The 230,686-nt window shown below is 63.6% G+C and carries 177 protein-coding genes, 9 tRNA genes, 1 other RNA gene, 2 pseudogenes and 2 riboswitches (1 of these 191 running past the window's edge); of the genes and pseudogenes, 109 read left to right on the forward strand and 80 right to left on the reverse strand.

Features of this window, described 5'->3' with window-relative positions; genetic code table 11:
• Positions 1-594, forward strand: the 3' portion of a protein-coding gene (gene rlmKL, locus ACJJV2_RS02965; RefSeq protein WP_405278188.1) for a bifunctional 23S rRNA (guanine(2069)-N(7))-methyltransferase RlmK/23S rRNA (guanine(2445)-N(2))-methyltransferase RlmL. Its footprint begins 1,623 nt before the window's first position; the window shows 594 of its 2,217 coding nt (coding positions 1,624-2,217); its start codon lies off the left edge, out of view; it ends in the stop codon at positions 592-594.
• Positions 595-597: 3 nt separating this feature from the next.
• On the forward strand, positions 598-948 hold the full coding sequence (locus tag ACJJV2_RS02970; RefSeq protein WP_215823383.1) for a glutaredoxin family protein: 351 nt from the start codon (positions 598-600) through the stop codon (positions 946-948).
• A gap of 93 nt (positions 949-1,041) precedes the next feature.
• On the opposite strand, the gene ACJJV2_RS02975 is transcribed toward ACJJV2_RS02970, so the two are convergent.
• A complete protein-coding gene (locus ACJJV2_RS02975; protein ID WP_043334304.1) occupies positions 1,042-1,320 on the reverse strand; it encodes a WGR domain-containing protein in 279 nt (92 codons plus the stop codon).
• A 211-nt stretch (positions 1,321-1,531) separates the two neighbouring features.
• Here ACJJV2_RS02975 and pdxB point away from each other — a divergent pair, with 211 nt between their 5' ends.
• Positions 1,532-2,710: a 4-phosphoerythronate dehydrogenase PdxB gene (pdxB, locus tag ACJJV2_RS02980; protein WP_405278190.1), complete on the forward strand. Its 1,179-nt coding sequence runs from the start codon at positions 1,532-1,534 to the stop codon at positions 2,708-2,710.
• A gap of 303 nt (positions 2,711-3,013) precedes the next feature.
• Positions 3,014-4,570 (forward strand): Na+/H+ antiporter NhaC, encoded by a 1,557-nt coding sequence (gene nhaC / locus ACJJV2_RS02985; protein ID WP_405278192.1) that lies wholly within the window; start codon positions 3,014-3,016, stop codon positions 4,568-4,570.
• 102 nt (positions 4,571-4,672) lie between these two features.
• Here the strand turns inward: nhaC and htpX are convergent, their stop codons facing one another.
• The 4 genes from htpX to msrB (ACJJV2_RS03005) all read right to left on the reverse strand — a co-directional run bounded on the left by htpX (position 4,673) and on the right by msrB (ACJJV2_RS03005) (position 8,877).
• A complete protein-coding gene (gene htpX / locus ACJJV2_RS02990; protein WP_107336103.1) occupies positions 4,673-5,572 on the reverse strand; it encodes a protease HtpX in 900 nt (299 codons plus the stop codon).
• 195 nt (positions 5,573-5,767) lie between these two features.
• Positions 5,768-7,006, reverse strand: coding sequence for a pyridoxal phosphate-dependent aminotransferase (locus ACJJV2_RS02995; protein ID WP_043334294.1), 1,239 nt, complete (start codon positions 7,004-7,006; stop codon positions 5,768-5,770).
• Positions 7,007-7,244: 238 nt separating this feature from the next.
• Positions 7,245-8,222 carry a ribosome biogenesis GTPase YlqF gene (gene ylqF, locus ACJJV2_RS03000; RefSeq protein WP_405278195.1) on the reverse strand — a complete coding sequence of 326 codons (978 nt, stop codon included), beginning with the start codon at positions 8,220-8,222 and terminating at the stop codon, positions 7,245-7,247.
• A gap of 232 nt (positions 8,223-8,454) precedes the next feature.
• Entirely contained in the window at positions 8,455-8,877 is a 423-nt protein-coding gene (gene msrB, locus ACJJV2_RS03005; RefSeq protein ID WP_043334292.1) for a peptide-methionine (R)-S-oxide reductase MsrB, read from the reverse strand.
• Positions 8,878-9,146: 269 nt separating this feature from the next.
• Here msrB (ACJJV2_RS03005) and ACJJV2_RS03010 point away from each other — a divergent pair.
• The 14 genes from ACJJV2_RS03010 (at position 9,147) to ACJJV2_RS03075 (ending at position 14,980) form a co-directional block, all read left to right on the forward strand.
• Positions 9,147-9,222 (forward strand) — tRNA-Glu (locus ACJJV2_RS03010).
• A 26-nt stretch (positions 9,223-9,248) separates the two neighbouring features.
• A tRNA-Gly gene (locus tag ACJJV2_RS03015) sits at positions 9,249-9,323 on the forward strand.
• A gap of 89 nt (positions 9,324-9,412) precedes the next feature.
• Positions 9,413-9,488: transfer RNA gene (locus tag ACJJV2_RS03020), tRNA-Glu, on the forward strand.
• A gap of 37 nt (positions 9,489-9,525) precedes the next feature.
• Positions 9,526-9,600, forward strand: a tRNA-Gly gene (locus tag ACJJV2_RS03025).
• A gap of 142 nt (positions 9,601-9,742) precedes the next feature.
• Positions 9,743-9,818: transfer RNA gene (locus tag ACJJV2_RS03030), tRNA-Glu, on the forward strand.
• Between the two features lie 70 nt (positions 9,819-9,888).
• Positions 9,889-9,963: transfer RNA gene (locus ACJJV2_RS03035), tRNA-Gly, on the forward strand.
• 31 nt (positions 9,964-9,994) lie between these two features.
• Positions 9,995-10,070 (forward strand) — tRNA-Glu (locus ACJJV2_RS03040).
• A 35-nt stretch (positions 10,071-10,105) separates the two neighbouring features.
• Positions 10,106-10,180 (forward strand) — tRNA-Gly (locus tag ACJJV2_RS03045).
• 435 nt (positions 10,181-10,615) lie between these two features.
• Positions 10,616-11,584 (forward strand): ABC transporter ATP-binding protein, encoded by a 969-nt coding sequence (locus tag ACJJV2_RS03050; RefSeq protein WP_043333884.1) that lies wholly within the window; start codon positions 10,616-10,618, stop codon positions 11,582-11,584.
• Positions 11,581-12,354 carry an ABC transporter permease gene (locus ACJJV2_RS03055; protein WP_043333883.1) on the forward strand — a complete coding sequence of 258 codons (774 nt, stop codon included), beginning with the start codon at positions 11,581-11,583 and terminating at the stop codon, positions 12,352-12,354. The genes ACJJV2_RS03050 and ACJJV2_RS03055 overlap by 4 nt, the downstream gene beginning before the upstream one ends.
• Positions 12,355-12,488: 134 nt before the next feature.
• Positions 12,489-13,367, forward strand: coding sequence for an NADPH-dependent 7-cyano-7-deazaguanine reductase QueF (queF, locus tag ACJJV2_RS03060; protein WP_405278198.1), 879 nt, complete (start codon positions 12,489-12,491; stop codon positions 13,365-13,367).
• 150 nt (positions 13,368-13,517) lie between these two features.
• Positions 13,518-14,078 (forward strand): NAD(P)H nitroreductase, encoded by a 561-nt coding sequence (locus tag ACJJV2_RS03065; protein WP_054555640.1) that lies wholly within the window; start codon positions 13,518-13,520, stop codon positions 14,076-14,078.
• A gap of 37 nt (positions 14,079-14,115) precedes the next feature.
• Positions 14,116-14,703 (forward strand): YiiD C-terminal domain-containing protein, encoded by a 588-nt coding sequence (locus ACJJV2_RS03070; RefSeq protein ID WP_405278201.1) that lies wholly within the window; start codon positions 14,116-14,118, stop codon positions 14,701-14,703.
• Between the two features lie 189 nt (positions 14,704-14,892).
• A tRNA-Ser gene (locus ACJJV2_RS03075) sits at positions 14,893-14,980 on the forward strand.
• Between the two features lie 119 nt (positions 14,981-15,099).
• Here the strand turns inward: ACJJV2_RS03075 and ACJJV2_RS03080 are convergent.
• Together ACJJV2_RS03080 and ACJJV2_RS03085 are read right to left on the reverse strand one after the other, a co-directional pair.
• A complete protein-coding gene (locus tag ACJJV2_RS03080; protein WP_405278203.1) occupies positions 15,100-16,428 on the reverse strand; it encodes an HlyD family type I secretion periplasmic adaptor subunit in 1,329 nt (442 codons plus the stop codon).
• Complete coding sequence (locus ACJJV2_RS03085) at positions 16,425-18,206, reverse strand: type I secretion system permease/ATPase (RefSeq protein ID WP_192837440.1); 1,782 nt, start codon at positions 18,204-18,206, stop codon at positions 16,425-16,427. The genes ACJJV2_RS03080 and ACJJV2_RS03085 overlap by 4 nt, the downstream gene beginning before the upstream one ends.
• A 729-nt stretch (positions 18,207-18,935) precedes the next feature.
• Between ACJJV2_RS03085 and ACJJV2_RS03090 the strand changes: the two genes are divergently transcribed.
• The 4 genes from ACJJV2_RS03090 (at position 18,936) to ACJJV2_RS03105 (ending at position 37,158) form a co-directional block, all read left to right on the forward strand.
• Positions 18,936-33,233: a carbohydrate-binding protein gene (locus ACJJV2_RS03090; RefSeq protein ID WP_405278205.1), complete on the forward strand. Its 14,298-nt coding sequence runs from the start codon at positions 18,936-18,938 to the stop codon at positions 33,231-33,233.
• Between the two features lie 582 nt (positions 33,234-33,815).
• Positions 33,816-34,097: a peptidylprolyl isomerase gene (locus ACJJV2_RS03095; protein ID WP_405278207.1), complete on the forward strand. Its 282-nt coding sequence runs from the start codon at positions 33,816-33,818 to the stop codon at positions 34,095-34,097.
• Positions 34,098-34,191: 94 nt separating this feature from the next.
• On the forward strand, positions 34,192-35,781 hold the full coding sequence (locus ACJJV2_RS03100) for an ABC-F family ATPase (protein WP_043333876.1): 1,590 nt from the start codon (positions 34,192-34,194) through the stop codon (positions 35,779-35,781).
• Between the two features lie 180 nt (positions 35,782-35,961).
• Positions 35,962-37,158: an NAD(P)/FAD-dependent oxidoreductase gene (locus tag ACJJV2_RS03105; protein ID WP_405278210.1), complete on the forward strand. Its 1,197-nt coding sequence runs from the start codon at positions 35,962-35,964 to the stop codon at positions 37,156-37,158.
• Between the two features lie 28 nt (positions 37,159-37,186).
• Here ACJJV2_RS03105 and ACJJV2_RS03110 read toward each other — a convergent pair whose 3' ends face one another.
• Positions 37,187-38,095, reverse strand: coding sequence for a LysR substrate-binding domain-containing protein (locus ACJJV2_RS03110; protein WP_405278212.1), 909 nt, complete (start codon positions 38,093-38,095; stop codon positions 37,187-37,189).
• Positions 38,096-38,333: 238 nt separating this feature from the next.
• On the opposite strand from ACJJV2_RS03110, the gene ACJJV2_RS03115 reads away from it, so the two are divergent.
• Positions 38,334-39,530, forward strand: coding sequence for an MFS transporter (locus ACJJV2_RS03115; protein ID WP_405278214.1), 1,197 nt, complete (start codon positions 38,334-38,336; stop codon positions 39,528-39,530).
• Positions 39,531-39,624: 94 nt separating this feature from the next.
• Here ACJJV2_RS03115 and ACJJV2_RS03120 read toward each other — a convergent pair whose 3' ends face one another.
• The 4 genes from ACJJV2_RS03120 to ACJJV2_RS03135 all read right to left on the reverse strand — a co-directional run bounded on the left by ACJJV2_RS03120 (position 39,625) and on the right by ACJJV2_RS03135 (position 42,427).
• A complete protein-coding gene (locus tag ACJJV2_RS03120; protein WP_404325282.1) occupies positions 39,625-39,975 on the reverse strand; it encodes a YqjK-like family protein in 351 nt (116 codons plus the stop codon).
• A gap of 34 nt (positions 39,976-40,009) precedes the next feature.
• Positions 40,010-40,432, reverse strand: a complete 423-nt coding sequence (locus ACJJV2_RS03125) for a phage holin family protein (protein WP_043333873.1) — start codon at positions 40,430-40,432, stop codon at positions 40,010-40,012.
• Positions 40,432-40,770, reverse strand: a complete 339-nt coding sequence (locus ACJJV2_RS03130) for a DUF883 family protein (RefSeq protein WP_347421713.1) — start codon at positions 40,768-40,770, stop codon at positions 40,432-40,434. Before ACJJV2_RS03130 ends, ACJJV2_RS03125 begins: the two co-directional genes overlap by 1 nt.
• A 442-nt stretch (positions 40,771-41,212) precedes the next feature.
• Complete coding sequence (locus ACJJV2_RS03135; RefSeq protein WP_405278217.1) at positions 41,213-42,427, reverse strand: phospholipase A; 1,215 nt, start codon at positions 42,425-42,427, stop codon at positions 41,213-41,215.
• Between the two features lie 455 nt (positions 42,428-42,882).
• Here ACJJV2_RS03135 and mscK point away from each other — a divergent pair, with 455 nt between their 5' ends.
• Entirely contained in the window at positions 42,883-46,398 is a 3,516-nt protein-coding gene (gene mscK / locus ACJJV2_RS03140) for a mechanosensitive channel MscK (protein WP_405278219.1), read from the forward strand.
• Positions 46,399-46,571: 173 nt separating this feature from the next.
• Here mscK and ACJJV2_RS03145 read toward each other — a convergent pair whose 3' ends face one another.
• The 3 genes from ACJJV2_RS03145 to ACJJV2_RS03155 form a co-directional block, all read right to left on the reverse strand.
• Complete coding sequence (locus ACJJV2_RS03145; protein WP_405278221.1) at positions 46,572-47,798, reverse strand: ABC transporter substrate-binding protein; 1,227 nt, start codon at positions 47,796-47,798, stop codon at positions 46,572-46,574.
• A 98-nt stretch (positions 47,799-47,896) separates the two neighbouring features.
• On the reverse strand, positions 47,897-49,585 hold the full coding sequence (locus ACJJV2_RS03150) for a sensor histidine kinase (protein ID WP_405278223.1): 1,689 nt from the start codon (positions 49,583-49,585) through the stop codon (positions 47,897-47,899).
• Positions 49,582-50,442 carry a response regulator gene (locus tag ACJJV2_RS03155; protein ID WP_405278225.1) on the reverse strand — a complete coding sequence of 287 codons (861 nt, stop codon included), beginning with the start codon at positions 50,440-50,442 and terminating at the stop codon, positions 49,582-49,584. The genes ACJJV2_RS03150 and ACJJV2_RS03155 overlap by 4 nt, the downstream gene beginning before the upstream one ends.
• Before the next feature lie 178 nt (positions 50,443-50,620).
• On the opposite strand from ACJJV2_RS03155, the gene ACJJV2_RS03160 reads away from it, so the two are divergent.
• From ACJJV2_RS03160 to ACJJV2_RS03220, 13 genes are all read left to right on the forward strand, one after another.
• Complete coding sequence (locus ACJJV2_RS03160) at positions 50,621-51,784, forward strand: AbrB family transcriptional regulator (RefSeq protein WP_405278227.1); 1,164 nt, start codon at positions 50,621-50,623, stop codon at positions 51,782-51,784.
• 129 nt (positions 51,785-51,913) lie between these two features.
• An RNA gene (gene ffs / locus ACJJV2_RS03165) (signal recognition particle sRNA small type) lies at positions 51,914-52,010 on the forward strand.
• Between the two features lie 442 nt (positions 52,011-52,452).
• Positions 52,453-54,672, forward strand: coding sequence for a DNA polymerase III subunit gamma/tau (gene dnaX / locus ACJJV2_RS03170; protein WP_405278229.1), 2,220 nt, complete (start codon positions 52,453-52,455; stop codon positions 54,670-54,672).
• A gap of 181 nt (positions 54,673-54,853) precedes the next feature.
• Entirely contained in the window at positions 54,854-55,186 is a 333-nt protein-coding gene (locus ACJJV2_RS03175) for a YbaB/EbfC family nucleoid-associated protein (RefSeq protein ID WP_043333871.1), read from the forward strand.
• Positions 55,186-55,812 carry a recombination mediator RecR gene (gene recR / locus ACJJV2_RS03180; protein ID WP_405278231.1) on the forward strand — a complete coding sequence of 209 codons (627 nt, stop codon included), beginning with the start codon at positions 55,186-55,188 and terminating at the stop codon, positions 55,810-55,812. Before ACJJV2_RS03175 ends, recR begins: the two co-directional genes overlap by 1 nt.
• 234 nt (positions 55,813-56,046) lie before the next feature.
• Positions 56,047-57,228 carry a ribonuclease D gene (rnd, locus tag ACJJV2_RS03185; protein ID WP_405278233.1) on the forward strand — a complete coding sequence of 394 codons (1,182 nt, stop codon included), beginning with the start codon at positions 56,047-56,049 and terminating at the stop codon, positions 57,226-57,228.
• A gap of 114 nt (positions 57,229-57,342) precedes the next feature.
• A complete protein-coding gene (locus tag ACJJV2_RS03190; RefSeq protein WP_284726682.1) occupies positions 57,343-57,699 on the forward strand; it encodes a YcgL domain-containing protein in 357 nt (118 codons plus the stop codon).
• A gap of 69 nt (positions 57,700-57,768) precedes the next feature.
• On the forward strand, positions 57,769-58,248 hold the full coding sequence (locus ACJJV2_RS03195) for a YcgN family cysteine cluster protein (RefSeq protein WP_405278236.1): 480 nt from the start codon (positions 57,769-57,771) through the stop codon (positions 58,246-58,248).
• Positions 58,249-58,661: 413 nt separating this feature from the next.
• On the forward strand, positions 58,662-59,288 hold the full coding sequence (locus ACJJV2_RS03200; protein WP_216061267.1) for a TetR/AcrR family transcriptional regulator: 627 nt from the start codon (positions 58,662-58,664) through the stop codon (positions 59,286-59,288).
• A gap of 86 nt (positions 59,289-59,374) precedes the next feature.
• On the forward strand, positions 59,375-60,643 hold the full coding sequence (locus ACJJV2_RS03205; RefSeq protein ID WP_405278238.1) for an efflux RND transporter periplasmic adaptor subunit: 1,269 nt from the start codon (positions 59,375-59,377) through the stop codon (positions 60,641-60,643).
• A gap of 3 nt (positions 60,644-60,646) precedes the next feature.
• On the forward strand, positions 60,647-63,730 hold the full coding sequence (locus ACJJV2_RS03210) for an efflux RND transporter permease subunit (RefSeq protein ID WP_279839577.1): 3,084 nt from the start codon (positions 60,647-60,649) through the stop codon (positions 63,728-63,730).
• A gap of 227 nt (positions 63,731-63,957) precedes the next feature.
• The gene (locus ACJJV2_RS03215; RefSeq protein WP_405278240.1) at positions 63,958-66,585 is read left to right on the forward strand and encodes a YbeU/YbeR family protein; all 2,628 of its coding nucleotides are present in this window, start codon (positions 63,958-63,960) and stop codon (positions 66,583-66,585) included.
• 311 nt (positions 66,586-66,896) lie between these two features.
• A complete protein-coding gene (locus ACJJV2_RS03220; RefSeq protein ID WP_405278242.1) occupies positions 66,897-67,496 on the forward strand; it encodes a C40 family peptidase in 600 nt (199 codons plus the stop codon).
• 151 nt (positions 67,497-67,647) lie between these two features.
• On the opposite strand, the gene ACJJV2_RS03225 is transcribed toward ACJJV2_RS03220, so the two are convergent.
• On the reverse strand, positions 67,648-68,622 hold the full coding sequence (locus ACJJV2_RS03225) for a LysR family transcriptional regulator (protein ID WP_405278244.1): 975 nt from the start codon (positions 68,620-68,622) through the stop codon (positions 67,648-67,650).
• A gap of 221 nt (positions 68,623-68,843) precedes the next feature.
• Between ACJJV2_RS03225 and ACJJV2_RS03230 the strand changes: the two genes are divergently transcribed.
• Positions 68,844-70,163 (forward strand): MFS transporter, encoded by a 1,320-nt coding sequence (locus tag ACJJV2_RS03230; RefSeq protein ID WP_405278246.1) that lies wholly within the window; start codon positions 68,844-68,846, stop codon positions 70,161-70,163.
• 139 nt (positions 70,164-70,302) lie between these two features.
• Here the strand turns inward: ACJJV2_RS03230 and msrA are convergent, their stop codons facing one another.
• A complete protein-coding gene (gene msrA / locus ACJJV2_RS03235) occupies positions 70,303-70,980 on the reverse strand; it encodes a peptide-methionine (S)-S-oxide reductase MsrA (protein ID WP_405278248.1) in 678 nt (225 codons plus the stop codon).
• 296 nt (positions 70,981-71,276) lie between these two features.
• Here msrA and ACJJV2_RS03240 point away from each other — a divergent pair, with 296 nt between their 5' ends.
• The 5 genes from ACJJV2_RS03240 to ACJJV2_RS03260 all read left to right on the forward strand — a co-directional run bounded on the left by ACJJV2_RS03240 (position 71,277) and on the right by ACJJV2_RS03260 (position 78,077).
• Positions 71,277-73,499 (forward strand): FAD-dependent oxidoreductase, encoded by a 2,223-nt coding sequence (locus tag ACJJV2_RS03240; protein WP_405278250.1) that lies wholly within the window; start codon positions 71,277-71,279, stop codon positions 73,497-73,499.
• A 67-nt stretch (positions 73,500-73,566) separates the two neighbouring features.
• Positions 73,567-74,850 (forward strand): ABC transporter substrate-binding protein, encoded by a 1,284-nt coding sequence (locus ACJJV2_RS03245; RefSeq protein WP_405278252.1) that lies wholly within the window; start codon positions 73,567-73,569, stop codon positions 74,848-74,850.
• Positions 74,826-76,589 (forward strand): ABC transporter permease, encoded by a 1,764-nt coding sequence (locus ACJJV2_RS03250; protein WP_405278254.1) that lies wholly within the window; start codon positions 74,826-74,828, stop codon positions 76,587-76,589. Before ACJJV2_RS03245 ends, ACJJV2_RS03250 begins: the two co-directional genes overlap by 25 nt.
• A 59-nt stretch (positions 76,590-76,648) precedes the next feature.
• Positions 76,649-77,296 (forward strand): CDP-alcohol phosphatidyltransferase family protein, encoded by a 648-nt coding sequence (locus ACJJV2_RS03255; RefSeq protein WP_405278256.1) that lies wholly within the window; start codon positions 76,649-76,651, stop codon positions 77,294-77,296.
• 82 nt (positions 77,297-77,378) lie between these two features.
• A complete protein-coding gene (locus tag ACJJV2_RS03260) occupies positions 77,379-78,077 on the forward strand; it encodes a DUF3047 domain-containing protein (protein WP_405278258.1) in 699 nt (232 codons plus the stop codon).
• A 190-nt stretch (positions 78,078-78,267) separates the two neighbouring features.
• On the opposite strand, the gene ACJJV2_RS03265 is transcribed toward ACJJV2_RS03260, so the two are convergent.
• Entirely contained in the window at positions 78,268-78,750 is a 483-nt protein-coding gene (locus tag ACJJV2_RS03265; protein ID WP_043333860.1) for a peptidylprolyl isomerase, read from the reverse strand.
• A gap of 493 nt (positions 78,751-79,243) precedes the next feature.
• Between ACJJV2_RS03265 and ACJJV2_RS03270 the strand changes: the two genes are divergently transcribed.
• On the forward strand, positions 79,244-79,528 hold the full coding sequence (locus ACJJV2_RS03270; protein WP_043333859.1) for a hypothetical protein: 285 nt from the start codon (positions 79,244-79,246) through the stop codon (positions 79,526-79,528).
• 186 nt (positions 79,529-79,714) lie between these two features.
• Here the strand turns inward: ACJJV2_RS03270 and ACJJV2_RS03275 are convergent, their stop codons facing one another.
• The 12 genes and pseudogenes from ACJJV2_RS03275 to ACJJV2_RS03330 all read right to left on the reverse strand — a co-directional run.
• On the reverse strand, positions 79,715-80,743 hold the full coding sequence (locus ACJJV2_RS03275) for a lipid A deacylase LpxR family protein (protein WP_240548618.1): 1,029 nt from the start codon (positions 80,741-80,743) through the stop codon (positions 79,715-79,717).
• Positions 80,744-81,262: 519 nt separating this feature from the next.
• Positions 81,263-81,766, reverse strand: a complete 504-nt coding sequence (locus ACJJV2_RS03280) for a glycine zipper 2TM domain-containing protein (protein WP_052384587.1) — start codon at positions 81,764-81,766, stop codon at positions 81,263-81,265.
• Positions 81,763-81,936: a hypothetical protein gene (locus ACJJV2_RS03285; protein WP_153636430.1), complete on the reverse strand. Its 174-nt coding sequence runs from the start codon at positions 81,934-81,936 to the stop codon at positions 81,763-81,765. Before ACJJV2_RS03285 ends, ACJJV2_RS03280 begins: the two co-directional genes overlap by 4 nt.
• 331 nt (positions 81,937-82,267) lie before the next feature.
• The gene (gene aceA / locus ACJJV2_RS03290; RefSeq protein WP_405278262.1) at positions 82,268-83,578 is read right to left on the reverse strand and encodes an isocitrate lyase; all 1,311 of its coding nucleotides are present in this window, start codon (positions 83,576-83,578) and stop codon (positions 82,268-82,270) included.
• A 197-nt stretch (positions 83,579-83,775) separates the two neighbouring features.
• Positions 83,776-84,528 carry a hypothetical protein gene (locus ACJJV2_RS03295; RefSeq protein WP_215823355.1) on the reverse strand — a complete coding sequence of 251 codons (753 nt, stop codon included), beginning with the start codon at positions 84,526-84,528 and terminating at the stop codon, positions 83,776-83,778.
• Positions 84,529-84,865: 337 nt separating this feature from the next.
• Positions 84,866-85,297, reverse strand: a complete 432-nt coding sequence (locus tag ACJJV2_RS03300; protein ID WP_279832157.1) for a GNAT family N-acetyltransferase — start codon at positions 85,295-85,297, stop codon at positions 84,866-84,868.
• Positions 85,294-86,538, reverse strand: coding sequence for a JmjC domain-containing protein (locus ACJJV2_RS03305; protein ID WP_405278265.1), 1,245 nt, complete (start codon positions 86,536-86,538; stop codon positions 85,294-85,296). Before ACJJV2_RS03305 ends, ACJJV2_RS03300 begins: the two co-directional genes overlap by 4 nt.
• Positions 86,539-86,794: 256 nt before the next feature.
• A complete protein-coding gene (gene purB / locus ACJJV2_RS03310; protein ID WP_405278267.1) occupies positions 86,795-88,162 on the reverse strand; it encodes an adenylosuccinate lyase in 1,368 nt (455 codons plus the stop codon).
• A gap of 149 nt (positions 88,163-88,311) precedes the next feature.
• A complete protein-coding gene (gene hflD / locus ACJJV2_RS03315; RefSeq protein WP_043333854.1) occupies positions 88,312-88,947 on the reverse strand; it encodes a high frequency lysogenization protein HflD in 636 nt (211 codons plus the stop codon).
• Positions 88,944-90,125, reverse strand: coding sequence for a tRNA 2-thiouridine(34) synthase MnmA (mnmA, locus tag ACJJV2_RS03320; RefSeq protein ID WP_279832159.1), 1,182 nt, complete (start codon positions 90,123-90,125; stop codon positions 88,944-88,946). Before mnmA ends, hflD begins: the two co-directional genes overlap by 4 nt.
• A 124-nt stretch (positions 90,126-90,249) precedes the next feature.
• Entirely contained in the window at positions 90,250-90,699 is a 450-nt protein-coding gene (locus ACJJV2_RS03325) for an NUDIX domain-containing protein (protein ID WP_405278270.1), read from the reverse strand.
• Between the two features lie 188 nt (positions 90,700-90,887).
• Positions 90,888-91,502, reverse strand: a pseudogene (locus tag ACJJV2_RS03330) (pseudouridine synthase); the annotation flags it as partial.
• A gap of 100 nt (positions 91,503-91,602) precedes the next feature.
• On the opposite strand from ACJJV2_RS03330, the gene icd reads away from it, so the two are divergent.
• The 3 genes from icd (at position 91,603) to clpA (ending at position 96,063) form a co-directional block, all read left to right on the forward strand.
• Positions 91,603-92,865 carry an NADP-dependent isocitrate dehydrogenase gene (icd, locus tag ACJJV2_RS03335; RefSeq protein WP_131432618.1) on the forward strand — a complete coding sequence of 421 codons (1,263 nt, stop codon included), beginning with the start codon at positions 91,603-91,605 and terminating at the stop codon, positions 92,863-92,865.
• Positions 92,866-93,363: 498 nt separating this feature from the next.
• On the forward strand, positions 93,364-93,765 hold the full coding sequence (clpS, locus tag ACJJV2_RS03340; protein ID WP_082388342.1) for an ATP-dependent Clp protease adapter ClpS: 402 nt from the start codon (positions 93,364-93,366) through the stop codon (positions 93,763-93,765).
• A 33-nt stretch (positions 93,766-93,798) separates the two neighbouring features.
• The gene (gene clpA, locus ACJJV2_RS03345; RefSeq protein ID WP_043333850.1) at positions 93,799-96,063 is read left to right on the forward strand and encodes an ATP-dependent Clp protease ATP-binding subunit ClpA; all 2,265 of its coding nucleotides are present in this window, start codon (positions 93,799-93,801) and stop codon (positions 96,061-96,063) included.
• Positions 96,064-96,637: 574 nt separating this feature from the next.
• Here clpA and infA read toward each other — a convergent pair.
• The 3 genes from infA to aat form a co-directional block, all read right to left on the reverse strand.
• On the reverse strand, positions 96,638-96,856 hold the full coding sequence (infA, locus tag ACJJV2_RS03350) for a translation initiation factor IF-1 (RefSeq protein ID WP_024953359.1): 219 nt from the start codon (positions 96,854-96,856) through the stop codon (positions 96,638-96,640).
• Between the two features lie 393 nt (positions 96,857-97,249).
• Complete coding sequence (locus tag ACJJV2_RS03355; protein WP_405278273.1) at positions 97,250-98,053, reverse strand: arginyltransferase; 804 nt, start codon at positions 98,051-98,053, stop codon at positions 97,250-97,252.
• A 36-nt stretch (positions 98,054-98,089) separates the two neighbouring features.
• Positions 98,090-98,806, reverse strand: coding sequence for a leucyl/phenylalanyl-tRNA--protein transferase (gene aat, locus ACJJV2_RS03360; protein WP_043333849.1), 717 nt, complete (start codon positions 98,804-98,806; stop codon positions 98,090-98,092).
• Positions 98,807-98,976: 170 nt separating this feature from the next.
• On the opposite strand from aat, the gene ACJJV2_RS03365 reads away from it, so the two are divergent.
• Both ACJJV2_RS03365 and lolA read left to right on the forward strand, forming a co-directional pair.
• A complete protein-coding gene (locus ACJJV2_RS03365) occupies positions 98,977-103,029 on the forward strand; it encodes a DNA translocase FtsK 4TM domain-containing protein (RefSeq protein ID WP_405278275.1) in 4,053 nt (1,350 codons plus the stop codon).
• 193 nt (positions 103,030-103,222) lie between these two features.
• On the forward strand, positions 103,223-103,891 hold the full coding sequence (gene lolA / locus ACJJV2_RS03370) for an outer membrane lipoprotein chaperone LolA (protein WP_054555615.1): 669 nt from the start codon (positions 103,223-103,225) through the stop codon (positions 103,889-103,891).
• Between the two features lie 131 nt (positions 103,892-104,022).
• Here lolA and ACJJV2_RS03375 read toward each other — a convergent pair whose 3' ends face one another.
• Positions 104,023-105,390, reverse strand: coding sequence for a replication-associated recombination protein A (locus tag ACJJV2_RS03375; protein WP_405278278.1), 1,368 nt, complete (start codon positions 105,388-105,390; stop codon positions 104,023-104,025).
• Between the two features lie 312 nt (positions 105,391-105,702).
• On the opposite strand from ACJJV2_RS03375, the gene ACJJV2_RS03380 reads away from it, so the two are divergent.
• From ACJJV2_RS03380 to ACJJV2_RS03435, 12 genes are all read left to right on the forward strand, one after another.
• The gene (locus tag ACJJV2_RS03380) at positions 105,703-106,251 is read left to right on the forward strand and encodes a hemerythrin domain-containing protein (protein ID WP_405278280.1); all 549 of its coding nucleotides are present in this window, start codon (positions 105,703-105,705) and stop codon (positions 106,249-106,251) included.
• Between the two features lie 252 nt (positions 106,252-106,503).
• On the forward strand, positions 106,504-108,057 hold the full coding sequence (locus tag ACJJV2_RS03385) for an NAD-dependent succinate-semialdehyde dehydrogenase (protein ID WP_084589215.1): 1,554 nt from the start codon (positions 106,504-106,506) through the stop codon (positions 108,055-108,057).
• A gap of 99 nt (positions 108,058-108,156) precedes the next feature.
• The gene (locus tag ACJJV2_RS03390; protein ID WP_405278282.1) at positions 108,157-109,617 is read left to right on the forward strand and encodes an aminotransferase; all 1,461 of its coding nucleotides are present in this window, start codon (positions 108,157-108,159) and stop codon (positions 109,615-109,617) included.
• Positions 109,618-109,620: 3 nt separating this feature from the next.
• A complete protein-coding gene (locus ACJJV2_RS03395) occupies positions 109,621-110,730 on the forward strand; it encodes a pyridoxal-phosphate dependent enzyme (protein ID WP_405278284.1) in 1,110 nt (369 codons plus the stop codon).
• A gap of 58 nt (positions 110,731-110,788) precedes the next feature.
• Complete coding sequence (locus ACJJV2_RS03400) at positions 110,789-111,802, forward strand: cyclodeaminase (RefSeq protein ID WP_405278286.1); 1,014 nt, start codon at positions 110,789-110,791, stop codon at positions 111,800-111,802.
• A gap of 134 nt (positions 111,803-111,936) precedes the next feature.
• Positions 111,937-112,797 (forward strand): HAD family hydrolase, encoded by an 861-nt coding sequence (locus ACJJV2_RS03405; protein WP_405278288.1) that lies wholly within the window; start codon positions 111,937-111,939, stop codon positions 112,795-112,797.
• A gap of 6 nt (positions 112,798-112,803) precedes the next feature.
• On the forward strand, positions 112,804-113,859 hold the full coding sequence (locus ACJJV2_RS03410) for a DMT family transporter (RefSeq protein WP_405278290.1): 1,056 nt from the start codon (positions 112,804-112,806) through the stop codon (positions 113,857-113,859).
• A gap of 264 nt (positions 113,860-114,123) precedes the next feature.
• Positions 114,124-115,611, forward strand: a complete 1,488-nt coding sequence (locus tag ACJJV2_RS03415; protein WP_131432610.1) for a SulP family inorganic anion transporter — start codon at positions 114,124-114,126, stop codon at positions 115,609-115,611.
• 179 nt (positions 115,612-115,790) lie between these two features.
• Positions 115,791-116,681, forward strand: a complete 891-nt coding sequence (locus tag ACJJV2_RS03420; protein ID WP_405278292.1) for a universal stress protein — start codon at positions 115,791-115,793, stop codon at positions 116,679-116,681.
• 411 nt (positions 116,682-117,092) lie between these two features.
• Positions 117,093-117,449 (forward strand): RidA family protein, encoded by a 357-nt coding sequence (locus tag ACJJV2_RS03425; protein WP_043331456.1) that lies wholly within the window; start codon positions 117,093-117,095, stop codon positions 117,447-117,449.
• Positions 117,450-117,564: 115 nt separating this feature from the next.
• Entirely contained in the window at positions 117,565-118,773 is a 1,209-nt protein-coding gene (locus ACJJV2_RS03430) for a hypothetical protein (protein WP_405278295.1), read from the forward strand.
• Positions 118,774-119,213: 440 nt separating this feature from the next.
• Positions 119,214-119,861 (forward strand): hypothetical protein, encoded by a 648-nt coding sequence (locus tag ACJJV2_RS03435; RefSeq protein ID WP_405278296.1) that lies wholly within the window; start codon positions 119,214-119,216, stop codon positions 119,859-119,861.
• Here the strand turns inward: ACJJV2_RS03435 and ACJJV2_RS03440 are convergent.
• From ACJJV2_RS03440 to ACJJV2_RS03535, 20 genes are all read right to left on the reverse strand, one after another.
• Entirely contained in the window at positions 119,850-120,317 is a 468-nt protein-coding gene (locus tag ACJJV2_RS03440; protein WP_405278298.1) for a hypothetical protein, read from the reverse strand. The two genes, ACJJV2_RS03435 and ACJJV2_RS03440, sit on opposite strands and share 12 nt — an antisense overlap.
• A 525-nt stretch (positions 120,318-120,842) precedes the next feature.
• Positions 120,843-121,382: a heavy metal-binding domain-containing protein gene (locus tag ACJJV2_RS03445; protein WP_213114480.1), complete on the reverse strand. Its 540-nt coding sequence runs from the start codon at positions 121,380-121,382 to the stop codon at positions 120,843-120,845.
• A 214-nt stretch (positions 121,383-121,596) separates the two neighbouring features.
• Entirely contained in the window at positions 121,597-122,856 is a 1,260-nt protein-coding gene (locus ACJJV2_RS03450; protein ID WP_405278300.1) for a beta-ketoacyl-ACP synthase, read from the reverse strand.
• The gene (fabG, locus tag ACJJV2_RS03455; protein WP_052384269.1) at positions 122,856-123,629 is read right to left on the reverse strand and encodes a 3-oxoacyl-ACP reductase FabG; all 774 of its coding nucleotides are present in this window, start codon (positions 123,627-123,629) and stop codon (positions 122,856-122,858) included. The genes ACJJV2_RS03450 and fabG overlap by 1 nt, the downstream gene beginning before the upstream one ends.
• Positions 123,629-124,237, reverse strand: a complete 609-nt coding sequence (locus tag ACJJV2_RS03460) for a hypothetical protein (protein ID WP_405278302.1) — start codon at positions 124,235-124,237, stop codon at positions 123,629-123,631. The genes fabG and ACJJV2_RS03460 overlap by 1 nt, the downstream gene beginning before the upstream one ends.
• On the reverse strand, positions 124,231-125,562 hold the full coding sequence (locus tag ACJJV2_RS03465) for a beta-ketoacyl-ACP synthase (RefSeq protein WP_405278304.1): 1,332 nt from the start codon (positions 125,560-125,562) through the stop codon (positions 124,231-124,233). The genes ACJJV2_RS03460 and ACJJV2_RS03465 overlap by 7 nt, the downstream gene beginning before the upstream one ends.
• Positions 125,555-126,316, reverse strand: coding sequence for a DUF3261 domain-containing protein (locus tag ACJJV2_RS03470; RefSeq protein WP_405278306.1), 762 nt, complete (start codon positions 126,314-126,316; stop codon positions 125,555-125,557). The genes ACJJV2_RS03465 and ACJJV2_RS03470 overlap by 8 nt, the downstream gene beginning before the upstream one ends.
• Before the next feature lie 9 nt (positions 126,317-126,325).
• Positions 126,326-127,717, reverse strand: coding sequence for an NAD(P)/FAD-dependent oxidoreductase (locus ACJJV2_RS03475; protein WP_405278308.1), 1,392 nt, complete (start codon positions 127,715-127,717; stop codon positions 126,326-126,328).
• A 96-nt stretch (positions 127,718-127,813) separates the two neighbouring features.
• Complete coding sequence (locus ACJJV2_RS03480) at positions 127,814-130,222, reverse strand: MMPL family transporter (RefSeq protein WP_405278310.1); 2,409 nt, start codon at positions 130,220-130,222, stop codon at positions 127,814-127,816.
• The gene (locus tag ACJJV2_RS03485; protein WP_405278312.1) at positions 130,219-130,824 is read right to left on the reverse strand and encodes a LolA family protein; all 606 of its coding nucleotides are present in this window, start codon (positions 130,822-130,824) and stop codon (positions 130,219-130,221) included. The genes ACJJV2_RS03480 and ACJJV2_RS03485 overlap by 4 nt, the downstream gene beginning before the upstream one ends.
• Complete coding sequence (locus tag ACJJV2_RS03490; protein ID WP_405278314.1) at positions 130,824-131,321, reverse strand: acyl-CoA thioesterase; 498 nt, start codon at positions 131,319-131,321, stop codon at positions 130,824-130,826. The genes ACJJV2_RS03485 and ACJJV2_RS03490 overlap by 1 nt, the downstream gene beginning before the upstream one ends.
• Positions 131,322-131,335: 14 nt before the next feature.
• Positions 131,336-132,940, reverse strand: a complete 1,605-nt coding sequence (hutH, locus tag ACJJV2_RS03495; RefSeq protein ID WP_405278316.1) for a histidine ammonia-lyase — start codon at positions 132,938-132,940, stop codon at positions 131,336-131,338.
• A 113-nt stretch (positions 132,941-133,053) separates the two neighbouring features.
• Positions 133,054-134,112, reverse strand: a complete 1,059-nt coding sequence (locus tag ACJJV2_RS03500) for a glycosyl transferase (protein ID WP_405278318.1) — start codon at positions 134,110-134,112, stop codon at positions 133,054-133,056.
• On the reverse strand, positions 134,109-134,972 hold the full coding sequence (locus ACJJV2_RS03505; RefSeq protein ID WP_405278320.1) for a glycosyltransferase family 2 protein: 864 nt from the start codon (positions 134,970-134,972) through the stop codon (positions 134,109-134,111). The genes ACJJV2_RS03500 and ACJJV2_RS03505 overlap by 4 nt, the downstream gene beginning before the upstream one ends.
• Positions 134,969-137,023, reverse strand: coding sequence for an AMP-binding protein (locus tag ACJJV2_RS03510; RefSeq protein ID WP_405278322.1), 2,055 nt, complete (start codon positions 137,021-137,023; stop codon positions 134,969-134,971). The genes ACJJV2_RS03505 and ACJJV2_RS03510 overlap by 4 nt, the downstream gene beginning before the upstream one ends.
• 111 nt (positions 137,024-137,134) lie before the next feature.
• Positions 137,135-137,752 (reverse strand): hypothetical protein, encoded by a 618-nt coding sequence (locus ACJJV2_RS03515; RefSeq protein WP_405278324.1) that lies wholly within the window; start codon positions 137,750-137,752, stop codon positions 137,135-137,137.
• Complete coding sequence (locus tag ACJJV2_RS03520; RefSeq protein ID WP_043331449.1) at positions 137,749-138,021, reverse strand: acyl carrier protein; 273 nt, start codon at positions 138,019-138,021, stop codon at positions 137,749-137,751. Before ACJJV2_RS03520 ends, ACJJV2_RS03515 begins: the two co-directional genes overlap by 4 nt.
• Positions 138,011-138,280: a phosphopantetheine-binding protein gene (locus tag ACJJV2_RS03525; RefSeq protein WP_043331448.1), complete on the reverse strand. Its 270-nt coding sequence runs from the start codon at positions 138,278-138,280 to the stop codon at positions 138,011-138,013. Before ACJJV2_RS03525 ends, ACJJV2_RS03520 begins: the two co-directional genes overlap by 11 nt.
• A gap of 145 nt (positions 138,281-138,425) precedes the next feature.
• Positions 138,426-139,229, reverse strand: coding sequence for a lysophospholipid acyltransferase family protein (locus ACJJV2_RS03530; protein WP_405278327.1), 804 nt, complete (start codon positions 139,227-139,229; stop codon positions 138,426-138,428).
• 8 nt (positions 139,230-139,237) lie between these two features.
• The gene (locus tag ACJJV2_RS03535; RefSeq protein WP_405278329.1) at positions 139,238-139,951 is read right to left on the reverse strand and encodes a beta-ketoacyl synthase chain length factor; all 714 of its coding nucleotides are present in this window, start codon (positions 139,949-139,951) and stop codon (positions 139,238-139,240) included.
• 331 nt (positions 139,952-140,282) lie between these two features.
• Between ACJJV2_RS03535 and ACJJV2_RS03540 the strand changes: the two genes are divergently transcribed.
• Positions 140,283-141,824, forward strand: a complete 1,542-nt coding sequence (locus ACJJV2_RS03540; RefSeq protein ID WP_405278331.1) for a TrkH family potassium uptake protein — start codon at positions 140,283-140,285, stop codon at positions 141,822-141,824.
• An 85-nt stretch (positions 141,825-141,909) separates the two neighbouring features.
• Here the strand turns inward: ACJJV2_RS03540 and ACJJV2_RS03545 are convergent, their stop codons facing one another.
• Both ACJJV2_RS03545 and ACJJV2_RS03550 read right to left on the reverse strand, forming a co-directional pair.
• Positions 141,910-143,178, reverse strand: a complete 1,269-nt coding sequence (locus ACJJV2_RS03545) for a 1-acyl-sn-glycerol-3-phosphate acyltransferase (RefSeq protein ID WP_405278333.1) — start codon at positions 143,176-143,178, stop codon at positions 141,910-141,912.
• A gap of 62 nt (positions 143,179-143,240) precedes the next feature.
• Positions 143,241-144,161: a recombination-associated protein RdgC gene (locus ACJJV2_RS03550; protein ID WP_405278335.1), complete on the reverse strand. Its 921-nt coding sequence runs from the start codon at positions 144,159-144,161 to the stop codon at positions 143,241-143,243.
• Between the two features lie 388 nt (positions 144,162-144,549).
• On the opposite strand from ACJJV2_RS03550, the gene ACJJV2_RS03555 reads away from it, so the two are divergent.
• The 8 genes from ACJJV2_RS03555 to rpsA all read left to right on the forward strand — a co-directional run bounded on the left by ACJJV2_RS03555 (position 144,550) and on the right by rpsA (position 156,627).
• The gene (locus ACJJV2_RS03555) at positions 144,550-145,650 is read left to right on the forward strand and encodes a YHYH protein (RefSeq protein WP_405278337.1); all 1,101 of its coding nucleotides are present in this window, start codon (positions 144,550-144,552) and stop codon (positions 145,648-145,650) included.
• 131 nt (positions 145,651-145,781) lie between these two features.
• Positions 145,782-146,294, forward strand: a complete 513-nt coding sequence (locus tag ACJJV2_RS03560; protein ID WP_405278339.1) for an acyl-CoA thioesterase — start codon at positions 145,782-145,784, stop codon at positions 146,292-146,294.
• 247 nt (positions 146,295-146,541) lie between these two features.
• Entirely contained in the window at positions 146,542-149,319 is a 2,778-nt protein-coding gene (gyrA, locus tag ACJJV2_RS03565; RefSeq protein WP_405278341.1) for a DNA gyrase subunit A, read from the forward strand.
• 58 nt (positions 149,320-149,377) lie between these two features.
• Positions 149,378-150,472, forward strand: a complete 1,095-nt coding sequence (gene serC, locus ACJJV2_RS03570; RefSeq protein ID WP_405278343.1) for a 3-phosphoserine/phosphohydroxythreonine transaminase — start codon at positions 149,378-149,380, stop codon at positions 150,470-150,472.
• 13 nt (positions 150,473-150,485) lie between these two features.
• The gene (pheA, locus tag ACJJV2_RS03575) at positions 150,486-151,625 is read left to right on the forward strand and encodes a prephenate dehydratase (RefSeq protein ID WP_131432589.1); all 1,140 of its coding nucleotides are present in this window, start codon (positions 150,486-150,488) and stop codon (positions 151,623-151,625) included.
• Positions 151,626-151,693: 68 nt separating this feature from the next.
• Positions 151,694-153,925, forward strand: coding sequence for a bifunctional prephenate dehydrogenase/3-phosphoshikimate 1-carboxyvinyltransferase (locus tag ACJJV2_RS03580; RefSeq protein ID WP_405278653.1), 2,232 nt, complete (start codon positions 151,694-151,696; stop codon positions 153,923-153,925).
• Positions 153,922-154,641, forward strand: coding sequence for a (d)CMP kinase (cmk, locus tag ACJJV2_RS03585; protein ID WP_043331443.1), 720 nt, complete (start codon positions 153,922-153,924; stop codon positions 154,639-154,641). Before ACJJV2_RS03580 ends, cmk begins: the two co-directional genes overlap by 4 nt.
• A 306-nt stretch (positions 154,642-154,947) precedes the next feature.
• Positions 154,948-156,627, forward strand: a complete 1,680-nt coding sequence (rpsA, locus tag ACJJV2_RS03590; protein ID WP_043331442.1) for a 30S ribosomal protein S1 — start codon at positions 154,948-154,950, stop codon at positions 156,625-156,627.
• A gap of 258 nt (positions 156,628-156,885) precedes the next feature.
• On the opposite strand, the gene ACJJV2_RS03595 is transcribed toward rpsA, so the two are convergent.
• The 5 genes from ACJJV2_RS03595 to ACJJV2_RS03615 form a co-directional block, all read right to left on the reverse strand.
• A complete protein-coding gene (locus ACJJV2_RS03595; RefSeq protein ID WP_107336170.1) occupies positions 156,886-157,089 on the reverse strand; it encodes a hypothetical protein in 204 nt (67 codons plus the stop codon).
• 492 nt (positions 157,090-157,581) lie between these two features.
• Positions 157,582-158,400 carry an RNA methyltransferase gene (locus tag ACJJV2_RS03600; protein ID WP_405278347.1) on the reverse strand — a complete coding sequence of 273 codons (819 nt, stop codon included), beginning with the start codon at positions 158,398-158,400 and terminating at the stop codon, positions 157,582-157,584.
• Positions 158,401-158,732: 332 nt separating this feature from the next.
• Positions 158,733-160,382 carry a chaperonin GroEL gene (gene groL, locus ACJJV2_RS03605; protein WP_043331439.1) on the reverse strand — a complete coding sequence of 550 codons (1,650 nt, stop codon included), beginning with the start codon at positions 160,380-160,382 and terminating at the stop codon, positions 158,733-158,735.
• 57 nt (positions 160,383-160,439) lie between these two features.
• Complete coding sequence (locus ACJJV2_RS03610; RefSeq protein ID WP_043331438.1) at positions 160,440-160,733, reverse strand: co-chaperone GroES; 294 nt, start codon at positions 160,731-160,733, stop codon at positions 160,440-160,442.
• A gap of 641 nt (positions 160,734-161,374) precedes the next feature.
• Entirely contained in the window at positions 161,375-161,938 is a 564-nt protein-coding gene (locus ACJJV2_RS03615; protein ID WP_216061314.1) for an FxsA family protein, read from the reverse strand.
• Positions 161,939-162,539: 601 nt separating this feature from the next.
• Here ACJJV2_RS03615 and ACJJV2_RS03620 point away from each other — a divergent pair.
• The 6 genes from ACJJV2_RS03620 to rsd all read left to right on the forward strand — a co-directional run bounded on the left by ACJJV2_RS03620 (position 162,540) and on the right by rsd (position 169,750).
• On the forward strand, positions 162,540-163,301 hold the full coding sequence (locus ACJJV2_RS03620) for an SDR family oxidoreductase (protein ID WP_131432585.1): 762 nt from the start codon (positions 162,540-162,542) through the stop codon (positions 163,299-163,301).
• A gap of 141 nt (positions 163,302-163,442) precedes the next feature.
• Complete coding sequence (msrB, locus tag ACJJV2_RS03625; RefSeq protein ID WP_054555585.1) at positions 163,443-163,940, forward strand: peptide-methionine (R)-S-oxide reductase MsrB; 498 nt, start codon at positions 163,443-163,445, stop codon at positions 163,938-163,940.
• 160 nt (positions 163,941-164,100) lie between these two features.
• Positions 164,101-166,524: a Tex family protein gene (locus ACJJV2_RS03630; RefSeq protein ID WP_405278351.1), complete on the forward strand. Its 2,424-nt coding sequence runs from the start codon at positions 164,101-164,103 to the stop codon at positions 166,522-166,524.
• A gap of 164 nt (positions 166,525-166,688) precedes the next feature.
• Positions 166,689-168,287 carry a glutamate--cysteine ligase gene (gene gshA / locus ACJJV2_RS03635; protein WP_405278353.1) on the forward strand — a complete coding sequence of 533 codons (1,599 nt, stop codon included), beginning with the start codon at positions 166,689-166,691 and terminating at the stop codon, positions 168,285-168,287.
• Between the two features lie 272 nt (positions 168,288-168,559).
• On the forward strand, positions 168,560-169,120 hold the full coding sequence (locus ACJJV2_RS03640; RefSeq protein WP_082388316.1) for a disulfide bond formation protein B: 561 nt from the start codon (positions 168,560-168,562) through the stop codon (positions 169,118-169,120).
• A gap of 126 nt (positions 169,121-169,246) precedes the next feature.
• Positions 169,247-169,750, forward strand: coding sequence for a sigma D regulator (gene rsd / locus ACJJV2_RS03645; protein ID WP_213114509.1), 504 nt, complete (start codon positions 169,247-169,249; stop codon positions 169,748-169,750).
• 107 nt (positions 169,751-169,857) lie between these two features.
• Here the strand turns inward: rsd and ACJJV2_RS03650 are convergent, their stop codons facing one another.
• Both ACJJV2_RS03650 and ACJJV2_RS03655 read right to left on the reverse strand, forming a co-directional pair.
• A complete protein-coding gene (locus ACJJV2_RS03650; protein ID WP_043331433.1) occupies positions 169,858-171,249 on the reverse strand; it encodes an FAD-dependent oxidoreductase in 1,392 nt (463 codons plus the stop codon).
• 258 nt (positions 171,250-171,507) lie between these two features.
• Positions 171,508-172,164: an HAD family phosphatase gene (locus ACJJV2_RS03655; protein ID WP_107336179.1), complete on the reverse strand. Its 657-nt coding sequence runs from the start codon at positions 172,162-172,164 to the stop codon at positions 171,508-171,510.
• 260 nt (positions 172,165-172,424) lie between these two features.
• Between ACJJV2_RS03655 and ACJJV2_RS03660 the strand changes: the two are divergent.
• Positions 172,425-172,889 (forward strand): annotated as a pseudogene (locus ACJJV2_RS03660) (RNA pyrophosphohydrolase); the annotation flags it as partial.
• Positions 172,890-173,206: 317 nt separating this feature from the next.
• On the forward strand, positions 173,207-175,507 hold the full coding sequence (gene ptsP, locus ACJJV2_RS03665) for a phosphoenolpyruvate--protein phosphotransferase (RefSeq protein ID WP_405278357.1): 2,301 nt from the start codon (positions 173,207-173,209) through the stop codon (positions 175,505-175,507).
• Here ptsP and ACJJV2_RS03670 read toward each other — a convergent pair.
• A complete protein-coding gene (locus ACJJV2_RS03670) occupies positions 175,500-176,462 on the reverse strand; it encodes an NRDE family protein (protein WP_405278359.1) in 963 nt (320 codons plus the stop codon). The genes ptsP and ACJJV2_RS03670 overlap by 8 nt on opposite strands.
• A 162-nt stretch (positions 176,463-176,624) precedes the next feature.
• Between ACJJV2_RS03670 and ACJJV2_RS03675 the strand changes: the two genes are divergently transcribed.
• The 10 genes from ACJJV2_RS03675 to ACJJV2_RS03720 all read left to right on the forward strand — a co-directional run bounded on the left by ACJJV2_RS03675 (position 176,625) and on the right by ACJJV2_RS03720 (position 188,953).
• Positions 176,625-179,438 carry a response regulator gene (locus tag ACJJV2_RS03675; RefSeq protein ID WP_405278361.1) on the forward strand — a complete coding sequence of 938 codons (2,814 nt, stop codon included), beginning with the start codon at positions 176,625-176,627 and terminating at the stop codon, positions 179,436-179,438.
• 73 nt (positions 179,439-179,511) lie between these two features.
• Entirely contained in the window at positions 179,512-180,294 is a 783-nt protein-coding gene (locus tag ACJJV2_RS03680; protein WP_107336182.1) for a sulfite exporter TauE/SafE family protein, read from the forward strand.
• Positions 180,295-180,421: 127 nt separating this feature from the next.
• Positions 180,422-181,225 carry a prolipoprotein diacylglyceryl transferase gene (gene lgt, locus ACJJV2_RS03685; protein ID WP_405278364.1) on the forward strand — a complete coding sequence of 268 codons (804 nt, stop codon included), beginning with the start codon at positions 180,422-180,424 and terminating at the stop codon, positions 181,223-181,225.
• 213 nt (positions 181,226-181,438) lie between these two features.
• On the forward strand, positions 181,439-182,233 hold the full coding sequence (locus ACJJV2_RS03690; protein ID WP_043331428.1) for a thymidylate synthase: 795 nt from the start codon (positions 181,439-181,441) through the stop codon (positions 182,231-182,233).
• Positions 182,230-182,781 carry a dihydrofolate reductase gene (locus ACJJV2_RS03695; protein WP_405278366.1) on the forward strand — a complete coding sequence of 184 codons (552 nt, stop codon included), beginning with the start codon at positions 182,230-182,232 and terminating at the stop codon, positions 182,779-182,781. The genes ACJJV2_RS03690 and ACJJV2_RS03695 overlap by 4 nt, the downstream gene beginning before the upstream one ends.
• Before the next feature lie 103 nt (positions 182,782-182,884).
• Complete coding sequence (locus ACJJV2_RS03700; protein WP_405278655.1) at positions 182,885-183,898, forward strand: ProQ/FINO family protein; 1,014 nt, start codon at positions 182,885-182,887, stop codon at positions 183,896-183,898.
• A gap of 369 nt (positions 183,899-184,267) precedes the next feature.
• On the forward strand, positions 184,268-185,257 hold the full coding sequence (locus tag ACJJV2_RS03705) for a TRAP transporter substrate-binding protein (protein ID WP_405278368.1): 990 nt from the start codon (positions 184,268-184,270) through the stop codon (positions 185,255-185,257).
• A gap of 97 nt (positions 185,258-185,354) precedes the next feature.
• The gene (locus tag ACJJV2_RS03710) at positions 185,355-185,939 is read left to right on the forward strand and encodes a TRAP transporter small permease (protein WP_213114516.1); all 585 of its coding nucleotides are present in this window, start codon (positions 185,355-185,357) and stop codon (positions 185,937-185,939) included.
• Positions 185,936-187,321, forward strand: coding sequence for a TRAP transporter large permease (locus ACJJV2_RS03715; protein WP_405278371.1), 1,386 nt, complete (start codon positions 185,936-185,938; stop codon positions 187,319-187,321). The genes ACJJV2_RS03710 and ACJJV2_RS03715 overlap by 4 nt, the downstream gene beginning before the upstream one ends.
• A 591-nt stretch (positions 187,322-187,912) precedes the next feature.
• Positions 187,913-188,953 carry a porin gene (locus ACJJV2_RS03720; protein ID WP_405278373.1) on the forward strand — a complete coding sequence of 347 codons (1,041 nt, stop codon included), beginning with the start codon at positions 187,913-187,915 and terminating at the stop codon, positions 188,951-188,953.
• 242 nt (positions 188,954-189,195) lie between these two features.
• Here the strand turns inward: ACJJV2_RS03720 and ACJJV2_RS03725 are convergent, their stop codons facing one another.
• The 5 genes from ACJJV2_RS03725 to edd all read right to left on the reverse strand — a co-directional run bounded on the left by ACJJV2_RS03725 (position 189,196) and on the right by edd (position 195,904).
• Positions 189,196-190,179: a carbohydrate kinase gene (locus tag ACJJV2_RS03725; RefSeq protein ID WP_405278375.1), complete on the reverse strand. Its 984-nt coding sequence runs from the start codon at positions 190,177-190,179 to the stop codon at positions 189,196-189,198.
• The gene (pgi, locus tag ACJJV2_RS03730; protein ID WP_405278377.1) at positions 190,179-191,861 is read right to left on the reverse strand and encodes a glucose-6-phosphate isomerase; all 1,683 of its coding nucleotides are present in this window, start codon (positions 191,859-191,861) and stop codon (positions 190,179-190,181) included. The genes ACJJV2_RS03725 and pgi overlap by 1 nt, the downstream gene beginning before the upstream one ends.
• 204 nt (positions 191,862-192,065) lie before the next feature.
• Positions 192,066-192,944, reverse strand: coding sequence for a D-hexose-6-phosphate mutarotase (locus ACJJV2_RS03735; RefSeq protein WP_405278379.1), 879 nt, complete (start codon positions 192,942-192,944; stop codon positions 192,066-192,068).
• A gap of 37 nt (positions 192,945-192,981) precedes the next feature.
• Positions 192,982-193,998, reverse strand: coding sequence for a glucokinase (gene glk, locus ACJJV2_RS03740; protein WP_405278381.1), 1,017 nt, complete (start codon positions 193,996-193,998; stop codon positions 192,982-192,984).
• A 55-nt stretch (positions 193,999-194,053) separates the two neighbouring features.
• Positions 194,054-195,904 carry a phosphogluconate dehydratase gene (gene edd / locus ACJJV2_RS03745; protein ID WP_054555569.1) on the reverse strand — a complete coding sequence of 617 codons (1,851 nt, stop codon included), beginning with the start codon at positions 195,902-195,904 and terminating at the stop codon, positions 194,054-194,056.
• A 365-nt stretch (positions 195,905-196,269) separates the two neighbouring features.
• On the opposite strand from edd, the gene gap reads away from it, so the two are divergent.
• The 4 genes from gap (at position 196,270) to ACJJV2_RS03765 (ending at position 202,075) form a co-directional block, all read left to right on the forward strand.
• Positions 196,270-197,274 (forward strand): type I glyceraldehyde-3-phosphate dehydrogenase, encoded by a 1,005-nt coding sequence (gene gap, locus ACJJV2_RS03750; RefSeq protein WP_043331416.1) that lies wholly within the window; start codon positions 196,270-196,272, stop codon positions 197,272-197,274.
• A gap of 694 nt (positions 197,275-197,968) precedes the next feature.
• Positions 197,969-198,361 (forward strand): hypothetical protein, encoded by a 393-nt coding sequence (locus tag ACJJV2_RS03755; RefSeq protein ID WP_405278384.1) that lies wholly within the window; start codon positions 197,969-197,971, stop codon positions 198,359-198,361.
• 346 nt (positions 198,362-198,707) lie between these two features.
• Complete coding sequence (locus ACJJV2_RS03760; protein WP_405278386.1) at positions 198,708-201,113, forward strand: PAS domain-containing protein; 2,406 nt, start codon at positions 198,708-198,710, stop codon at positions 201,111-201,113.
• Positions 201,114-201,208: 95 nt separating this feature from the next.
• Positions 201,209-202,075 (forward strand): dienelactone hydrolase family protein, encoded by an 867-nt coding sequence (locus tag ACJJV2_RS03765; RefSeq protein WP_405278388.1) that lies wholly within the window; start codon positions 201,209-201,211, stop codon positions 202,073-202,075.
• Positions 202,076-202,285: 210 nt separating this feature from the next.
• Here the strand turns inward: ACJJV2_RS03765 and pncB are convergent, their stop codons facing one another.
• Positions 202,286-203,458, reverse strand: a complete 1,173-nt coding sequence (gene pncB, locus ACJJV2_RS03770; RefSeq protein WP_405278390.1) for a nicotinate phosphoribosyltransferase — start codon at positions 203,456-203,458, stop codon at positions 202,286-202,288.
• Positions 203,459-203,617: 159 nt separating this feature from the next.
• The gene (locus tag ACJJV2_RS03775; RefSeq protein ID WP_405278392.1) at positions 203,618-204,007 is read right to left on the reverse strand and encodes a DUF4190 domain-containing protein; all 390 of its coding nucleotides are present in this window, start codon (positions 204,005-204,007) and stop codon (positions 203,618-203,620) included.
• A gap of 103 nt (positions 204,008-204,110) precedes the next feature.
• Here ACJJV2_RS03775 and ACJJV2_RS03780 point away from each other — a divergent pair, with 103 nt between their 5' ends.
• The 5 genes from ACJJV2_RS03780 to ACJJV2_RS03800 all read left to right on the forward strand — a co-directional run bounded on the left by ACJJV2_RS03780 (position 204,111) and on the right by ACJJV2_RS03800 (position 208,894).
• Positions 204,111-205,427, forward strand: coding sequence for a GNAT family N-acetyltransferase (locus tag ACJJV2_RS03780; protein WP_405278394.1), 1,317 nt, complete (start codon positions 204,111-204,113; stop codon positions 205,425-205,427).
• A gap of 129 nt (positions 205,428-205,556) precedes the next feature.
• Positions 205,557-206,852 (forward strand): nuclease-related domain-containing protein, encoded by a 1,296-nt coding sequence (locus ACJJV2_RS03785; RefSeq protein ID WP_405278396.1) that lies wholly within the window; start codon positions 205,557-205,559, stop codon positions 206,850-206,852.
• Positions 206,853-207,332: 480 nt separating this feature from the next.
• Complete coding sequence (locus ACJJV2_RS03790; RefSeq protein WP_043331409.1) at positions 207,333-207,701, forward strand: phasin family protein; 369 nt, start codon at positions 207,333-207,335, stop codon at positions 207,699-207,701.
• Between the two features lie 320 nt (positions 207,702-208,021).
• Entirely contained in the window at positions 208,022-208,528 is a 507-nt protein-coding gene (locus ACJJV2_RS03795) for a hypothetical protein (RefSeq protein ID WP_405278398.1), read from the forward strand.
• Positions 208,529-208,615: 87 nt separating this feature from the next.
• Positions 208,616-208,894, forward strand: a complete 279-nt coding sequence (locus ACJJV2_RS03800) for a peptidylprolyl isomerase (protein ID WP_043331408.1) — start codon at positions 208,616-208,618, stop codon at positions 208,892-208,894.
• Positions 208,895-209,021: 127 nt separating this feature from the next.
• Here the strand turns inward: ACJJV2_RS03800 and thiC are convergent, their stop codons facing one another.
• The 6 genes from thiC to ACJJV2_RS03830 all read right to left on the reverse strand — a co-directional run bounded on the left by thiC (position 209,022) and on the right by ACJJV2_RS03830 (position 217,052).
• The gene (gene thiC / locus ACJJV2_RS03805) at positions 209,022-211,031 is read right to left on the reverse strand and encodes a phosphomethylpyrimidine synthase ThiC (protein WP_405278401.1); all 2,010 of its coding nucleotides are present in this window, start codon (positions 211,029-211,031) and stop codon (positions 209,022-209,024) included.
• Between the two features lie 126 nt (positions 211,032-211,157).
• Positions 211,158-211,298, reverse strand: a riboswitch (TPP riboswitch).
• Positions 211,299-211,455: 157 nt separating this feature from the next.
• Positions 211,456-212,115: a thiaminase II gene (tenA, locus tag ACJJV2_RS03810; protein ID WP_043331406.1), complete on the reverse strand. Its 660-nt coding sequence runs from the start codon at positions 212,113-212,115 to the stop codon at positions 211,456-211,458.
• A 145-nt stretch (positions 212,116-212,260) separates the two neighbouring features.
• Positions 212,261-212,387: riboswitch (TPP riboswitch) on the reverse strand.
• Between the two features lie 153 nt (positions 212,388-212,540).
• Positions 212,541-213,242 carry a TIGR04282 family arsenosugar biosynthesis glycosyltransferase gene (locus ACJJV2_RS03815; protein WP_405278403.1) on the reverse strand — a complete coding sequence of 234 codons (702 nt, stop codon included), beginning with the start codon at positions 213,240-213,242 and terminating at the stop codon, positions 212,541-212,543.
• Between the two features lie 16 nt (positions 213,243-213,258).
• Complete coding sequence (locus ACJJV2_RS03820; protein ID WP_405278405.1) at positions 213,259-213,969, reverse strand: TIGR04283 family arsenosugar biosynthesis glycosyltransferase; 711 nt, start codon at positions 213,967-213,969, stop codon at positions 213,259-213,261.
• Between the two features lie 631 nt (positions 213,970-214,600).
• The gene (locus tag ACJJV2_RS03825) at positions 214,601-215,722 is read right to left on the reverse strand and encodes a PQQ-dependent sugar dehydrogenase (protein ID WP_405278407.1); all 1,122 of its coding nucleotides are present in this window, start codon (positions 215,720-215,722) and stop codon (positions 214,601-214,603) included.
• 295 nt (positions 215,723-216,017) lie between these two features.
• Positions 216,018-217,052, reverse strand: coding sequence for a lysophospholipid acyltransferase family protein (locus ACJJV2_RS03830; protein WP_405278409.1), 1,035 nt, complete (start codon positions 217,050-217,052; stop codon positions 216,018-216,020).
• A 331-nt stretch (positions 217,053-217,383) separates the two neighbouring features.
• Here ACJJV2_RS03830 and ACJJV2_RS03835 point away from each other — a divergent pair, with 331 nt between their 5' ends.
• Together ACJJV2_RS03835 and ACJJV2_RS03840 are read left to right on the forward strand one after the other, a co-directional pair.
• Positions 217,384-218,118 carry a class I SAM-dependent methyltransferase gene (locus ACJJV2_RS03835; protein WP_405278411.1) on the forward strand — a complete coding sequence of 245 codons (735 nt, stop codon included), beginning with the start codon at positions 217,384-217,386 and terminating at the stop codon, positions 218,116-218,118.
• Between the two features lie 247 nt (positions 218,119-218,365).
• Positions 218,366-219,838, forward strand: coding sequence for an MFS transporter (locus ACJJV2_RS03840; RefSeq protein WP_405278413.1), 1,473 nt, complete (start codon positions 218,366-218,368; stop codon positions 219,836-219,838).
• 55 nt (positions 219,839-219,893) lie between these two features.
• Here ACJJV2_RS03840 and ACJJV2_RS03845 read toward each other — a convergent pair whose 3' ends face one another.
• Both ACJJV2_RS03845 and ACJJV2_RS03850 read right to left on the reverse strand, forming a co-directional pair.
• A complete protein-coding gene (locus ACJJV2_RS03845; RefSeq protein WP_225347116.1) occupies positions 219,894-220,559 on the reverse strand; it encodes a 2OG-Fe(II) oxygenase in 666 nt (221 codons plus the stop codon).
• 217 nt (positions 220,560-220,776) lie between these two features.
• Entirely contained in the window at positions 220,777-221,406 is a 630-nt protein-coding gene (locus tag ACJJV2_RS03850) for a CoA pyrophosphatase (RefSeq protein WP_405278415.1), read from the reverse strand.
• 142 nt (positions 221,407-221,548) lie between these two features.
• Between ACJJV2_RS03850 and ACJJV2_RS03855 the strand changes: the two genes are divergently transcribed.
• Positions 221,549-222,133, forward strand: a complete 585-nt coding sequence (locus ACJJV2_RS03855) for an NUDIX hydrolase (RefSeq protein WP_054555560.1) — start codon at positions 221,549-221,551, stop codon at positions 222,131-222,133.
• A gap of 52 nt (positions 222,134-222,185) precedes the next feature.
• On the opposite strand, the gene ACJJV2_RS03860 is transcribed toward ACJJV2_RS03855, so the two are convergent.
• Complete coding sequence (locus tag ACJJV2_RS03860) at positions 222,186-222,497, reverse strand: NGG1p interacting factor NIF3 (RefSeq protein WP_405278418.1); 312 nt, start codon at positions 222,495-222,497, stop codon at positions 222,186-222,188.
• A 123-nt stretch (positions 222,498-222,620) separates the two neighbouring features.
• Between ACJJV2_RS03860 and ftsB the strand changes: the two genes are divergently transcribed.
• From ftsB to rpoS, 9 genes are all read left to right on the forward strand, one after another.
• Complete coding sequence (gene ftsB, locus ACJJV2_RS03865; protein WP_225347115.1) at positions 222,621-223,025, forward strand: cell division protein FtsB; 405 nt, start codon at positions 222,621-222,623, stop codon at positions 223,023-223,025.
• Positions 223,022-223,813 carry a 2-C-methyl-D-erythritol 4-phosphate cytidylyltransferase gene (locus ACJJV2_RS03870; protein ID WP_405278420.1) on the forward strand — a complete coding sequence of 264 codons (792 nt, stop codon included), beginning with the start codon at positions 223,022-223,024 and terminating at the stop codon, positions 223,811-223,813. The genes ftsB and ACJJV2_RS03870 overlap by 4 nt, the downstream gene beginning before the upstream one ends.
• Before the next feature lie 91 nt (positions 223,814-223,904).
• Positions 223,905-224,405, forward strand: a complete 501-nt coding sequence (gene ispF, locus ACJJV2_RS03875; protein WP_405278657.1) for a 2-C-methyl-D-erythritol 2,4-cyclodiphosphate synthase — start codon at positions 223,905-223,907, stop codon at positions 224,403-224,405.
• Positions 224,398-225,573, forward strand: a complete 1,176-nt coding sequence (truD, locus tag ACJJV2_RS03880; protein ID WP_405278422.1) for a tRNA pseudouridine(13) synthase TruD — start codon at positions 224,398-224,400, stop codon at positions 225,571-225,573. Before ispF ends, truD begins: the two co-directional genes overlap by 8 nt.
• A gap of 51 nt (positions 225,574-225,624) precedes the next feature.
• Positions 225,625-226,371, forward strand: a complete 747-nt coding sequence (gene surE / locus ACJJV2_RS03885) for a 5'/3'-nucleotidase SurE (protein ID WP_043331401.1) — start codon at positions 225,625-225,627, stop codon at positions 226,369-226,371.
• A 184-nt stretch (positions 226,372-226,555) separates the two neighbouring features.
• The gene (locus ACJJV2_RS03890; RefSeq protein WP_405278659.1) at positions 226,556-227,212 is read left to right on the forward strand and encodes a protein-L-isoaspartate(D-aspartate) O-methyltransferase; all 657 of its coding nucleotides are present in this window, start codon (positions 226,556-226,558) and stop codon (positions 227,210-227,212) included.
• Complete coding sequence (locus tag ACJJV2_RS03895) at positions 227,209-228,162, forward strand: DUF368 domain-containing protein (RefSeq protein ID WP_242007677.1); 954 nt, start codon at positions 227,209-227,211, stop codon at positions 228,160-228,162. Before ACJJV2_RS03890 ends, ACJJV2_RS03895 begins: the two co-directional genes overlap by 4 nt.
• The gene (locus ACJJV2_RS03900; protein ID WP_405278425.1) at positions 228,155-229,408 is read left to right on the forward strand and encodes a peptidoglycan DD-metalloendopeptidase family protein; all 1,254 of its coding nucleotides are present in this window, start codon (positions 228,155-228,157) and stop codon (positions 229,406-229,408) included. Before ACJJV2_RS03895 ends, ACJJV2_RS03900 begins: the two co-directional genes overlap by 8 nt.
• Before the next feature lie 61 nt (positions 229,409-229,469).
• Positions 229,470-230,447 (forward strand): RNA polymerase sigma factor RpoS, encoded by a 978-nt coding sequence (gene rpoS, locus ACJJV2_RS03905; RefSeq protein WP_043331399.1) that lies wholly within the window; start codon positions 229,470-229,472, stop codon positions 230,445-230,447.
• Positions 230,448-230,686 lie beyond the last annotated feature (239 nt).

Consider the following 230,686-nt stretch of genomic DNA (forward strand, 5'->3'; position numbering starts at 1 on the left):
AGGCTGTGGGTGAATCTCAAGGACTACCTGGATACCGGCCTGTTCCTGGATCACCGTCCGGTGCGCAAGCTGCTGGGCAAGGAAGCGGACGGCAAGCGGGTGCTCAACCTGTTCTGCTATACCGCGACGGCCACCGTGCATGCGGTGCTGGGCGGCGCGAGTGAGAGCGTCAGCGTCGACATGTCCAATACCTATCTGGACTGGGGGCGCGAGAACTTCAAGCTCAACGGCATCAGCGAGAAACGCCATCAGCTGGTGCGTGCCGACTGCCTGAAGTGGCTGGAGCGCTCCCGCGAGGAGTTCGACCTGATCTTCCTCGATCCGCCGACCTTCTCCAACTCCAAGAAGATGGAAGGCACCCTGGATATCCAGCGTGATCACGCGCGCCTGATCGACCTGGCGATGGCCAGTCTGGCGCCGGGCGGCACGCTGATCTTCTCCAACAACCATCGTCGCTTCGTGATGGATGACAGCGTCAGCCAGCACCATGTGGTGGAAGACCTGTCGCGCAAGCTGCTGGACCCGGACTTCAAGCGTCGTCCGGATATCCACCACGTCTTCCGCATCCGTCGCGCCAGCGATGTGAAGGGCTGAGCGATGGCCAGCGTCCCGCTGTGGCTCTACACCACGGCGGGCTGTCATCTGTGCGCTCGGCTGGAAACCACGCTGCAGGCGCTGGGGGCGGATGTCACGCTCACTCGGGTCGAGATCGCCTTCGAAACGCAGTTGAGCGAGCGTTACGCGACGCGCATTCCTGTACTGGCGAGCGCCTCGGGTGCGGAGTATTCGCTGGCCGATGGCGAAGAGGTGTTGCCGGAGTGGTTGCGCGCACAGGGCGTCGAGCAGCGCCTCGAGCAGGGTGTCGAAATGACGACCCCGGCCGAGCACGACTCAGCCACTGAGCCGCAGGGCCCCGCCCTACGCAACGGACGTCGCTTTCTGCGCTGAGCGGCGCAGACGTGTCGCTATAAGCTGGTGCAAAAAGACCGCCGCTACCTCAGGGTAGCGGCGGTCTTTTCGTGTCCGGCACCGTGCTGCGCACTAGCTCTCCAGCAGCGACATCTGGCGCATGGCGTCTTCGGCTTCCGGGCTATCGGCCGTGGCCTCCAGCACCTTGGTGTAGCCGCGTGAGGCCTGGATGTGGGCGAGGTCGCTGACCCAGGTCATGGCCTGCTCGTGGCTTTCGGCGAGATCGTGCTTCAATCCGCCGAACTGGGTGCCGATCTGGCCCCATGAGCGGCTGACGATCCAGTCGCCGAACATGTCCTGATGCACATGGACCAGAACGTAATCGTGGTGGCTTTCCCAGCGGATGATCACGCGTGACTCCCGAGGCGAAACGATGGTGGCTGGACTCAATCATGAGCTTGTGACGCCCGTTGCGTGCGCCTAAGATGGCACGGCGGCGGGCAAGCAAGCATACCATTGTAATCTTCACGTGCCTTGCGGCAAGGTGTGAAGTCACTCAGGCGCTCATGCTGGCCCGTGAACCCGCAGCGACACTCATTGCCACAGCAAGGAAAGGCAACAGATGCACATCATCGTGGACGATAACGTCCCTCTGGCAGAGGAATTCTTCTCCGAACTAGGAGAGGTGATCTGCATGCCGACTCGCGAGATCACCAATGCCGTCCTCAAGGACGTCGACATGCTGATCTGTCGCTCTACCTTGCGCGTGGATCAGGCGCTGTTGGAAGGAACGCGGGTGCGCTTCGTCGGCTCGCCGATCATCGGCACCGACCATGCAGATCTCGAATGGCTCGCGGCCAACGATATCCACTTCACCAACGCGCCGGGCTGCAATGCCGACTCGGTGGTGGATTACGTGCTGTCGTCGCTGTGGCATCTGGCCGAGCAGGAAGGGCTGGATCTGCAGCTGGACCGCCGCTTCGGCGTGGTCGGAGCCGGGCAGGTCGGGTCACGACTGGTCAAGCGTCTCGAGTCGCTGGGTGCCGAGGTGCTGGTCTGCGATCCGCCGCGTGCCGCGCTTGAGGGCCAGAGCGATGAGCGCCCCGAGAAGTCCCGCTTCGTGGACCTCGATGAGCTGGTCGCCGAGTGTGATGTCATCTGCGTGCACACCCCGATGGTCACCGGTGGCGAGCACCCGACCCATCATCTGATCAATGCCGAGCGGATCCGCGCCATGAAGCCCGGCAGCGTGCTGCTGAGTGCCGGCCGCGGAGGCTGTGTCGATACCGCGGCGCTCAAGCAGCGCCTCAAGGAGCAGGCTGATCTGCTGACCGTGCTGGATGTGTGGGAAAACGAGCCGGATATCGATGCCGAGCTGGCCGCACTGGTGGACATCGCCACGCCGCACATCGCCGGGCATAGCCTGGATGGCAAGATGCAGGGCACCGAGATCATCTATCAGCAGGCCTGTCGTCACTTCGGACTGCCCGCGCGCCGCAAGCTGGGTCAGCTCAAGCCGGACCCGTGGCTGCGCAAGCTGGTGCTGACGGGCTGGGCGCCGCCGGAAGAGGCGCTGGGGCTCTGCGTACGCGCCTGCTATGACGTGCGCCGCGATGCGCTGGGCCTGCGTCGCTATCAGCGTCGTTTCGGCAATGCCGAGGGGTTCGTGCGTTATCGACGGGAATATCCGCTGCGTCGCGAGTTCTCCACGCTGCGTGTCGAGCTCAAGAAGAATGCTCGCGAACTGCGTGAGGTGCTGGAGGGCTTCGGCTTCTCCCGCGTCAAGCTGGTCAGCAAATGATCACGGCGTGATTCGCAAGGCCCCCTGGAACGCCCCTGTCAGCCCTGCTGGCGGGGGCGTTCGCGTTGTGGAGGTCGCCTGATGGACGAGAACCTTGCCGCATGCCTGAATTCATGACCGTTTCGGTCTTCGACCTTGGTCGATATAATGCGGCCCAGATCGCCTGGCGACCCGCGCCGGGGGTGGCCTTGACGGCTTGCCCCGCCTGACGCTGCGGCGCTGCTCCCCATTCTCCGTGTCTTCTGCCATGCCCGTCACCACGCGGCGTGTCGGCGTCCTCATTTCTTGAAGATGGTGTCTTGAATGCAACAACACCCTGATAACTCTGCTGAGGACAGCGGCTATCGTCCGCCTTCTCTGCTGGATGCTCTGATTCCCATCGTGCTGGTCATCGCCATGCTGGTGCTGGCGGTGGTGCTGTTCGGTGCCGATGCCTCCTGGGGGCCCAATCAGGTCGCGCTGCTGTCCGGCGCGATGATCGCGGGTCTGATCGGTCTCAAGAACGGCTATCGCTGGAGCGATATCGAAGAGGGGATCAACAAGGGCATCCAGATCTCGCTGGGCGCGATCCTGATCCTGCTCGCGGTCGGCGCGATGATCGGCACCTGGATTCTCGGCGGCACCGTGCCGGCGATGATCTATTACGGTCTGGACGTGATCGCGCCACAGTACTTCTATGCCTCCGCCTGTCTGCTGTGCGCGCTGGTGGCGTTGTCGGTGGGCAGCTCGTGGACGGTCGCCGGTACCATCGGCATCGGCCTGATCGGTATCGCCGATGGCCTGGGGCTGTCCGAGGCGATCACCGCCGGCGCGGTGATTTCCGGGGCCTACTTCGGTGACAAGCTCTCGCCGCTGTCCGATACCACCAATCTGGCGCCGGCAGCGGCCGGCACCACGCTGTTCGCGCATATTCGTCACATGCTGTGGACGACCGTGCCCAGCATCCTGCTCGCGCTGGCAGGCTTTCTGTGGCTCGGCCATGACTCCGTCTCCAGCCTGCAGACGCCGGAGCAGGTCGCCAATCTGCGTGCCCAGCTGGGCACGCAGTTCAACATCGGCCTGCACCTGCTGATTCCGCTCCTGGTGCTGCTGGTGATGGCCGTGCGTCAGATGCCCGCCTTCCCGGCCATCTTCATCGGCGCGGCGCTGGGCGCCGTCTTCGCGGTCATCTTCCAGCCGCAGGCGGTGGTGGGGCTGGCAAGCGTCGCTGACATGTCCACCGCCATGGCGCTGCTCAAGGGCGTGTGGATGTCGATGTTCGATGGCTATGTCTCCCACAGCGGTGATGAGGTGATCGACTCGCTGCTCTCCAAGGGCGGGATGAGCAGCATGCTCAACACCGTGTGGCTGATCCTGTCGGCGATGACCTTCGGTGGCGTGATCGAACGCCTCGGCCTGCTGGAGCGTCTGGTACAGAGCCTTCTGGGCGCGACACGCAATGCCGGTTCGCTGGTCATCACCACGCTGGGGACCTGCCTGGCCTCCAACGTGGTGACCGGCGATCAGTACATCTCGGTCATTCTGCCGGGGCGCATGTATCGCGCCGAGTTCCGTCGCCGTCGCCTGGCGCCGGTCAACCTGTCACGCGCACTGGAAGACTCCGGCACCATCACTTCGCCGCTGATTCCCTGGAACAGCTGCGGTGCCTACATGGCGGCCACCCTGGGCGTCGCGACCTTGAGCTACCTGCCCTTTGCACTGTTCAACCTGATCAACCTGGCGCTGGCAGTGGCCTACGCCATGGTCGGCTTCAAACTGGAGCGCCTTGAGGAGGGCGAGGGGGCTGAAGGCGTGGAGCCGACGCCGCTGGCCGAGTCACTGGTGCTGGATACGCCCCACGAGACCTCGGAGTCACGCTGACTCAGCCCTGAGGGATAAAGAGAAAAAGCCCGCCACGTGGATCACGTGGCGGGCTTTTTGCTGTCTGCAGGGGCCATTCAGGCCGTGCAGGATTGGCGCAGCTTACTTGTAGGCAGCGGCCTTGAGCGCAGCGATACGGTCATCCAGCGGCGGGTGGCTGGCGAACAGTTGCTCCATCAGCTTGCGGCTCTTGCCGGTGGTGATGGCGAAGGCGGTCATGGTGTCGGGCATCTGGTCCGGCAGCTCATGTTCCTGCTTGAGGCGAGCCAGGGCATTGATCATCGAGCCGCTGCCCGCCAGGCCTGCGCCTGCGGCATCGGCACGGTATTCGCGCCAGCGCGAGAACCAGGCGACGATCATCGAGGCCACCAGGCCCAGCACCATTTCCAGCACGAACACGACCGCCATGTAGCCGAAGAAGCCCAGGCCGCCGTTCTCGTCATCGCGCTTGAGGAAGGCGTCGATGGCGTGTGCGGCGATACGCGCGAAGAACATCACGAAGGTGTTCACCACGCCCTGGATCAGCGTCAGCGTCACCATGTCGCCATTGGCGACGTGGCCGATCTCGTGCGCCAGCACGGCGCGCACCTCCTCGGGGCGCATGCGATTGAGCAGGCCGGCCGAGACGGCGACCAGCGCATCATTGCGGTTCCAGCCGGTGGCGAAGGCATTGGATTGCTGCGCCGGGAAGATGCCGACTTCCGGCATCTTGATGCCAGCGTCGCGCGCCAGTTCACCGACGGTGTCCAGCAGCCAGCGCTCGGTGTCGTTCTGCGGCTGTTCGATGATCACGGTGCCGGTCGAGGACTTGGCCATCGTCTTGGACAGGAACAGCGAGATCACGGAACCGGCCATGCCGATGATGAAGCAGAAGATCAGCAGCGCCGTGTAGTTGATGCCGTTGGCTTCCATGTAGCCATCGAAGCCCAGCAGGCGCAGCGTGACACTTGCCAGCAGCACCACCGCCAGGTTGGTGATCAGGAAAAGGGCTATCCGCATCATGGGGTCAGGTCTCCAATGCCAATATATCGGTAGGGCGCAATTATCTGCCCGCGATACTGACAGTGAGATGAATCACTGGCGGTGGCGCGGGCAGAATTTGCGTCGACAGTCTGCAAGGACGGTCTGCAAGGACAGCAAGGTATCACCACTGGAGGTGACCTGCGTAGCCCCTTGATCACGGGAGCTGGGCCGACGTCAGGCCTTGCGACGTCGCGCCAGGAAGCGGCCGAGGCGTTCGATGGCTTCTTCCAGCTGGTCGGCGTAGGGCAGGGTGACGATGCGCAGGTGGTCCGGATTCGGCCAGTTGAAGGCGGTGCCCTGAACCAGCAGCATCTTCTCTTCCAGCAACAGCTCCAGCACCATCTGCTGGTCGTCCTCGAAGGGATACATCTCGGGGTCGAGCCGCGGGAACATGTAGAGCGCGCCCTTGGGCTTCACGCAGCTGACGCCGGGTATCTCGTTGAGCTTCTTCCAGGCTGCGTCACGCTGGGCCAGCAGGCGTCCGCCCGGCAGTACCAGATCATTGATCGACTGATAGCCGCCGAGCGCCGTCTGGATGGCGTGCTGCGCCGGCACATTGGCGCACAGGCGCATGCTGGCCAGCATGTCGAGGCCGGAGATGAAGTCGGCCGCCGGGCGCTTGTCGCCGGAGAGAATCATCCAGCCGGAGCGGAAGCCGGCGCAGCGGTAGCTCTTGGACAGACCGTTCATGGTCACGACCAGCAGGTCATCGGCCAGCGCGCCGGTGGAGACGTGCTCGGTGCCGTCGTAGAGGATCTTGTCGTAGATCTCGTCAGAGAACACCACCAGACCGAATTCGCGCGCGACCTGCAGGATGTCCTTCACCACCGCGGGCGGATAGACCGCGCCGGTCGGGTTGTTCGGGTTGATCAGCACGATGCCCTTGGTGTGGCTGGTCACCTTGGCGCGGATGTCCTCGATGGAGGGTGCCCAGTCCTGCGCTTCGTCACACAGATAGTGCACGGCGCGACCACCGGCCAGGTTGGCGGCAGCGGTCCATAGCGGGTAATCCGGCGCCGGCACCAGCAGCTCGTCGCCATCATCGAGCAATGCCTGCATGGCCAGCACGATCAGCTCCGAGACGCCGTTGCCGACGTAGATGTCCTCGATCCCGACACCCTGGATATCCTTGCGCTGGCACTCCTGCATGATCGCCTTGCGCGCAGAGTAAAGCCCCTTGGAATCACAATAGCCCTGCGCTGTCGGCAGGTTGCGCATCACGTCCTGCAGAATCTCTTCCGGTGCCTCGAAGCCGAAGGGCGCCGGGTTGCCGATATTGAGCTTGAGAATGCGATGGCCCTCGTCCTCGAGACGCTTGGCGTGTTCGAGAACCGGCCCGCGAATGTCATAGCAGACGTTGTCCAGCTTGTGTGACTTGCGAATTTCGCGGGGCTTTCTTTGCTCGGTATCCATGATGCTTTCCGTAGATCTCCGTCACGTAAGGTGTAGGGGGCGAGCGTCCAGCATATCGCGCCGCTGGCCTGCCGCGCCACGGCCAAGGGCCAATAGCGTGGTTAAATTTGTGGTTTGAGATGTTCAGGCAGAAAAAAATCCCGCCAGAGGTTTTCTGGCGGGATTTTCAACTGGTATTCAGCGTCTCCCGCGGGCGGGAGCCAGGCGAGAGTCGCGTTAGCGCCTTGTTCTGGTAGCGTTATTCGCTCTCTTGCTCATGCGTTTCGGCTCCATCTTCTGTCTCGCCACTGGCTTCCGGCACCGGCTCGGCAGGAATGTCGGCGGGTGTTTCCAGTGTCAGGCGCCCAAGCTTGCCGTCGCGCAGTTCATGCAGCAGCACCTCGGCACCGCGGTGCAGGTCGATGATGCCACCGGCACGCAGGCCACCGCGCTTGCTGGCGATCTCTTCCAGAATCGCGACCCCATTGAAGCCGGATAGCGCCATCAGATCGACCTTGCGCGGGCCATCACTCTCGACTCGCTCGGCGTCAGGGTTGGCGCTGTAGGCCGGCAGTGACTTCAGCTTGTAGCGTGCGGTCAGCTCCGTGGGGTAGCGCTTGGCCAGCTCTGCCGCGACGATCACCGCCACATCGGTGTAATCGATGGCGGTGTCGCGGATCGCGCCGCTGCCGGCCAGACGGTAGGCGCTGGCCTGGTCCTCGATCTTCGGCCACATCACCCCGGGGGTATCGATCAGGGCGATGCCACCGTCGATGCGAATCTTCTGCTGGCGCTTGGTGACGGCGGGCTCGTTGCCGGTCTTGGCGATCTTGCGACCCGCCAGGCCATTGATCAGCGTCGACTTGCCGACGTTGGGGATGCCCATCACCATCACGCGCGCATCGCGATCGACGCGGATATGTCCGGCCATCTCGCGACACAGGCGCGGGATCTGCTTGAGGTCACGCGCCTCAAGGGTGGTGATCGCCAGTGCACGGGTGTTGGGCAGGGCATCGAAATACTCGACCCACTCGCGGGTGCGTGCCGGGTCCGCCAGATCGGCGCGAGACAGCAGCTTGAGTACCGGCTTGTGGCGGGTCAGTTCGGACAGCACCGGATTGGTGCTGGAGTAGGGGAGGCGGGCATCGAGGACTTCGATGACCACGTCGATCTCGGGCAGCGCGTCCTTTATCTGACGGCGTGCCTTGTGCATATGTCCCGGATACCAGCCCAGCATGTCGCTTCTCTCCTGCCGTCAGGGGTATGACGGTTGTTCTGTCACCTCTGTCCTGTCTCCTTCTTCCCGCATGCCAGGAAAGGCGCTCATCCATCAGGGATGGCGCTACATGGCATGCGGGAGAGGAGGGGACGCGTATGGCGACGCATTCTATCAGAGGCGGCCTGGCCATGGAGGCGCGCTATCCGGTCATCACTGCCCAGCGCTCTATCGACTCTCCATGTCCCGGGCGTCAGGCGCGTATCGGCTTGAAGCGCAGCGCGACGGAGTTGATGCAGTAGCGCTGACCGGTGTCAGTCGGGCCATCCGGGAAGACGTGCCCCAGATGGGATTCGCAGCGGCGACAGCGCACTTCCACGCGACGCATGCCATGGCTGGTATCGAAGTGCTCCTCGACGGCGGCATCGGCATAGGGGCGGTCGAAGCTCGGCCAGCCACAGCCGGAGTCGAACTTGGTGTCGTTGTCGAACAGCTTGGCGTCACAGGCGATGCAGTGATAGGTGCCCGGTGTCGGGCTGACTTCATGATCGCCGGTGAAGGGGCGCTCGGTCCCTGCCTCGCGCGTCACCCGGTATTGCTCCGGCGTCAGTCGCTTGCGCCACTCCTCTTCACTGCGAATCAACTTGTCCTGAGTCTGCGGGTCTTGTTCGCTCATGATCTCTTCTCTCTATCTATGCGTTTCTCGAATGCGTGCTCGCACGAACCTGCAAGCAAGTTCTCCTGCGCGGCAATTCGAAAAGAGTGACTGCCGGTCTTCACGCGAAACCCGGTACATACCCCAAGAATGCGGGCGTCAGGGCGTGACCACAAGCATGTGGTGGATGCACTTGGCCAACGCCGGAAAAATCCTGTTGAAGCAGGGGGTTGACGAAGGGGGAGGGTCTTTGTAATATACGCGCCACCTCGACGAGGCAAGAACGTTACGTCCCATTCGTCTAGTGGTCCAGGACACCGCCCTTTCACGGCGGTAACAGGGGTTCGAACCCCCTATGGGACGCCACTTTCTTGCAGCGTAGAGACCGGAGTGCGGGAATAGCTCAGTGGTAGAGCACAACCTTGCCAAGGTTGGGGTCGCGAGTTCGAATCTCGTTTCCCGCTCCAAAGGAAAAGGCAATGCGACAAGGTCGCGAGCTGGAATGCCAGTCCAATGGCTCGCCAGTCCGGTCGAATCTCGTTTCCCGCTCCAGTGTGTCCCATTCGTCTAGTGGTCCAGGACACCGCCCTTTCACGGCGGTAACAGGGGTTCGAACCCCCTATGGGACGCCATCTTCGGTCTTGTGTGGTCGCATGATCTGCTTGTGTTGCGGGAATAGCTCAGTGGTAGAGCACAACCTTGCCAAGGTTGGGGTCGCGAGTTCGAATCTCGTTTCCCGCTCCATTAGGAACAAGTGGTGTGACAAGGTCGCGAGCTGAGCGTCAGCCCGGTCGAATCTCATCTCTCGCTCCAGAGGAAAAGGCAATGCGATAAGGTCGCGAGCTGGTACGCCAGTCCGATCGAATCTCGTTTCCCGCTCCAGTACGTCCCATTCGTCTAGTGGTCCAGGACACCGCCCTTTCACGGCGGTAACAGGGGTTCGAACCCCCTATGGGACGCCATGCAGAGCATGATGGTGTGGCAAGCCAGCAGTAAGACAGATGTCGTGAGCACAGGTTCATGACGCTCGGTGCGGGAATAGCTCAGTGGTAGAGCACAACCTTGCCAAGGTTGGGGTCGCGAGTTCGAATCTCGTTTCCCGCTCCATTTAGATTAAGCATGGCTTTTTCTAACGTGTGTCCCATTCGTCTAGTGGTCCAGGACACCGCCCTTTCACGGCGGTAACAGGGGTTCGAACCCCCTATGGGACGCCATTCTGTTTTACGCCGCAGTTTTTGTGTTTCGACAGGCGGGAATAGCTCAGTGGTAGAGCACAACCTTGCCAAGGTTGGGGTCGCGAGTTCGAATCTCGTTTCCCGCTCCAGTCGAAAAGCGCAATGATAGGTCGCGATCTGGAACGCCAGTCCGATCGAAGCTCGTTTCCCGCTCCAGTCGAATGTGACGTTGCAAGCTGAAGCATGACATAGCAGTACGCCATCGCCTGACAGACACGATCATCGTGTTACGTCACTGGCGATTTTTTTGTGCCTGAAATTCCTCTCCACCCTGTTCTGCGCCGCTCTCTGGTGCTGTCCCCGCGTGATTTTCTCCCTCTGCTTGTTTCCCGTGGCGCACTAATGCCTTTCTGCCGTGTGTCTGATGTGGCAGCGCCGAATGCGTTACCATGCGCATCCAATATCTTGCGTCTGATTTTCATGTTCGCGGACTGCGAAACGGTGCCATCACTGTTGCGCAATTGTTCTCAGATGCGTCTTTTCTGCTGTGCTGGCTGACAGCGTCAATCGATTACAGGTGTCCGATGTCACGACCTGCCTTGTCTATCCGTGGCCTGACCAAGGTCTACGGCAACGGTTTTGAGGCCCTCAAGGGGATTGATCTTGACGTCCCCGAGGGCGATTTCTTCGCGCTGCTGGGCCCCAATGGGGCCGGCAAGTCCACGACCCTCGGCGTGGTGAGTTCGCTGGTGCAGAAGACCGCAGGCAAGGTCGAGATCTACGGAATCGATATCGACAAGGACTTCTCGAAGGCCAAGTATCACCTCGGCGTCGTGCCGCAGGAGTTCAATTTCAATCAGTTCGAGAAGGTGCAGGACATCGTGATGACCCAGGCGGGTTATTACGGCATGCCGATGAAGGAAGCGCGCCCGCGTGCCGAGCGCCTGCTCAGGGACCTCGGGCTGTGGGACAAGCGCGACACCCCGTCACGCATGCTGTCCGGTGGCATGAAGCGCCGTCTGATGATTGCCCGTGCGCTGATTCACAAGCCGCGTCTGTTGATTCTCGATGAGCCGACGGCCGGTGTGGATATCGAATTGCGCCGCTCGATGTGGGAGTTCATGCGCCGCATCAATCGGGAGGAGGGCACCACCATCATCCTCACCACACATTATCTGGAAGAGGCCGAGAGCCTGTGCCGCAATATCGCCATCATCAATCATGGCGAGATCGTGCATAACACCAGCATGCGTGAGCTGCTCAAGGAGCTGGATGCGGAAACCTTCCTGCTCGACATTCGTGAGCCGCTGACCAAGGCGCCGGTGATTGCCGGGTTCGAGGTTTCCTTGAGTGACCCTCAGCAGCTGGCGCTCGCCGTGCGCAAGGGCCAGTCGATCAATACCGCCTTCGCGGCGCTGGATCGCGCCGGTATCACCGTGGTGTCGATGCGCAATCGTGCCAATCGTCTCGAGGAGCTGTTCGTCGACCTGGTCGAGCGTTCCAACGCCGAAAGCGGTATCGCCTCCAATGTTGCCAAGGAGATCACGCAGTGAACCCCCGTCAGCTATGGGTGGCTCTGGTCACCATCGTCGTCAAGGAAGTCCGTCGTTTCACGCGCATCTGGCCGCAGACGCTGTTGCCGCCTTCCATCACCATGACGCTCTATTTCGTCATCTTCGGCAATCTCATCGGCTCGCGCATCGGCACCATGGATGGCATCAGCTACATGGATTACATCGTGCCGGGGCTGATCATGATGTCGGTGATCACCAACTCGTATTCCAACGTGGCTTCGTCATTCTTCTCCAACAAGTTCCAGCGCAGCATCGAGGAGCTGATGGTCTCGCCGCTGCCCTCGTGGATCATCCTGCTCGGCTACATCATCGGTGGCGCCGTGCGCGGGCTGGGGGTCGGCATCATCGTGACCGCCGTGGCCTTCCTGTTCACGGACCTCGATATCCATCATCCCTTCCTGACCATCATGGTCGTGGTGCTGACGGCACTGCTGTTCTCCATCGGTGGCTTCATCAATGCGCTGTTCGCGCGCAAGTTCGATGACATCTCGATCATTCCGACCTTCGTGCTCACGCCGCTGACCTACCTGGGGGGCGTCTTCTATTCCATCCACATGCTGCCGGAATTCTGGCAGACGGTGTCGCTGGCCAACCCGATCCTCTATATGGTCAACACCTTCCGCTACGGCATTCTGGGCGTCTCGGACATCAGCGTCGGCCCGGCGATGGCCGCCATCGTGGCCTTCATCATCGGTCTGTTCGCCTTCGCGCTGTGGCTGCTGGAGCGTGGCAAGGGCATCCGCAGCTGAAGATGTCGCCCAGACGATGATGGTAAGATGCGCGCTATCGCGCCAGTGCATGCAACGCCGGCTTCTGCCGGCGTTCTGCTGTCTGCGCCCCCTGATATCGATGCTTTATTGGCCTATTTCACTGGAGTGCTGTCATGGCTCACCCCACTGCCGTCAACGTGCCCGACGAGGCGCGCCCCGAGACCCTCAAGGATGCCCCGCTCGGGCGAGAGTCCGCCTATCCCGAGCACTACGATGCCAGCCTGCTGTTCCCCATCGCGCGGGCAGCCAATCGTGGCCCCATCGGCATCGATGACGCGGCGCTGCCGTTCGTCGGTGAGGATGAGTGGCACGCCTTTGAAGTCTCCTGGCTGGATGAGGCCGGCAAGCCGTGGGTGCGCGTGGCACGTTTCCGCCTGCCGGCAGCCTCGCCGAACCTGATCGAATCCAAGTCCTGGAAGCTCTATCTCAACAGTCTCAATCAGAGCCGTTTCCCCGATCAGGCAGCGGTGCAGGCAACGCTGGAGCGCGACCTCGCCGCCGCGGCCGGTGCGCCGGTCGAGGTGCGTCTGCTGGGGCTGGACGATAGCGAGCTGGACGTCGGGCGCCTGCCGGGAGAGTGCCTCGATGGCTTGCCGATCAGCGTCGAGCACTATACGCCGTCGCCGGAGCTGCTCAGCGCCGATGCCGCCGACATCGTCAGCGAAGACCTGCACAGCCACCTGCTCAAGTCCAACTGCCCGGTCACCGGCCAGCCGGACTGGGGTAGCGTGTGGATCCGTTATCGCGGCCCGCGTATCGATCGCGAGCGCCTGCTGGCCTATCTGATCAGCTATCGCCAGCACCAGGATTTCCATGAGCACTGCGTCGAGCATCTGTTCGTCGACCTGATGGCGCGCATGAAGCCCGAGTCTCTGCTGGTGATGGCGCGCTACGTGCGGCGTGGCGGTCTGGATATCAGCCCGTGGCGTGCCACGGCTGATCTCGAGGCCGAGGCCCGCGCCAGTCTGCCGCTGCGTCTCTCCCGGCAGTAGTCGTCTCTGTCACCTCGCCAACCAGATAGCGCCTTGGCAATCAGGTAGCGCCTTGCCAATCAGGTAGATAGCAGCGAGTGATGAGACGGCGTACCGGCGACATGCTAGTGTGAGAATCATTCTTATCTTAAGTCTGTGACAGGAGAGACGATGGACGCGCTGACGTTACTGCATGAACGCAATTCCATGGGCAAGTTGATGGCGCCGGCCCCGAGCGCTGAGCAGATGGAGGCCATCTACCAGGCCGCCCTGCGCGCGCCGGACCACGCCGAGCTGACGCCCTGGCGCTTCATCGAATTCACGGGTGGCGGGCTTGAGCGCCTTGGCGAGCTGTTCGCCGAGGCGGAGCGCAACAAGTCGCCGGCCGGTGACGAGGCCGCCCAGGCCGCCGCCAGCAAGAAACCGCTGCGTGCGCCGATGGTGATCGCGGTGATCGCCAGGGTCACGCCGGACCACCCCAAGGTGCCACGTGTCGAGCAGGTGGTCAGCGCCGGCTGTGCCGCCCACGCCATGCTGTATGCCGCTCAGGCCCAGGGGCTTGGTGGCATGTGGCGCACCGGCGGCTACGCCTTTGACCCCATCGTGCACGCAGGGCTGGGCATGGGCGAGCAGGATGAGCTGGTCGGCTTCCTCTATCTCGGCACCCCGGGCGGGCGCCTCAAGCCATTGCCGAACCGCAACAGTGCCGACTTCGTCGAACGCTGGCAGTGAACGCTTAATGAGCGAGGTCCTGGATGAGAGGCGCTGAGTGAGTGAGACGCGAAATGAGCCGTCGCGCCTGAGTGGTGAGGCCTGGCCACCGTTGCCTCTGCCGCGTGATGCGCAGGGGCAGCCGGGCAGTCTCGCGGCGCCGGTCAGCGACGACCTGCCACGGTTTCGTGGCTGGCTGACGCAGGCGATCCCGTTGGCCGCCCATCTGGGGCTTGTCGAGATGCAGTGGTCAGAGCCCGAACGTTCGACGGGTCAGCTGAGCTGGCACCTGCGTCTGCCGCCCAATCTCAACGACAAGGGCACTGCCTTCGGCGGCGCCATGAGTCTCGAGGCGACCCTGTGTGGCTGGAGCTGGCTGACGCTCTGGCTGCGTGCTCGCGGTATCCAGCGCGATATCGTGGTGTCACAGGCCAGTCAGCAGTTTCTGGCCCCGGTCAGTGGCGACTATCACATCATCTGCGCGCCGGATGACATGGCAGCGCTGGACGAGGTGGGCGAGCGCCTGGCAGCAGGGCGGCGAGCACGACTGTCGCTGACCCAACAGCTGTGGTGTCAGGTCGAAGGGCAGTCCGCTCCGCGACTGTGTTTCGAGGCCCGCGGCGATTACGTGGTGCTGGGGCCGTGATGACGAGCACGGCCTCGACCCAGTGCGCAGGTTGAGGGCGCAGGGTGGAGCGTAGGGCGAGAGCGCTGACGCTATCTATCTGAAAGTTTTTGGAAAAAAGGCTTGCGCCACTCGAAGGTTATCGATAATATACGCCGCGTTCTCAAGGGAAACGCGACGCAGTCGGGTGACCAATGAGAGCACTGATCTGGAGGGGTGTCCGAGTGGTCGAAGGAGCACGCCTGGAAAGTGTGTAAGTCGAAAGGCTTCGAGGGTTCGAATCCCTCCTCCTCCACCAGATTCAGAAAAGCCCGCATCTCACGATGCGGGCTTTTCGCGTTTCTGAGGGGCGGTCTGTCGCTCGCCTCTCATTCAGCGGCGCCTCAGCCGCCAGCCTTCCTTATATTCCGCTCTCATCTATTCCGCTCTCATCGCGCGCGCCAGCATGTCCGCCATGGGTTTGCCGATGTAGCTGGCAAAGCTGCGCTCGCCAGTGAGGATCATCACTTCCGCCGGCATGCCGGACAGCAGGCGCATGCTGTCCGTCATGTCGTCCTTGCCGGCTTCGGTGACACGAATTCGTGCCTTGTAGTAGCGCGCTCGGGTCGCTTCATCCTCGAAGCTGTTGGCGCTCAGGTGGGTCACCTCACCATCGATGATGTTGGACAGGCGCTGGTTGAACGCGCTGAAGCGGATTTCCGCCGGCTGGCCAAGGTAGAGGTGGTCGATATCGTGGTCCGGGACCCTTGCCTCGACGATGAAGCCATCGCCGGCGGGCACGATATCGAGCAGGGGGTCGCCGCTGCGTATCACCGCCCCCAGCGTATGAACCTTGAGCCCGACCACGGTGCCGGCAACCGGGGCGATGACCTTGGTGCGCCTCAGATTGTCATTTAGCGCGACCAGCCGCTCTTCCGCGTCGGTGACTTCGGCCTGCACCTGACGCAGGGACTCGCCGATCTGCTGCTGGAATTCCTGCAGGCGAATCTGCTTCTGCAGCTCGTTCTCACTGATCTGCGAGCGCAGGCGCGCGACCTCGGCAAACTGGCCCGCGTTGTCGCTCTGGTATTCGAGGCTCTCGCGCTCCATCTCCCGCAGACGCTGATTGTTGATCAATCCATTGCGAAACAGCTTGCGATGGTTGGCAACGTCATCATTGAGTGAGTTGATGCGTCGCCGCGTGATGGCCTGGGTATTCTCGAGGCCTGAAATCTGCTCGTTCATCTGCACGATCTGCTCATCCAGCGCCGCCATGGCACCGTTCAAGGATTGGCGGCGGACCTCAAAAAGACGCTGCTGGACTTCGAGGACTTCCTGCACCCGCGGATTGGTCGAACTGACCAGCGAATCGGGGAAGACCAGGCTGTCGGCATTGCTGTACTCCGCCAGCAGACGAATCTCACTGGCCCTGGAGATCAGATATTCGGCTTCGACGATCTTCTGCTGTGAGCGTGCCTGGGTATCGTCGAAAACGATCAGCACATCGCCGGCCTCGACATGATCGCCATCCTCGACCTCGATCGATTCGACGATCCCCCCCTCCAGGTGCTGAACCGTCTTGGTGAAGCTTTCCACCGATACGGAGCCAGGTGCGACGACGGAAATGGCCAGGTTCGCCATCACCGACCAGCTGCCGAATCCGCCCACCGCGACCAGCAGCACGGCCAGACCGAAGCGGCGATAGCCATGATCGCGCAGCGGAACGTCACTCTCGGCACTGGTATTGCCGGATGTGGAGTGGGTCATGAGGCGCTCTCCTCGCCGCCCTCATGGCGGCCTCTGGCACTGGGTTTGAGCTTGGTGACGCGCTGGACGCCTGTCGATCGGGCCTGTTGGCCGTTGCCTGCCACGGCCCGTGCCACGGGAGGCTCACGCGTCGGCGCGGCCAGTGACACCACCTGACCATCATTGAGCACGAGGATGCGATCGACCTGCTGCAGCAGGCGCTGACGGTGAGTGATGATCAATGCCGTGGTGCCTTCGCGACGCAGACGCATCAGGCATTCGGCCAGCGCCTGTTCACCGCTGGCATCCAGATTGGCGTCAGGTTCATCGAGTACCACCAACACCGGTTTGCCGTAGAGGGCTCGGGCCAGGCCGATTCGCTGGCGCTGACCTGCGGAGAGGGCGGCGCCGCCATGCGACAGCCAGGTGTCATAGCCCTGGGGGAGTCGCAGAATCATCTCGTGCACCCCGGCGCTCTGCGCGGCTTGCACCACGAGTTGCGCATCGACCTCCTGGAAGCGAGCGATGTTCTCGGCAATGGAGCCATCGAACAACTCGATGTCCTGGGGCAGGTAGCCGAGGTGAGGCCCCAGCGCGGTCCTCTTCCACTGGGAGATGTCCGCGCCATCGAGTCGCACGCAACCCAGCTGCACCGGCCATAGTCCCAGCACCACTCGCGCGAGGGACGACTTGCCTGAAGCGCTGGGGCCCACCACGGCAATGTGCTCGCCCTTGGCGAGTGTCAGGTTGATGTCCTTGAGGGTCGGCAGGCGCTCGCCTGGCGGGGCGGCGTTGACCGCCTCGAGCTTCAGCCGGCCCTTGGGGATCGGCAGCGGCATGGAAGGCGCCTCGGCTGGCACCGCCTCAAGCAACTCCTCCAGACGCGCGCGTGCGGTTCTGGCACCGCTGAAGCCTTTCCAGCCATTGATCATCTGATCGATTGGCGCCAGCGCACGTCCCATCAGAATCGAGCCGGCAATCATCATGCCTGGAGTCAGGTCACCGGCCAGCACCAGATAGGCGCCCAGCCCGAGAATCAACGACTGGAACATCAGGCGCAGTATCTTGGAAGTGTTGGTCAAGAGGCCCGCGCGGTCGCTGGCTTTGGACTGCAACGCCAGATACTCACGATGGCGGGCCGCCCAGCGCCCCTGAATGCCGGGCAGCATGCCCATGGCATGCAGCACTTCGGCGTTGCGCAGATTGCTGTTGGCGAGGTCCTGGGACAGGACGTGCTGTCCGTTGGCATCGGCCAGCAGCTGTCTGGTCGTCTTCTCATTGATCAAGGCGATGACGGCCAGCACGAGACCCGCACCCAGGGCGAACAGGCCAAACCACGGGTGAAACAGCGCCAGCACGCCGATATATACCGGCACCCAGGGAGCATCGAAAAACGCGAACAGCCCATTGCCGGACAGGAATTGGCGCAGGGTAGTGAGGTCATTCAGCGGTTGCGCGGAGGGCTTGCCCGGGGTGGTCAACGAGCGCTTGAACATGGCGCCATAGAGCCGGGGGCTGAGCAGCACATCCAGACGATTGCCGACCCGGACAAGGATTCTGGAACGCACCAGTTCCAGCGCGCCCATCACCATGAACAGGAACACGACCACCAGAGTCAGCATCAGCAGCGTTTCCTGGCTGCGTGTCGTGATGACGCGATCATAGACCTGCAGCATGTAGAGCGGAGGCACCAGCATCAGCAGGTTGATGAAAAGACTGAAGAGACCGACGTAGACGAAGCTTCGTCGGCAATGGTCCAGGACCTTTTGCAGGTCATTGCCTTCCTGTGGGGTGGCCATGATCTCGTTCCCTAGCGTCATTGTTGTTCTTTTTATCCAGGTCACCGTCGTTGACGGCTGCCCTGAGCCTGGATCTTTTCATGATGTGCTACTTGGCGATGGAATGAATCGCATTGCTCAGCAAGTCATATTGGTTATCTATTTATTAGATTTTTATGTTTTGTTTTTCAGATAGCCTATTGAAATATTGCGTCTGAAAGGTTGGCTAGCAAGTGAATATTTTGATGATCATCAAAAACATTTCAGGGTTTTATATTGTTGGTTTTTGCTGTTCATTTTGCTCACCTCTGAAACTATAAATTCACCTGATTCTCGTCTTTATAAAAGTATGGGGTTTCTGGTTTTCTGGTGGATTAACCCTTTTGGTGCTCGGCATTGTTTTTCTCCTCATCTGACGCATGACAGGGGCTTAAAGGGGTGCTTTTTTATTGTTTTAAATAATTATGGCATTGTTTTTATTGGGCTTATTTTAACTTTCTGTTCCTTTGCATATTGCCATTGCAGGGAAGGTGTCAAAAACCTCTTGTCTTGCCATAGGCCACGTCTAGACTCGTTTTGACGGGTTGAAGGGGGTTTGGCCGGTCATCTTCGAAAGCATCGGGATAGCGTTGGAGTGGAGAAAACACTGGAACTTCAGTTTCGGTGTGGGGGGGCGTGTCATGAGGTTTCAAGATGGCGTAGCGGTTTCGCCACGATAATAATATTCAGGGGGTAAGGAAAATGTATTCCATGTCATTCGTATCCAGCCGTCTTGACGCCGGCAAGGGGCGTCTCCGCAACGGCGATCGTCTGGAAGAAAGGGCTTTCCAGAGTCACGATATCAGTGTCACGCCGTTTCCCTCTGCGTGGGGAGATTCGATCAAGGCAGTACGAATGACCCTGGAAGATGCCCAGGATCGATTGTCGGTATTTGAGCGCTTCGAGCGTCCCTTTGTCTTTGATCATCTGCCTGCCCCCATGTCCGGCAAGCTCAAGATGATGATCGAGGCGTTGGATGACGCGGGCGAGGTACTGCCCGGGTCTGGCGAGCAGTTCGGCTTTGAGATCGAAGCTCCCGATGTCGTCGTCGAGGAGGTGAGTGAGCTGGGCGGCACGCCACAAGCTGACCCGCAAGATGCGCCTCAGGCTGACCCCGGCGAGGCCCTGACCCTCCAGGGCGATGATGTCATCGGCGAGCCCATCGCTCAGGAAGACCCGCTTGCCCAGGCGCTGCTGGCCAGTGATGACGAACCTGCCGCAGGCGCCGAGCCTGCGCTTCTGGCCGAACCCGCGCCTCTGGCAACGGCGGCGCTCATCGCGCCGGAAAGCTTTGCCACCCTGCGCATCGAGGCGGAAGACCTCACGGACTCAGACGCTGATGGCAATCTTGCCTCCCTGAGTGGCGCCGGTATCGAAGTGGTGTCGGGAGCGCAGAGCCCCCTCAATACCGAGAATGCCTCAGGCAGTGCCTATGTGGACTTCGCCGCCGCGACCGGTGAGACGCTGACCTTCAGCTTCAGCGTTGCCGAGGCCGGCGAGTATGAACTCGCCCTGGGGTATGCGCTGAGCCGCAATGAGGATGGCTCCGAGCGTAATCGCCCGCTGCGTCTGGACGTCAACGGCGAGCTTCAGGATCGAATGTTCGACCTGCCGAGCACCAGCCTGACGAATGACACTTCGGATTTCAGCACCTTCGGTGAGCGTACCATTCGCGTTCAGCTGCAGGCAGGTGAGAACACGGTGTCGTTCACCTCCAACGGTGCCAGTGGCCCCAACGTCGACTATCTGGAAGTGCGTGCGCCGGACCCGGACGTCTACGTCATCCAGGGCGAGGATCTCGACATCGGCCCTTCGTCTGATGTCGCCGATGCTGGCACCAATCGCGTGGTGACGGTCGATAACATCGCCAGCTTCACCGATGGCGGGGAAACCTTCCGGGTCGGGGCCGAAGGAGCCAGCTATCTCGATTGGGCGTCGGGCAATGCCGAAGCCTACGGAGAATTCACCCTCGAGGTGGCCACCGCCGGCACTTACAGCGTCACCGTGACCTATGCCAGCAGTTCTGCACGTCCCATTGATCTCTTTTTGGTCGATGACGACACGCAAAGTCAGGTCGGCATCTTCCAGTTCGCAGCGGTAGAGGCGCCGGGCTACTACCCCGATGATGTCGATGATGTGCCCGCGGACAACCAGCCAGGCAATGGCGGGTCTTCCGCGTGGGAAGGCTGGAGTACCGAGACGCTGGAAATCACGCTTGCCGCCGGCAGCAATACCCTGCGTCTGGGCGGCGCGACCAATGGCCCGAATATCGACAAGATCGAGGTGGCGCTACTGGAAGCCGACGAGGTAGATCCTGTCGATCCGGTGATTGCGCCAGTGGTGGTGCAAGCCGAGGACGCCGCGCTGGGCGTCGACAACGGGGCCGCCACCTTGGTGCGCGACGCCGCCAATCCCGAGGCCGGTGGCTTTGTCGGACTGCGCCCGGACTTTTCCGGCACCGGTTATGTGGATTTCGGCAGCGCGCCGGGTGATAGCCTGACCTTCACCGTCAATGTGGCCGAGGCGGGTGACTACGACCTCAACTTCCGCTATGCCAGCAATGGTGCGCGTCCGCTGGATCTGTCGATCAACGAAGGCGAGCCCACCGAGCTTGCCTTTGTCGCGACGGACCCCAACGCCACCAACGTCGACCCTGAAGGCTTCGATGTCTGGGAGTACCAGACCCTGACGACGCGACTGGAAGCCGGCGACAACACCATCACCCTGGCGATTCCGCAAGGGCGCAACAATGGCCCCAATGTCGATCGCCTGGAGGTCACCACCGCGGGCACGGGGCCGGTAGGGGACGTCGTGGCGGATGAGGATGCCTCTCCGCTGGCCTTTGCCGCGGTGGAGCCCCTGCTCAATGGCGCGACCGTCGGCGAAGCCGGTTTCAGCGTCACCGGGCTTGATGCCGACATCACCTTCGTCGGCGTGACCTTCGATGAGGGCGTCACGGTCCAGGAGGTGGTGCCGACGCCGGAAGGCAGCTTCACGCTGGACCTGTCGGGCTTCGCTGATGGAGACCTGTCGGCCACGCTGATCGCCATGGATACCTGGGGCAACCGTGCTGAACAGAGCGTGGCACTGACGCTGGATACCACTGCCGATGAGGGGGGCGACCTGGCCCTTGCGGGCCCGGAAGAGGCCATCGAATCGGCCGACAGTGCCAGTGTGGTGTTCAGTGTCGTGGGGATCGATGCTGGCTCGACCCTCGAAATCAGCTTCGATGGCGGTGCGACCCGCCAGTCTGTCGTCAGCGATGGAGATACCCTGACGGTCGATCTCTCGGCGCAGGCCCCGGGCGATATCACCGTGACCTTGATCGTGACGGATACTGCGGGCAACGAGGCGAGTGCCACGGACACGGTAACGCTGGCCGCCGCTGGTGCCGAGAGCCTCGCCGTCAGCTTCGATGACGCTGCTCTCAGCGCCTACAGCGCCACTCAGGACAACCCGTCCGACGGCACGGGGGCGGTGGTGGAAGACGACGGCGGCACATTGACGCTGAACGATAACGTCTGGAAACGGGCGGCATTGCCCAGTGACTACACGATCACCGATGCCACCCTCCTGACGGTGGACGTGGCCATTTCCGGCTCGCCGGTGCCCGAGATCGTCGCCATCGGCTTCGATGCGGATTCCAACCCCTTCAATGGCGGCAACAGCGTCTACCAGCTGGGTGGTACCCAGACCCAGGGCGGCTTCGTCGATCTGCGAGGCCAGGGGGTCGACAACGGTGATGGCACCTTGCGCTTCATCATCGACCTGTCGGCGCATGCGGGCACCACCCTCGAGTCTCTCGTCTTCGTCAATGACGATGATGCGGGCGCCAAGGGCAGCACGAGCTTCAGCGCCGTCAGCCTGTCGGAAGCCGACACCGGCGACACCAACAGCGCACCGCGCGTGGTGGGCGGCGGCATCGCCGACCTGAGTCTCGACGAAGGCGCGAATCTCGAAGTCGACCTGCCCTTCGTCGATGACGATGGCGACGACCTCACCTACAGCTTCCTGGTCACCGATGGTGATGGTCAGCCCGTCAGCGCTCCGGGGCTGAGTGTCAGCGACAATGTGCTGTCCGGAAGCCTCGCCGGACTGGCACCTGGCAGTTACACCGTGACGGTGACCGCCGATGATGGCACCACCAGCACCGACACCGACTTTGCCCTGACGCTCGAGAACGTCAACGACGCGCCGGTGGCAGAACCCGTTGCCCTCGAACCGTACTTCGGAGAAGTGGGCGAGGACTTCCTCCAGATTCCGCTGTCGGATTTCGCAGCGCTGTTCTCCGATGCCGATGGCGATAGCCTGATATTGACGGCCGAGGACCTGCCGGCCGGGCTCGAGGTGGTCGATGGCATCATCCAGGGCACGCCCAGTCAGGGCGGCACCTTCGATGTCATCGTGCGGGCCACCGACCCGGGCGGTCTGTCAGCGACCCAGACGCTCAGCTTCATCATCGAAGGCACCCAGGTCGGCGATAGCATCACGATCGAGGCGGAAGACTTCACGGATCTCGACGCCAGCAATCTGATCATCACCGGCAGCGCGTCCGCGTCCAATGAACAGCTGATTCGCCTGACCAGCAATGCGCCGGCCACGATTGGCACCGACCTTTCGGCGGGCGGCGTGGAGCCCGGCTGGTACGTCGCACGGCTATACGTGTTCGATGAAACCGACGGTGAAGGCACCTTGACCCTGACCATCGGTGACACCGTGCTTGAAGCGCGCAACACGACAACCGACAGCCTGAGTGCTGACGTGGTGTTGAATGACGACTTCGGTACCTTCGTCGGCAGTGGCGCGCGCGGCAACGCAGGCCAGAGCGGCAACCGCAAGGAAATAGTCTTCGAGACACCCTTCGAAGTGACCGCCGGTGATCTGGCGAGTCTCGAACTGATGGGGGCCGATGGCGAATTGATGCGAATCGATTCGCTGGTCTTCGAGCGCATTGATGAGCCGGTCAACGGCGCGCCGACCCTTGAAGGGCTGGAAGAGAGTCTGAGTGTCGACGAGAACGGCACTGCCGTGGCCAGCCTGATACTGGATGACCCGGACGGTGACGACCTGACCGTGACGCTGTCCGGTGCCGATGCGGCGCTGTTCCGCTATGACGAGGTGAGCCAGGGCATCGCCTTCATCACTCCGCCGGACGCGGAGCTTGCCGCCGACAGCGACGAAGACGGCGTCTACGAGCTGACCGTGACGGTGTCCGATGGCGAGGACAGCGTGTCCCAGGACGCTCTGATCACCGTGGCCGATCTCAACGAGAGCATCGCCATCACCCAGACCGAGTTTGCGGTGGACGAGAACCTGACCGAGATAGGCGCGATCCCCCTCGTCGATGAGGATGGCGTGGCCCTTGGCCTCAACGCCCCGGTGTTCGCCATCACCGGCGGGGTCGACTCTCCGCTGTTCAGCATCGATCCGAGCACCGGCGTGCTGAGCTTCACCAGCGCTCGCGATTTCGAGCTGGCGGTCGATGACGACGAGGACGGCGTCTATGAAGTCGAAGTCAGCGTCACTGACGGCGATCTCTCCACCACCGAGCAGCTCTCGGTCACCGTCAATGACGTCGACGAGGCACCTTTCTCGCCCCTGAGCCTGCAGGCCGAGGACGGGGTGGTCGAGAGCTTCGATACCGATGCCAACAACACCGACACCCAGGTCCGTGACCCGGACAACCCCGAGCCGAATCAGCCCACCGGCCTGCGTCCGGGCTTCACCGGCAGCGGCTATCTGGACTTCGGGGATACCCCGGGAGACAACGTAAGCTGGCAGATCGACGTGGCCCAGGCCGGTCAGTACGACATCAGTGTGCGCTATGCCACCAACAGCGATCGTCCGCTGGATCTGGTAATCAACGGCGGTGATCCGCTGGCGTTGGCCATGGCCAGTACCGACCCGGATGGTGCCGGTAGCGAGGAAGGCTTCGACCACTGGGAGTTCGAGACGCTCACCGTCACCCTGGCGGCGGGCAGCAATACCATCGCGCTGGCGATACCGGCGGGTGCCACCACCGGCCCCAACATTGACCGCATCGAAGTGACCGCGGCGGGCAGCGGCCCGATTGCGGAGGATGTCAGTGCCGATGAGGATGGCGATCTCGCCATTGTCGCCGCTGACGAGACGCTCGATGCCAGCCAGCTGGCGGCGGCTGTCTTCAACGTCTCCGGCATCGATGACGACGTGACCAGCGTCGCCGTGTCCTTCGATGGCGGCACGACCCGCAGTGAGGTGACGCCGGATGTCGATGGCAACATCACTTTGGACCTGAGCGGTCAGCTCGATGACCAGAGCGGTGATCTCACCGTTTCGCTGTTTGTCACCGACGCCGCCGGCAACGAGGCCAGCGCCAGCGAGGTGGTCAGCTTCGAGGACGCAGGCGTGGTGGTGGCGCCGATCACCCTGCAGGCGGAAGACGCCGATATCGTCGATGTGGGCGGTAGCGCGATAGGTGAGGAGACGCGGGTGGTCGATGCCGACAATCCCGATGACTTCGGCAACCATCGCCCCGATGCGGTGGGAGATGCCTATGTGGACTTCGGCTCCAATCCCGGCGACCAGATCACCTTCAACGTCAACGCGCTGGAGGCCGGCAGCTACACCGCCACCGTGCGCTATGCCAACGGTGGAAACGCCCCGCGGCCGCTGGATCTGACCGTCAACGGCACTGATCAGGGCCAGCTCGGCTTCGCCAACGCCACCGGGACGGATCCCTGGGATCAGTGGCAGACGCTGGAGGTCGAGGTGGCGCTTGCCGAGGGTGCCAATACCTTCACCCTGACCATGCCGGCCGGTGCCACCGGCGGGCCCAACATCGACCAGGTGGTATTCGACTTCAATGAGGCCGACGTCGGCACCCCGGCGTTCAACTTCGCCATCGAGGGTGAGGCGCTGACCATCGTCGATGTCGACGGCGATACCCAGGTGCGCGATGCCGACAATCCGGAAACCAACACCGCAGCCGGGGCCGACGGTCTGTGGGATGACTTTACCGGCACCGGCTATCTGGACATGGGGGCCGACGCCGGTGACGCCGCCGAGTTCCAGGTGAGCGTGGACGAGGCGGGCACCTACACCCTGGAGGTGCGCTACACCAATGCCGGCACCAACGGCGCCGATCGCCCCATGGACATTCTGGTCGACGGCCAGAGCCAGGGCAGTCTGGCCTTTGCCTCTACCGGCACCAACGCGGCTGGCTGGGAGAACTGGACCACCACCACCCTCGAGGTGGAGCTCGCAGCCGGCGACAACACCATTCGCCTTGCCAACCTGGGCAACGCCGGCCCCAACATCGACAGCCTGACGGTGAGTCGTGACGGGGTGGAACCGGACCGTCCGGTGGAGCCGGGCGAGCGCTTCTCGGTCAAGATCAACTTCCAGCCCGAAGGCACCGCGGTGCCGGATGGCTACATCGCCGACCATGGCAAGGCATTCGGCACCCAGTCGGTGACCGTGGACGGCCAGACCTACCAGTACGGCTGGGTCACCGAGGAGTCGATCTACGACGCCGAGCCCGGCACCGAGCCGCTGGACATCAGCGCGCTGACCAGCGTGGCGGTCAATGACCGCACCGATGACATCGCGGGTCTCGATCCGCGCCAGGGCACCTACGCCCACTTTGACCAGCCCAGCGCCAACTATGTGCGCGCCGGCTGGGAGATCGAACTGGAGAATGGCTACTACGAGGTCACCATCTCCATCGGCGACACCAGCGGGCCCTACGACAGCCACAATGTGCTCAATGCAGAGGGCGAGCTGTTCAATGACCCCTTCACCCCGTTCCGTCCCGAGGATTTTCCGGCGGACGGCAACCCGCCCGATGATACCGAGGGCTTCCGCTCGGACCTGGTCACGCGCATCGTTCAGGTCAGCGATGGGCGTCTGACGCTGGACTCCCTGGGACTCGACAGCGAGAACACCGAGATCCAGTACCTCGAGATCCAGGCGCTACCGGACCTGACGCCGGAAGATGACCGTATCGCGGCCGAGGACTACGCCTTCTTCACCGATGCCCGTGCCATCGCCGGGGTCGGCGAGAACGAGCTGGAGGTGGACCTTGATCCGGAGGATGGCGGCATCCCCACCGGGGTCGATCCGACATCCGACATCTTCGTCGGCATCTCGGTGGTGGATGGGCGCGGCGGAGCCCTGCTGGAAAGCCTGGGGGATGGCTCCATCCGGCTGTTCGAGACGCTCAGCGGCGAGGAAGTCACCTTCAATGCCAACACCACCGGCGGCTTCGACTCGCTGACCATCTCGCCGAGCCAGACGCTCAAGCCCTTCACCAGCTATACCCTGGTGATCGATGGCTTCCAGGACCGTGGCCCCAACGACGATACCGACGCGCCGACGCGCGAATTCCAGAAGTACACCAACACCTTCGTCACCGGCGAGGAGCCCGAAGTGGTCGCCCGCGACGTGGCCTTCAACGACGTGGTGGAGCTCAACGGTGCCTCTGACGACGCCTATGGCTTCACCTCGCTGGAGATGAGCTCAGACGGCGCCTTCATGTACGTCGCCACCATCAGCGGCGAGCTGCTGCGTTATGACGTCGACCCCGTCGACGGTTCGTTGTCCAATCGCCAGGAACTTGCCCTGCCCGATGACTACTTCGATCAGCCGGGGGAAGACCAGCAACGCGGCATCATCGGCCTGGTGGTGGACCCGACCGATCCCAACGTGCTGTGGATCACCGACAACTATCCGATCCCGCTATCAGGACGTGACAACGGCGTGCCGGACTTCAGCGGCCGGGTGACCAAGATCACCCTGGACGATGGCCCCGATTTCTCGGGCACCGCCGAGGCCTACATCACCGGTCTGCCGCGCTCCAATGGCGACCATGTGACCAATAGCCTGGAGTTCCGCGCGAATCCGGATTACGACGCCGAGACCAATCCCGATGTCCCGAGTCATCTGCTGTATCTGATCCAGGGCTCCAACTCTGCCATGGGTGAGCCCGACAGTGCCTGGGGCAATCGTCCCGAGCGCCTGTTGAACGCGGCGATACTGGAGATCGACCCGACCCGCGATGTGTCCAATGGGCCCTTTGACGTCTCCACCGAACCACTGCCCGACAATGGCCTGAACCAGCGCTTCGATGATCCCGACGGCCACCCCAAGGATGACCCCATCCCCATGGGCGACGGCGAGTTCCTGGTCTTCGATGAGCGCGGCGTCGCCACGGTGCAGGATGAGTCCGGCAACGTGCTCGAGTCCTACTACGACCCCTACGCCAGCGATGCGGTGCTGACGATCTTTGCCACCGGGGCGCGCAATGCCTACGACCTGGTATGGCATTCCAATGGCTTCCTGTACGTGCCGACCAATGGCTCGGCGGCTGGCGGTAACGTGCCGGATGATCCCTCCACGCCCGAGGACGAGCGCTACACCAGTGTCGAGAAGCAGGATGACTACCTGTTCCGTGTCGAAGAAGGGGGCTACTACGGACACCCCAATCCGCTGCGTGACGAGTACATTCTCAATGGCGGCAATCCCACCTCTGGCACCGACCCCAACCAGGTCGACAAGTACCCGACAGGTACCGACCCCGAGGGCACCTACGATATCGCCGGGGTCTACTCGCTGGGCGAGAATCGCTCGCCCAATGGCGCGGTGGAATACACCAGTGATGTCTTCGGCGGCAATCTGCAGGGCAACGTGCTGTTCACCGAGTATTCCGGTGGTGACGATGTCCGCTCCATCACCCTGGATGCCAATGGCAACGTGATCGGCGATGACGTGCTGCGTGATCCCGAGGGCAACGTCATCAGCTACGTCGACCCGCTGGACATCATCGAGAACCCGGCCACCGGCCAGCTCTACCTGCTGACCCTGAATCGCGGCAATGGCCAGAGCCAGATCATTCGTCTCGACCCGGCACCGGGTGGGGTAGTGGACCCGGTGGATCCTGTCGATCCGGTTGATCCCGGCGATGATCTGGTCTCGCTGCTGGCCATCCAGGCCGAGGACAGGACGCCTGAGGACGGCACTGCCGTGACGATCGCCACCGGGGCGGAGATCCAGATCCGCGACATCGACAATCCCGAGACCAACCAGCCCGACCTGCCCAACGGCCTGCGCCCCGGCGCCTTCGGGGTGGACGGCAATGACGTGGACGATGATGGCGTGCCCGGCGGTTATGCCGATTTCGGCAGCACCAATGATGACTTCATCACCTTCAGCTTCACGCTGGACCCCGAGCAGGCCGGCGACTCGGTGCTGCGCCTGCGCTATGCCAATGGCGGCAGCGCCGATCGCCCGCTGGAAGTGTTCGTCAACAACGTGAGCGTCGGGGTGTATGACTTCAGCCCGCCCGAAGGCCTGAGCGGTGATGCAGCCTGGGCCGAGTGGCTGAACGAGGACGTGGCGGCGACGCTGGTCAGCGGCCAGAACACGGTGCGCCTGCAGGCCACCGCTGACACCGGCCCCAATATCGACCAGCTGGAGATCCTGCAGGAGGCGCCGGACACGACTCCGGGCTTCGATGAGTACGAGGCCGAGGAAGCCGCGCTCGATGGGGCGGTGGTGGTGCTGGCCAGCGAGGAGGATCGCAATGCCTCCGGCGATGGCTTCGTCGACTTCGATGGCCGCGGTGACCAGACCATTACCTGGACGATCGATGTTGCCGAGACCGGCAGTTACGACATCGCCTTCCGCTATGCGCTGGCGGCGACCAAGGCCGACCGGCCGCTGGGTCTGAGCATCAATGGCGTCGACCTGGGACAGGTGAACTTCGAGGGCCAGAGCAACGGCGATGAAAGCGACTGGTTCTTCCAGAATGCCCTGGTCGCGCTGCAGCAGGGCAGCAACACCATCACCCTGACTGCTCCGGGAGCCGTGGGGCCGAACATCGATCTGCTGAGAGTGCCGGATGCGCCGTCTGACACCTTCGTCCCTGTCTATGCCGATGTCTCGGACGGGTCGCGCATCGAGCTGGAGAGTGGCGACAGCGCGCGCACCCTCAACGAGCTGACCGCCGACTTCTACTTCACCGTGGACAGCAGCGGGCTCTATCGTCTCGACCTGGCCGCGAATGCGGGCGCCGATGATGGCCAGGGCCTGGCCCTGACGCTCAACGGGCAGACGCTGGAAACGCTGGCCTATCCGGGAGAGGGCGATGCCGGGGAAGAGGGCACCTATGTCGAGCTCGAGGCCGGCGTGGAGTACAACCTGCGTGCGGTGTCCGCCGCCGATGGTGCCGATGATCTCGACTATCTGGACGTGACGCCGGTGGTCGGCAACGACAATGCCGACATCGCGGTGCAAAGCGGCGATGCGGCCTATTACTCCGATCGCCTGCATTTCAGCTATCTGGAGAACAACAGCGCCTCGAACGCCGACCGCGACTTCAAGGAAAGTGCCACGGTGACGATTTCCAACACCGGGACGGAGTTGCTGGAAATTCTCGAAGCCGATATCGAAGGACCCTTCGTGCTGCAGGACCCCGCTGCCTTCGACGGCCTGACGCTGGCCGCCGGGGAGTCGCTCGAGGTGACGGTGCTGTTTGACAGTGCGAGCTACGAAGCGCCCACCACCGACGCCGGGGACGGAGTCTTCGAAGGACGGATCCGGCTGGTGACCAACGACCAGGATTCGCCGGTGGCCGAGATCCATATGGCGGGCTTCTGGCAGGCGCGCGACGAGGGTGGCTGGGAGCCCAACGTCAATGAGGTGTGGGAGGTCTTCGGCCTCGGTAACCGCATCGATGGCTTGCCGACCGAGGGGGGTGGCCAGAACTCGGTGCTCAACGACTTCGATCTGTATCGCCCGATCAATGATGACGAGGTGCTGTCGCGCTACTGGACGCTGGCGGAGGGCGTCAGCGAGGCCACGATCACCCAGCTGGCGGCCTATCACGGCGGCGGCGGGGCGACTCTGGGCATCCACAACCCCGGTGACAAGGGCGAGGATGTCATCTTCTCCAATCATGCGGGAGACAATAACCAGACGATCCTGCCGGTACTGAGCAATGGCGAATTCGCCAGCGCGACCTTCGGTCTCGATGACATCCCCGCCGAGTGGGCCGGAAGTGGCGTGTTCGGGATTGAAGTGGCCAATCTGTCCACTGACCCGTCACTCAACCCGTCAGGCGGCGGTACACCGCCGGCAGATGCCGATGGCATCGAGCGTGGCTACACCGTGCGCATGTTCCGGGCGCTGGATGCAGAGGGCAACGTGATCCCCGATACCTATGTGGGCATCATGGATTACACCGGCATCAACTATGACTACAACGACAACATGTTCCTCATCGAGGGGGTGACGCCTGTCTCTGGCGGTGACCTGACGGTGATCAACAATGATGTGCTGCCGTCCAATGATCGTCTGGTGATGTCGCGCATCGAGAATCCGGTCAACAACCAGGTGGTGCATGACGAGGCCACTATCACCCTGCGCAATGACGGCTTCGAGGACCTGACCATCGATGATGTCGTCGTCAGTGACACGACACTGTTCGAGTTGACCCAGCCGTTCAGTGCGCTGACGCTGGCACCGGGAGAGGCGGCGGATGTCACGGTGCGCTTCATCGCTGATGACCCCAACGATGGCAGCCTCTACGAGGCGAGCCTGATCATCTCCTCAAGCGATTCCGATGAGAGCGAGAAGGTCATCCAGCTTGCGGGCCTGGCCCAGAACCAGTCCGAGAGCGGTCAGGAGCCGACGGTGCAGGAGATCGTCAACGCCTTCGGCTACTCCACCAACGTGGTGCAGGACCAGATGAACCAGGGCGGCCTGGTGGAGGCCAACGGAGACGAGATCCTGTCCCCGTACTTCCAGCGTGCCGATGGCGATGAACCGATCAAGATCACCCAGATAGCCGCCTATCATGGCCAGGGCGACATCGCGCGGCTGTTCGTGCATGACGTCGACAGTCGGGAGCTCGAAGAGGTCATCGTGCATGACGAGCAGGACGGCCAGACGCTGTTCCCGCGGGCGCTCGATAGCGGCGACCAGCAGGCAGTGGTGAGTCTGGATCGCGATGATCCCTTCGGCTTCTACGCCGAGATATCCGACCGCCAGGGCTATATCTCCTGGTCCGACCCGGATGCCAACCTCTACGAGGACACCATCGATGCCATCGGCAATCCCGGCAACAATCTGAATTGGGATGAGAATGATGGCCACCTGATTCGCGTCTATGTGGCCAAGGATGCCGACGGCAACGTGATTCCGGACACCTATATCGTCATCCAGGACTACGCGGGGGTGAACTACGACTACAACGACAACATCTTCCTGGTCGAGAACGTCACCACCTACGACCCCACCGGCGCGGAAGATGCCGATGGCAACGGGCGTGTGGACCTGTACGACGACGATGACAACGACGGCGTGCCGAACTTCCTCGACACGCCTGACCCGGTCGGACAGAGCGCCTTCAATGACGATCAGACGGCCTGGGCGGTCGGGGCCGATGGCCTGAGCCTGGAGGCGCGCCTGTTCGACAACGGAGGCCAGGGCGTGGCCTACAATGACACCACGCCCGCCCACCAGGGCGATGGCTTCCGCTCCGATGAGGCGGTGGATATCTCCAACGGCACTCTGGCCATCGGCTATGTCGCCGACGGCGAGTGGCTGGAGTACACCCTGAATGTGGAGACCGCCGGTAGCTATGCGCTGAACTTCTCCGCCTCGGCGGTCTCCGACGGCAAGTCGATCACCGCCGCCTTCGAGCAGGACGGCAGCTTCTATACCGACGCCCAGGCGGTGGCGGTGCCGGACACCGACGCCTTCACCAACTTCACCGATGTGGGGCCCTTGACCTTCGAGCTGGAGGAAGGCGAGCAGGTGCTGAGGCTGACCTTCAATGGCGGACAGCTGGATCTGGCATCTCTCGACCTGTCGCTGGTGGCACCGGTGGATGACGGTCAGCAGGCGTTCACCGACGATGGCCAGCCCTGGCAGGTGGGCAGCGAGTTCAGCCTGGAAGCGGTGAATTACGATGAGGGTGGCCAGGATGTCGCCTACAACGATTCCAGCGAGGTGCAGCAAGGCAGCAATGTGCGTGGCGAAGGGGTGGACCTGGCCAACGGCGGCACTGCCATCGGCTGGATCCAGGACGGCGAATGGGTGGAATACACCCTCGATGTCGAGCAGGCCGGCACCTATGACATTGCCTTCCTGGCAGCGCGGGGCTCCACCGGTGGCGCGCAGCGCACCGTGACCGCGACCTTTGCCAAGGAGGGCGACACTCCCTATGCCAGCGTCACGCCGGTGGAGGTCGAACCGACCGGTGGCTGGACCAACTATGTGGAAACCGACACTGCCCAGGTGACCCTGGAGGCCGGCGAGCAGGTGCTGCGGCTGACCTTCAACGGCGGCGCCATGGACCTGCAGGGCTTCACGCTGTCCCGGGATGGCCAGCAGGCCTTCAATGCCGGCGGCGTCCCCTGGCAGGTGGATGCCGATGAGGGTCTCACCCTCCAGGCGGTCGACTTCGACGAAGGCGAGCAGGGCGAGGCTTACAATGAGCTCTCCAGTGCCCAGCTTGGCTCGGGGTATCGCGACACCCCGGTAGACACCGTCGGCGAAGGCGAGGCGATAGGCTGGGTGGAGGATGGTGAGTGGCTTGAGTACACCATCGATGTCGAAGAGGCGGGCTCGCACACGCTGTCGTTCGTCACCTCCGCGCCTGACAATGGGCGCAGCATTACCGCCTCGGTGGAAAAGGATGGCGAGTTCTACGATGAGGACAGTGGCACGCTGCCCAATTCCGGCGCCTGGGGCGTCTACGTCGATGGCCCCTCGCTGACGCTGGACCTGGAGGAGGGGGTGCAGGTGCTACGCATCACCTTCAATGGCGGCTCGCAGGATCTGGCATCGTTCCAGATCACGCGTGACCCCGACATCGCCCCGGCCAGCGCGCCAAGCAATACCGCGCTGATGAGCCTGGTCGACGAGGGCGATATCGCCCCGGTCTCCAACGATGAGGAAGTGCCGATGAGTGATGATGTGACCCTTCAGGGCGTGCAGGATGACGCCCCGGGGAGTCTGCTCTGAGAGTGTGACGCAGCACGACGGAGCAATCCGCGACACGGGCGCGGGACGGCAACGGTGAAAGGGTGAGACACAAGGCGAGCACTGAGCGCAAGGCGCCTCGCCTGCTGTCACCGTCATCCGTCCTGGCACCCGATGCATGTCACTGCCAGCCTGAGCATGAGTGAGTGTGAAAGTCAGCACGTCACTCGCGCCCAGGCTGGCAGCGGCGTTTGTGGCGTCAGTCATGCACGGCTGTCTGCTGTGGCATGGCTTGTTGCATCGTCAGCCGCATCGTCTCTCGCACCGCACACCGCACACCGCACACCGCACCCCGCGCTCTCGGCGCTCCCTGCCTTGTCTGCCTGTCTGCCGACCGGGCGATGGATACACACGCATACAGCGTCTGTCATCCTGAACTGTTATCATGCCCGCCTTCAGACTCACCCCATCGCCTGTCGAACCTTCCCCGAACGCCTGATCTCGCGTCATGACGGCTGTCATGTCGTCAGTGGCGTGCTCGGGTGACGTCGGGCCCACCTCCGGGATGCCCGGGGCACGAGATGGCGTGAGGCAAGACCGATTCCGCCTGCAAGAGGACATGAGATGGCTCGTATTGCCATGGCACGCCACATTCTGGTGAAGACCGAGGCCGAGGCGCAGCGTCTCAAGCAGTCACTGGAGCGCGGCCAGCCGTTCGAGAAACTGGCGAAGAAGCACTCCACCTGTCCCTCCGGCAAGCAGGGCGGTGACCTGGGCGAAGTGCGCCCCGGCCAGATGGTCGGCGGCATTGATCGCGCCATCTTCAAGGGGCCGCTCAATACCCTGCAGGGGCCGCTGAAGAGCAAGTTCGGCTATCACCTGCTGGAAGCCTTCTTCCGCGGCTGATGCCTGCCAGGCCTTTGCGGCTCCCCGTATTTCCCGGCGCCAGCGTGACACCTCGTCACCGCCCACCTTTTTCATTTCAAACGGATATTCCCTCGTGATCTCTACCGCCAATCTCACCATGCAGTTCGGTGCCAAGCCGCTGTTTGAAGACGTCTCCGCCAAGTTCGGGCGTGGCAATCGCTACGGCCTGATCGGCGCCAACGGCTGCGGCAAGTCGACCATGATGAAGATTCTCGGTGGCGATCTGGAGCCGTCCGGTGGTCACGTCATGCTCGAGCCCAACATCCGTCTGGGCAAGCTGCGTCAGGACCAGTTCGCCTATGAGGAATACACGGTGCTCGACACCGTCATCATGGGCCACGAGCGTCTGGCCGTGGTCAAGGCCGAGCGTGACCGCATCTACTCGCTGCCGGAGATGAGCGAGGAAGACGGCATGAAGGTCGCCGACCTCGAGGTCGAATTCGCCGAGCTGGACGGCTATACCGCCGAAGCGCGTGCCGGTGAGCTGCTGATGGGCCTCGACATCCCCATCGAACAGCACCTGGGGCCGATGAGCGAAGTCGCGCCGGGCTGGAAACTGCGCGTGTTGCTGGCGCAGGCGCTGTTCTCCGATCCTGACGTCCTGCTGCTCGATGAGCCGACCAACCACCTGGACATCAACACCATCCGCTGGTTGGAAGGCGTGCTGACCGCGCGTTCCAGCACCATGATCATCATCTCGCACGACCGTCACTTCCTGAACAGTGTCTGCACCCACATGGCGGATCTGGATTACGGTGAGCTGCGTCTGTTCCCGGGCAACTACGACGAGTACATGACCGCTGCCACCCAGGCGCGCGAACAGCTGCAGGCCGACAACGCCAAGAAGAAGGCGCAGATCGCCGAGCTGCAGTCCTTCGTCAGCCGCTTCTCCGCCAACGCCTCCAAGGCCAAGCAGGCGACCTCGCGTGCCAAGCAGATCGACAAGATCCAGCTCAACGAGATCAAGCCGTCCTCACGCGTCAGCCCATTCATCCGCTTCGAGCAGACCAAGAAGGTCCACAACAACGCGGTGATGATCGACAAGCTCTCCAAGGGCTTCGACGGCAACACCCTGTTCGAGAACTTCAGCTTCACGGTCGCCGCTGGTGAGCGTGTCGCCATCATCGGCCCGAACGGCATCGGCAAGACCACGCTGCTGCGCACCCTGGTCGGCGAGATGCACCCGGACGCCGGTGAAGTGAAGTGGACCGACGCCGCGGACGTCGGCTACTACGCGCAGGACCACGCCCATGACTTCGCCAACGACATGAGCCTCTATGACTGGATGGCGCAGTGGACCGGCGGTGGTGAGCAGGTCGTGCGTGGCACCCTGGGTCGCATGCTGTTCTCCAATGACGACATCCAGAAGTCGGTCAAGGTCATCTCCGGTGGCGAGCAGGGCCGCATGCTGTTCGGCAAGCTGATCCTCAAGCAGCCCAACGTGCTGGTGATGGATGAGCCGACCAACCACCTGGACATGGAGTCCATCGAGGCGCTCAACCTCGCGCTGGAAAACTACCCGGGCACCCTGATCTTCGTCAGCCACGACCGCGAATTCGTCGGCTCGCTGGCCACCCGCATCATCGAGCTGAAAGCCGATGGCGTGGTCGACTTCTCCGGCACCTACGACGACTACCTGCGCAGCCAGGGCGTCATCGTCTGAGACGCGCCATGACTGGCTAGTCTGCCTGGTCTGACAAGACACCCTCATCGTCTCTGACGGTGGGGGTGTCTTGTTTCCATCTCCGGCCGCTGGCTGCGGCAGGCTTCTGGTAGAATGCCGGCCCGCGTGTGTCTGCACAGCCGATTTCCTTTCCTTTCTTCGATTCACGGAGTGTCCCGCATGGCCACATATGACGTCATCATCATCGGCGCAGGCGCGGCAGGCCTGATGTGTGCCGCCACGGCAGGCTATCAGGGCAAGCGCGTGCTGGTGCTGGACCACGCCAACAAGGCCGGCAAGAAGATCCTGATGTCCGGCGGTGGGCGCTGCAACTTCACCAATCTGGATGCCGGCCCAGCCAACTTCTTCTCACGCAATCCGCATTTCTGCATCTCGGCGCTCAAGCGCTACACGCCGCACCATTTCCTGGAACTGGTGGAGCGCCATGGGCTGGAGCACGTCGAGAAGAAGCCGGGACAACTGTTCTGCGCCGATTCCGCCAAGGACCTGCTGGCGATTCTGATGACGGAGTGTGAATGGGCCGGAGCGGAGATTCGCCTGAGTACGCGCATCACCTCGCTGGAGCGCGCGGGCGAGGGCATGCGGGTCGAGACCAGCAATGGCACGCACACGGCGGGGCGCGTGGTGGTGGCCACCGGCGGCATGTCGATTCCGACGCTGGGCGCGACCGGCTTCGGCTACGACATCGCGCGCCAGTTCGGGCTCGAGGTCACCGATACCTACGCCGCGCTGGTGCCGTTCACGCTGACCTCGCAGTGGAAGGAGCGTCTGTCGCCGCTGTCGGGGCTTGCCTGTGACGTCAGCGTCACCGCCGGCAAGGGCCATTATCGCGAACCGATGCTGATCACCCATCGCGGGCTTTCCGGTCCGGCGATGCTGCAGGCTTCCAGCTGGTGGACACCCGGTCAGCCGCTGGACATCGATCTGCTGCCGGGCGTGGATGCCTTCGCCGAGCTGCTCGCCCTGCGCGAGCAGCATCCCAAGCGCCAGATCGGCCCTTGGCTTGGCGAGCGCCTGCCCAAGCGCCTCGCCCAGTCGCTGGTCGAGTGGCAGGACGCCGACGCCGGTCGCATCAGCGAGCGCAGCCTCGCCGAGCTCTCCAACGCGCGTCTCGAGCAGCTGGCCAAGGCGCTCAATCACTGGCAGCTCAAGCCGGCGGGCACCGAAGGCTGGCGCACCGCCGAGGTGACCATGGGTGGCGTGGTCACCGACGCCATCTCGCAGAAGGACTTCAGCGTGCGCGATCTGCCGCAGCTGGCCTTCATCGGCGAGGTGCTGGATGTCACCGGCGAGCTTGGCGGCTACAACTTCCAGTGGGCGTGGTCCTCGGCGGTGGCCTGCGGGCTGAACTGCTGACCGGCACCTTCTCGCCACTGGCTGTATCTCACGCCATCTGCTGGCGGATGGCGGGCAGGCGCTGCTCGACCAGCGCGACGAAGGCTTCGATCACCGGGCGGACCGGTGTGGTCGGGTAATGCAGCTCCAGCGGTACCGCGCCGAGTACCGGGCGCAGGGGAATGAACTGGCAGCCATCACGTTGCAGGCGGCGAATGCAGCCGGGCGCGATGGCGACTCCCAGTCCCGCCGCCACCTCACTGAGCAGCGTCTGCATCAAGGCCGGTTGGCGCTGGATGCGTGGCGAGAAGCCGGCATCGCCGCAGGCACTGATGATCTGATCGAACAGCCCCGTCGCCTGCCCGCGCTGAAACAGCACGAAATCTTCTTGCGCAAGCTCGCTGAGGGCCAGACGCTTGCGGTGCGCCAGACGATGCCCCTCGGGCACCACCGCCATCAGCCTATCCTCGTAGACCGCCAGGGCGGTCAGGCTGTCACGCTGCTCGCTGGGAAGCGGGCGCGACAGCCCGATGTCGATCTCGTCACGCGCGAAGGCATCCAGCTGCTGCTGGGCGCTCATCTCATGCAATGACAGGCTGACTTCGGGATGGTGGCTGGCGAAGTCGCGCATCAGTCCGGGCACGAAGCTTGCGCAGGCCGAGCTCATGTAGCCGATGCGCAGTGTGCCGGTCTGGCCGCTGGCAGCCATCGCCACGCGCTTGCGTGCCTGCGCCTCCAGCGCCAGCATGCGCTGCGCTTCTTCCAGCAATGCCTCCCCCGGTGCCGTCACCTTCACTTCTCGCGTATTGCGCCATAGCAGGCTGACGCCCAGCTCGGCTTCGAGATCGGCGATCTGGCGGCTGATGGCGGGTTGCACGGTATGCAGCTCGCGGGCGGCGGCCGAGAAGCTTCTGTGCGTCGCCACCGAGACGAAGGTTTTCAGTGTGCGGAGTTCCATGCCGGCCCTCGTGGCTGATTGATGTTCAGTCAGTATAAGTCATATCAAGTATTGTCATTTCTATTATAAGCCTGCACTCGCTAGTCTGAAGGCCTGCCAAACCTCCCTTCGTCAGTCTCTGCCGTCTCGCCTTGTCTCCTGTCTCTTGCTGCTTGCCGCTGGCTTTGCCTCGCAAGCAAGCGAGCAGGCGGGGCGCGTAGCGGCTGACAGGAGGGTTCTGAATTCGAGTGGAGCCAATATGACGACATCAACGAGTGGAGTGGCCGCGCAGGATACGCGCGGACCCTCACAACCGCTTTCTGCCGGCGGCCGTTTCACGCTGCTGGCCATCGCCTGTCTGACCATCATGGTGGGTACCGTGGTCGCGCCGGGGCTTCTGAGCATCGCCTCGGCGCTTGAGGTGGAGAGCCATGCCAGCTGGCTGATTACCCTGCCATCGCTGGGCGCCGTGCTGTTCGCGCCCATCGCCGGGCGCATGATCGATCGTGTCGGTGCCTATCGCTCGCTGGTGGGCGGATTGTTCCTGTATGGCGTGCTGGGCGCGGGCGGCGCACTGCTGGAAGGCACCGTCGTCGTGTTCGCCGATCGCATCCTGCTCGGCGGCGTGACTGCCGTGGTGATGGCGGGCGGCACCACGCTGATCTCCGAGTGGTATCACGGCCATGCGCGTCTGGCGATGATCGCCCAGCAGGGCATGTCCATCGAGCTTGGCGGGGTGATCTTCCTGTTCGTCAGCGGTGTGCTGGCAGGTATCGCCTGGCAGTGGCCCTTCGCCCTCTATCTGATAGCCTGGGTACTGCTGGCCATGCTGTGGATGATGGTGCCGAAGAAGTCGCCTGAAGCGCCCGCCGAGGAGAGCGGAAATGCCGGCGGTGAGGCCTTGTCCTCCTCGCTGACCAGCGTCTACCTGGCCGCGGCCATCTCGTTGACGCTGTTCTTCACCGCCATCGTCATGCTGCCGATGCGCTTGAATCTGCTGGGGCTGGATGAAGCGGCCACCGGTATCTTCCTGGCGGGCATTTCGCTGGTCGCGGTGGTCGCGGCGATGCTGATGCCGAAGGTGTCGCGTGCCCTGGGTGAGATGCCGACGCTGGTGCTGGCCTTCCTGCTCTATGCCGGCAGCCTGTTCCTCTTCCAGCAGGCCGAGAACATGACGCTGATGAGCGTCGGTGCCGTGTTGTCCGGCACGGGCTTCGGCTTCTCGATCCCCTTGCTCAACCACATGACGGTGGAGCGCAGCCACACCTCGGTGCGCGGTCGCAATCTCTCCTACCTGACGATGGCGATCTTCCTGGGACAGTTCCTGACGTCCTTCCTGGAATTCCTGCCCGGTGACGGCAGCAACGTCTTCGGCGCCGCCGCCGTGCTGGGGCTGATCTTCGCGGTGCTCTATCTGGGCGTGTATCTGCTCAAGCGAGACAGTAGCAGCGCCTGATCGCGGCAGGGTTAACAGAACGACACGTCGCAATGACGAAAAAAGCCCCGCCACCTGACTCTCAGGTGGCGGGGCTTTCGCTGTAATGCCGTGATCATTTGTCGAACAATATTCTCAGACGGCGAATCATCACCCAGCTCATCAGCCCGCGCTTGAGCAGGCTCAGGCCCTTCTTTGGCCGGAACCCGCCCCGCGCCGCGATCAGGCCGCCCACCAGCACCAACGGGCCGCGGTATTGCTGGACCTTGGCCCAGCCGCGGTCGATGGGCGCGGTGGCCTCCTTGAGTTCGCGCATCGCATGGCTGACATCGAGGCGCTGCTGACTGATGCGTGCTTCGAGTTCCGCACGCCGAGCGTCACGCGGATGTGCTGATCGGCGTCCGTTCCCCTGTACGGGGGGCAGCGCCGATTCGCGTCGCGCGAGGGACTGTCTGGAAGAACTCATCTCGCCTCCTTGGCAGGCACTGGCAGGCGGGGCATCAAAGGTTTTCGCGTTGGCGCTGGCGTTCCAGTGCGTCGGCACGCACATCCTTGAGGCTGTCGCTGTCACGGCTCAGGTTGCTGAGCGTGGAACGCAGCAGACTGCGCTGGGAAGCGATCACCTTGACGCGCCAGGCGATCAATCCCCCCAATGCCAGCAGGATACCGCCGCTCAGTGCGATGGCCAGCAGGCGGTGGGTATCCCAGAAGGCCACGACTACCAGCAGGATCGCCAGGCCGATGCCGAAGCAGATCAGCATCAGGGCGATACCCGACAGCAGCAGCATCACGAACAGCCGTTCGCGTTCTTCCTCGAGCTCCAGCACGGCGAGACGCAAGCGCGTCTCGCCACTCTCGACCAGGCTCGCAGTCAGACGTCGGATGGCGCCAAGTACGCGTTCAACCGGCCCTTGCTCCTGCATCAGCGACGGCCAAGCAGCATACCGACGACGACACCGGCGGCCGCGCCGATACCGACACTGGTCCATGGGTTGTCGTGCACGTAGCGGTCAGCGCAATCCGCTGATTCGCGCGCGCCGGCGGCGATGCGATCGCCCTGGGCGCTGAGGCGGGCGCGGGTGGCTTCCAGACGAGTCTGGGCGCGGGCGCGGGCTTCCTTCATGCTCTCGCGGGAATCTTCAGCCGAGGCGTGCAGCAGTTCCTCGACGGTCTGGGACAGATGGCGCAGATCTTCCTTCAGCTGGTCGGTATTGGCACCGGTCGCGGAAGTGGTGTGATCGCCGATCTTTTGCATAGCCATGATGTAACTCCTTCCCGTATGTCGAATCAGATTTCGCGAATGATGAGCGCGGTGTTGTCTGCGCTTGACTCTCGAACTCTCTCTTCCCTGGGGCGCCGCAGGCGGCAGGGCATGACCTGAATCCACTTGCACGAGACTCTCTGCAAGCATCGTCAGCACGTCGTCACGACGCGTCTTGCGTGGTCATGCACAAGTCGTGGGGGTCGAACGCGACAAACACAAGGGCAAGACACGCACAGAGCACGATATCGCCATGTCACGGGCGGGAGGCATGATCTGGATCATGGACGTGCCACTAGGTCTACATAGGCGGTCCACATCGGCAGTCCACATGAGGGCGGTGCATACGGAGGGCAGATGGCAAGACGGGCAGCCTGGGCTGCCCGTTGCGGGAGGGTCGTGCGAGTTCTTTTATAAGAACTTTTTGATCAGAGCTCTTTGATCAGGTCTCTGGCGAGCCGGCGAAGAAGGTATTGATCGAGAAGCCCAGGCCAAAGCGATTCACGCTGTGGTCGTAGTCGATCAGGCTCTCACCGTAGCCGTGGTAGTACTGCACGTAGCCACGTACCTTGCCGAACAGCGGGAAGGAGTAGTCGAGCTGGTTGCCGTAATTGCCCTTGGAAGGGTTGCCACGCACCATCCAGGTGACTTCGTGCTGATCGGAGGTATAACCGACCGTGATGTCGCCGTAGCCGATGTAGTTGTAGAGATCCGGGTTGTCGTCCTCGTCGGACTCCTCCGGCACGCGCCAGTGCGGCGTGACCGCGATGGCCCAGTCGCCGTTCTGGAACATCATGTCGGCGTAGACACGGTTCCAGCTGCGCGACAGCGGGTCGGAACGGCCGTTGGACTGATGCGCGAAACCGATGCGGTTGCGGGTATTGGTCCAGCCGAACAGCTCATAACGATTGTCGAACTGCAGGAAGGCTTCCGGCTCGTAATTGGTCTCGCGGAACGGCGCCGACGCATCGGAGTTGTAGGCCTGCCACCAGCTGCGCTGGGTATAAGCGAAGAACACGTCGCCATTGTCACCGAAGATGTCATCCATCAGCTCGACCTTGAGGCTGAGCTGGTATTTCACCTCGGTCTTGTCCACCTCGCCTTCCTGGGTGACTTCGGCAAAGCCATTGGCATCCGGGTTGGTGTTGTAGGCCCAGGGCAGCAGGTAATTGCGCTTGTAGGCGGTGATGGCCAGCGGATTCTTCTCGGCATCGTCCTCAAGAACGACACGCTCCTTGGCACGCTGCTGGGCCAGGCTTTCATCGAGGGGCGCATCGACGTTCTGGCCTTGTGCCCCCTCGGTCTCGGCCGCTTCCGCCGAGTAGCGGTCGTAATCCGCGTCTTCGCGGTTGGAGAGGAAGACCTGCTCGGTACGCGGGTCACTCTCGACGCCGTCCGCCGTGCCCGGTGCAGAGGCCGCCAGCTCGCGCCAGTCAGCCTGGCTCATGGCGCCCGCGCGAGCCTGGGCGGCAGTCATGCCCAGTGCTTCGGGAGCGAAGCGTTTGCCGTTGGCCAGTACCACGCGCCCTTCGGCATCCATGGTGTAAGGCACGTCGGCCGCTGCCGGTGCGGCGGCACCCAGCAGTACTGTGGCCAGCACTCCCGAGAGGCGTGCAGGGACGGACCGGAATCCGATGGAGGCAAGGCGGAGGGGCATGGAAGTATCCTGTCGGTTACACCGCGGCGGGGGAGCAGTGCATTATGGAGCAATGTTCATGACATGTCTGCCATTCTACTGGCGGCGCAGTGTCCGGTTCCAGCACGAAGATTTCGACAGATGCGTCGCTTCGATGCGACGATGCATGTCGCTCCCGCTGGTCCGCAAGTGCCGCTTTTTCGCCACGTCACTCTCGGCTTCATTCTCCACTTTACTCTCTAGTTCATTCTCCACTTCATCCTTTGCTGAGCGGCCACCGACGGACGTTTGCCGACAAGGATTGCGTGGGATGCAGCGCCAGTCGACAATGCGGCCCTTGCCTGCGCTTGCGGCCTGACACGATGCCATCCTGCATGGCTGACAGCGGCCAGGCGGGGCAGTAGAGCCGATGAAGAAGCGCGGTGGTGACCATTGAGGAGACAGCTGTGACAGGTAACAAGTCCTTGAGACTGATGATGTTGGCAGGTGCATTGCTGCTGATGGTGCTGCTGGCCTGGGTGCCGGCCACGGCCAGTGCGGACGCCCCGAAGCGTGCTGATGTCCAGACTCAGCTTGAAGACCTGCAGAGCGTCGAGAAGCCGGATGCCGACACCCGTCAGCGCGTCGCGGACCTCAAGGATACCCTGACGGTGCTCGACGACCTCGCCGAGGCCACCAGCAGCCTGAATTCCCTCAAGAGTGAGGTCAAGGAGGCACCGGCGGAGTTGGCGAAGGCGCAGGCCGAGCTGGCGCGCCTGCCTCAGGACTACACCCCGCCCAGCATCGCGTCGCTTGCAGGCGAGTCGGTCGAGGCGCTGGACAAGCGCATGACCTCGATTCTCGACTCGCTGCAGAACCTGCAGGACAAGCTGGCCGATACCAATCGGCGCCTGATCAATGCCCAGAGCCTGCCGGAGCGTTCGCGCTCGACCCTGGCTGATGCACAGCAGCAAGTGCAGCGCCTGCAGACCCAGCTGGGTGGCAGCGGCGATGCCGACCTGTCCGGCACCGGGCGTGCCCTGATCGAGGCGCGTCTGGCATTGGCCGAGACGCGTGGCGATCTGAGCCATTCAGAGCTCAATTCAAGCTCCCTGCTGCGTGAGTTGGCCCAGGTGCGCAAGACCCTCTACAGCCGCCAGATCGCCAATCTGGAGCAGGACCTGGAGCAGGTCCAGACGCTGGTCAACGACAAGCGCCGTAACCAGTCCGAGCAGACCATCGCCGATGCCACCAGTGGCGAGAATGCCGCGCTGGCCGACAACCCCATCTTCCAGCAGGTGCTCAACCGCAACCGCGAGCTCAGCAGCCAGCTGCTGGCGATCACCGATCGCGTCAACGCCGTGATTCGCGATGGGCTGGAGGTGCGCACCCAGCTTGATCGCGTCACCCAGGTCGAGCGCACCATGAGCGAGCAGATCGAGGCCATCAAGGGCAGCGTCCTGCTGGCGCGTATCCTGCGTGAGCAGCAGAGTCGCCTGCCGCAGGTCGATGTGCGCAAGGACTTGAAGGAAGAGATCGCCGACCTGCGCCTCAAGCAGTTCGAACTCAACAAGGTGCGCGAGCAGCTCGCCGATATTCCGGGCTATCTCAATTCCTACGTGCTGGGCGAGGCCGCGGCGCTGGAACGCCCCGGCGGCAATGCCGATGTCAGCCAGATCAGCGCCGAGCTGCGTCAGGCGTTGATCGGTCAGCTGGAGGCGCGCAAGGAGCTGGTCGACAAGCTCGACAAGGAATACGACAACCTGCTGGCACGCGCCATCGACCTGCAGCTCAACCAGCAGCAGCTGCTGGAAGTGTCAGGGCGTCTGCGCCAGACCATCGAGGAGCAGCTGTTCTGGGTCGCCAACGGCAAGCCGCTGGATCTCGACTGGCTGTCGCGCACCCCGGAAATGCTTGCCGAGGAGCTCAGGCCCAACGTCTGGCGTGGCGTGGTGGCGGGGCTGTCCAAGGGCTTTCAGCTCAGTGACCTGTGGGTGGCGCTGCCAGGCTTGCTGCTGCTGATCTTCATCACCTGGAAGCGTTCGCGCATCCGTGCGCGCCTGGCGGACCTGCACGCCCAGATAGGGCGCCTGAAGCAGGACACCCAGCTGCATACGCCGCGCGCCATTCTGCTCAACGTCCTGCTGGCCATCCCCGGTGCGCTGGCGCTGGCCTTGATTGGCGGCGTGCTGTCGCTGGGCGAGGGCATCATGCTGTGGGCGCTGGGCCAGGCACTGTTGAAGCTGTCGCTGGCGTGGGGCATCTTCGCCATCTTCCGCCGCCTGCTGGTCAAGGACGGCGTCGCCGAGCGTCACTTCCAGTGGCCGGCCAACTACGTGGCGGAGCTGCGCCGTCATATCTGGTGGCTGGGCTTCGCGCTGCTGCCGGTGGTGCTGACCACCAACATCATCAGCGAGGCGGACCTCAATCTGCTCGAGCGTCCGCTGGGGCTGGCCATTCTGTTCGTGGGCCTGATGGCGATGAGCTTCTGTCTGTCGCGGCTGATTCTGGCCCACGTCCCCTTTTTCGGCCTGAAGCTGTTTCGACTGATTCTGGGCCTTGCGATGGCGCTGGTACCGGTGGCGCTGGGCGTGCTGATCTGCCTCGGTTACGAGTACACCGCGCTGCGCCTGTGTGGCCGCTTCATCACCACCATCTTCCTGTTCGGGGCCTGGATTCTGGTGGAGGCCACCGTGGTGCGCGGGCTGGCAGTCGCCGCGCGGCGTCTGGCCTATCGTCGCGCCGTGGCGCGTCGCCGCGCCCAGGTGCAGGAGGGCGCCGAAGGCGGTGTCGAGGTGGTGGAAGAGCCGCCGCTGGACATGGAGCAGGTCAACTCCCAGTCACTGCGTCTCTCGAAGCTGATCCTGGTCATCAGCTTCCTGTCGATCTTCTATGTGGTGTGGGCCGATCTGCTCAATGTGCTCAGCTATCTCGACAGCGTGGTGGTGTGGGAAATCGCCGCTTCCGTCGAGGGCGATTCGGCGACGCCCATCTCGCTGGCGGACTTGATCGCGGGCATGATCACCCTCGCCGTGGCGGTGATGATGGCGCGCAACCTGCCGGGCCTGCTGGAGGTCTCGATTCTGTCGCGGCTCGAGCTCAAGCAGGGCTCCAGCTATGCGATCACCTCGCTGCTGTCCTACGTGATCATGGCCACCGGCTTCGTGATGACATTGGGCAGCATGGGCGTCAGCTGGGACAAGCTGCAGTGGCTGGTGGCGGCGTTGAGTGTCGGGCTGGGCTTCGGCCTGCAGGAGATCTTCGCCAACTTCATCTCGGGCCTGATCATCCTGTTCGAGCGCCCGGTGCGCATCGGCGACACCATCACCATCGGCAACCTGCATGGCACGGTCAACCGCATCCGGATCCGCGCCACCACGGTGACGGACTTCGATCGCAAGGAGATCATCATCCCCAACAAGGTGTTCGTCACCGACCAGCTGATCAACTGGTCGCTGTCGGACAACGTCACGCGGGTGGTGCTCAATTTCGGTGTCGCCCATGGCAGTGATCTGGATCTGGCGCATCGTCTGCTGATGCAGGCCGCCCAGGAAAACAGGCGGGTGCTCAAGGACCCGGAGCCGCTGGTGTTCTGCCTGACCTACAACCAGGACAACTTCGGTTTCGAGCTGCGCATCTACGTCAATGACCTGACCGATCGCCTCTACGCCACCGATGAGATCAACCGCTGGGTGGATGCACGCTTCCGTGAGCATGGCCTCAAGGTCGCCTTCCAGCAGATGGATGTCTGGCTGCATCGCGACGATGGCACCGAGCGCCTCGTCGAGCAGCGCAGCGCCTCGGCGGAGTCGTTGCGCCCCGCCAGCGGCTCACCGGAAAGCAGCGAGGCGGAAAGCACGGAGTATCAGAGCAGCGAGCACCGGGAAGGTGGTGCGCTGATCGCGCGTCGCAAGCCCGCCGAGGGTCTGGCAGGCCGTGAGGACGCCGGGCTGCGCGAGGCCGCACCGGACGCCGATGGCGGTGACGGCGGCGGAGATGCCGGTGGTCGCTGACGCTGAACCCACTCGCTCATCTCATTGAATGCCGCATGGCATCACGCACAAGGCGCCCCGAGGGGCGCCTTGTGCGTGATGGGCTCGGTTCTGTATCCAGTGCGCCCTGCAAAGGCGACTTGTACAGGTCGAGCCGTAAAAGGGGAGGGGCTAGCCAGGCCTGACGCCACGCATCATTGGTTCAATTCGGGCTGCGTGGCTGACGGGATCTGACTCTGGCCCTGACCTTGGCTCGCCTCACCGGCAAAGGGAGCAGGGGCCTCGAATTCCAGTACCCAGCGGCTCAGGAAGCTGGCCTGCTTGAGGCGATCGAGTGTCGCCAACAGGCCAGGGCCGATCTCGATCGGGCGTAGCGCATCGCCCAGTTGCTCGCGCATGTGCTGAGCGCTGCCCTCGCCACGCACCTCGGGGTGCAGTGCGCCCAGCTGGCTGTCGCTGGCCACCGCCTGCTGGCCTTGCAGACTCAGCCACCAGTCGAGAAAGGCTTCACCGGCCTCGGGATGAGGTGCCTGCTGGGGGACGAAGGCCAGCCGGCGCTGAATCAGCACGTAGTCTTCCGGCACGATCACCACCAGCTCCGGATGGGCGCGGGCAAAGGTCACCGCGTAGGGGCCGACCAGGTTGTAGGCGATGTCCACCTCGCTGCTGGCCAGTGCCTCGAGCATGGCGCCGGTGGTGCTGACCAGTCTGGCATCGGCCTGACCCATGGCGCGCACCAGCGTCCAGTAGCGCGGCGATTGACGGGCATCGGACACGGCATAGGTAAAGCCGGAGCCGCTGCGGCGCGGGTCGTAGCTGATGATGCGGCCGCGCAGCTGCTCGCGGCGCGTCTCGAGCAGGTGCCAGAAGTCGCGATGGCTGCGCAGCACATCGCGGGGATTGCGCAGGCCGTCGAGGTCCGCCAGACGCTTGAGCGCATCGCGTCGTGCCACCATCACGATCGGCTCGAAGCTCATCGCATACAGCTCATTGCGCCAGCGTGAGTTGGCCGGCCAGGCGGTCAGGTTGGGGGCCTCGAGTGCCAGAGCATGACCCTGATTGGCGAGTCGGTACTGTAGCCCCATGGCGGAGGAGATCATCAGATCGGCCTGCGGTGTCAGCGGCGCCTGCAGGTACTGTGCTTCAAGCCCGAGGGCGGAGCGATTGACGTAGTGCAGCACTCGCTCAGGATGCTGGCGGCTGTAACGCAGCAGCAGCGGGCGAATCTCGGGCAGGTCCAGTGCGGCGTGAATGGTCAGATCGGCCGCGAGGCTGGCAGCACTGTCAGGCGCGGGCGGCGTGACTGGCTGGCCGCCCTGCAACCACAGCGATTGATGCTCTTCGAGCAGCGGGTCAAACGCTGACTGGGTCGCCGCCTGGGTTGCGGCCTGACTGACGGGGCTCAGAAGCACGGCCAGCACGAGGCAGGCCGTCAGCCGTCCAGATCGCTGTCTGCCCGGGCGGTGATTGTCATGACCGTGATGGTCAGGGCGCTGCTGCCCGGTTGGCGGTCGTCTCGCTAGCATGCTGTGCCTCCTGTCTTCGCAGGCTTGCCGGCCTGTGCTGATTCATCATCCCCATCCGCTCTCACCTCAGGCGCTGCGCAGGGCGCCAGATGCAGGCTGACGCGTAGCCCGCAGGACGCGCCTGTCTCGGCTGCGCGGGATGCAGAGTCAGCAGCCTGCGTCATGCTGCGTGCTGTCGCGTCGCTGAGTGTCAGGCGCGCATCGTGATGTCGCGCGATGCCATCGACGATCGCCAGCCCCAGTCCGGCGCCTTCGTGATGCTTGAGCTCATCGGGCTGCTGCGCCGGCGCCTGATCATGACTGTCGGGCTGGGCGTTGCGGTGGAAGGGGCGCAGCACCAGTAGGCGCCGCTCGGCGTCGATGCCAGGGCCGTCATCCTCGACACTCAGCCGCCAGCGGCCCGCCAGTGCGGCACTGTCCGGTTGCGTGAACGTGGCCTCGCTCGGCGCCGCCATCCGGCTCAGGGTGAGTGTGACGGTGCGCGCGCCGTGCTTGCAGGCATTGTCGATCAGATTGGCCAGTGCCTCCTCGAGCTGCCACTCGACGCCCAGCGTCCAGGCGGCGCCATCGATATCCGGGGCGATTTCGAGGCCGAGGTCCACGCCGGCGCGATCACAGCGCAGGAACAGGCGGCTGACGGTGGCGCGCGCCAGCGCCGAGAGCTCCAGCGGCACGCGCGGCGGCTGCACTTCCGGGTTGTTGAGGCGTGTCAGCGACAGCAGTTGATTGGCCAGATGGGCGGTATGGCTGGCGGTGGCCTGCATCTGGCCCAGCGCGGCATGCCAGGCGCTGGGATCCTGCTGGCGCAGTGCCAGCTCGGCGTGCGCGGAGAGTCCCGCCAGCGGGGTGCGCAGCTGGTGCGAGGCATCACCGATGAAGCGCTCCTGGTTGGCGCGCACGCGGCGCATGCGCGCCAGCAGGTCATTGATGGTGTGCTTGAGTTCCTCGAGCTCGCGCGGCAGGGGCAGGTTGAGCGGCGCCAGGCTGCGCGAGTCGCGTTCGCGAATGGCGCGGCGCAGGCGGGTCAGCGGCGACAGCGCCAGCCGTACGCCGATCAGCACCACCAGCAGTGCCAGCGTGGCCATGCCCGCCAGACGCACCAGCGAGCCACTGAACAGCTCACGCGTCAGGGTGTCTCGCCCCTCGCGGGTATGGGCGACGCGAATGCTGTAGCGCTGGCCGTGGCGTGGGTCATCGCCCCAGCCGCCCAGCCGGGTATCGAGGCTGCCCAGCCGCAGTGCCTGCCCCTGCCAGGCGATATCGCGAAACGACAGCTCGCCGCTGCGTCCGAGCGATTCCTGTGGGGCCAGGCGACCATTGGCGGCGCGATTGGCATCCGGCAGGTGGGTATTGCCGGTGACCTGCTCGCCATCGGCATCCACCAGGCTGTAGAAGACGCGTTCCTGGGCGTCGGTGGCCAGCATCTCGAGGGCGGCGGGCGGCAGGTCGAGCCACAACTGGCCATCCTGCCATTTGACCTGCTCCGCGATGGTGACCAGCGAGGCCTCCAGCAGTCGGTCATAGGCGCGATCCGCTGCCTCACGCGCCGACAGGAAGGCCTGCACCAGCAATAGCGTGCCCAGCGCCAGCAGGGGCAGCAGCAGCCAGCTCAGCAGGCGTCGATAGAGGCTGATGCTGCGTTTTTCCTCTGTCTGTGGGCGCGGTGAGGGTGCGGAATTCAAGCGCTGCCGTCCGTGGTCTGTTCCAGTAGATAGCCAAGGCCCCGGATGGTGCGCAGATTGACGTCGCTGCCTTCCAGGCGCTTGCGCAGGCGGTGTACATAGACCTCGATGGCGTTGTCGCCCACGGCTTCCTCCTCACCGAAGGCCTCACGGGTCAGGCGCGCCTTGTCCACCGGTTCGCCGGCATGCTGAATCAGGCAACCCAGCAGGCGCTGTTCGCGGGGCGGCAGCGCCAGCGGGGCATCGGCGAGCAGAAAGCGTGCATTGAGTGGCTCGAAGGTCAAACTGCCGAGGGTCAGGCGTGGGGCGATGCCAGACGAGGGCGCCGGCTGCTGACTGGCCTGAAGAGTGGCCTGCTGACTGGCCTGAAGAGTGGCATGGCGGCGCAGCAGGGCGCGCACGCGGGCTTCCAGCTCATCGAGCACGAAGGGCTTGGCAAGATAGTCATCGGCGCCCAGGTCCAGCCCGCGCACGCGATCTTCGATTGCGCCGCGCGCGGTGAGAATCAGCACCGGTGTCTGGCGGTCGTGCTGGCGCAGCGCGGCGAGAATCTCGAGCCCGGAAGCGCCGGGCAGGTTGAGGTCGAGTACGATCAGCGCGAAGCCGTGATCGTGGTGGGCCGCCAGGCGGGCAAGCGCCGCGGCGCCGTCGGCCAGGTGGGTGACCGCAAGGCCCTCGGCGGAAAAGACGCTGCATAGCGTGCTGGACAGCAGGGCGTCGTCCTCGACCAGCAGCAGGGCCGGGGGCGGTGCGGTGGCTGGGCCATGCGCTGAGGCGTCAGTCGCTGAATCGTCAGCCGCTGAGGCGTCAGGTGCTGAGGCGTCAGGTGCTGAGGGGAGTGAGTCGGGAGAAGTCATCCGGGCTCCGCAAGGCGCGTCAGGTACGCGACAAGAGTGATGAGAGTCAGGCACAGGGCCGGTCTGCGACCTGCAATGGCCGCTTGGAGGCGCAATATTGCCTCAAACAGGCAGCCAATGGCGCTTGCGCCAGCGTATCATTGGTGGCCTGTTTCGTGTCGCTGACAAGGAAGCCAGCATGCCATCCGTTCCACTATTGCAGCGCCTCAAGGCGCGCGCCTCTCGTCTCTCGCCAGCCCATTGGCTCACGCCTGTCACGTCGCTCAGGGCTGTCACGTCGCTCAAGGCTGCCACATCGCTCAGGGCTGACGCGCCGCTCAGGCCGCTGCTGACCTCGCTGGCGCTGGGCGTGGTGGGTGGCTGGCTGTTCCAGCTCACCGGCATGCCGCTGGCGTGGATGCTGGGGCCGCTGGTCGCCAACCTGCTGGGCGCGATGGCCGGGCTGAAGCTTGGTGTGCCGGACCGGCTGCGCAACCTGTTTCTGGGCGTACTGGGTCTGACGCTGGGCGCGCGCGTCTCGCCGGAGCTGGTCTCGCACCTTTCCAGCTGGTGGTTGTCGGCGTTGCTGTTGCTGGCGGGGGTGTGGGCCTCGACGCTGGCCTGCGCCGCCTGGTATCGCCGCTGTGGTTTTGACGCCACCAGCGCGTGGTTCTCCTCGGTGCCCGGCGCGCTGACGGCGATGGTGGTGATCGGCGAGCGCATCGGTGGCGACCCGCAGCGCATCGCGGTGGCGCAATCGTTGCGGGTGCTGCTGGTGATCATGATTCTGCCGCCGCTCTATTGGGTGCTGGAGGGCGCGGCGGGCACGCCCGGCATCGGCAGCGATGTGGCGGTAAGCGGCCTGTGGCTGATCGCGGTGCTGCCGATTCTGCTGCCCCTGGCCAGGCGACTGCGCATTCCCAATGCTTCGCTGCTGGCGCCGCTGTTGCTGGCGCTGGTGCTGTCGCTTGGCGACGTGGTGCGTTTCTCGCCACCGGTGTGGGGCACCGATGTCATGCAGCTGGTGCTGGGCTGCGCCATCGGAGCACGCTTCAAGGGCCTTACGCCGCGGGTACTGGTCGGGGTGATGGGTCAGTCGGGCGTGGCGACCCTGATCTCGCTGTCGGTGCTGGGCTGCTTTGCCGAGTTGATCCATCAGCTGATGGGCGTGCCGCGTGACGTGGCCTTTCTTGCCCTGGCGCCCGGTGGTATCGGCGAGATGGCGCTATTGGCGGTGGCGCTCGATCTCGACCCGATCTTCGTCGCCTTTCATCACCTTCTGCGCCTGATCGTCCTGATGCTGTTGCTGCCGGTGATGGCGCGTCATTTCCGCCATCGCCGAGCGCGTGAGGCGACGCAATAGCCCGTGGCGTGATCTCCCCTTGTGAGGGCGGCGATGCGCTGTTATAGTGTGCGCCTTGATCACGCCAAGTGCTTGAAGTTCAAGCGATTGGCTCGGTAGTTCACCGAATGATCATATTTGTGGTGGCCCTGTCGGTCCTCCCGCAATGCTAGGCTGCAAACCCCGCCAGGCCCGGAAGGGAGCAACGGTAGTGGCTGACGCGTGTGCCGGGATGTGGCTGATGGGGCCGCCTCCATTTCAGGGCCCTGAAAGTGGCTGCTCGTGAAATGTCCGCATCATCCCGCCTGCTGCGCAACGCTCCATCGCAAGCCCCTGCATTGCAAGCCCTCGCAAGCCCTCGCAAGACCTTCGCTTCACGCTACCTGAAGCCTTTCGCCACGCCCTCGCTGTCTGAAGCTGTCATCTCCTGCCTGACCCGAGTCCCGCTTGGCGTTTCGTCGTGCCCGCAATTCAGGCCGAGCACCACGCCTGTCATCCGGCCTCGCGCCCTCAATCCTGCTGCGCAAGTAGCATCGTGCTTTGAAGCCACACGGCAAGTCGCTAGAATGAGCGCATTCTTAGCGAGGCCACGTCATCGGTCTCCGTCTGTCGACTGTCGGGGGTGAAGCCCAGCCGGGTCGTGCAGGTTTCAGCTCATGTTTCAGATCGCCCAAGGAATGCCCCGCTCAATGAGCTATCAGGTATTGGCGCGCAAGTGGCGCCCGCGCAATTTTCACGAACTGATCGGTCAGGAGCATGTCAGCCGTGCGCTGGTCAATGCCCTCGATCAGGGGCGCCTGCACCATGCCTATCTGTTCACCGGGACCCGCGGTGTCGGCAAGACGACGCTGGCGCGCATTCTGGCCAAGTGCCTGAACTGCGAAGAGGGCGTCAGCTCCAGGCCGTGTGGCGTATGTGGCACCTGTCGCGAGATCGATGAGGGCCGCTTCGTCGACCTGATCGAAGTCGACGCCGCCTCGCGGACCAAGGTCGAGGACACGCGTGAGCTGCTGGACAACGTCCAGTATGCGCCGACCCAGGGCCGCTACAAGGTGTACCTCATCGATGAGGTGCACATGCTGTCGACCCACAGTTTCAATGCGCTGCTCAAGACGCTGGAAGAGCCGCCGCCCCATGTGAAGTTCCTGCTCGCGACCACTGATCCGCAGAAGCTGCCGGTTACCATCCTGTCGCGCTGCCTGCAGTTCACGCTCAAGAACATGCCGCCGGTGCGCGTGGTCGAACACCTGTCCGACATTCTCGCCCGCGAGGAAGTCAGCTTCGAGGAAGACGCGCTGTGGCTGCTCGGCAAGGCCGCTGATGGCTCGATGCGTGACGCCATGAGTCTGACCGATCAGGCGATCGCCTTCGGCCATGGCCAGGTGCGGCGCGAAGATGTCGCCGCCATGCTCGGCACGTTGGATCACCGCCACGTGCTGGCGCTGCTGGAGTGTCTGGCCTCGCTGGACGCCGCGAGTCTGCTGGCGGAGGTCGCGACACTGGCCGAGCAGGGGCCGGACTACGGCGGGGTGCTGGACGACATGGCCTCCGTCTTCCACCGTCTGGCTATCGCCCAGATGGTGCCGAGCGCACTGGACAACGGGCATGGCGACCGTGATGCGCTGCTGGCGCTGGCCAGCCGTTTCACCGGTGAAGACGTGCAGCTCTATTACCAAATCGCCCTGCAGGGGCGTGGCGACATGGCCAACGCCCCGGATGCGCGCACCGCGCTGGAAATGACGCTGCTGCGCATGCTGGCCTTCCGCCCGCAGGGCGTGCCGCGCCCGGCGCAGACGCCGCTGCCGATGACCGGCCAGGCGGAGGGTGCGAACGCGCCTGGCGCTCAAGCCCCGGCGCCTGTCCAGCAAGCGCCTGTTCAGCAGGCTTCTGTTCATCAAGCTTCGGCTCAGCAGGCTCCTGTTCAGCAGGCTCCTGTTCAAGAAGCCCCGGTTCAGCCTCAGCAAGCGCCCGCGCCCCAGCCTGCCGCGCCAGCGACCGAAGCACAGCCGCCGATGGCCGACGAGCCGCCACCGTGGGCGACGGAGGACGTTCCGCAGGACGCCCGGGATGCCGGCTTTCGCGACGTAGCGCAAGACGTGCCCCAGCCAGCGGCCGCGCCAGTGTCGGCGCCAGCGCCAGAACAGACGGCAGCTCCCGCACAGGCGCCCGCTGCGCCAAGCTCGGCGATGTCACGCCTGAGTGCCGCCTTCGGTTCCGCGCCAGCACAGCCAGAGGCTGCTGAGTCATCGGCCCCGCAGCCCGCTGAAATGGCAGCGCCGCAGCCCGCTGAAGCCGTACCAGCAGCGCCGGAAGCCGCTGAAGCTGAAACATCAGCGCCAGCACAGCCCGAGCCCGCTGCATCGCCGGCGCCAGAGCCGGTCGTGTCTAAGCCGGTCGCAAACGAGCCAGCCGTGGCAGCGCAACCGATGCCGGAGCCTGCTCCCGCACCGGAGCCGGCACCCGCGGCTGCTCCCACGCCGGCGCCGAGCGCCCCGAGTGTCGATGGTCGCTTGAATCACGCCGCGTGGCTGGAGCTGTTCCCCTCACTGGGGTTGGGCGGCATCACGCGCAATATCGGCGCGCATTGCCTGGTCGAGCACGATGACGGCACCCATCTCAAGTTGAGGCTGGACCCCGCCCAGTCGGCGATGATGGCCGAAGTCCATCAGGATCGCATTCGCAAGGCGCTGGCGGGCCAGGGTGTGGAGCGTGTGCTGGAGATCAGCGTCGCGCCCCTGCCGGAAGGTCTGGAAACGCCGCACAGTCGTCGCATTCGTCTGCTGGGTGAACGTCATGTGCGCGCGGTTGAAGCCTTGCGTGCTGACCCGCATATCCAGTCCATGGAGCAACAGCTGGGCGCGCGTCTGATCGAGGAAAGCGTCAACTCCTTCGAGCCGGACGATTTCTGACGCTCTGGGCAGTTTCGACCGAGTGTCGGCGGTGCCGGGCATCGCTGACGCTTTCCCGGATTCGCGGTGCGTGTGCCCACAAGGCATGCACACCACAGGCCGGAGGTGCCACGACATGGCACGTCCGGCAGACAGCATTTATCGTTAGGTCATGTTCAACACGTTATTGATGAGGTGAGCCATGTTCGGTGGAAAAGGCGGTATGGGTAACATCATGAAGCAGGCGCAGGAAATGCAGGAGCGCATGCAGAAGGTCCAGGAAGAAGCCGCCAAGGCGGAAGTCCAGGGCGAATCCGGTGCGGGCATGGTCAAGGTCACCATGAACGGTCGTCATGACGTCGCGCGCGTCGAGATCGACCCGAGCCTGATGGAAGAAGACAAGGAGCTGCTGGAAGATCTGCTGGCGGCCGCCGTCAATGACGCGGTGCGCAAGGTCGAAGTCAATTCCAAGAAGCAGATGGAAGAGGCGACTGCTGGCATGAACCTTCCGGCCGGCTTCAAGATGCCGTTCTGATGGGATTTTCGCCGCTGGTAGATCAGTTGCTGGATGCCTTGCGCGTGCTGCCGGGCGTTGGCCCGCGAACGGCACAGCGCATGGCGCTGCATCTGCTGGAGCGTGATCGCATGGGCGCCGACCGTCTGGTCGGCGTGCTGGGCGAGGCGCTGGAGCGCGTCGGCTATTGCGCGCGCTGCCGCACGCTGACCGAGGAAGAGGTCTGTCAGCTGTGTCTGAGTCCGCGGCGTGATGAGCGCGTGCTGTGCGTGGTGGAATCGCCCGCCGACCAGCTCGCCATCGAGGGTGCGGGTGGCTACGTGGGGCGCTACTTCGTGCTGCACGGCCATCTGTCGCCGCTGGATGGCATCGGGCCCGAGGATATCGGACTGGATGCGCTGGAAACCCGCGTCCGCGAGAGCCAGATCGAGGAGCTGGTGCTGGCCACCAACCCGACGGTCGAGGGCGAGGCCACCGCACATTACATCGCCGAGCAGCTTCGCGATGTGCAGCACGGTGGGCAGCCGCTCAAGCTGACGCGTCTGGCCTATGGCGTGCCGATGGGCGGCGAGCTTGAATACGTCGATGGCGGCACGCTCAGTCGTGCCTTCAGCGGCCGTCTGCCGTTCACCCTCGGCGAGGTCTGATGCGATGCCGGTGCCGACGCTGTTCGGCACCGGCATCAAGGCAGCTTCGGCTTCAAGGCAGCTTCGGTAGCAAAGCAGCTTCGGTAGCAAAGCAACTACAGCAGCACGTCTGCGGGCGTGGTGGTCAGGAACCACCACGCCCGCGGTCGTTTACCGCCCGGTGTCTGGCGAGTGCCCGTCACCTTCAATTTCCGCTTGCCCGGGCAAGCCTGTCACCACGAGATTTCCTTGCTGATGAGTGATCAACCCGCCACCGCACTGCTGTCAGAACTCGATTTCGAGGCCATCTGGGTCGAGACCCCCGAGGCGCTGGCCGCTGCCTGTGCAGAACTGGAAGGCGCCGATTGGCTGGCGTTGGACACCGAATTCATCCGCGAGTCGACCTTCTTCCCGATTCCGGCACTGGTGCAGCTGATGGCCGCCCGTGACGGCGAGCTGCCCGGTGCGGACGGCAAGACGCCGCGCATCTTCCTGATCGACCCCACCGTGGTGCCGGCCAGCGAGGCGCTCAAGCGTCTGCTGGGGGCAGAGGGCCCGCTCAAGCTGCTGCACGCCTGTGGCGAGGACATGGAAGTCTTCCTGCGCTGGGCGGGCGTGGCGCCGACGCCGCTGATCGACACCCAGATCGCCGAAGGCCTGACCGGCGGCGAAGCCTCGATGGGCTATCAGCGTCTGGTCGAGCGCGTGGTGGGCGTCACCGTGCCCAAGGAAGAGACGCGCTCCAACTGGCTCAAGCGTCCCTTGAGTCAGGCGCAGTGCGATTACGCCGCGCTGGACGTGCTGTTCCTGCCGCAGGTGTGGTCCGAGCAGCGCGATGCGTTGCTCGAGCTGGACCGCATGGCGTGGCTTGAAGAGGATTGCCGGGACCCGGGCAGCAGCGGCGGTGCCACGCCGGACCCGGAGTACTGGAAGCGTCATCGCAGCCTGTGGAAACTCTCGCCGCGTGGCCTGGCCGCCTGGCAGGTGCTGTGTGACTGGCGCGAGGAGCAGATTCGTCTGCGCGACGTGCCGCGTTCACGCCTGCTGGCCGATGCGCAGCTGTTCGGGATCTGCGAGCGACTGCCGACCAATCGCTTCGAGCTGGCCAAGGTCGATGGCATGCATCCGCCGCAGATCAAGCGCCACGGGGACACCGTGCTGACGCTGCTCAAGGACGTGGCGATGATCGATGACAGTCAGCTGCCGCGCGTGCCGCCGTCGCCGTTGGCGCCGGAGTGGAAGAACTGCATGAAGCGCCTCAAGCGTGAGGTCAATGCGGTGGCCGAGGCACAGCAGCTCAAGCCTGAGATTCTCGGCAAGCGCCGTGACATGGAAGCGCTGGTGATCGCCGATTACGAGGGCGAGCCGCTGCCCTTGCCGCAGGGCTGGCGCGGTGAGCTGCTGGCCGCGCGCCTGGCCAAGGCGCTCGAGAGCTGACGCTCGCCGCTTTCGTGGGCCAGACTGCAAGGGGCATGTGCGAGGCTCGCGCAGCCTGGCCTGCCAGCAATACAGGTCAGAACAGGCCAGAAACCGGTAGTGAGCTCTCGGGTCATGCCCGTGACGCGAGAGCTCGCTGATGCGCGCAAGCGCTGCAAGATGATGGGTAGCCCGATGACAGACGACAAGATGATCTGCGAGATCTACAAGAGCGCCAAGAAGGACGAGATGTATCTCTACGTCGAGAAGGCGCGTGGACTCAAGGATGTGCCGGAATCCCTGCTGGGCATCTTCGGCACGCCGACACCTTTGATGACACTGCTGATTCGTGCCGACAAGCCGCTGGCGCGCGTTGCCAGCACCACGGTGCTCGAGAAGATTCGCGAGCAGGGCTTCTATCTGCAGATGCCGCCGGCCAAGGAAAATCTCCTCAAGGAGATTGGCGTGACGCCGCCGGAAACGCATTACTGACGCCCTGTCCGGCAGACAAGACCGTACTGATGAAACGACCCTGCTGCCCGGCAGGGCGAGGAGAGCAAGATGAGTGATGTTCCGCAGCCTGACGGCGGAAAGCGTGAGCGTTTCTGGGAGCGCCACGCACTCTCGGATCTGAATACCGCCGAGTGGGAGGCGCTGTGCGATGGCTGTGGCCAATGCTGCCTGCTCAAGTTCGAGGATGAAGACAGTGGCGATATCGCGGTACTCGATGTCGCCTGTCGCCTGCTGGATGTGCGCAAGGTCAGCTGCCGCGATTATCCCAATCGCGCCACGCGCGTGCCGGGCTGCATCCCGCTGGATGTCGAGACGGTGGGCAAGCTGCGCTGGCTGCCGGAAACCTGCGGCTATCGTCGCCTGAATGAAGGCCGTGAGCTGCCAGAATGGCACCCGCTGTTGACCGGCGATGCCAAGAGCGTCAAGCGCGCCGGGGTCTCGGTGTCACGCTTTGCCGTCTCCGAGGTATCGGTGCGCCAGCAGGACCTGGAAGACCACATCATCGCGATCATCGATCCCGAGAGCTGAGGCGCGCCGCGGGCGCGAGTCAATTTCAGGTGGATGCCTTTGAAAGCGCAGCTCAATGAGCTGCGCTTTCTTGTTTCTGACATTCTGTATCTGGCATTCCGTGTCTGGCATTCCGTATCTGGCAATTTGTGTCTGGCATTCCGTATCTGACATTTCGTGCCTGGCATTTCGAGTCAGGCATTCACTGGCCTTGTATTTGACGCTTCTGACCCTCAGTCACGGCTTGATCTGCTAGATAAGATAATTTGCATAAGCTGATTTGCATGAGCTGATTTGCATGGCCAAGGCGCGTGCATGCACTCGGCCGCGCAATGTCTGGTTGTAAATAAATGAACGTTCATTTATTTTGTGGGGATTCGCTCAAGACCAGATCAGACTAGAACTGACCGAAACAGACCAGAGGCAGACGGGCCATGCGCCATCGTGATGAACACAAGCAGCAGGCGTTGCTGGAAGCCACGCTGCATGAGGTGGCCGAGCATGGTTTTGCCGTGACCTCCGTGGCGCGCATCGCGCGTGCCGCCGGCATGTCGCCCGGCACGCTCTATCTCTACTACCGTGACAAGGATGACCTGCTGGAGGCAACTTTTCGCGAGGTCAGCCGGCGTATCATCGCGGTCGCCATCGAGGCCTTCCAGGCCGAGCCGGCAGAGGCGTTTGAGGCCGAGCCGTCAACGCTGTCGCCGGCCGCCCAGCAGCTCAAGTCGGCACTGTGTCGGGTGTGGAATGCCCTGGTGGCGCTGGGGCGCCGTCAGCCCGCGTTGTTCCTCTTTCACGATCAGTTTCTGCACTCTTCCCATATGCAGGACGCCCTGAGGGTGGCCAATCAGGAGCGCGCCGCGCCCTTGCTGGACGCCTTCGCACTGGGTCAGCAGACCGGCATCCTCAAGCAGATCGATCTCGCCCTCATCGAGGTGTTCATGTTCCGGTCGATCTACAGCCTGCTGCAGGGCTCCAGTTGCCAGTTGCCGGCCATCAGTGATGCCAGCTTCGACCAGGCCTTCGAGATGGCCTGGGACGCGATCGCGCTTCGCCAGTGAGGGCGACTAGCCCCGAAGCGCGCACGCCGGACAGATGACAGATTTTCGCTTGTGCCATTTTATTCCAACGACTCAAGGGCCCGCTGATGAAACTTCGACCTGGTGCCAAGCCACACCTGCGTACTCCTTTCGCCTGGCGGGGAGGCCGCGTCCTTCAGCTGTTCGCCGGACTCGTGCTGGCCCTCGGGCTTGCGGCCTGCAGCGAGGAAGAGGCGCCGCTGGAGAAGCAGAAGGTGCATCCGGTCAAGTTGCTGTCGCTGTCGGATGAAGGCGGCGGTGTCATCCAGCGCTATCCCGGTGTGGTCGAGGCCTCGGAGCGCTCCAACCTGTCGTTCCGCATCGGCGGTGAGCTGCGCGAACTCGAGGTCCAGGCCGGTCAGGAGGTCGAGAAGGGCGAGCTGATCGCGCGTCTGGATGATCGCGATGCCAGAAGCGAGCTCAACAATGCCCGCTCCAGCTTCAATCTGGCGCAGGCGACCTACAAGCGCATGAAGTACTCGGTGGAGAAGGGCGCCATCAGTCGGGCGCGCTTCGATGAGGCGCAGGCCGAATTCCAGTCGGCGCAGGCCCAGTATTCCCAGGCGCAGGACCAGCTCAGCTACACCTATCTCAAGGCACCCTATGACGGGGTGATCGCGCGCGTGCCGGTGGACAACTATCAGGTGGTCGCCGCCCAGGAAACCATCGCCGTGCTGCAGCAGCCGGGGCAGATCGACGTGATCTTCAACATGCCGGAGCGTCAGGTGCGCGCCATCGATCGTGAGCGTGCCGAGGCCGGGCGCCTTGAGGATGCCGCCCTGGCCTGGGTGCGCTTCGGCAGTGGCGAGTCGCGCTATCCGGCCCGTTACAAGGAGCACGACACCAGCGCCAGCGAGGGCTCGCTGAGCTATGAAGTCACCCTGACGCTGCCGGAGCCGCAGGACATCACCGTGCTGTCAGGCATGAGCGCCACCGTGGAGCTGGACATGCAGCAGCTGACGGCGGCGACCCAGGGCCAGTGGCGCGTGCCGATCGAGGCGGTGGTCACTCAGGAGGAAAGCCCGAACCAGGCCGTGGTGTGGCGCTATGTGCCCAAGGACGGTGACGCCCAGGCGAGCGCATCGATCAACAATGACGCCACCACGGACACCGGCTCAGACGACGGCAAGAATGAGGGCAAGAGCGAAGGCAAGCAGCAGGAAGCTGGCGCCCAAGGCACCGTCGAGGCCGTGCCCGTCACGGTACTGCAGGCCACCGGCGAAGGGCTGGTGATCACGGGAGAACTGAGTGCCGGTGACCGTCTGGTCACGGCGGGCGCCAGTCGCATGGAAGCCGGGGAGCCTGTGCGTCCCTGGGTCAAGGAAGCGGGGCTCTGATCCATGGTCGATTATTTCCTGAGACACAAGGTCATCAGCTGGATGGTCGTGCTGCTGCTGTCGGTGGGTGGCGTGACCTCCTTCTTTGGCCTCGGCCAGCTGGAATTTCCCGAGTTCACCATCCGCAATGCGGTGGTAATTACCCAGTATCCGGGCGCGACGCCCAAGCAGGTGGAAGAGGAAGTCACGCTGCCGCTGGAGAAGGCGATCCAGCAGATTCCCAATCTCAAGCGCGTCAGCTCGGTCAACAGCTCCGGGCTTTCCCAGATCACGCTGGAGCTCGAGAGCAGCGTGCGCGAAGGCGAGATGCAGCAGTACTGGGATCTGCTGCGCCGCAAGATCAATGACGCCCAGTCGAGCCTGCCGCCCGGCAGTGGTTCCTCGATCGTCAATGACGACTTCGGCGATGTGTTCGGGCTGCTCTACAACCTGAGCGGCAAGGGCTATTCGGCGCATGACCTCGAGGACCAGGCCGACTTCCTGCAGCGCGAGCTGACGTTGGTGGAGGGGGTCAAGAAGGTCTCCATCGTCGGCGCGCGCAGCGAGCAGGTCATCGTCGCGCTGGATCGTGATCGTATGCAGGCGCTGAACATCTCGCCGGATCAGCTCGCCAACCTGCTCAATGCCCAGAACGTGGTCGGCGACGCCGGGCGTATCCGTCAGAACGGCCTGTCGCTGGAACTGCAGCCAAGTGGCGAGTTCCAGAGCGTGCAGGACCTGGAGCGTCTGGTGGTCGGGCGTCCCGGCAATGGTGGCCTGATTCGTCTCGGCGATATCGCCTCGGTCAGCCGCGAGTACACCGAATCGCCGTCGCGTCTCTATCACACCGATGGTGAGACGGCGCTGTCGCTGGGCATCTCGTTCGCCTCTGGCGTCAATGTGGTCGAGGTCGGTGCGCTGGTCGACAAGCGTCTTGGCGAGCTTGAGTCGCGCATGCCGCTGGGCATGGAGCTGACCACGGTCTATCACCAGCCCCAGGTGGTGGATGAGGCGGTATCCGGCTTCTTGATCAACCTGGCCGAGGCCGTCGGCATCGTGATTCTGGTGCTGCTGGTATTCATGGGCGTCAAGAGCGGCGTGCTGATGGGGCTGGTGCTGTTGATCACCATTCTCGGCACCTTCGTGATGATGTCGATTCATGGCATCGAGCTGCAGAAGATCTCGCTGGGGGCCTTGATCATCGCGCTGGGCATGCTGGTGGATAACGCCATCGTGGTCACCGAGGGCATGTTGATCGGCCTCAAGCGCGGCAAGACCAAGCGTCAGGCCGCCTTCGAGGTCGTCAACCAGAACCGCATGCCGCTGCTGGGGGCCACGGTGATCGCGATCACCGCCTTCGCGCCCATCGGTCTGTCGCCGGATGCCACCGGCGAGTTCGTCGGGTCATTGTTCTGGGTGCTGTGCTACTCGTTGCTGTTGAGCTGGATCACCGCCCTGACGCTGACACCGTTCTTCTTCGACATGTTCTTCCGCGAAGCGCGGGAGACGGCAGGCAGTGACACGGACGAGAATCAGGAGGAAGACCCCTATCGTGGCGTCATCTTCCGTGGTTTCCGCAGCCTGCTGAGCTGGGCGATTCGCCTGCGCTGGCTGACCCTGGGGGGCGCGGTGGCGTTGCTGGTGGCGGCCGTGATGAGCTTCGGGCAGGTCAAGAATGCCTTCTTCCCGGATGCCTCGACCCCGCTGTTCTTCGTCGATGTCTGGATGCCGGAAGGCACCGATGTGCTGGCGACGGAAGCGCGCATCGCCGACCTTGAGCAGCAGGTGCTCAAGATGGACAAGGTCAATCATGTCACCAGCGTCACCGGCGGGGGCGCCCAGCGCTTCACGCTGACCTACTCGCCGGAAGACAGCTATGCCAGTTTCGGGCAGCTGATCGTCGAGACCCGGGACCGGGCCAGTCGCGAAGCGCGCATGGAGGAGGTGATACGCCTGGTGCGCGCCGAGTATCCTGAAGTCGAGTACAAGGTGCAGGCGTTGCAGGTCGGCCCCTCGGCCAAGGCGAGTCTCGAGGCGCGCCTCTACGGCGAAGACCCCGCTGTGCTGCGTCAGCTGGCGGGCAAGGTGCGTAGCGTCTTCGAGGAGGAGCCGCTGGCCGACAGCATTCGTCTGTCATGGCGCAATCGCGTCAATCGCATCGAGCCCGAATTCCTGGATGATCAGGCGCGGCGTGTCGGAGTGACACGTGACTCGCTGCATCAGGCGCTGCTGATCAACAGCGACGGCGAGAGTGTCGGTGTCTATCGCGAAGGCTCCGAGCTGATCCCGATCCTGCTGCGCGGTGAAGAGCGTCAGCGCTTCGACCTCGACACCCTGGCGAGCCTCAACGTCTGGAGCGATGAGCAGGAGACCTACGTACCGGCGGGCTCGGTGATGGGTCCGCTCGAGACCGAGCTGCGCGACCCGCTGATCAAGCGTCGCGATCGTCAGCGCATGCTGGCGGTCTACGCCGAGCCGATGCCGCTGTCCGGCGAAACGGCCGCCAGCGTGCTGGGGCGTATCCGTCCCAAGATCGAGGCCATCGAGCTGCCCGAGGGCTATCACCTGGAGTGGGGCGGCGAGTACGAAACCTCATCCGAAGCTCAGGAGGCGCTGTTCTCCTCGCTGCCGATGGGGCTGCTGGGCATGTTCGTGATCACGGTGCTGCTGTTCTCCAACCTGCGTCAGGCGCTGGCCATCTGGTCCATCGTGCCGCTGACGCTGATCGGTATCGTCAGTGGCCTGATCGTGTTCGGCGCGCCGTTCACCTTCATGGCGCTGCTCGGCACCTTGAGCCTGATCGGTATGGTGCTCAAGAACGCCATCGTGCTGGTGGAGGAGATCAACGTGCAGCTCGATGAGCAGGAGGATCGCTTCCAGGCGGTGGTGCAGGCGGCCGTCAGTCGTGTGCGGCCGGTGTCGATGGCGGCCATCACCACCATGCTGGGCATGATACCGCTGTTCCCGGATGCCTTCTTCTCGAGCATGGCGGTAGTGATCGTGTTCGGGCTGGGCGTGGCGACCCTGCTGACGCTGGTGGTGCTGCCGGTGGCGTACTGCGCCTTCTTCCGCATCCCGACCGGCAACAAGTCCATGAAGACATCCTGATGTGATGATAATGCGGTAATCTTGGTCTGCGCAGTCGCGGCCACCCACACCATGACGCCCGATGACAGTGCCTTTGTCATCGGGCGTCATGGTGTGGTTCGTGCTCGCTATCCTGCGTGAGGGGCATCGCCGCAAGCCCCTTTCCGTTACACTATGCGCCGCCGGTTGCGAGTTGCCCGGTCGCAAGTGTTGCGTCAGTCGAATCCTATCGAGTCGTGAGGTGTGCCTTGGTCGAACCCCTGAGTGCCTGGTGGGGGCAACAGCTGGTGTTGTGCGGTTGGGGTTTCAGTGCAGCGCCGGAAACGGTGTGGACACCGGCCCAGGCGTGCGCGCGTCTGAAGGCCCAGGAAGTCCCGGATGCGGGCGAGTTGGGATGGCGTCTGCTGGAGGCCTTCCCCAATGACACCCCGGACCCGCTGCACCAGCTGGAGGCGTTGGAATTGCTGGCGCTGGCACGTACCGCCGGCTGGCTGTCAGAGGCGCGCACGCGTGCCTGGCTGATACGTCTGCTGACGGCGATCGGCGGGCGTTTCACCTCGCTGGATGACTGGCTCAAGGCTCTGGCCCATTCGCGCAGCGATGCGGGCTGGACGCGAGGCGATGATGGCTTCTTCGAGGCCAGCCTCGCGCTGTCTCAGTTGGAGCACGAAGACGCCGGCGTCACCTGGCCGCGTCTGCAGGAGGCGCTGGAGGCACAGCCTCCGGTGGCGGTTACTGAGCTCTGGCCTCAGGGCGAGCGCGACCGGGTCTGGATGGCGCGCGCCATCTTCTCGCCGTGGCTCGGCGGTCAGACGCTGACCACCGATGACAGCGGCCCGCACGAGGACGGTGCCAGCGGTTTTGACGCCGCGGCGCACTGGCCGGATGTCACGCGCTGGCTGGCCGAGACCTGGGCGATCACCGGACGTGATGAGCTGATTCGACTGCTGCTGTGGCTGGCCTCGCAGGGTCATCGCTATGGCTGGGACATCGACAGCGCACGCCTGATGACGGCCAGCGACAGCGAGCGCGCCAAGTGGCTGGATGAGCTGGAAGCGGATGCGGCTCAGGAAGAGGCCGAACGCAAGTCGGAAGGGCGCAAGGGCGCCCCCGCGCATGCCTCCTCCAGCATCGACGTCGCCGATGGCGGGCTGGAAAAGCCCCCGTCGCCGACGGCCTACGGCGAGCTGCTGCTGCAGTATCTCGATCGTGGTGAGCCGCTGGAATTCGCCGCCTGGGACTGGCTGCGTCTGGTCGATCTCGCCTTCGCCGGGCTATGTGCCGGCTGGCTGAGTCGTGAGGAGGGCGAGGACTTCGCCGCCCACGGCATCGACCTGCTGGTGCGTCGCTATGCCGACTGGCAGGGCGTGGCTCGCGCCTATCAGCGCGGTCGCAGCCTGTTCGAGGGTGTCGATCTGACCCGCGACACCGAGAGTGACTGGCGTCCGCTGATGGCGTCGCCGCTGACGCCGCTGCGTTGCGAGCTGCATGCGCTGCTGCCTGCCGCCCAGCGTGAGCGCTGCCGTGCGGCGATTCGTGCGTGGCGCAATGACAGCCGCCACTGGGTGCTGGCCATCGCCAGTATCCGCGAGCCGGACCTGCTCTATCGCCAGGGCCTTGTCGCCGAGGTCGATGCGGCGCGCCGCGAAGAGGCACGCCAATATCTCAACGAGACGCTGGCGCTGGACACCCGCGATGGCGTGCAGGGCATGGCGCGCTTCTGGCTGCCGGCGCAGGCGCATCATCTCAACCAGCTGGCCGCCGATGCCGCGCGTGGTGCCTTGCCCGACCCCCAGACGCCCTTCGGACGTGCCGATGCCGTCGAGTTGGAACGCCGCCAGCGGCTGGCCGTCTGTCATCGCTATCCCGCCAGCGTGGTGATGGCCGAGAAGTACGCCTTCTATCTGTTGATGGTGCAGGACAGTGGTGATTTCCCTGCCGATGAGCTGGCCCAGTGTGCCGAGCGTCTGCGCAGTGCCCTGTGCCGCTACTATCCGGACGCCATGCGTCTGCTGGAAGCCTGGGCGGTGTGGGAATCCGCGGTGCCGGAACTCGAGGATCATCCGCTGGTCAACGAGATCCGCTGGCATCTCGATGACCCCGGCAGCCTGTTCCATTGGCTCGACTGGCGCGCCAGCGACTGGCAGGAGCCGGGGCTGCGCCCGAGTCTGGATCGCTTCACGGCGCTGGCGCTGAGTGGTCCGCTCAATACGCCGTGCTGGGGCGAGCCGATGGTCGAGTACGGGCGGGGCGTCGAGGAACTCAGCGGCTGGCTCGAAGGCCACTACGGCCTCGCCAATGCCGAGGCGCTCAAGGGCTTCCTCGACTTCCTGCGCGATGCCGGCGATCGGGACGAATACCAGATCAATTACGGCCCCTATACCCTCAATCGCGCCCGCCTCGACAATGAGATCGACGTGCTGGAAAGCGCCGAACGTGGCGATGATGAGCAGGTGCATCTGGACCGTCTGCGTCGCGTCAGGGACAACGAGGCGCGCTGCAACGAGCTGGACATGGCGGCGTGGGACATCGCCCAGATGGTGGATCTCGCGATTGCCGGGCGCCAGCTGGGCTGGCTGGACGATGCGACCTTCACCGCCTATCTGGACAGCGCCTATGCGATGGCGCGTGATCACTACGGCAGCTGGAAGGAATATGCCCGTGGACTGTTCGCCGGCTATGCCTTCTTCATGGGCGACACCGACCAGCGTGACAGCTTCCTGCGCGGCTTCCGCGATGCGCTCATCCAGTGGTTGACGGCGGCGCCACCGCTGGCGGGTGCCTGGTCGAGTCTCGATTTCCCGGGCGCGCGCCCAGGGCATTGGCCGGCGTTGCATCTGGATGTGCTGAGCGGAGACGCCCGCACGTTGCACTGAGCGGGATTCATTTCAGGTTGGGTGAGCGGCAGAGGGCACTTTCTCTGATGCTTTGGTCTAACTTGTGCGGCAATGGCATACGGTTTGCGGAAACATGAACTACTATCCTGCGAACGACTTGAGTTTGTCATCTGACTGTCGTCATCGTGTTGCAAGGTGTGCTGCTGCCTGATCCGGCCCACCTTGTCAGATAGTCGCCGTGTTATCCCTGATCGATCAACGATCATCGTCATGCATCAATGGTTATCGCCGTCCGCAAGCGCTGCTCACCTTCACCCTTCCAGCGCCGGGCCCACGACGAGGAATGCTGGATGCGCCACGCGTTATTATGCTGTTTTCTGATCCTGCCACTGGGTGTGGCAGGCTGTGCCAGTCACTCAACACCGTCCAATGATGTGGCCTACTACGATGTGGACCTGCCGGAACTGCCGAAGCTCAAGCGCTATCGCCAGTCCGCGTCCCAGCCGGCCGCCGAGTCGCAGGACTACGCCATGTCAGGGCCGAGCATCCGCGATGTCCTGCTGGAGGAGCATGACCGCTGGGCCGGGACGCCCTATCGTCTGGGGGGAACCAACACCCGCGGCATCGATTGTTCCGCCCTGATGCAGCATGTCTTCAGTGATGGCTTCGGCATCGATCTGCCGCGCACTACCACCGACCAGGTGAAGCGTGGCAAGCGTATCGACAAGTCGCAGCTCAAGCCGGGGGATCTGGTCTTCTTCCGTCCCTCGCGTCGCTACAACCACGTGGGTGTCTACGTCGGCAACGGCTACTTCCTGCATGCCTCCACCTCGCGTGGCGTGAAGCTGTCGCGGCTCGACAATGTCTACTGGTCCCGGCACTACTGGCAGTCGCGTCGCCCGATGCCCTACGAGGCCATGCAGATGAAGCTGGCCATGCGCAGCCAGTGAGCCAATCACGCGTCGCACTGAAACAGACAAGCGCTGACACAGACAAGCCCTTGAATAGACAAGCCCTTGAATAGACAAGCACCTTCCCTGACAACACCCGGCCCTGGCCGGGTGTTGTCGTTTATGAGCCCCGGCAAATGTCAGCCACTGCTCAGGGAGGGGGCTTCAGCGCAGTGCTGTCGGCCTGATCATCAGCGCTCAAGGCATCCGGGGTGGGCCTCCCGGCCGCCGAGTGTTCAATGACGAAATCGACCAGCGCCTGCTCGGCGCGTGACAGGCCGCGCTCGCGGCGCCAGGCGAGTGACAGCTCAAGCCAGGCGGGCTCATCGAAGGAGACGGCGGTCAGGTTGTTCTCTTCACGGTCGTCCTCGACCACACGCTTGAGGAAGGTGGTGATCCCGAAGCCGCGCGCGACGATCGCCTTGTTGAGGGCGATCAGGTTCGATTCGAAGGCGATGCTCGGTGCGAGACCATGCTGGCTGGCCAGGCGCTCGATGAAGTCGCGATGGAAGTAGCCGCGCTTGAAGACCACCAGCTCCTCGGCGAAGAACTCCTCGACGCTGATCTGCGTGCGGGCGGCCAGCGGATGATCGTTCGCCAGGCAGACCACCATTTCCTCGCTCAGGAAGTGGCGTCGAATCAGACCGTGGGTATCGGTGCCGAGCTGATCCTCGACGATGACGCCCAGGTCCAGCTCGGCATTGTCGATCATTCGGCGCAGGCTCAGGGTGCCGCCCTCGATCACGCTGAGCTTGATGTCGGGATAGCGTGCCTTGAATGCCATCAACAGCGGCGGGAAGTAGTAGGAGCCGAGCATCGAGGAGACGCCGATGCGCACCTCGCCCTTGACCAGCCCCTCGAGCTCCGCCATCGCCAGTGCCGCGCGCTGTGCCTGTTGCAGCAGGGGGCGGGCATGCTCGAGCAGCGTATCGCCGGCCGGTGTCAGGCGCAGACCGCGTGAGCCCCTGACCAGCAGTTGCGTGCCCAGCCGGCTTTCGAGCCCGGCGATCGACTGGCTGACCGCTGACTGGGCCAGGCTGAGTGCCTGAGCGGCAGTGGTGAAGCTCTGGTGCTCGACGACACTGACGAATATCTCCAGCGCACGCAGATCGAAGGGCAGTTTCATCGCGGGGTCCTGTTGATCGTGAGGTTCCTTTCAGCGCGAGGTCCTTTTCGTCGCGGAGTCCTTTATCAGCGCAGCTTCCTCTCGGCGCAGTTTGCGACATCCCTGTGTCGCTCTTGTCATCAGCTTTGCTGATGGCCAGCATCATGTCGAGCTATTTTACTGATGCGAGCGCGCGGCGCAGACTTGCGCCATCCCCATGCTTGATTGAGTGCAGGTACCTGATGGCTTCATCTCTCTCCGCGTCTTCTTCCCCCGATTCCGCCGCCTCGGTCTCTACCACACCGTCCGAGCTGCCCGAGCCGCTCAAGGCGCGCGGGCGTGACTGGCGGCGCATGACCCAGGCGCTGTGCCTGGGCTCCTTCGTGGTCTTCATCAACCTCTATCTGGTGCAACCGCTGCTGCCGCTGCTGGCGACGGATCTGGGCCTGAGCTCGCTGCAGGCGAGTCTGTCCCTGTCGGTGAGCACCCTGACGTTGGCCATGGCACTGCTGGTGTTCGGCCCGCTGTCCGATGCGCTGGGGCGGCGGCGTATTCTGCTGTGGACCCTGGCCGGCGGGGTGGCCTGTTCAGGGCTGGCATTGTTCGCCGAGGGCTTCTGGTCGCTGCTGGCGGTGCGCGCGCTGCAGGGCTTTCTGCTCGGCGGCCTGCCGGCGGTGGCAGTGGCGTACATGAGTGATGAGATGGAGCAACCTGCCTTGATGATGGCGGTGGGGCTCTACATCAGTGCCAATTCGCTGGGCGGCATCTCGGGGCGGGTCGCGGGGGGGGTGATAGCGGAGCACTGGGGCTGGCAGGCCAGCTTCGCCGCCATCGGCGGAGTCAGCCTGCTGGTGCTGGGGGCGTTATGGCAGCTGCTGCCGCGCCAGAGACGCTTTGTCGCCCAGCCGCTCAAGCTGAGCAGCATGCTGGCAGGTCTGGGTCGCCATCTGCGCAATCCTCGTCTGTGGCCGGTGTTCCTGCTCGGTGGGCTGAATTTCTTCATCTTCGTCAATCTCTACAGCTACATGACCTTCCGGCTGAGTGAGGCGCCCTGGTCGCTCAGCAGTCAATGGCTGGGGCTGTTGTTCCTGACTTATCTGGCGGGTACCTTCGGTGCCTCCCAGTCTGGCCGGCTGGCACGGCGCCTGGTGCCGGGGGCCGCGGCTGAGGACGGCGAGGCCGCGCTGGCGATCGCCCAGCGACGCGGTCAGGCGCTGACCATGATGCTGGGCACCGGCATCGTGATGCTCGGCACGCTGCTGACACTGAGTCACTCGCTGATCGGCATGCTGATCGGCCTGAGCCTGAATGCGTTCGGCTTCTTCCTCGCGCATGCCACAGCTTCGGCCTGGGTCGGGCGCAATGCCGAAGGCGCGCGGGCCAGTGCCAGTGCGCTGTATCTGACCGCCTACTATCTGGGCGCGAGTCTCGGCGGCTTCTGGCTGGAACCCTTCTGGCAGGCTGCCGGCTGGCCCGGGGTGGTGGCCGCCAGCGTACTGGTGCTGGCGGTGACCTTCTCGCTGGCGATCCTGTGCTGGCGCCGGGCCACCACGCAGTATTGAGCCTGAGAGCAGGGCTGATGGAAGGTCAGAGAGCAGGCCAGACCGCAGAATAGAGAGCAGAGCACGCAAATCAGAGCATGCAAACGACAACGGCTCGCCAGATGGCGAGCCGTTGTCGTAGAGGGCCTGGAGGGCGGAATCAGTGTGCGGGCGCGTCGTCACCCCAGATCTCCTCCAGACGATCATCGCGGCCACAGCCGGCGCGGTAGAAGCGATAGCGCACCGGGTTCTTCTTGTAGAAGTCCTGATGGTAGTCCTCGGCCGCATACCAGGGCCCTGCGGCCTCGATCTCGGTGGCGATGCCGTCGGGGAATCTGTCCTTCAGCGCATCGCGACTGGCTTCTGCCGCGTCTCGCTGGGCCTCATCGAGGGGGTAGATGCCGCTGCGGTACTGGGTGCCGGCATCACAGAACTGGCGGTCCACCGCGACCGGGTCGATGTTGTGCCAGAAGACATCCAGCAGGGTGTCGTAGCTGACCTTTTCCGGCTCGTAGACCACCTTGACCGCTTCGGTGTGCCCGGTGCCGCCCGCGGAGACCTGCTTGTAGGTCGGGTTGTCCTGTTCGCCGGCGGTATAGCCGGAGGTGGTCGAGATCACACCGTCAAGCTTGTCGAAGGGGCCTTCCATGCACCAGAAGCAGCCACCGGCGAAGATGGCGACTTCCTGGCCCTGTGCGACACCCTCGGCGACGCCCTTGGGCGCCGTCTGCGGGTCGAAGGCATGGGCGTGGCCGACAAGCAGCAGGCCGCCGAGCAGGCTTGCCAGTGGCGTGAGACGTCTGAGCGCAGGGAAGGGGATTCGCGTGTATCGGGTCATGGTGTCTCCGGGAAAGGCGTCATTCCTTCGAGATGAGTACACGGAAATCTCCATGTCTCGGTGAGCCGTGAGGTGACTGGCGCTGTTGAGTCCTCACTGCCTGTATAGGTTTCTACGCGAATAAACGTGGGATGGATGCGAACATGCAGAATGAAACGTTACCGTTGTCGTGATCAAGCCACTGCCATTCACCCCGCTACGCGAATCTGTGCATCCAGTCAGCGACATGCCTCGTAAGGACACGGTACATCCCAATGACATGCCCATGACGGCAGGAATCGAAAAGGAAATCGCCAGTGAATAAACGCAAGTTACTGCTTCTGGGCGCCATCGTCGCTGCCATCGTGGTGTTCTTCGCCAGCGGGGCACAGGATTACTTCACCCTGCAGAGCCTCAAGGCCAGCCAGTCCGAATTCCAGGCGTTGTTCGCGGAATCACCCTACAAGGTCGCGGGCACCTTCTTCGTCGTCTACGTGGCGATGGCGGCACTCTCGCTGCCCGGTGCAGCACTGCTGACGCTGCTGGGTGGCGCGCTGTTCGGCTTCGGCTGGGGGCTGCTGCTGATCTCCTTCGCCAGCACCATCGGTGCGACGCTGGCCTTCCTGATTTCCCGCACTCTGCTGCGCGAGAGCATCGAGAAGCGCTTCCGCCGTCAGCTGGAATCTCTCAACCGCGGTGTCGAGCGTGAAGGCGGCTTCTATCTGTTCACGCTGCGTCTGGTGCCGGTCTTCCCGTTCTTCATCGTCAACCTGGTGATGGGCCTGACTCGCATGCGTGTGGTCACCTTCTACGTGGCAAGCCAGTTGGGCATGCTGGCGGGCACCGCCATCTACGTGAACGCCGGTCGTGAGCTGGGCCAGCTGGAATCCCTGTCCGGCATTCTGTCGCCGGGACTGATCGCCTCCTTCATCGCGCTGGGCCTGTTCCCGCTGATCGCCAAGAAGATCGTCGGCGTGCTGCGCCAGCGCAAGCAGCAGGCGGGCTTCACCAAGCCGAAGACCTTCGACTACGACATGGTGGTCATCGGTGCCGGCTCTGCAGGTCTGGTCACCAGCTATATCGCCTCCGCCGTCAATGCGCGTGTGGCGCTGATCGAGCGGCACAAGATGGGCGGCGACTGTCTCAATACCGGCTGCGTGCCCTCCAAGGCGCTGATTCGTGCCGGGCGTGCGGCCCATGAGATCCGTCAGTCCGCGCGCTTCGGGATCACCGCCAACGAGCCGGAAATCGATTTCGCCAAGGTGATGGGCCATGTGCATGACGTGGTCGAAAGCGTCGAGCCGCATGACAGCATCGAACGTTATGAAGGCCTCGGCGTGGAAGTGCATACCGGCAGCGCCATGCTCAAGACGCCCTGGGAAGTGGAAGTCGATGGCCGTGTGCTGACCACACGCAATGTCGTGATCGCTACTGGCGCCCGCCCGCGTGTGCCGGCCATTCCGGGTATCGAGCTGATCACGCCGCTGACCTCCGAGAACCTGTGGGACCTCAAGGTGCAGCCCAAGCGTCTGGTGGTGCTGGGCTCCGGCCCGATCGGCATGGAGCTGGGCCAGAGCTTCGCGCGTCTCGGCAGCCAGGTCACCATCATCGAGGGTGCGCCACGCGTGATGCCGCGCGAGGACGAGGAAGTCAGCACCTTGATGCATGAGCAGCTGGCCGGTGAGGGCGTCGATCTGCGCGTCAATTCCACCGCCACGCGTATCGAGGTGCTCAAGGGCAAGGACAGCCAGCCGATGCGTCAGCTGGTGGTCAGCTCCCCCAAAGGCGAGGAAAGCTGGATCGAGTTCGACGAGCTGCTGGTGGCTATCGGTCGCGAAGCCAATGTCGAAGGCTTCGGCCTCGAGGCACTGGGCATCGCGGTTTCCGAGCGCGGCACCATCGATGTCTCCGAGTCGCTGCAGACCCTGCAGCCGAACATCTGGGCATGCGGCGATGTGGCCGGCCCCTATCAGTTCACCCATGCGGCGGGACACCAGGCGTGGCACGCGGCGGTCAACGCGCTGTTCGGTGGGCTGAAGACCTTCAAGGTCGACTACCGTATAATGCCGATGGTCACCTACACCGAGCCGGAAGTGGCGCGTGTCGGCCTCAACGAAACCGAAGCCAAGGCCCAGGGTTACGAGTACGAAGTCACCCATTACGCGATGGGCGAGAGCGATCGCGCGCTGGCCGAGCGGGCGACGGAAGGCTTCGTCAAGGTGCTCACCGAGAAGGGGCGTGATCGCATCCTCGGCGTGACGCTGGTCGGTGCCTCGGCAGGGGAATGGCTGGCCGAATTCACCATGGCGATGAAGCATGGCATCGGTCTCAACAAGATCCTGTCCACCATCCATCCCTATCCGACGCTGTCCGAGGCCAACAAGGCCGCGGCGGGCATGTGGAAGAATGCCCACAAGCCGGAAGGCGTGCTCAAGGTGCTCGACCGTTACTTCACCTGGCGCCGCAACGGCCGCTTCGAGCCGACCAAGACCCTCAAGGCAAATGCTGCCGAGCGGACTGTGGCTGTCGAAAAACAGTAATCGCTGATTCATGCCGCGGGCCTGCAGGTGCAGGGTCGCGGCATTTTTCCATCAGGAGAAGCCCTTCATGAAAACGAATCATCTGGCGGGTCGCCGTCGTGCCCTGGCGCTGATGGGTGGCTCGCTGGTCTTGCTGGTCGGCGTCACTGCCAGTCCCTGGGCCGCTTCTCTGGCGTATGCCGCCGACGCGCAGGCCGGGCGCGCGACCCCTGAGCTCGCCTCGCTCGAGTGGCAGGTGATCGCCGAGCAGGCACGTGGGCAACGTATCGACTTTCATGCCTGGGGCGGCAGTGAGGCGACCAACGCCTATCTGCGCGCCCAGGCCGAGACAGCGGCGGCGCGGCATGGCATCGAGGTGCGCCACGTCAAGATCGCCGATACCGCCGAGAGCGTCTCGACCCTGCTGGCCGAGAAGGCGGCTGGGCGCCGCGACGGCAGCATCGATGTGATCTGGATCAACGGCGAGAACTTCCGTGCGCTCAAGCAGGCCGAACTGGTGTGGGGGCCCTTCGTCGAGCGTCTGCCCAACAGTGACTATCTGCTCGAGGAGATCGGTGCGCGCGATTTCGGACTCGCCACCGATGGTCTGGAGGCGCCCTGGGGGCGTGCGCAGCTGATCTTCATGTATGACACCGCGTTGCTGGAATCGCCGCCGCGCTCCATGCAGGCGCTGCTGGAGGTGGCCAGAGCGCATCCCGGACGCGTGACCTATCCGCAGCCGCCCAGCTTCCACGGCACTACCTTCCTCAAGCAGGCGTTGCTGGAGCTGATGCCCGTCGAGCAGCGCGAGGAGCTGTCCGCTACCGTGGCGAGTGATGCTCAGTTCGCTGAGGTGACTGCACCGCTGTGGGACTATCTCGATGCACTGCATCCGCTGATGTGGGCGCAGGGCGAGCGTCAGCCAGCCGGTGCCGAAGAGCAGATGAAGTTGCTGGCTCAGCGCAGCGTGTGGATCGCGCTGACCTTCGTGCCCCAGGAAGTGGCCAATGCCCGTCAGGAAGGGCGGCTGCCACCGACCATCGAGCCGTATATCCATGACGGCGGCACTCTCGGCAATGTGCACTATCTGGCGATTCCGGCCAGTGCACCGCACAAGGCCGCAGCCTTGGTGTGGATCAATCAGTTGATGTCCGCCGAGGCCCAGGCTGCCAAGGCCGACCCTTCACGCTGGGGCGATGACACGGTGCTGGATGTCGCCCGCCTGCCGTCACAAGAACGCGCCGCCTTCGAGGCATTGCCGCAGCTGCCCGGCAGCATGTCGTCCGAAGCGTTGGGCACACCGCTCAGCGAGCCACACCCGAGCTGGACCGATGCGTTGGAGGCCGAGTGGGCGCGACGCTATCGCAACTGACGCAATGGGTCGCTGATCGCTGGCGTGTCGCCCCCGCCACTGGTCACGCGCCGCTGACGCCCGCCCGCGTGCTGCGCTGGGGCGTCTTGCTGTTGCTGCTCGGCCCGACGGCGCTGGGGCTGGCCGGGCTGGTCGCGCCGGCCTTCGGGCTGTGGCCGACGCTGGGCTTCGAGGAGGTCTCGGCGGTCGCCTGGCAACGCTGGTGGGCCTTGCCCGGGCTGGCGGAGGGCTTTCGACTGACGCTGGTCAGTGGCCTCGGCGGCACGCTGCTGGCGGTGCTGCTGACCATGGGGTGGGTCTCGGCGGCGGCCGGGACTCGCTTCGGCGAGCGCATGGAGCGCCTGCTGGCCCCGATACTGGCGATGCCGCATCTGGCGCTGGCACTGGGACTGCTGTGGCTGGCCGCCCCGAGTGGCGTGCTGATGCGCCTGCTGCTGGCGCCCTTCGAGGTGCTGGTACCGCCGCAGTATCCGCTGCCGGATGCCCATGGCATCTCGCTGGCGGTCGGTCTGGCGCTCAAGGAGGCGCCATTCTTGATGCTGATGGCGCAGACGGCGCTGTCACGCCTGCCGGTCACGGCGCAGCTTCAGGCAGGGCAGGCACTCGGCTACAGCATCCCTCAGCTGCGCTGGCGCATTCTGATGCCACAGGTGATGCGCGCCATCGCCTTGCCCATCGGCGCGGTACTGGCCTATTCGCTGGCGGTGGTGGATGTGGCGCAGGTGCTGGGGCCGACGCGTACGCCGACGCTGGCGGTGCGCCTGATCGAGCTGTGGCGCGACAGTGACCCGTCGGCGCGCCTGCCGGCGAGTGTCGGCGCCCTGATGCTGGCCCTGCTGGTGATCGGGATGATGGCGCTTGGCGCGGCGCTGGGACGCGCTCTGCTCGCCTGGCATCGTGACTGGGTACTGAGCCATCACCCGGCGCGCACAAGCCGTCTGGCGCTGGCGAGCGAAGCCCTGTTCGGGCGTGTCGCGCGCGGAGTGCTGGGCGTGGTCACGCTGATCTCATTGCTCGCCTTCGTGGTGATCGGCGTGCAATCGGTGGCCAGAAGCTGGTTCTTCCCTGCGCTGTTGCCGTCTCGCTGGGGCTGGGAGAGCTGGCACCAGGCCCTCGCTGGCCTGGGGGATGCCTTCAGCAACAGCCTGTGGCTGGCACTGCTGGTGGCGACGCTGGCCGTCATCCTCAGCGTGGCGGTGTTCGAGCGTGAGCGGGAAAGTGGCCGCCTGCGCGGCTTCGTGGTCTGCCTCTATCTGCCATTGCTGCTGCCACAGGCCAGCTTCCTGTTCGGCTTTCAGGTCGGCTGGTTGAGCCTGGGGGCCAGCCCCGGTTGGGCGGGAGTGGTGATCGGCCATCTGCTGTTCGCCTTGCCTTACGCCTGGCTGACGCTGGCCGGCCCCTGGGCACGCTTCGATACCCGACTCGAGCAGGCGGCGCGCCTGCTGGGGCGTTCACGGCTCGAGGTGCTGATCGGTATCCGCCTGCGCCTAATGCTCAGGCCGCTGGCCATCAGCTGGGCAGTGGCCTTCGCGGTCAGTATCGCGCAGTACGTGCCGACGGTGGTGCTGGGCGGCGGGCGTGTCCCGACCCTGACCACCGAGACTCTGGCGCTGGCGACAGGAGCCGATCCACGCCTGACCGCGGTGGCCGCCTGCCTGCAGGCCTGTCTGCCGCTGGTGGTCTACCTGCTGGCGCGTGCGGTACCTGCCGGGCGCTCGGTCTCGCCGACGCGCGGCTGAGCGCCTGTCAGGCGCTGGAATGACGATGACCTCAACGACTTCATGGGAGTAGATGCAACATGCTGGACAAGTGGACCTCACGCTGGGTACAGCCGCCTCTGAAACGTCTTGCGAAAAGTGCGGCGGCGCGCGGTCTGCATCCGGATCAGCTGACCCTCGCGGGCTTCGCCATCGGCATGCTGGCGCTGCCGTTGCTGGCTTATGGGCATTTCGGGCTCGCGCTGATCGCGATCCTGATCAATCGGGTGGTGGACGGGCTGGATGGCGCGCTGGCGCGGCACGCCGGCCTGAGCTCCGATGCCGGTGGCTTTCTGGATATCTGTCTCGATTTCCTGTTCTACGCCGCCGTGGTGGTGGGCTTCGCGCTGGCAGACCCTGCCGCCAATGCGATGGCGGCGGTGGCATTGCTGTTCGCCTTCGTCGGCACGGGCTCGAGCTTTCTGGCCTTTGCCATCATGGCGGCCAAGCATCAGCTGGAGCGACCCAATTTCACGCGCAAGGCCTTCTATTATCTGGATGGCCTGACCGAGGGCACCGAGACCATCGCCTTCTTCGTGCTGGCCTGCCTGATGCCACAGCATTTCGCATTGTTGGCGTGGATCTTTGCCGCGGCATGCATCCTGACCACGCTGACGCGCGTATGGGGAGGGTATGTCACCTTGCGAGCCCAGGATGAGAATGAGCATCACAGCATCGAGCAAGAATGATGCGCTGCGAATCTGGCATTGTCGGTGACATGACTTTTCACCTTTCTCACTCGCCTTGCTCGGGCGCCTCGGAGTCCTGCCAATGAAGATTGCTTCCTGTCAGTTGTCGTCATTCCTGCCCCTGTTCGCGGCAGTCGCCTCCAGCGGCCTGCTGGCGGCGCTACTGCCCTCGGTGGCCCACGCGGCTGACAAGTCCTTCTCGCCTGCGCAGATCCTTGCCTGGGGCGAGAAGACCTTCGAAGGCCAGACGGCCTATCGCGTGGTGGAGCGCGACGGCAGGCCTGCGCTTGAAGCACGTGCCCAGGGCCAGGCGTCCGCGCGCTATCTGGAGCAGGATATCTCGCTGGAAGAGACGCCCTATCTGAAATGGTGCTGGCAGGTGGATGGCATCTACCTGGGCGTGAACGAGAAGACCAAGGGCGGCGATGACTATCCGGCACGCCTCTACGTGGTCAACAAGACCGGTATCCTGCCGTGGCAGGTCGAGGCCATCAATTACGTCTGGTCCAGCAACGAAGCTAAAGGCAGTCACTGGGACAATGCCTTCACGGATCGTGCCGTGCTGCTGGCCGTTGAATCCGGTGATGAGAAGGTGGGGCAGTGGGTGGCGGAGGTGCGTGATCTGCGTGCTGATTACGCGTCACTGTTTGGCAGCACGCCGAGCGAGATTGCCGGACTGGCGCTGATGGCTGACGGTGACAATGCCGGTGGTGATGCCACGGCGCTGTTTCGTGGTCTGAGCCTTTCCAGCGATGCCACGCCGCCCAGCTGCGGTGCCTGATCCGGGAGCCTGGGTAGAGAGCTGGGTGTAATGGGCTAACAAGCGCGCCAAGCCAGTCAGGCCGACACGAAGCCAGACACGAAAAAGCCCCGCAACTGATGACTCAGTCGCGGGGCTTTCGGTTCCGGCCTCCCACAGAGTGGGAGGCGCTCATCCGGGGCGATGCCTCAGATGAGGGAAGAGGCGGAGCTTAGTGCTCCACGCCGCCTTCGCCGTGAACGTGGCCGTGTTCCAGCTCTTCAGCAGAAGCTTCACGCACGTTGGTGATCTGCACGTCGAAGTTCAGGGTTTCGCCGGCCAGCGGGTGGTTGCCATCGACAGTGACAGTGTCGCCTTCGACCTTGGTGACGGTGACCATCAGCGGGCCGCCCTGGGTCTGCGCCTGGAACTGCATGCCAGCTTCGATGTCTTCGACACCCTGGAAGGCTTCACGCGGCACTTCTTGGACCAGGGCTTCCTGGACTTCGCCGTAACCTTCTTCCGGAGAGACGGCAACTTTCAGCTCGTCGCCGGAAGTCTTGCCGTCGAGTTCCTTCTCGAGGCCCGGGACGATGTTGCCAGCGCCGTGGATGTAGGCCAGCGGCTCGCGACCTTCGGAGCTATCCAGCACTTCCCCTTCGTTGTTGGTCAGGGTGTAGTGGAAGGATACGACGGCATTCTGGGCGATTTGCATGATGAGAGCCTTTCGATAGGTATATGAACGTCAATGGTAACGTGCCCCTGAGGTGACTGTCAGGGGGGAAACTGGAAAAAAGCCGCGTATCACGTGGCTCCTGGCCCGCTGATGACATTGCCTGAGAGGCAATCCAGCGCACGTTACCTTGTCTTGAAAGTATAGGTGACGCTCGCAGGCGTGCATTTCAACCCTGAAACAGGGTTTTTTCTCACCCCCGACGCCAGCGGTGAACAAAGGGGCAAAACGGTTGGATTATCAGGTGTCTGGCGGGGTTGCCCTGTCAGCGCACAGCGGCCTTGCTGCTGGCGGCCAGACAAGGTTGGGGCGATGGCTTGCGAGGGCCACAGGGTCTGGTTACTCTGCCTACTCGGATATTGCGGATTCTGACGCGCGGCCCGAGGTGGCCTCGCTCTGCACACTCTGTCCCGTCGCCTGACGGGAAATGACAACTCAGGCGCCATGCGACCCTATTTTTCAGGAGAGAATTTCGATGACCGTGACATTGATCTGGCTGGTGAGCTTCGCTGCGATCTTCATGCTGTGCTTGAACCGCTGGGAAGGCTCGCTGGGTGCCACCGTCAAGCGTGTCCTGCCGGAGGCTCTGAGCATCGATAGCGGTGACCGCTACGTCTGGGGCGTGGCCCTGGGTATCCTGGGTGCGACCTTCATCGTCAATCCCGTCTCCATGCTGATGGCATTGATCGTGCTGGCGCTGATCGTTCTGATCGGCGGCAAGCTGATCTGCTGGGGCATGAGCAAGGTCAAGATGCACTGATTCAACCAGCAGCAACCTTCCGGGAAGCATGACGTTTCCCGCAGACAGAAAGGCCGGGCTATCTGCCCGGCCTTTCTGTTTCTGCTCATCAGAATTTTCTCATCAGACCCTGCTCATCAGACTTTTCTCATCAGGCTATGCTCATCCATCGCGTCTTTTCAGTGCTGCATGCAGCTCAGCGCCGAGTCATAGCCAGGTCGAGAGCGTCAGCGAGCCGAATTGATCGCTCTCCTGCTGCGTCTCGAATTCGTGGGTGCGCCACACGTTGACGAACGCCAGCTGCCAGCGTTGCCAGCTGAGTGCGAAGCCCAGCTGCAGGTCGCCGACCAGTGGGCGACGGTCCACCGAGGCGCTGTCCTCGAAGCCATTGCCATCCAGCAGCATGTTGTAGGCCATCGCGCGGCCCTCGATATTGGCGAACAGGTACCAGGCGAAATCGCCGTCGGGATGGAAGTACTGTCGGCCGCCTTGGGCCGGCGCCACTGTCGGTATCCCGTAGCTGCGGGTCAGCCCCTGGCCGATGCGTACCCCGCCACCGACGCCCGCATAGGTGTAGAGATTGCCCAGCGCCACGGAAGCCGAGGGGCCGTACTCCACCTCAAGCCCCGCGGCCCTGGCCGGCAGCCATAGCTGCGTCTGCCAGCCGGTGCTGATCACCGGCTCGTTGTGCAGCTGGTGATCCCAACCCTCCGGCTCATCACTGCCGGTCAGCTTGTGTACCGCCTTCTGAGCATCCTTGGCACCCGAGGCCGGGCCGACGATGCCGAGATCCAGATTGAAGGTATCCACCCGTCGCCAGTCATCTCCCTCTTCACCGGCGAACAGCGAGACGCCACCGAACAGGTAGCCCGCGTAGGGGCGGTCATCCTGATCCGGTTGCTCTCGCTTGATGTCATTGGGGGTATAGATCTGCTGTCCGAAGCGATAGGCCGTGGCGTCCAGTCGCGCCGCGCTGAAGCCGGGCACCCAGTCCGCGAATGAGCGTGACCAGTGCTGCTCTGGTGTCTTGAAGGTGTAGCTCAGCGCAAAGCCGTTGGTGTAATGGCCATCATCGCCGGAGGTGAGAATGTCGTTCTCGACCTTCAATGACAGCACGCCACCCTCGTCGTCGGCTGCCTCCACCATGGGTGCCAATGCCACCGCGCCCAGCATGATCAATGCCATGCCCAGGCGCCGGGTCGAGAAGGCCGGCGCCATCTGCGGGGCGTGGCTCAAGGCGGCGGTACCGCCAGGGTTCTCACTGACTGGACTGGGATAAGCGCGGGGAGCGTTTCTTGAAAATGGCGTGACACAAGACAGCTTGCGGGTGCCTGGGCGAGAACCTGGCGGACGGGCAGTGACGGGACGCATCGCAACTCCTGGGACGGGTAGTTGTGTACAGAGTCAAGTTAGGCTGCAGGCGTATAACTTTGCACAAAAAATCCCGATTTCATAGCCTGTTAATCAATAGGCAATCTGCCTATCCCCACTGCGGCGAGCCGTGCCTGTGTGAGATCGAGGGAGGGGATGCGAAGCGAGGCGGTGGGGCGTGTGGGAGATGCAGGAGCGCGAGAGGAGCGCGAGAGGTGCGAGAGAGGTGCGAGAGAGGTGCGAGAGAGGCGGGGATGCGTGAGCCAGGCGAGATGGGGGAGAGCGTGGCGGCGTTTCCCGCGCAGGGCTGCGACAGGCGCCGCTGAAGGGCGCAGAAACAAAGCGGCTGGCGCCCCGGCAAGGGAGTGCCAGCCGTCGAGAGACTCAGTAAGGCGCGACGCTCAGGTTGGCGCCATAGCCGACCAGGCGGACACGTTGGCCAACCGAGAAGGCGGTGTCGGCTTTCTGGACGACGATGAGGCTGTCTCCGGCATCGCGGCGGACTTCAATCTCGTAGGCGTCGATCTGGTCGACATTGTCAGCGATCGACTTGCCGGCCACGCTGCCGCCGATGGCACCTGCGGCGGTGGCGATCGCACGACCGGAGCCGCCGCCGATCTGGCTGCCGAGCAGGCCGCCGACGACCGCGCCACCCAGGCCACCGAGCACGCCGCTGCCTTCATCCTGTGCCTGGATCTGCACCGGGCGCAGCGAGGTGATGGTGCCGTAGCTGACGGACTGTGCGCGCTTGGCCTGATCGCCGGTGTAGACGTTGCCGGAGTAGATGTCGCTGTTCGCGCAGCCGCCAAGCGTCAGCACGCCGAGTGCGATCACGGGCAGCCAGCGGCGTGCGCCAGTCGATCGTTTGTGAGTCAGTGAGAGTGTCATGGTGTGTCTCCTCGCATGATGCGGTGCAGCTTGAGGTTGTGATGGAGAATGCTGAGTGCTGAGAGAGCAAGGCTCAGGTAGGCGATCACTTCCTTGGGCCGCCAGCAGGTTCTTGTCACGACGGGCGTGCGAGAACACTGTTTCTTAACATTATAGACCACGTCGACCATGACGGGTTCCCGACCTGAAACGCTGAGGTGACGCAACTTCTGCACTTCCCTGTCGCGTGAGTGCTACCACGTGAGTACCGGCGCATGAGTGCTGCCACGCAAGCACTTCCGCGTGAGCACTTCTGTATGAGCACTTCTGCATGAGCCATGCCGCGTGAATGTCAGCGGCAGGGCATCCGTCGACGTTGGTTGGCATTCGCGACGGGCATCTACGGCGGGCATTCAAGGCGTAAAGCACGAAAAAGCCCGCGTGAGCGGGCTTCGGTCAGTCTACGGGTGGCACCTCGCGCAATCCTGCCATTGCGAGGTGCCATGCCGCGATATCAGCGGCCTAGAACTGGTCTTCTTCCGTGGAACCCGTCAGTGCGGTGACGGAGGAATTGCCGCCCTGAATGACGTTGGTCATGTCATCGAAGTAACCGGTGCCGACTTCCTGCTGGTGCGCCACGAAGGTGTAGCCCTTCTCGGCTGCGGCGAATTCGGCTTCCTGCACCTTCTCGACGTAGTGCTTCATGCCTTCGCCCTGCGCATAGTCGTAGGCAAGATCGAACATGTTGAACCACATGTTGTGGATACCGGCCAGGGTGATGAACTGGTACTTGTAGCCCATGTCCGACAGTTCCTGCTGGAACTTGGCGATGGTGGCGTCGTCGAGGTTCTTCTTCCAGTTGAAGGAAGGCGAGCAGTTGTAGGCCAGCAGCTGGTCCGGGTATTCCTTCTTGATCGCTTCGGCGAAGCGGCGCGCCTCCTCGAGGTCCGGCTTGGCGGTTTCACACCAGATCAGGTCGGAGTAGGGCGCGTAGGCCAGGCCGCGGGCAATGGCTTGATCCAGACCGGCCTTGACGCGATAGAAGCCTTCGTCGGAGCGCTCACCGGTCAGGAACGGCTTGTCGTAGTCGTCGACATCGGAGGTGATCAGGTCAGCGGCATTGGCATCGGTACGTGCGATGACCAGGGTCGGCACACCCGCCACGTCAGCGGCCAGGCGAGCGGCCACCAGCTTCTGCACCGCTTCCTGGGTCGGCACCAGTACCTTGCCGCCCATGTGGCCACACTTCTTGACCGAGGCCAGCTGGTCCTCGAAGTGCACGCCGGAGGCACCCGCACGGATCATGGCGGTCATCAGCTCGTAGCCGTTGAGCACGCCACCGAAACCGGCCTCGGCATCCGCCACGATAGGCGCGAAGTAATCGACGAAGTCGGCATCGCCCGGATTGGCCCCTTTCTGCCACTGGATCTGGTCGGCGCGGCGGAAGGTGTTGTTGATGCGCTTGACCACGGTCGGCACGGAATCCACCGGATAGAGCGACTGATCCGGGTACATGGCTTCACTGGTGTTGTTGTCGGCGGCGACCTGCCAGCCGGACAGGTAGATGGCCTCGATACCGGCCTTCACCTGTTGCATGGCCTGGCCGCCGGTCAGGGCGCCCAGACAGTTGACGTAGCCCTTCCTGGCATCACCATTGACCAGTTTCCAGAGCTTCTCGGCACCGCGGGTCGCCAGGGTATTGGCTTCCGGAACGGAGCCGCGCAGGCGCACCACATCCTCGGCGGAATAGGGGCGAGTGACCCCTTTCCAGCGCGGATTCTCGGCCCAGTCCTTTTCGAGCGCGGCAATCTGATCGGCACGTGTGTGACTCATGGTGGCATCTCCTGATGGCTTCGTCGTTGGGGCTCAGCCCCTGGCGTGTTGTCTGTGTCTTGTGTCTGTTCACTTGTCTTTCGTCTGGCGGTCGACGCGAGAGCGACGCATGAAATGGGAGTGTCGGTGCTCTGCGTCTTGAGTTGCTGCATGACAGTTTGTTGTTGTTATTGATCTTTCAGGCGTTACCAGTGGAGTCACGCCGTGCGACAGAAGGCGTCGTCGGTGGCGTTGTCGAGCTCCGCTGGCTCAGCAAGTCTGAAGCGAGCCTTGATCACGCCAAGGCAGGCAGTTTCCAGGCCGGGTGCCGCTGTCAGCGTGATGCTGTCCAACCAGGGCATCAGGAAGTACAGGCTGGCTTCCAGCGTGGGTAACGTGCAGTGGCTGAGGGTGAGGGCGATGCGCGGTGGCCTGCCGTCCGGCGCGCGCAGCCGTGAGATCAGCTCTCCCCAGCACAGCGCTTCGCGCACGCTGCTGATCTGGGCAATGGCCAGCACTGAATGACGTTCGCCGCGATGCCGCGCGGCGGCCAGTGTCCAGAGGGCCCGGGGGAGCGGGCGGTTGCCCAGCTGCATCCCCGTCACGTCATCGGTGAGGCCGGCAAGCGCCAGCTGGTCAGGCGCGTCCTGCGTCTCGGTAGCTGTTGCCGGCTGCGCATTGCACTTCAGCTGCCAGCCGCTGCCCTGTGAGCGCAGTTGCCACTGCTCGCCGGGAAGTTGCCAGCGCTGGTCGCGACTCAGATGGCAGATCGTCTGCGCCTGTGCCGCCACCGACTCCGCTGTCTGCGGTGGCAGGAGGTCCTTGAGGGGACGTGCCAGCTTGAGAATCCGCGTGCGGATCTCGGCGTTGTGCCATTGCTCGGCCAGAGCGGCATCCTCAGGCTGCCCGAGTACCTGGTCACCTCTACCGCCCATCAGGGTGGTCTGCGTTCGTGAGTCTGAGGTGAGCATGGGCGAATCTCCTGAAGGCGGTGCCGGATCGGGCAGCGTGTCATGTCGCAGTGCAGCGTAAATGACCTGATCTCTAGCATCGCTCCGAAATTGAGTGCTGTCTTTCATTCATTGGTCGCATTAAAACGATCGTTTTATTTCAGTTTCAGCGTTGTGGAATTTCTGCTGGCAAACGGTCGTTTTAATATTTCTTAATGACGTCATGATGCCAGTATCCATGGGCCTTGGGGAATGATGACTTGGTCAAGGAGCAGGTTGTAGCCAGACTACAAGAAACTTCAAGGCACAAAAAAACCGGCCCCAAATGGGGCCGGTTTTGTAAGGCAGACGCTAAAATTCAGTTCAGAATCAAGCGCATGCTGCGGTGCGGTATGCCGGCATCGAGAAACTCGTCGCCGTAAGCCGTGAAGCCGAGGCGTTGATAGAATTCCAGCGCATGGGTCTGGGCATCCAGTAGCACTTCAGCATGACCAGCCTGGCGCGCAGCATGGATGACCGCTTCCATCAGGCGTTGGCCAAGCCCCAGTCCGCGCGCTTCGGAGAGGATGGCGACGCGGCCGACATGGCCGTCCGGCAACAGACGGGCCGTGCCGACGGTGCGGCCATCCAGATGCACGAGGAAGTGTTCGCAGGCGTCATCGCGCCCGTCCCACTCCTCATCCTGCGGCACCTGCTGTTCCTCGATGAACACGACGCGGCGGATCTCGCTGGCCTCGTTGCCCAACGTCTGCCAGTCGCCCCGTTCCAGGCTGATCATGGCGTCACTCATTCTTCATCGTCCTCTTCGTCCTGAAGGTCACATTCCAGTATCAGGCTGCCGCGGTTGATCAGCGCCGTCAGCAGGCTGACCACGGCACTGCGATCAAGGTCTGCCGTGGTGTAGTCGAGCAACACCGCCGTGAGGCGCTGATCGGAGGCCAGCGCTTCCGCCAGCGGCTGAGGGGCCAGGATGCCATCGCCATCGACGAACAGCGTGCTGGTGCCATTCTCGCCGTGACGGAAGGCGAAGCGTGAGCCCAGGGAGCGCACCAGTACGCCTTCATCTTCCAGATACTCGACCAGCTCATGGGTCTTGAGGGCCGGCTCGCGGGCGGCGAGCTGCTCCAGATACTTGGGCTGGGTCATGTAGCGACCGAACCACTGTGCCAGCTGGGTCGGGTTGTCCAGCGTGCTGAGCAGCAATTCACGCACGCGCTCGAGCGAGGCGTCGTCCAGCTCGCCGGCATTGGCGACCGGTGCCATGCCCTGGTCACGGTAGCGCAGCGATTCCGGCAGGCTGGCACCCAGATAGTCGGCGTAGGAGGTGACGACTTCATCGGCGGAAGGCGCACGGAAGCCGACGGAGATGGTCATGCAGTCATCGGACTGGCTGACACCGTGGTGCGCCAGGCGCGGCGGCACGTAGAGCATGTCGCCGGGTTCCAGCACCCAGTCCTCGCCCGGAGTGACCTCGAAGTGATTGAGGATGCGCAGGTCGATGCCATCGATGATCTCGGCGTCGTCACCGTGCATGCCGCCCAGCTGCCAATGACGCTGGCCCTGGGCCTGCAGCAGGAAGACATCGTAGTTGTCCAGGTGCGGGCCGACACTGCCGCCGGTCGGCGCGTAGCTGATCATGATGTCATCGAGACGCCAGCGCGGCAGGAAGGTGAAGGGCTCGAACAGCGCGGCGACGTCGGGGACGTAATGGTCCACCGCCTGCACCAGCAGGCTCCACTGGCTGTCGTCCTTGGCGTCGAGACGTGCGAAGGTCGCTTCATCGAAGGGACCGTGGCTGACCTGCCAGGCCTTGTCCGGGCCGTTTTCCTCGACCAGACGGGCTTCGATGCCATCTTCACAGGCCAGACCGGCCAGTTCATCGGCTTCCAGCGGCGTCTCGAAGTCTGCGAAGGCTCCGCGGATCAGCAGCGGCTTCTGCTGCCAGTAATCGCGCAGGAATTCACGGATGCTCAGGCCGCCCAACAGTGCCAGTGGCGTGTCGGTGTCGCGGGGGGCGGGGGATGTGCTCATGCAGAACCTCTCGAACGCGAACGGCAGCCTGTCAGGAGGCGGCGGTCTCGCGATGACGTCGTTGAAGCCGTTTTGCCGGATGGCAGACGGCGATGCGTTCCATGCCGAGCCTTGAGAGCGTGGCATGTCGTGCCCACTGACGGAGAGCGTCAGTGGTCGTGAATCCAGTGTGTCGTTCAGCGTGCAGCGTAATGCGTAATGCATGACGCCGGAGCAGAGGCCCCGGCGTCTTGAGACTTGCAGTGACCTGCGCCGCTTAGAGCGCCTTGGCCTGTGCAATGGCGTTGCCGATGTAGCTGGCCGGGCTCAGTGCCTTCAGCTCGGTCTTGACGTCTTCCGGCAGTTCCAGCGTCTCGATGAAGGCGGCGAAACCGGCCTGGTCGATACGCTTGCCACGGGTCAGCTCCTTGAGCTTCTCGTAGGGCTTCTCGATGCCGTAACGACGCATGACGGTCTGGATAGGCTCGGCGAGCACTTCCCAGCTGTTGTCCAGATCGGCGTTCAGGCGCTCCGGGTTGGCTTCCAGCTTGCTGATGCCCTTCAGGGTCGCCTGATAGGCGATCAGACCCTGCGCCAGGCCGGTGCCCAGGTTGCGCAGCACGGTGGAGTCGGTCAGGTCACGCTGCCAGCGGGAGATCGGCAGCTTCTGTGCCAGATGGCCCAGCACGGCGTTGGCGATGCCCAGATTGCCTTCGGAGTTCTCGAAGTCGATCGGGTTGACCTTGTGCGGCATGGTGGAGGAGCCGATCTCGCCGGCCACGGTGCGCTGCTTGAAGTAGCCCAGCGAGATGTAGCCCCAGACGTCACGATCGAAGTCGATCAGGATGGTGTTGAAGCGGCAGATGGCATCGAACAGCTCGGCGATGTAGTCGTGCGGCTCGATCTGGGTAGTGTACGGGTTGAAGGTCAGCCCGAGGCTCTCGACGAAGGTTTCGGCGTTGGCCGGCCAGTCGATGGCCGGATAGGTGGTCAGGTGGGCGTTGTAGTTGCCCACGGCACCGTTGATCTTGCCGAGCATCTCGATGCGTTCGATCTGCGCCAGCTGACGACGCAGGCGCGCGGCGACGTTGGCCATTTCCTTGCCGAGGGTGGTCGGGCTGGCAGTCTGGCCGTGGGTGCGCGACAGCATCGGCTGTTCGGCGTGCTGGTGGGCCAGCGCGACGATCGCTTCGGTCACTTCACGCATCTGCGGCAGCAGCACGTTGTCCAGGCCGCCACGCAGCATCAGGGCGTGAGACAGGTTGTTGATGTCTTCACTGGTGCAGGCGAAGTGGATGAACTCGGTGACGGCGTTGAGTTCGGCGTTGCTCTCGACCTTTTCCTTCAGGAAGTACTCGACCGCCTTCACGTCGTGGTTGGTGGTGCGTTCGATGTCCTTGATGCGCTGGGCATCCTCGACACTGAATTCACTGACGATGCTATCCAGCACGGCGTTGGCATCCGCGGAGAAGGCCGGCACTTCAGCGATCTCGGCGTGGGCGGCCAGGCGTTGCAACCAGCGCACCTCGACGATGACGCGGGCACGGATCAGGCCGAATTCACTGAAGTGCTCGCGCAGGGCCTCGCTCTTGGCGCCATAGCGGCCATCGACGGGAGACAGGGCGGTGAGGGCGGACAGCTGCATGATGAGAATCTTCCGATGGTGGCAGGACATGATGCGCTGCCGGTTCAAGTGTCTCGGAGCCCGGTTGATGGGCTCCAGCGTTGTTGAAGCGAATTCGGGTGTGAATCAGGTGCGTCAGGTGACGCGCTGGCGCGAGCGCGTAGGCGGGCTCAGCCCAGCTGCTGCAATGACTTCTTGAGCGCGCTGCGCTGGAAGACCAGCTTCCAGCGACGGCCACCCTGCTGGTCCCACAGCAGGGCGAAGCGCACGCCTGCCAGCAGGGCGCAGCGGATGCGTTCCGGCATCATGCGCTGCTGCAGCAGGCCGGGGTCGCCCTGGACCACGATCCGGTAGCGGAAGGTGGAGAGGGTCTGCTGGTAAAGCTCGCCCAGGCTTGCGATCACGTTCTCGTGGGTCGGCCCGAAGTGCTCGGCCTGGCCCTGGATGCGTGTCAGGCCCGCGCCCAGCTTGTCCAGCATGTCCGGGTCCTTCTTGAGCTTGCTCATCAGCATCACCAGCGAGAAGCCGTAACGCATCACCACGGGCGAGACCTGGCGACGTTCCATCACCGCACTGACGGTGTCGATGCCGAGCCGCAGGCGGTTATGGTGCCCGCCGTAGATGGCTTCGAAGCTTTCCGGATTGGTATCCAGCGTGGCATTGACCAGGGTTTCCCAGGCGCGCTCATCGCACTGGCCGTGGCGGGCCAGCTCATCGACCAGCGCGGCTGCCTGGAAGACGCCCGCCAGCGACAGTGCCTGGCGGGTAGTGGTATCAGTGACGGGGCGGATCGGCACGCTGGTCATTGCGCGGCGGACTCCTCGGGGCCAGAGAGCGGGGCGGTGGAAGCGCTGGCGTCCGCCGTCGGAAGTTTCCAGGCGGCATCGATCACGCCGCCGCCCAGACAGATATCGCCGAGATAGAAGACGGCGGACTGGCCGGGCGTGACGGCGCGTTGCGGTTCATCGAAACGCACCTCGACACGCTGGCCGTCATTGACGATCAAGGTCGCGGCCTGATCTTCCTGGCGATAGCGGTTCTTGCAGCGAATGCGCAGCTCGCCATTGGCATCGGTCTGCGGCGGCTCGCCGGCGACCCAGTCGACGGATTCGGTGCTCAACGCCTGAGTGTAGAGCAGGTCGTGGTGCTTGCCCTGCACGGCGATCAGCACGTTGCGCTCCAGGTCCTTGGCACACACGAACCAGGGCGCGTCCGGATAGCGCTTGAGGCCACCGATTCCCAGCCCCTGGCGCTGGCCGAGGGTGTAGTACATCAGGCCCATGTGCTCGCCGATGACATCGCCATCGGGGGTCTCGATCTTGCCGGGCTGAGCGGGCAGGTACTGCTTGAGGAAGTCGGCGAAACGCCGCTCGCCGATGAAGCAGATACCGGTGGAATCCTTCTTGCGCGCGGTGATCAGCTCATGCTTCTCGGCGATGGCGCGAACTTCGTGCTTCTCGAGCTCGCCGACAGGGAACAGGGTGCGCGCGATGGCTGCCTGCGGCACGGCATGCAGGAAGTAGCTCTGGTCCTTGTTGGTGTCCAGGCCCTTGAGCAGGCGCGGAAGACCATCACGCACGCCGCCACGCACGTAGTGACCGGTGGCGATCAGCTCGGCGCCCAGCATCTCGGCATACTCGAGGAAGACCTTGAACTTGATCTCGCGGTTGCACAGGATGTCGGGATTCGGCGTGCGACCGGCCTTGTACTCGGCCAGGAAGTGCTCGAAGACGTTGTCCCAGTACTCCGCGGCGAAGTTGGCGGTATGCAGCTTGATGCCGAGCTTGTCGCACACGGCCTGGGCATCGGCCAGGTCTTCGAGGGCGGTGCAGTATTCGCTACCGTCGTCTTCGTCCCAGTTCTTCATGAACAGGCCTTCGACGTGGTAGCCCTGCTCCATCAACAACAGGGCAGAGACGGAGGAGTCGACACCGCCGGACATGCCGACGATGACCTTGGTTCCGGTACCGGTTTCAGCGGTCATCAGTTCTCTCGTCACCCGCATGGCCGCGGGTTGTCACAAACAGGGGAGGCGGCAGACCCGTCATTCTGGCGCCGCTTGAATGGGCGGGATTATACCTGAAGGCGGGGGTGGGATTCATCCTGCCTCAGTCATGAATGACATCCAGCGGGAAGCGCTTGCCGCGCAAGCTGTCGCGAATGCGCCGCGTCACCAGTGGGCTACGCAAGCGCCCCATGTCCTCCAACTGTTCTATCTCCTCCAGCGCCAGCCAGTGGGTACGGATGATGTCCGGGTCCAGTGGCGTGCTCAGATGTTCCAGCGCCGCCGCCTCGAAGCTATGGGAATGGAAGTGGGTGCCATCCTCGCCAACATGCACGTAAAGCCCCAGGTAGCCGGTGAGCAGGATGCGCCAGGCGGTTTCCTCGCGGACTTCGCGTTGCACGCCGTCGATGATGCGCTCATGGGGTTCGAGATGGCCGGCCGGCTGGTTGAACACCGTGCAGGGCCCGCCCTTGTCTTCCTCGACGATCAGGTAGCGCCCGGCGCGTTCGACGACGCAGGCGACGGTGACATTCGGGGTCCAGCGAGCAGCCATCAGGATTTCCTTCCTTTCTTGGGTGATGAGGGACGACGAGAGGGGGCGCGGGCGCAGGGGGTCTTGCCTGAACCCTTGCCTTCAGTCTGGCCAGAACTCCGACTGGAACCCCGACCTGAGCCCTTGCCGCTCTTGCCCGCGCTGTTGCCTTTATTGCCACTGCCCCGGGGGCCAGCGTTGCCGGTGCGGCGCTCGCCCGGCTTGCCAGTCGCGCCCTTGTGGCGTGGCGAGCGGGACTCGCGGCGAGGTGGCGCAGGCATCTCGACTTCCTCGCTGCGCCATTCACCGGGGGCAAGGCCATCGAGCTTCCACGGCCCGATGGCCGCGCGGATCAAGCGCAGGGTCGGCAGGCCGACGTGGGCGGTCATGCGGCGCACCTGGCGATTGCGACCTTCGCTGATGATGATCTCCAGCCAGTGGGTCGGAATGCTCGCACGGAAGCGCACAGGGGGTTGCCTGTCTGGCAACGTGGGCGGCTCAATCTGCCTGACCCTGGCCGGCCGGGTCATGCCATCCTTGAGCTCGACCCCGGCACGCAGCGCGGCGATGGCCTGCTCGTCAGGGGCGCCTTCCACCTGCACCCAGTAGGTCTTGGGCTGCTTCTTCTTCGGGTGCGCGATCTGGTGGGAGAGCGCGCCATCACTGGTGAGCAGCAGCAGTCCCTCGGAGTCATAGTCGAGGCGCCCGGCGGCATAGACATCCGGCACGTCGATGAAGTCAGCGAGTGTCTGGCGGCCCTGATCGCGGTCGGTGAACTGGGTCAGGACGCGGTAAGGCTTGTGAAGCAGATATATGAGAGACATGGTTTAGACTTTTGTCGCGGCTGCCGTATAAGCCTACTGTGAGAAGCGGCACGGGTGCTATACTCGCGCCTCCACTGAATCCATGACAGGGGAGTTATCAATGGGGTTCCAGAAGATTGTCGTCCCGGAAGGCGGTGCCAAGATCACCGCAAATTCCGACAATACCCTCAACGTTCCGAATAATCCGATCATCCCGTTCATCGAAGGCGATGGTATCGGTGTGGACGTGACTCCGGCCATGAAGATTGCCATCGACGCTGCTGTCGACAAGGCCTATGGCGGCGAGCGCAAGATTCACTGGATGGAAGTCTACGCCGGTGAAAAAGCCACTCACGTTTATGATGCTGACACCTGGCTGCCGGAAGAGACTCTCGAGGCTGTCAAGGATTACGTCGTTTCCATCAAGGGTCCGCTGACCACTCCGGTGGGCGGTGGTATTCGCTCCCTGAACGTCGCTCTGCGCCAGAAGCTGGATCTGTACACCTGCCTGCGCCCGGTGCGCTGGTTCACTGGTGTGCCGAGCCCGGTCAAGAAGCCGGCTGACGTCGACATGGTCATTTTCCGCGAAAACTCCGAAGACATCTATGCTGGTGTCGAATGGAAAGCGGGAACGCCGGAAGCCGACAAGGTCATCAAGTTCCTGCGTGAAGAGATGGGTGTCACCAACATCCGCTTCCCGGAGAACTGCGGTATCGGCGTCAAGCCGGTCTCCGAAGAAGGTACCAAGCGTCTGGTCCGTCAGGCTGTCCAGTACACCATCGACAACGACCGTGAGTCGCTGACCCTGGTGCACAAGGGCAACATCATGAAGTTCACCGAAGGTGCCTTCAAGGACTGGGGCTACGAAATCGTCAAGGACGAGTTCGGCGGCGAGCTGCTGGATGGCGGCCCGTGGATGACCTTCAAGAACCCGAACAACGGCAAGGACATCGTGGTCAAGGACGTCATCGCTGACGCCATGCTCCAGCAGATCCTGCTGCGTCCGGCGGAATATGACGTCATCGCCACCCTGAACCTGAACGGTGACTACCTGTCCGACGCTCTGGCGGCGGAAGTGGGTGGTATCGGTATCGCGCCGGGTGCCAACCTGTCCGACACCGTCGCCATGTTCGAAGCGACTCACGGTACTGCACCGAAGTACGCTGGCCAGGACAAGGTCAACCCGGGCTCCGTCATCCTCTCTGCCGAGATGATGCTGCGTCACATGGGTTGGGTCGAAGCGGCTGATCTCGTGCTGAAAGGCGTCGAGAAGGCCATCGCCAAGGGCGAAGTCACCTATGACTTCCATCGCCTGATGGACGATGCCAAGCTGCTGAAGTGCTCCGAGTTCGGTCAGGCTGTTGCTGACAACATGGATGCCTGAGACCCTGCGTTGATCTGATGCCCAGGCATCAGGTTGCGTGACAGGTTTCAGCAGAAGGCCCCCGGACATGTCCGGGGGCCTTCTTGCGTTTGAGATGGAAGCTCTCGGCTGCGCGCCCAGACGGCTGCCAACGATTGCCACCCCTGGGCGTTCTGCGTGGAGCGTTCTGCGCGGGGATTCTGTGCGGTAGCATTCCGGGTTCCATTGAGCGGCGAGACGCTTGAATGGGTCGCCAGTTGGCGACGCCTGTCGAGAGGTGTCTGTCGCGTATGTGAGCGAAAATGCATGCAAATGTCCGCATTCATGTCAGAGCGTCGCGATGCAGGCATGAACGTGTACGCCTGGACGTACGCGACTAAAGCTTGCAACCAGATCGACAAGCCCCCATCTTTTCCTTATCACACCCACATTGAGACGACGTGGCAGCGCTTGACCTTCTCCGCGGCGCGTTGAGGCAATCTGCTTCGTCACGGCTTGTGTTCACCGGATCAGCCCCTTATGTTCAAGACAGAGACATCGCGCGGCAGTCCTCCCTTTCTGGAGACACTGTCGATCAGCAATCAGGCCCCGTCGGCTCAGGAACCCGGATACCAGGAAGACCACGAAGGTGATCTGGCATTCGAGACCGCTGAGCCTGAACTGGCTCCACCGCCCATGTACAAGGTCGTTCTGCACAATGATGACTTCACGCCGATGGACTTCGTCGTGGAGGTGCTGACCACCTTTTTCAACAAGGATCAGGAGCAGGCAGTACAGATCATGCTCGCTGTCCATCATCAGGGAAAAGGAACCTGTGGCATCTTCAGTCGCGACATCGCGGAAACGAAATGCCACCAAGTCAATCAATATGCTCGAGAGTGCCAGCATCCGCTGCTGTGCGACATCGACCGGGCGGAGTGATCCGTCCAAGACGCGGCCTAGAGGGGACTTGCCATGTTGAGCAAAGAACTTGAACTGACCCTGAACACGGCCTTCACCGTGGCACGTTCCAAACGCCACGAATTCATGACCGTGGAACACCTCCTGCTGGCACTGCTGGACAATGCCTCCGCTGCCGATGTCCTGCGCGCCTGTGGTGCCAACCTGGACAAGCTGCGAGTCGACCTTCAGGACTTCATCAATTCCACCACCCCGCTGATTCCGGAAGAGCAGGAAGACCGCGAGACGCAGCCGACGCTGGGCTTCCAGCGTGTCCTGCAGCGTGCCGTCTTCCACGTGCAATCCTCCGGCAAGAGTGAAGTGACCGGCGCCAACGTGCTGGTGGCCATCTTCTCCGAGCAGGAAAGCCAGGCCGTCTACTTCCTCAAGCAGCAGAATGTCGCGCGTGTGGATGCGGTCAATTACATCGCGCATGGCATCTCCAAGGTCGCGGGTCACACCCAGACGCCCCAGGCGTCGGTCGAGAATGAAGAGAGCGAAGAGGCGAGCAGCGAAGGCGGCAACAACCCGCTGACCAACTACGCCACCAACCTCAACGAGCAGGCGCGTCTGGGCAAGATCGACCCGCTGATCGGCCGTGATGGCGAGCTCGAGCGTGTGGTGCAGATTCTGGTGCGTCGCCGCAAGAACAACCCGCTGCTGGTCGGTGAGGCCGGTGTCGGCAAGACCGCCATCGCGGAAGGTCTCGCCAAGCGCATCGTCGAGGAGGACGTGCCGGACGTCATCAAGGAAGCCGTGGTCTACTCGCTGGATCTCGGGGCGTTGCTGGCCGGCACCAAGTACCGCGGTGACTTCGAGAAGCGTCTCAAGTCGCTGCTGGCGGAGCTGCGCAAGGAACCGAACTCGATTCTGTTCATCGACGAGATCCACACCGTCATCGGTGCGGGTGCCGCGTCCGGTGGCGTGATGGATGCCTCCAACCTGCTCAAGCCGCTGCTGTCTTCCGGCGAGCTGCGTTGCATCGGTTCCACCACCTTCCAGGAATTCCGTGGCATCTTCGAGAAGGACCGCGCCCTGGCGCGTCGCTTCCAGAAGGTTGATGTCATGGAGCCGTCGGTGGATGACACCATCCGCATCCTCAAGGGGCTGCGTGGTCGCTTCGAGGAGCACCATGCCATCAAGTACACCGATGCCTCGCTGGAAACGGCAGTGCGTCTGGCGGACCGCTACATCAACGACCGTCAGCTGCCGGACAAGGCCATCGACGTGATCGATGAGGCCGGTGCCCACCAGCGCCTGCTGCCGGAGAGCATCCGCGTCGACACCATCGATACCGAGCAGGTCGAGGCGATCGTCGCCTCCATCGCTCGCATTCCGCCGAAGACGGTCTCCAGTTCCGACAAGAAGCTGCTGTCCAATCTCGAGCGCGATCTCAAGATGCTGGTGTTCGGGCAGGACGACGCCATCACCGGGCTGTCCGCGGCGATCAAGCTGTCGCGTGCTGGCCTCAAGGCGCCGGACAAGCCGGTGGGCAGCTTCCTGTTCGCTGGCCCGACAGGCGTCGGCAAGACCGAGGTCGCTCGTCAGCTGGCGGCGCTGATGGGTATCGAGCTGGTGCGCTTCGACATGTCCGAGTACATGGAGCGTCACACCGTCTCGCGCCTCATCGGGGCACCGCCGGGCTATGTCGGTTATGACCAGGGCGGTCTGTTGACCGAAGCCATCACCAAGCAGCCGCACTGCGTGCTGTTGCTGGATGAGATCGAGAAGGCACACCCGGAAGTCTTCAACCTGCTGCTGCAGGTAATGGACCACGGCCGCCTGACCGACAACAACGGTCGCGAAGCGGACTTCCGTAACGTCATTCTGGTGATGACCTCCAATGCGGGTGCCGAGCAGGTGGCGCGTCGCTCCATCGGCTTCAAGCACCAGGATCACTCCACCGACGCCATGGAAGTCATCCGCAAGACGTTCTCGCCGGAATTCCGCAACCGTCTGGATGGCATCATCCAGTTCGGCGCGCTGGATCTCGCCGTGGTGCGCAATGTGGTCGACAAGTTCCTGGTCGAACTGCAGGCGCAGCTGGATGAGAAGCGCGTGCAGCTGGATGTCGCTGATGAGGCGCGCGACTTGCTGGCGACCCTCGGGTATGACCCGGCAATGGGTGCTCGCCCGATGGCACGCGTGATTCAGGAGAAGCTCAAGAAGCCACTGGCAGAGATGATCCTGTTCGGCGACCTGTCCGAGTCGGGCGGTATCGTGCATGTCACGGTCGACAACGGCGAGCTGCACCTGGAAACGGAAGCGGAAATGGCGTGATCTGACGCTCAGCTTGCTGCCCTGAAGGGGCGACATGAACGGTCAGTGCTCAAGCACTGGCCGTTTTTTATGGCCGTGAGTCAGCAAGCTGTCCGCACTGGGCGGGCGTCGAGTTGATCGCCCAGGGCCTGATGCGCGCGCACGCCAAGGGGCTCGCCATCCTCGAGGGAAGGGCGGGGAGTTGGATGAGTACAGGAGGAGGCGAATGCGTATCGGGGGAAGCTAATGCGTATTGAGGAGAAAATGCCCAGCGGGGATGAGCCGCCTGTCATCATTGAATGGGAGCGAAGACCAGATTGGCGTTCGGGCTCAAGACGCATTCATGGGACAAGGCGGCATCATCGGAATACTCAGGCATACGCCATCGAGGTGGCGGGTGTCTCGCCGCGAAGGGCAAGTCTTGCAACCTCGATGCGTTCCGGGTCCGGGCGGAGGGTTCAGGCGGAGGTGACGCTGGTGCCTGAGGTGCCGGGAACGACCGGTTCAGCCAGCCGGTGTCATGATGATCGCATGCAGGTCCAGGACGTGCAGAGTGATCGATGGCATGGCAACCGGCAGGGCAGTCTGACCGTGCTTAGCGCGAACGGTAGACGATACGGCCCTTGGACAGGTCGTACGGAGTCAGCTCAACCTTGACCTTGTCGCCAGTCAGGATGCGGATGTAGTTCTTGCGCATCTTGCCGGAGATGTGAGCGGTCACGATGTGGCCGTTTTCCAGTTCAACACGGAAAGTGGTGTTCGGAAGGGTGTCGACGATGACGCCTTCCATTTCAATATGATCTTCACGCGCCATATAGGCTGATCCTCACTTATTACAGGGAATACTGCTGGTAGTTCCGAGCCGCCTCAGCACAAAAAGTGCCCGATTCGGGACTTCGATACGCGATATTGTGCCGTAAGGGCGGCGGCAAGGCAAAGTCGAAGCGCGATTGTACGCTCCTTGAGCGCCTGTGGGCAGCTCAGGAGGAAGATAAAAATCGGCATCTTGCGCCGGGGCAACTCTCGGCAGGCGGTGGGTCGGCACTCAGCGCTGTCTGGTGAGCCCCTGCCCGCTGAGCGTTGCGTCACCTTAGCGTTGTCGGAGCGCTTGCGTCGAGAGGGTGCCTGGAGAGCGCGTCGAAAGAGCCTATGGAATGAGCCCTTGGAATGAGCCCTTGGAATGAGCCCATGCAATGAGCTCAGCGCGTCACTCGCCGGATGTCACTGACGCGCCTTGCTTGACCAGGCTCAGTGGCAGATGGCTGTCGGTATGGTTGGCCGGTATGCGTCGCCGCCAGTGGCTGCCGTCCAGATACTCGAGCGGCTGGAAATGCTGCTTGTAGTTCATCTTGCGGCAATCGCGGATCCAGTAGCCCAGATAGAGGTGGGTCAGGCCTTCGCGGCGTGCCTGCTCAATCTGCCACAGCACCGCGTAGGTCCCCAGCGAGCGCTGATTCAGTGACTCATCCGGATCGTAGAAGGTATAGATGGCGGACAGGCCATGACTCATGCGGTCCATGGCGGCGACGGCCACCAGACGGCCGTCGAGGCGAAAGCTTACCAGGCGGGCATAGTCATCGCGGGAGGTGAGGAAGGTGCGATACTGCTCATGACTGGGCGGGAACATGTCGCCATCCGCATGACGGCTGCGGATGTAGTGGGCGTACAGGCGATAGTACTCGGGGTCGAAGAGTGCCGGCCCCTCTTCGATGGCCAGGTCGGCATTGCGACGCACCAGACGCTTCTGGGTACGGTTGGGCGTGAAGTCGGCGATCGGCACGCGCACGGAAATGCAGGCACGGCAATCACCGCAATGCGGACGATAGAGATGAGAGCCGCTGCGACGAAAGCCGAGCAGGGCAAGGGCGTCATAGACACCGGAATTGGGCGCTTCCTGCGGATCGAGAAACAGCGTAGTCGCCTGGCGGCCTTCCAGATAGCTGCAGGCGTGCGGTACCGTCAGAAAGAAGCGCAGATCGCGTTGCGGTTGCTTGGGGGTATTGCTGCTCACCGTTGCATCATCTCCCTCTTGGAATTGCCGTGGCCATCATTCCCGGGCGTGCTGCGTGGGCCAGGATGTCAGTGACCACTTGCCCTCATGCCCTTGGCCAGTGGCATACTGGTCAAGATAGCTGATGAAATCGCTGCGGGCGATGCTGCGGGCGCCAAGACTTGCCAGGTGCGGAGTATGCATCTGACAGTCGATCAACGGAAAATCCCGTGCCTTCAATTCCTGGCACAAGATCACCAGCGCCAGTTTCGAGGCATCGGGCACGCGCGAGAACATCGACTCGCCGAAGAAGATGCGTCCACAGGCGACGCCATACAGGCCGCCCACCAGAGAATCGCCCTGCCAGACTTCAACGCTGTGGGCATGTCCCATGGCATGCAGGGCGATGTAGGCCTGCTGCATTTCTGGCAATATCCACGTGCCTGCCTGGCCATCGCGAGGAATGCTGGCACAGGCATTGATCACACCGGTAAAGTCGCGGTCGATACTGTAGCTCAGGCCTGCATTGCGCAGGCGCTTGGCCAGACTGCGGCGTACACGGACTTCCTCTGGCTTGAGCACCATGCGTGGGTCCGGTGACCACCACAGGATGGGGTCACCCGGGCTGAACCAGGGAAATATGCCGCGGGGGTAGGCCGCCAGCAGCCACTCGGGACTGAGTTCGCCCCCTGCACACAGCAGGCCATCGGGCTCGCTCAGGGCGGTGGAAGCATGCGGAAAGCGGACAGGGGCAGGGGGAAGCCAGGGAAGCATGGGCAGCCTCTTGTCGGTTCGGGAACATGCACGGAGCAATGGGCTCCTGGCGCCTTGGCGTCATGAGCAGACGTGAATCGGCAATTATGACGTCACTGCCATCGAATGGTTATGATAACCGGCTGAAGGTACATGGAAAATCGCCCACAAGGTGCAAGGGGGATGGCGACTTGACTGCCAAGAGTGCCAGAAAGACAAGTCGGGAACAGGCCAAGCCTGAAACCCGTAGCCGCCGTGCGGCAGCAACACCCAGGAAGCGTGCCCGTCAGAAAGCGGACTCGCCGGGCTTCTTCGCGCGTCTGCGCGGTGCTTCGGCCTCTGAGTCCAGCCCGGCACGCAAGACGCCGCGCGTCTCCGGCAAGCCCGCGAGGAAGGACGCCAGCGGCCAGCCTGCTGCCAAGGCCAGAAACAAGCCGCGCGTGCAGGAAGAGAGCCCTGCAGCCCAGCGCCGCGCCGAGCGTCAGGCCGAACGCGCCGAACGCCAGGCCATCCGCGCCGAGCAGCGTGCGGAGAAGGCAGCGCGACCACCGTCACGCCTGACCACCACCCTGCAGGGCGTCAGCCGTGAAGGTGTGGTCATTCTCATGCTCAGCCTCTGCGTCTTCATGCTGCTGGCGCTGTTCAGCTATGCGCCGACGGACCCCGGCTGGTCCTACAGCGGCCCTGAACTCACGCCCAGCAACTGGATGGGCAGCATCGGCGCCTGGCTGTCAGACGTGCTGTATTCGCTGTTTGGCGGCAGTGCCCTGTGGTGGCCGGCGATGCTGGGCTTCGGTGCCTGGCGTCTGATGCGTCAGCCCAGCACTGAGCTGGTGTGGGACCCGACGACCATCGCGGTGCGCGCTGGCGGGCTGTTCCTGCTGATCATGGCGACCTGCGTCATCGGCGATATCCAGTTCTACAGCCCCGACAGCCAGCTGACCAACGGCGCGGGCGGCATTCTCGGCAAGGGCATCGCCGGGGCACTGACGCCGTTGATCGGCATGGGCGGCACGGTACTGGTCGCGATGGCCAGCTTCCTGTGCGGCTTCACGCTGTTTACCGGCATGTCGTGGCTGACGGTCATGGATGAGCTGGGCAATGGCTGCATGCGGGTGTCCGGCTGGTTCGCCGAGCGCTTCAATAGTCGCCGCGACGACCAGGACGCCTACGATGACGAGGCAGCCTACGCCGAAGAGTCGCTGACGCACGAGGACGGTGAAGAGGATGACTCGGATCGCGACCCGGCCCCCAGACTGAGCTGGTGGCAGCGCCTGCTGCCGGGCCGCCGTGCCCGAGAGGAGGAGTGGGACGAGGACAGCGACGAGATTCTGCTTGGTCGCCGTCAGGAGGCAGACGGCATCGCCGCCGAGCCGCGCGGCCAGCGCCGTGTCGAGCCGTCTCTGGATGGCGGCACCGACGAGGCCATCAGCGCTCGCGATGACTTCGCGGATGACCGCAGTACCGATATCCCGTGGCAGACCGCTGAAACCACGCCTTCCGCCAAGGTGCCGGGCGCTGCCTACACCGAGCGCATGACAGTGCAGAGCGCCAATGTCAGCATCGAAGGGGTTGATCTGGCCGCGGCCCTGAAGACCGCCGTGGCGGCAGAGGCCGCCTCCGCACCGCGTGTCGCGCATGCCGATGTCACGCGCTCCCGTCTGCCGCAAGCCGCTGCCATTGAGGCCGAGCGCCAGCGTCATGCTGACGCCTCAGTCACGACGCAGGCTCCCAAGGCGGCGACGCCAACCCCTGCCGTCGAAGACACGGCATCAGCCTCCGACAGCACGGCTGCCCCTGCTGCTTGGGACGCCGCCTCTGCCTTTGCGCCGACCGCTCGTCACGACACGGCTCGTCATGAGACTGCCCGTCACGAGACGGCGCAAGACGCTCAGGCGCAGAGCGAGGCCGAAGCTCACAAGGCTCCATCTCAGGCACAAGCTCAGGTTCAGGCTCAAGAGCTGGCTCGCGAGCAGGAAGCGCAGCGCTTGGCTGAACAGGAAGCGCAGCGTCTGGCAGAGCAGGAGGCGCAGCGCGAAGCAGAACAGAAAGCACAGCGTGCAGCCGAGCAGCAAGCGGCAGAGCGACAAGCGCAGCTCGAGAAACAGGCGCAGCTTGAGAAAGAGGCACAGCGTGAGCGCGACGCGCAACTTGCGCGCGAGCGCAGCGATGCCGCGCCGGATAGCCGCAATCAGCCGCCGGAGCCCAGGGACGACGATGATGCTCCCCTGCCCGGCAATGGTGGTCAATTCGCGACGGCCGCAGGGCTGGCAGCCGGTGCGGGTGTGATGGCGGCCGGTGTCGCGGCGGCCTCATCCGAGACTCCCGCTCGCAAGGCGGTCGTTTCCTGGGATGATGCCTTCGAACAGCCGACGGGCAGCACGCCGACACCGGCAGACGCGCCTGCGCCGCCGCAGCATGCCCCTGAGCCGCGTCAGCCTGCAGCGCCTCATCAACCGGCCGAGCCGGTCGCGCCAGCGGAGCCCGATTCCGTGGCGCCTCAGGCCGAGTATGTGCCGCCTTTCGAGGCGCCGACAGCCACGCCGGAAGCGACCCCCGCTCCGGCCGAGCGCCCCTCCTGGGCCTATGACGGCGATGAGTCCGGCATGGTGCCGGGCGGCGGTCGTCTGGCGATGGCGGAAGATGCACAGGCGGCTGCCAGTGATCCCTCCGGCCCGACCCTGTGGACCGTGGAGCACATGCAGAGTCAGCGCCATGAAGGCGCCGATCACGAGGACGAGCCGGAAGGGGACCTGCCGCAGCTGAGCCTGCTGACGCCGCCGGATGCCCAGAAGCCCAACTACAGCGAAGAAGAACTCGACCAGATGGCCGAGCTGCTGGTAGTGCGTCTGCGCGAGTATGGCGTCAAGGCCGAGGTGGCGGATGTCTGGCCGGGGCCGGTCATCACACGCTTCGAGATTCAGCCGGCGCCGGGCGTCAAGGCGTCCAAGATCTCCAACCTGTCGACGGACCTGGCGCGTTCGCTGCTGGTCAAGAGCGTGCGTGTGGTCGAGGTGATTCCGGGCCGTCCGACGGTCGGCATCGAGATTCCCAACCCCAACCGCGCCATGATTCGCCTGCGTGAAGTGTTCGATTCCGATGCCTATCAGCTGGCGGAATCTCCGGTCACCCTGGCACTGGGTCAGGACATCGGTGGCGCGCCTGTCGTGGCCAACCTCGGCAAGATGCCACACCTGCTGGTCGCCGGTACCACCGGTTCGGGCAAGTCAGTCGGCATCAACTCGATGCTGATCTCGATGCTGCTCAAGGCTACGCCGGACGAAGTGCGCATGATCATGGTCGACCCCAAGATGCTGGAGCTGTCGGTCTATGACGGCATTCCGCACCTGCTGGCGCCGGTGGTGACCGACATGAAGGAGGCCGCCAACGCCCTGCGCTGGTGTGTCGCCGAGATGGAGCGTCGCTACAAGCTGATGGCCGCCATGGGTGTGCGCAACCTGGCCGGCTTCAATGCCAAGATCGATGAAGCCGAGGCACATGGCGCCCAGATCGCTGACCCGCTGTGGGAGCCGCAGCCCTGGGAGATGCATCAGCATCCGCCGGTGCTCGCCAAGCTGCCCTACATCGTGGTGGTGATCGACGAGTTCGCCGACATGTTCATGATCGTCGGCAAGAAGGTCGAGGAGCTGATCGCACGTCTGGCCCAGAAGGCGCGCGCCGCGGGGATTCACCTGATTCTGGCCACCCAGCGTCCGTCGGTGGACGTCGTGACCGGCCTGATCAAGGCCAACATCCCGACGCGCATGGCCTTCCAGGTCTCCTCCAAGATCGACTCGCGCACCATCCTCGATCAGGGCGGCGCCGAGGACCTGCTGGGCCACGGTGACATGCTCTACCTGCCGGCCGGTGCCGGCATGCCGACGCGCGTTCACGGTGCCTTCGTCGATGATGACGAGGTTCACCGTGTGGTCGATGACTGGAAGCGTCGCGGCTCTCCGGAGTACATCGAGGAAATCCTCACCGGTGGCGTGCAGGCGGATGCGTTGGCCGGCCTCGAAGCTGAAGGCGAAGACAGCGATGCCGAGCAGGATGCGCTCTACGATGAGGCCGTGGCCTATGTGGTCGAGTCGCGTCGTGCTTCCATCTCTGCCGTGCAGCGTCGCTTCAAGATCGGGTACAACCGCGCCGCGCGTCTGGTCGAGGCGATGGAGATGGCCGGTGTCGTCTCCGCGATGGGCACCAATGGCTCGCGGGAAGTGATCGCGCCCAACCACAGCGGCTAGTCGCCGCAGGCCTGGTCGCTGAAACACACGAAGGGGAGCTTTTTGCTCCCCTTCGTGTCAAAGACGTCAGATAACAGATCACTGTCAGCAGGCTGTTGGCAGCAATCATCCCGAATCGCTGAAATGATGATGGTCAGGTGCAGGGCCTCGGTGCCGAGGCTTGCCACTGGTCTTCCTCATCGCAAGGAGTTTCATGAAGACATTGTCCCGTTCTTTCGCTTCTTCGTTGACCGCTCGTCTGGCCAAGGGGCTGGGCGCCGCGCTGATGCTGGGCATGGCCGCTCTGCCAGCGCACGCCGAGGAGTCGGCAGGCGATCGCCTGTCGCGCCTGCTGGAGCCGCTCAAGACCTATGCTGCCGACTTCGATCAGCAGATCCTCGATGCCTCCGGTCAGCGTCTGCAGGAAGCCAAGGGCAAGATGTGGCTGTCGCGCCCGGGCAAGTTCCGCTGGAGCGTCGATGCGCCGTACCGTCAGGAAGTGGTGTCGGATGGCAAGGAAGTCTATCTGCATGACCCGGACCTCGAGCAGGTCACCGTGCAGCCGCTGGATGAGCGTGTCACCCATACGCCGGCGCTGTTGCTGTCCGGTCGGGCCAGTGAGTTGACCGCCAACTATGCGGTCAAGCGTCAGCAGCAGGGCGCGCGTGAGACCTTCACGCTGACGCCCAAACAGGCCGATACGCTGTTTGAAAGCCTCAAGCTGACCTTCGACAGCGAGCAGCTCGACATGCTGCAGATGGCGGATTCCACCGGCCAGCGTACGGCGATCGACTTCAGCAACGTGCAGTACAACCCGTCGCTGCAGGATAGCCGTTTCGTGTTCCAGATCCCGCAAGGCGCCGACGTCATTCGCGAGCAGTGATCACGCCCAAGGTGCAGCGAAAATCCTGAATACGCTTGAATAAACAAGAACGCCCGGACCAGATGGTCCGGGCGTTCTTGTTTGTGCCAGTCGCGACTCGGCAGCCATGTGCGCGCAGGTTTCGCCGCTGATCAGCTCTGTCCGGGCGTCTCGCCACGGTCTGCGGCGGCATCCTGCTCGCGGCGCCAGCGCTCTATCTCGGCGAAGCGTTTCTCGCCACCATGCTGGGTCGGGCGATAGAACTGCTGGGTCGGCAGCTCTTCTGGCCAGGCATCGTGGGAGCTGCCGGCCGGATAGCCATTGGGCTCGTTGTGGGCATAGCGATAGCCTTCGCCCATGCCCAGCTCCTTCATCAGCGTAGTCGGGGCATTGCGCAGGTAGACCGGCACTCCGAAGTGGGGCTGCTGGCGCACGAAGGCCTTGGCTTCCTTCCAGGCCACCTCGATGGCATTGCTCTTGGGCGCGATGGCCAAGTGGATCGCCGCATGGGCGATGGCGCGCTGGCCCTCGTAGTCACCGAGGCGCAGATAGGCGTCCCAGGCGGCGATGGTCAGCGGCAGGGCGCGTGGGTCGGCGTTGCCGACATCCTCGGAGGCAATCGCCGTCAGACGCCGCACGACATCGAGCGGATCACCGCCGCCATCCATGAAGCGCGCCATATACAGCAGTGCCGCGTCGGGCCGCGAGGAGCGTATCGACTTGTGGATCGCCGACAGCAGGTCGTAGTAGTCATCGCCCTGCTTGTCGAAGCTGGAGGCCTGATGGCCCAGCACGGCCTCCAGCGAGCTGTCCTCGAGTATCTCGCGCGTTCCCCCCTGGGCATCTGGCTCACGACGCACGAAGTCACAGGCGGTCTCCAGCAGACCGAGGGCACGGCGTGCATCGCCGGAGGCCGAGCGCGCGATGCGGGTCAGCGTCTCGCGGCTGGTTTCGATATGACGCTTGCCGAGGCCGTTGACCTCATCCTGCAGGGCGCGCGTCAGCACCTCGATCAGGTCGTCCGTCTCCAGGGCCTTGAGCACATAGACCCGCGCCCGTGACAGCAAGGCCGAGTTGACCTCAAAGGAGGGGTTCTCGGTGGTCGCGCCGATCAGCGTCAGCAGGCCGGATTCCACATGCGGCAACAGGGCGTCCTGCTGGCTCTTGTTGAGGCGGTGGATCTCATCGAGAAACATCACCGTCTGGCGATCGCTGGCCTGGAAGTGTCTGGCGCGCTCCACCACCTCGCGGATGTCCTTGACGCCGGCCATCACCGCCGAGAGCTGCTCCAGATGCGCATCACAGCCCTTGGCGAGAATCTCGGCCAGCGTCGTCTTGCCGACCCCCGGCGGCCCCCACAGGATCATCGAGCGCACCACGCCGGAGGCCACCATCTGGCGCAGCGGCATGTCAGGCCCGACCAACGCTGTCTGTCCGATGTAGTCATCCAGGGTGCGGGGGCGCATGCGGAAGGCCAGTGGCGCATGGGAATTCGAGGCGGTATCGGCAAAAAGATCCATCGGCGAGTCTGGCTCCGGCAGGCGTGGGGCAGTATTGCGCTCATCATGGCCGATCCTGCAGGCCTGTACAAATCAGCAGGGGCGGCGCGGTCAGTCAGCGGCCTCAGGCCGCGCGTGGCATTGCACCAGACTGTCATGTTGTCCTGACAGCATGACACTCTCATTTAGGCAATCCCACCCAACGTCTAACTGGCGCTCGGGGGATGTGTCCTACACTTCTAGGTGACGACATTGCTACATTCGGTAGCAATGCCCGAGGCGGCAGCGCTGTCTGCCAGCATCGGCCACCTGTTCCGTAAGGAGGAGGAAGTCATGCCCAATGTGACTCAGCTGCGCCAGGACCACGCCAACATGGCCCGTCTGCTGCACGTGCTTTCGCACCGCCACAAGACGCTCGTCAGTGGTGAGCGTCCCGACTTTCGCATGATGCGTGAGGTGGTGGATTACATTCTCGATTACATGCAGGGCTTCATCATTCCGCTGGAGCGTCAATGCACCCAGATGCTGTGCGAACGCTCCGAAGACGCCGCGCCACTCTGTCAGCGCCTCATCCAGCAATATCGCACCCTGCATGAGCGTCTGGACAAGCTGTCCGGCAATCTCGACAGCATCCTGATGGACCAGATCATCCCGATGGACCAGTTCAATGCCGACCTGCGCGAGTATGTGGAGGCACACCGTGACTATCTGCGTGCCGAGCGCCAGGAGCTGTTCCCGCTGATGCGCGACAACCTCAGTGACGAGGAATGGCAGCAGCTGACCGATGCCATCCCGCATGCGCGCACCGAGCTTGAGCGCCTCCAGGAAGCCTACCCGGAACTCTACGCCGAGCTGACCGAGAGTGATGTCGTGACCGCCTGAGCCACGTCGGTCCGATCAGTGACGCTCTGATCCATAACGGTCTAGTCAGGAACTCGCCACACAGAAAGAATCCGCACTTTGCCCGCCACAACAGAAAGAACGCCAAGTCGTTGGCGGGTATTCCGAAAGTCTCCACGTCTCATCTCCCCCACACTGAGGTCATCACATGACGCCCGCCGCGTTTCGGTGGGCGTTGTCTTTGGCGGTGTTCCGCCTTCTCTGATGACGGCCGTGCGGCCCGGGAGACAAGCGATGAGTGCTCAATCTCTTGCACGACAGTGGGCAACTTCCCAGGACGGAGCGACGTCCGAGCCCACCCAGTTCGCCAGCCAAGGCATTGCCCTGGAAGACCCGCGCCTGTTTCGCCAGCTCGCCTACGTGAATGGCTGCTGGGTGCATGGTGAAGGCGGACGCGAGGAGGCGGTCTTCGACCCCGCCACCGGCGAGCGTCTCGGCCAGGTGCCGTGGCTCGAGGAGGCGCAGATCGACGCCGCCATCGCCACCGCCGATGCGGCCCAGCGTGAATGGCGCAAGCTGCGCGTCGACCAGCGCGGCGAGCTGCTGGATGCCTGGTACGACCTCATCCGCGCCCACAAGGAAGACCTGGCCATGCTGATGACGCGTGAGCAGGGCAAGTCGCTCGACGATGGGCGCGGCGAGGTGGAATACGGCGCCAGCTTCGTTCACTGGTTCGCCGAGGAGGGCAATCGTGCCTTCGGCGAGACCATTCCCAGCCATATCCCGAATGCCGCGCTGGGCACCGTGCGTGAGCCTATCGGTGTCGCGGCGCTGATCACGCCATGGAACTTCCCGCTGGCGATGATCACCCGCAAGGCCGCGGCCGCGCTGGCGGCGGGCTGTACGGTGCTGGTCAAGCCGGCCGGCGAGACGCCGTTCTCGGCGCTGGCACTGGCGGAGCTGGCCGAGCGCGCCGGCATTCCCGCCGGTGTCTTCAGCGTCATCACCGGCGAGGCCTCCGAGGTCTCCAGGCAGCTGTGTGACGACCCGCGCGTCGCCGGGCTGTCATTCACCGGCTCCACCCGGGTCGGGCGTCTGCTGCTGAAACAGTGCGCCGACAGCGTCAAGCGCGTCTCGCTGGAGCTGGGCGGCAACGCGCCCTTCATCGTCGGGCCGGACATGGACCCCGAGGAGGCTGCACGCGCCGCCGTCGATGCCAAGTTCCAGACCTCCGGTCAGGACTGCCTCGCGGCCGACCGTATCCTGGTCCACGACAGCCTCTATGAGGACTTCCTGAGCCACTTCGCGCGCATCATGAAGCAGCTCAAGGTCGGCAATGGCCAGGTGAAGGGGATCGACCTTGGCCCGCTGATCCACCGCGACGCCGTCGCCAAGGCGCAGACCATCGTCGATGACGCCGTCGAGCGTGGCGCGCGGCTGATCCACGGCGACCAGAGCATGGCGCCGGGCCCCAACTTCTTCATGCCGGTGCTGCTGGCCGACATCACGCCCGACATGCGCGTCTGGCGCGAGGAAACCTTCTCGCCGGTGGCCGGCATCACCGCCTGGCACGATGAGGAAGAGGTGATCGCGATGGCCAACGACACCGAATACGGCCTCGCCGCCTACGTCTATACCCACGATGTGCGCCGCATCTGGCAACTGATGCGTGGCCTGCGCTTCGGCATGGTCTCGGTCAATTCCGTCAAGATGACCGGCGCGCCAATTCCCTTCGGCGGCGTCAAGCAATCTGGCCTGGGTCGCGAAGGTGGGCGTCAGGGGCTCGAGGAATATCTCGATATCAAGTACTACTGTCTGGGTGGACTGGAAAGCGCCTCCGGAAGTTGAGACGGACATCCTTCACTGTCACATGTCGATCATGGCGACCGGTGGCCATTGAGCATCACCGCCGGTCGATCGCCCCTAGTTGAGCATTCGGAGAGTCACATGAGCACCGATAACACCCTGAGTCAGGCCGCCAGCTTCGACGACGCGACCTCGACCGATGAGCTGATTCGCCGTGATCGCAAGGTCACCTTCCATGCCTCGACCCACCTGCGCGATTACGCCCAGGGCGATGCACCGGGCCGCGTGATCACCGGCGGCGAAGGCATCCGCATCCGAGAGCGTGACGGGCGTGAGCTGATCGACGGCTTCGCCGGCCTCTACTGCGTCAACATCGGTTACGGTCGCACGGAAGTCGCCGATGCCATCCACGAGCAGGCCCTCAAGCTCAGCTACTACCACACCTATGTCGGCCACTCGAACGAGCCGCAGATCGCGCTGTCCGAGAAGATTCTCGAACTGGCCGGCCCCGACATGTCCAGGGTCTATTACGGCATGTCCGGCAGTGATGCCAACGAGACCCAGCTCAAGCTGGTGCGCTATTACCACAACGTGATCGGCAAGCCGGAGAAGAAGAAGGTCATCTCGCGCTGGCGCGGCTATCACGGCTCCGGCATCGCCTCAGGCTCGCTGACCGGGCTGGCGGCCTTCCATGATCACTTCGATCTGCCGATTCCCGGCATCCTGCACACCGAGGCACCGGACTACTACCGCCGTCCCGCCGAGTGCGCCGAGATGAGCGAGCGTGAATTCTCCACCTGGTGCGCCGAGAAGCTCGAGGCGATGATCCAGGCCGAAGGGCCGGAGACCGTCGGCGCCTTCATCGGCGAGCCGGTGCTGGGCACCGGTGGCATCGTGCCGCCGCCGGAGGGCTACTGGGAGGCCATCCAGGCCGTGCTCAAGCGCCACGACATCCTGATGATCTGCGATGAGGTAGTGTGTGGTTTCGGGCGCATCGGCAGCCAGTTCGGCTTCCAGCACTTCGGCATCAAGCCGGACCTGGTCACCATCGCCAAGGGCCTGACCAGCGCCTATCAGCCGCTGTCCGGGGTCATCGTCGGTGACCGCGTGTGGCAGGTGCTGGAGCAGGGCACCGGCGAATTCGGCCCCATCGGCCACGGTTGGACCTACTCCGGCCATGCGCTGGGCGCCGCCGCCGGTGTCGCCAACCTGGAGATCATCCGCCGCGAGCGCCTGGTCGACAACGCCCGCGAGACCGGCGCCTATCTGCAGAACGCCATGCAGGACGCCTTCGCCAATCACCCCATCGTCGGCAATGTGCGGGGCATCGGCCTGCTGGCGGCACTGGAGTTCTCGCCGCAGCCGTCACAGCGCAAGGCGTTCGACTCAGCGCTCAAGGTCGGCCCGCGCATCTCCGCGGCAGCCCTCGAGGAAGGCCTGGTCGCTCGCGCCATGCCGCAGGGCGACATCCTCGGCTTCGCGCCGCCGCTGGTGGTCACGCCTGAGGAAATCGATGACATCGTCGCCCGCGCGCGTCGCGCCGTGGACAAGGTGCATCAGGAGCTTGTCAACAATGGCGATCTCTCTTCCGGTGATCAGTAAGTCATGGCATTGACCTTACCCCCGCTCAAGAGCACACGGGAAACGCCGCTGGCGCTGGCCGATATCTATGCCGCGCGCCAGCGGCTGTTTCATTCATCGATGGCCACGGGTGTCGAACGCACGGCGCTGGTGCCTTCACCGGCGCTGTCGCGACGCTTCGATGCCGAGATTCTGCTCAAGCTGGAGACCCGCCAGCCCACCGGCGCCTTCAAGCTGCGCGGGGCCAGCAATCTGCTGGCCGCCGTGGCGGAGCAGGCCGCCGGGGAGGCCTACGAGCGCCTCCAGCGCGGTGTGACCACCGCCTCCACCGGCAATCATGGTCGCGCACTGGCCTACGCCGCGATGCGCCGTGGCCTCAGGGCGGTCATCTGTCTCTCCGAGCAGGTGCCCGCCAACAAGGTGCGTGCCATCGAGGCGCTGGGTGAGCTGGGCGGTGCCACTGGCGGCAGTGTCGAGGTGCGCCGGGTCGGGCGCAGCCAGGACGAGGCCTTCCACGAGGTCAATCGGCTGGTCGAGGAGGAGGGCATGCTGGCGGTGCCACCCTTCGATGACCCGCTGATCGCGGCTGGTCAGGGCACCATCGGGCTTGAGTTGATGGAAGATTGCCCGCAGCTCGATCAGGTACTGATCGGACTGTCCGGCGGCGGCCTGCTCGGCGGTATCGGGGCGGCGCTCAAGGCGTTTCGCCCCGCGACTCGCGTGCATGGCATCAGCCTCACCGAAGGCGCGGCCATGTGGCACAGCCTGCAGGCGGGCACACCGGTGGAGGTGGAAGAGGTCGCCAGCCTCGCCGATTCGCTGGGCGGCGGCATCGGGCTTGGCAATCACACCACGCTGCCGCTGGTGCGCCGCGTGATGGATGAACACCATCAGGTCAGCGAGCGCGCCATCGCTCGCGCCATGCACCTGCTGCTGGAAGAGGAGAAGCTGCTGGTCGAGGGCGCCGCCGTGGTCGGGCTTGCCGCGCTTGAGGCCTCGCGGCTGGGCGAGACCGACCCGGCGCTGGCCGAGTCGATCCGCGGCCAGCGTGTCGCGCTGATCATCAGCGGCAATGGGGTCAGTCTGGAGACCTTCGATCAGGCCAGAGCGCTGCTGGCGGACGCTCAGCAGTGATTTTTTCGCCCATGGCTCACAGCGTGAGACAGATGACGGCACACCAGGAGGAGGGCGCATGACGGAACCGACTCAAGAAAGCATGCAGACGTATTCCCGTGAGCAGATCGAGCAGGTCGTGGGGCTGGACGCCACGGCACTGGGCACCATTCGCGATGCCTTCATCGCGCTGGGCCAAGGCAAGGTGGTGCAGCCGCCGATCCTGTCGATGGCCATCGAGGAGGCCAACGGCGAGGTGGACGTCAAGACTGCCCACATCCAGGGGCTCAAGCACTTCGCGATCAAGATCAGCCCCGGCTTCTTCAACAATCCCGCCCGCGGCCTGCCAAGCCTCAATGGTTTGATGGTGGTGTTCTCCGCCGAGACGGGACTGGCCAAGGCCCTGCTGGATGACGGCGGCTATCTCACCGCCATTCGCACCGCGCTGGCCGGTGCCGTGGCAGCAGAGGCCCTGTCGCGCCCCGACAGCAAGCGCGTCGCACTGATCGGCGCCGGTGAGCAGGCGAGCCTGCAGCTGGAAGCGCTGCGGCTGGTGCGCGATATCGAGAGTGTCGATGTCTGGGCGCGTGACAAGGAGCGCGGCGAGCGCTTCGCGCGGGACACCGAGCAGCGTCTGGGCCTCACCGTGCGCAGCCATGACAGCCTGCATGCGCTGTGTCAGAACGCCGATATCATCATCACCGCCACGCCGTCTCACACGCCGCTGCTGGAATACTCGATGCTGCCGGAAGGCGTGCATGTCACCGCGATGGGCTCCGACAGCCCCGAGAAGCGCGAGCTGGAAGCCGATGTGCTGACCGATTGCGACTACTTCGTGTGTGACAGCCGCGCCCAGTCGGAAATCAATGGCGAGCTGAAGGGGCTGGATGAAGACCAGGCCAAGGCATGCGAGGTGTACGAGCTGGGCAAGCTGCTGGCCGATGGGCGTCGTCTGCGTGAGGGTGACCAGAACAGCGGTGAACAGACCGATACCGCCACTGATACCCTCATTACGGTGGCAGACCTTACCGGTACCGGCGTGCAGGACACCGCGATTGCCAGCCTGGCGCTCGCTCGACTCGCCCAGCGCTAGCGCCGCACGCAGCGACAGCGGGTCATGAAGGCGCGACGGACTTGCCCAGCGCGGCGCCGCATGCGAGGGTCACGCAGTAACGGCAGGAAGCCGTTGACTCCCTCGTCCACTCGGAGCCTGTCGTGACTCGAACCATGCCCTCACCCTCTGCTGCGCCGCGCGCCCTCAATGCTGCCCCCGGGGTAGAGGTCCGCCGCTCGCCGCTGGCGGATCTCTGTGCCGACTGCGATGCCGTGACGCTGCTGCCACCGCTATCGCCGCCGGGTGAGGGGTATCTGCGCCATTTCTGCCAGCTGGATTCCCCGCTGGCGGTGTTCGATCTCGACGATACCCTGCTCGATGGCGACTGCACCGGCATGTGGATGCGCTGGATGGCCGCCTGTGGCTGGATCGAGGATGTCGATGCCTTCATGGCCATCGGCGAGCGCCACCAGAGCGAGTATCACGCCGGCACCCTGGATATCCACGAGCACACCGGCCATCTGCTCAGCCCGCTCATCGGGCGGCATCGCGATGAGGTGCGGCGTGAAGTCGATGATTTCGTGGAAGAAATGGTGATGCCGCGTCTGCTGGAAGGCGGCATCGCACGGCTGGCCGAACACGGCGAGGCGGGCCATCGCACCCTGATCATCTCTGCCTCCATGCATCATCTGGTCGGCCCCATCGCCAGTCGCCTGACCGCCGATGGCGCGCTGGCCACCCATCCTGCCTTCGATGATCAGGGCCGCTTCACCGGCGAGACCACCGGCATCGTCACCTTCCGCGAAGGCAAGCTGGCGGCGCTGGATGCCTGGCTGGAAGACGCCAGCCAGCTCAAGCGAGCGCCGCAGACGCTGTGGGGCTACTCCGATTCCCACAACGACCTGCCGCTGCTCGAGCGGGTCGATCATCCCCACGCCACCCAGCCGGATGCGCCGCTGCGCCAGTTCGCCGAAGCGCGTGGCTGGCCGGTGGTCGACTGGCGCCAGTCGCACCTGTCCATCGAATCGGACTGAGCGTGCATGAAGCCGTCGACTGACTCCCATCTTTCCCGTGATCACAGCCCGGATGCCAGAGCCCTGCAGGCGCGCGGCGTCGCGCTGACGGCGCTGGGCGTATTGCTGATCTCGCCAGATGCGCTGTTGCTGCGTCTCGCCGATGTCGCCGATGGCCCGCTGGTGTTCTGGCGCGGCCTGCTGACGGCCATCGGCTTCGCGCTGATTCTGCTGCTCACCCAGCGCGGCGGGCCTGCCCAGCGCTTCGCCAGTGCGCTGGCGCGCATGCGTGGCTGCGGGCGCACCGGGCTGTGGGTCGCGCTGCTGTTCACCGGCTCCACGCTGGGCTTCGTGCTCGCCAATCAATACACCCGCGCCGGCAACGTGCTGATCATCCTCGCTGCCAGTCCGCTGTTCGCGGCGCTGATGTCGCGGCTATGGCTGGGCGAGCGCCAGCCGCGCCATGTGTGGGGCGCGATTCTGGTCTCGCTGGCGGGCATCACGCTGTTGGTGATGGACGAGGCGGGCAGCGGTTCGCTGACCGGCAATCTGCTCGCGCTGGGCTGCAGCCTGTCACTGGCGGGCAACTTCACGCTGTGTCGCACGCGCCCGGGCCTCGACATGAGCCCGATGCTGACACTGTCGGGACTTATGACCGCGCTGTGCGGCCTGCTGGCCTGCACATGGTTGGCAGTCTCTGGGGTAGGGGTAGGCGAGGGTGCAGCAGAGGGCCTCGAGAGCGTGATCACCCAGCTATGGCCCTCGCACAGCGCTGATTTCGCCCAGCGCGCCGGCTGGCTGGTGCTGCTGTGTCTGGTGCTCTCGCCGCTGGGCTTCACGCTGATCCAGCGTGGCCCGCTGTACCTGCCGTCCGCCGAGGTGGCGCTGCTGATGCTGCTGGAAAGCGTGTTCGGCATCCTGTGGGTGTGGTGGGTGCTGGACGAGTCGCTGACCGTGCGTGGCTGGGTGGGCGGCGCCATGGTGCTGGGCGCGATGCTGATCAAGAGTCTGATCGACCGCCGCCTGCGTCACCTGCAGGCCACGCGTACGCCTTCTGCGGATGCGTCTGCTGGCGGCAACTGATACAATCCTGCCCATCCCCGAGTTTATTCACTGTCAAATGACAGCCCTCTGGACGCCTCACGGCGACCGGAGCGAATAGCTCATGGCGCGAAGAAAGCCACAGGGCGACCGGAAACGACGGTGACTTCACGACGCGAGCCAGGTGCGAGCGGCACTGCCCCTGACGGCAGTGATGAAGATTGCAACAACCGGACGCCAGACTGACTCGACAGCGCCAGGATTCAGCACGCACACCACCTTCCCCAACCTGTTGCGGACGACTCGATGACAAGCAGCCTCAAACAGCAGTGGCTCTCCAACCTCCGGCCCGACATCCTGTCCGGCCTGGTGGTGGCGTTGGCCCTGATCCCCGAAGCCATCGCCTTTTCCATCATTGCCGGTGTCGACCCCAAGGTCGGCCTGTATGCCTCCTTTTCCATCGCCGTGGTGACCGCCATCGCCGGTGGCCGTCCGGGCATGATCTCCGCCGCCACCGGTGCCATGGCACTGCTGATGGTCGACCTGGTCAAGGACCACGGCCTGGAATACCTGCTGGCCGCCACCGTGCTGACCGGCGTGATCCAGATCATCTTCGGCTACTTCAAGCTCGGCTCGCTGATGCGCTTCGTGTCGCGCTCGGTGGTCACCGGCTTCGTGAATGCGCTGGCGATCCTGATCTTCATGGCCCAGCTGCCGGAGCTGACCAACGTCACCTGGCACGTCTACGCCATGACGGCGGCCGGTCTCGGCATCATCTACCTGCTGCCGCTGGTGCCGAAGGTCGGCAAGCTGCTGCCGTCGCCGCTGGTCTGCATCATCGTGCTCACCATCTTCGCGATGGTCGTCGGTCTGGATATCCGCACCGTCGGCGACATGGGCGAGCTGCCGGACAGCCTGCCGGTGTTCCTGATTCCGGACATCCCCTTCAATCTGGAAACCCTGTGGATCATCCTGCCGTACTCGCTGCCGCTGGCGGTCGTGGGCCTGCTGGAATCCCTGATGACGGCCACCCTGGTCGATGACCTGACCGATACGCCGTCCGACAAGAACCGTGAGTGCAAGGGCCAGGGCGCGGCCAACGTCGTCACCGGCTTCCTCGGCGGCATGGCGGGTTGCGCGATGATCGGCCAGACGATGATCAACGTGAAGTCCGGCGGTCGTACGCGTCTCTCCACCATGGTGGCGGGTGTCGTGCTGCTGATCATGGTCGTGTTCCTCGGCCCGTGGGTCTCGCAGATTCCGATGGCCGCTCTGGTCGCGGTGATGATCATGGTCTCCATCGGCACCTTCTCCTGGCAGTCGATCCGTGACCTCAAGACCCACCCGATGTCCACCAACATCGTCATGCTGGGCACCGTGGCCGTCGTGGTCGCGACCCACAACCTGGCGATCGGCGTGCTGGTCGGCGTGCTGCTCTCGGCGCTGTTCTTCGCCAACAAGATCGGTCAGGTGCTGCATATCGGCAGCGACATGAATGCCGATGGCCGTACCCGCGAATACCGCGTGGTCGGTCAGGTGTTCTTCGCCTCCAGCGAGCAGTTCCAAGCCGGTTTTGACCTCAAGGAGACCGTCGAGCGTGTCGTCATCGACGTCAGCCGTGCGCACTTCTGGGACATCACCGCCATCGGCGCGCTGGACACCGTGGTGGTCAAGTTCCGCCGCGAGGGTACCGAGGTCGAGGTGCGTGGCCTCAACGAAGCCAGCGCCACGCTGGTGGATCGCTTCGCGGTGCATGACAAGCCCGATGCGGTCGAGAAGCTGATGGGTCACTGATCCTGATGGCTCCCCCCGCCTGATCGAGGGCGGGGGCGCCAGCAGCGTGATTGATGCGTAAAGACGGCGGGCAGTCCTTCACGGGCTGCCCGCCGTTTGCGTTGGTGGGGTCGGAAAGTGGTAATCTCGAAACAGGCGCCTGAAGCGCCACCTTGATCGTCAGCATAAGGAAGCACGCCATGAGCCAATCCTCTGCCAGTGCCCTGACAGGCCATGACAAGGTCACCGCCTGCATTGACGGCTCCGCCTTTGCCGTCTCCGTGTGTGATGCCGCCGTATGGGCCAGCAAGCGCCTCTCGGCACCGCTGAGCTTCCTGCATGTGATCGACCGCCAGGAAGGGGCGGGCGAGACCAGCAGTGATCTCTCCGGCAGCATCGGGCTCGGCGCGCGCGAGCACCTGCTGGAAGAGCTCGCCACCCTGGATGAGCAACGCGGGCGTATCGCCCAGGAGCAGGGCCGCCTGATGCTGGAGGCCGCCTACGAGCGCGCCGTGCAGGCGGGTATCGAGGAGCCGCGCCCACGCCAGCGCAATGGAGAGCTGGTCGAGACCCTCGCGGATCTTGAAGACGAGATTCGCCTGCTGGTGATCGGCAAGCGCGGCGAAGGGGCGGAGCAGGCCAGCGAGCACCTCGGTAGCAATCTGGAGCGCGTGATTCGCAGCCTGCATCGTCCGGTGCTGGTGGTGCCGGGCGAGTTCAATCAGCCGACGCGGGTGCTGATCGCCTTCGATTGCAGCACCACCATCAAGCGCGCCGTCGAGGTATTGGCGGCCAGTCCGCTGCTGCAAGGCGTGGAGCTGCATCTGGTGATGGTCGGCGCGGAGTCGGTGGAACATCAGGCCCCGCTGGACGCCGCGCGCGACACCCTCACCGCGGCAGGTTTCAGCGTGCAGGCCAGCTTCAGAGCAGGGGAGGTGGAAGCCTGCCTGCGCGAATATGCCAAGGAGCACGCCATCGACATGCTGGTGATGGGTGCCTACGGCCACTCGCGCATCCGTCAGCTGCTGGTCGGCAGCACCACCACCGAGATGATTCGCAACGCCACGGTGCCGCTGCTGATTCTGCGCTGAGCCGTGTCTGAGTCGCTCAGGCGGCTCTCCGAGCATTGGCTGATGAGCGAGCCGTTTTCATCATTGCCGTGACGCCGCGCTTCCGAAATCTCTCGGGCGCGGCGTCTTGCTGTCTGGCGGGTGTCTTCGTATACCGGCAGTCTTGAGTTCACGCCCGTTTTCCTGCATCACCGGCAGCACGCGTGAAACAACAGGTGTCACCACAAGAGCCACCACAAGAGCCCCCATAACTGAAACCACAGGTTCTTCTGATGCAGGGTAATATTCCCCGCAGGTCGCGTTGCGCCGCTCGCGCGAATCTGGAACGCTGAAGGACTGACCTCACCCTGCTTCGCCAGCGGTCTTTTCTGTATCAGTACCGCTGGGGGCATTTTTCCACTACCCAAGAAGAACAGCACAAGGACACTCTCGATGAACATCCAACGCCATGACACCAAGCCGCGCATGAGCCGCGCCGTGATCCACAACAACACCATCTACCTGTGTGGCCAGGTCGCCGGTCCGGACCATCGCTTCGGGAATATCACGGACCAGGCCAACAGCATGCTCGCGCGTGTCGATGCGCTGCTGGAAGAAGTCGGCACCGACCGCGAGCACCTGCTCTCCGCCACCGTCTATCTCAAGACAATGGACGACTTCAAGACCTTCAACGACATCTGGGACACCTGGGTACCACAAGGCCACGCCCCCGCCCGCGCCTGCGTACAAGCCGCCATGGCCAGCCCGGAACTACTGTGTGAAATTACCGTGGTCGCCGCCGTTAAGTAACTCGCAGTATGATTTTTCTAAGCCCGCCGGGGTTTTCTCTGGCGGGCTTTGTATTTATACCAATAAACATTTAAGTTTGTGTTGTTAACTATATGGATATAGTGAGGTACTTGTAATGATTGGATTTTCTGAAAAAATAGCACAACATCCTGCCCTAAGTAAGGTAGATGAAATTGTCACCACTATTGACGATTTTCAGGAGGATGAAGTAAGTTTAGAAGCGTTACTGTCTTTGCATAGGATTAAACGCATATGCCAAAACTTTAAACACCAAGTAAGTGCTGCTGATACTGAATTGGTATCATTGGCTGCATTAAGTACTATAGATCAAAATTTATTGAAAATTAAGCAAGAACTGGTCAATTTTAAGAAGGCAAGATCGAATGCGCATATAAATGCAGCAGGTGTAGCTGCGGATTCAATTTTATTACACTCCAGAGCGTTCTGGATACCCATAGTAGATTTAGATCTAGAGCAACTCAAAGATTCAATTGCGTCATTTAGAAAGTCGATAGGTCAAAATGCTAGATATGCAGAGAATGAGCTTGCTAGTTTGAGGGCAGAGGTGAAAGATGTTAATGATTCATTAAGAATGGTACGGAAAGAGTTGGAAGAGAATAAAAATCGTGCAGACTCTGTTATAAGTGATTTACAAGCACAGTTTTCTAAGAGCGAAGATAATAGAAGGTCGGAGCATAATCAGTTATTAAAAGTGATGGCTGACGAGCTTGATGATTCCAAAGAAAAGCATACAGTAAACATGAGCTCATTACATAAGGATGTATCTGATAAATTTAATGTGCTCGAAAAAAGTCTAGGTGAAAAAGCTAATGGATATATTTCAGAAATAAAGGAAAATAAAGAGCAGGCAGAAAGTTTAATACATGTTATAGCAAATACAGGTATGGTTGGTGGCTATCAGCGAGTAGCTAATGAGGAGCGTAGTGTTGGTCGGTTCTGGGATGCTGTGACTTTGTTATCCCTGGCAGGTATGGTTGTATTCGCTATGAATGTATTTTCAAGTGTCTTGGAAGAGTTTTCAATTACTTCGTTTATAGCAAAGTTGGGTGTTATATTAACATTTGGTGCTTTGGCGGGTTACAGTTCTAAACAAGCAGAAAAACATCATTCTGTTGAACGTAGGAATAGAAAAGTAGAGCTTGAATTAGCTTCAATTGGTCCTTTCTTGGCGGAGTTGCCTAAAGAGGACCGAAATAGAGTTAAATCTATTGTTGCTGATAGGCTATTTGCGAATGATTTGAGCAATAGTGCTGACGGTCTTAAAGAAATTATAGATGATAAGCACACCAAAGCTCAAGATTAGTTGAAATAAGTATTTAAATATCGCCTTATATCTCACACATTCCTGATAAAACCATTCCATTCGTTCTGTCTCGCTGAGGTGTGATGCTTCCGCGAGGCGTTCGCGTGCGTCTAGGGGCAGCATGGCGATGCGGGCGTCGAGGTCGTGGGCGTGGCGGGGGGTGCGGTATTCGAGGTCCAGCCCGAGCAGGATAATGGAGAAAACTAAGCCAGTTAGCATCACATGGTGGTGATGTGTTTTGTCATCTACTATTAGCAACTAATAGTTAGGTATTAATTTTGTTGAGAGAATGTATAGGTTTATTGATGTAATACACTGTTTTTGGAGTAATGGTTAAGTGTGGTGTTTCTAGATTGATAAGGTTATTTTTTGGCATGGGTCTTGATAGTATTTAATTTTTTGGTAGCGTGAAATTCCAGTTCTAACTTTAATGGTGATTCATGAAATATAAAGATGAAAGTGCGCTTTCAAGGTACAGTGAGCTAGTTAATCCTGTAACAATATTTTTTATTTTCGGATTGTTTATAGGCTTACTTTCTTCCCTGGTTGAGGTGTGTAATCGAGATTCAAGCTATTTATTGAAATTTATACAGGAAGGTGTTGCGCTCAATATCTTTCTGTATATGTGTACTTTTAGTGTTATTATACTTTTGATGATAGATCGTTTGGTGTCGCGTGAAACTCGTTTTATATCCTTCATAAAGACTGGTTTAGAGTCAGCTCTAGATCTTGGTGTAGGCATAGGGGCAGCATCAATATCAGTCATTATTAGTTATAGTCTGGGCGGAATTATTGTGTTTTTGATTTTCGGCGATGAGAAGTTCGATGTTGCAGTTAAGTTGTTGATGCTAGGCATAGGTTACATTATATTGTGGTATTTTGTTGTTTATTTTGGCGGTATTGTTAGACAGAGGATAACCACTTTAGATAATGTCTTGGCTATTGTTGGGTTATTGCTGGTTTTGCTGTCATATATATTTTTCTCACCACAACTTAATGCTTCGTTTAGGCTTGCATTATTGTTTGTAACCCTCGGGTTCGGCATTATTGCAGTAGCGCATTTTATTTTTAAGACATTACAAAAATAACCTCTTTATATGTTGGGCTGATTTGCAAGTTCTAACTAGTATGCACATAAATTGACTAGCTTTTATAAATCCTTCATACCTCACCCATTCCCGATAAAACCCGTCCAGTCGTTCTGTCTCGCTGAGGTGTGATGCCTCAGCGAGGCGTTCGCGTGCGTCCAGGGGCAGCATGGCGATGCGGGTGTTGAGGTCGTGGATGTGGCGGGGGTTGCGGTATTCGAGGTCCAGCCCGAGTGGGAGGGTGGCGAGGCCGACGAGCACATGGCCGTGGCGGTGGGCGATGGAGACGTAAAAGCCAGCCGGTAGCGCAGGGTGGTGGGGCGCCTGGCCACGCGGCGACCAGTCGGCCAGTGGCAGCACAATGCCTTGGGCAGCGGCGAGTTCGCCGAGCAGAAGGCGGGCGAGGTGCGATTCAGCTTCACGTTGCTGGCGACGGCGGGCCTTGGCAGATGACACGGGGGTGTCCGCGTTATCCACATCCGGCTGGCGAGCGCGCATCGCGCGACGGCGGGAAGTCTCAGTCGAGGAATTGATAGAGGGAGCAGCCGAATCAGCACAAAACGCAGGCAGCACACACGCCTCGGCCAGCCACAGGCGGGCTGGCCGAGAGGATGATGTAGAGCAGAGATTCGGCAAGACACGGGCAGCGCCGCCAGTCGCAGACGCCAGTGAAGCGGCGAGGGCGTGGGGATCATGCGAGATCAGCGGCTCGGTGCTTGGCGGTTCGACACTCAGCGGCTCGGCACTCAGCGGCTCAAGGCTTGGCGAACCACTGCTCAGCGAATCAGTGTTCAGCGAACCAGAGCTCAGTGAACCAGCGCTCGGCGAACAGGAGTCATCCGCTGCAGCATGCCCCAGCACCACGCAGCGGTAGGCGGGGTGATCGGTCGGGCGCGTCGCTGGCTCGCTTGCCGAGTTATCCTCAACCGGCTCACTTGCCCCGCTCACACCCTCGCCTTGTCTGGCCGTCATGATGGTGAATCAGTTCTTCGGATGCAGGATCACCAGATCCCCACGCAACGCGACGCCCGCGACGATATTGCCCGCATGGCACTCGTACTTCTCGCTGCTGGAGTAGGGCACCTTGTCATAGTCGCTGCGAATGTTGATCACCGCATTGGCCCCATATTCGCGCGCCTTTTCCTGCAACTCACGCAGCGCCGACAGGAACACCCAGCGACAGGCTTCCGCATCGCTCTTGTTGGTCGCGTTGGTCTTCGGGTTCACCCGCGCCCAGCCGCGCTTCTCGATCCGCTCGTAGGGCTGCTTGTCACCGAAGAAGAAGGCCACGTCCTTGCCCAGTCGCTGACTGGCCGCGGTGCTGGCCATCACCGGCATGATCGGCAGGAAGTGCTGCGTGTCCCGTGCCACCGCCGGCGCGGAGGCCACAAGCCCCGCAGAGCCGAGCAGCAGCGCGGACACCAGTGTCAGCACACGCGAGGCGCGACCCGAGCGGGCGCGTGTGGCAGGTGCCGCGGAACGTTTCGAGGATGCAAGCGACTGAGCAGAACGTGACGCCATCTGAGACCTCTCCTAACAGGGTGATTGACTGGCGCGACGCCAGTGAATATCGCCGTCAGCCAGCCAGGGGCGTGAGCCAATCACACCATAGACCATGCAGCGGGCGCGTATCTTGCGCCAGATCCGACCCGCTGCAAAGTCGTACGTTGGCGACACCCTGCAAAGGCGTCAGCGCGAAGCGTGATGACTGGCACCAGATCAGATTGCCAGTGACTCACTCGCCCTGCCAGCGACGCAGAATCAGTGAGGTATTGATGCCACCAAAGGCGAAGTTGTTGCTCATCACGGTGTCCGTCTCGATCTCGCGGCCTGCGCCGGTGAGGTAGTCGAGCTGCGCACAGCGCGGGTCGAGACTGGTGAGATTGGCGGTGCCGTGGAACCAGCCATCACGCATCATCTCGATGGCGATCCAGGCCTCCAGCGCGCCACAGGCACCCAGGGTATGGCCGGTGTAACTCTTGAAGGCGCTGATCGGCGTGGAATCGCCAAACACCGCATGGGTGGCGTGGCTCTCGGCGATATCGCCGCGCTCGGTGGCGGTGCCATGGGCGCTGACATAGCCGATCTCACTGGCCTCGACACCGGCATCCTCCAGCGCCATGCGCATCGCGGCTTCCATCATGTTGGCGTCCGGCTGGGTGACGTGACGGCCATCGGAGTTGGTGCCGAAGCCGAGAATCTCGGCGTGGATGGTCGCGCCGCGCGCCAGGGCGTGCTCCAGTTCTTCCAGAATCAGCGTGCCGGCGCCTTCACCGATCACCAGGCCATCACGTTCGGCATCGAAGGGACGCGGCGAGCGGTCCGGGCGATCATTGCAGGTACTGGTGGCGAACAGGGTATCGAACACGGCGGCATCGGCGGCGGACAGCTCCTCGCAGCCACCGGCGACCATCGCGGTCTGGCGGCCGAAGCGGATCGCCTCATAGGCGTAGCCGATGCCCTGACTGCCGGAGGTGCAGGCGCTGGAGGTGGTGTGAATCCGCCCCTTTATGCCGAGAAACACGCCGATATTGACCGGCGCGGTGTGCGCCATCATGCGGATATAGGAGTTGGCATTGAGGCCATCGGTGGAGTGATTGATCAGCATGTTGCCGAAGTCCGCCACCGCATCCGGCTCACCGGCTGAGGCGCCGTAGGCGATGCCCATCTGGCCGCTTTCCTTGAGCGGGCTGTCACTCAGGCCGGCCGCTTCCAGCGCCAGTTCGCTGGAGCGGGTCGCCAGCTGCGCCACACGCCCCATGCTGCGCAGCGCGCGGCGGTTGTAGTGCCTGGGCAGTTCGAAATCGTTGACCGGTGCGCCGAGGCGGGTGTTGAGACCGTCGTACTTGTCCCAGTCCTCGATATAGCGGATACCGGTGCGTCCGGCGGCCAGGTTGGCGCGCAGGGTCGGCCAGTCATTGCCGATGGGCGAGAAGCCATGCATGCCGGTGACCACGACACGTCTGCCGCGCAGTGCGTGAGAGGAAGCCGTCATCAGAACATCCCTCCATTCACCGCGATGGTCTGGCGGGTGATGTAGCCGGCGTCCTTCGAGCACAGGAAGGCCACGGTGGCGGCGACTTCCTCGGCTTCCCCCGCGCGACGCATGGGAATCATCTTCAGCGCCTCTTCCATCTCGACGCCTTCGGTCATCTCGGTGGCGATGACGCCCGGTGCGACGGCATTGACGGTGATGCGGCGCTTGGCCAGCTCCACCGCCAGCGCCTTGACCGCGCCGATCAGCCCCGCCTTGGCGGCGGAATAGTTGACCTGCCCCCGATTGCCCATCATGCCCGACACCGAGGACATCACGATGATGCGCCCCGGCTTGCGGCGGCGTACCAGCGGCATGGAAAGCGGCTTGATGACGTTGTAGAAGCCATCGAGGTTGGTGCGGATCACGCTGTCCCAGTCTTCATCGGTGAGCGCCGGGAAGGCGTTGTCGGCATGGATGCCGGCATTGCAGACCACGCCGTAGTAGCAGCCGTGGGCCTCGATATCGGCTTCCAGCGCGCTGCGTGCGGCCTCTCGGTCGGCGACATCGAAGCTCAGGATGCGCGATTCGCCGCCCAGGGCGCTGATCTCACGCGCGACCTCCTCGGCGGCGTCGCGGCGCGAGCGGCAATGCAGCACCAGGTTGTAGCCTTCGCGGGCCAGGCGCAGTGCGATGGCGCGGCCGATGCCACGGCTGGAGCCGGTGACCAGAATCCACTCGCGTGCTTCAGGGGCGGCGGTGGCAGTTTCAGTAGCGGGGGGTGTGACAGACATCAGACATTACCTTGCGATGAGGCACCGGCAGCATCCTGCTGTCCGGGTGAGGATTCTTGTGCGGTGTCTTGCGTAGACGCCGCGGAGGGCAGCGCCTCGGGCGCCGGCTCGAAGACATTGACGCCGGCACGCGCGACAGTGGCGCCGTGCTCGTCGCTGATGGTGGCCTCGAAGGCGCCCAGACCATTGTCGGCGCGATAGTCGAGCTGAACATGAATCTGCCAGCGGCAGTCGCAGGAAAAGGCGGCGACTTCGCTCTCATAGCGGCGACTCCCGAGCAGAAAGCCGACCCGCGGCGGCTGGTCGCTGCGCGCGGCCTGCAGGCCCGACCAGGCGGCGATGGCCTGCGCCATCCATTCAAGCCCGACCCAGGCGGGAATCACGGCCAGGCCGTCGGCGTCTTGCTCGGCGAACAGGTTGTCTGGCGTCGGGGTGATGTCGGCGCTCAGCGAATGCTCGTCACAGCGCAGCACGCTATCCAGCAGGCACATGCCGGCATCATGGGGCACATAGGGGCCGATGGCGCAGGGCATGGCGGGATAGCGCGCCTCACGGGGCTGCACCTCAGCGCCAGCAGGGGAAACTGAGTCGGTGCTCGGGGTCAGCATGCAGAGGACTCCGGGTCGGTGGTGTGGCGCTCCAGCACCAGCGAGATATTGTTGCCGCCGAAGGCGAAGGCATTGCTCATCACCCGCAGCGGCGGGGTCTCGGGGCGGTCACGATAGACGATGTTGAGCGCAGGCAGCGTCGGGTCCAGCGCTTCACGCGGCGTGGCATGCGGCGGCAGGCGGCCATGTTCCAGCGCCAGCCAGCAGAAGGCGGCTTCCAGTGCCCCGCAGGCGCCCAGCGTATGGCCGGTGAGGGCCTTGGTCGAGCTGACGGCGGGCAGACGGGCGTGATCGATATCAGAACCGGCATCAGAACCGCTATCAGAGTCGGCATCCGTGCCGAACAGGCGGCTGATGGCGAGGCTTTCCATCGCATCATTCAGCGGCGTGGCGGTGCCGTGCAGGTTGATGTAGTCGATCTCGCCGGGAGCGCGGCCGGCACTGGCGAGCGCGCCGCGCATTGCGGCCTCGGCGCCGCTGCCATCGGGGCAGGGCGCGGAAATATGGTGGGCATCGCTGGATTCGCCGACACCGGTCAGCTGTACGCCACCACGCTCCGGCGTGACCACGAACAGCACCGCGGCCTCGCCCAGATTGATGCCATCACGCTCGGCTCCCAGCGGCTGGCTCTGCTTGCGGCTGACGGCCTCCAGGCTCATGAAGCCTTTCACCGTCATGTGGCACAGGCTGTCGGCGCCACCGGCGATCACCGCATCGCACTGGCCGGAAGCCAGCAGACGCCGTGCACTGGCCAGGGCCTTGGCGCTGGAGGTGCAGGCGGTGGACAGGGTGTAGACCGGCCCGCGCGCGCCGCTCAGCCAGGCGACACACTCGGCGGGCGCGCCCAGTTCCTGACGACGATATTCAAAGCTCTGCGGCCAGCTATCGGCGCTCGGCGTGCCCTGGGCGACGGCGGCGCGCTGGGCGTCCATCGCGGCTTCCGTCTCACCGATGCCGGAGGTGCTGGTGCCGAGCACCACGCCGATGCGTTCCGGCGCGATGCCCTGGCGCTTGAGGGCTTCAAGCTCCGGTGCCAGCTGATCAAGCGCGGTGGCCAGCAGGCGGTTGTTGCGTGAGCGCAGCGGGGCCGGCCAGTCGCTGTCATCCACCAGCCGCGCGGTGACGCGCCCCAGTGACAGCGGCGTGCCGGGACTGAAGTCATCACTGACACGCAGGCCACGGCTGGCGCTGAACAGCGCACTGCTGATCAGGCCGTGGTCTGCGCCCAGCGGGCAGACGATGCCGGGGCGTGACAGGCGACAGGCGTTGCCAGTGTCGCGGCCCTTGGGGGTAGCGGTGGCCACGGTTGCAACAGATTCAGTCATGCGCGGGAGCTTCCGGTGAGTCGTCAGGGGCGTTCTGTGTGCTGGGCGCTGCCAGCGGTTCCAGCGTCAACTGCATGTCGGCCGCCGGGTCGCGCAGGGTCACGCGGCCGCTGGCATCGCGGGTCAGTTCGGCGATGGTCACACCATCTTGCGTGATGATGCGCTGCGCGGGCTGGCGACGTTGCTGCCAGTCGCCGCGTTGTACCAGCTGCCAGCCTGTGTTCGCAAAGGCGTCATCGATCGCCCCCTGCGGCCAGTGCACCCAGGCGATACGCCGCGCCAGCCAGTCGGCGCTGAAGGGCAGCTTCTCGAGCACCTCGGGGCGTGCCTTCTCGAAACGGCTGCCATCGGCGTCATGCACCAGCGTCAGCAGGCGTTGGCCCTGCACGCTGAGCATGACCAGCCGCATGGCCTCGGGCGATTGACGCAGTACGCCGATGAGAGGCGGCAGGTTGTGCTCCTGCGCACTCTCGCCAGCCTCGGCATCGGCGTCCACAGCGACAGTCCGTTTTGCGTTGTCATCACTCTCTATACGCGCCACACGCAGAATCAGACGTTGGGTACTGGTCTGCTCGAGACTCGCAAGCGTCGGCATCGGGCTGGCAGCCTCCAGCGGCTTTGGGGCGAGCAGGCTGCAGCCGCTCAACAGCAGCGTGGCGGCCACGGCGAGGCTGGCTAGCCCGAGGCGGCTGCGCAGCCCTGCTGAACGCAGCCCAGTAGAATCAGCGTGAGAGGCGAAAGACATGTTTTTCATGACGCTACTTTACCTGTTCTCGCCGACGCTTGCTGCGCGGCCGAAGGCGCTGAGGTCAGCGAGCGAATCGCTTTCCTGCACCGCGTCAGGCGCGAGTGCCTGCTCGGGCGCGGTCAGTCTGGCAAGGGCCGTCAGGCGACGGCGACTGGCGCTGACGAAGGGGTTGGCCGTGTCCCAGGCGTAACCGGCGAGCACCGCGCTGATCATCTGGCGAATCCGCGCATGTGGCTCGGGATGATAGATGATGTCGGTCAGACGGCTGTCATACCAGGCGGTGACGAATTCGCGGAAGACCTCGATGCCACGGCGCAGCGGCTGCTCGTATTCGCTGGCCCAGTCGGGGCGCTGCTCATCGCGGGTCGCGGTAAGCTCACGTGCGACCAGCGGCGCGGCACGCAGCGCCGATTCCAGTGCGATGGTCACGCCGGAGGAGAACACCGGGTCCAGAAACTCCCCGGCATTGCCGAGCAGCGCATACCCCGGGCCATGCAGGCGACTGACATCGGCGCTGTAACCGCCCAGCGACTGCACGGCGTTGGCCGGTCGAGCATCACGCAGCAACTCCGCCAGGCGCGGTTCTTCCATCACCCACTGCCACAGGCGTGTCTGTGCATCGTCTCCGGCGGCAGGCTCGATCAGCTCGCGCGGGCCGACCACGCCCAGCGAGGCGCGGCCATTGGCGAAGGGAATCAGCCAGTACCAGACATCGGGATGCGTCGGATGCGAGGCGATCAGGATATTGTCGCGGCGATAGCCCTCGGCGGGCGGCGCGAGGTCGGCGATGCCATCGTGGACATGGCCGAACAGCGCCATGCGCGGCTCCAGGCGCGGGTCGCGCTCAAGCGATTCGAGCCGCGCCAGCACGCGGCCATAGCCGCTGGCATCCAGCACGAAGGCGGCCTCAAGCTCGCGGCCATCCGCCAGCGTGAGGCGTGGCCCCTGCGCATGGCCGGTGGCGTCGCTCTGCGCGGCGCGAGCGGGAGTGAAGCCCGTGACCGTGACGCCGAATTCGACCTCGGCACCCGCCGCCCGCGCGCCCTCGATCAAGCGCTGATCAAAGTCGGCGCGCTCCACCTGCCAGGTGGTGCCGGGGCCGTCACTGAACTTGTCGCGAAAGTCGATCACGCGATGTTCGCCGCGGCGGGTGAAGGCCGCGCCGGTCTTGCGCTGATAGCCACCGGCGGCCGCGGCCTCCATCAAGCCGCAGGCCTCCAGATGCTGCATGCAACGTGGCAGCAGGCTCTCGCCGATGGAGAAGCGCGGGAAGTGGCTGCGCTCCAGTACGCGCACCGCATGGCCCGCGCGTGCCAGCCACGCCGCCGCCGCCGCGCCGGCGGGTCCGGCGCCGATGATGATGACTTCCTTGCGTGGTGGGTTGTTGCTGCGATCTGCCGATTCCATGGCATCGTCCCCTGTCGTTGTCGATATCTTTATCGTTATGTGTTCATGCTGCGCTGCGTTCCCTGCGGCTTGCTTGTCTTTCGCTTCAGACCCGCCTCAACTGCGCGCGAAGGGCACCAGACACCAGGTGGCGCTCAGCCCCAGCAGGCAGGCCAGTCCCAGTGCCGCCAGCGCCGGTGTCTGACTGAAACTCAACAATCCAAAGGCTAGCAGGCTGGAGGCGCACGACAGTGAAATCGCCAGCAGGCTGGCCTGCGATGCACGGCTGGCGCTGGTCTGTGCTGCATCTGACGCTGTAGCTGATAAAGAGCGGCGCGCGGGATGCTCGGCACAGAAGATTCCGGCATCGAGACCAATCCCCAGTACCAGCAACAGGCCCAGCAGGTGGAACAGGTTGAGGCCGACGCCAGCCAGCGTCAGGGCCGCCAGTGTCAGCACCAGTCCGCCCAGTGGCGGCAGCAGGGCTCGCCAGGTGCTGCGGCGATAGCGCAGCGCCAGCAGCAGGCTGATCAAGACCACTGCGCCGCCGACCAGCCAGGCCATCTCGCTGCGAATCCTGCCCAGCGTCGTCGAGAGCCTGGCGACCTGATCGACATACTCGAGGCTGTCGTCATCCGCGGCGAGGCGCGCAAGCGTTGCGCTGCCCTCAGCCGTGACATCGCCGAAGCGCACGATGCCGATGGCGGCGCTGCGGGAGTCGAGCCACAGTCGCTGGCCCATCTCACCGGCGGGCAGCGCCACCCAGTCCGCCGGGCGCAGCGGGTGGGCGTCTGCGATGGCCTGCTCGGCACGCGTGACCAGCTCGGGCGGCAGGCCTGCGGTGCTCAGCACCTGGGGCAGCAGGGTGCGGGTGCGCTCACGCATGGCGCCGAGGTTGGCCTGCTGCTGTTCAAGCGTCGGCAGTTGCTGAGAGAGGCTCGCCCAGTGGCCCAGCTGCTGGCGTGCATTCAGTTGCTGGAAGGTGCCTTCCAGCGCATGCAGGCGCGTGAGCAGGGCGGCGTCAGTCTCGGCCTGCACGATCAGGTAGCGCAGTCCATCCGGTTCGGCGAGCAGGCGCTGGACCTCGCGTTGCTCGTTGATCAGAGACGCAGGCGAGGGGTTGAGTTGCGTGAGACGGTCATCGCTGCGCAGTCCGTAGAGGCTGGCCAGCGCGGCCACCAGCAGCAGGCCCAGTGCCTGCCAGCTGCGCTTGCCGGGAATGGCGCGCGCCAGACATCCTGCGGCGCGGGCGGCGGGGGAGTCCTTGCGGGTGGCCTGCGCCGGCAGTGGCAGTTGCGGCAGCCACAGGCGCACGCTCAGCCAGGCACCGATCAAGCCGAGTGCCGCGAACATGCCCATCTGGCGCAGTCCGGGCATCGGCGTCAGGGTGATGGCCAGATAGGCGGCGAGACTGGAGCACAGCCCCAGCGTCAGGCCCGGCCACAGCGCGGCGAGCCCGCCACGGCCATTCGTCGTCGCCAGGCGGCGCATGCACTCCAGATGCAGCACGTAATCGATGGAGATGCCGATCAGGCTGGCGCCGAAGGCCAGCGTCAGCACATGCAGGCCGCCGAAGGCCCACCAGGTCAGCGGCAGCGCGAACAGCACGCCCGTGGCCACCGGCACCAGCAGCAATGGCAGCCGCCGCGGGGTGCGGAACACCGCCCACAGCAACAGCAGCACGCCGATCAGCGAGCCGAGCCCGATGGTCGACATCTCCTGTTTGGCCTGTTGCGCGCCGTTGCTGGCATGGAAGACCAGTCCGGAGCGCAGCAGCCGAATGTCGGGATAGTCGGCCTTCACACCATTCACGGCCTGTTCCAGCGCCTGCTGGTCACTCATCGCATAGGCGCTGCCCGTCAGGGTGGCGCTGATCAGGCGATAGCCGCTACCGCCTTCTTCGCTGTTCTGCTCGTCACTGTCCTGTTTGTCACTGACTGAGCCAGCGGAAGCCGGCGCGCGCAGCAACAGCTGGCCGCCGGACAGCGACAGGTTGGCGGGCGTCAGCCAGCTCTGCCAGGCGCCGGCGAGGCCGAAGGGATCGCGGATCAGGTCGCGCTGGCCGCCGGGCTGGAACAGCTGCCTGAGGGCGCGCGCCTGCCAGTCATCGTCACTCAGGTCGGCAAGCGACGGGGCGATCAGCGCCGGCTGGACTTCTGCCGGCAGGCGCAGGCTTTCGAGGCTCTTGCCGTCATCCAGCCTCGCGATGGGCGCGAGCGCCTGCCGCAGAGCCTGGGCGGCGGCGTCACGCTGCTTGCGTGCGGCGGCGCTGGCATCGCGACTGCCGACCAGAATCACCAGCCGGTTGGCGGTGTCATCCAGCGACTCGGCGCGCGCCGCCAGCGGGCTGCGTTCCTGCTGTGGCAGCATGGCGGTGATGCGGGTGTCGATCGCCCCACGCCATGGGCTCTGCGGGACGATCTTCGCGGCCAGCAGCAAGGCGCACAGCAGCAGGGCGGCGGCCCACAGCCAGCGCCAGGCGGCATGATCCAGCCCCTTGCGCGGCTCACGGCTGGGTGATGTCATCGCTCGCAGTGACCGCCGGCGGTGAGCGTCAGCTCCAGGCGGTCACCGTCGCCGCTGTCGAGCTTCACGTGTTCCAGCCAGCTGCCACCGTCGATCTCGAGGCGCTCGATGGCTTCGGCCAGCCGGGCATCATTGGGCGTCAGGCTGGCCTGCCAGTCATCCGGCGTACCCGTCAACGTCAGGGAGAAGTGCTCCTCCAGCGCCTGCCAGTCGCCGTGGAAGAAGCTGATCAGCAGCTCCGCCATCGCTTGCTGGTCGGCCGGCAGCGGCTCGCCATTCGGGCCTTCGCTGGCATCGGGGCGCATCTCGAGACGGTCTTCAATCGGTGAAGTGGTTTCCCACACCAGGCCTTCGGGCGCGTTCGGGTCGCCGATCAGCCGGAAATGACCCCGGCTCTCGAGCTCTGCACCGACATCCTCGAGCCAGCGCGTCTGCTGAAAATCACCGCAGACTGGCGCGGTGCGCGCCAGCTGTTGCGTCAGGGCGCGGGCGTCAAATCTGGCGTCGTTGGTCTCGGAATCGCTGGTCTCGGATGCGCTGGCCCAGGGGGCACCGGCAGTCAGCAGCAGGGCAGTGGTGGCAATGGCAAGGCGCGAAGTCATCACGGCGTTCCTTGTGTTTCTGAAGGGGAGGCAGGCGAATCACTGGTGTGTGTCAGCGCTTGTTCGGCCTGCCAGGCGGCCAGCCGCTCGCTGAGCGCGGCGGGCGAGGCCAGCAGCATCTCGCCATCCTCCAACCCGACGGCGACCTGCACGCTGTAGCCGCGGGTCAGGCGCTTGCCGCTTTCGACATCGCGGATCACGTAGTCGAGCTTGAGGCGGTTTTCCCACTCGCGCAGCCGCGCGGTGACGGCGATGCGCTGACCGAAGCGCGCCGGGCCGGCATAGCGCAGGCGCAGGTCGATCACCGGCCAGGCGTAGCCGGAATCGCGCATCTGCGGGTAGTTGTAGTCGAGCATGTCGAGCAGCTTGCAGCGGGCGATCTCGAGATAGCGCACGTAATGGCCGTGCCAGGCGACTTCCATCATGTCGACGTCGTGGAAGGGCACTTCCATCTCTACCGTGGCGGTCGGCAGCGGGGTGTCTGAGGGCTGATTCATGACTTGTTTCTCGTTCATGCGTGGGCCTCGCCGGTGCTCAGGGTCCAATGGCGCTCACGGATGCGCGCACAAAGCAGGCGCAGGTCGGCTTCCAGAGCGCGATCTTCCTCGAGGGGCGCGATGTCTTCACGCAGCTCACGGGTGAAGGCGGCCAGCCTGGGCGGCGTGGCGGCTTGACCCGTGATGTCGGCGCGCTGCTCGCTGCCCTGCACGGCGGCATGCAGGGTGGCAGCGGCGACCTGTTCCACCAGTGTCAGCACGCGCAGCGCATCCCGCGCGGCGATGGTGCCCATGCTGACCTTGTCCTGATTGTGGCACTCGGTGGAACGCGAGAAGACGCTGGCGGGCATGGTCAGCTTGAGGGCTTCCGCCGTCCAGGCCGAGGCGCCGATCTGTACCGCCTTGTAGCCATGATTGAGCGGCGCGCGCTCGAGCGTGGCACCGCTGAGATTGCTGGGCAGGCCACGGTTGTAGCGGCTGTCGACCAGCAGTGCCAGCTGGCGGTCGAGCAGGTCGGCCAGGTTGGCGACCGCCGCCTTGAGGCTGTCCATCACCATCGCCACATGGCCGCCGTAGAAGTGGCCGCCGTGGAGAATCTTGCCGGCCTCGACATCGATCAGCGGGTTGTCGTTGGCACTGTTGAGCTCGGTCTCCAGGAAGCTGCGCCACCAGCTGAGGCTGTCCTCGACCACGCCGATGACGTGGGGCGCGCAGCGCGTCGAGTAGCGGTCCTGCAGGCGCGGCGAGTTGATCGGCGTGGCATCGACTTCCGGCGCCGCCGGGTGGGCGAGATCATCGCGCAGCCACTGGGCCACGCGGGCCTGACCGGGATGCGGCTTGGCGGCGAACAGATCGGCATCGAAGTGGTAGGGGTTGCCTTCCAGCGCCTGCACGCTGAGGGCGGTGATGCGCGCGCTCAGGCGGCTGAGGTAGGTGGTGCGGCCGTAGGCCAGCGCGGCGAGGGCCGTCATCACGGCGGTGCCGTTCATCAGTGCCAGGCCTTCCTTGGGGCGCAGCACATAGGGCGTCAGGCCGTGTGCCGCGAAGACCTCCGCCGTCGGGCGCAGCGCGTGGGGCTGGCCTGCGCCGGGGCGCACCCAGACCTCACGCTCGCCACACAGCACGGCGGCGACATAGGACAGCGGGGTGAGATCGCCGCTGGCGCCCACCGAGCCTTCTTCGGGAATGCGCGGCAGGATGTCGTGATTGAGCAGCCATACGAGGCGCTCCAGCAGCGCCATGCTGACCCCGGAGACACCACGGCACAGCGAGACGAGGCGCACCATCACCACCGCGCGACTGCTGACCACATCCAGGTCCGCGCCCATGCCACAGCCGTGGAAGGTATAGAGATGGCGCGGCAGGGCTTCGAGGTCCTCTGCCCCCTGCACGGCACGCGTCACGGAATCGCCGTAACCGGTGGTGACGCCGTAGACCACGCCTTCTTCCTCCAGCAGGCGTTCCAGCAGGGCCGGGCCGGCCTCGATACGGGCGCGGAAGGCGGCATCCGAAGTCAGGCGCACCTCACGGCGGCCTTCGGCGACATCGATCAACTGCTCGAGGGTGATATCACTGCCGTCGAGAATCAGGGCGGAGGAAGAGGTGGCGGGCTGTGACATGACGAGGTACCTGGCGAAGAGAGAAGCGTGAAAATGCGCTGAACGTGAAGACCGAACAAGGTGAAGGCCGCAGAGCCGGGCGCGATGCGTCGTTGTCGCAGGCCCGGCGCGGATCAGGCGTCCTGTTTCGGAGCCGAGGCGCTGTCTGGATTCGACGTGCTGTCAGGCGCCTGATGCCAGAAGTCGAAGAAGTTGAACCACTGCAACGGATGGCGCTTCACGCGTGCTTCCAGATGACGGGCATGGCGCTGCATGGCCTGCTGGATCCACGCTTCGCGACCGCTGCGCTTGACGGCGCGGCTGTCATCGAAGGGCGCGAAATCGACCCGGAAACGCGGATGGGCGCCGCCCTGTTCGCGAATGCAGCTCAAGGTATAGACGTGACAGCGCAGCAGCGCGGCCAGCATGAAGGGCCCCTGCGGGAAGGGCGCGGGCTGATCGATGAAGTCACAGTGCAGCACGCGTGGTGAGGCAGCGGCACTGGCCGGCGACGCGGGTCTGCTGCCTTCTGCCGTGTTGGCTTCTACCGAGTTGGTATCGGCCTTGGCATCGTCGGCGGTGGGCGGAATCGGCACGCGGTCGGCGGCGATGACCACGAAGCCGCCGCGATTGACGCGATCGCCCAGTGCCATGGCGGTGGCTGGGGTGATCTCGCTGACCTCTATCATCTGCGGCGGCTTGCGGCCGGTGGCCTGCTCCAGCAGCTGATTGAACTTCTCGGCGTGGCGCGTGTGCACCAGTGCGCACAGGTCGATGTCGTGGCGCTCACCGATGGCATTGATCACATCCAGATTGCCGTGATGGGCGACGAGGATGATGCCGCCCTCGCCACGCAGCGCGGCGTCGCGCAGGTCTTCCGGGCCGGTGCCGGTCAGCGAGGACAGCGGAATCTCGCCGCTCCAGGCCGAGACCTTGTCCATGATCGCCTCACCGAACTGCATGAAGTGGGCAAAGCTTCTCGCCCACAGACGCACGCCGCCAAGCTCTGGCTCGAGGCGCTTGAGGAAATCGAAGGAGGCACGCCGCGCCACCCCGCGCAGCAGGAAGTACCACACCAGCACCGGAAACAGCGCGATACGAAACGGCCAGGCACCGAGGCGACGACGAATCGTCACCATCAGGCGCATGCCAGTGGTGGAGCCGGTTTCCGACAGGCGTGCCCAATGGGTCATTCGTGTTTCCCCTTCGCGTCGTCAGGCTGCGAGGGGCGACTGACATGAGTGGATGACGTCTTGCCATTGCGTCCCGACAGCGTGCGCCAGGCAAGTTTCGGTGAGCGCAGCAGCATGCCGAGGAACAGCCGCGTATGCATGGCGCTGATCAACAGGTTGTCGTGACCGGGGCGGAAGTGGCTGACGCCTCCGGTGGGGTAGCTGACATGCACCGGCAGGTTGGCGACCTCGCCATCGGCCCAGTACCAGCGCACCAGCACCTCGGTGTCGAAGGACATGCGGTCGCCACAGTCATGACGCGCCAGCAGCCGGTTGGTGGCGGCCAGCGGATAGAGGCGCACGCCGCACATGGTGTCGCGGATGGCCAGCGACAGGGTGTTGATCCACACCCAGATGTGCGAGGCGTAGCGGCCATAGAAGCGGATGCGCGGCACGCTGGCGTCGTATTGCGGATAGCCGATCTGCAGGCAGTCGGGATTTTCCTGCATGCCGTTGAGGAAGGCGGGCAGATCGCCGACATCGTGCTGCCCATCGGCGTCCACCTGAAGGGCATGGGTGAAGCCGAGCTGCTCGGCGGCCTGCAGGCCACTGCGCACCGCAGCGCCCTTGCCGCCATTCTGCTCACGGCGCACCAGGTGATGACCCTCGGCCGCCAGCTGATCCAGCACCTCGGCGCAGGGCGCGCTGCAGCCATCATCCACCAGCACGATGGGCAGCCCGAGCGGTGACAGACCCGCGCACACGCCGGCGATGGTGGCGGGGTGGTCGTAGACCGGAATCACCACGCAGGCGCGCAGTGGTGACTCGCTGACGGGGGGAGAGGATGTGTGGCCGGTCATCGGCGCCTGGGGCTGGCTCATGACGCCTCCGGTGTGGGTGTCGTCTGGGGTGAACTAAGTGGCGAACTAAGTGGCGAACTGAGAGGTGTGTCATCGGTTTCAGCACCGTAGCGCAAGCGGCCGCTGGCGTGCAGGCCCGCGCGGGATTCCAGGCGGAAGTCGACGCGCAGGCCGTGGCTGTCGGCGACCAGTGTCGCGGCCAGCGTGAAGCGCATGCCCGGCAGCAACAGGTTGGAGAACTTGATGCGCTCCAGACGCTGGAAACGGCTTTCCTGTACGCCGACACCCGCCAGGCGCAGGCGGCGGCCGAGATCGCGAGCCCACTTGAGCATCACCACGCCGGGCACCAGTGGCTGGGCGGCAAAATGACCCTCGAGATAGCACAGGCTGTCGGGCACCTCGGCTTCCAGCGTCAGCTGCTGCGGGCCGCTGGAGGTCTCGCCCAGCCAGCGCGGCAGACGATGATCGTCGAGATCGGCAAACAGCCGCGCGACGGAGTCCGCCGTGAACTTGCCCTGGGCATTCAGCGGCAGGCGCGTGACGAAGCGCCAGTAGCGCGGCAGGGCGATGCGCTCGAAACCCGGCATCAGCGCACGGCGCAGACGCGCGATCAGGTCGCGGCGGCTGGCGTGGTCCTGCGGCAGTGCGCTCTCCTCCATCACCACCACCGCGCCCAGGCGATGATCGCGGGTGGGCATCGGTAGGCAACGTACCTTCAGCACCTCCGCTTGCGCGCTCAGGCAGCGCTCCACCGCGCTCAACGAGATCCGCTTGCCGGCCAGCTTGACCAGCCGATCACTGCGCCCCAGCAGCTGGAAGCGTGGCGCCGCGTGTTGCTCGCCCTGCGACGGCGGCTCAGCCGCCAGCGGCGCGGCGTTGTCGGCCTGCTGCCACCACTGGTCGGGCTGTTCCAGAAACGGCGAGCGCACCGCGAAGGCGGGCGAGAAGCGGAGCTCGACCTCCGGCAGCGGTGTCCAGTGGGGCGTCTCGTGCTGGCGGCGATGCGCGATGCCGCCCGTTTCGGTGCTGCCGTAGATCTCGATCACCGGCGCCTGCAGGCAATTCTCGGCATGACGGGCAGCCTCGGCCGGCAGCGGGGCACCTGAAGAGAAGACTCGCAACACCTGAGCCTGATCCTGAGCCTGGCCCGCCACGCGGCTCCCGTCACTGGTCTGTGGCAGGCGCGCCAGCTGGGCCGGCGAGCTGACCAGCTGGCAGCGATGCCCGAGGCCGGCCAGCTGCGCGATGGCGGCGGCCAGCTGCTCCGGGTAATGACAGGCTTCGCTGAGAAACGGCACCCCTTCGCTGAGCGGGCGCAGCAGCGACACCAGCAGACCGTAGATGTGCTGGTGACTGACCTGGCTGAGGCTGACGGCGCCTGGCTCAGACGCTGAGTCAGTGCCTGAAGTGTCTGACGCCAGCGGCCACAGCGTGCGATGCACGGCCAGTTCGGCCTCAAGCTGATCGAAGCGCTTGGCGATGCGCAGCGGCTCACCGGTGGAGCCGGAGGTGCAGAGCTCCAGCGCGAGACGCGCGCCGTCGGGTGTGATCTCGAACGGTGTATTCGGTGCGGCGCTAGAGCCGGTAGTGCCGGTAGAGCTGACAGTGCCGGTAGAGCTGACAGTGCCGGGTTGCTCCGGCGGCCAGCCAGCGGCGCTGGTCTCGGGCAGCTGGCCATTACTGCTCTCGGCCAGGCGGGCCAGGGTTTCCGGGCGGTCATCGCCGGGCAGCACGGCGAGCATGCCGCGCTCCCACAGCGCCAGCAGCTGCACGCAGGCGCCAAGCGCCGTGGGCTGGAACAGCACCCAGCGCGCACCGGGCCGGCGGCCAGCATGCGCTGCGGGCAGGTTGTCCAGCCACTGATGCCAGGCATCGACGCGTGCCATCAGCTCGGCACGACTCAGCGGGCGCAGCGGCTGACCGGGACTGGCCAGCCAGCAGGCCGGCGCCGCGGGCGCGAGTCGGGCGAGCTGGCGCCAGCCCTGATGGATGAGGGAGGTGGCGCGCTGGGCGGCGTCTTGCTCAGTGGAGCGTGCGGTGGCGCGGCTGGCAGGCTGGCGGGCATCAGACATGTGAGGCAGGCAACTCTTCAGAAAGTCGAATTCATCTGGGGGGCGAATCCACGCCGGGCGTATCCATGCATGGACTCAGCTATCGATAGCCGAGCTCATCGATAACCGAGCTCAGCCATCGGCGCGGCGCAGGCGACGGCGTACCAGCCATTCGCCGCAGAACAGCAGCCCCATCAGCACGTAGCTCACCAGGCCGTTGTAGAGCGTCCAGGTCGCGAGGTCGGCATACAGCGCCGTGGCCGCGGCAACACTGGCATTGAAGACGAAGAAGCCGCACCACACTCGGGTGACCTTGCGGGTATAACGCACGCCGGCGGCGGGCAGATCAGGCTCCTGCAGACGCGCCAGACGCTCGATGACCGGCATGCCGCGCCACAGACTGGTGGCGAACACGCTGAGCATGGCCAGATTGACCAGCACCGGATAGGCGCGCAGCCCCAGTTCCGCCTCGCTGAGCAGGCTGATGGCGATCAGCAGCGCGGCCAGCGTCAGGCGCAGGATCAAGGGCAGGGGCAGACGCTGGATCAGCAAGGCGCCCAGCGCGATCAGTGCCCACACCCAGGGCGAGACATGTCCGCTGGTCGCGTCGCCCGCCGGGTCTGCCGTCAGCCGCGAGAGCAGGGCATAGACCAGCAGCGGCCAGCACACGGCGGCCACGACGCCCAGCCCGCCAAGCAGCAGCCTTGGCAGTGACGGGCGCCGCCCTCGAACAGAGGACAATGACGTCATGCCTGGCGCTGCATCAACTGCTCGACGGCGGTCACGACGTCATCGAGGCTGCGTACGCTCTTGAAGTCATTGGCTTCGATGCGACGGCCGGTGAACTTCTTGAGTTCGACCACCAGGTCCACCGCATCGATGCTGTCGATGTCGAGGTCTTCATAGAGCAGCGCCTCGGGGTGGATGTCAGCGGCATCGATCTCGAACAGCTCGATCAGGGTGCTGCGCACATGGGCATAGATCTCTTCGCGGGACGCGGTCTGTTGCTCAGCGCTCACGACGGGCCTCCACGAGTTCACGCAGGGCATTGAGGCTGGCGAAATGCGCGCGAGTGTCCTCGGCTTCGGCGTCCAGCGTGATGCCGTACTGCTTCTGCAGCGCGAGACCGAGTTCCAGGGCGTCAATCGAATCCAGCCCCAGGCCGTCCACGAACAGCGGCTCATCGGCGACGATGTCGTCCGGCGTGATGTCCTCAAGCTCCAGGGTGTCGATGATCAGTTGCTTGAGTTCCAGTTCCAGCTTGGCGCTATCGCTCATGAGTATTCCTCGTGTCGGCGTACCGATAATGGCCGGTATGAATGGCAGCAGGCTTTATTAACGGCGGGAAGGCCGAATATCTTAATCACTTTTTCTCGCTATCTGACCAACATCAAGCTCAGGGGCAGTGCGGCGCAGCGCGCTGTCATGACTCGCGAATCCGTTGCTGAAAGTCGGCCAGCTCAGCGGCAAAGTCGCTGGCCAGGCGGCGCGTCAACTGGCGGGCATCGCGTGACAACGGCACATCATCCTCTGCTGCCGGTGGCGGTGCGACATGCGCCGTCATGTCCGGCAGCACCTTGATATTGAGCATCACCCGCCGGGTCGGGATGTGATACCAGGGCTCGCCCTTGGTCAGGGTGCTGGGCTGACAGTCGATCAGCACGGGGGTGATCTCGCTGGGCGTGCGCAGCGCGATGTTGGCGGCGCCGCGGCGGAATTTCAGCGCCCGCCCGGGCACGCTGCGCGTGCCTTCCGGAAACAGGATCAAGGCATTGCCGCGCGCCAGGCTCGCGCCGGCGGCCTCGAGCACGCCCTGCGGCTCTTCATTGGTGATGTAGCCCGCGGCGCGGATGGGGCCACGGGTGAAGGGGTTGCGTGCCAGCCGCCCCTTGACCACGCAGTCGGCGTGGGGAATCAGCGCGAGCAGGAAGACCACGTCGATCAGCGTCGGGTGATTGGCCAGCACCAGCAGGCCCGGGCGTTGCAGGCGTTCGCAGTCATGCAGGCGATAGTTGAGCACGCCCAGGCCGCGCATCAGACCCACGAAGCCGCGCATGCAGTGATGGATGATGCTGCGCGCGAGCTTCTGTCGTTTCTCGGGGCAGCGTATCACCAGTGTCAGCAGTGGCCACATTCCCCCCACCAGCAAGCCGCCCAGCCCGAAGGTCAGGAAGCTGATGGCCGTGGCGATGCCACGCCACAGGCGTCCGAGGGGAGATGACAGCATGCGTGGCATCAGTCTGCTGGCGGCGTCGGTGAGGCGGCGTGAGCGCGGCTCAGCTGCCAGTGATGGCGACGACAGGCGAGCGACTCAGCCCCGGCCTGCTCAAGCCAGGCGATGACCTCAAGCGGCGTCGGGGCGCTGTCCGTCAACGACTCGTCAGGCGTGGCGCTCAGTGTCCATGCGCTGTCATCGTCACTGCTGCGGCTCAGGCGCAGGGCGACGGCGCTGGCGCAGGCCGGGTAGTCACCGTGGTGCAGGAAGGCCTCCGGCGCGGCGATATCGGAAAACAGCACGATGACGTCCTCGCGCTCGCTCAGATAGCCGAGCGCCTCGCTCATCAGCGCCTCGAATTCGTTGCCGCAGGCGGCGAGGGCTTCCAGCGGCTGATGGGACTTGCCGGTAATCGAGTACATGCCCAGCACGGCGTTGTGCACCGAGAGCGAGAAGCGCGCCGGTGACAGGGCTTCGTCGGACTGGGTGGCGGCATCCAGCAGGGCGAGAATCTTGCCGGTATCGCCATGGCGCGAGGCATGGATGATGGGCAGGTCGGCGTCAGGGTCGAGCGCGAACAGCAGCTTGCAGCAGGCCTGGCCGACCGGGCTGAGTCGACGACGCTGCATGGCCGGGACTTGCTCGGCACGCGGGGAGGGGGTGATATCTACGCGGCTGTCGTGGGCGGTGCGGGTCGCACTCGCCTGCCAGGCTCGCCAATCAGTCAGACGCATGAGGTTCTTGTCCGTGAACGCATCGTTGCCATATTGGGACCTCAGTGTACCGCACAGGGGTTGGGCAGCCCAACCGGACTCAGGCGTGTTGGCACTGAGCAGGCGGCGTGGCTACGCGTGTCGTTGGCAGGATAGCAGCTTGCAGGGCGGCACAAGGCGCCTGACGTGAGGTGCCGGGGCGTGATGTCCTGCGGCGGGTCGCCGCTGTGGCGGCGCTGGACAGCGGCGGAAGAGGGTGTAGGGTATCGCCGCACTGAGACTGGCGCCCGGGGCGTCATGGGGTAAAACGCTGAGGACGCACAATGATGACGGTCATCAACAGGTCGGTGGCATGAAGGGTGGCTCGCGGGACCTGCTGCGTAGACGGGCTCGCGCAGGGCAGTCGACCCGAGCGCACTCGCAGGCGCTGGTGCGCCTTCTTTCGCTCTCGGAGTGGTTGCCGGTCATCCGGGTACTCGGCCTGCTGCTGTGCGTGGTGGCCTTGATGATGCTGGCGCCCTTGCTGGTGTTGCTCGGCGAAGCGGATGCGGATGCCAGTGCCTTCCTGATCTCGCTGGGCATCACGCTCGGCTCGGCGGCCATCATGCTGACGGTATCGCGCAAGGTGGAGCTGCAGCTCAAGCCGCGTGCGATGTTCGTGTTGACGACCCTGAGCTGGGTGCTGGTGTCGGCCTACTCGAGCCTGCCCTTGATCTTCGGTGCGACCCACCTGGGCGTGACCGATGCCGTGTTCGAGTCGGTGTCGGCGATCACCACCACCGGCTCGACCGTGCTGTCTGACATCGAAGGGCTCTCGGATGGTCTCAAGCTGTGGCGCGGCCTGATGCAGTGGGTCGGCGGCATCGGCATCATCGTGATGGCGATCGCGATCCTGCCGTTTCTGAAGGTCGGCGGCATGCGCCTGTTCCAGACCGAATCCTCGGACTGGTCCGACAAGGTGCTGCCGCGTGCCGGTGGCGTGGCCAAGGCCATCGGGCTGGTCTATGTCGGGCTGACGTTGCTGGCCATCGTCTGTTACTGGCTGGGTGGCATGCACTGGCTGGATGCGCTGGTGCATGGCATGACGTCGCTGGCCACCGGCGGCTTCTCCAATTACGACAGCTCGATGGGCGTCTATTCCGATCGGCCCTATCTGCTGTGGATGGCGTCGGCTTTCATGTTGCTGGGGGCGTTGCCCTTCGTGCTGTTCATCCGCGCCTGGCAGGATCAGGCCGGCGTCCTGTGGCGTGATGCCCAGGTGCGCGGCTTCCTGCGTCTGCTGGGGTGGGTGATCGCCTTGCTGACGCTGTATCGCGTCGTCAATGGCGAGGCCATCTTCACGGCGCTGACCCAGGTGACCTTCAATGTCATCTCGGTGGTGACCACCACCGGCTACGCCAGCGACGACTACAGTGCCTGGGGGCCCTTTGCGGTGGTGGCCTTCTTCTATCTGACCTTCGTCGGCGGCTGCAGCGGCTCGACCAGCGGCGGCATGAAGATCTTCCGCCTGCAGATCGGCCTGATCATGCTCGGCAACCATCTGCGCTCGCTGATCCATGCCAATGGCGTCTTCTCGCAGCGCTACAACGGCCGCGCGCTGCCCGATGAGGTGGTGCGCGCCGTGATCGCCTTCTCGTTCTTCTTCTTCATCACCATCGGTGGCCTGGCGCTGGCGCTGTCGTTCATCGGGCTGGACCTGATCACCGCGGTGACCGGCGCCGCCACGGCCGTCACCAATGTCGGCCCGGGGCTGGGCGAGATCATCGGCCCGGCGGGCAACTTCTCGAGCCTGCCGGACAGTGCCAAGTGGTTACTGTGCATCGGCATGCTGATGGGGCGTCTCGAGATATTGACCGTGCTGGTGCTGTTCTCGCCCAGCTTCTGGCGCAAGTAGCGGCCCACGAAAAAGCCACCGTCGATTGACGGTGGCTTTTTCGTGGCAGGTACAAGACTCAAGTGTCTTGCTCCGCAGTGCTGGCTTACTGAGCGACCTTCTCGCCGTCCGTCGCCTCGGCGGCATCGAGCTTCTCGTCGAGATCGATGGAGAGCCCTTCGCGATTGAGGATCGGGTTGGCGTATTGCACCAGCCACCAGTCCTTGAGCTCTGCGGGCACCTCTGCGAGGCGGTTCTCGAAGGTGGCGCGCTCGGCACCGCTGATGGCCGAGACATCCAGCGCCGAGGCCAGACGCGACTCCTCACGCAGCTGCGGGCGGCTGGCGGCCAGCTTCTCGAGTGCCAGCTGATGGCTCGGGTAGAGGGTGTAGTAGGCCAGCACCTGACGGTCGACTTCCTTCACCACGTCTTCCGGGGTCTCGAAGTCGCCCTTGAGCGGCTCGCCGAACACCAGCTTGACGCGGCCCTTGTGGCCGCTGATGCCCGCCGCGATGGACTTGATGTCCTCGTACTGCACCTTCTCGTAACGGCCTTCATTGGCGACGGCCGCCAGCTCACGCGCCTTCTGCAGGTCACAGGGGTCGAACTCGTAGCTGATCGACACCGGCACGATGTTGAGCTCGCTGACCGCCTCGCTGAACGGGCGTGTCTTGTCGGCGGTGCGCGCCGCCATGGTCAGCATCTTGATGATGGCGCTCTCGGTGCCATCACGGCCGTCCTTGGCGCGCCCTTCACGCTGGGCCAGCCAGATGGAGTGCTGGTCGTGGGTCAGCGAGTGGCGGATATAGCCCGACAGCGACTGATAGGCGGCCAGCATCGCGCGCTTGCCCTTGGCGGAGCGCGGCACGATGAAGCTCTTGTTGAGGCGCATCAGGTCGGTGACGAAGGGCTTCTGCAGCAGGTTGTCACCGATGGCGATGCGCACCGTGTCACGCCCGTGACGATAGAGGGCGTAGTTGACGAAGGCCGGGTCCAGCGAGATGTCGCGATGGTTGGACAGGAACAGATACGGCGTGTCCGGGGACAGGCGCTCCAGTCCCACCGTCTCGAAGCTGGTGGTGGTGGTGTGGATCATGCGCGCCATGTAGACGGCGATGCGGCTCTGGAAACTGGCAACATCCTTGACGCCAATCATCTCGCGCTTGATGGCCAGGCGCGCGATCTGGCGTGCCAGCCACGGAAAACGCTGGGTCAGGCCCGGCAGGCGGAAGCGAGTCAGGGTGTCGAGCAGCTCGCGGTCCTGCTCCAGGCGTACCAGCACCTCCGCTACCTCGTCGTCGTGGTAGGGGCGAATATCGGCGAACGGGTCCTGTTCGCTGGTCGTGGCAGGCTTGGGTGTTGCAGTGTCAGTCATCGACGCACGTCATCCGGGTTTGTCATTCTGAAAAAAGAGAAGGTCGGCAGCGGGCCCAAGGCTCAGTTGGCGGGCTGGGCTTCACCACCCAGCCAGGCGGTCATCTGCTCGATCACGCCGGACAGCACCTGAGCTATCAGCGCGAAGTCGGTCTCCAGACGCAGGATGGGGTCTTCGCCGTCATCCTGGGCGTTGGCTTCATCGACCACGGCATCGGCGAACTTGAGGCTCTTGAGCGCCATGTCCTCACTGAGCACCAGCGCGACGCGGCCATCGACTTCCAGCGCCAGCTTGCTGACCACGCGGCCCAGATTCAGCGCCGTCTGGATTTCCTCGCCGTCGAGGTCGAACTGACGTGCACGCAGCACGCCATCTTCGCCGCCCGGTGCCTTGAGTTCGACCTGGTCACCGACGATCAGGTCTTCCGGGCGCGAGCTGACATCCTTCAGCCAGGTGGTCATCACCTGGGAAGGCGGCTGCGCGACGGCCAGCGGCGTGACCTTGAGCGTGCCCAGTGTCTGGCGCAGCAGGTCCAGCACTTCCTCGGCGCGCTTGGCATTCGAGGCGTTGACGGCGATCAGGCCGCGCCGGCTGTCCCACCACAGGTCGGTGCGCGAGGAGCGTGTGAAGGCGCGCGGCAGCAGCTCCTCGTAGATCTGCTCCTTGAGGGTCAGCTTCTCGCGGCGACGCAGCGGGCGGCCTTCGGCGGTCTCGCGCTCGGCCACGCGCTCCTCGAGTTCTTCCTTGACCACGGCGGAGGGCAGTACGCGCTCCTGGCGCAGGGCGCTGATCAGGAAATGGCCCTGAATCTCGTGCACCAGCAGATCGCTGTTGCGACCGCCCGGTGCCACCCAGCCGATACGCTTGGCTTCGACGCCGGTGACCGGGCGGAAGACATGCTCCGGCAGGGCGTCGGCGAGACGGCCCTCTTCCAGCGGTGCGCTATCGTGCAGGCGATACAGTTGCAGGTTCTTGAACCACATGCGACCAGTCCTTGAGTCCGGTGAACGGGGGCTGCCCGTCTGAATGGCGCATATTATGGCGAAACTCATGCGGCGGGTCATCCGCCGTGGACGTGACCCTGCGTCACACTGCGGTTGCCGACCATCTCGCGCGAGCGCAAAGACATACTGTGTGCACGCTGTGGCGCTAGTCTTGAGTCGATCTGGCGGTGCGCGGTCTGGCGGTTTGCGGTATCGACCGACAGGTATCGATCAGCAGGCATCGACCAGTAGATATCGATCAGCAGGCATCGACCAGCAGGTATCGACCAGCAGGTATCGACCCGCAGGCATCGACCATCAGACTTGAGATGCGGAGGGCGGCAGAGTGATCGACGACGTTGTTGTGGAGACTGTTGTGGGGACTGCTGTGAAGAGCAGAGCTTCGGGCGCGAGCGCGCTGAAACGGACACGACCACTGACGCTGGCGGCGCTGACCCTGCTGCTGTTCGGCTGCAATGGGGAGCATGACGCCCACGACAAGACGGCCAGCGCGGCCGAGACCAGTGCAACGGTCACGAAAGAGGCAGCCGCTGACGGCGAATCTGCCCCGGCGGCGGTCGGGCTGGAGCCTGAGAGGTTTGCCGAGGGCGCGATCGTCGGTGAGGTCGAGACCGTCGACTGCACCCTGAGCGGCGGCACGCAGACGACCTGCTATCAGTTCCGTGTGGCCGGTGCGCCCGCGGACCCGCAAACCTCGCCGGAAGGCCCTTTCTGCCCGCCCAATATCCACTCCGGTGAGGAGGAAGGCGGCACCTGGATGGATGGCGAGGGCACTCTCTATCAGGTGGACGGCGAGTTCATCAAGAATCTGGCCACTCTTTACAAGGACAAGGAGTGGCAGATGTACGACGTCAACACGGGCGAGATCACCGTGATCGACGGCGCGCGTGGCTGCGAGGTGGCGGGGAACCCGAACCCCATCGAAGGCTTCGACAACTTCTGTCTCGAGTGTCCGCTGGAGGAACTGGGCGGTGGCATCGAGAAGACTGTCGTGATTCCCAAGGTGCCGGTACCGGCCGCCGAGCCGACCTCGCTTGCCGGCCGCTCCAACACCGGCGTGGCGCTCAATGGCGTGCTGTTCGGCCCGCCGGCGCCGCTGGAGCTGATCTTGAGCTCTCACACCCTGGGGGTGCTCGATGATTGTGGCGCGCATGCCAATCCGCATGAGGGCTATCACTATCACACCGCCACTGGCTGCTCCGAGATCGGCATTCAGGAAGATGGTCATTCGCCGATGATCGGCTATGCGCTGGATGGCTATGCCATCTATGCCAGAGAGGACAAGGACGGCAATGTTCCCGCTGACCTGGATGAGTGTGGCGGTGAGACGGACCCGGTGCGTGGCTATCACTATCACGCCTCCGCGCCGGGGGTTAACCAGATTTTCGGCTGCTTCATGGGCGAGAAGGGGCACTTCCTCGACGAGGAGGGCGGCGAGAGGCCACCGCAGGGTCCGCCCGGCGAGTAGCCGCCTTGCCGGGATGGCGAGCAGGGCCGGTGCCATCATTCAGCCAAGCGTTTGTTTTTCTGTCCGTCACCGGCATAAGATCAGCTGACGATGGCCACACGGCGCGATCGTTTCACGGACGGGAGGCAGGGATGCAACACGACAGCAATCCACCGCAGGCAGCGGACGGCACTCACACAGACGTCGGCAATCACGCAGGCGTCGTCAGTCGTACGACCCTGACGGTGCGAGGCTATCATCTGGATGGCTATGGGCACGTCAACAATGCCCGCTATCTGGAGTTCTATGAGGAAGGGCGCTGGGAGTTCATGCTCGCGCATCTCGATCTGGCCGCGCTCAAGCGCGAAGGCATCGCGATGGTGGCGGTCAACCTCAACCTGGATTGGCACTATCCCGCCACCGTGCATGATGAGCTGGTCATCACCACGCGGCTGTCAGAGCTCGGGCGACGCAAGATGATCATGCGCCAGGAGATCCATCTGGGCGAGCGGCGCATGGGCGAGGTGCATCCGCGCTCCGGGGCGCTGGTCTCCAGAGCCGACTTCACCTTCGTGCTGATGAATACCGACAGCGGGCGTGCCATGCCGCTGGATGGCGAGATCGGCGCGCTGCTGGGCGCTCTGCTCAGTGAAGAAACGGCCTGATTGCCCTCAGCGGCGAGGCATGAGCCAGCAGGCCGCGCACATTGATGGCCGTACTACCGTACTGAGGTGCCCTTGCAGCGTCGTGTGAGCTGCTAGGTGCGCTCGCAAGTGATATAATGCCGCCACTTCGGTGCCGCGGAGCTGGCACCCCGTGTCTGCTTCACGCCACAGCCGCGCTGCAGTACCGACGGAGCATGCGTCGTTGCTGCAGTGGCGCCAACAGTTGAGTTCAAGGATTTGACGAATCATGGGTGAGATCGCCAGAGAGATACTGCCAGTCAACATCGAGGACGAGCTCAAGCAGTCGTATCTCGATTACGCGATGAGCGTCATCATCGGGCGTGCCTTGCCGGATGTTCGCGATGGCCTCAAACCGGTTCACCGTCGCGTACTGTTCGCGATGCACGAGCTGAACAATGACTGGAACAAGGCCTACAAGAAATCTGCCCGTGTCGTCGGCGATGTGATCGGTAAATACCACCCGCACGGTGACAGTGCGGTCTACGACACCATCGTCCGCATGGCCCAGCACTTCTCCATGCGTTATGTGCTGGTGGATGGTCAGGGCAACTTCGGTTCCATCGATGGCGACAGCGCCGCGGCGATGCGTTACACCGAGGTGCGCATGGCGCGCCTGGCGCACGAGCTGCTGGCCGACCTCGAGAAGGACACCGTCGATTGGGTCGACAACTATGACGGCACCGAGCGCATTCCTGCCGTGCTGCCGACCAAGACCCCGAACCTGCTGGTCAATGGCTCCTCCGGTATCGCCGTGGGCATGGCCACCAACATCCCGCCCCACAACATGGGCGAGGTCATCGACGGCTGTCTGGCACTGATCGACAACGGCGATCTGACCATCGATGAGCTGATGGAATTCATTCCGGGGCCGGACTTCCCGACCGCCGGTATCATCAACGGCCGTGCCGGCATCCTCGATGCCTACCGCACCGGTCGTGGTCGTATCTACGTGCGTGCCGTGCATACCATCGAGCACAACGACAAGAACGGCCGTGATCACATCATCATCACCGAGCTTCCCTACCAGGTGAACAAGGCGCGTCTGATCGAGAAGATCGCCGAACTGGTCAAGGACAAGAAGATCGAGGGCATCGCCGAGCTGCGTGACGAGTCCGACAAGGACGGTCTGCGCGTGGTCATCGAGACCAAGCGTGGCGAGTCGGGTGAAGTGGTCGTCAACAACCTCTTCTCCCAGACCCAGCTTGAGACCGTGTTCGGCATCAACATGGTCGCGCTGCACGAAGGTCAGCCGAAGATCCTGAATCTCAAGCAGATTCTGGAATCCTTCGTGCGTCACCGTCGTGAAGTCGTCACCCGTCGTACCCTGTTCGAACTCAAGAAGGCGCGTGAACGTGGCCACATTCTTGAAGGTCTGGCGGTGGCGATCTCGAACATCGACGAGGTGATCGAGCTGATCAAGGGCTCGCCGAGCGCGGCGGAAGCCAAGGAAAAGCTGATCGATCGCGAATGGCAGCCGGGCCAGGTGGTCGAGATGCTCGAGCGCGCCGGTGCCACTTCCTGCCGTCCGGAAGATCTGCCGGAGGGTCTTGGACTGTCTGAAGACGCCAAGCACTACCGTCTGTCGCCGGCCCAGGCTCAGGCCATCCTCGAGCTGCGTCTGCATCGCCTGACCGGTCTCGAGACCGAGAAGCTGCTGGCCGAGTACTCCTCCATCCTCGAGCGCATCGCCGAGCTGATGGAGATCCTGTCCTCTGCCGACCGCCTGATGGAAGTCATCCGCGAAGAGCTGCGCGAAGTGCGCGCCCAGTACGCCGATGAGCGCCGCACCGAGATCATGACCAGCCGTCGTGACCTGACCATCGAAGACCTCATCAACGAGGAAGACATGGTGGTGACGGTCTCGCGCAGTGGTTATGCCAAGACCCAGCCGCTGTCTGACTACCAGGCCCAGAAGCGTGGTGGCCGCGGCAAGTCCGCCACCTCGATGAAGGACGAGGATGTCATCGAGCACCTGCTGGTCGCCTCGACCCACGACACCGTGCTGCTGTTCTCCAACAAGGGCAAGGTGTACTGGCTCAAGGTCTACGAGATGCCGCAGGCGTCACGTGGCTCGCGCGGCAAGCCGCTGGTCAACCTGATTCCGCTGGACGACGGCGAGTGGGTCACCACCATCCTGCCGGTGCGCGATTATGCCGCCGACAGCTACATCTTCTTCGCCACCGCCAACGGCACGGTCAAGCGCACCGCGCTGAGCCAGTTCTCGCGTCCGCGCAGTGTCGGCCTGATCGCGCTGGACATCGAGGAAGGTGACCGTCTGATCGGTGCCGACATCACGTCCGGCTCCGACCACGTCATGCTGGTGTCCTCCAACGGCAAGGCGATCCGCTTCGAAGAGCAGAACGTGCGCGTGATGGGCCGTACCGCCCGTGGTGTGCGCGGCATGCGTCTGCTCGACGATGCACAGGTCATCAGCCTGATCATTCCGCGCACTACCGCGATCGATGACAACGAGATCGAGGTCGATGACGCCGCGGACGCGACGGCGGAAGGCGTCGAGAGCGTTGATGTGGCAACCACCGAGGGCGCGACGGAAGACAGCGTCGCCAGCGGTGAGGTGCCGCAGTGCTACATCCTGACCGCGTCCGCCAATGGCTTCGGCAAGCGCACGCGTCTGGAAGAGTTCCCGCTGCGTGGCCGTGGTGGCCAGGGCGTGATCGCGATGCAGACCAGCGAGCGCAACGGTGACCTAGTCAGCGCGGTGCAGGTCAGCGACAACGACGAACTGATGCTGATCACTGACCGCGGCACCCTGGTACGTACCCGCGTCGCCGAGGTGTCCACCACCTCGCGCAACACTCAGGGCGTGACCTTGATCCGCACCGCGGAAGAGGAGCGTCTGGTGACGACGGTGCGTGTTGACGAGCCGGAAGAGGTCGTCGTGGTGCAGGATGAGCTGGACGAAGAGGCGCTGAGCACCGACGAACAGGTGCAGGCGGGAGATGACGCCGAGTCGACGGATACCCCGCCGACAGACGCGGAATAAGACGCTGGATTGCGACCGCCTTCGGGGCGGTCGCTTCACTTTCGGGAAATAAGACGACATGACACGCAAGTTCAACTTCTGCGCCGGTCCTGCTGCACTGCCGACCGCTGTCCTGGAGCGCGCCCGCGCCGAGATGCTGGATTATCAGGGCCGCGGACTGTCCGTCATGGAGATGAGTCATCGCTCCGACGAATTCGTGGCCATCGCCGAGAAGGCCGAGGCGGACCTGCGCGAACTGCTCGAGATTCCGTCCAACTATCGCGTGTTGTTCATGCAGGGTGGCGCCTCGACCCAGTTTGCGGGTGTACCGCTGAACCTGCTGGGCGCGGGTGGCAGTGCCAACTATCTGTATACCGGTATCTGGGGCAAGAAGGCGATCAAGGAAGCCGAGCATCTGGCGGTTGGCAGCCACGTGGCGGCCTCCAGCGAGAACAATGGCCTGATCGCCGTGCCGCGCCAGAACGCGATCCAGCTCTCGGGCGATGTGGGCTATCTGCACTACACCGCCAACGAGACCATCGGCGGCCTCGAGTTCGACTACATCCCCGAGGTGGCAGCGGATGGCGTGCCGCTGGTGTGTGACATGTCGTCTTCCATCCTGTCTGGCCCGCTGGATGTCAGCCGTTTCGGCGTCATCTATGCCGGCGCCCAGAAGAACATCGGTCCGGCGGGTCTGACGCTGGTCATCGTGCGCGAAGACCTGCTCGATCGTGCCCGCAAGGACTGCCCGACCATGCTGAACTGGAAGACGGCCGCCGAGGCCAACTCCATGTTCAACACGCCGCCGACCTACGCCTGGTATCTCTCCGGGCTGGTGTTCGAGTGGCTCAAGGACGAGGTCGGTGGCCTCGCCGCCATGAACGCGATCAATGATCGCAAGGCGCAGGCGCTCTACGCTGCCATCAATGGCAGCGACTTCTATTCCAACCCGATCGTCACCGAGAACCGTTCACGCATGAACGTGCCGTTCGTGCTGGCCGATGACCGTCTCGACAAGACCTTCCTCGCCGAGTCCGAAGCGGCGGGTCTCTTGAATCTGGCCGGTCACCGCAGCGTCGGTGGCATGCGTGCCAGCCTCTATAACGCCGTGCCGGAAGCTGCCGTCACTGCGCTGGTGGACTTCATGGGCGACTTCGCGCGCCGTCACGGCTAAGGGAGGAGGTGAGATGTCGGATTCCAAGGAGAGCCCTGCGTCGCAGGCGGCGGGCAAGGCGGTGACGCTGGATGATCTGCGTCAGCGCATCGACGCCATCGACAATGAGCTGCTGAACCTGATCAGCGAGCGCGCGGGCTGCGCGCAGCAGGTCGCCGAGGTCAAGCTGGCGGCCGGTGACGTGGGCGAGGATGGCCAAGTGCAGTTCTACCGCCCGGAGCGCGAAGCCCAGGTGTTGCGCCGCATCATGGCCAACAACCCCGGCCCGCTGAAAGGCGAGGAGATGGCGCGTCTGTTCCGCGAGATCATGTCCGCCTGTCTGGCGCTGGAACAGCCGATCCGCCTGGCCTATCTCGGCCCGGAAGGCACCTTCACCCAGCAGGCCGCGCTCAAGCACTTCGGCGACAGCGCCGTGACCAAGCCGATGGCCGCCATCGACGAGGTGTTCCGCGAAGTGGAAGCGGGCGCGGTGCAGTACGGTGTGGTGCCGGTGGAGAACTCCACCGAGGGCGTCATCAACCACACGCTGGATTCGTTCATGGGCTCGCAGCTCAAGATCTCCGGCGAAGTGGTGCTGCGCATTCACCATCACCTGCTGGTGGGCCCGAATACGCGTCGCGAGAAGATCTCGCGCATCTATTCCCACGCCCAGTCGCTGGCCCAGTGCCGCAAGTGGCTGGATGCCCATTTCCCGCACGCCGAACGCATCGCGGTGTCCTCGAATGCCGAGGCCGCGCGTCAGGTGCGCACCGAGTGGCACAGTGCGGCGATTGCCGGTGACATGGCGGCCAAGCTCTATGAGCTGGAGAAGGTCGAGGAGAAGATCGAGGACAGCCCCGACAACTCCACGCGCTTCCTGATCATCGGTGACAGCTCGGTACCGGCGTCCGGCGATGACAAGACCTCCATCGTGGTGGCGATGCGCAACCAGCCGGGGGCACTGCACGACCTGCTGGCGCCGTTCCACCGCCACCAGATCGACCTGACCCGCGTCGAGACGCGTCCGTCACGTTCCGGTGCCTGGAACTATGTCTTCTTCATCGACTTCCGTGGCCACCGCGATGACCCGCTCATCACGGCGACGCTGGAAGAGTTGCGCCAGTGCGCAGCGGACGTCAAGGTGCTCGGGTCCTACCCGGTCGGTGTGCTGTGAGCGAGGTTGATCACGCGTGCCATGCTGCGCCGTCAGACCTGCTGTCCTCGCTGCCGTCAGCGGAGCGCCTGGCCGGCGAGCGGCGTATCCTGCTGGTCGGGCTGGGCTTGATCGGTGGCTCGCTGGCGGCTGCATTGCGCGCGGCGGGCCATCGCGGCGAGATTCTCGCCTGTGATCGTGACTCCAACGAGATCTGCCTCGGTCAGCGCATGGGGCTGATCGACGGTGGCAGCACGCAACTGGCGGCGCTGGTACCGGGCGCCTCGCTGATCGTGCTGTGCGTGCCGGTGATGGCGATGCAGAGCGTGATGGCCGAGCTGGCGCCGTTGCTGGATGATGACGCCGTCATCACCGATGTCGGCAGCACCAAGGGCGCGATCCGCGATGCGGCGCTCAGCGTCTTCGGTCGCATGCCGCCGAATCTGGTGCTCGGTCACCCGATCGCCGGGTCCGAGAAGAGCGGTGTCGCGGCGTCCAATCCCGAGCTCTATCGCGATCACAAGGTGATCTTGACGCCGGAGCCGGACAGCGACGCCGAGGCCGTGGCACGCGTGGCGGCCATGTGGTCGGTATGTGGTGCCCAGCTTCTGAGCATGAGCGTGGCGCGCCACGACGAAGTGCTGGCGCGCACCAGCCACCTGCCGCACCTGCTGGCGTTCTCGCTGGTCGACAGCCTGGCGCGCCAGGATGAGCGGTTGGAGATCTTCCGCTACGCGGCGGGCGGTTTCCGTGATTTTACGCGCATCGCGGGCAGTGACCCGGTGATGTGGCGCGACGTCTATCTGGCCAACCGCGATGCGGTGCTGGAGGCGTTGGATGAATTCGAGGCCGGGGTAGCGCGGGTGCGCGCTGCCGTGACCGCGGGCGATGGTGAGGCGATGCTGGGGATATTCACCCGCGCAAGCCACGCCCGACACTACTTCAATACCCTCTTGAAACAGACGAGTTATCAGACCATGGAACAGCAGAACGTGCGGTACCGTGCACTGCCGGGTGGGCAGGTTCAGGGGCGCATTCGTGTGCCGGGCGACAAATCCATGTCGCATCGCTCCATCATGCTGGGCGCATTGGCGACCGGCGTGACCGAAGTCGAAGGCTTCCTGGAAGGGGAAGACAGCCTGGCCACGCTGCAGGCCTTCCGGGACATGGGTGTGGTCATCGAAGGCCCGCATCAGGGTCGTGTCACCATTCACGGTGTGGGTCTCAACGGCCTGAAGCAGCCGCCGGGCCCGCTGTATGTCGGCAACTCCGGCACCGCGATGCGCCTGTTCGCCGGTCTGCTGGCCGGTCAGGCCTTCGACACCGAGCTGACTGGTGATGCCTCGCTGACCAAGCGTCCGATGGACCGCGTCGCCAATCCGCTGCGCGAGATGGGCGCGGTGATCGATACCGCAGACAACGGCCGTCCGCCGCTGCGTATCCACGGTGGTCAGCCGCTCAAGGGCATCCGTTACGAGATGCCGATGGCGTCCGCTCAGGTCAAGTCGTGCCTGCTGCTGGCCGGTCTCTACGCCGAAGGCGAGACGCGTGCCATCGAGCCGGCGCCGACGCGTGACCACACCGAGCGCATGCTCAATGGCTTCGGCTACAAGGTCGAGCGTCAGGGCGCCGAGGCGTGGCTGAACGGTGGCGGCAGCCTCGAAGCCTGCCCGATCGACGTGCCGGCCGACATCTCCTCCGCGACCTTCTTCCTGGTCGCCGCGGCCATCACGCCGGGCTCCGATCTGGTGCTGGAGCACGTCGGCATCAACCCGACGCGCATCGGCGTGATCAACATCCTCAAGGCGATGGGTGCCGACCTGAGCGTTTCCAATGAGCGCGAAGTCGGCGGCGAGCCGGTGGCAGACCTGCACATCCGTTATGCGCCGCTCAAGGGCATCGACATTCCGGAAGACCAGGTGCCGCTGGCCATCGACGAATTCCCGGCACTGTTCATCGCCGCCGCCAACGCCGAGGGCATGACCCGTCTGCGTGGCGCAGAGGAGCTGCGCGTCAAGGAATCCGATCGCATCCAGGTGATGGCGGATGGTCTGGCGCAGATCGGCGTCGAGCACGAAGTGGTCGCCGACGGCATCGACATCCGTGGCGGCGCCTACGGTGGCGGTCTGGTCGACAGCCACGGCGATCACCGCATCGCGATGGCCTTCAGTGTCGCGGCGCTGCGCGCCCAGGGCGAGATCCTGATCGACGACTGCGCCAATGTCGCGACCTCCTTCCCGAACTTCGTGGCGCTGGCCGCTGAAGTCGGCATGCAGGTCGAGAACCTCGGCGCCGTGGCACCCGGCCAGGAGGCTTCATGAGCGGGGAAGCGACACCTCATCACAGCCAGATCTGCGACGCGCCGGTGTTGACCCTTGATGGCCCCGGCGGGGCAGGCAAGGGCACCATCAGCCGTCTGGTCGCGGCGAGCCTGGGCTGGCATCTGCTGGATTCCGGTGCGCTGTATCGCCTGACGGCGCTGGCCGCCGAGCGTCATGGCGTGGCGCTGGAAGACGAGGATGCCGTGGCGACCATCGCCGAGCACCTCGATGTGCAGTTTGACGCTGAAGGCGACGCCACCAGCGTGATTCTGGAAGGCGAGGACGTCACCCGTGACATCCGTCTCGAGTCGGTCGGCAACAATGCCTCCATCATCGCGGCCCAGCCGCGCGTGCGGACTGCACTGCTGGCGCGCCAGCGTGCCTTTGCGCGTGCGCCGGGCCTGGTGGCTGATGGTCGCGACATGGGCACGGTGGTCTTCACCGGTGCGCCGCTCAAGATCTTCCTGACGGCGAGCGCCGAGGAACGTGCGCGTCGTCGTCATGCCCAGTTGCAGGAAGCGGGTGTCGATGCTAATATTTCGAGCCTTTTGACAGAAATACAGGCGCGCGATGCGCGTGACATGGGCCGGGCAGTCGCCCCGCTCAAGCCTGCAGACGACGGCGTGATCCTCGATACGACGGATCTCGACATCGACCAGGTGATCGAACGCATCCAGCAGCTGCTGGTCGAATACGGCCTGGTAGCGGCGCGCTGAGACTCGAGTCTCAGCCTGTAAGTCGTCAGAACAACGGATTGATCGCCTGCTGTTGCAATACGGCCCAAGGGTCGGGCAGCAGCGGGTTTTGCTCGCTTCGCGAGTGATGATGCAGAACCCAGATGACACCGAGGTGTCATCAACCCCCCGGCAAGGTGTCATGGGGTGCATCGGCGGCAAGCGGAAAGCCGGTGTATCTCGAACCAGCGTCAACGCCCCCGGGGATATGTAGATATGGCCCGTGCTTGCTGGTGGTACGGAGACTGCGGTGCAAGCCGCCCCAAACGTTGATCATGTAGGAATACCATGAGCGAGAGCTTTGCTGATTTATTTGAACAGTCACTCCAGGACATCAACATGGAGCCGGGCGCAATCGTGTCCGCTACCATCGTGGATATCGATGGCGACTGGATCACTGTCAATGCCGGTCTGAAGTCTGAAGGTCAGATTCCGTCTGAACAGTTCCGTGACGAAAGTGGCCAGCTGTCCATCAGCATCGGCGACGAAGTCATGGTTGCACTGGAAGCCGTGGAAGATGGCTTCGGTGAGACCCGCCTGTCCCGCGAGAAGGCCAAGCGTGCCGAAGCGTGGAAAGAGCTGGAAGCCGCCTTCGAGAAAGACGAGATCGTCAAGGGCGTGATCAACGGCAAGGTCAAAGGTGGCTTTACCGTCGACATCAACACCATCCGTGCCTTCCTGCCGGGTTCTCTGGTCGATGTCCGCCCTGTGCGCGACACCGCCCACCTCGAGAACAAGGAACTGGACTTCAAGGTCATCAAGCTCGACGCCAAGCGCAACAACGTTGTCGTGTCCCGTCGTGCCGTCCTCGAAGCCGAGAACAGCGCTGAGCGTGAAGCCCTCCTGGCCACTCTGCAGGAAGGTCAGCAGATTCAGGGTATCGTCAAGAACCTGACCGACTACGGCGCCTTCGTCGACCTCGGCGGCGTTGACGGCCTGCTGCACATCACCGACATGGCATGGAAGCGCATCAAGCATCCGTCCGAGATCGTTGCTGTCGGCGACGAGATCAATGTCAAGGTGCTGAAGTTCGACCGCGAGCGCAACCGTGTGTCTCTGGGTCTCAAGCAGCTGGGCGAAGATCCGTGGGTCAACATCAAGGCTCGCTATCCGGAAGGCGCCAAGATCAACGCACGCGTCACCAACCTCACCGACTACGGCTGCTTCGCCGAGCTGGAAGAGGGCGTCGAAGGTCTGGTCCACGTGTCCGAAATGGATTGGACCAACAAGAACATCCACCCGTCCAAGGTCGTCAATGTCGGCGATGACGTGGAAGTGATGATTCTGGACATCGACGAAGAGCGTCGTCGTATCTCCCTGGGTATCAAGCAGTGCACCACCAACCCGTGGGAAGACTTCAGCGGCAAGCACAACAAGGGCGACCGTGTCTCCGGTACCATCAAGTCAATCACTGACTTCGGTATCTTCATCGGTCTGGAAGGCGGCATCGACGGCCTGGTTCACCTCTCCGACATTTCCTGGAACGAAGCTGGCGAAGAAGCCGTGCGTCGTTACAAGAAGGGCGAAGAAGCTGAAGCGGTCATCCTGTCCATCGATCCGGAACGTGAGCGCATCTCTCTGGGCGTCAAGCAGCTCGAGAGCGATCCGGTCTCCGAGTACCTGGCCGTCAACGACAAGGGCGCTATCGTGTCCGGTCGTGTTGTCGACATCGATGCCAAGGAAGTTCAGGTAGAGCTGGCGACTGACGTCATCGCTATCCTGAAGGCTTCTGAAATCAGCGCTGACCGTGTCGAAGACGCACGCAACGTCCTGAGCGTCGGCGATGCTGTCGAAGCCAAGATCGTCGGTGTGGACCGCAAGAGCCGCCTGATCAACCTGTCCGTCAAGTCCAAGGACCAGGTTGAAGCACCGCGTCGCGATGCTGCCAAGCCGCGTACCCAGGAAGTCGAGAGCAACGGCCCGACTACCATCGGTGATCTGATCAAGCAGCAGCTGGGTCAGGAGTGATCCCGAGACACTCCGCCTCCTCGTGAGGTGGGGTGTCCGGATCCACGCCGAGGTGACATGCCTCTGGTTGTCACCTCGGCGCCTCCGAATCGGTATCCTGCATGAGACGCATGTCATATGCGGGAACGAAAAAAACCGCCACCCTTCGGGGTGGCGGTTTTTTCATGCCTGGTCGTTACGGGTGGCTGCTGGTCATCGTCGATCGTTGTTGCTGGTCATTACCAGTCGCCACCTGCCAACCACCTCATCTGGCGTCGTTCAGTGCGCTTGCGAGGCTGCGGGCTGACTGACCTTGGCCAGCAGTTGCATCTGGCGTAGCGAGATCGTGCAGTACAGGCTGCGGTAGAGCGTCGGTTCCTGCGTCGGGTCGGTCTTGAGCAGGCGAGCTTCCAGCTGGTGAATGTCGCTGGCCAGCTGTTCCGCGTCCGGGGTCTGTGTCTGTCGTGCGGCTGTCCGAGTCATGTAAAGGCGCTCCGTGAGTCCATGGTCGTGGATGGGATCAGGGTCGGCTCTTCTTGTAGGTGTCTCGAGGTGCGTCGCCACGCTGGCCTGTCATGGCCCTTCGTGTGTTGGCGTGGCGGCGTCTCTGCCTGCTCTTGCGGCAGTTCTCGACCTGCATGGCAGGTCTCAAGGTCGCAAAGGAGCCTTTGCCTGACACTGCAGCCTTCGCGCGTGAGCAGCTGGGCTGCAGCTACTGCATGGGTCTGTGCCGTATCTCTATGCCGGTATTTCTATACCGGTATTTCTATACCCGTATTTCTATACCTAGGCTGTGTGACGGGTTCTGCGGTGCCTGACGTCTTGCCTATCAAGCATAGCGGAAGGTCTACAGTGCACCTTGATCCATGTCAGAAGGATGACGTTGCGCTGACAGGCTGTTGCGAAGTGGCAAGTGGCAAGTGGCAAGTGGCAACAATCCGAGTCTCAGTACATGACGGGGCGGCCGTGCGCGACTCAGGAAGCCTCGTGACCGCTCTGTTCGCTGTCTGTGCCAGCGTTCGCCGCTGCCGTCTGGCGCTCCAGATTGGACAGCATGCCGCGCAGGATGGAGAGCTCGCGGCGTGTCGGCTCGGCACGCGCGAACAGGGCGCGCAGGCGTTCTTCGGTCTGGGAGTGGGGCTGGTTGAGGAAGCCGGAGCCCTGCAGGGCGCGACCGAGATGCTCATGGAAGTAGCCGAGCTGTTCGCGGGTCGGCAGCTGATCATCCTCACGGCGCGCGACAGGCGCCTCCTGAGGCTTGTCGAGCGTCAGGCGCCATGCACTGCGGCACTCGTGCGCCAGCACCTGGACGGCCTGTGAGACGTTGAGGATGCCGTAGTCCGGGTTGGTGGGGATCGACACCTGATGCGTGCAGCAGGCGATCTCCTCGTTGGTCAGCCCGAAGCGCTCGCGGCCGAATACCAGCGCCACCTTGCCATCGCGCGCGATATCCATGGCGTGCGCCGCCATCTCGCGTGGCTCATCGAAGTGGGGCAGCGGGACGCTGCGCAGGCGAGCACTGGCCCCGATGACCAGCTGGCAGTCATTGACGGCGTCTTCCAGACGCTCGACCACGCGCGCATTATCCAGCAGCTCCGCGGCGCCGCTGGCCATGCGCGTCGCCTCCTCGTCGGGGAAGCAGCGCGGATTGACCAGCACCAGGTCCTTGATGCCCATGGTCAGAATGGCGCGAGCGGTGGCGCCGATATTGCCGGGGTGGAAGGTCTGCACCAGCACGACACGCACATTGTCGAGGGCGCTAGTGGTCGGGGAAGCGGCGGGGGTATCAGTCATGAGAAGGTCCTGGGCAAGCGAGGCGCGCGGCCTGAGCGGTTGGCGTCATCGGTCGTGACCGTATGCATTTCAGCCTCAATGCATTGTCAGTCTCGATGCGCTGTCATCACCAAGCGCAATGTCTCGGGGCGCGGCAAAAAGTGGCGCCTAGTGTAGCGTGGTGAGCGGGAGGCGTCAGGTGTCGAGAGAGGCGCGGCGCTTACTGTATGAGAGCCACGGCGTTCACTGTATGGGACTCGCAGCGTTCGCCGAATGACAGACATGAAAAAACCGCCCCTGCTTGCGCAGGAGCGGTTCGGGTCACGACGGGTGAGTCGTGGGGTGAGGCTGGCTTACATCATGCCGCCCATGCCACCCATACCGCCCATACCACCCATGTCGCCGCCGCCGGCAGCGGCCTTGTCTTCCGGATCTTCAGCGATCATGCATTCGGTGGTGATCATCAGGCCGCCGATGGAGGCCGCGGACTGCAGTGCAGAACGGGTCACCTTGGCCGGGTCCAGCACGCCCATCTCGAACATGTCGCCGTAGACGCCGGTAGAGGCGTTGTAACCGTAGTTGCCTTCGCCAGCCTTGACGTTGTTGAGCACGACAGAGGCTTCTTCACCGGCGTTGGTGACGATCTGACGCAGCGGCGCTTCCATGGCACGCAGTGCGATGGCGATACCGTGAGTCTGATCTTCGTTGTCGCCTTTCAGGTCGACCAGCTGGCCCAGCACGCGAACCAGGGCAGTACCACCGCCAGGCACGACGCCTTCCTCGACGGCTGCACGAGTGGAGTGCAGGGCGTCTTCGACGCGAGCCTTCTTCTCTTTCATCTCGACTTCGGTGGCAGCACCGACGCGGATGACGGCAACGCCGCCGGCCAGCTTGGCGACACGTTCCTGCAGCTTCTCGCGGTCGTAATCAGAGGAGGTTTCCTCGATCTGAGCGCGGATCTGGGCAACGCGTGCTTCGATATCGCCTTCGTTGCCGGCGCCATCGATGATGGTGGTGTTTTCCTTGGACATGGTCACGCGCTTGGCGGTGCCCAGGTGGTCCAGGTTGGCCTGTTCGAGGTTGAGGCCGACTTCTTCGGAAATCACGGTGCCACCGGTCAGGACAGCGATGTCCTGCAGCATGGCCTTGCGACGGTCACCGAAGCCCGGTGCCTTGACGGCAGCGACCTTGACGATACCGCGCATGGTGTTGACGACCAGAGTCGCCAGCGCTTCGCCTTCGATGTCTTCGGCGATGATCGCCAGCGGCTTGCCGGACTTGGCAACGCCTTCCAGCACCGGCAGCAGTTCGCGGATGTTGGAGATCTTCTTGTCGACCAGCAGGATGTACGGGTCTTCGAGCTCGACCGCCATGGTGTCCTGGTTGGTGACGAAGTACGGAGACAGGTAACCGCGATCGAACTGCATGCCTTCGACCACTTCCAGCTCGTCTTCGAAGCCGCGACCTTCATCGACGGTGATGACGCCTTCCTTGCCGACCTTCTCCATCGCTTCCGCGATGATCTCGCCGATGCGAGAGTCGCCATTGGCGGAGATGGTGCCGACCTGGGCGATGGCCTTGGTGTCGGTGCACGGCACGGACAGTTCACGCACGGCCTTGACGGCTTCGATGACAGCCTTGTCGATGCCGCGCTTCAGGTCCATCGGGTTCATGCCCGCGGTCACGCCTTTCAGGCCTTCGTTGACGATGGACTGAGCCAGCACGGTGGCGGTGGTGGTGCCGTCGCCAGCCACGTCAGAAGTCTTGGAAGCGACTTCCTTGACCATCTGGGCGCCCATGTTCTCGAAGCGATCCTTCAGCTCGATTTCCTTGGCGACGGAAACGCCGTCCTTGGTGACGGTCGGAGCGCCGAAGGATTTTTCCAGTACCACGTTACGGCCTTTCGGACCGAGGGTAGTCTTGACCGCGTCGGCCAGGACATTGACACCACGCGCCATGCGCTTGCGTGCATCATCGGAGAAACGAACGTCTTTTGCAGCCATGTTTATCTCTACCTTTAATCAGTAAGTCGAAGCGTTGGAACCCGAAAAAGCTGAAACTCAGCCTTCCACCACGGCGAGGATGTCGCTCTCGCTCATGATCAGCACCTCTTCGCCGTCGATTTTCTGCTTCTCGACGCCGTAGCCATCCTTGAAGATCACGGTATCGCCGACTTTCACGTCCAGCGGGCGAACTTCACCGTTTTCGAGGATGCGACCGTTACCGGCGGCGAGAATCTCGCCACGGGTCGGCTTTTCCTGGGCGCTGCCGGGCAGAACGATGCCACCTGCAGTTTTCTGTTCTTCTTCCACGCGACGAACCACGACGCGATCGTGCAAGGGACGAATGTTCATTGCTCACGTTCTCCTGATGGTAAATCCCGCCAGCTCCCGTTCTTTGTCGGTGAGTCTGGCGTTCAATGGGGTTGCCTACCGAGTGTTGGGCCCCGCCGCTGGGGGCGTGGCCGTTATCCATTGCACCGCTTTTATGGTGGCGGGGGGACAGCTTTCAAGTAGGCGATCATAAAAAAATTTCAAATCGGCGCATCTTGTGCGTCGCATGAAAGCTACGCACCCTGGGTGCAGTCTGTCTTCCGCAAGGTTCCGCCAGATGAATCAACGGCTTGAGTGTATCCGAGCCGTTCACCGTTGGCATATAGCTGGCAGCCTCCAGACGGTGTCCATTGGTACAAGACGCCAGAGGGTGGTCAGCGGCCAGGGTGTGCGTCGTTGCAGGACGCAAGTGTTCGGGCGGGCAGCTCACAGAGCGCGAACCCGGTCAGTGACAGGCGCTGGGGCTGGACAGTGCAGGACAGGAGAGGATAGGAGAGGATAGGACAGGAGGGGCAGCGTGATGGAGCCTGTGAGGCGAGATATCACGAATCAAAAAGGCCCGGCACTGGTGTTCCAGTGCCGGGCCCATCGCTTTCAAACATGACTTTCAAACATGGTTCTCAAGCAGACGATTGCGCGTGGTGCCTGTGCGTGAGAAGGCGCTAGAGGCGCGGCTCGTCACGGCTGATGTAATCGCCTTCCAGCGGCTCGCCGGTCTGCTGGCTGCTGCCTTGCTGCCCTGCATGGTTGCCGCTTGCGTGCTGCTGATCGCCATCGCTGCGTGATGCACTGTCAGCACGGGCGTCGGCTTCCCAGTCACCCGTGCGGGTGCTGCGCGAGGTTCCCGCAGCCGAGAAGCGCCCCTTGAAGAAGCGCGCGATCGCGCCATTGCCGCTCAGGCCGCGCGTCAACAGTCCCCGTGAGGCGGGGAGCAGGCACAGCAGGCCGAAGGCATCAGACAGAAAGCCCGGCGCCATCAACAGGGCGCCGCCGAAGATGAGTGCCGCGCCTTCCATCAGCTCGCCGGAAGGCATCTCGCCACGTTGCAGGCGTTCCTGGGCGCGCATCAGCGTCGCGCGACCTTCGCGGCGAATCAGATGCAGGCCGACGGCGCCGGTGATCAGCACCAGCGCCAGGGTCGGCAGCAGGCCGATCTGGCTGCCAAGACTGAACAGCACCACGAAATCCAATAACCCGAACAGGGTAATCACTAACAGTATGGGCATCGTCTCTCCCGAAGCAGGTAAATGGCAGGTTGCGCCAATGCGTCAAGGGTAAACCAGCCGCCGGATGGGGAACAGTCGAATCGGGCTCATGAACGGGCCATGATCTGCTGATGAGCCGCTGATGGTCGGCGGCGTGGATGGCTGGCGCTGCAGGAGTAGCGGTGCCATGCTGAACGATGTTGCATGTTGCAGTGCACAATAGAGGGGCTAGACAGAGAGAGTTGGACAGAGAGAGCCAGCCAGGAGAGTGGACAGGTAGAGCCCATGGCGTCCGCAGGGGGCGGGCCGAGGCTCACTCATCAGCATTCCCTGCTTTCGCGCACGCTGTTGCTGGCGTGCGTTGATGCCGCCAGTGCGTTGCGTTGGCGGATCTCGCCTGCGTTGAGGCAGGACACGCCGCGATCTGTTGCACTGCATCATGAGAATTCACCGCGAGCTGGCAGCGGGCGTCATCGCGAGGCATTCTCTGTCACGATGACGCTCAACACTGAAGGACGCGGTGCGGGACACTCGACACATAGATCGTGACGCCCGTACGGCATGCGGGCCTCGCATCCGGCAGCCGTTCCTCACTGCCGGCAGACAACCTGGGAGACGGGACATGAAGCTTGACGACAAGGTCATCGCGATTACGGGCGGCGCTCGTGGGCTGGGGTTGGCCATGGCGCGCTATCTGGGCGAGAAGGGAGCGGTGCTGGCGCTGCTGGACATCGAACAGGACGGCCTGGATGACGCCGTCGCGAGTCTGGAAGCTGCAGGCATCAAGGCGCAGGGTTTCGTGGCCAATGTCGCGGAAGAGGACTCCGTCACGGCCGCCTTCTCGGCCATCAAGAGCGCATTGGGGCCGGTGAGCGGTCTGGTCAACAATGCCGGCATCACACGCGATGGGCTGCTGATCAAGGCGCGTGATGGCGTGGTGGAGAAGACCATGTCGCTGTCCAGCTGGCAGCAGGTCATCGATGTCAATCTGACCGGTGTCTTCCTGTGCACCCGTGAAGCGGCCAGCCAGATGATCGAAGCCGGCCAGCCGGGCGTGATCGTCAATATCTCCAGCATCTCGCGCGCCGGCAACATGGGGCAGAGCAACTACACCGCCGCCAAGTCCGGTGTCGCGGCGCTGAGCGTGACCTGGGCCAAGGAGCTGGCACGCTACAGGATTCGCGTCGGTGCCGTGGCGCCGGGCTTCATCGCCACCGAGATGACCGCCGGCATGAAGCCGGAGATGCTCGACAAGATCAAGAGTGGCATCCCGATGCGCGACCTGGGCCGCCCGGAAGATATCGCCAGCAGCGTGGCCTTCATCTTCGACAATGACTACTTCACTGGGCGGGTGATCGAATGTGATGGTGGTCTGCGCATCTGACCCGACGGCTGGCGTCAGCCGATGAGACCCAAGCCCCCGCGATGGCAACATCGTGGGGGCTTTCTCATGGCGAATGCATCCAGCGCAGGCCGCTGCGCGTAGAAGTCAGTATTGCCGTTCAATGCTACAAGGAGACACGTCATGCAACGTCGCCAATTCATGGGGCTGGTGCTGGGGGCAGGAGCGATGCTGGCGCTGCCCAGGCTGTCTGCCGCGCGTCCGGAGCTTGAGCTCGAGCGTGGCGCGGATATCACGCCGCTGACCCTCGAGGAAGACGAATGGCGTGCCCGCCTGAGCCCGGAGCAGTATCGCGTGCTGCGCGAGGAGGGCACCGAGCGGGCGGGCTCCAGCGAGCTCAACAAGGAGCATCGCGACGGCGAGTATCGCTGTGCCGGTTGTGATCTGGCGCTGTTCTCTTCTGCCACCAAGTTCGAGTCCGGCACCGGCTGGCCCAGCTTCTTCGATCATATCGAAGGGCGCCTTCTGACCAAGACCGACTACGGGCTCATCTGGCCGCGCACCGAATATCACTGCGCGCGCTGCGGCGGGCACCAGGGGCATGTCTTCGAGGATGGCCCCGAACCCACCGGCCTGCGCTGGTGCAACAACGGTGTCGCGCTGCGCTTCGTGCCCGCGTGAGGCGCTTGGGAGGCATCCCGGCTGGTGCAGTGAGTGGCTAAAGCAATCTTGCCGCTTTGTGGTAACGTGACGACATCGTGATACAGACGGCCCGGTCGATTCCACGACCGGGCCGTCTGTATATTGCCGCATGAATTCTGCTGTAAGGGACTGACGTTTCATGGACGCTACTGCAACTGACGCTACCACCTCCCGTCCTGCACCGACGCTGTCGCCCGCTGCCACCACTCGCCGTATCCAACAGGCGCTGGCCGGTGAGCTTGGGGTGCGCGAAGAACAGATCACCGCCACCGTCGAGCTGCTGGATGGCGGCGCGACCGTGCCGTTCATCTCGCGCTACCGCAAGGAAGCCACCGGCGGGCTCGATGACACCCAGATGCGTCAGCTCGAAGAGCGCCTGCGCTATCTGCGTGAGCTGGAGGAGCGGCGTCAGGTCGTGCTCGAATCGATCGCCGAGCAGAACAAGCTGAGCGCCGCGCTTGAGCGGGATGTGCTGGCCGCCGACAGCAAGCAGCGCCTGGAAGATCTCTATCTGCCGTATCGCAAGAAGCGCCGTACCAAGGCCCAGATCGCGCGTGAAGCGGGGCTGGAGCCTCTGGCCGATATGCTGCTCGCGGACCCGACGCTGGAGCCGGAGGTTCAGGCGGCCGGCTTCGTCGCTGCCGACAAGGACGTGGCCGATACCAAGGCGGCGCTGGATGGCGCCAAGCAGGTTCTGATGGAGCGCTTCGCGGAGGACGCCGCGCTGGTCGGTCGCCTGCGTCAACGTCTGTGGGACGACGGCATCCTCAGCGCGCGCGTCATGAAGGGCAAGGAGCAGGAGGGCGCCAAGTTCTCCGATTACTTCGAGCATGATGAGCCGCTGCACAAGGCGCCCTCACACCGTGCGCTAGCCATGCTGCGTGGCCGCAACGAAGGCGTGCTGAGCCTCGCGCTCAAGCTCGAAGGCGAAGATGACCTGCCGCGTCACCCGATGGAAGGCGCCATCGCGGCGCATTTCTCCATCGAGGATCAGGGGCGCGCCGCGGACCGCTGGTTGAAGGAAGTGGTGCGCTGGACCTGGCGCGTCAAGCTCTATACCCATCTGGAGAGCGAGCTGATCGGCCGCCTGCGCGAGCGCGCCGAGCAGGAGGCCATCCAGGTCTTCGCCGACAACCTGAAGGACCTGCTGCTGGCGGCGCCGGCGGGCCCCAAGGCCACGCTGGGTCTGGACCCGGGTCTGCGTACCGGCGTCAAGGTCGCGGTGGTGGATGCCACCGGCAAGTATGTCGATCAGGCCACCATCTATCCGCATGCGCCACACAATCGCTGGGACGCCTCGGTGGCCGAGCTGGTCAAGCTGGTCGAGCGGCATGACGTCGAGCTGATCGCCATCGGCAACGGCACCGCCTCGCGCGAGACCGACAAGCTGGCCGCCGACGTGCTGACGCGCCTGTCCGGCCGTCGTCTGCAGAAGGTGATGGTCAACGAGGCCGGCGCGTCCATCTACTCGGCTTCGGAATATGCGGCGCGCGAATTCCCGGACCTGGACGTGACCATCCGCGGCGCGGTCTCCATCGCCCGCCGCCTGCAGGACCCGCTGGGTGAGCTGGTCAAGATCGAGCCCAAGTCCATCGGCGTCGGCCAGTATCAGCACGATGTCAGTCAGGTGCAGCTGGGGCGCAGTCTGGAAGCCGTCGTCGAGGATTGCGTCAACGGTGTCGGCGTCGACCTCAACATGGCCTCAAGCGCGCTGCTGTCACGCGTCGCGGGTCTCAACACCACGCTTGCCGAGAATATCGTCGCGCACCGTGATGCCAACGGCCGTTTCGCCTCGCGCCAGGAATTGCTCAAGGTCAGCCGGCTGGGCCCGCGCACCTTCGAGCAGTGTGCCGGCTTTTTGCGCATCGCCTCCGGCAAGAATCCGCTGGATGCCAGTGCCGTTCACCCGGAGGCCTATCCGCTGGTCGAGCGTATCGCCAAGGCGCACGGGCGTGATCTGCCGAGTCTGCTGGGTGACAGCGCCTTCCTGCGCACCGTGAAGCCGACGGAATTCACCGATGAGCACTTCGGCCTGCCGACGGTGACCGACATCCTGCGTGAGCTGGACAAGCCGGGACGTGACCCGCGCCCCGAATTCCGCTTCGCCGAGTTCAAGGAAGGTGTCGAGACCCTCAAGGACCTCGAGCCGGGCATGAAGCTTGAGGGCGTCGTCACCAACGTGACTCACTTCGGGGCCTTCGTGGACATCGGCGTGCATCAGGACGGCCTGGTACACATCTCTGCCCTGTCGCAAAAGTATGTTGCCGACCCGCGCGAGGTGGTCAAGGCGGGCGACATCGTCAGCGTCAAGGTGATGGAAGTCGACATCCCGCGCGCGCGCATCGCGCTGAGCATGCGCATGAGCGATACTCCCGCCGAGAAAGGCGCGGCAGGCGAGGCGCGACGCGGCGCAGAGGGTGGTCGCGGTGGGCGCTCGCAAGGTGGCGGTGGCCGTCAGGAGCGCGGTGGTCGCGGTAGCAATTCTGGCGCGAGCGGCGGCGCGGCACCGGCCAACAATGCGATGGCAGCAGCACTGCTCAATGCGCGCAAGTCGAAATCATAAGCCTTGAAAGCATTTTTTACGCGCCCATAATGTGGGCATACTGACCTGACGCGAACGGTACCTGCCGTTCGCGTCTTGCATGGCATCCGGTGCAGCACGCGGGCCATGGTCATCCAATTCGACCGGAGAGGCTGGGCTTCTCCCCATGCGAAAGGGTTCATACCTTGTCCGAGCAACTCGCGTCCGCCATTGCGCGACTCACGCCCCAGGCCCGTCAGGGTCTCTTCGGGCGCCTGCGCCGTGGTATCGAGAAGGAAGGCCTGCGGGTTACCGCTGGCGGTGACATCAGCCAGACGCCGCATCCGCGTTCTCTGGGGTCGAAGCTGACCCACCCGTACATCACCACGGACTATTCCGAGTCTCTGCTCGAGTACATCACCCCGGTGTTCACTCGTCCCAAGGAGTCGCTGGAGTTTCTGGCTGACCTGCATCGTTTCAGCTATCGCAACCTGGGCGATGAGCTGATCTGGCCGGCCAGCATGCCGCCGCGTCTGCACGGCAACGACAGCGTGCCGATCGCCGATTACGGCACCTCCAACAGCGGCACCATGAAGCATATCTACCGCAAGGGGCTGGATGTCCGTTACGGACGCATCATGCAGTCGATTGCCGGTATCCATTACAACTTCTCGCTGCCGGATGATTTCTGGAGCCTGCTGCAGGGGCTGGAAGGGGCAGAGGCGGAAGATGCGCGCGACTTCCGCTCGCGTCGCTATTTCGAGCTGATCCGCAACTTCCGTCGTCACAGCTGGATCCTGCTCTATCTGTTCGGCGCCTCGCCGGGCATCGATGAGAGCTTCCTTGATGGCGGCAATGATGATCGCCTCAAGCGTCAGGCGGACCGCAGCCTGGTCTCGGCCTACGCCACCAGCCTGCGCATGTCGGACCTGGGCTATCAGAACAAGGTGCAGGCGCAGCTCAAGATCTGCTTCAACTCGCTGGACAACTTCGTCGGCACGCTGCGTCACGCCATCGTCACGCCGTGGAAGGATTACGAGAAGCTGGGCGTCAAGCAGGCCGATGGCAGCTGGTCGCAACTCTCCAGCAACATCCTGCAGATCGAGAACGAGTATTACTCCGACATCCGTCCCAAGCGCGTCACCCGGCAGAACGAGACGCCCAGCCAGGCACTGGAAGGGCGTGGGGTCGAGTACATCGAAGTGCGCTGTCTGGACCTCAACCCCTTCCTGCCGGTCGGGATCGACGAGACGCAGATCCGCTTCCTCGATACCTTCCTGATCTGGTGTCTGCTGACCGAGAGCCCGTGGATCGACGACGAGGAATGCGCCACGCTCGACAACAGCAAGCGTCGCGTGGTCGAGGCCGGGCGTGATCCGGAACTGACCCTGAGCGTCAATGGTGAAGAGCGTCGCCTGCGCGATCTGGCGGCCAACATCATGGATGAGCTGGGAGAGGTCGCGGGCCTGCTCGACAGTGGTGACAAGACCAGCAGCGCGCACCGTGATGCGCTGGCGGCGCTCGCGCCGCGCTTCGACGATGCCCAGACCACACCGTCGGGCCGTCTGCTGACCAGCATGCTCGACAACGGCAGCAACTTCGTCGACGAAGTGCTGGCACTGGCCAAGGGACAGGCCGAGCAGTTCAAGTCAGAGCCGACGGAGCGTGCGCGCGGCTATCTGCTCGATCAGCTGGTCGAGACCTCGCTGCAGCAGCAGGGCGATATCGAGAAGGGTGATCATCAGGATTTCGACACCTTCATGGCCGAGTACTTCGCATCCGCCCATGGCACGCAACCGGCGTGATCTCGTGACGCAACGCCAATTCATGTTCAGGTCATCGCGACACGGCATGATAGGCATCAGTCGCTGATAGTGACGGATTCGGCTATCGCTTCATCATCGGCGCCTCAGGCTTGAGGCGCCGATGATGTATGTGGCCTGTGCAGCCAGACTGAGCGCGGCTGCGGGGCACGACGCGGTGCAAGCCTCAATGCAGTCGCAGGGCCTTGATGGCCTTGCGGCTGCGTCATTTCTCACCCATGACTCCACTGGAGTTCCACCGGCAAGGACGGCAAATGACACAAGCGGACAAACAATCGGGGCAGCAGCCAGTCGCGCGCAAGGGCGGGCTTGCCCGCCTGGCGAGCTGGAGCGGGCGTCAATGGTGTCTGTTGGGAGCGCTGGGGTGCGCCTTTTTGCTGGGCGTGGCCTTCGTGCTGCAGTTCGCCTTCGATCTGGCGCCGTGTTCGCTGTGCATCTTCCAGCGCGTGGCGGTGGCCGTGGCCGGCGTCTTCTTCCTGCTGGGAGCCTTGCATGGCCCCGGACGCATCGGCACGCGCATCTACGCGCTGGGCGCACTGGCCGGCAGCATCGGCGCGGTCGTGCTGGCGGGTCGCCATATCTGGCTGCAGTCACTGCCGCCGGATCAGGTGCCGGCCTGTGGCCCGGGCCTCAACTACATGCTGGAAGTGCTGCCGGTATGGGACGTGATCACCCAGGTGCTCAACGCCTCCGGTGAGTGCGCCCAGATCAGCGCGCAATGGCTGGGTCTCTCGATCCCGCAGTGGTCGTTGATCGGCTTCTGTGGGCTGGCGCTGGTACCGCTGGCGATGCTGTGGAGCAGCTTCCGCCGTTGAGGCAATATGCCCTGCCACCATGGTGGGGGGTTGGCAGCGTGCACGGCATGGAGGATAGTGGGTTGGCAGCGGGGCGAGCACCGGATGTCAGCCCCTATCGTTCGGGTCATGCCAGAGGAGGCGCCCATGCTGGAGGAATGCACCACTGCGGCGGAACGCTTTCGTGGCGTTCATCAGTTGGTTGATCGCTGGCTGGACCAGCGACGCGAGATGCTGGTCTGCTTCATGGATCTGCACGAGGCCTGCGTCAATGACCTCGAGCAGCTCGAGATGACACGCGTCAATCGCTTCATCGAGCTTTTGATGGACTACATCTCTGCGGGGCATTTCGAGGTCTATCCTCAGCTCAAGGAAGAAGGCCGTGTCTTCGAGGACACCGCGGCGCTGGCGGTCTGCGAGCAGTTGATGCAGCGCCTGGAGCCCTCCACCGAGCTGGTGCTGTCCTTCGATGAGGATTTCTCCAGCCCTACCCGCTGCCAGCACTATCGCGCCCGACTGCCGGAATGGCTGGCCCGCCTGCAGCAGGGGCTGACCGAGCGTTTCGCGCTGGAGGATCAGCTGATCCAGCGTCTGCATGCGGTGCACGAGCCTATTGCCCAGTCGGCCCCGTCGGGTCAGTCGGTGTCCTGAGGTCGCCTCCCGCCAGGCACCCATCAACAGGCACCCATCAAAAAGCCCCGTCAGCGAATGCTGACGGGGCTTTTTGATGCTCATCCGATGCGTGTCTCGAAAGAGGCTTACATCAGTGAGGAGGCTTCCGGACGCTCGATCTCGGTCAGTTCGATCTCGCCGGTCAGCAGATCACGCTCGAAGGTTTCCTTGTCGATGTTGAAGCCAAGGAATTCCTGGGCGAGATACATGTCCTTCTCGGCGTTGCCCAGGCAGCTGGTGCCACCCGGTGACGGCGTCATGTTGAAGACGATGCCGGTGCCCGGGTTGATCTTGGCTTCGCCCATCACGAGCTTCTGCTTGCTCTTGTCGATCAACTGCGGACGAACGCCGCCGAAGCCCTTGGCGAAGCTGACGTCCTTGACGTCCAGGCTCGGCACGATCTTCTTGATGTCGCCGTGGAACAGACGCTCACGCAGCACCGGCACCTCGAACATGAAGTTCTTGAAGATGTAGTTGCGGATGTCGCGCACCTTCATCAGGTCCCACAGGGCCTTGACGACGTTGCGGTCCATGCGCAGCACCTTGAGGAACTCCCAGAAGGTCTTGCCGTTGTAGCGCTCCAGCAGCGGCAGCATCAGGGCGGTCGGGCCGAAGCGGGTCTTGCCTTCCACCAGCACGTCCGGGTCGCCGTGGACGGCGGCGAACGGCAGGTTCTCGTTCTGGATGGTGTAGACCTTGCCGTTGAGCACCTTCGGGGTGAAGTAGAAGGAGCCGGCCATCGGCAGGCAGGACTTGTCCAGGCCGTAACCCATCTTGTGGGCGAACAGCAGGGAGTGACCGCCGGCGCTGACCACGACATAGCGTGCGCTGAGCTCGCCCTTGTCGGTCTTGACCTTGTAGACGTCACCTTCCTTGCGGATGTCTTCCACGGCGGTCGAGAGGCGAACGTCGAAGTTCATGCCTTTCTCGGCTGCTGCCTTCTCGCCTTCGCTGACGAAGGCTTCCGACAGGGTGGTGTAGTTGACGGCGGTATATTCGTCGGTGGAACCCAACGCGACGATTTCCTCGTCAGGACGACGACCTTCCACCACCTTCGGCTCCAGCTCGGCGATGTCATCACGCTCGAGCAGCTTCAGGTTGGGGAACAGCTGCTTGAAGGTGTCGAAACGCTTGCGCAGGAACTGGCATTCCTTGGCACCGACCGCCAGCACCATCTTCGGATACTTGTAGACGATGTGATCGCGCTCACTCTCGCTGAGCTTGGTGGCGAAGTTGACCACCATGCCCGCGGTGCGCTTGGTCACACGCGCCTTCTCGACCGTGTAGTTGGTCTCGATGTCGCCGCAGTGAATGGTCTGGGAGTTGTTGCGACCGTGCGAGTTGACGATCGCGACGTGGTCGTACTTTTCCACCAGGCCGACCGACTTGAGGTCGGTGTAGCGGGCGAGTTCATAGAGAAGGGCGGTGCCGGACACGCCGCCACCCACAATCAGGACATCGTATGTCGTTGAGGACATGGCTGCTCACGCTCAAGGTTGGTGAGGGACATCCCCCGGACCCGACCGGGATTCCGGAGGCCGTCCTGCCGTGACGGGGCAAAAGTTGCCGCACCAGGCTCGACGGTTCGATGGACACACATTATAGACACATCTTGTGCGAAATGATTCAGCAAATAAGGTCGACTTTATGGTGAATGCTTGTAGCCACATGAAAACCTTATAGCTGAGGTTGCTCGACCTTATGGATCGATAAAGTCCATGCAAATCAGCCTGTTATCAGTCGCGCAGCGAAATGATGCGCCAATCGCGCGCGTCAGCGGCGGCGCGCAGTTGCTCATCCGGGTCCACTGCGATGGCAGTATCGACACGCTCCAGCAGCGGCAGGTCATTGATGGAGTCGCTGTAGAAGGTGCTGCCATCCAGGGTGTGGTCACGTTCGGCCAGCCAGCTCTCGAGGCGGGTCACCTTGCCGGCCTGGAAGCTGGGGACGCCGCTGACGCGACCGGTGTAGCGGCCGTTGACGATCTCAGGCTCGATGGCGATCAGCTCATCGACGCCCAGGCGGTCCGCGATGGGGGCGGTGATGAAGCGATTGGTGGCGGTGATGATCAGCAGGGTGTCGCCGCGTGCCCGGTGACGTGCCAGCAGTTCTTCCGCCCGCGGCAGGATGATGGGCTCGATCTTGGCGGCCATGAACTGCTGGTGCCAGGCCGCCAGTTGCTCCGGACTGTTCTCGGACAACGGCTTGAGTGAGAAGGCCAGGTATTCGTGAATGTCCAGCTCGCCACTCTGGTAGAGCTGGTAGTAGCGCTCGTTGGCTTCACGATAGACGTTGGCGTCGACAGCGCCCTGTTCGACCAGAAATTCGCCCCAGGCGTGATCACTGTCCCCGGCGATCAGGGTATTGTCGAGATCAAAGATGGCCAGACTCACGGAAAACTCCTTGCTCTGCCCAGCCACACTCGGCTGGGCGACAGACACGGACAACAGAGCACGATAGGGTGCCGGCCCAGTGTTTGCGCGGGTGTACGGTGGCCGACGAGCAGTCTCGCACGGCCGTGTTGCACTGCAATAGCGTGAAGGCAGCGATTATTGCAGAGGTGCTCGGGCTTTCACACCGCCAAACCGCGTATTGAAGCGCTTTCAGCCTTTGTGGAAGAATGGTTTCAATTAACGAATCAAAGGTGACATCCGTGATCGACGCTGACGGCTTTCGCCCCAACGTTGGCATCATCATTGCCAACTGTGAGGGCCAGCTGCTCTGGGCGCGCCGGGTAGGACAGAATGCGTGGCAGTTTCCGCAAGGGGGCATCAAGCCAAACGAGACACCGCAACAGGCGCTGTTTCGTGAACTCGAAGAAGAGATCGGCCTGAAAGCTGAGGACGTCGAGATACTGGCCTGCACCCGTGGATGGCTGCGCTACCGGTTACCCAGACGCATGGTAAGAACGCACTCTCGACCGATCTGCATCGGTCAGAAGCAGAAGTGGTTCCTGTTGCAGATTCGCTGTCAGGACAACCGCGTAAGTGTGGATACCACGCCCAATCCTGAATTCGATGGCTGGCGTTGGGTAAGCTACTGGTATCCGCTGGGGCAGGTCGTGGCCTTCAAGCGTGAGGTCTATCGGCGCGCCCTGCGTGAGTTGGCGCCGCGTCTGCAGCGTCTGGTGGACACCGAGCGGCTCAAAGCGCTCGCCGAGGGGCCATCGCTGCATGAGGCGCGGGGCGCCTGTGGAACGCCTGGCGCCAGTGGCTCACCGGTCGCTACTGCCAACGCGGCGGCCAAGGGACTCGATGGCACAGGTGCCGCTGATTCCGGAGCCGGTGACGCCAGCTCCGAGGGTCACGGGCGTCATTCGTCCGGCTGATGGCGTTGATGGGCGCGGGTGGCTGAGCGTGGGTCACGCCGCCTGGGCTGAGCAATCACCTTCTCGACGTCTTCGATGCGCGAGATACACCATGCTTGAGGTACTCCATGCTTGAGGTGCTACGTCGTATCGTTCAGGAGGTCAATGGCGCACGTTCTCTGGACGCGGCACTGGCGACCATGGTGTTGCGCATACGCAAGGCCATGAAGACGGACGTCTGCTCCGTCTATCTGCTGGCACCGGAAAGCGATCGCTTCGTGCTCAAGGACACCATCGGTCTGCGCTCGTCGTCGGTGGGGCAGGTCAGTCTGGCACGTGGCGAGGGCCTGGTCGGGATGGTGGCGCTCAGAGAAGAGCCGCTCAACCTCGAGGATGCGCCCGCACACCCCCAATTCCGTTATTTCGAGGAGACCGGAGAGGAACGTTTCTCCAGCTTCCTCGGTGTCCCCATCATTCATCAGCGTCGCGTGCTCGGGGTGCTGGTCATCCAGCAGCACGAGAAGCGCCGTTTCGATGAAGGTGAGGAAGCCTTCCTTGTCACCCTTGGCGCGCAGCTGGCGGGAGTGCTGGCTCACGCCCTGGCCACCGGGGCGCTGGGCAAGCTGGCCGGTACCAGCGGCCAGGCGACCTTCTCCGGCGTGGCCGGCTCGCCCGGTATCGCCATCGGCAAGGCCTTCGTGCTGTCTCCGCCTGCCGACCTGGACGCCGTCCCTGATCTGATCCCCACCGATATCGAATTCGAGATCGCACGCCTCAAGGAGGCGATCAACGCCGTGCGCGAAGAGATCCGCGTCGCGGCGGAGCGTCTCGCCAGTCGTATCTCCACCCAGGAACATGCGCTGTTCGAGGTCTATCAGCAGATGCTGGGCGACGCGGCGCTGGGCCAGGAAGTTGAGAAGCGCATCCGTGAAGGACAGTGGGCGCCGGCGGCGCTGGCCGATATCGTGCGCCGCCATGTGCAGTATCTCGAGCGTGTCGATGACGACTATCTGCGCGAAAGAGCCGCCGACATACGGGATCTTGGGCGCCGCGTGTTGTCACACCTGCAGGAAGAGGGTGACAGCGGTCCGATCGAATACCCGGAAAATACCATCCTCATCGGTCACGAGATCAGCCCCGCCACGCTGGGGGAAGTCCCGCGTGAACGCCTCAAGGGGCTGGTCGCGGTCAGTGGCTCGAGTACCTCGCATGTCGCCATCCTGGCGCGTGCGATGGGGATTCCCACCGTGCTGGGCATGGTGGATCTTCCGTTGTCGCGGCTGGGCGGTGCACCGGTCATTCTCGATGGTCACCGTGGTCGACTGGTAGTGCGTCCCGAGTTTGAGCTCGGCGCCTACTATTCACGGTTGATCGAGGAGGAGCAGGCGTTGAGTGCGCTGCTGGAACAGGAGCAGGATCTGCCAAGCGTGACCCCGGATGGTCATGTTCTGCCGCTGATGGTGAATACCGGCCTGGCACTGGATTCCGTCGCGTCGCTCAAGTCGCGGGTCGGCGGGGTCGGGCTCTACCGCACCGAAGTGCCGTTCATGATGAGTGACCGCTTCCCCAGCGAGCAGGAGCAGGCGCGTCTGTATCGCGAGCAGCTGCTGGGCTTTGCGCCGCTGCCGGTCACCATGCGCACGCTGGATATCGGCGGTGACAAGGACCTGCCCTATTTCCCGATCAACGAGGCCAATCCTTTCCTGGGCTGGCGGGGCATCCGGGTGACGCTCGATCACCCCGAGGTGCTGATGGTGCAGCTGCGGGCCATGCTGCGTGCCGCGGAAGGGCTGGACAACCTGCGCATCATGCTGCCGATGATCTCGGGAATCGAGGAAGTCGATGCGGCGCTGGCGCTGGTCAATCGGGCGCTGGTCGAACTGGCCGAAGAGGGCATCAACGTCTCGCGGCCGAGTGTCGGCGTGATGATCGAGGTGCCCGCGGCGCTCTACCAATTGGAAGCGCTCGCCACCCGGGTCGACTTCTTCTCCGTAGGCTCCAATGATCTCACCCAGTATCTGCTGGCGGTGGACCGCAACAACCCGCGCGTGGCGAGTCTCTACGATGCCTGCCATCCGGCGGTGTTGCGCGCCCTGGCGCGTCTGGCGGAAGAGTCGCGTGCGCTCAAGATGCCGGTGAGCGTCTGCGGTGAGCTGGCGGGCGACCCCGCCGGGGCCTTGCTGCTGCTGGGCATGGGCTTTGACAGCCTGTCGATGAATGCCCCGAGTCTGCCACGCGTGCGTGCGGCCATTCGGCGGGTGTCACTGAGTGCGGCGCAGGGGCTGGTGGACGAGGTGCTGTGTCAGCCCACCGCCGATGAGGTTCATGACCTGTTGCTCCACCGCCTGCAGGCCTGGGATCTGGCCCATCTGCTGCCGCCGCGCGACAACGCGCCTGTGGCACAGAAGGCTGGTGAGACGACTAGCTGAGTCGCCAGCTGCCGATATCTCCTTCCTCGTCGCTCCCCGAGGCGAGCGAGCGGGTCATGGCCCTGCGGCTGGCGATGGTATGGCCCTCGGGGCTAAAACGGCGCTCCAGCAGGGTCAGGGTCTGCACCACACCAGACGGATCAGCCGTATCCCTTGTCGGGTGGCGTTGCCAGCGCACCAGGGTCGAGGCCCGCGTGCCATATTCGGCGCTGACGATGAATGGGCTGGACAGCAGGGCTTCGCGTTCGGGCGAGAGTCCGGTGGCCGGTAGCTGAGTCGGTGCGGGCCGCCAGTCATCCTTGAGCAGGTCGAGCAGCGCGTCGTCGCTCAATGGCCGTGGGGTTGTCTGACCAGCACGGACTGACGGGGCGAGGAGGGCTGCCAGGCGGCCGCTCAGGCGTCGTTGCTTGGGCCAGTCACTCTCGGGATGGCCATTGCTCAGGCTATGGATGCCCGCGCCGAGGCGGCTCACCTCGGCCCCTTGCGGGCCATGATGCAGGCGCCACAGCGCCTTGCCATCGCAGACCAGCAGGTTGCACCAGTCCACGGCCTCAAGCGTCAGCGCAGACAGCTTCTGTGCGTCCGCTCCCTCCAGTGCCGCGGGCACGCTCTCTCCCGCGACCAGTGCGCGCAACCAGTCTTCAAGGCGCCAGCGCGAGCATCGACCCAGCGCCTGACGCGCCGCGGCCGCGACCAGCTGGCCACGGCTGATGCTGGCCGTCTGGGCAGGGTGGTCCAGCTGGCGCACATTGGTCAGCGTGGCGAGGCTGCCGGCGGGGTGCACGACCAGCCAGCCGCCGCCGGCCACCAGGTCGCGTCCGCCGCACAGGACACCATCCGGCCACACGCAGAGCCCGGCGGTGGCGCGTGCGTGAAACTCATCCCGGTTGCCGATCAGTAGCAGGCATTCGCCCTGCGGCGAGTCCGGTTGCCAGTCAAATGCCATCAGGCACATGTCGCCACTCCATCAGGGGGTCGGGAGAAAATAGCGCCTCTGTCACGCTGGCACTGCATGACGCCTGACGGCGGCTTGCGTATGCTGCTGCTTTGTCTCGACAGCTTGCGCTGGTCAGCGGTCGGGCTTGCCGACGCCTCACCTACAGGATGCTTTCAGATCATGTTCTCGCGCCGTGCTTCCTCTGTCGAGCCACCGCCCGCGGCGGCGGTGGCTTCGAATGCCCAGAATTCCGCCAGTGGCCTGGAGAAGGTCTGGGCGCGCATGATTCGGCTGACGGCTGGCCCGCTGCTGCTGGCGGAGCTGGCGGTGGCGTTGAGCTTTCTGGTCGGGGCCGCCGTGGTCTGGGACAGCACGCAGCATGCCGCCGTCGATACCGCGCTGGGGGAACTCAGGCAGGAGCATGCGCTGGCCACGGCGCTGGTCAGCGAGCGTCTGGAAACCCAACAGCGTCGCCTGCAGATTCTGGCGCGCTATGCCCGGCGCCATCTCGACTTCGGCGCCAACGGGGACAGCGCCTATGACGAGGGCCTGGACCAGTTCTCGCTCACCGAGCAGGGCCAGCTGTTCAGGCCGGTATCGCGTGGGGGAGCCGCACTCTACGGCGAATTCGCAGGGCCGTTGAGCGATGAGGATCGTGACGCCGGGCGGCGACTGATGCATATGCAGTGGCTGCTGTCGGACCTCTACTCGTCGGACCCCCTGATCTCACGCCTGTTCGTGAGCCTCGATAACAGCATGGTCATGCTCTATCCCTGGTTCAACGTGCTGGACGCCTTCGCGCCGGGCAGCGATTTCATGCCCTATACCGGGGTGTTGCCGGACACCGTGCGTCAGCTTGCCGAGAACACCGACAATGGTGCGGCGCGCGTGGTCTGGCTACCGCCGCATCCGGGGCCTGCCGGTCTGCCGCAGATCACGGCGCTGGCGGAGGTCTCTCTCAGCAATGGCCAGAAGGCGCGTGTCGGGCTGGATCTCGCGCTGCCGCAGATGGAGGCGCGCCTGCTGCTGCCGGGGCATGCCCCCTCGGATGCCTTCTGGCTGGTCGATGACCACCTGAACGTCTGGGCGGCCAGCAGCAATGTCGGCGACGGCCATTCCCAGGAGCTGCCCGCGGATATCGCCCGCGCGATGGATACCAGCCTGCGCGGTGCCACGCTGGATGACCCGCACGGGACACAGGTGGTGGTGTGGGACAGCTTGCCGGTCACTGGTTGGCGCCTGGTGTCCAGCACGCGACTCGAGGTGCCCGGTCAGGTGCCGCTGCTGACCCTGTTGCTGGGCAGTGGTGGCGCGCTGCTGCTGGTGTTTGCCGTCGTCATGCTCATCTTGCAATGGCGGCTCAGGCGCATGGACCAGCGCCTGGGGCAGCCCTTGGAGTGGTTGGCGCGCCAGAGTGAGCGTATCGAGAACGGTGAGGTGATGGAGGAGTACCCGCCGGTGGGGCGGCAGGCCTATCCGGCGGATGACATCCTGCGGCGTCACCGTGGGGCCGTGGCCTTGCTGCGTCGTGGTCGCGGCCATGAGCTGGATGCCTTGCCGCTGCCGGCCTTCGTGATGCGTCATGGGCTGTTGGCGATGGCCAACCCGGCCTTCGAGAAGCTGTTCGGGCTGGTATTGCATGAGGCACTGGGCCGGTCGGTGGGCAGCTTGCTGATGCTGGAGCCCAACCCCAGCGTGCCCAGCAGTCGTGAACTCCGGGTACATGACGCCGAGGGGCGCATGCGGCGCATGCGCCTGGAGCTGTGTCGCTTCAACAATGACCCGGCGCAGGTGCTCGGCGTGATGATCGATGAGTCGGAGCACGATCAGGCCAGCCAGCAGTTGCTGGTCGCGCGTGACCGTGCCCGCGAAGAGGCGCGTCTGAAGAGTGATTATCTGGACATGCTGCACGCTGAGCTGACGCCGCCGCTGCAAGGCCTGGTGCGCAAGCTTGGTCAGCTCAGGCGCGAGCGTCATATCGAGGATGCCGAGCTCAGCCTGCTGCAGGGCCGCCTCGACAGCGTGGCGCAACTGCTGGATGCCCTGACCGAGCGCGAGGAAGTGGTACGGACGCCGCTGGAAGAGAATGACTTCTCGCCAACCGAGACGCTGGGGGCGCTGCTCGAGGACATGCAGCAGCGCCATCATGATGTCGGTTGCCCCTTCGAGTGGCAGCTGGGGCCGATGCCGGAGGCATTGCGCGGTGATGTGCGCCGCCTCGCGCAGCTGTTCGAGCATCTGGCGGAAGGCTGCATGCGCCACGAAAGCGTCAGTCATCAATCTCTGCTGCTTGAGCTGCAGCAAGCCTGTGAGCTGCCGGCCTGTCGCGATGCAGCGTTCTCTGCAGAGGGCTCAGAGGACGAGGGCGCTGGCTGTTGCTGTCTGCGACTCGAGCTGCGTGGACATGTCGGCCTCGATATCGGTCATCAATCGCCCTCGAGTCTTGTCATGGCGCGACGCTTGATCGACGAGCTGGGTGGCAGCTATCGCCAGATCAACGTGGACGATGAGCAGGCGCTGGAAATCCTGCTGCCGATGACATGGCCGGGCAAGCCGGCCGAAACCCGCATTCTGGTGGTGGATGATGGGCCGGTGAATGCGATGCTGGCGCGTACGGTGCTCGGGCGTCAGGGGTTGTTGGTCGATACCGCCAGCAGCGGCGAAGAGGCGCTGGCCGCACGTGGGCAGCATTTCTACGCGCTGGTGTTCATGGATATCTTCATGCCCGGCATGGATGGCGTCAGTGTCAGCCAGCGCTGGCGCGAGCAGGAAGCCGCCGCCGGCAGTGAGCGGCGCAGTGTCATCATCGCGCTGACCGCCAATGCCAGTGAGGCCGATCGCGAGCGCTTCTTCGCCGCCGGGCTGGATGATTATCTGGGCAAGCCCTACCGGCCTCAGGCGCTGATCGACAAGGTCAGCATGTGGCTGCCTGACGTGACGCTGACACCACGCGCGTCCGGCAGCGGCGAAGGTCCAGTATCAACAGACGGCTGACGGTCATGGCGCTGAGAGGCCCGGGCCACTCTCGGCAGACAGTCACCGCAATGCAGCATGAAAGGAGTCGGGTATGTGGTGGTGGTATCCCTTGTTGGGCGCAGTCGCCGGCATGATTGCGGGGTTGTTCGGGATCGGCGGAGGGCTTGTCATCGTGCCGGTGCTGGCCGCGGCCTTCGTGCTGCAAGGCGTCGCGCCGGAGGTGTTGATGCACCTGGCGATCGGCACCTCGCTGGCCACCATCGTGGTGACCTCGCTGTCGTCGGCGCGGGCGCATCATGAGCGCGGTGCGGTGCGCCTCGATTGGCTCAAACGCCTGTTGCCGGGGCTGGTGGTCGGCACCGGGCTGGGCGTGGTGCTGGCCAGTGAACTGAGCGGTGAGACGCTCAAGCTGGCGTTCGGCGTCTTCGTGCTGCTGGTGGCGGCCAAGCTCGGGCTGGACCTCAAGGTGGGCCAGATGGCCCAGGCGCCCGGGCGGGTCGGCCAGTTCGTGGGCGGCAGTACCGTCGGCGTGATTTCCTCGCTGTTCGGCATCGGTGGCGGCACGGTGATGGTGCCGATGCTTTCCAGCTGGCAGGCGCGCATGACCGAAGCCGTGGGGACCGCCGCCGCGGCAGGCTTTCCCATCGCGCTGACCGCCGCACTGACCAACATCGTGGTTGGCTGGCATGCCCCCAATCTGCCGGAGCACGCCATCGGCTATGTCCATTGGGTGGCGTGGCTGGGCATCGTGCTGGCGTCCGTGCCGTTTGCGCGCCTCGGGGCGCGGCTGGCGCATGCCTTGCCGGCCCTGCTGCTCAAGCGCCTGTTCGCGCTGATTCTGGTCGTCGTCGGACTGCGGTTTCTGCTGGCGTGAGCGGGAATACGCTGCCTCAGGCAGGTCGTGTTCATGCTTTGACTGTTATGCTCTGCCCGCCTGAGAGGCGATGACTGCATCGCCCAGTACGTTGGTAGAGCCCGACTTCCTCATTCAAGGTTTTCACATGTTGCAATATCCTGAGATCGACCCCGTGGCGCTGGCGCTGGGGCCCTTCAAGATTCATTGGTACGGGTTGATGTACGTGATCGGTTTCGCGGCGGCCTGGGGGCTGGCGCGAGCACGTCGCGCACGTGTCGGCCTGAGTCAGGACGCGGTGGGCGACCTGATCTTCTTCGGCGCCCTGGGTGTGGTGCTGGGTGGCCGTCTGGGGTATGCGCTCTTCTATGGCTTCGACAAGCTGCTGGCGGACCCGGTGTGGGTCTTCAAGGTCTGGGATGGCGGCATGAGCTTCCATGGCGGCCTGCTGGGCGTGTTGATCGCGATGCTGATGTTCGCGCGTCGCCATCAGCTGACCTTCTTCCAGCTGACTGATTTCATCGCGCCGATGGTGCCGATCGGCCTCGGCGCAGGGCGGCTAGGCAATTTCATCAATCAGGAGCTGCCGGGGCGCATCACCGATGTCTCCTGGGGCATGGTCTACCCGCTCTACGGGCCGGAGCCGCGTCATCCCTCGCAGCTCTATCAGTTTGCACTGGAGGGCGTCGCGCTGTTCACCATCCTGTGGTTCGTCTCGCGTGAACCGCGCCAGAAAGGCTTGATCTCCGGCCTGTTCCTGCTCTGCTACGGCTGCTTCCGGTTCATCACCGAATTCTTCCGTCAGCCGGACTCACAGCTCGGCTTCATCGCCTTCGACTGGCTGACCATGGGCCAGCTGCTGTCGCTGCCGATGGTGCTGTTCGGGCTGCTGTTGATGGCCTGGTCGCGCGGTCAGGAAGTGGCGCAGCCGCCGGTGCATCGCGCCTCCTGAGGGGCAATGCAGGCGTGAATACAGGGGGCATTCGGTGTAAACTGGCCTCCTGCCAGATACGCAAGAACGCGGCCATCGGGCCGCGTTCTTGCGTATCTGGCAGCGTCAAATATCGTCAAGTGAACGATTCGAATTCATGAAGAGGCTGGCGCAGGGCGATCCACGGCACCGCTCGCCGCGCCAGCCTCTGACACGCCGTACGGACTCGCCACCATGCAACCCTATCTAGATCTGATGCGCCATGTGCTGGAAAACGGCACACAAAAGGGCGATCGCACCGGCACCGGCACCCTGAGTGTCTTCGGCCACCAGATGCGCTTTGATCTGGCCGAAGGCTTTCCGCTGGTCACGACCAAGAAGCTGCACCTGCGCTCGATCATCCACGAGCTGCTGTGGTTCCTGAAGGGCGATACCAACATCGCCTACCTGAAGGAAAACGGCGTGCGTATCTGGGACGAGTGGGCCGATGAGAATGGCGACCTCGGCCCGGTATACGGTTACCAGTGGCGCAGCTGGCCGAACCCGCAAGGCGGTTCCGTCGACCAGATCAGCCAGCTGATCGAGCAGATCAAGACCAACCCGGATTCGCGCCGTCTGATGGTCTCGGCCTGGAACCCGGCGCTGGTGGACGAGATGGCGCTGCCGCCTTGTCATGCGCTGTTCCAGTTCTACGTCGCCGATGGTCGCCTGTCGTGCCAGCTCTATCAGCGCAGCGCGGATATCTTCCTCGGCGTGCCTTTCAACATCGCAAGCTATGCGCTGCTGACCCAGATGGTCGCGCAGGTGTGTGGCCTCAAGCCGGGCGAGTTCATCCATACCCTCGGCGATGCCCACCTTTACAGCAATCATCTCGAGCAGGCGCGTGAGCAGTTGACGCGTGAGCCGCTGGCGCTGCCGCAGCTGGTGTTGAATCCGGAAGTCACGGATCTGTTCGACTTCACCTTCGATGACATTGCCATCGAAGGCTATGAATCCCATCCGCATATCAAGGCGCAGGTGGCTGTATGAGTGATAATGAATTCTCTCCGCTGACGGCGGCGGCTGACACCGTCGTGCCCGTCGCGATGATTGCCGCCATGTCGATCAACCGCGTGATCGGCGTCGACAACCAGTTGCCGTGGTACCTGCCGGAAGACCTGAAGTTCTTCAAGCATGTCACCCAGGGCAAGCCGGTGATCATGGGGCGCAAGACCTTCGCCTCCATCGGCAGGCCGCTGCCCAACCGCCTCAACATCGTGGTCACGCGTGACAGCGAGTTCAGTCACGATGGCGTGCGGGTCTGCAGTGACCTGGCCGCCGCGCTGAGCATGGCGGACCACCACGCGATGATCGAAGGCGTGGATGAGATCATGGTGATCGGTGGCGGTCAGATCTACGCCCAGGCGCTGCCGGTGGCGACGCGCCTCTATCTCACCGAGGTTGCGGTCGAGATCGAGGGCGATGCCCATTTCCCGGCGCTGGATGCGAGCTGGCAGGAAGCGCAGCGCGTCCCGGGGGAGAGTGGTGAGGGTCTGCCGGCCTATGACTTCGTGCGCTTCGAGCGCCGCGACGTCTGAGCCACTGGCTGGCCGGCGTGACCTTTACAGTCAGCAGGTACTGACACAGACTGGTGCCAAACGGAACTGCCCATAGCGTGCAAGGGAGGCTCAGGCCTTGACGATGGATCGCCTCGAAGCGCTGTATTCTGCGCTTGAACATGAAGCCGACACACAGCGACAGCAGCGTGACACAGAGCGCCAGGCCCGTGCGGCCCTGGAGTCGGAAAATGCCCGCCTGCGCGATGCGCTGGCCCAGCTGGAGCAGCAGGCAACGTCTGCAGCCACGGCAGATGCCGATGCGCATCAGCGTGCCCTGGCAGAAGCCGAGCGTGCACTGGCCGCGGAGCGTCATGAGCGTGAGCAGCTCGCTGAGCAACTCGCGGCGGCGCGCCAGACACTGCAGGAGCAGCAGGCGCAGTTAAGCGCGGTGAATGAGGCGTTGCTGGCGCGAGATGCGCAATTGCGTGAACTGGTTGAGCAGGCTTCTGCGCCGCAATTCTCCACGAATGCGGAGGCGGGTCTGACAGCGCAGCAGGAGGCGCAGGCAGAACGCCTGGCCTCAGAGCGCCTGAACGTGAGTCAGCCGGCAGCTGCCGCGCAGACAACGACGGCTGCTGATTCGTCCGAGGCTCAGGCGTCGCAAGCCCAGACGCCGCAAGCTCAGGTACCGCAGGAGCAGGAAGCGCAGCAGCAGAACGAGGTCGAGCAGGGCGAGGCCCCGCAAGCACCGCAGGCGCAGCAGGCTTCTCAGCCTGAGGCGGCGCCTTCTCCCCATGCGCTGCTCAAGCAGTGGTACAAGCGCTATCCGGATACCTTCTTCAAGGGCCATACCCGGCCGCTGAAGATCGGCATCCATATCGAGCTGCTGGAAAACGAGCCCTGGGATGACAAGCTGGTGCGGCGCGCGCTGGCGGGTTATGTCCATCTGCCGCGGTATCTGAAGGCGGTACGGGCGGGCACGCAGCGCGTGGACCTCTCGGGTCAGTCGGTGGGTGCCGTGACGGAAGATGAGGCACGTCATGCCCGTCAGCAGCTCGATGAGCTGACGCGCCAGCAGAAGGCGCGTGAAGAGCAGGCGACCGATCAGCGCATCAGCCACAAGCTCAGCGAGCTGATGACCAAGCACCGTCCCTGAGAGTGTGCTGGCAGGTGGTGTGACAGCTGAGGAAGACGCTCGGTCGACAATGATCGGTGCTAACAGACAAGGCCCCTGTGCGGATTCCCGCACAGGGGCCTTGTCGTTGATGGGCGGAAATCCGCACAACTCCTCACAGATCGCCAGCGGCCCGCGGAATTCGGCTCACTTGTGTGCGAACTGTGCGTCTTCAACTCATTGAATTGTCTGGATTTTCTCGTCTATCTGGCGGCTGTGGCGCAATGCTCGCAGTGTCTCGGCTATCCCTGCTCGCGCCGCACTTCTGCGCGGCATCGTGTCGGAGCCGCGCAGACGGGATATCGAATGCCCTACAAGACCAACAATATCCGCAATTCAAGAGGATTCGCCATGCGCCTTATCAAGCCAGCCCTGACCGCCCTGAGTGCTGCCATCCTGTTTGCCTCAGCGACGGCCATGGCCGACCCGATCACCATCAAGTTCTCCCATGTGGTGGCCGAAAATACCCCCAAGGGCCAGATGGGCAAGAAATTCCAGCAACTGGTGGAGGAGCGTCTGGGCGACAAGGTGGAAGTCGAGCTCTACCCCAGTTCGCAGCTGTACGGGGACGACAAGGTGCTGGAAGCCATGCTGCTGGGCGATGTGCAGCTGGCCGCGCCGTCACTGTCCAAGTTCCAGAAATATACCGATCAGCTGCAGGTCTTCGATCTGCCTTTCCTGTTCAAGGACATGGGCGCTGTCGAGCGCTTCCAGAGCAGCGAGACGGGCCAGTCATTGCTGACGTCGCTGGAATCCAAGGGGCTGGTGGGGCTCGGTTATCTGCATAACGGCATGAAGCAGCTGTCCGCGTCATCGCCGCTCAAGACACCGGAGGATGCCGACGGCAAGAAATTCCGCATCATGACCTCCGATGTGCTCGAGGCCCAGTTTGACGCGGTGGATGCCGTCTCGCTGAAGAAGCCGTTCTCCGAGGTCTTCATCCTGCTGCAGACCAAAGCCATCGATGGTCAGGAGAATACCTACTCCAATATCTACTCCCAGAAGTTCTTCGAGGTGCAGCCGTACATCACCGAATCCAACCACGGCGTGCTGGATTACATGGTGGTGTCCTCGGCACGCTTCTGGAATGGCCTGCCGGATGACGTGCGTGGCGAGGTCAAGTCGGCGCTCGATGAGGCCATCGTCTTCGGCAACCAGCTCTCCGAAGCCAAGAACATGGAGGCCAAGCAGGCCATCCTCGATTCAGGCCAGAGCGAGATCATCACGCTCGACGATGCCCAGCGTCAGCAGTGGGTCGACGCCATGAAGCCGGTATGGGGCGAGTTTGCCGACGACATCGGTCAGGACATCGTCGACGCCGCGGAAGCTGCCAACCAGTAAGCCATCAGGCCATCCATCACTTGCCCCATCTTGAGCGCCAGGACATCGGCGATCTCGCGTGGGGCAAGTGTCCTTGAGCGACATGAGGATTTTTGCCATGGCACTACGATGGCTTCACAAGGCGGAAGAGACGCTGTTCTCGCTGCTGCTGGTAGCGATGGTGCTGCTGGTCTTCGTCGAGGTGGTGTTGCGCTTCGTCTTCAATACCGGCATCAGCTGGTCACAGGAGGCCACGCTGTATCTGGCGGGCTGGTTCGTGCTGATCGGCGTGTCCTGGGGCGTCAAGCAGGGCGCGCACATCGGCGTGGATGTCGTGGTCAAGATGCTGCCGATGCTCTGGCAGCGCGTGGCGACCTTGCTGGCGCTGGCGATCTGCATGGCGTACTGCGTGATGCTGCTGGTCGGCAGTTATGAATATCTCTCGCTGATGAAGATGATCGGCATCGAGCTTGAGGACATCGCGATTCCCAAGTGGTACGCCCTCACCATTCTGCCCATTGCCATGTTGCTGCTGATGCTGCGCTTTGCGGTACTGGGCTGGAAGGTGATTCGTGGCGATGCCAGTGGCTTCGGCTTTCATGACGAAGGCGAGGACAGCATGCATCTGGTGCAGTCGGATGAGCCGGATGGCCAAGACAACGGCGATGCTGGCCGTGACAGTGATCAGGGAACACCACGATGACCATAGCCACTCTGTTTGCGCTGCTGTTCGGCGGCATCTTTCTCGGCATGCCGATCGCCTTTGCGCTGGGCTTCTCGAGTGTCACCACGATCCTGCTGTTTTCCAGTGACTCACTGGGGTCGGTGGCGATCAAGCTGTTCGAAGCCCTGTCGCATCACTACACCCTGCTGGCGATCCCGTTCTTCATTCTCTCCAGCACCTTTCTCTCGACCGGTGGCGTGGCACGTCGCCTGATCACCTTCGCCACCGATGCCATTGGCCACGTGCGCGGTGGGCTGGCGATGGCCTCCGTATTGGCATGCATGCTGTTTGCCGCCGTGTCCGGCTCTTCTCCGGCCACGGTGGCGGCGATCGGCTCCATCGTGATCGCGGGCATGGTGCGCCAGGGCTATACCGAGTCCTTTGCGGCGGGCGTGATCACCAATGCCGGGACGCTGGGCATCCTGATTCCGCCGTCCATCGTGATGCTGGTGTATTCCGCCGCCACGGAAGTCTCGGCGGCCAAGATGTTCATGGCTGGTCTGATTCCGGGGCTTTTGATGGGTGGTATTTTGATGGTCGCCATCTATATCGCGGCGCGGATCAAGAAGTTGCCGGCTCAGCCTTTCCCTGGTGTACGGGTGCTTGCGCGCTCCGGCCTGATCGCCATGGGCGGTCTGATGTTGATCTTCATCGTGCTGGGCTCGATCTATGGCGGCGTGGCCAGTCCCACCGAAGCCGCTGCCGTGGCCACGGTATATGCCTGGTTCATCGCCGTGGTGGGCTATCGCGACATGGGGCCGTTGAAGAACGTGCCGTGGCGCAAGGGCAACGAAGCCTGGGGGAGTGCGGGGTTGCGCGCGCTGTGGCAGGTGCCTGCCGGGCTTCTGGGGTCCTTCACCGATCAGGAGGTCAAGAAGGTGGTACTGGATGGCGCGCGTGTCTCGATGATGCTGCTGTTCATCATCGCCAACGCGATGCTGTTCGCGCATGTACTGACCACGGAGCGCATTCCGCACACCATCGCCGAAACCATCATCGGCTGGGGGCTGCCGGCGTGGGGCTTCCTGATCGTGATGAATCTGCTGCTGCTGGCGGCGGGCAACTTCATGGAGCCCTCGGCCATTCTGCTGATCATGGCGCCGATCCTGTTCCCCATCGCGACGCAGCTGGGGATCGACCCGATCCATCTTGGCATCATCATGGTGGTCAACATGGAGATCGGCATGCTGACACCCCCCGTGGGGCTGAACCTCTTCGTGACGGCGGGGATCACCGGCAAGCCGATGACCTGGGTCATTCGGGCAGCATTGCCGTGGCTGTCGCTGTTGCTGCTGTTCCTGGTGTTGATCACCTATGTGCCGTCCATCTCGCTGTTCCTGCCCAACTGGTTGAGCAGTTGAGGATCACTGCCTGCTGACAAGGTGCGATGGCAGGATTGAATGATGACAGAGCTTGATGACAGGGAGGGCGACTGGGCTTGTTGACTGGATTTGCTGATTGAGCTGATGACCGATCTTGATAGCAGACTCATGAATGAATCATTGGCACAGGGACGGTGCCTTTCATGAAGATAAAGCTGAGAGGAAACCACAACTTGGCATCAGACAAGCACAGCAGTTGACGGGTATTTGTTCTGCGACTTTTGTCGCAAGCGAGGTTTTTCCACAATGAATCCGAGATTAACGCTCAGAGATGCGCTCGGTGATGCAGGAATCCGCGTCAAGACGCATGGTTGTCATGAATCCTTCATTCTTGAGCCCTAGAGTATGCTCACGCCAGACAACCGACCGATGGATAGGTTCAGGAGTGGTGATCGAAAACAGTGTTTTTTTCTGTTGCACATCCTGAAAGCCCGGTATATGGTTTCCCTGCGAGCATTGGATAATAACTAGGCCACAGAGTTTTAGAGGCGTCATCAAGCGCCCGGAACCTTGGTCACTGCCACCGGCAGACACGATCGAACAGTTAACGCTAGTTAAGGAACTATCGCGATGAAAAAGACACTTCTGGCTACTGCCATCGCCGGCGCTGCTGCCCTGGCTGCTACTTCTGCTTCCGCTGCTACTGTCTACAACCAGGACGGTACCAAGCTGGACATCTACGGTAACGTTCAGCTGGCATATGGTTATGTCGACCAGCTCGGCGGTGATCCGGAAAGCGAACTGGGTGACAACGGTTCTACCTTCGGTGCCAAGGGCGAACACAAGATCAACGACGATATCGTCGGTTACTTCAAGGCTGAGTGGGAATACGACGCTGACGAATCCAAGGGTGGCAGCAACGGCCTTAACGGCGGCGACCAGTCCTACGTCGGTGCCAAGGGCTCCTTCGGTGACGCGCGTATCGGTTCCTGGGATCAGCTGATGGATGACTGGATCCAGGATCCGATCTCCAACAACGAATACTTCGATCTGACTGACTCCAGCAGCAACATCTCCGATGGGACTGATACTTCTGCCCAGACTCGTGAAGGCAACAAGCTGCAGTACATGTCTCCGGTCATGGGCGGTATGCAGTTCGCTGTCGGCTCCAACTTCGAAGGCGATGGTGAAGACGAGAACGTTACCGATTCCAACCAGGCGTCCTTCTTCGCTGGTGCCAAGTACACCGTCGGCGGATTCTCCCTCGCCGCCGTGTATGACAACCTGGACCAGTTCGAAGCCACCAATGGCAGCGACATCGGTGACCAGTACGGTATCACCGGTCAGTACACCGTCGATGCCCTGCGCGTTGCTGTGAAAGCCGAGCGTTTCGCTGCTGAAGCTGACAACGCTGATGTCGATTACTTCGGTATCGGCGCGCGTTACGGCTACGGCATGGGCGACGTCTACGGCGGCTACCAGTATGTCGATGCAGACGATGGATCTGATCTGGCTGCCGACAACGGCGGCGACGACAGCTTCAACGAATTCAACCTGGGTGTGACTTACAACATCTCTTCTGCGATGTACACCTATGTCGAGTATCGTCAGCTGGATCGTTCTGGCGATGCTGGTGACGGCGCTGCAGTCGGCATCTACTACGGCTTCTAAGACGTCTTCAATCGTCTAGCAAGCTAACGAAAGCCGGCCCCTCGGGGCCGGCTTTTTTACGTCTGTCTCTTCCGTGATGACTGGCTTCCTGTCCGATGAAGGGGGGGGAGCCAATGCGCAAGCATGAGCGTCATGGTCACGAAAAAGCCCCTTTGATCTGGTGATCAAAGGGGCTTTTATCATGCGCCTCTCTGGGAAATGATAGCGCTGGTGGATAACCGGTCAGCGCAATTATCCGGCCATCATTTCATGGCGTCGAGGTCTTCACGCTTGGGCAGTGCAGCATAGGCACCCGGGCGAGTCACGGCGAAGGCACCGCAGGCCGCAGCACGCTCCAGTGCGACGTTGAGATGACTCTCGTCTTCGCACCAGTCGCTCAGGTTGTCGGCATTGATGCCGGCTTCGCTGAGGGCTGACAGGAAGCCCCCGATGAAGGCGTCGCCACCGGCGGTGGTATCGACCGCCTTGACGGTGGGCGGCGTGATGCTGACGGTCTCGATGTCGCCGCTCTGCTTGCGCACCAGGGCACGGATCACGCCCGGGCCATCGGTGAGCACGATCAGGCGCACACCGGCCTTCAGGCGCGCTTCGAGCCAGTCGGTCTGCGGCTGACTGCCGGTCAGGGCCTCGACCTCTTCCTGGGACAGCTTGAGGATGTCGGCGTTGTCCAGCAGACGCGTGACCAGGGTCACATCGACCTGCTGGTTCGGCCACAGGTTGTGACGCAGATTGGCATCCACGCTGACCAGAGAGCCTGCAGCACGTGCGCGTGACGCCAGCACGAAGCTGGTGTCCGCGATGCCGGCGTCGGTCAGGCTGTTGCTGCACAGGTGGAAGATGGCGGGTGTCGCGAACAGCTCAGGCCCGGCGTGCTCCGGACGGAACAGCAGGTCGGCGGCCGGCGGACGATAGAAGTCGAAGCGGCGTTCACCCTCTTCATCGCGAGACACGAAGGCGAGCGCGGTGCGCGCATGGCTGGTGCGCTTGACGTGTTCCATCTGCACGCCATGAGCGCTCAGTTCGTCGTGCAGGAAGTCACCGAAGCTGTCCTGACCCAGCATGCCGACGAAGTGGCTCGGCAGGCCGAGACGGGCACAGGCCACCGCGACATTGGCCGGTGCGCCGCCCGCGTAGGGCGTGAAGGTTTCCTGCTCGACGGCCTGGCCGCCGAGCTTGTTGGAGAGCATGTCGACGAGCGCTTCGCCGAACGCGATTACCGGAGTCATCAGGAGGAGGTTTCCTTGCGAGTGGTCGTCGTGGAGCCTTTGGCTTTCTTGTCCGGCTTGTCGTTGCTGTCATCCGTCTGGGTGACGCCACCGGCAGGGAAGTGCTCGCGGACCAGTGCCAGCAGGCCCTGGGTGGACGGATCGAAGGCCTTCACGTCGGTATCGATACGCGCGCTGATTTCCCCGGCGATGCGCTTGCCGAGCTGCACGCCCCACTGGTCGAAGGAGTTGATGTTCCAGATCACGCCTTGCACGAAGACCTTGTGCTCGTAGAGGGCGATCAGTGCGCCGAGATTGCGCGGTGTCATCTCATCCAGCAGCAGGGTGCTCGACGGGCGGTTGCCCGGGCAATTGTAGTGCGGATCGAGGTTGCTGCCATCCTGGCTGCCTTCCATGAAGGCGTTGGCCTGCGCCAGCATGTTGGTGATCAGTGCGAAGTGGTGCTCTTCGGTACCCGGCTCCGGCTTCAGCGAGGCGATGAAGTCGATGGGCACGTAGCGCGTGCCCTGGTGCAGCAGCTGGAAGAAGGCATGCTGACCGTTGGAGCCGGTCTCGCCCCAGACGATCGGGCCGGTCTTGTAGTCCACCGGACGGCCGAAGATGTCGACCGACTTGCCGTTGGATTCCATATCCAGCTGCTGCAGGAAGGCGGGCAGCTGATGCAGGGCCTGGTCGTAAGGCACGATGGCCTGGGTCTCGGCACCCATGAAGTTGATGTACCAGATGCCGATCAGCGCCATCAGGACCGGCATGTTCTCGGCCATCGGCGCATTGATGAAGTGCTGGTCCATCTCATGGGCGCCTTCCAGCAGCTCCATGAAGCCTTCATAGCCGATGGACAGGGCGATGGGCAGGCCGATGGAAGACCACATGGAGTAGCGACCGCCAACCCAGGCCCAGAATTCGAAGACGTTCTCTTCGCGAATGCCGAATTCCTTGGCCGCCTTGCGGTTGGTGGAAGCCGCGACGAAGTGGGCACCGACGTCGGCATCCTGACCGGCGTGCTCCAGGAACCAGCGGCGCGCCGTCTTGGCGTTGAGCAGGGTTTCCTGGGTGGAGAAGGTCTTGGTGGAGACGATGAACAGCGTGGTGGCCGGATCCAGGCGCTTGAGCACCTTCTGGATGTGGTTGCCATCGACGTTGGAGACGAAGTGGAAATTGATTTCCGGGTGGCGATGCTTGAGCAGCGCACGGCAGGCCATGTTGGGGCCCAGATCGGAGCCGCCGATGCCGATGTTGACCACGTCGCGAATCCGCTGGCCGTCGAAGCCTTTCCACTCACCGCTGCGCACGGCTTCCGAGAAGGCGCGGATCTGCTCGCGCGTCTTGTGGATTTCCGGCATCACGTCCTTGCCATCGACGATGACCGGCGTGTTGGTCTGGCTGCGCAGTGCGGTGTGCAGCACCGGGCGATTCTCGGTGACGTTGATGATGTCGCCGGAGAACATCTGCGCGCGACGTTGAACGAGTGCAGAGTGCTCAGCCAGTTCGACCAGCGCCTCCATCACCTCATCGGAGATGTGGTGCTTGGAGTAGTCGAGAAACAGGCCGCCGACGCGCAGGCTCATCTTCTCGAAGCGCTTGGGATCCGCCGCGAAGTAATCGCGGATGCGGTCGTTGCGGGTCACCTCGCCCAGCCGGGTCAGCGCCTGCCAGGAAACACTACGGGTCAATTGCAGCATGGAAGTGTCCATCGTATGGGTTGTTGAAGTTCATCGGGGCGGGTCGCATTCTGTGGCGGCCCGACGCACGCTTGCAGGCGAGGCGAAAGTCACTGTCAGCCGGGAGTCGTGTCGATGACACGATTCAGGCGCTTGGCGCTCTCGGTTGGTCGACAAGGTGCGCAAGGGGCCGGCCACGCCGTGAGCCGCGTGGCCGGCTGTCATTCACTCGCCGCTTGCCTCATCACCGCTCAGCGGTGAGATGTGCTGAGCCAGCAGATGCTGAGCGCCCGGCGGCAGCCAGACCGGGTCGAGGCGCGTGCAGGCGGTCTCGACACACAGGAAGCTGCGCGCATTCTCGACGCTGGTGTCGGCCGGCGGCGCGTCCCCGGGATGCCAGACCACCGTGGAGTCAGAGCCCTGCTTGGCGATGCGCAGCTGACGCTTGCCGTCTTCGAGCACCTGAATCTGGCTGGTCTGGTAGATGCGGTCCAGCGGGCCGCGCACGCCCAGTTCGCCCTGCTGGTCGAAGCGCGAGAAGTCCTGGCGCTTGTCCAGGTAGCTGGCGCCGGCCAGACCGGTGACGCGACACTCGAAGGCATTCGCCACTGCGAAGTAGGTATGCAGCGCGCCGGTCATCTTGATCGGGGCCTCGCCACGGTTTTCCGTGATCAGCTCGACCTTGAGGAAGCGGCGGCTGGCAAAGATCACCACGCGCGGAGAGAGGGCGGCATGCAGCGCTGAGACCGGTGAGGCATGGATCTCGACGCCTTCCTCTTCCTCGTCCACCGCATCGATGCGCCAGTCGGCCTTGCGAGCGGGGCCGTGCAGTTCGCTTTCGCCCTCGGGGAATTCATCCGCGAACCAGGGCCAGCACAGCGGAATGCCGCCACGAATGCTGCCCGGCAGGGCGGCGGGCGTTTCCGTCACCCACAGCCAGGGAGAGTCGCCCGTCGGCTGATAGTGCAGCACCTGAGCCCCCTGGTGGCAGACCACCAGCTCGCCCCACTCCTGGTTGAGGATCAACAGCGAGCGGCCCTGCCATTCGACAGTGCGTTGGTCAGCGGTGTCGGCGATCAGTGCGCGCAGACTTTCGGGGATCATCTCGAGCTACCTCGATGGTTCAGGAGGTGGCGGTGCATCATGCCACCTCTTCATTGTGCAGAGCCTCGGCGGCGCCCAGCAGGCCGGTCCACGGCGCGGTCACCACCCAGGTGGGTATCGCGGCATTGTAACGGCTCAGACGATTCTTGTCGGTGAAGGCGTGGCGGAAATCGCTGCGCATCAGCAGATCCAGGTTGCGCGGCAGCACGCCACCGCACAGATAGACCCCGCCACGCGCCCCCAGCGTGAGTGCTGCATCGCCGGCGACCGCGCCAAGAATCTTCATGAAGCGCATCACGGCATCAAAGGCGAGAGCATTCTGCGGTTCATCGTGATGCAGGTGCTCATGCGCTGCCTGGCTGACGTCAGCGGCGCTTGCCAGCGGTGATTCCTGCTGACGCAGCTCGCCCAGCGCCTGATAGATCTCGAGCATGCCCTGGCCACACAGCAGGCGCTCCACCGAGACGCGACCATGGCGACGGCGGAAGATGCCGAGCAGGCCATCCTCGATCTCGTCGGTGGGGGCGAAGCTTGCATGCCCCCCTTCGGTCGCGAGCGGAATCCAGTTGTGCGTGCCGCGCACCAGTCCCGCGACACCCAGGCCGGTGCCGGGGCCGATCACCAGGCGTGGCGAGGCCGCATCGCCACTACCTTCGGTGAGCTCCTCACCGATGGCCAGGCGTTCGCTGGCCTCGATGTGTGGCACGCCCAGCGCCATGGCGGTGAAATCATTGAGGCACTTGAAGCGCTCAAGCCTCAATGATTCGCGCACCTCGCGCTTGAGAAACGTCCAGTGATTGTTGGTCATGCTGACGCGTTCATCATGCACGGGGCAGGCGAAGGCCAGGCAGGCCTCGACGGGTTGCTCGGCCTCTGACAGGCCCAGCATCCGATAGTAGGCCAGGATGGCCTCCTCAAGCCCGGCATGCTCGGCGCAGGCGAGCGTCTGGATGTGCTGCAGGGTGTGGCTGCCCGGCTGGACAAGTGCCAGCCGGGCATTGGTGCCACCGATATCGCCTACCAGAGCAAGGCGATGGGAGGTGTCGCGGGTCATCGTCTGGCATCCTTCCTTTGCGTCAGTGCCTCAGGAGAGTGACAGGGTGCGCCCATCACATCAGGTCGTGGCCGCTGCCCGGCAGGTCGCCGTAGCCTGCAAAGCTGGAGGCGCCTTCCTCGGCACCGCCGACCAGTGAACGCATGCCGGAGAACAGCTCGCGGCCAAGGCCGTGATGATAGCTGTCGCGAGTGATGGTCTCGGCCTCGCGCTCGGCCCATTCGGCTTCATCGACCAGCGCCGTGAGGGTGCCGGCATTGGCATCCAGGCGGACCACGTCGCCTTCGCGCAGGCGTGCCAGCGGACCGCCGTCGAGTGCTTCCGGCGTCATGTGAATGGCGGCCGGGACCTTGCCCGAGGCGCCAGACATGCGGCCATCCGTCACCAGTGCGACCTTGAAGCCGCGGTCCTGCAGGATGCCGAGGTAGGGCGTCAGCTTGTGCAGTTCCGGCATGCCGTTGGCACGCGGACCCTGGTAGCGCACCACGGCGACCATGTCCTGCTCCAGCTCACCGGCTTCGAAGGCGGCCTTCATCTCATCCTGGTCGCTAAACAGCTTCACCGGTGCCTCGACGAGACGATGCTCTTCCTTGACGGCAGAGACCTTGATCACGCCGCGGCCGAGGTTGCCGTCCAGTACGGTCAGGCCGCCTGTCGGGGCGAACGGGTTGGCCACCGGACGCAGTACATCTTCGTCGAGGCTGTCGGTGGGGCCGTCCTTCCAGACCAGCTTGCCGTTCTCGAGGAAGGGCTCGCGGACATAGCCGGCCAGGGTGCCGCCGTCCTGGGTGGGGATGTCGTGAAGCAGACCCGCCTTGAGCAGTTCACGGATCAGGAAGCTCATGCCGCCGGCCGCCTGGAAGTGATTGATGTCGGCCTGGCCGTTCGGGTAGATGCGCGTCAGGCTCGGCACCACCGCGGAAAGCTCGGTGAAATCATCCCAGGTGATGGTCACGCCCGCTGCACCGGCCATCGCGACCAGGTGCAGGGTGTGGTTGGTGGAGCCGCCGGAAGCCAGCAGGCCGACCATGGCATTGACGATGGCGCGGGCATCGATCTGGCGATAGAAGGGACGGTAGTCGCCGCCGACTTCACTGTTGCGGATGGTCTGCTCGGCGGCGTGACGCGTCAGGGCTTCGCGCAGCGGCGTGCCCGGATTGACGAAGGACGCGCCCGGCAGGTGCAGGCCCATCAGCTCGACCATCAGCTGGTTGGAGTTGGCGGTGCCATAGAAGGTGCAGGTGCCCGGGCTGTGGTAGGACGCGGACTCGGCTTCCAGCAGCGCATCGCGGCCGACCTTGCCTTCGGCGAACAACTGACGGACACGCGCCTTCTCGTTGTTGGGCAGGCCGGAGGGCATCGGGCCTGCCGGGACGAACAGCGTCGGCAGGTGGCCGAAGCGTGCGGCGGCGATGAACAGGCCCGGGACGATCTTGTCGCACACGCCGAGGAACAGGGCGCCATCGAACATGTTGTGCGACAGGCCGACAGCAGCGGCCATGGCGATCAGGTCGCGCGAGAACAGCGACAGCTCCATGCCCGGCTGACCCTGGGTCACGCCATCGCACATCGCGGGCACGCCGCCGGCGAACTGGGCGGTGGAGCCCATCGCCTGGACGGCTTCCTTGATGATGCGCGGATAGTCCTCGAACGGCTGGTGGGCAGACAACATGTCGTTATATGACGAAATAATGCCCAGGTTGGCCGAGTTCATCAGCTTGAGACGATTCTTGTCGGTCTCGCCACAGGCGGCAAAGCCGTGCGCCAGGTTGCCACAGGAGAGCTCGGAGCGGTGTACACCGCGGCGCTGCTGGCTTTCCATCAACTGCTCATAGGCGGCGCGGCGTTCGCGGGAGCGGTCGATGATGCGCTGGGTCACGTGCTCTACGGTCTGGTTGACTGACATGCTCTTACCTCATGTATCAGGCGGCGCAGGGCGCCGAGGCTGGCGAAAGAAAGCGTTTCCCGCTGTGTGGGCGTGCTGCTATCCGGCGACGCTATCCAGTGGTGATGGCGGTGTAAAGCCTCTGTCCTCACTCGTGTCGCATCGTTCGGTTACCGGGGTAGCCTACAGTAGCGCGTCATGGCGCTCGAGAAACGGTTTTGTTCGGAATATTCGGTAAATTTAACAAAAAAACTGCTTGAAGACTGGACGACTTTCGGCCAAATTATGGGAAAAGCGTGTAGGATAATTTCACGGAACGCATTGCAGGCTTTCGTTCCTGGATCAGGTCTGGTCCTGCACCCGCCATACGCCACAGGAGTTGAGTCATGACATTACGCGTCGCCATCAATGGTTTTGGTCGCATCGGTCGCAACGTGCTGCGTGCGCTGTATGAAGGTCAGTACAACGATCGTATCCAGGTCGTCGCCATCAATGATCTGGGTGATCCGAAGCTCAACGCTCACCTGCTGAGCCGCGATACCGTCCACGGCCGTTTCGCCGAGACCGTCTCGCACGACGAAGAGAACCTGTTCGTCGGTGACGACAAGATCCGCATCCTGGCCGAGCGTGACCCGGCCCAGCTGCCGTGGTCCAGCCTGGACATCGACCTGGTGATGGAATGCACCGGTCTGTTCACCAAGCGTGCTGCCGCTGCCAAGCACATCGAAGCCGGCGCCAAGCGTGTGCTGATTTCCGCGCCGAGCGGCGATGCCGATGCGACCGTCGTCTTCGGCGTCAATGAAGATGTGCTGAAGGCCGAGCACCAGGTCGTCTCCAACGCATCCTGCACCACCAACTGCCTGGCGCCGGTCGCCAAGGCGCTGAATGATGAAGTCGGCATCGAGAACGGCCTGATGACCACCATTCACGCCTACACCAACGATCAGAACCTGTCGGATGTCTACCACTCCGACCCGTACCGTGCCCGCAGCGCGACCCATTCCATGATCCCGACCAAGACCGGTGCCGCCGCGGCGGTGGGTCTGGTGCTGCCGGAACTGAATGGCAAGCTGGATGGTCTGGCGATCCGCGTGCCGGTCATCAACGTGTCGCTGGTCGATCTGACCTTCACCGCGTCGCGTGATACCTCCATCGAAGAGATCAACGCCATCGTGGCCAAGGCCGCTGAAGGCTCCAGCGTGCTGGCCGTCAACGAGCTGCCGCTGGTGTCCATCGACTTCAATCACGATGCACATTCTTCTACCTTCGACAGCAATCACACTCGCGTCAGCGAAGATCGCCTGGTCAAGGTCATGGCGTGGTACGACAACGAGTGGGGCTTCTCCAACCGTATGCTCGACACTGCGCTGGCAATGCAAGCCGCCAAGTAAGCACTTGGTGAGTCCCGCACGGCCTTTGATCCCTCATTGATCAACCGACAAGGCCGCGCGGGACAGCAAGAATTCGGGGGCCTGTCAGCCTGTCGGCAAGACAGGAGGGCAGGCTCCTAACAGGTGAGGACGAGTGGCCCGAGGATTCTCGCGTCGCGCTCAGGCTCCACGGACAAGGCAATGCCATTCGTCCCCTTTGAATCGGTGGTCGGTCAGGGTTGGCGCCAAGACCGGCTTCGATGCTGCTCGGAATGACATCGCGTCATCCATTTTTGAACCTCTCCCAATGGGAGAGGTTTTTTTGCGCACCACGAAAGTGCGGGAGGTGCTCCAGGGCGCAAAGTGTCGTTGTCTTGCGTCAATGGCGTGACCTTATGGCAACTTTTCTGAGCACGATCGCGACAGAGTTGGGTCAGGTGGTGTGAAACGTGCGCTGATACGTCGAGAAAGGTGGTCAACATGTCGTCATCGTAAATCACGGTCGAGTGAAATTAGCGAAACTGTGGCGGTGTGTTACACTTCGCACCTGTTGGCCTTGCGTCTATCGGTGAGCCAGGTCATGACAACGTCAAATCATGCAGGCGGCCCTATGGCCTGCGAGTGATCCATTGTTGTGCGCAATTCAGGGAAGGTATTGCCACACTGCCGCACACTCTCCGGCAGTTATCTCGACTTCCACAGCAGGCTGTCTCAGATGCACGATGCCATCCGCGAAGCTCATGAATTGATCGGTGCTACCTTGCGCGACCCGCGTACCCAGCGCGAGGGCAAGGTCGTGGGTATGGACCTGGGGCGTGAGCAGCCGGCGATCTATGTGCTATGGCAGGAAAGTGCCGCAGCGGAGCGCATCGGCATGGAGCCGGATGATTTTCGCGCGTTGCTCGAGCACCTGCGGGCGCGCCTGCCGGTCAAGGCGCCTTCCGCCCAGCAGGACAAGGACAGCAGGCAGTCGCGGCGTCACAAGCGCAAGGCCCCGCGCACTAGTGCCCAACCGACTGGCGAGAGCAACGACGGCCGCAGCGGCGCACCTGATGCCCCGTCCTCCGAGCTCATCGACGATGCCATGCCGCGTTCCGCGCAAGGCTAGATCTTTCCAGGCCAGCTCTGATCAAGGCAAGCTCTGTTCAAGAACAGTTCTGATCAAGGCCAGGTCTGATCAAGGTGAATCCCCAAAAAGCCCGAAGCTTATGCTTCGGGCTTTTTGCATCCATGAGGTTTTCCCTTCGGCGCCGCTTGCGTGATATTCGCCCACAACATTGCGCGTCCGCTGCCGATAAGGGAGATAGTCAGACGCAAAGGCAAAGGTTGCAATCGTTCATATGCCGTCATCTGCCCGGATCTTCGCGCAACCAAGCGTTGGGGGTGCTGCTGGCTGCCAGCGCCATGGATAGGGCATTCTTGAGCAAACCGCATGACAGAGAAGGGGTTTCACGTTGCCTGAATCATTCGCGGATAGTCGTTTGCTGCAGCATCATTATGCTGTCGTGGCAGATGTGTTGTTCACGCTCAGTGCTGATGGTCAGCGCCTGATTGCCATGAATGCAGCGGCGGAACGCCTGCTGGGGTATACGGTGCGGGATTTTCTCAAGCAGCCGGAGCTCTGGCTTTCGCTGGTGATCACCGCCGACCGGCAGCGATTGAGTGACTTTCGCGCCTCGCTGGGGCGGGTCGAGCGTACGACGTATCGCATGCGCGACCGCAGCGGGCAGCTGTTGTTGCTCGAGGAATGTCTGTGGAGTTCCGGCGTGGGGCATCCGCTGTGTGGACGAGTGACGGATATCACGCAGCGTGACAAGGCCAATGAGCAGGAGCAGCAGTTGGCGCGTGCCTATCGTCTGATGATGGTGCGCAGCCGTGACCCGATGGCGATCCTGCTGCTCAAGGATGAAAGCCTGGTGATCAGTCATGCCAACCCGGCCTGGCACCTCTATCACGATGCGGCCTGTGCGCATTCCCGCCTCTCGCTTGAGCGCCTCTACCTCCCTCATGTTCTGCGTAGCCTGGAGAGAGCCGAACCCTGGCAATGCGATATCAGTCTGTCGCTGCCGCGGGGGGAATCCAGGTTGTCCGTGCAGATGGTCAGTCTGGGACGCTCGCTCGCCGACGAGGGGCGTCAGGTGGCCGTGATGGCGCGCGATATCACCCAGGTACATCAACGCCTCGAGCATGTGATCGATCAACAGCAGCGTCTGGCGCGGCGGGTGGATGAGACACCCGGCGCGCACTACGCGACCGCTGGTGAATGGCCGCCAGAGGAATTGGAGTATCTGTCGGCAGGCAGCGAGGCGCTCACCGGGCTCTCGCATGACCTGCTGATGGCAAGCCCGGGCCTCTGGCAGGCCCGATTGGTGCCGGATGAGCTGACCATCTGTCAGCAGCGCTTTGATGAGGCCGTGCAGGAGCGCCATAGTCGTCTGAGTCTGTGTTACGCCTTCGTGCATGTGGATGGGCGCAAGCGCTATCTCCAGGATGACATGCAGCTGAGTTACTCCCCTGAGGGGAAGGTCACTGCCGTGCTCGGCAAGCTCAGTGATGTCACCCAGCGCGAAGCGCATCGGCGCCAATTGGACAACCTTGTCCAGCAGATGCGTGGCGTCGTCTTCCAGTGTCGCCTGAGCCAGGAGGGCGAGCTGCGTTATACCTACCTCTCGCCGGTCGCCTCGCAAGTGCTGGGGCTCGACCCGCAGGCCGTCATCGACGACCCCATGCTGCTGCTGGCACGCATCGCGGGTCGCGGGCGTGAGCAGCTGCTCATGTCACTGCAGACCAGTGCCCGGCAGCAATCGCCCTGGGAGGCGGAGATACGCTATCAGCATCCGGATGGTCAGGAGCGCAGGCTGGCGTGTGTCGGGCTGCCGCAGGTGATCGACTCCCCCGAGGGCGGTGTGATCTGGAATGGCTATTGTGACGATGCCACCGCTCGATACCGTATCGAGGATGAGCTGCGCCAGAGCGAGGAGCGCTATCGCTTCATCCTCAACTCCGTCAGCGATCTGGTCAGCATCGAGGACTCCCACGGCATCTGTCAGTACATCAGCCCCTCGGTGGAAAAGCTCTGCGGCTATCGCCCGCAGGAGATCATCGGCCAGGAGATCAAGCAGCTGATCCATCCCGATGACATGCTGCGCATCGCGCAGGAGGTCCATCGTGCCGCCTGTCTCGGCGAGGTATTTCGAATCGACTTCAGGATTCAACACAAGGCCGGACATACGCTGTGGTTCGAGTCGATCTCGACGCCCTCGATGGACCCCGCCACCGGGCGTTATCAGCGCGTGCTGTCGGTGTCACGCAACATTCATGAGCGCAAGCTGGTCGAACAGCGTCGCGAGCATGAGGCGATGACGGACGCCATGACCGGCGCCATGACCCGGGCCAGCTTCCTCGACACGCTCGACACCCTGCTGAGCTCGTCATCGCGGGAGCAGATGGCGTTGATCCTGTTTGATATCGACCACTTCAAGCGCGTCAATGATACTCACGGCCATGCGGCGGGCGATCAGGTGCTGATCAGTCTTGGCGAGGCGTGTCGTGCCCAGCTGCGTCGCGATGACTGCTTTGCGCGTCTGGGCGGCGAGGAGTTTGCCGTCCTGCTCACCGATGCCGGTACCGCCACCGGTGTCGGAATGGCCGAGCGCCTGCGACAGCAGATCGCGGCGCTGGAGGTGCGGTTCAAGTCGCTGACATTGCGCTGCACCATCAGCATGGGAGTGGCGACACCGCTGCCGGGGGAGACCCGGGATGGCTACCTGCACCGTGCCGATATGGCGCTCTACAGTGCCAAGCGCAGCGGTCGCGATCGGGTGGTGCTGGCATCGCAGTCCTTGAGCGAGGACAATTGAGCCAATACCGGTGATCAATCGGGCACACCTGCAGCCGGTGTCTCGGGTTGTGGATCGCGTCATGCAAGTGGATCACGTCATACAAGGAGTAGGCGATGCGAATGTTACGTGGCTGGTGCGCTGGCACCCTGTTGTTTGCACAGTCGGTATTTTCCGCCGGACAGGCCATGGCCGCCGAGGATGCACCGCTGGTCAATCGTCTCGAGGGGCCGCAGGTGGTGACGGAGACGGTGACCTATCGGGCCAATGGTGAGGAGCATATAGGCCTGATCGCACGCGATGCCAAGGCGCAGGGGCGTCGACCCGGTATCCTGCTGGTGCATGAGTGGTGGGGCTTGAACAGCTACGCCCGCAAGCGCGCCGAACAATTGGCAGGGCTTGGCTACGTGGTCATGGCCGTCGACATGTATGGCGGTGGGCGCACGGCCGAGCACCCCAAGGAAGCCGGTGCCTTCTCCTCTGCGGTGATGAGTGACTGGCCGAAGGCCGAATCCAGCTTCAATTCGGCGCTGGCGGTGCTGCGCTCACGCCCGGAAGTCGATGGCGAGCGCATGGCGGCGATCGGCTACTGCTTCGGCGGTGCCGTGGTGCTCAACATGGCGCTGACCGGAGCGCCGCTCAAGGCGGTCGTCAGCTTCCATGGCAGCCCGTCGATTGCCGTGACGGAGCCCGAGCCGTTTGCCGGCCGGGTCGTGATCCAGAATGGCGCGGCAGATACGCTGGTGCCGCAGGAAGATCTCGACAAGCTGGTCGCGACCTTCCAGTCACTCGAGACGCGCACCACGTTGATCCAGTATCCGGGTGCCAAGCACGCCTTCACCAATCCGGAATCGGATGCCAAGGCGGCCAAGTACGATCTGCCGCTGGGCTATGACGCGGCCGCGGATTCGGCTTCCTGGCAGGTCATGCTCAACCTCTTCAATGAGGTCTTCAAGACACCGAAGAAGTCCGTCAAGACCTGAGGCGTCAAGGCCTGAGCTGCAAGACCTGAGACGTCGAGACCTGAGCCGTCGTCACCGGTGCTGAAGGTGATCGACATGAAAAAGCCCGCCCGGGGAGTTTCCGGGCGGGCTTTTTCATGGGGGGAGTTCTAGAAGCTATTTCATGAGCCTGTTTCAAGGTCTCTGGCAGGAGGCCATGGCAAGGCGTTCAGCGATCGCTGAGCGCACGCTTCAATCCAGTTCCTTGAGCGACAGCACCTGGTGCGCCAGACGAATCATGTCGGGGTCGCCGGTGTGTTTGCTCGAGACGTCCGACAGCTTGATCACCGGCACCCACTCCTGACCTTCGGGGCGGGCTTCGGTCATCTTGATCACCATGTTCATCGGTTGCGGGCCGACATCATTGGTGAAGTTGGTGCCGATGCCGAATGACATGCCGATACGCCCGGCACAATAGCGCACGATGCGATCGACCTTGTCGGTGTCCAGGCCATCGGAGAACACGATGGTCTTGGTCTTGGGGTCGATCCCCAGTGACTCATAGTGGCGGATGGTGGTCTCGGCGAAGTCGATGGGGTCACCACTGTCGTGGCGCACGCCGTCAAACAGCTTGGCGAACTTCTTGTCGAAGCTCTTGAAGAAGGCCTGACTGGTGAAGGTGTCAGACAGGGCGATCCCCAGGTCGCCGCGATAGACCTTGACCCAGTTCTCCAGCGCCAGGATGTTGGCCATCTTGAAGCCGAAGCGCGCGGCATGAAACATGAACCACTCATGGGCGTGCGTGCCGATCGGCTTGATGCCATGGCGCTGCGCCATGTGCACGTTGCTGGTGCCGATGAAGCAGCCTCGGCCGTGGTCCTTGAGTCCCGCGACCACCTTGTCGTGCACATCGTAGGAGTGCCGACGACGAGTGCCGAATTCCGCCACGCGGATGCCTAGACGCTTGTAGTGCTCGATCTTGGCCAGGGTGCTGTCGCGCAGGGCCTGATCGCTGTCGCGTTGATCTCCGCCCAGTTGATACCAGAGCTCGCTGATCATCGCCATCAGCGGGACTTCCCACAGGATGGTGCGATACCAGTAGCCTTCGATCTGCACCTCCAGCTCATCACCGGTCTGGGTGATGGTGATTTCGGAGGGATCGAAGCGGAAGCCCGCCAGGAAGTCGCGGTAGGTCGGGTCCAGGAAGGGGCAGTGAAGCTCGAGGAAGGATTTCTCTTCCACGCTCAATGCCAGTTCGGCCATGTTGTCTACCGCGATGCGCAAGGCCTCGCCGAACCCCGGCGGGAACGAATGCTCGCCACGGTTGATGAAGGCGTAGCGAGCACGCGCATACGGAAACAGTTTCACCACGGCGTTCTGCATGGTGAACTTGTAGAAATCATTATCGAGAATCGAGTACAACATCGAGGCTCGCTCAGTATCAAGGCGGCTCGGGGGAACCGGAATCGCTGGCAGGGCAGGCGCTGCGAGAGGCAGGCATGCCCCGCTGGCACGGGGAAGCAATGTCGACGCATTATCCGTGCAGGCGCGCTGCACGTTCAAGCCGGAGTGCCCAGGCGCTGGTCAGGTGCTGAAGGCCATGATGCCGAACATGGTCAACATCATGCCGCCGAACATCAGCAGGCCGGCCAGCGACAGGGCGATCAGCAGGTAGCCGAGAATCAGTCCGGCCAGGGCCCAGCTGTCACCGGCTTCACCACTGCGGCGGATCTGGCTGCGCGCAATATGGCCACACACGACGCCGCCGAGTGCCGCAGGCGCGAGCAGGCAGCCGAGCACGCTCAGGGCAAAGGCGGCCACTGCCATGAGATTCGTGCTGGCATGGGTGTCCTGCGCGGGCGGGGTCGGCGCATAAGGCCCATGAGAGGGCCCTTGCGAGGACTCTTGAGCGCGCCCCTGGGTCTGTGAGCCGCTCGTGGACGTGTCGTCCGGCGGCGTGGGAGTCTCTGTCATGTGGGTCTCGTTGTCCTGCATCATGACGACACACTAGCATGTCCTGGGATGTGCGGCATGTCTGCACCAGCGGTGGGCATGGCAAGACTATGAGGAGAGTACGGTGACAGGGCAATGGCAGGCAGAGGATGAGGCGGCTCAGGCGGCGACAGGGTCGGCAACAGGCCAGCAGCAGGCTGCGAGCGCCGCAGATGCCGCACAGAAGCAGGGCTGGCGCCTGGAGGTGCTGGATTCCCTCGACGCCCTCACCGCCAGTGAATGGAATGCGCTGGCAGGCGATGACTATCCCTTCCTGCAGCATGCCTATCTGAGCGCGCTGGAAAGCTGTGGTGCGGCCAGCGCCGCCAGTGGTTGGCATCCTGCCCATCTGGTAGTGCGAGACGCCGACGGCCGCTTGCTGGCGGGGCTGCTGCGCTATCTCAAGCTGCACTCGCGTGGCGAATATGTGTTCGACCAGCAATGGGCGGAGGCCCTGGAGCAGGCCGGTGGGCGCTATTATCCCAAGCAGTTGACTGCCGTGCCGTTCACTCCCAGCGATGGCCCACGCCTTGTCACCTCGCCGCAGTTGACGTCGCCCGCAGCCCGACGTGCCTTGCTTGAGTGGTTGTGGCCTCATCTCAAGGCCGGCATTGCACCCGCGGCTGAGCCGGGTAGCGCGCTGCGTCGTTATGAGCACAGCGGGTTTCATCTGCTGTTTGCCTCGGCAGAGGAGCGGCAAGACTGGCAGGCGGCGATTCCGGAGCTGATTTCGCGTCCCGGGATGCAATATCACTGGCAGTCACGCGGCGAGCCGGACTTTGCCACCTGGCTTGAGAGTCTGCGCTCCAAACGGCGCAAGGAGATCCGCCGCGAGCGGCGCAAGGTTGCCGAGCAAGGCTTCACGCTGGCCAGGCTCGAGGGGGCGCAGATTGGCCCTGATGACATCGAGGCCTTCTACCGTTGCTACTGCATGACCTATCTCGAGCGCGGCCAGCGCCCTTATCTGCCGCTCGATTTCTTCCAGCAGCTCAGGCGCAGCATGCCCGAGCGGTTGCTGCTGGTGCAGGCGCGTGATGAGCAGGGCGCGCCGGTGGCGGCAGCCTTGTGTCTGATCGGCAGTGATTGCCTGTATGGTCGTTGGTGGGGCAGCGAAGTCCATGCCGACTGTCTGCACTTCGAGGTCTGCTATTACCAGGGGCTCGAATTCTGCCTGCAGCGAGGGCTCAAGCGCTTCGATCCCGGCACCCAGGGAGAGCACAAGATCAGCCGCGGTTTCGCGGCGTATGCCACCGGGTCGTTGCATTGGCTGATGCATCCCGGGCTTCAGGAGGCGGTGGCAGAGGCTGTCGAGGAGGAGGCGCGTTGGCTCAGCAAGGCGCGTCAGCAGGTGACGGCAATGCTGCCTTACCGGGAGGCCGCGCCCCAGCCAGCGCAGGAGTGATGACCCTCAGACTTCGTCACTGCAATACGCTATCCGCTGGCGGATTCTCCCGCGGAGTCAGAGGCAAGAAAGATTGCGAATAGGGCACTACACTGAGTTATATATGAATGCTCTAATCCAGAGGCGCCCATGCTGATCAAGGACTGCGATTCACGGGAATACGACCTGCTGGTGCTCGAGGTGCTGGCGCAGGATGCTGCGCTTGCCGCGCCCGAGCGCCACAAGGTGCTGGAGGCCCTGCGTGCGATACGTGCCCGTCAGGCGCGTCGCCGTGCGCTGGCAAGCCAGCTGGATGCCTTGTTGGGGACGCGGGATGATTGGGTGGTGCTGCATGATGTGCGGCTGGCGCAGGCAGAGGGAGTGATCGAGATCGATCACCTGCTGATCAACAGCCTCATGCAGGTCTGGGTGCTGGATGCCTCCTGTTTTGATCTGACGCTCTCGATCACCCCCTTCGGTGAGCTGTTGGCCCATGGCGGACGAGTCGCGCAGGGCGGCGAGACACCCTCAGGCGAAGATGGCGTCATGGCGCATGCCGTGACGCCGTGTCCCTTGCAGACGATCCCTGAGCGTAGCCGCGCCATCGTGCAATGGCTGGAGGCCTCCTCGTTGTTGCCTGTGCGCCTGGGGATGACCCTGCAGCCGCAATTGCGCTATCGCATCGTGGTGGCCGATGCGGCTCAGGTCAGTCGGCCGCCGGAAGACATCGTCGACAGTCGTGCGCTGCTGTCCTTCGCGCGCCTCAAGCGTCAGTGCCTGCAGGTGAGCGGCAAGACCGCTTACGTGACACGGCTGCGCAGTTTTACCCACCGCCTCGATCAGCGCCGCCTGCGCCAGCTGGGGCGCGCCATCGCGACCCAGCATGTGGCCCCCAATACGGATTGGGTGGCGGAGCTGGGCCTGGCCGCTAACGCGCGCGCGACGGAGGGCGACGCTGCCACTCAGGTATCCCCGCTGGCCTATCTATGGCAACCGCCGCTATCGCCTGAAGAACTGGCGCGGGCTTCAGGCGATAGCGCTGCCATGGCGGCAGAGTCTGATGACATGGAGGGGGCGTCGGATGACACGACGCTGGCGGTCCAGCGTGGCGTGACATCTACTGCTGCCCTGAAACGGCAGTGCGGTTTTGGGGGCCGAGGGCTGCAGGGCGCGCATTGGCAACCCGAGCACCAGGCTCCGGATCAGGATGGCCGAGAAGGCCCCGCTAGCCCGCAGGCGGCAGGCGAGCAGCAGGGGGCTGCGGCCGACAATCAGCAGGGCGCGTCTTCCGCCCAGTCGCAGGATGAGGAAGGCTTGCCGCGCTGCCAGGGCTGTCGGCGGTGGCTTTCCACCCAGAGTGTCGACTTCTGTCGTCAGGCAGATCAGGCACGCGCGCTGGCCGGGCGCCTGCTCTGCAAACGCTGTCGCGACGCCTCATGCCAGTGAGACAGCAGCACGGCGCTCTCCTCAAGTTCAGCCTTTCAGCTTCAGGCTTCTGTTCCAGCCCTCTGTCCTAGCCCTCTATCCTCCCAGCCCTATGGCCCAGCACTTTGGCTCAGCACTTAGGCCCAGTCTGGCGTTCCAAGGCGTGGTGAAGGGCGTGTCGGGAGCCCAGGGCGTCAATTTTCTTTTCGACTTCTGATTGTTTTTCTCCAGTGCAATCAAGCAACTACATCAACCAGGGCGTACAGATCAGTCGTTGCGATGTTTTTGATGTTGCAGTGCAACAAAGACTGTCTTATGCTGCGTTGCAGCGAGGATGGAACCTGGTCGATAGCACTATCTGACCGCGACGGCTTGATAGTGACGGCTTGATAATGATGGCTCGGTCACTACGGTGCACCAGCCCGGTTCAGTCCTGATAACCGAACGGAGCAACGCTCCGGTTCATTTCAGCGTGATGCCAATACCCTGGAGGGTGCCTACATGTTCAATGCCAACTTCGAGAAGTCCGCTCAGCAGTTCGACGATATGTTCCTGTCTCCGCTGCGTGCGTTCAGCGCCCTGAGCATCGATTACAGCGAGAAGCTGATCGGCGCACAGATGGAACTGACCAAGTCCTATGCTGATGCTTCCCTGACCCAGGCGCGTTCCATGCTCGAGATCAAGGACAGCGAAGGTCTGAAGAACTTCGTCAAGGAGCAGCAGGAAACCGTGAAGACTCTGGGCGAGAAGCTGCAGAACGACACCCAGAAAGTGGTCGAGCTGAACCAGGAATACGCCAAGAAAGGTCAGGAACTGGCAGAAAGCAACGCCAAGTCCGCCTCCGAGGCCATGCAGAAAGTCGCCAAGTAAGCGACTGCTGCCGACGCTCCCAGGCGAGCGTCCCCAACGCCCATCCGGTCTTCCGGGTGGGCGTTCGCGTGTCCGGGGTACTGAATCTGATTACTCGTTGCTGGAGAGGGAAACGTTGGCATCATCCCCTTGAGCGTTAAGGCAATGATGCCGGTGTACGGGTAATGTCGCAGGGAGTGCGCCGGCGCTGTCCGTCGGCGTTATCAGTCTCGTCATGAGGCAGCGCTATCAGGTCATGTCACCGCAAGTGACGGTCAGGGATGATCGAGCAAGGCTCCCCGGCGGCGTATGCCGGGAGGCATCAACACAAGGAGTGTGTGATGAATTCTGTCAGTGCGGCATTGGCAGCGTTAATGGATGCGGTCTCGGGCTTGAGTGGGCAATTCGGTGAGGGTGTCGCCTCGCATCTGACGACGACAGCAGGGCTTCAGCGCGAGCATGTCGAGACCCGCTATCAAGGGCAGGTGATCGATTTCGATACCCTGCATTGGCGTGTTCTCAATGACTCGGTGTGTGCCAGAAAGCGCCAGAATGCCATGGCCCATACCCGTTGCAGTCAGGCGGCCAGCGAGATGTTTGCCTCGACGTGCCGGGAAATGACCAGCAATCCTCCGACTCTTCCTTCGCAGCGTTACAACAGTACGCGGCGCATGGCATGCAATGCCGCAGTCAGTTACCGGCCCAGTGTCGGCAACATCCAGTGGGCGGAAACATCTGCTGCCGATGACTTGGCCGAGGCGGAATGCAACGCTGCCACGGCGGCACTGCTCGGCAGCAATGATCTCGATGCCATCCAGTATCAGCGCCGGGTCTGTGCAGGACGCTAGCGGCGAGCGCTGCCTTGGGCCACAATGACCTGCCACGCCGCCGGTGATTGCCGACGGCATTTATTCGATCAGTGACAGGTGATAGACATGGCACAGGCCACAGCGCGTCATATTCTCGTTTCCAGCGAAGAACAGTGTGCAGCTCTCAAGACCGAAATCGAGAACGGCCGCGATTTCGCTGATGCCGCTCGCGAGCACTCCTCCTGCCCGTCCGGCCGCAGTGGCGGCGACCTGGGCGCCTTCGGCCCGGGCATGATGGTCAAGGAATTCGACGAAGTCGTGTTCAGCGCCCCGATCAACACGGTTCAGGGCCCGGTGAAGACCCAGTTCGGTTATCACCTGCTGGAAGTCACCAGCCGCACGTGAGCCTTCTGTCACGCTCATGAGATGTCATGAGCCCCTGGCAGGATGTGACGAAAACGCCCCGACCATCACTGGTCGGGGCGTTTTTTGTGGCTTAGAAAGTCAGCTTTCCTGTGCGTCAGGCGCTTGCCTAGACCTCCTGATAGAGCTGGCTGCCTTCACGCTTGAACTTGTCGGCCTGCTCCTGCATGCCGGCCATCACGCTGTCGGCATCGCCGGTCAGGCCATGCTCATTGGCGTAATCACGCACTTCCTGGGTGATCTTCATCGAGCAGAACTTCGGCCCGCACATGGAGCAGAAGTGGGCGACCTTGGCCGAGTCCTTGGGCAGCGTCTCGTCGTGGAAGCTGCGCGCGGTGTCCGGGTCCAGGCCCAGATTGAACTGGTCTTCCCAGCGGAACTCGAAGCGCGCCTTGGAGAGCGCATTGTCACGGCGTTGCGCGCCCGGGTGGCCCTTGGCCAGATCGGCGGCATGCGCGGCGATCTTGTAGGTGATGATGCCGGTCTTGACGTCGTTCTTGTTGGGCAGGCCCAGGTGCTCCTTGGGGGTCACGTAGCAGAGCATGGCGCAGCCGAACCAGCCGATCATCGCGGCGCCGATGCCGGAGGTGATGTGGTCGTAGCCCGGGGCGATGTCGGTGGTCAGCGGGCCGAGGGTGTAGAAGGGCGCCTCGTCACACTCGCTGAGCTGCTTGTCCATGTTTTCCTTGATCAGGTGCATCGGCACGTGACCCGGGCCTTCGATCATGACCTGGACATCGTGCTGCCAGGCGATCTTCGTCAGCTCGCCGAGCGTCTCGAGCTCACCGAACTGGGCGGCGTCATTGGCATCGGCCACCGAGCCCGGGCGCAGGCCATCGCCCAGTGACAGGCTGATGTCGTAGGCCTTGCAGATCTCGCAGATGTCCTCGAAGTGGCGATAGAGGAAGCTTTCCTCGTGATGCGCCAGACACCACTTGGCCATGATGGAGCCGCCGCGCGAGACGATGCCGGTCACGCGGCTGGCGGTCAGCGGCACATAGCGCAGCAGGACGCCGGCGTGGATGGTGAAGTAGTCGACGCCTTGCTCGGCCTGCTCGATCAGCGTGTCGCGGAAGATCTCCCAGTCGAGGTTCTCGGCCACGCCATCGACCTTCTCCAGCGCCTGATAGATCGGCACCGTGCCGATGGGCACGGGAGAATTGCGCAGAATCCATTCACGGGTCTCGTGGATGTTGGCGCCGGTCGAGAGGTCCATCACGGTGTCGGAACCCCAGCGGATCGCCCAGGTCATCTTGTCGACCTCTTCCTCGATGGAGGAGGTGACCGCCGAGTTGCCCAGGTTGCCGTTGACCTTCACCAGGAAGTTGCGGCCGATGATCATCGGCTCGCTTTCCGGGTGATTGATGTTGGCGGGAATGATGGCGCGGCCGCGTGCGACTTCCTCACGCACGAATTCGGCGGTGATCTCGTCGGGCAGGTTGGCGCCGAAGCTGTGGCCTGGGTGCTGATGGCCCAGAATGCTCTCGACGGATTCGCTGCCCTGATATTCCTCACGCAGCGCGATACGTCGCTGATTCTCGCGAATCGCGATGTATTCCATCTCCGGGGTGATGATGCCCTGGCGCGCATAGTGCAGCTGGGTGACATTCTTGCCCGGCAGGGCACGACGCGGGCGATGGTCCAGCTCGAAGCGCAGGGACGACAGGCGTAGGTCGGCCTGGCGCACGCGGCCATATTCACTGCTCAGCTGAGTGAGCTGTTCGGTATCACCGCGTTCCTCGATCCACTTCTCGCGCAGCGGCGCCAGACCCCGGCGGATGTCGATCTCGACCGCCGGATCGGTGTAGGGGCCGGAGGTATCGTAGACGACGATCGGCGGGTTCTCTTCCAGACCGCTGGAGGTCTGGGTCGGCGAGCAGCCGATCTCGCGCATGGGCACGCGGATGTCCGGTCGGGAGCCTTCGATATAGATCTTGCGCGAGCCGCTCAGCGGCGCGATGGCGGCGGCGTCGACCTGTGCTTCGCTGGCGAGGTGGCGGCTGCCATCCTTGCGACCGGCACGCGCGCGTGCCTTGGGGGCAGCCTCAGGCTGCGAGGCGAGCGGTGACTCGGCGGCGTTGGTGGCTTGCGGGTCTTGTGTCGTCGGGGCAGTGCTCATGCAGGTCTCCTCAAAGGGCGACGTCACGGCTGACGTCATCATGGGAAGACCGTGCGCAGGGAGAGGATGGTCGTCGCCGACTCCTTGCCAGCAGGTGGCCCGGGAGCGAGGCGGCCGCGCGCAGCGGCTGGCCATCAGCTTGATTCCTACGCCGGTCCTAACCGGTTCAGGTTCCACGGGACCCCTTGCTGGCAAGCTCGCGCGTCAGGGCGGCGAAGCATGCATGCAGGATCTCAGCCGGTTCCACCGGCACCCCGTCAAGCGTGTTCAGATTTCAATGCGAGGGTGTTGCCCGAAGCGTCAGGCTTGCCCCGGGGAGCATTCTCGCATCCAGGCTCTGTTGGCCTGTCAGTCGTGCCATCCATGGGGATGGCGTCATCCCGAGCGGCTCATGGCGAGCGCCGGGACGTCAGTCTGTCATGACTCAAGCGCGATCGAGGCCCATCTGCCAGAAGTCGATCTCGAGTCGCGTGGCGTCCCGGAAGACATCGACCAGTTCACCCAATCGACGCTCCGAGACTTCCGAGAGTCGCGCATCCAGCCATTCACGCTCGGCTTCGACGGCTTCCTTGAAGTCATCGCTTGAGTACATCGCGATCCAGTCCGCGTACGGGTTGTTCTCGATCTCGGTGGTGTCCTGATCGAGCAGCCACTCGGCGATCTCACCGTAGCCGATCAGGCAGGGCGCGAGCGCCACGTGCAGATCGAGCAGGTCGCCGCGCTGGCCGCAATCGAGCACGTAACGGGTATAGGCCAGGGTGGCGCGGGATTCCGGCAGCTCGCTCAGGTCATCCTCGCTGATGCCCCACTCGCTGCAGTAGCCGATATGCAGATCGAGCTCGGTATTGAGGATGGTGTCCAGACTGGCGGTGGCCTGACGCAGCTCCGCGAGGGTGCGGCTCTTGTAGGCGGCCAGCGCCCAGGCGCGCGCGAAGTGGATCAGGAACAGGTAGTCCTGCTGCAGGTAATGGCGGAAGGACTCCTCCGGCAGACGACCTTCGCCCAGCTGGCGAACGAAGTCGTGCTCGAGATAGTCACGCCATTCCTCGGCGCAGGCACTGGTCAGGTCGTTGAAACTAGGCATGACGCATCCCTCGGTGAGCGTGCTGACGACCCGTGATGGGGCGACAGGTCTCTGGCGCAAGCGTGGCCAGTACCGGAACAGGAGCAGGGGAAAGCGGGGGAGGTGCCGACAGTCACCGTGAGAAAGTGGTGACGATATCGAGTGGCATCGCTTCGCGCTTGATCCCTACGCCGGTACTAGCCGGATCAGGTTCGGCGGGATCGTCATTCACGCAAGGACATTGCCTGCGCATGACATCTCAGCCGGTCTTACCGGCACCCCGTCAAGCTGTGACATGTGAGTCACGATGCAGCGAGTGTAACAGCCCTGAGGCGTAGAAGAAGGGCAGTGTGAGCAAAAATGCATACGACTTTGGGAGGCATGCCGAACGTGTGAAGAGCCTCAAGCGGGTTTGTAGAAAGCCGTGAGCGGGTTCATGGAAAGTCTCAAGCGGCAAGGCCGGCCATGAGCGCCGGCAGGTGGCGCGACAGTCGCTCCAGGTCACGCGGCTCATCGACATCCCAGCTGGTCGGCAGGCAAGCGGCCGTTCTCCCCGCCCGTGCCAGCAGCGTCAGGGTGTCCCGGCAGACATGGGCATGACTCCAGTGGGGCAGCAGGAAGGCTTGCTGGCAGGGCGCCTTGAGGCCGATCAAGCCATAGCCGCCATCGTCGGTGGGCTGCAGCACCGCGTCGTGAGTGCGCAGTCTGTGGGCTGCCTCGCGCAGCCGCTGGCTATCCAGCGCCGGTAGGTCGGAGCCCATCAGCAACACCGGCCCCTCGGGAAGATGTCGGGCCATGGCCCGAGACATTCGCTCACCGAGTTCCCCCTGCGGCTGCGCCTCGAAGGTGAGGTCGGCAGAGGCATCGACAACGTTTCGCAGCCGGGCTTCCAGCGCTACCCGCAGAGCCGCCTGTTCAGGTGCCTGGCTCGACGGCTCGGCAGAGGCCGTCAGCATCACCACGACCTTGCCGAGGCGCGCGGCGCAGGCGTGGTCAACGATATGGCTCAGCATCCGCGCATAGAGTCGAGCTGCGCCCTCGGGGCCGAGTGCGGGGATCAGGCGTGTCTTGCAGTGGCCGGCGATGGGCAGGCGACCGAAGATGATGAGAGTCGGGCGCACCTCTGACGCGGCATCAGCTGTGGGCAAGGTAGGCAACGCCGTATCACGCATGGGGCATGCCGCGCTGCTCACAGGCCTGCGCCGCGGCGCGATAGCCGTAAAGGCGTGCCAGGCGTGCAGGGGAGACGCCACACCAGGCCGCCAGCCGCAGTCCCCACATCTTGACGATGGTGCGCCAGACGCCGTGGGTCTCCCAGCGTCGACCGCTGGTGGTAACGCGCGCAGTCAGGTTCATTGGCGGGGTCAGATGCTTGAGCTGGGCACTCAGCCAGATATCTTCCATCAGTGGCATGTCGGCAAAGCCGCCGATGGCCTCGAAGGTCGAGCGCTGCACGAACTGGGTCTGGTCGCCCGTGCTGATGCTGGTCAGCCGCGAGCGCAGATTCATCATGGCAGCGATCATCGGTAACCACGGCGACTCGCCCTTGATGCTGACATCGAAGCGGCCCCAGTCGCTGCGGCGATGCGTCGTGACGGCCTCCTTGAGCAATGCCAGCGCATTGTCGGGCAAGTCGGTATCGGCATGCAGAAACAGCAGCCATTCTCCGCGTGCACGCGCGGCTCCGGCATTCATCTGGCGTGCCCGGCCCGGCTCACTGTTCAGCACGGCATCACACAGCGGTCGGGCCAGTGAGGGGGTGCCATCCGTCGAGCCACCATCCACCACGATCACTTCACAGTCACCCCCCGCGCGCAGGCGACTCAAGGCAATCAGGGTTTGCACGATGCCGGCTGCCTCGTCATTCACCGGCATCACGATGCTCAGCCAGGGAGCGCGCGTCAGGTGCGTGCATGTGCTCGACAGGGAGTCCCGGCTGGCGGACGTCCGTGATGCTGGGGGTGGCTGCTGGTTCATGGCGGCAGGCTCCGACGATGGCGTATTCGTTGGATCATACGCAGGAGTTCGTAGGCTGGATGCACGGGCGAGAGACGCTCTCTCAACGCGTCATCGTTCATTAAACGCTTGGCGTCGATCCAGTGTCGCTCCATGGCCACACAATGCCTAGCTGGCCATTGGGTGCATGCGAGGGCACAGGACTACATTTCTGTAATTCGCAGGCGGGGCATGAACGGCAGGTTTTCTGAGTCTGCAGCAGGCAAGCGCTGCATTCATCGGCCCTATTCATAGGTCCTCTCCCAGGCAGCTCCTGGAAAGAGAGCCTGGAAAGAGAGCCTGAAGAGAGCCTGGAAAGAGAGCCTGGAAAGAGAGCCTGAAGAGAGTGCTTGGAGAGAGGGCTTGGAGAGAGGGCTTGGAGAGAGGGCTTGGAGAGAGGGCTTGGAGAGAGGGCTTGGAGAGAGGGCTTGGAGAGAGGGCTTGGAGAGAGCGCGTGACTAAGGGCCAGGGCCTCGCTTCTCAAAAGCCCGTTCTGCTGGAGGTCAGGCCATCAATCGAAGGTGAGGCGATAGAGGCCAGCCGCGCCACTATCCGAGGTGAAGTACAGGCTGCCATCAGGGCCGAACAGGACATCGAGCGGGCGAATCCAGCGCTGACCGCTGCTGCTGTCCTGCAGGCCGGTCAGCACTGGCATCAGGCGTGCTTCAGTGTCTGGCGTCGCCAGCTTGAGGCCCAGCAGGCGAGGCTCACGGCGGCTGGCCGGGTCACCCGCCGCGTTGCCGGAGGGCGCCGTGCCCCAGCTGCCGTGGACTGCCACCACGACATCCATGTCTGCAGCCAATGGATGCTCTGGCGGTACCACCGCGATTCCCATCGGCGCACTGCGAGCGGGGATCTCGGCCAGCGGCGGCTCAATCTCGTCACGCTCACGCGGTGAATCGCTAGTGATGCAGTCATCCGCCTGCCAGCGGCCATCGACCCACTGATACCAGGGCATGCCATGGAAGCTGCCTTCGCGGGCTGCGACCACCAGCTCGCGAGGTTGCTCATAGCCCCAGTGGTCGGGGCCGTTGTTGGTGGCCAGCAGACGCGGCTCATCTTCCCTACCTGGCTGCCAGGCGAGGCCTACCGGGTTGCGCAGCCCGCTGGCCCAGGGCTGCCAGAGCGGCGCATCGCCGGATTCCTCAAGGCGCAGCACGCCGCCGCGGCGTTCACTGAAGGAGTAACCCTGGTCGCTGCCTGCAAGGTATTGATTCGAGCAATTGCCCTGGATGCCCAGCGCCAGATAGAGGCCACCATCCGGCCCGAGACTCAAGGTGCGCGAGTTGTGGCCACCGCCGCCGGGCAGGGCGATCAGCTCACGAAAGTCATCGCGGGTGAGAGACTCGCCACGTGAATAGTTGGCGACCAGCAAGGCGGCGGTGGTCGCGACATAGAGCTTGTCGCCGCGCACCACCAGCGAGTGAGGGTAGCCCGACAGTTCGACCAGCGTCTTCACTGCAGAGAGGTTGCCGTCCGGCGTCAGCTGAGCGCGATAGACACGCTCGGCCCGCGAGCCGATCAGCAGCTCGCCAGCATCAGTGAGATGCAACATGCGTGGACTGTCGAGCGAGGCCAGCCGCTCGAGCGTGGCGCCCTCAGGCAGCTTGAGCGCTGGGGCATCACTGGGCACTTGCTGAGCGCTCACCAACAACAGTGAAGAAGTGCCTGTCTCTGCCTGGACCGGCAGAGACAATGCGAGACAGGCCGCCGCGGCACTTGCGACCAGACGTGCCGTCACTCTTGTTGCCACACTTGTCGCCAAGCCTGTCATCAGGCATGCCGTCACTGCCCGGGACAGTGAGGGGCGCCGGGACGATGCGCTTGTGAGGTGAGCGGTGTGAGTCTCGATCGGCATCCTTGCCTCCTGTCATTGAGCCATGCGCATTCAGTCTGGGAGCTGATGGCCTGATCCGCCAGTGCTGCCCTCAGCCGCGCTTGCTGGTCTTGCGGCGATGCTTGAAATAGCGGCGCCAGCCCTTGAGCGAGAAGAAGGAGTAGGTGCGCGCATAGAAGCGGGATTCCTGCCAGCCCGGTTGTTGCTCCATTTCCTGCGGGCTCTTGCGCCAGCGCTTGTATTCCCACTGATACTGGGCCGGCGCCAAGGCGATCGCCGCTTCCACCGAGGCATTCACCCCGCGTGCCGAGGCGACTTCCTCTTCGCAATAGACCCCCTCATCCGCAGCGAGGAAGTGGATGGCGAAGCCATGGCCATCTTCCAGGCGCTGGGCGACACCGGTGACGACGCGCGCATCGGTTCTCGCCACCAGCTTGGGCAGCAGGGTGGCGGTATAGGCGGGCCGGCCATAGAAGTCGGCGAAGACGCCGCTGCCACGGCCCGGCTCCTGATCCGGCAGTATGCCGATCGCTTCGGCGCGCTTGAGTGCCTTGAGCAAGGCGGCGACGCCACGCGAGTTGGTGGGCACCAGGCTCGCGCCCATGCGCTCACGGCCATTGCGGATGATCGGGTCGAGGCGTTCGAACTTGGGCGGCTCGTACATGGCGGTGAACGGGAAGTGGCTGGAGAGCCAGAAATTGAGCACTTCCCAGTTGCCGAAGTGCGGCGCCAGCACGATGACACCGCGCCCCTCGGCGCGCGCCTCGTCGAGCAGGTTGCGGCCGTGGACCTCGAGAATCGAATCGCGCACGGCGTCTTCATCGCCCAGCCACACCTTGCCCAGTTCCAGCATGGTGGCGGTGGAATGCGCGAGGCTGTCGCTTGCCAGACGCGCGCGCGCCTGCCTGTCGAGCTGCGGGAAGGCCTGGCCCAGATTCTGGCGCGTGACCCGGCGCTCACGGGGATTGCACAGCTGCACCACACGCGCCAACGGGCGCGCCAGCCACCAGAGCTGGCGGGTGCTGAGCCCGGACAGTCGTTGCCACAGACAGGCCACGGAGTTGGCCTTGAGAGGAGTCAGGCGCTGTTCCATGGCCTGTTCGAACCGCTTGAGAGTCTTGTCCATCGTCACACGTGAAGTTCCGGTGGTCTGGCGTGAAAGATCGCGCCTGTCTGACGCGAAGGCAGGCGCCGTGACATCGTCAGGTGTCGCGGTGCCGCACTCGAATGATGCTCATTGTGCCAGAGGGGGGCGGTGCCTGCAGGCTCCATCGTGGCAGGCGCAAGACACTGGCGCGGGGTATCATTCAGCACTCAGACAGTCGCCACCTTCGATACGTTCACCTGCTGCGGAATTGCCCGTGCCGCCGCGGTGTCGCGCGTGGCGCCGAGTCGTCACCGCCAGCCGTGTGGTGACGTCGACCCTCATCGCCAGTGTCCCTTGCCGCGGAGCCCTGATGTCAGCCCCTGATTCCCTCGTTCCCTATCCGCCTGCGGATACTGTCTGCCCGCTGTGTGAGGCGTCCCAGAGCCAGCATGTACTGCACCTGGTACAGCGGCGCAGGCCGTGCCCCGACACCGGTCGGCGCCCGCCCGCCGACGAGCGCGATTACCTGCGCTGCCCGGAATGTCATCTGCTGTATCTGGCGCCGTCCCAGCGCCTGGATGCCAGGGCAGAGCAGGACATCTACGACCAGCACGAGAATGACCCGGCAGACCCGCGCTATCGAAGCTTCCTGGCCAAGCTCTTCACGCCGATGTGCGAGCGGCTCGCGGCCGGTGCCAGCGGGCTCGATTTCGGCTGTGGGCCGGGGCCTGCACTGGCGCAGATGTTCGAGGAGGCGGGCCATCCGATGGCGCTGCACGACCTCTATTATCATCCGAACCCGGCAGCGCTCACCCGCCAGCATGACTTCATCGTCAGCACCGAGGTGATCGAGCATCTCTTCGCGCCGGGCGAGGTCTTCCGCCAGTGGTTGCGCTGCCTCAAGCCCGGCGGCCTGCTGGGGGTGATGACGCAGCCCGCCTCGGATGACCCGGAGGCGCTCAGGCGCTGGCACTACCTGCGTGATCCGACGCATGTGTGCCTGTTCAGCCCGGCGACCTTTGCCTGGCTTGCGCGCACGCACGGACTCGAGCTTGAGCAGGTCGCCAACGACAGCGTCATCTTCCGCGTGCCCCAACCCACCTGACAAGGGCGCGGGACAGGGCATGGATAGAGCGCAGGAAAGCGCGCAGGAAAGCGCGCAGGAAAGCGCGCAGCGACACCCAAGACCATATTGTCGCCAAATGACGCAAAAAGGCTTGGTTTTGGCGCGGACTGTCACTATATTGCCCGCGCCTTGACGTATTCTCGCAAGGCAAACTTCCCCTCCCGACGATATCCGCACCTTGCGGCATTGGCTGATCGCTGACTGGCGGCCGGCCGAGGATCTGGTCATGCCCCGTCATCTGCTGTTGATGTCCCTTGCGCCCCTGCTCGGCCTTGCCTTGCTGGGGATCGGTAACGCCATGCTGACCTCGCTGGTCCCGTTGCGGCTGTCTGCCGCCGGCGTCTCGAGCGAGGCGATCGGCCTGATCAGCTCGGCCTACTATCTGGGCCTCGGGCTCGGCGCGCTGGTCAACGACCGCCTGCTGCTGCGCATCGGCCATATCCGCGCCTATGCCGGCTTCGCCTCGCTGGTGGCGGTCGCGGCACTGGCCATGGGGCTGGGCGACCACCCGGTGGTGTGGTTTCTGCTGCGCATGATGATCGGCTGGTCGCTGGTCGGAGTGTATCTGGTCATCGAGAGCTGGCTGCTGAGCGCCGCCGACCCCGCCGTGCGCGGGCGCCTGCTGGCGCTTTACATGATCGTGCTTTACGGCGCGGGGGTGCTCGGTCAGCTGCTGCTGGGCGTGACCGCCATGCTGAGCCTCGAGGCGGCCTTCATGCTGGTGGCGATGCTGGCGGCGGCCTCGGTATTGCCGCTGGTGCTGCTGCCGCGTGTCTCGCCGCTGATCGAACAGTCCGAGCCCCTGAGCCCGTGGCGCCTGATTCGCATCACGCCGACGGGCGTGTTCGGCTGTCTGGCCTCGGGACTGGTGGTGGCGGTCATCTATAGCCTGCTGCCTCTGGCACTGGGCGATGGCGGCACCCTGAGCACCGCAGAGATCGGTCAGCGCATGGCGCTGGTGATTCTCGGCGGCATGCTGCTGCAGTACCCCATCGGCCGCTGGTCTGACAGCCACGATCGCCAGCAGGTGCTGATCATCCTGTCGATCGGCATCGTCGGCTTCGCCGCCTTGCTGATGGGGCCGGCGCGCGAGGGTATCGCCCAGCTGACGGTACTGTTCCTGCTCGGCGGTGCCGCCTTCACGCTCTATCCGGTGGCGGTCAGCCATGCCGCCGACCGTGCGCCCGCCGGTGCCCTGGTGCGCATGAGTCAGGGCCTGCTGTTGATCAACGCGGTGGGGTCGACCCTGTCGCCGCCTGCGGTATCGCTGCCGATGGCCGAGATGGGAGCGATGCCCGGCATGGCGCTGAGTCTGGCGGTGATGGGGGGCGGCATGCTGCTCTTCTTCGTCTGGCGACGCGTGATGCGTCCGGCGCCGCAGCCGTTGGCGCCCTTCGAGACCCATGCCCCGCAGACACCGCTGGGCACCGAGCTTGCGGTCGGGCCTGAGCTCGTCGAGGCCGCCGAGGAGCACCTGCGTGACGCCGAGGCCGATGACCCGCTGGTCGAGGTCACGCGTGAGCTGGTCGCTGACATGCCGGAGCTGATCACGGATGCCTCGCTGGACAGCCTCGAGGAGATCGAGGTCAAGGAGGAGCAGGCGCTGCACGACGAGCAGGCCTTGAATGACGAGCAATCATTGCAGGACGCGCAGCGGCAGGTGCTGCCACGCGATGACGCGCCGCTGGCGCGCGACTGAGGGCCGCTGGCGCGGCGCTGTCCAGACCTGGCTGGCCGGGCCTCCCGCCCGGGAATCAGCGTGCGGGATCGACCAGATTGCCCTGTGAGCTGTTACGCCGGAACCAGCCGGTGACACTGGCACGCGCCTGATGCGTCGGCAGCACCTCATGGGGGATCTGCTCGGAGAGGAAGCACACGAAGGTGCCGGCCTCGGGGGTGACACGCGCCATTTCGCGGCTGTCATCCTCGGGGTCGTAGAGCACGATCTCGCCGCCGCCATCGCGCGGCCAGTCCTCATTGAGATAGAGCACGCTGGAGATCAGGCGATTGCCGCGGCCGCGAAAACTGTCGAGATGCTTCTTGTAGAAGCTGCCGACCGGATAGTGGGCAAAGTGGGCCTCATACTCGAACAGCCCCAGATAGAGGGCACGGTTGAGCTCATCCTTGAGCACGTTCATCGCTTCCAGATAGGCGCGCTGGGCACGCGAATTGCGGTCCAGCCAGCGAATCGCGTCGCCGCGGATGTCCGGGCGCAGATCATGCTCGCGCCCGCGCCCGATACCCGCCGCCGTCAATTGCTGCCGCGTCTCAAGCTCCGTCAGTTCATCATTGAGCTGACGAATGACCTGGCGCGGCAGGAAGTCGGGGCGCACGCTGTAGCCATGCTCGACCAGTTCATCGATCAGCAGGTTGAGTGCGACAGGGTCCAGCAGTGGGGCGGGTGCAGGTGCAGCGGGCATCAGGCGCTCCGAACGGGAAGTGGCGTGGCATCGTGGGCGAGGAGTTATAGTCCAGTGCCATTGTCGGTGCAATATCGTCGGGGCAATGGCAATGGCAGCGGTGCGATGCCATCAGGGCGATGACATCAGGGGAATGGCGAGCCGCTCGGCGGGAACACACCTTGTCTGGTTCAGCTGCTCAGGAGCTCAGTAACTCAGGAGTTCAGGATCTTGAGCTTCAGGGCCGAGGCGGCACTGGGCGCGGCGGCAGATGGCGCAGCGGGGCACCAGGCGGTGGCGCTGCCTTGAGGCTCACGGCATGGCCGAAGCCGATGGCCATCAGTTCGACCAGCATCATCGAGGACAGCCCCCACAGCACCTGGTCGGCCACACGATAGCTGGGCACGTACCAGGTCTCGTCACCGACGGTGATCACATCGGTATGCTCGCGCTCGTCCTTTAGCAACATGCTCAGCGGCATCTCGAAGATCTGCTCGATCTCGCCGGGGTCTGCGCGCAGCGGCAGGTCGGCGGGAATGCGTCCGACAAAGGGCGTGACGCGCATGCCGTGCAGGGAAATCACGTCGCTCAGCTGGCCGAAGACCTCCACGGCGCTGGGCGGCAGCGCGACTTCTTCCTCGGCTTCGCGCAGCGCGGTGGCCAACAGATTGCTATCATCGGGTTCGGCCTTGCCGCCGGGGAAGGCCACCTGGCCGGGGTGCTGGCTGAGATGGCTGGCACGCCGCGTCAGCAGCAGCGTCGGTTCGGAACGATCGATCAGCGCGATCAGGACGGCGGCGCGGGGCAGCTGGTGGTCGGTCGCAAGGGGTTGATGTGCTTGCAGGCGTTGGCGCAGGGCTTCTAGCATGTCGTTTCCTCGTAGGCATTCATCATGTGGCGCGAGGGTCCTGGCGGTCAAGGCGACTGCCATGCCGCTGGGCCCACCGCGCAGCGAGGAAGCGGAGACGGGATGTCACTGAAGGGCGCCTTGAGATTTCATGGGAGAGCGAATGAATTATTGCAGTCACTGTGGTGAAACGGTGCGTCTGGCAGTGCCGCAGGGCGATGATCGTCTGCGCTACCTGTGTGATAGCTGCGGCACCATCCATTATCAGAATCCGCGCATCATCGCGGGCACCCTGCCGGTGCGGGATGGCAAGGTGCTGCTCTGTCGGCGTGCCATCGAGCCACGCCTGGGTTATTGGACCCTGCCGGCCGGCTTCATGGAGAACGCCGAGACCACCAGCGACGCCGCTGCCCGCGAGACGCGAGAAGAAGCCGGCGCCGAGGTCAAGCTGCAGGGGCTCTATACGTTGATCGACCTGCCGCACATCAATCAGGTCTATATGCTGTTTCGGGCCGAGCTGATCAGCGACTACTCGGCGGGCGTCGAGAGTCTCGAGGTGGCGCTGTTCGCCGAGGAGGAGGTCCCCTGGCAGTCACTGGCCTTCCCGACCATGGAAGTGACGCTGCGCCGCTACTTCGAGGACCGCCGCCACGGCGAGGGTGACGAACATTTCCCGCTGCATCTCGAGCAGATCGACCTGGAAACCCGCGAGCACTTCTTCAACACCACCTTCCTGCCCGCGAGCTAGAGCGTCTGGCCATTGCTGACCTCGCGTGCCTCGTTCTTCGGGGTGCGCGGGGTCAGAACGTTTCCAGTCGCCAGCAATCGAAGGCGACTTCTTCATAGGGATGGGCGTCGCGCAGCGCCGCCACGGCAGCGGCGATGAGCGAATCGTCACATACCAGCTCTATCTTCAGTTCGGCGACGCGCTCCAGCGTGCCGCAGGTCCCGATATGCGGATTGGCGCTGGCCAGTGGCCGAAACTGGCCGGTGCCGCGTGTCTCGAAGCAGCAGGCCTCGTAGTCGCCGATGCGCCCTGCACCGGTGGCGAAGACGGCTTCCTTGACGGGTTCGGCGTCATTCTCCGGGACGAAGAACGCAAGCTTGTACATCGGATGACTCCTGGCAGAAGAGTGAGAGGGCGCTGTCATCAGGTGGCCCTGATCGACAGGGGTGCGTCAAGCGTGGCAACGGATGCTGGCAGTGCCTGCGTCACGCTCCCGGATGATGGCATAATGCGCGCTGCAACGGCCAAGGACATCGCCATGCTCAAATGGATCAATATCTCACTGCTGCTGCTGCTGGCACTGCTCCAGTATCGGCTGTGGTGGGGCGAAAATGGCATCACCGAATTATTCGATATTCGCGCACGCGTGCAGCAGCTTTCCAAGGAAGATGCGGTGCTGGACAACCGCAATCAGCGGCTCGGTGCGGAAGTGGTCGACCTCAAGAATGGTCTGGCGGCCATCGAGGAGCGTGCACGCAATGACCTCGGCATGGTGCGCAAGGACGAGCAGTTCCTGTGGGTGCCCAATGTCGCGGTGCCGGAACGCAAGGCACCATCACCCGATGAAGTGGCGGACGGTGCGCTGGAGGGCAAGGGCCTGGAAGGCGGGCTGCCCAAGGTGATCACGCCATGATGCCGACAGACGCCTCGCGCGAGCCCCGTCTGTGGTATCTGGTGCCGGCCGCCGGCGTTGGCAGCCGCATGCAGGCCGACCGCCCCAAGCAGTATCTGGAGCTGTCACCCGGCGGCTGCGTGCTGGAGGCGACGCTGGCGACGCTCAAGCGCGCGCTGCCCGAGGCAGGGCTCTGTCTGGTGCTGGGCGCCGATGATGGCTATTTCTCGCCGTCGATGGTGCCGTGGCAGGACTGGCTGCGCGCCGATGGCGGCAGCGAGCGTGCCGACAGCGTGCTGGCAGGCCTGGATTGCCTGAGCCGCCACGCCCATGACGATGACCTCGTGCTGGTGCACGATGTCGCGCGTCCCTGCGTTCGCGAAGCCGATATCCATGCGCTGGTCGCGACCGCTCGCCGCAGTGCCGATGGTGCCATCCTCGCGGCCCCCGCCAGCGACACCATGAAGCGCGCCGCGCCGGCCGGCGACTCCCGCCCGCATGGCGATGGCGATGAAGAGCGTGCGCCGAGCATCGCGCATACCGAACCCCGCGTCGGCCTGTGGCATGCCTTCACGCCGCAGGCCTTCCCGTTGGGCCTGTTGCGACGGGCGCTGCGTGAAGCGCTTGGGAAGAACCCCGCGCTTATCACGGATGAGGCCTCGGCACTGGAGGCCTGTGGCCGTGCCCCCGTGCTGGTCGCCGCCGCCCGCGACAATCTCAAGATCACCCATCCGGAAGACCTCGCCATGGCGCGCCTGCTGCTGGCCGCGCGCGAGGCGCTTCCCGATAGCCCCCGGACGTCTGCCTGACATGACTGAGCAATCTGCAACACCCGCCGCTGCCACTTCCTCTGCGCAATCCGCGACCTCTTCCCCGCAGGCTGGCCATGTGCCGATGGCCCTGCGCATCGGCCACGGCTTCGATGTGCATCGCTTCGGCGATGGCGATCACCTGATGATCGGTGGTGTGAAGGTCGCCTACGAGCATGGCTTCGTGGCGCACTCCGACGGTGACGTGCTGCTGCATGCGCTGTGCGATGCGCTGCTCGGTGCCTGTGGCATGGGCGATATCGGCAAGCATTTCCCGGACACCGACAGCGAGTGGTCCGGTGCCGATAGCCGTGGCCTGCTGCGCCACGTGATCGGGCTGGTCAATGCCGCCGGTTTCGGGGTCGGCAATGTCGATCTCACCGTGATGGCGCAGGCGCCGAAGATGGCGCCGCACATCCAGGCGATGCGGGAAGTGATCGCCGAAGATCTGCGCGTGCCGCTGGCGGTCGTCAACGTCAAGGCCACCACCACCGAGCGGCTCGGTTTCACCGGTCGCAAGGAAGGCATCGCCGCCGAGGCGGTGGTGCTGCTGGGCGCGCTGCCGACCGCGGGCGGAGCCGAGCATGTCTGAAGTGAATGACATGTCTGAGTCGCCCGAGGCGGATGCGCTGTTTGCCGAGGCGCTGGCGGCACTGGACGCCGCGGGCAGCGAGGCGTGGGTCAAGGAAGCCGAATTGATGCAGCGCTGGCCGCATGCACATGGCGGCCCGCTGGGAGCAGGCGATTTCCGTCACACGCCGGAGGACTTCCGGGTCACCGAGCTGATGGACTTCGTGCCCGAAGGCCACGGCGAGCATCAGTGGCTGTGGGTCGAGAAACGCGGCCTGACCACCGATGACCTATGCCGTGAACTGGCCAGCCTGTGTGAGGTCGCGCCGCGCGATATCGGCGTGGCTGGTCTCAAGGACAAGCAGGCGATCACACAGCAGTGGATTTCCGTGTGGTTGCCGGGGCGTGAAGCGCCGCAGGACCTCAGCGATGCGCTGGCCGAGAAGGGCGTCCGCGTGCTGGCCAGCGTGCGTCATCCGCGCAAGCTCAAGCGGGGTGTGCATCGCGGCAACCGCTTCGCGCTGCGTGTCAGCGGTGAGGCCGTCGCGTATCCCGAATTCGAGGCGCGCTGGCAGACGCTGATACATGACGGTGTGCCCAACTATTTCGGGCCGCAGCGCTTCGGCCATCAGGGACATAATCTCGGCCGGGCACGTGCCGTGCTGGTGCGTGGCTGGCGCAAGCGCGATGACCGCAGCGGCATGCTGCTGTCGACCGCGCGCAGCTTCCTGTTCAACGAGGTGCTGGCTGCGCGCCTCAAGGCGCATTGCTGGGCGACGGCGTTGAGCGGTGAGGTGTTTGCGCTCAACGGGACGGGCTCGCGCTTCGTCACCGATGGCAGCGAGTCGGCCGAGACGCTGGCGCAGCGCCTGGCGAGTGGCGATATTCATCCCACTGGCCCGCTGTGGGGCACCGGGCGTGCGGAGGCTCATGCTCAGGTCGCCCAACTTGAGCAGGTCCTGGCCACGCGTTGGCCGCAGCTGTGCGAGGGGCTCGAGAAGGCTGGCGTCAAGGCGGAGCGTCGTCCGCTGCGCCTGATGCCCGGCAAGCCGCGTCTGGAGTGGGATATCACGCCAGAGCAGGCAAAAACCGAAGGTGGCGAGGCCAGTGTCTGGCTGCACTTCGATCTGCCGCGCGGCAGCTTCGCGACGGGCCTGTTGCGTGAGCTGATCGCCCACCCGCTGCTGTAGTGCCGTCAGGCAACATGACGACTATCCGATGATTCGCAAAGGAGTGAGATGATGCGCAGGATTCTGCTTTCCAATGATGATGGCGTGCACGCTCCGGGGCTCAAGGCGCTGCATGACGCGCTGGCCGGGCAGGCACGCATTCGTGTGGTCGCGCCGGACCGTGATCGCTCAGGGGCCAGCAACTCGCTGACGCTGAGTCGGCCGTTGTTGCTGTCCGCGATGGAGAACGGCTTCTACAGCGTCGACGGCACACCCGCGGATTGTGTCTATCTGGGCGTCAATGGCGTCTGGGACGAGAAGCCTGACATCGTGATTTCCGGTATCAACCATGGCGCCAACCTGGGCGATGACGTGCTGTATTCCGGCACCGTGGCGGCGGCGATGGAAGGGCGCTCGCTGGGCATGTCGGCGATCGCGATGTCACTGTGCGGCAAGACCCACTTCGAGACCGCTGGACGCGTGGCGGCGAGCCTCGTCGGCGCGGCCGAGACCCTGGCATTGCCGCCGCGCTCATTGCTCAACGTCAATGTGCCGGATGTGCCCTGGAGCGAGATTCGCGGTTTTCGCGTCACGCGTCAGGGCCACCGTGGCCCGGCGGGCGCCCCGATCGAGGTCAAGGACCCGCGTGGCCGTACCCGCTATTGGATCGCGCTGGCCGGCGATGGCATCGATGATGGCGATGACACCGACTTCGCCGCCATCGCGGCCGGCTATGTGTCGATCACGCCGTTGATGACGGATCTCACCTCCCACGGGGCCCGTCACGATGTGGCGCAGTGGCTCGAGGCGCTGACCTGAGCGACGCAGCGCCAGCCAAGGCTCAAGATTTCGCTGTGAAGTCCTCGTTCGAAGGATATGAATCAAGACCATGAAGGACGTGTATCAGAACGCTTTCCCGCTTGCGCAGTCAGACAGCGCAGCGGGAATCGCCGGGCCCTTGCATCTCAGGCGACCGGACACGGCGCAGCTGAGCGGTATCGGCATGACGTCCCAGCGCACGCGAGACCGCATGGTGGCGCGCCTGGAGGATGCCGGCATTCGCGATGAGCGGGTGCTGGAGCTGATGGCCAGTGAGCCGCGCCACCTGTTTCTCGATGAGGCGCTGGCGCACCGTGCCTATGAAGATACCGCGCTGCCGCTGGGGCAGGGGCAGACCCTGTCCCAGCCTTACATGCACGCCCGCATGACCGAGCTTGCCCTGGCGCAAGCGCCGCGCCCGCGCGAGGAGTGTCGGGTGCTGGAGGTCGGCACCGGTTCGGGCTATCAGACATTGCTACTGGCGCGTCTGTTCGCTCGGGTGTCTTCGATCGAGCGCATCGCCGTGCTGCACGCCAGGGCCGTTCAACGCCTTGGCTGGTTCGGGCTCGACAATGTCGAGTTGCGCCATGCCGATGGTGGGCATGGCTGGCAGGACGATGACTCGGCATTTGATCTGATCGTGGTGACCGCCTGCGCGCCACATCTGCCGCAGGCGTTGTTGAAACAGTTGGCCCCGCAGGGGGTGATGATCGTGCCATTGGCCGAGGACGACAGTGATCGTCAGTGGCTGACACGAGTGCGCCACGTCGGCGACACTCAGGATATTCAGCGGTTCGAGGCCGTGCGCTTCGTGCCGTTGCTCGAGGGAGTGATCAGGTGAAACGAGCATTGAGCGTGTTCTTCAAGGGCGCTGGCATGGGGGCGGCGGATGCCGTGCCCGGAGTATCAGGCGGCACGATTGCCTTCGTGACCGGCATCTATGAAGAATTGATCGAGTCCATCAAGCGCTTCGGCCCCTCCGCCATCGGCGTATGGCGTGAGCAGGGCTTCAAGGCGCTGTGGCAGCATTTGAATCTGGCCTTTCTGCTGCCGCTGGTCGCTGGCATCTTCGCCAGCCTGATCAGCGTGGCGCATCTGGTGACCTGGTTGATGGAGGCGCAGCCGCTGCTGCTCAATGCCTTCTTCTTCGGGCTGGTGGTGTGCTCCGGGGTGGTGGTCGCGCGGCGTATCACCACCTTCCGGATGGGCTATCTGGTGTGGTTGGCGCTGGGGCTGGTGCTGGCCAGCAAGCTGCCCAGCCTGTTGCCTGCCGCCACCGATGCCTCCTGGGTGCTGGTGGTCGGCGGTGCCATCGCCATCAGTGCCATGCTGCTGCCGGGCGTTTCCGGCAGCTTCCTGTTGCTGACCATGGGCCTCTACGGCACGGTGATGACTGGCATCAAGAGCTTCGATCTGCAGCTGATCGTGCTGTTCGGCAGCGGCTGTGCCATCGGGCTGTTCACCTTCTCGCGTTTGTTGTCGTGGTTGTTTCGTCATCATCACACCGCGACACTGATGCTGCTGACGGGCTTCATTCTCGGCTCGCTGCCGGTATTGTGGCCGTGGCGCACCATCACCGATTATCGTCTGGGACCCAAGGGTGAACAGGTTCCGCTGGATTACCACTTCATGATGCCGGATACCTACACCAGTGTGACCGGTGAGCCTGCCCAGCTGTGGGCGGCCCTCGCCCTGATGCTGGCCGGCGTATTGCTTGTCTGGTTTGCCGGAGAGCGCTCCGGCCCGGATGACGACTCCAGCAATTCCCGCAAGGAGCAGGAACATGCGTGACAGGATGGACAAGGGAATCAAACTGACGTTGGCAGGTCTGGCGCTGGGTGCGCTGACAGCCTGCAGCACGGCGACCACTCGCCCGCAGGTTCAGGACCTCACCGCCGGCAATGCGCGTATCACCTCCGACACCTATACCGTTCAGCGCGGTGACACCCTGTATGGCATCTCCTGGCAGAGTGGCCAGGATTTCCGGGATGTGGCGCGCATGAACGGCTTGAATCCGCCCTACACCCTGCAGCCGGGGCAGACGCTGCGACTGGACCCCAACACCCAGCTGCCGGCGAGTGCGGCGGGCGCTTCCGGCACGAGCGTCGCCTCGAGCGGTGGCGTCGTTGCCACGCCGATGGGCGGGGGCAGCGACAGCTCGATCGCCGGCGGCAGCGAACTGCCTGACTGGCTGGCACCGGATGAATCCGCCATGGCTCAGCAGCAACAGCGCACCAGCCAGGCCCAGTCGCTGACGACCGGCTCGGGTGGCGTGTCATCCGCCGCCACCGGCGCCGCGGCGGCTGCCGGACTGGGGCCTGTCTACCAGGAAGGCAGTGAAGAGGCACTCGCCGAGACGGCGCGCAACTCAGCCACTGACAGCGCAGAGCAGGTCAGCAGCAGTGCTGCGCAGGCCAGCAGTTCGGCCAGTCAGACAGCCAGCCAGACGGCCAGCGAGGCAGCTGCCAGTGCGGCTGCTGCCCAGGCCGAGGCGCGCAAGGCTGCCAAGGAAAAGGCCGAGCAAGCCGCCGCTGCCGCCGCAGCAGAGCGTGAGAAAGCGGCCGCTAGCGTGAAAAATGAGGCTGCCAAGGTTGAAAAGGGCACCAACGTCGCTGGCGAAACCGCCAAGGCTGCACCGGCCAAGAAGACCTATGTTCCGGTAAAAAACGTTGACTGGCAGTGGCCTACGCAAGGCGAGATCATCGGCAAGTTCGGCGAGTCCGAGAGTGTCACCGGCGGCATTGATATCGCTGGTCAAAAGGGGCAACCTGTCAAGGCAGCAGGGCCGGGAATCGTGGTCTACGCCGGAAGCGGAGTACGTGGTTACGGTAACCTCATCATTCTCAAGCACAACGACCGCTATCTGAGCGCCTACGCCCACAACGACACTCTGCGTGTATCAGAGAACGATGTGATCGACGCCGGACAGGTCATCGCCACTCTGGGAGCCACTGACGCTGAACGTGCGCAGCTGCACTTCGAGATTCGCGAGGATGGGCAGCCCAAGGACCCACTGAAATTCCTGCCTAAACGCTGATTCCCACCGCTGCCACAACAACAAGTTCCTGGCACCAGACCAGAGACAACGGGGTATCGACATGAGCATGCTGGAAAAGGATATCGATCAGGCTGAGGTTGAGTTGTCCCTTGAGGATGTCGAGGAGGACGACGATACGCTTGAGGCAGAAGCGGAAGAGGCGGCATTCGAACGCGCCTTGAATCGTGAAGAGCGCAAGCACTACCAAAGCCTGGATGCGACCCAGATCTACCTCAACGAGATTGGTTTTTCCCCGTTGCTCAAGCCCGAGGAGGAAGTCTACTTCGGGCGTCTGGCACAGGCGGGCGACCCCGCCGGTCGCCAGCGCATGATCGAGTCCAACCTGCGTCTGGTGGTCAAGATCGCGCGGCGCTATCTGAATCGTGGTCTGTCGCTGCTCGACCTGATCGAGGAGGGCAATCTGGGGCTGATCCGCGCGGTGGAGAAGTTCGACCCCGAGCGCGGCTTCCGTTTCTCGACCTACGCCACCTGGTGGATTCGCCAGACCATCGAGCGGGCGCTGATGAATCAGACGCGCACCATTCGTCTGCCGATTCACGTCGTCAAGGAACTCAACATCTACCTGCGTGCCGCGCGCCAGCTGACCCAGAAACTGGATCATGAGGCCACCGCGGAGGAGATTGCCGACTTCCTCGACAAACCGGTCGATACCGTCAAGAAGATGCTGGGGCTCAATGAGCGCGTGTCATCCGTCGACTACCCGATGGGCGGCGAGAGCGACAAGCCGCTGATCGAGACCATCGCCGACGAGAATGACACCAGCCCGGAGTCCAGCCTGGTCGATGTCGACGTCAAGGCGCATGTCGATGAGTGGCTGGCGGAACTGACCGAGAAGCAGATGGAAGTGGTGGTGCGTCGCTTCGGGCTGCGCGGTCATGAAGCCGCGACGCTGGAGGAAGTGGGCGAGGAGATCGGTCTGACGCGTGAGCGGGTGCGTCAGATTCAGGTCGAGGCGCTCAAGAAGCTGCGGCGCATGCTCGAGAAGCAGGGGCTGACGCTCGAATCCATCTTTGAATGATGTGCGGGCACAGTCGTCATGGCTGTCGATACCCTGATGCAGGTTGCCAGTGAAAACGGCCCGCTCGTGATTCGAGTGGGCCGTTTTCATATTGTGTCATCATTATTCAGGCAGAGTGGGGGCATTCTGACGCACTGCGCTCGAGTGCATGGTGCCCCATGGCACTGTTGTCAATTTGGAAACGCTGTATCGTGCAACAAAGTTAGCCAACTAACTGGACGCCCAAAAGAGCGACGATT

The sequence above is a fragment of the Cobetia sp. Ld8 genome (assembly GCF_045066615.1).
GTDB classification, from domain to species: domain Bacteria; phylum Pseudomonadota; class Gammaproteobacteria; order Pseudomonadales; family Halomonadaceae; genus Cobetia; species Cobetia amphilecti.

Bases quoted from the DNA above. Each gene is read 5' to 3' on its own strand.
- ACJJV2_RS02970 (WP_215823383.1), top strand. From the start codon at position 598: ATGGCCAGCGTCCCGCTGTGGCTCTACACCACGGCGGGCTGTCATCTG.
- pdxB (WP_405278190.1), top strand. From the start codon at position 1,532: ATGCACATCATCGTGGACGATAACGTCCCTCTGGCAGAGGAATTCTTC.
- nhaC (WP_405278192.1), top strand. From the start codon at position 3,014: ATGCAACAACACCCTGATAACTCTGCTGAGGACAGCGGCTATCGTCCG.
- htpX (WP_107336103.1), bottom strand. From the start codon at position 5,572: ATGATGCGGATAGCCCTTTTCCTGATCACCAACCTGGCGGTGGTGCTG.
- ACJJV2_RS02995 (WP_043334294.1), bottom strand. From the start codon at position 7,006: ATGGATACCGAGCAAAGAAAGCCCCGCGAAATTCGCAAGTCACACAAG.
- ylqF (WP_405278195.1), bottom strand. From the start codon at position 8,222: ATGCTGGGCTGGTATCCGGGACATATGCACAAGGCACGCCGTCAGATA.
- msrB (WP_043334292.1), bottom strand. From the start codon at position 8,877: ATGAGCGAACAAGACCCGCAGACTCAGGACAAGTTGATTCGCAGTGAA.
- ACJJV2_RS03050 (WP_043333884.1), top strand. From the start codon at position 10,616: ATGTCACGACCTGCCTTGTCTATCCGTGGCCTGACCAAGGTCTACGGC.
- queF (WP_405278198.1), top strand. From the start codon at position 12,489: ATGGCTCACCCCACTGCCGTCAACGTGCCCGACGAGGCGCGCCCCGAG.
- ACJJV2_RS03065 (WP_054555640.1), top strand. From the start codon at position 13,518: ATGGACGCGCTGACGTTACTGCATGAACGCAATTCCATGGGCAAGTTG.
- ACJJV2_RS03080 (WP_405278203.1), bottom strand. From the start codon at position 16,428: ATGACCCACTCCACATCCGGCAATACCAGTGCCGAGAGTGACGTTCCG.
- ACJJV2_RS03085 (WP_192837440.1), bottom strand. From the start codon at position 18,206: ATGGCCACCCCACAGGAAGGCAATGACCTGCAAAAGGTCCTGGACCAT.
- ACJJV2_RS03090 (WP_405278205.1), top strand. From the start codon at position 18,936: ATGTCATTCGTATCCAGCCGTCTTGACGCCGGCAAGGGGCGTCTCCGC.
- ACJJV2_RS03095 (WP_405278207.1), top strand. From the start codon at position 33,816: ATGGCTCGTATTGCCATGGCACGCCACATTCTGGTGAAGACCGAGGCC.
- ACJJV2_RS03105 (WP_405278210.1), top strand. From the start codon at position 35,962: ATGGCCACATATGACGTCATCATCATCGGCGCAGGCGCGGCAGGCCTG.
- ACJJV2_RS03110 (WP_405278212.1), bottom strand. From the start codon at position 38,095: ATGGAACTCCGCACACTGAAAACCTTCGTCTCGGTGGCGACGCACAGA.
- ACJJV2_RS03115 (WP_405278214.1), top strand. From the start codon at position 38,334: ATGACGACATCAACGAGTGGAGTGGCCGCGCAGGATACGCGCGGACCC.
- ACJJV2_RS03120 (WP_404325282.1), bottom strand. From the start codon at position 39,975: ATGAGTTCTTCCAGACAGTCCCTCGCGCGACGCGAATCGGCGCTGCCC.
- ACJJV2_RS03125 (WP_043333873.1), bottom strand. From the start codon at position 40,432: ATGCAGGAGCAAGGGCCGGTTGAACGCGTACTTGGCGCCATCCGACGT.
- ACJJV2_RS03130 (WP_347421713.1), bottom strand. From the start codon at position 40,770: ATGGCTATGCAAAAGATCGGCGATCACACCACTTCCGCGACCGGTGCC.
- ACJJV2_RS03135 (WP_405278217.1), bottom strand. From the start codon at position 42,427: ATGCCCCTCCGCCTTGCCTCCATCGGATTCCGGTCCGTCCCTGCACGC.
- mscK (WP_405278219.1), top strand. From the start codon at position 42,883: ATGTTGGCAGGTGCATTGCTGCTGATGGTGCTGCTGGCCTGGGTGCCG.
- ACJJV2_RS03155 (WP_405278225.1), bottom strand. From the start codon at position 50,442: ATGACTTCTCCCGACTCACTCCCCTCAGCACCTGACGCCTCAGCACCT.
- ACJJV2_RS03160 (WP_405278227.1), top strand. From the start codon at position 50,621: ATGCCATCCGTTCCACTATTGCAGCGCCTCAAGGCGCGCGCCTCTCGT.
- dnaX (WP_405278229.1), top strand. From the start codon at position 52,453: ATGAGCTATCAGGTATTGGCGCGCAAGTGGCGCCCGCGCAATTTTCAC.
- ACJJV2_RS03175 (WP_043333871.1), top strand. From the start codon at position 54,854: ATGTTCGGTGGAAAAGGCGGTATGGGTAACATCATGAAGCAGGCGCAG.
- recR (WP_405278231.1), top strand. From the start codon at position 55,186: ATGGGATTTTCGCCGCTGGTAGATCAGTTGCTGGATGCCTTGCGCGTG.
- rnd (WP_405278233.1), top strand. From the start codon at position 56,047: ATGAGTGATCAACCCGCCACCGCACTGCTGTCAGAACTCGATTTCGAG.
- ACJJV2_RS03190 (WP_284726682.1), top strand. From the start codon at position 57,343: ATGCCCGTGACGCGAGAGCTCGCTGATGCGCGCAAGCGCTGCAAGATG.
- ACJJV2_RS03195 (WP_405278236.1), top strand. From the start codon at position 57,769: ATGAGTGATGTTCCGCAGCCTGACGGCGGAAAGCGTGAGCGTTTCTGG.
- ACJJV2_RS03200 (WP_216061267.1), top strand. From the start codon at position 58,662: ATGCGCCATCGTGATGAACACAAGCAGCAGGCGTTGCTGGAAGCCACG.
- ACJJV2_RS03205 (WP_405278238.1), top strand. From the start codon at position 59,375: ATGAAACTTCGACCTGGTGCCAAGCCACACCTGCGTACTCCTTTCGCC.
- ACJJV2_RS03210 (WP_279839577.1), top strand. From the start codon at position 60,647: ATGGTCGATTATTTCCTGAGACACAAGGTCATCAGCTGGATGGTCGTG.
- ACJJV2_RS03220 (WP_405278242.1), top strand. From the start codon at position 66,897: ATGCGCCACGCGTTATTATGCTGTTTTCTGATCCTGCCACTGGGTGTG.
- ACJJV2_RS03225 (WP_405278244.1), bottom strand. From the start codon at position 68,622: ATGAAACTGCCCTTCGATCTGCGTGCGCTGGAGATATTCGTCAGTGTC.
- ACJJV2_RS03230 (WP_405278246.1), top strand. From the start codon at position 68,844: ATGGCTTCATCTCTCTCCGCGTCTTCTTCCCCCGATTCCGCCGCCTCG.
- msrA (WP_405278248.1), bottom strand. From the start codon at position 70,980: ATGACCCGATACACGCGAATCCCCTTCCCTGCGCTCAGACGTCTCACG.
- ACJJV2_RS03245 (WP_405278252.1), top strand. From the start codon at position 73,567: ATGAAAACGAATCATCTGGCGGGTCGCCGTCGTGCCCTGGCGCTGATG.
- ACJJV2_RS03255 (WP_405278256.1), top strand. From the start codon at position 76,649: ATGCTGGACAAGTGGACCTCACGCTGGGTACAGCCGCCTCTGAAACGT.
- ACJJV2_RS03260 (WP_405278258.1), top strand. From the start codon at position 77,379: ATGAAGATTGCTTCCTGTCAGTTGTCGTCATTCCTGCCCCTGTTCGCG.
- ACJJV2_RS03265 (WP_043333860.1), bottom strand. From the start codon at position 78,750: ATGCAAATCGCCCAGAATGCCGTCGTATCCTTCCACTACACCCTGACC.
- ACJJV2_RS03270 (WP_043333859.1), top strand. From the start codon at position 79,244: ATGACCGTGACATTGATCTGGCTGGTGAGCTTCGCTGCGATCTTCATG.
- ACJJV2_RS03280 (WP_052384587.1), bottom strand. From the start codon at position 81,766: ATGACACTCTCACTGACTCACAAACGATCGACTGGCGCACGCCGCTGG.
- ACJJV2_RS03285 (WP_153636430.1), bottom strand. From the start codon at position 81,936: ATGGTCGACGTGGTCTATAATGTTAAGAAACAGTGTTCTCGCACGCCC.
- aceA (WP_405278262.1), bottom strand. From the start codon at position 83,578: ATGAGTCACACACGTGCCGATCAGATTGCCGCGCTCGAAAAGGACTGG.
- ACJJV2_RS03295 (WP_215823355.1), bottom strand. From the start codon at position 84,528: ATGCTCACCTCAGACTCACGAACGCAGACCACCCTGATGGGCGGTAGA.
- ACJJV2_RS03300 (WP_279832157.1), bottom strand. From the start codon at position 85,297: ATGAGTGACGCCATGATCAGCCTGGAACGGGGCGACTGGCAGACGTTG.
- ACJJV2_RS03305 (WP_405278265.1), bottom strand. From the start codon at position 86,538: ATGAGCACATCCCCCGCCCCCCGCGACACCGACACGCCACTGGCACTG.
- purB (WP_405278267.1), bottom strand. From the start codon at position 88,162: ATGCAGCTGTCCGCCCTCACCGCCCTGTCTCCCGTCGATGGCCGCTAT.
- hflD (WP_043333854.1), bottom strand. From the start codon at position 88,947: ATGACCAGCGTGCCGATCCGCCCCGTCACTGATACCACTACCCGCCAG.
- mnmA (WP_279832159.1), bottom strand. From the start codon at position 90,125: ATGACCGCTGAAACCGGTACCGGAACCAAGGTCATCGTCGGCATGTCC.
- ACJJV2_RS03325 (WP_405278270.1), bottom strand. From the start codon at position 90,699: ATGGCTGCTCGCTGGACCCCGAATGTCACCGTCGCCTGCGTCGTCGAA.
- icd (WP_131432618.1), top strand. From the start codon at position 91,603: ATGGGGTTCCAGAAGATTGTCGTCCCGGAAGGCGGTGCCAAGATCACC.
- clpS (WP_082388342.1), top strand. From the start codon at position 93,364: ATGTTCAAGACAGAGACATCGCGCGGCAGTCCTCCCTTTCTGGAGACA.
- clpA (WP_043333850.1), top strand. From the start codon at position 93,799: ATGTTGAGCAAAGAACTTGAACTGACCCTGAACACGGCCTTCACCGTG.
- infA (WP_024953359.1), bottom strand. From the start codon at position 96,856: ATGGCGCGTGAAGATCATATTGAAATGGAAGGCGTCATCGTCGACACC.
- aat (WP_043333849.1), bottom strand. From the start codon at position 98,806: ATGCTTCCCTGGCTTCCCCCTGCCCCTGTCCGCTTTCCGCATGCTTCC.
- lolA (WP_054555615.1), top strand. From the start codon at position 103,223: ATGAAGACATTGTCCCGTTCTTTCGCTTCTTCGTTGACCGCTCGTCTG.
- ACJJV2_RS03375 (WP_405278278.1), bottom strand. From the start codon at position 105,390: ATGGATCTTTTTGCCGATACCGCCTCGAATTCCCATGCGCCACTGGCC.
- ACJJV2_RS03380 (WP_405278280.1), top strand. From the start codon at position 105,703: ATGCCCAATGTGACTCAGCTGCGCCAGGACCACGCCAACATGGCCCGT.
- ACJJV2_RS03385 (WP_084589215.1), top strand. From the start codon at position 106,504: ATGAGTGCTCAATCTCTTGCACGACAGTGGGCAACTTCCCAGGACGGA.
- ACJJV2_RS03390 (WP_405278282.1), top strand. From the start codon at position 108,157: ATGAGCACCGATAACACCCTGAGTCAGGCCGCCAGCTTCGACGACGCG.
- ACJJV2_RS03395 (WP_405278284.1), top strand. From the start codon at position 109,621: ATGGCATTGACCTTACCCCCGCTCAAGAGCACACGGGAAACGCCGCTG.
- ACJJV2_RS03400 (WP_405278286.1), top strand. From the start codon at position 110,789: ATGACGGAACCGACTCAAGAAAGCATGCAGACGTATTCCCGTGAGCAG.
- ACJJV2_RS03405 (WP_405278288.1), top strand. From the start codon at position 111,937: ATGCCCTCACCCTCTGCTGCGCCGCGCGCCCTCAATGCTGCCCCCGGG.
- ACJJV2_RS03410 (WP_405278290.1), top strand. From the start codon at position 112,804: ATGAAGCCGTCGACTGACTCCCATCTTTCCCGTGATCACAGCCCGGAT.
- ACJJV2_RS03415 (WP_131432610.1), top strand. From the start codon at position 114,124: ATGACAAGCAGCCTCAAACAGCAGTGGCTCTCCAACCTCCGGCCCGAC.
- ACJJV2_RS03420 (WP_405278292.1), top strand. From the start codon at position 115,791: ATGAGCCAATCCTCTGCCAGTGCCCTGACAGGCCATGACAAGGTCACC.
- ACJJV2_RS03425 (WP_043331456.1), top strand. From the start codon at position 117,093: ATGAACATCCAACGCCATGACACCAAGCCGCGCATGAGCCGCGCCGTG.
- ACJJV2_RS03430 (WP_405278295.1), top strand. From the start codon at position 117,565: ATGATTGGATTTTCTGAAAAAATAGCACAACATCCTGCCCTAAGTAAG.
- ACJJV2_RS03435 (WP_405278296.1), top strand. From the start codon at position 119,214: ATGAAATATAAAGATGAAAGTGCGCTTTCAAGGTACAGTGAGCTAGTT.
- ACJJV2_RS03445 (WP_213114480.1), bottom strand. From the start codon at position 121,382: ATGGCGTCACGTTCTGCTCAGTCGCTTGCATCCTCGAAACGTTCCGCG.
- ACJJV2_RS03450 (WP_405278300.1), bottom strand. From the start codon at position 122,856: ATGACGGCTTCCTCTCACGCACTGCGCGGCAGACGTGTCGTGGTCACC.
- fabG (WP_052384269.1), bottom strand. From the start codon at position 123,629: ATGTCTGTCACACCCCCCGCTACTGAAACTGCCACCGCCGCCCCTGAA.
- ACJJV2_RS03460 (WP_405278302.1), bottom strand. From the start codon at position 124,237: ATGCTGACCCCGAGCACCGACTCAGTTTCCCCTGCTGGCGCTGAGGTG.
- ACJJV2_RS03465 (WP_405278304.1), bottom strand. From the start codon at position 125,562: ATGACTGAATCTGTTGCAACCGTGGCCACCGCTACCCCCAAGGGCCGC.
- ACJJV2_RS03470 (WP_405278306.1), bottom strand. From the start codon at position 126,316: ATGAAAAACATGTCTTTCGCCTCTCACGCTGATTCTACTGGGCTGCGT.
- ACJJV2_RS03475 (WP_405278308.1), bottom strand. From the start codon at position 127,717: ATGGAATCGGCAGATCGCAGCAACAACCCACCACGCAAGGAAGTCATC.
- ACJJV2_RS03480 (WP_405278310.1), bottom strand. From the start codon at position 130,222: ATGACATCACCCAGCCGTGAGCCGCGCAAGGGGCTGGATCATGCCGCC.
- ACJJV2_RS03485 (WP_405278312.1), bottom strand. From the start codon at position 130,824: ATGACTTCGCGCCTTGCCATTGCCACCACTGCCCTGCTGCTGACTGCC.
- ACJJV2_RS03490 (WP_405278314.1), bottom strand. From the start codon at position 131,321: ATGAATCAGCCCTCAGACACCCCGCTGCCGACCGCCACGGTAGAGATG.
- hutH (WP_405278316.1), bottom strand. From the start codon at position 132,940: ATGTCACAGCCCGCCACCTCTTCCTCCGCCCTGATTCTCGACGGCAGT.
- ACJJV2_RS03500 (WP_405278318.1), bottom strand. From the start codon at position 134,112: ATGACCCATTGGGCACGCCTGTCGGAAACCGGCTCCACCACTGGCATG.
- ACJJV2_RS03505 (WP_405278320.1), bottom strand. From the start codon at position 134,972: ATGAGCCAGCCCCAGGCGCCGATGACCGGCCACACATCCTCTCCCCCC.
- ACJJV2_RS03510 (WP_405278322.1), bottom strand. From the start codon at position 137,023: ATGTCTGATGCCCGCCAGCCTGCCAGCCGCGCCACCGCACGCTCCACT.
- ACJJV2_RS03515 (WP_405278324.1), bottom strand. From the start codon at position 137,752: ATGACGTCATTGTCCTCTGTTCGAGGGCGGCGCCCGTCACTGCCAAGG.
- ACJJV2_RS03525 (WP_043331448.1), bottom strand. From the start codon at position 138,280: ATGAGCGATAGCGCCAAGCTGGAACTGGAACTCAAGCAACTGATCATC.
- ACJJV2_RS03530 (WP_405278327.1), bottom strand. From the start codon at position 139,229: ATGCTGTCATCTCCCCTCGGACGCCTGTGGCGTGGCATCGCCACGGCC.
- ACJJV2_RS03535 (WP_405278329.1), bottom strand. From the start codon at position 139,951: ATGCGTCTGACTGATTGGCGAGCCTGGCAGGCGAGTGCGACCCGCACC.
- ACJJV2_RS03540 (WP_405278331.1), top strand. From the start codon at position 140,283: ATGAAGGGTGGCTCGCGGGACCTGCTGCGTAGACGGGCTCGCGCAGGG.
- ACJJV2_RS03545 (WP_405278333.1), bottom strand. From the start codon at position 143,178: ATGACTGACACTGCAACACCCAAGCCTGCCACGACCAGCGAACAGGAC.
- ACJJV2_RS03550 (WP_405278335.1), bottom strand. From the start codon at position 144,161: ATGTGGTTCAAGAACCTGCAACTGTATCGCCTGCACGATAGCGCACCG.
- ACJJV2_RS03560 (WP_405278339.1), top strand. From the start codon at position 145,782: ATGCAACACGACAGCAATCCACCGCAGGCAGCGGACGGCACTCACACA.
- gyrA (WP_405278341.1), top strand. From the start codon at position 146,542: ATGGGTGAGATCGCCAGAGAGATACTGCCAGTCAACATCGAGGACGAG.
- serC (WP_405278343.1), top strand. From the start codon at position 149,378: ATGACACGCAAGTTCAACTTCTGCGCCGGTCCTGCTGCACTGCCGACC.
- pheA (WP_131432589.1), top strand. From the start codon at position 150,486: ATGTCGGATTCCAAGGAGAGCCCTGCGTCGCAGGCGGCGGGCAAGGCG.
- cmk (WP_043331443.1), top strand. From the start codon at position 153,922: ATGAGCGGGGAAGCGACACCTCATCACAGCCAGATCTGCGACGCGCCG.
- rpsA (WP_043331442.1), top strand. From the start codon at position 154,948: ATGAGCGAGAGCTTTGCTGATTTATTTGAACAGTCACTCCAGGACATC.
- ACJJV2_RS03595 (WP_107336170.1), bottom strand. From the start codon at position 157,089: ATGACTCGGACAGCCGCACGACAGACACAGACCCCGGACGCGGAACAG.
- ACJJV2_RS03600 (WP_405278347.1), bottom strand. From the start codon at position 158,400: ATGACTGATACCCCCGCCGCTTCCCCGACCACTAGCGCCCTCGACAAT.
- groL (WP_043331439.1), bottom strand. From the start codon at position 160,382: ATGGCTGCAAAAGACGTTCGTTTCTCCGATGATGCACGCAAGCGCATG.
- ACJJV2_RS03610 (WP_043331438.1), bottom strand. From the start codon at position 160,733: ATGAACATTCGTCCCTTGCACGATCGCGTCGTGGTTCGTCGCGTGGAA.
- ACJJV2_RS03615 (WP_216061314.1), bottom strand. From the start codon at position 161,938: ATGCCCATACTGTTAGTGATTACCCTGTTCGGGTTATTGGATTTCGTG.
- ACJJV2_RS03620 (WP_131432585.1), top strand. From the start codon at position 162,540: ATGAAGCTTGACGACAAGGTCATCGCGATTACGGGCGGCGCTCGTGGG.
- msrB (WP_054555585.1), top strand. From the start codon at position 163,443: ATGCAACGTCGCCAATTCATGGGGCTGGTGCTGGGGGCAGGAGCGATG.
- ACJJV2_RS03630 (WP_405278351.1), top strand. From the start codon at position 164,101: ATGGACGCTACTGCAACTGACGCTACCACCTCCCGTCCTGCACCGACG.
- ACJJV2_RS03640 (WP_082388316.1), top strand. From the start codon at position 168,560: ATGACACAAGCGGACAAACAATCGGGGCAGCAGCCAGTCGCGCGCAAG.
- rsd (WP_213114509.1), top strand. From the start codon at position 169,247: ATGCTGGAGGAATGCACCACTGCGGCGGAACGCTTTCGTGGCGTTCAT.
- ACJJV2_RS03650 (WP_043331433.1), bottom strand. From the start codon at position 171,249: ATGTCCTCAACGACATACGATGTCCTGATTGTGGGTGGCGGCGTGTCC.
- ptsP (WP_405278357.1), top strand. From the start codon at position 173,207: ATGCTTGAGGTGCTACGTCGTATCGTTCAGGAGGTCAATGGCGCACGT.
- ACJJV2_RS03670 (WP_405278359.1), bottom strand. From the start codon at position 176,462: ATGTGCCTGATGGCATTTGACTGGCAACCGGACTCGCCGCAGGGCGAA.
- ACJJV2_RS03675 (WP_405278361.1), top strand. From the start codon at position 176,625: ATGTTCTCGCGCCGTGCTTCCTCTGTCGAGCCACCGCCCGCGGCGGCG.
- ACJJV2_RS03680 (WP_107336182.1), top strand. From the start codon at position 179,512: ATGTGGTGGTGGTATCCCTTGTTGGGCGCAGTCGCCGGCATGATTGCG.
- lgt (WP_405278364.1), top strand. From the start codon at position 180,422: ATGTTGCAATATCCTGAGATCGACCCCGTGGCGCTGGCGCTGGGGCCC.
- ACJJV2_RS03690 (WP_043331428.1), top strand. From the start codon at position 181,439: ATGCAACCCTATCTAGATCTGATGCGCCATGTGCTGGAAAACGGCACA.
- ACJJV2_RS03695 (WP_405278366.1), top strand. From the start codon at position 182,230: ATGAGTGATAATGAATTCTCTCCGCTGACGGCGGCGGCTGACACCGTC.
- ACJJV2_RS03700 (WP_405278655.1), top strand. From the start codon at position 182,885: ATGGATCGCCTCGAAGCGCTGTATTCTGCGCTTGAACATGAAGCCGAC.
- ACJJV2_RS03705 (WP_405278368.1), top strand. From the start codon at position 184,268: ATGCGCCTTATCAAGCCAGCCCTGACCGCCCTGAGTGCTGCCATCCTG.
- ACJJV2_RS03710 (WP_213114516.1), top strand. From the start codon at position 185,355: ATGGCACTACGATGGCTTCACAAGGCGGAAGAGACGCTGTTCTCGCTG.
- ACJJV2_RS03715 (WP_405278371.1), top strand. From the start codon at position 185,936: ATGACCATAGCCACTCTGTTTGCGCTGCTGTTCGGCGGCATCTTTCTC.
- ACJJV2_RS03720 (WP_405278373.1), top strand. From the start codon at position 187,913: ATGAAAAAGACACTTCTGGCTACTGCCATCGCCGGCGCTGCTGCCCTG.
- ACJJV2_RS03725 (WP_405278375.1), bottom strand. From the start codon at position 190,179: ATGACTCCGGTAATCGCGTTCGGCGAAGCGCTCGTCGACATGCTCTCC.
- pgi (WP_405278377.1), bottom strand. From the start codon at position 191,861: ATGCTGCAATTGACCCGTAGTGTTTCCTGGCAGGCGCTGACCCGGCTG.
- ACJJV2_RS03735 (WP_405278379.1), bottom strand. From the start codon at position 192,944: ATGATCCCCGAAAGTCTGCGCGCACTGATCGCCGACACCGCTGACCAA.
- glk (WP_405278381.1), bottom strand. From the start codon at position 193,998: ATGACCCGCGACACCTCCCATCGCCTTGCTCTGGTAGGCGATATCGGT.
- edd (WP_054555569.1), bottom strand. From the start codon at position 195,904: ATGTCAGTCAACCAGACCGTAGAGCACGTGACCCAGCGCATCATCGAC.
- gap (WP_043331416.1), top strand. From the start codon at position 196,270: ATGACATTACGCGTCGCCATCAATGGTTTTGGTCGCATCGGTCGCAAC.
- ACJJV2_RS03755 (WP_405278384.1), top strand. From the start codon at position 197,969: ATGCACGATGCCATCCGCGAAGCTCATGAATTGATCGGTGCTACCTTG.
- ACJJV2_RS03765 (WP_405278388.1), top strand. From the start codon at position 201,209: ATGCGAATGTTACGTGGCTGGTGCGCTGGCACCCTGTTGTTTGCACAG.
- pncB (WP_405278390.1), bottom strand. From the start codon at position 203,458: ATGTTGTACTCGATTCTCGATAATGATTTCTACAAGTTCACCATGCAG.
- ACJJV2_RS03775 (WP_405278392.1), bottom strand. From the start codon at position 204,007: ATGACAGAGACTCCCACGCCGCCGGACGACACGTCCACGAGCGGCTCA.
- ACJJV2_RS03785 (WP_405278396.1), top strand. From the start codon at position 205,557: ATGCTGATCAAGGACTGCGATTCACGGGAATACGACCTGCTGGTGCTC.
- ACJJV2_RS03790 (WP_043331409.1), top strand. From the start codon at position 207,333: ATGTTCAATGCCAACTTCGAGAAGTCCGCTCAGCAGTTCGACGATATG.
- ACJJV2_RS03795 (WP_405278398.1), top strand. From the start codon at position 208,022: ATGAATTCTGTCAGTGCGGCATTGGCAGCGTTAATGGATGCGGTCTCG.
- ACJJV2_RS03800 (WP_043331408.1), top strand. From the start codon at position 208,616: ATGGCACAGGCCACAGCGCGTCATATTCTCGTTTCCAGCGAAGAACAG.
- thiC (WP_405278401.1), bottom strand. From the start codon at position 211,031: ATGAGCACTGCCCCGACGACACAAGACCCGCAAGCCACCAACGCCGCC.
- tenA (WP_043331406.1), bottom strand. From the start codon at position 212,115: ATGCCTAGTTTCAACGACCTGACCAGTGCCTGCGCCGAGGAATGGCGT.
- ACJJV2_RS03820 (WP_405278405.1), bottom strand. From the start codon at position 213,969: ATGCCGGTGAATGACGAGGCAGCCGGCATCGTGCAAACCCTGATTGCC.
- ACJJV2_RS03830 (WP_405278409.1), bottom strand. From the start codon at position 217,052: ATGGACAAGACTCTCAAGCGGTTCGAACAGGCCATGGAACAGCGCCTG.
- ACJJV2_RS03835 (WP_405278411.1), top strand. From the start codon at position 217,384: ATGTCAGCCCCTGATTCCCTCGTTCCCTATCCGCCTGCGGATACTGTC.
- ACJJV2_RS03840 (WP_405278413.1), top strand. From the start codon at position 218,366: ATGCCCCGTCATCTGCTGTTGATGTCCCTTGCGCCCCTGCTCGGCCTT.
- ACJJV2_RS03845 (WP_225347116.1), bottom strand. From the start codon at position 220,559: ATGCCCGCTGCACCTGCACCCGCCCCACTGCTGGACCCTGTCGCACTC.
- ACJJV2_RS03850 (WP_405278415.1), bottom strand. From the start codon at position 221,406: ATGCTAGAAGCCCTGCGCCAACGCCTGCAAGCACATCAACCCCTTGCG.
- ACJJV2_RS03855 (WP_054555560.1), top strand. From the start codon at position 221,549: ATGAATTATTGCAGTCACTGTGGTGAAACGGTGCGTCTGGCAGTGCCG.
- ACJJV2_RS03860 (WP_405278418.1), bottom strand. From the start codon at position 222,497: ATGTACAAGCTTGCGTTCTTCGTCCCGGAGAATGACGCCGAACCCGTC.
- ftsB (WP_225347115.1), top strand. From the start codon at position 222,621: ATGCGCGCTGCAACGGCCAAGGACATCGCCATGCTCAAATGGATCAAT.
- ACJJV2_RS03870 (WP_405278420.1), top strand. From the start codon at position 223,022: ATGATGCCGACAGACGCCTCGCGCGAGCCCCGTCTGTGGTATCTGGTG.
- truD (WP_405278422.1), top strand. From the start codon at position 224,398: ATGTCTGAAGTGAATGACATGTCTGAGTCGCCCGAGGCGGATGCGCTG.
- surE (WP_043331401.1), top strand. From the start codon at position 225,625: ATGCGCAGGATTCTGCTTTCCAATGATGATGGCGTGCACGCTCCGGGG.
- ACJJV2_RS03890 (WP_405278659.1), top strand. From the start codon at position 226,556: ATGACGTCCCAGCGCACGCGAGACCGCATGGTGGCGCGCCTGGAGGAT.
- ACJJV2_RS03900 (WP_405278425.1), top strand. From the start codon at position 228,155: ATGCGTGACAGGATGGACAAGGGAATCAAACTGACGTTGGCAGGTCTG.
- rpoS (WP_043331399.1), top strand. From the start codon at position 229,470: ATGAGCATGCTGGAAAAGGATATCGATCAGGCTGAGGTTGAGTTGTCC.